Here is a 225,657-nt window from a genome sequence, read left to right as displayed (position 1 = left end):
CGGCTGGTACCGGCACATCACGCTCTCCATGTTCGCCCACGCCTTCCTGAGCGTCATCCGCTCTACAAAGGGGGCCCGCAGCCAGGCGCCGAGCACCTGGTAAGACTCTCCCTGCCCGAAATCAGGCACCTCATCACCCGCATCATCTGGCACCGGGAACCGGACCCACACCACGTAATCCGCTGCTCACTCTGGCGACGGCGACACCAATACCACGCCCAACAATTCCACTACAAAGCCCGCGGCCACACCCCACAAACGCGACTGTAGTACTAGGCCGTTCAGGTCCAGCGTGGGGGTGTGTGGGGCAACGCAGGCAGGCTCAGGTCGGACTACACGAAGGTCACCGTGGGCTGCGCGCCCGTCACGGGTGTCAGGCTCGTTTTGGGCCGCGGACCGGCACCGGTGGTCAACGAGATCAACGTAGGCCCCGCGAAGTAGCGGGGAGGTGGCGCCGTCGTCCGCGTTCCTCAGGCGGGCGACGGCGGCGCGTCCACGGGCTGGACGCGTTCAGACCCGGTGCGTCCAACGAAGAGGACTGGCAGGTCGCCGTCGGTCTCGATGGCGTCGCCCCCGCCGTTGCGGCTGTGATAGCCCGTGGAGAAGTGCCGGATCGTGTGGACGGTTGCGCCGGAAACCTGCAGGTCGGCGACCACCAGGTCGCGTTCACGGTCGGTGTTTTCGGCGATCTTGTGGGTGACCTGGAAGGTGAACAAGGAAAGGCCCACGCGGCGGTCGAACGTGGCCGCCCCGATCAGGTCGACGTCGAATCCGCCGGGGAGCTTCCAGCCGTCGGGGCACACCCAAAACCGGACATGGTGGCGTTGTGCGGGGCTGCCGTCCACCTCCCGCTCAAACGCCATTGTCTGCTTGCGCTGGAAGACGAAAAGCGCGCTGACCGGAGCCGACGGGTAGCTGCGGCGCAGCAGCGAAGCCTCGATGATGCGCCAGCTGCTGCGCAGCGTGACGGGGTCCGGTTCGCACCACCCGGCGGCCAGCATCAACGACCGCAGTTCCGCCATTGTGCCGATGACAGCCAGGTTGACGGGGTCCCCGAGCAGGCCGTCGGCGGTGCGGGTCCGGCCAATGAAGTAGTCGGGCACATAAAGTCTTGACAACACGCGGTTCAGGCGCGGCAGCAGGACGTAGGCGGCAACCACCCAAATGACAAGAAACAGCCACGGCTGGCGGGCCCGGTTGTGGATCTCCAGCACGATGAGTTCGTAGATCACCCAGCCCGCAACGACGGTGACGATGAACAGGAAACCGCGCTGGAGCCAGAGGAGCGCGGTGCTTTCCACCCGGCGGAAACCTCTCGGCGGGGTTCTTCCGGGGCCGGGCAGTCCATTCCTGGTTTCAGCTTTCACGGTTTCATTATGGCCGTGAGGGTGGGAAGGCGCACCGTTTTTAGTTAGGCGGTCCACTTTTTTTCGATAGGCTGGGCACACATTCAACTTTGGGAGTTTTATGCTTCGCCGTGCTGCCGGTCTTGTGATTGCCCTTGCCCTCGTCTTCACGGGCGCAGCGTGCTCGCCCAGCAAGGATGACGGCGCGGGGACCGCCAAGACCCTCGCTGCGGCGCTCACGGCCCACACTGTGGGTTCGGTGGCCTTTGACCAGCCGGCGGCGGAAGTCCAGAAGGAACTTACGGACCTGGCGAAGGGCATCGACCCGGTATGGCCCAAGGTCACCGTGGACGGCGTCGCGGTCAAGGACGACGGCACCGCCCGCGTTTCCCTCGGCTACTCGTGGACCATCCCGAATGTGGCGAAAGCGTGGACCTACAAGACGGGCGCCGACATGAAGCGCAACGGCGACGGCTGGACCGTCACGTGGAGCCCGGAAATGCTGGTTCCCAGGCTGCTGCCGGGCGAGCGGTTGAAGATCTCTACCACCTACCCCCAGCGTGCGGGCATCCTGGCCGCCGACGGCCAGCCGATCGTCAAGGACCGTCCGGTGGAAACCCTGGGCATCAACAAGGACGGTCTCAGCGACGCGGAAGCCCAGGCGTCGGGCAAGGCGCTGGCCGCCGTCGTCGACGTCGACCCGACCGCCTACCTGGCCAAAATCAAGGCCTACGGACCGGTGGCCTTCGTGGACGCCATCACGCTGCGTGAGGAGGCCTACACCGCACTGGACCAGGCGAAGCTGAGGGACATCAAGGGCTTCCTGGCCACGCCGGGCACCCTGCCGCTGGCGCCGTCGCGCACCTTCGCCCAGGCGGTCCTCGGCTCCGTCCACGAGGCCACGGCGGATGACATCAAAAAGTCCAAGGGCAAGGTTGTGGCGGGACAGGTGGTGGGAGGCAGCGGGCTGCAGGCGGCCTTCGACACCCAGCTCGCCGGCACCCCCGGCGTCACCATCGAGGCCGTGCCCGGCGCACCAGCCACGCCGTCGGCGAGAGCAACCGACACCGCGTCCCCCACCCCGGAGCCCAGCGCCGGCGCCAAAGTCCTGTTCACCCAGGCGCCCTCCGACGGCAAGGATGTGAAAACCACCCTGATGCCGAAGCTGCAGACAGCCGCCGAGGATGCCCTGGCGGACGTAAAGACGCCCAGCTCCATCGTCATCATGAAGCCGTCCACCGGCGCCATCCTCGCCGCCGCCAACGGGCCGGACAGCAACGGCTACAACACGGCGTTCCTGGGCCAGTACGCTCCCGGGTCCACGTTCAAGATCGCCACGTCGCTGGGCCTGTTCCGGGAGGGCATGAACCCGCAATCCACGCTCAGCTGCGCGCCCGAATACACGGCTGACGGCAAGAAGTTCTACAACGCCCCGGGTTACGCCGTGGACGCGGAAGGGCAGATCCCCATGACCGTGGCGATCGCCCACTCCTGCAACACCGCGTTCGTGTCCCAGTTCAACCACCTGGCGCAGGACAAGCTGGCGGACGCCGCCGGCGCGTTGGGCATTGGCATGACCAACGATCTGGGTCTGGACGCCTTCATGGGCTCGGTGCCGCGCGATTCCGCCGGCACCGAGCACGCCGCGTCCATGATCGGCCAGGGCAAGGTGCAGGTCTCCCCACTCGCGATGGCGACGCTCATTTCCTCCACGGTCAAGGGATCCGAGGTTGTCCCGGTACTCGTGTCCGGCCGCGACGGGAAGGCCAAGCCGGCGCAGGGCACCCCCGTCACCGTCAAGGAGGCCGCGGGGCTGCGCACCCTGATGCGCGCCTCCGTCACCGAGGGATACCTGACCAACCTGGCCGACCTGCCCGGGGCGCCCGCGATCGGCAAGACCGGAACGGCGGAATACGGCACCGACAATCCGCCGCGCACGCACTCCTGGGTCATTGCCGCCCAAGGTGACATTGCCGTGGCGGTCTTCGTGGAGGACGGCGACCTCGGCGCCGTCACCGGCGGCCCCCTGGCCAAGGCCGCCCTCGAGGCTGCGGCAGGGAACTGATCCCCTGCGGCCTAGGCGGGCTCGCGTTCAGACTTGAGGCCGTCCCGGAACTTGGCGTAGCGGGCCACATGGGCAGGGCGCTGGCGCAGGAAGAACCACACAATGCCAAGTGCCACGAACCAGATCGGCGTGACCAGCAGGGCCTGTAGCGTGTCCGTCTGGGTGGTCAGTGCCCAAAGCACAAACGCAAAGAACGCAAAGATCACGACCACCATGGGAATGCCGCCGGGCATTTTGAAGGTGGAGGCGTTGTGCAGCTGCGGCCGGCGGCGCCGGAACGCGATGTAGCTGGCCAAAATGATCGACCAGACAAAAATGAAGCAGACGGCCGACACCGTGGTCACCATGTCAAAGGCCTTTCCGATGTCTTGGCCGGCGTACATCAGCACGACGCCGGAAAGCAGCAGCACGCAGGAGAGGAACAAGGCGTTGCGGGGAACCTTGCGGCTGGAGAGCCTGCCGAAGGCCTTGGGGGCATCGCCCTCCTGGGCGAGGCCGTAAACCATGCGCGAGGTGGAATAGATGCCGGAGTTGGCCGACGACATGGCGGAGGTCAGCACGACGAGGTTGACCACCGTGGCCGCGGCGCCCAGGCCCGCCAAGGAGAACATGGCGATGAACGGGCTGTGGCCGGCCGCAAACTGCGTCCAGGGAATCACGGACATGAGGATGATCAGGGCGCCAACGTAAAACAGCAGCACTCGCACGGGGATGGAGTTGATGGCCTTCGGCAGGTTCTTCTCCGGGTCCTTGGCTTCGGCAGCCGTGGTTCCGACCAGTTCAATGCCCACGAAGGCAAACACGGCAATCTGGAAACCTGCCACAAAACCCATGAATTCATGCGGGAAGAACCCGCCGTGGCTCCAGAGGTTGGTGAAGCTCGCTGCGCCGGCGTCCGAGCGGAACCCGCCGAAGATCATGAACAGGCCCACCACGATCAACGCGGCGATGGCAACAATCTTGATAAGGGCAAACCAAAATTCGGTCTCGCCGAACGCTCGGACGGTGGTCAGGTTGAGCGCAAGAAGGATGCCGATCGTGACCAGCCCGGGGATCCACAACGGCAGCCCCGGCCACAGTTCCTGGGAGTACCCGGCGATGGCAATGACGTCCGCGATTCCGGTGATCACCCAGCAGAACCAGTAGGTCCACCCCGTGAAGAACCCGGCCCACGGGCCCAAAAGGTCCGCGGCGAAATCACTGAATGACTTGTAATGCAGGTTGCTGAGCAGAAGTTCGCCCATGGCGCGCATGACAAAGAACAGCATGAAACCGATGATCATGTAGACGAAGATGACCGAAGGCCCTGCCGCGGAGATGGTCTTGCCCGAGCCCATGAACAGGCCCGTGCCGATGGCACCGCCAATGGCAATCAGCTGGATGTGCCGGTTGCTCAGCTGCCGCTCAAGCCGGGGCGGGGCAGCGTGGACCGAAGTGGGTTGATGAATCGTCACAGGGAACTCCATCGTTGAGGTGGCCGGGGCCACGAATGGTTGGGTTCCTCCCCGCTCTGTCGTGGACCTGAGAGTTTCCGCGCCCTGGCATCGAGGGGCGCTTGCACCTTCGGTGAGCCTGGTTTCCCGCGGCTGCTTTCCAGAGTTGCCTTGCCGCGGCGGTACATGGGCCTGAGAGATTCCCGGGGAGGGTTTGCTCCTTCGGCGCCTGCTGACGTACCGGCAGGACTCTCCCGCCGCGGATCTTCGGCACTGCTTTTTCTTGGGTGACGCGAGCCACAGAGTAACGCAACGCGCGTTTCGACGCAAACCGGGCAGGGTGCCCCAGCCGGTCCCGGCGGCGGCGATTGGCCGTAGTCTTCATCCATGGGGGAACGTCCGGTCTCATCGCCAGGATCGTTGCAGCCGTCCTGGCCCTCCTGCTGGTTGTGCTGAAGGCCGCCACGTTGGAGGGGTGGATCGCGGCCAATCCCACTGCCGAGTTTTCGATCATCGTGGCTGCGGGCCTGCTGGTCTTCGTCCAGAGCCTGCGCGGTGCCGCACGGCTGGGCCGGCTTCCGCGCCAGGACCAGCGCCAACGCCAGCTGGAGAAGGCGGTCCTGGCGTCGCTTAAATCCGTCAGCCATGTCACCCACGTGGACCTGACGACGATCGGCGGTTGCGTCTACGCCGTCCGCGGGCACGCGTGGCCATTCCGGCGCCGCCGCCTGGGCCGCTACCGCCTCAATGAGTATCCGCAAGGCTCGGGCATCATGTGGACGGACCGAAAGGGAGTGGTTGGCCAGTCGCTCCGGGACGTCGCGCCGCGGCACTTCATCTGGCGCCGCCCGGTGCCGGACCATGGTCCCTGGACCAACGACGGCGCCCCGGCCCGCGAGCCACGGACCCGGATGAGCCGTAGCGGCTGTCCGCGCTCGAGGAGGCGCTTCTTCCCGGGATTTCCTCTCGCCGGTTTTGCCGGGCCGGGTCTTTCGTGTATCGTGTGGGGCGAATCACCCACAATTTTATAGGCCTTTCGAATCGTGGCGGGAGAGTCCTCCCTTTCTTTTTTGGTGGCGCCGTAGGAGCAAATCCTCCCCAGGAATCTCTCAGGCCCATGTACCGCCGCGGCGAGGCAACTCTGGAAAGCAGCCCGGCGAAAGCCTGGCTCACCGACGGTGCAAGCGGACGCTTTTGTCCTGCGGAATCTCTCAGGTCCAAGACAGAGCGGGGAGGAACCCAAACCCATGCCGGACCCCATCAGGGACGGCCGTACCTTGGAGTTCCTTATGACGATTCAATCCCATCCAACGGTGTTCGCCGACCGGCACATCGGGGCCCGCCGGCAGGCCGACATCGACGCCATGCTCAAGGCCATCGGCTACGACAGCGTTGAGTCGCTCGTCGACACCGCCGTCCCCGATTCCATCCGTCAGGCGGCGCCGCTGTCACTCCAGGCGGCCTTGAGCGAGGTTGAAGTGCTGGCCGACCTCCGCGCACTGGCCGCGAAGAACAAGACAGCGATCCAGATGATCGGCCAAGGCTACTACGACACCGTCACGCCCGCCGTCATCCGCCGCAACGTCCTTGAGGCCCCGGCCTGGTACACCGCCTACACCCCGTACCAGCCTGAAATCTCGCAGGGGCGCCTTGAGGCGCTGCTGAATTTCCAGACCATGGTCAGCGACCTGACCGCACTTCCGGTGGCCAACGCCTCCCTGCTCGACGAAGCGACCGCCGTGGCCGAAGCCGTGCTGCTCATGCGCCGGGCCAACAAGTCCAAGGGCGCCGCGGACGGCAAGACCATCCTCGACGCGGACCTCCTGCCGCAGACCATCGCCATCGTCCAGGGCCGGGCCAAGGCGTTGGAGTTCGAGGTGGAAGTCGCGGACCTGTCCCTGGGTCTTCCGGAAGGTGAGATCAACGGCGTCGTCCTGCAGCAGCCCGGCGTTTCGGGCCGCGTCTTCAACCACGCCCCGGTCATCGCCGCGGCCAAGGAGCGGGGTGCCCTCGTCACCGTCGCGGCCGACCTGCTGGCCCTGACCCTGATCACCTCGCCCGGTGAGCAGGGCGCGGACATCGCGGTGGGAACCGCCCAGCGCTTCGGCGTCCCGCTGTTCTTCGGCGGCCCGCACGCAGCCTACATGTCCGTCCGCAAGGGGATGGAACGCTCGCTTCCCGGCCGCATCGTGGGCGTCTCCGCCGACAACACCGGGCTGCCCGCCTACCGGCTGGCACTGCAAACCCGGGAGCAGCACATCCGCCGCGAGAAGGCCACCTCCAACATCTGCACCGCCCAGGCGCTGCTGGCCATCGTCGCGTCAATGTACGCCGTCTACCACGGCCCGGAAGGGCTGAAGGCGATCGCCGGGACCGTCCACGATCGCGCCCGCACCCTCGCCGCGGCGCTCGACGCTTCCGGCATCCAGGTCCTGCACGACTCCTTCTTCGACACGTTGACCGTGCGTGTTCCCGGAAGGGCCGGCACCATCGTGGCCCTGGCGGAGCGGGACGGCATCAACCTGCGCCTCATCGACGCGGACCATGTGGGCATCTCCGTTGACGAGACGACGACGGCGGACATCGTTGCCCGCGTTGCCGCCGTGTTTGGGGCGGCGCCCGCAGGCGACGGCACCGGCCACGGGGCTGCAGCCTTCGCCCTGGCGGAGGGCACCGAACGCACCTCGGACTATTTGACGCACCCTGTCTTCAACACCCACCGCTCCGAGACCCAGCTCCTGCGCTACATCCGGCGCCTCAGCGACCGGGACCTGGCCTTGGACCGCACCATGATCCCGCTGGGCTCCTGCACCATGAAGCTCAACGCCACCGCCGAGATGGAGGCCATTTCCTGGCCCGGATTCGCCTCCATCCACCCCTTCGCCCCGGACTCCCAGACCGAGGGCTGGCGTGAACTGATTGGCGGGCTGGAAGCGGACCTGTGCGCGATCACCGGGTACGACCAGGTGTCCCTCCAGCCCAACGCAGGCTCGCAGGGTGAACTGGCGGGCCTGCTGGCCATCCGCGGCTACCACGTCTCCCGCGGCGACGCCGCGCGCACAGTGTGCCTCATCCCGCAATCGGCCCACGGCACCAACGCCGCCTCCGCTGTGCTGGCCGGCATGAAGGTGGTGGTCGTGGCCACGGCCGCCGACGGCACCATTGACAGTGCGGACCTGAAGGCCAAGATCGAGGTCCACCGGGACCAGCTCGCCGCCATCATGATCACCTACCCCTCCACACACGGCGTCTACGACGCCGACGTCCGCGAAGTTTGCGACGCCGTCCACGCCGCCGGGGGACAGGTGTACGTGGACGGGGCCAACCTCAACGCCCTGGTGGGACTCGCCCAGCCCGGCAAGTTCGGCGGCGACGTCTCGCACCTGAACCTGCACAAGACGTTCTGCATCCCGCACGGTGGCGGCGGACCCGGCGTCGGCCCCGTTGCGGCCAAGGCCCACCTGGCCCCCTTCATGCCCGGCGACGCCAACGCGGCCCCGCTCCCCGGCGGCGGTCCGTCCACCGGTGTGCCGATCTCCGCGTCACGTTTCGGCTCGGCCGGCGTCCTGCCCATCTCCTGGGCCTACGTCAAGCTGATGGGCGGCCAGGGGCTGACCGAAGCCACGAAGTCCGCGCTGTTGGCGGCGAACTACATCGCCTCACAGCTCAACGAGCACTTCCCCGTGCTCTACACGGGCGTCGGGGACCTGGTGGCCCATGAATGCATCCTGGACCTGCGCGAACTGACCGCCACGACGGGCGTCACCGCCGAAGACGTGGCCAAACGCCTGATCGACTTCGGCTTCCACGCCCCCACCCTGTCCTTCCCCGTGGCCGGCACCCTCATGGTGGAACCCACGGAGTCCGAGGATCTGGCCGAAATCAACCGCTTCATCACGGCCATGGTGACCATCCGGCAGGAGATCGACCAAGTGGCCCAGGGCGATTTCACCCTGACGGACAGCCCGCTGCGCAACGCGCCCCACACGGCCGCCGCCGTCATCAACTCCGGCTGGGACCGCGGATACACCCGCGAACAGGGCGCCTTCCCCGTGGACAGCCTCCGCCAGGACAAATACTTCCCGCCCGTGGGACGCATTGACGGGGCAGCGGGGGACCGGAACCTGGTCTGCTCCTGCCCGCCACTCGAGGCCTTCGAGGACAACGCAGCAGACTTCGACAACTAACACCGCAAAGGAATCCCCATGACTGAGAACCACACAGCCCTTTACGGCGAACACGAAAAGGCCGGCGCATCCTTCACCGACTTTGGCGGCTGGCAGATGCCGTTGAAGTATTCCTCGGAACTGGCCGAGCACCATGCCGTCCGCAACGCCGCCGGCCTCTTTGACCTCTCCCACATGGGCGAGGTGTGGGTCAGCGGCCCCGACGCCGCGGCGTTCCTGGACTACGCCCTGGCCGGCAAGCTGTCGGCCGTGGCCGTCGGCAAGGCAAAGTACTCGCTGATCTGCAATGCCGACGGTGGCATCGTCGACGATTTGATCTCCTACCGCCGCGGAGACGAGAAATACCTGGTGGTGCCCAACGCCGGCAACGCCGCCACGGTGGCAGCGCTTCTGGCCGAACGCGCCGCCGGCTTTGACGTCCAGGTCCAGGATGTCTCCAGCGAGACGTCCCTGATCGCCGTGCAGGGACCCAACGCGGAAGCCATTCTTTTGACGCTCGTGCCGGAAGCGCAGCACATGCTGGTGAAAGAGTTGAAGTACTACGCCGCCACGGAAGTTGGGATCACCGTCAACGGCACGGTCCAGGACCTGTTGCTGGCCCGCACCGGCTACACGGGCGAAGACGGCTTCGAAATCTACCTGCCCAACGCCGACGCGCCCGCCCTCTGGCGGGCGCTGCTGGAGAACGGACAGGACCAGGGGCTCATTCCGGCCGGACTGGCCGCCCGCGATTCCCTGCGCCTGGAGGCCGGCATGCCGTTGTACGGCAACGAGCTCTCCCAAACCGGCCACCCCTACGCCGCAGGCCTGGGGCCCGTGGTGTCGCTGGCCAAGGAAAGCGACTTCATCGGCAAGGCCGCCCTCGCCGCCATCAAGGAATCCGGCGACGGCACCACCAGCGGCCGCAAGCTGGTGGGTCTGAAGGGCGTCGGACGCCGGGCCGCCCGCGGTCACTACCAGGTCCTTAAAGACGGCGCCGCCGTCGGCGAGGTCACGTCGGGCCAGCCCAGCCCCACCCTGGGCTACCCGGTCGCCCTCGCCTATGTCGACGTCGAGCATGCCAGCCTCGGCACGATGGTCGACGTCGATCTCCGCGGCAAGGCCGAGCCCTTCGAAGTCGTTGCCCTGCCGTTCTACAAGCGCCAAAAGTAATCTTCGGCGTCGCCTCATCCCGAGCGTCACCTTCACTTCCCCTGAAAGGTTTACCCCATGAGCAAAGTCGCTCCCGAACTGCAGTATTCCGCCGAGCACGAGTGGATTTCCCTTGATGGTTCCGGCCCGTCCACGATCGGCGTCTCCGCCGTTGCCGCCGACGCCCTCGGCGACATCGTCTACGTTGACCTGCCCGAGGTCGGCGCCACCGTCACCGCCGGCGAGACCTGCGGTGAGATCGAGTCCACTAAGTCCGTCTCCGATCTTTATTCCCCCGTCACGGGGGAGGTCACCGAAGTGAATGCCGCCGCAGCCGGGGACCCGGCCATCATCAACTCCGACCCCTATGGGGCCGGATGGCTCTTCAAGGTGGCAGTGGATTCGGAAGGCCCGTTGCTGACCGCGTCCGAATACGCGGCAGCCAACGGAGGCGAGCTGTGAGCGCCGCCGACGCCGCCACCGTGGCCTTCAGCCAGGTGACCTCAGCCAGCCTGGACGCGCCGCTGGCAACCCTGGATCCGGAAGTGGCCGGACAGATCGACGCCGAACTGGCCCGCCAGCGCACCGGCCTGGAAATGATCGCCTCGGAAAACCACACCGCGGCCGCCGTCATGGCCGCCCAGGGGTCCGTGCTGACCAACAAGTACGCCGAAGGCTACCCGGGGAAGCGCTACTACGGCGGCTGCGAGCACGTGGACGTCATTGAGCAGCTGGCCATCGACCGGGTCAAGGCCCTGTTCGGCGCCGGGTACGCGAACGTCCAGCCACACTCCGGCGCCCAGGCCAACGCATCCGTGATGCACGCCCTGATCAAGCCCGGCGACACCATCATGGGGCTGAACCTGGCCCACGGCGGCCACCTGACGCACGGCATGCGCATCAACTTCTCCGGCAAGCTGTACAACGTGGTGCCGTACCAGGTCCGCGAGGACACGCACCAGGTGGACATGGCCGAGGTGGAGCGGCTGGCTGTGGAGCACCAGCCCAAGCTGATCGTTGCCGGCTGGTCCGCCTACGCCCGGCAGCTGGACTTCGCCGAGTTCCGCCGCATCGCGGACCTGGTGGGCGCCTATCTCATGGTGGACATGGCCCACTTCGCCGGCCTCGTCGCGGCCGGGCTGCACCCGTCCCCGGTGCCTCACGCGCACGTCACGACGTCGACGACGCACAAGACCCTGGCCGGCCCCCGCGGCGGCATCATCTTGAGCAACGACGCCGACATCGCCAAGAAGATCAACTCCGCCGTTTTCCCGGGCCAGCAGGGCGGGCCGTTGGAGCACGTCATTGCAGGCAAGGCCGTGGCGTTCAAGATCGCGGCGTCGAAGGAATTCAGGGAACGCCAGGAGCGCGTGCTGGCCGGGGCCCGGATTCTGGCCGAACGCCTCATCCAGCCAGACGTCGCAGCCAAGGGAATTTCCGTGATTTCCGGCGGCACCGACGTCCACCTGGTGCTGGTGGACCTGCGCAATTGTGAGCTCAACGGCCAGGAGGCCGAGGACCGGCTCGCGGCGATCGACATCACGGTCAACCGCAACGCCGTCCCGTTCGACCCGCGCCCGCCCATGGTCACCTCGGGCCTGCGCATCGGCACACCGGCCCTGGCCACGCGCGGCTTCGGCGAGGCAGCCTTCGCCGAGGTCGCCGACATCATCGCCGGGGCCCTGTTGGCCGACGACGACGCCGACCTGTCCGGCCTGTGCAGCCGCGTTGAGGCGCTTGCCCTTGCGCACCCGCTCTACCCGTCCGTGGCTGCCCTGTCCTGACCGGGCAGCTCCCGCTCCACGGGGCTTGGCCAATCCGGGAGTTCCAGCGCATAGTGGATGCTGGAACCCCCGGGGCGGCTGACCGCCCCCGACGTCCGCGCTTCCCCGGCTGCGGCACCCCTGGCGAACCTTGAAAGGTGATATTGCCATGTCTGTTGGCGTTTTTGATTTATTTTCGGTGGGCATTGGCCCGTCGAGTTCGCATACGGTGGGTCCCATGCGGGCTGCCGCGGTGTTTGCACGGGAGCTGGCGGAGGCTGGCGTGTTGGGGCGGGTGGCGTCCGTGCGGGTGGATTTGTATGGTTCCCTGGCGGCGACGGGGCGCGGGCACGGGACCCTGACGGCGGTGCTGCTGGGCTTGGAGGGCCGGGAACCGGAGCTGATCCTGCCCGCGGAGGTCGATGCCCGCTTGGCGGCGTTCGCCGCGGGTGAGCCGCTGCTGCTTTGCGGCCTGGTGGAGCTGGCCTATGGGGAGGGGGACATTATTCTGCATCCCTTGACGATCCTGCCCCGGCACACGAACGGGATGAAGTTCGCCGTCACAGACGCGGCGGGCGCGGTGCTGCATGAGGCGACGTTCTTCTCCGTAGGGGGCGGGTTCATCATCCGGGAGGGCGAGGTGGAGGCCGCCGCGGCCGAGCTGGAATCCTCCAAGGCATTGTTGCCGTACCCGTTCCGCACGGCCGCGGAGCTGCTGGGGCACTGCGCGACGGCGGGCGGGAACTTCAGCGACGTGATGCTCGCCAACGAGCTTGTCACCCGTACCGAGGGCCAGATCCGGGAAGGGCTGCTGCACATCCGCGACGTCATGGAGGACTGCAAGAATGCCTCCCTGGGCCGGACCGGGCTGCTGCCGGGCGGGTTGAAGGTCCGGCGCCGCGCCCCGGACTGGCATGCCCGGCTCCGGGCCGAGGACCCGGACCGGGACCCGAAGTTCTGGCAGGAGTGGGTGAACCTGGTCGCGTTGGCCGTGAACGAGGAAAACGCCTCCGGCGGCCGAGTCGTCACCGCCCCGACCAACGGGGCGGCCGGGATCATCCCGGCGGTCATGTTCTACGCCACCCACTACACCGCCGGCATGGCCGACGCGTCGCAGGAACAGGTCGATGCGGTGGTGGTGAAGTTCCTGCTGGCCGCCGGCGCCGTCGGCGTCCTGTACAAGGAGCAGGCATCGATTTCAGGGGCCGAGGTTGGCTGCCAGGGCGAGGTCGGCTCGGCGTCGTCCATGGCCGCCGCGGGCCTGGCTGAGGTCATGGGCGGCACCCCGGAGCAGGTGGAGAACGCGGCGGAAATCGCGATGGAACACAACCTGGGCCTGACCTGCGACCCCATCGGAGGCCTCGTGCAGGTCCCGTGCATCGAACGCAACGCGATCGCGGCCGCGAAAGCCATCAACGCCGCCAAGATGGCGCTCTGGGGCGACGGGCAGCACCGCGTCTCCCTCGACGAAGTCATCATCACCATGCGCGAAACCGGCCGCGACATGTCCTCCAAATACAAGGAAACGGCGATGGGCGGACTCGCCGTCAACGTCGTCGAATGCTGACACCCTGACACCGGCGCCCCATGGGATGCCAACCAGGCGCCACTTGCCAAGTGGCGCACCATTGACACCCAACCACGCGCCACTTCAAGCCCGGACCTGGGCAAAACAGCACACTGAAGGAGAATCATGAGCCTGGCACCCGAGGGTCGGAAGATGTTGCGGATTGAGCAGCGCAACGCGGCCGTGCCGGTGGAGCGCAAGCCGGAATGGATGAAGGCCAAGGTCGAGATGGGCCCGGAGTACATTGCGATGAAGAACCTGGTCAAGGGCCAGGGCCTGCACACGGTGTGCGAGGAGGCCGGCTGCCCGAACATCTTCGAGTGCTGGGAGGACCGGGAGGCCACGTTCCTCATCGGCGGCTCCGAATGCACCCGCCGCTGTGATTTCTGCCAGATCGACACGGGCAGGCCCTCCCCGATCGACAGGTTCGAGCCCACCAAGGTCGCCCGGTCCGTGGTGCAGATGAACCTGCGCTACGCGACCGTGACCGGGGTGGCCCGCGACGACCTGGCCGATGAGGGCGTGTGGCTCTACGCCGAAACGGTGCGCAAGATCCACGAGCTGAACCCGAACACGGGCGTGGAGCTGCTCATCCCGGACTTCTCCGGCAAGCCCGGGCACATCAAGGCGATCTGCGACTCCGCCCCGGAGGTGTTCGCCCACAACGTGGAGACCGTCCCGCGGATCTTCAAGCGCATCCGCCCGGCCTTCCGCTACGACCGCTCCCTGGACGTCCTCACCCAGGGCCGGGACCACGGGATGGTCACCAAGTCCAACCTGATCCTGGGCATGGGCGAGACCCGGGCCGAAATCTCCACCGCCCTGCAGGACCTGCACGACGCCGGGACCGACCTGATCACGATCACCCAGTACCTGCGCCCCTCCGAACGGCACCTGCCGGTGGACCGCTGGGTCAAGCCGCAGGAATTCCTGGAACTCTCCGAGGAGGCGGAGGAGATCGGTTTCCTGGGCGTCATGTCCGGACCCCTGGTGCGTTCCTCCTACCGGGCCGGGCGCCTGTGGGCCACGGCCATGCGCAAAAAGGGCCGCGACATCCCCGAACACCTCGCCCACATCGCCGAAGGCATCGAGGACTCCGGACACACCCGCCAGGAAGCCGCCTCCCTCATCGCCGCACACTAGCCCGCCCGAATGCTGCCGGAAACCACGATGGTGCCCACCCGCGGGACCGCGTCCGCAGCTCGCTGCGTTTCATCGGCCGGGATTCCCTGGCTGGGGCGGGATACACCGCCCGTGAATGGCGTCCGGGCGGGGACATGTCAGCGCAGGGCCGCTCCGAGGAATTCAAGGGCTTCCTGCCACGCAATCCGGGCCGGCTCCGCGCGGTAGGACACCGGGTTGGTGTCGTTGAAGAATGCATGGCCGGCGCCGGCGAAGACCGTGTACCTGAAGTCGACGCCGGACTGGCGCATGCGCTCGATCAAGTCCGGCAAGTCATCCGTGAGGGCCTTGTCCTCTTCCCCGTAGAAGGCCAGCACCGGGCACGTGATCCCGGACAGTTCCTCCGCCGTGTAGTTGGCCTGGCCGTAAAACGGCACGGCCGCGGCGACCCGTGCGTCCGACACGGCCAGGGCGAAGGAGTAGGTGCCGCCAAAGCAGAAACCGACGACGGCGGTCCGCCCGGCACCCTCGGCGCTGGACTCCAGGTAATCGAACACCGCTGCCACCCCGGCCTGGATCTGCCCGGCCCGGCCCGGCGAACGCATGGGCTCCGTGGCCGCCCTGATCCGGGGCTGGATTTCCGTTCGTTTGACGGGGTCGTTGCGGTCGGCGCCGAGCTCAGCCAGCAAGGTGGCATCCAGGCCCGCCAGGCCCATCAGGTCCGGCGCCACGGCGAGGTACCCGGCGGCCGCGAACCTGTCTGCCACGTCCTTGATGTGGTCCGCGAGTCCCCAGATCTCATGAATCACCACGACTGCGCCGCGGACCTGGCCGGCAGGCTCCGCCCGGTAGGCGACAAAGTCCTGGCCGGCAGCCGTGAATTCAAGCATTTTTCCCATGGTTCAACAATGGCACAAGCTGTTGGGGGATGGGAGGGGTGGGACTGACGTTAACGGGAGGCCGCGCTGCAAACCCAGCCGTCCGGCGTCGTGCCTTGGGCAAGGAAATCCTGCAGCTCGCTGCCCGCGTCTTCGGAGAGGATGGCGTCGGCCTGCGTGTAGATGATGGGTTCCTCCTTCGAATTGTGCGCGTCGAGGAGCGCCAGGAGCGCCGTGCAGGCCTCGCGCCGTGCGCCCCCGTCAGCGCCGTCCGCAAGCAGCTGTTCCAGGTTGTCCATCGACGACCACAGCTGGCCGTGCTCGCGCAGCATGACGAAGATGGGCCCCATGAGCCCGGCGGCCTTCAGCGGCGGGAACAGGAACTGCTCCTCCAGGTAGATGTGTCGGCGCAGGCCGGTGAGCGCCGCCAGCAGCGGTGCGGGATTCGCCGGCCCGTCCAGGCCCGCGAGGTAGGCCTCGATCCCGCCGTCGATCTGCCGGTGCTCCCTTTCCAGCGCGCCGCCCAAAGTGTTCGCTTCCACGACAAAGTCCTTCCTCGTACCCGTCCGGCGCCCGCCGGACCCTTTCAGGCTATGCCTGTCCGGCGGCAGACGGGCCACACCTGCGGCCGCGCCGGACGCTACCCCGCCGTGATGTCGCGCGTGGTGAACCGCCGGATGCCGAGGGCGCCGAGGACCACGGCAATGGCGGTCAGCACCAGCAGGGGCAGGAAGGCGAAGGCCTCGGCAGGCAGCCGCGGAACGGCACCAAACGGCGTGGACTTGATGGCGCTTTCAGACAGCGAAAACAGCGGCCCGAACATGGCTATCACCAGGGACGCCCCGTAGACGGCCCACGTCAGGCTCACGCTCAGTCGTGGCAGGAAGCCGTGCAGGAGCAGCAGCACGCCCATCATCAACAGGACCGCCGGCCAGTAGGCGAGCGAAGCCCCCGCCATGGCGGGACCGGTGGCGGCGCCGTTGGAGGAAACGCCGGTGAGCCAGCCGCTGAGCAGCAGCATCACGGCCGAGCCGGCCGCTGCCACTGCGGTGTGGGCGCCGAGCCACCGGGTGCGCGCGAGCGATCCGGCCAGCTGCGGCTCGAGCCTGCCGCCGGCCTCCTCCGCATACGCGCCGGAGAGGCTCTGGACGGCGAAGGCGCCGGCCAGCACGGCGCTGAACAGCACGAAGGTGCCCAGAATGCCGTTGAGCACGTTCTGGGAGCCGCCGAGGAACGCCTTGGCGACTGCGTTTGACGGGTCGAGGACACTGGTCATGGCCTGCGCAACGCTGCCGAAAAAGAGCCCGGCGACAACGGCCCCGCAGAGCCACGAGACGAGCGTGGCGCGCTGCAGCCGCAGGGCCAGTCCGAGGGGCGTGGCCAGGAATGAGGTGGCCCGTGCCGGCCCGCGGCGGGCCGGAATCAGTCCCAGTCCCAGGTCGCGGCGGGTCTCTACGCGCAGGGCCAGCACGCAGCCGGAGACGGCCAGGGCCAGCAGGGCCAGGAACGGCCACCAGGTGTCCTGGGCGTAGGAGCGCATGCTCTGGCCCCAGCCGATCGGCGAGAACCAGCTCAGCGCCGTGACGTTGGTGTCGTGCGCATTGACGTCAGCCACGGCCCGGATGAGGTAGAACACGGCCAGCACGGCCACGCCCAGCGAGTTGGCGCCGCGGCTCGTGGAACTGAGCTGCCCGCACAGCGCGGCAAGGCCGACAAACGCAAGCCCGACGCCGGCAATCGAGCCGCCCAGCACCCACGACCCGGCAGCGGGAAGCTTGTCAGACAGGGCGAGCAGCGAGATGAGCAGCCCGGTGACGACGCTCAGGCCGCCCACCACCGTGTAGTTGGCAAGGCTGAACGCGTGCCGCCCCAGCGCGGAGCCGCGCAGCAGTTCGGTGCGGCCCGCCTCCTCGTCCGCCCGGCCGTTGCGGGTCACCAGGAAGACGGATGCAAGGCCCAGTGCGACGGCGAGGGTCATCCAGATCTTGATGACCAGGATGCCGCCCAGGCTCCCGGCCGCGTAGGGCAGGCCGGTCATGGCCGCAATGGCCGGGGTGTTGGCCACGTTGGCGTAGGCGTCCCGGTCCGCCTGGGTGGGAAAGGTCGCCTGCTGTGAGGTGTAGACAATGGGGATCATGACGGCCAGCACGGCTGCCCAGATGATCAGGCGCAGCCAGTTGCGGCGCAGGATGAACCGCACGGACAGGCCGTAGCCGGACAGCGTGCCCGCGGTCGACCGGGCCGCGGCGGCATGGCGTCGCGGGGCTGCGACGCTCATCGCACACCCGCGGTCTGTACCGGGGCAGTCCCGCTGCCCGTGGAAACGCCGCCGTAGTGGCGCAGGAAGAGGTCCTCCAGCGACGGCGGGCTGGAAACCAGCTGGCGCGGAGAGTAGGCCGAAACGGCGGACAACACGCCGCCCAGCTCAGCCTCGCCCACGGTGAAGGTGGCCTTGGCGCCGTCGGCCACCAGGTCACTGACGCCCGGCACCGAGGCCAGGACGGAGGCGTCGCGGTCCAGCACCACCGAAACGATGGTGCGGTGGAGGTGCCGGAGCTCGTCCAGCCGGCCCGACTCAACCGTCTTGCCCTCCCGGATGATGGTGACGGTGTCGCACAGCTTCTCCACCTCGGCAAAGATGTGGCTGGACAGAAGCACGCTGCGTCCCTCTGCCTTGACCTCCCGGATGCAGTCCGTGAACACTTCCTCCATCAGCGGGTCCAGGCCGGACGTCGGCTCGTCCAGGACCAGGAGTTCGGCGTTGGAGGCCAGACCGGCCACGAGCGCCACCTTCTGCCGGTTGCCCTTGGAGTAGCTGCGCGCCTTCTTGGTGGGGTCCAGTTCAAAGCGCTCCAGCAGCTCGTCGCGCTTGGCGTCGTCCACGCCGCCGCGGAGCCGGGACAGGATGTCGATGGCCTGGCCGCCCGTGAGGTTGGGCCACAGGCTCACGTCCCCCGGGACGTAGGCGAGGCGGCGGTGGAGCTCCACGGCGTTGCGCCAGGGGTCGCCGCCCAGCAGGACGGCGCTGCCGCCGTCGGACGTCAGCAGGCCCAAAAGGATGCGGATGGTGGTCGACTTGCCGGAACCGTTCGGTCCCAGGAAGCCCGCAACGGTGCCCTTCTCGACCCGGAGGTCCAGGCCGTCCAGCGCGGTGGTCTGCCCGAACCGCTTCCGCAGTCCGGACACTTCAATGGCAGGGATATTTGGGGACATGACTATTCCTTACTCTTTCCTTAGTGCGACGACGTTTCTTCCGCGATGCCCGCGGGCGGGTTGTTGGCGCCGGCCGCGAAGGCCAGGTACTGGTCGAGGTACGTGCGGTCGGTGAAAAGGCCTTCGGTGTAAAGCTCAAGCGTGGGCAGCATCGATTCCGCGTAGAACCGCTCCATGACGCCCTCGAAGTCGTCGAGCGCGAGGTCCGGCCACATGCCCAGCTGCACGATCAGCGCCCCCACGGACTGGCGGACCAGGTGGCGGACGCGGGCCTCCTCGTTCCGGCTGGGCACCACGAGGCCGCGGGCCACGGCATCGGCGGAAAACTCGATCCCTTCGGCCACCAGGCTCTCCAGGAAGGCGCGCCCTGCCGCTCCGCCGTCGCGGACGCTGCGCAGGATGTAGACCATCAGGATGCCGCCTTCCCGGGACGAGGGCAGCTGGGCGAACATGACCGAAGGTTCGGCGTTGAGGCTGTCAACCTTGAGTTTGCGGTAGCGCTCCAGCACCGTGGCGTCGCACTCGGCCCGCAGGTTTTCCTTGGACCCAAAGTGGTGGCGCACCAGCCCGGCGCTGACCCCCGCGCGCGCCGCGATGGCCCGCAGGGATTCCTCGAAACCCTGTGCCGCGAAGCACTCGATGGCCGCGTCGCGCAAGCGGGCGCGACCCGTGAGATCGTCCTGCGCTGTACTCATGTATAGGAGACTACTCGTGTGTATAGCAACGCGCAATGGGTCTTTTGTCCCTCATTTTTGCCGTGGAAGGCGGTCCGCGGCGGCGCAGGTAGGCTGGTCTTATGGACTCGGATGAACCGCTGGCACCGTTGGAAGACGCCTGTACCGTGGTGCTCCTGCGCGATGGCGCGGCGGGGCTCGAGGTGCTGCTGCTGGAACGGCCCCGCACCAGCCGTGCGTTCGCCTGCGCGTGGGTGTTTCCGGGCGGAAAAGTTGATCCGGAGGACCGCATCGGCCACGACGGCGGCCGGCTGCCGGACGACCTGGCCGCGCTGGCCGCAGGAGTGCGCGAGGTGGCCGAGGAGACCGGCCAGCTGCTGGCGCCGGAGGACCTCATCCGCCTGTCCCAGTGGACTCCCATGCAGCGGATTCCGCGCCGCTTCCGCACCTGGTTCCTCGTGGCGCAAGCTCCGTCATCGGCAGTGGCCGTCAACCCGGGAGAGCATGAATCCTTTGCCTGGCTGCCCCCGGCCGAGGCCCTCGGCCGGCACGAGCGCGGGACGATGGTGCTGGCGCCGCCCACCTGGGTCACGCTGCGGCAGTTGGGCGGGTTCGCCACCGTGGCGCAGGCGCTCGAGCATGCGGCCGCCGGGGCACCGTTTTCCTATAACAGCCACCTCTTGAAGCACGACGGCGTGGCCTCCTTGGCGGGGACGCGTTCCGGCGTCGTGTGGGCCGGGGACGAGGCGTACCCAGACCCCGCAGAGGCTGGCCCGGCTGGCGCCCGACACCGGCTGGACATGACCTCGCTGCCCTGGATTTTTGAGCACAGCGGCGGATCCGTGCCTCCTGGCGCTTCAACGGACTAGGACGTGGCCGTCCAAGCAAGCAGCATCCCCCGCAGTAGAAACGTCAACGCAGCAAGACAGCCAGGAGGACATCATGTCGGTCAAGAAACAGTGGAAAGACCTCAGCCCGCTCGGAAAGTGCGCCATCATGCTGGCAGGGGCGGTGCAGATTGCCCTTCAGGCTGCGGCGCTGCGGGACCTCTCCACACGGGCGCCGCTGGAGGTCAACGGGCCCAGGAAGGTCTGGGTGGCGGCGTCGTTCATCAACTTCGCCGGCCCCATCGCCTACTTCATGAAGGGCCGCAGGAAGTAGCCCGGCGGAGGAAGGCTGCCTCGGAGCGCGACGCCGTGAAGGGCCGGGACTGTAGCGCCTAGATCAGGCCCAGGCCCTTCACGGCGTCGCGCTCCGAGGCAAGCTCGGCCACGCTCGCATCAATTCTTTCCCTGGAAAAGTCGTTGACGTCCAGCCCCTGCACGATGCTGTACTCCCCGCCGGCTGCCGTGACCGGGAAGGAACTGACCAGGCCCTCCGGCACGCCGTAGGAGCCGTCGGACGGCACGGCCATGCTGGTCCAACCGCCCTCCCCGGTGCCCTGCGTCCACAGGCGGATGTGTTCAATGGCAGCGTTGGCTGCGGACGCCGCGGACGAGGCGCCGCGCGCAGCGATCACCTCCGCCCCGCGCTGTGCGACCCGGGGGATGAACTCGTCGACAACCCATTTCTCGTCCACCAGGTCCAAGGCCGGGGCGCCGTCAACCGTGGCGTGCGTGATGTCCGGGTATTGGGACGCGGAGTGGTTTCCCCAGATGGCGATGTTCCGGACGCCCGGCACAGGCCTGCCGGTCTTGGCCGCCAGCTGCGAAACGGCGCGGTTGTGGTCCAGCCTCGTCATCGCCGTGAACCTCGACGCCGGGACGTCCTGGGCGTGCGCCGCCGCGATCAGCGCATTCGTGTTGGCGGGGTTGCCGACCACCACCGCCCTGAAGTCCGCGGCCGCGCCGTCATTGACGGCCTTGCCCTGGACCGAGAAGATGCCGCCGTTCGCGGAAAGGAGATCGGCACGCTCCATGCCCGGCCCACGCGGCCTGGCGCCTACAAGCAGGCCGATGTTGGCGCCGTCGAACGCCCGTGCCGGATCGTCGAAGACTTCCAGGCCGGCCACCAGCGGAAACGCGCAGTCCATCAGTTCCAGCACGGTTCCTTCGGCGGCCCGGGCGGCCGCGGGAATCTCCAGCAGGCGCAGATTCACCGGCACGTCCGCGCCCAGCATGGCGCCGGAGGCGATCCGGAATAGAAGTGCGTAGCCGATCTGGCCGGCGGCGCCGGTGACGGTGACAGTGACAGGTGCTGGTTGCGTGTCCATGCGGCCAGTGTAGCCCCGGGCGGGAATCCAGGGCAGGGACGGCACAGTGCCGCTGCGCCGCGCCCCGGCACGGCGCGCCTCCGAATTCAGCGTCTTCCCAGCGGGAAACGGTATGATTACCGGGAATGCGTTCCACACCACCGCCTGTCGCTGCCTTCCCGGCAAGACCTGATCCCGAAGGAGACAACCGGATGCCGCTGTGGCAGATTATCGCCATCGTCGTGGTGGCCTGGCTGGTGGTTGTCACGGGCATTGTGGTGTTCATGATGGGGGCCTCGCGGGGACGCCGCGCGGAAAGGCTCGCCGAGCAGGAACGTGAGCGCCTCGACCTGCAGCCGGCCCACCGGGATAAGCGCGCAAACCGCAAGGACGCGCGCTAGACTCCTGACCGCCGGCAACGTTTCCGGCCCCGTCCCGCCTTTTAGAGCCGGCCGCTGAGGTTGCCGTGGAACGCGCGGCTGCGGTTGTCCAGCCCCGTGATTTCCACCCTGCACCCGTGCTGGGTGAATTTTTCCTCCACCGAATCGACGGCCGCCACCGAGGAGGCATCCCAGATTTGGGCCGCGGACAGGTCCACCTCCACCGCGGCAGGATCCAGCGCATAGCTGAACTGCTCCACGAGGTCGTTGCTGCTGCCAAAAAACAACGGGCCCGTGACCACGTAGCGGACGCTCCCGCCGTCGTCGGCCAGGACGCGCCGGACGTCAATGACATGGGCAACCCGGCGGGCAAAGAGCACCATCGCCAGGAGCGTGCCCGCCAGGACGCCCAGCGCCAGGTTGCCCGTGGCCACCACCACGCCGACGGTCACGACCATGACGAGGGTCTCCGGCACGGGCATGCGTTTCAAGGTTGCCGGGCGCACGCTGTGCCAGTTGACGGTGGAGGCCGCCACCACCATCATGACGGCGGCCAGCGCCACCATGGGAATCCGGCCCATGACGGCACTCAACGACGTGATGAGCAGCAACAAAAGCAGCCCCGCCGTCAGGGTGGAAATGCGGCTTCTGGCCCGGCCGATCTTCACGTTGACCACAGTCTGGCCAATCATGGCGCAGCCGGCGATCCCGCCGTACCAGCCGGCCAGGATGTTCGCCACGCCCAGGGCCCAGGATTCCCGGGTCTTGCGCGAGCGGGTGTCTGTGATGTCGTCGACAAGCTTGGCCGTCAGCAGGGTTTCCAGGAGCCCCACGAACGCCACGCTCAGGGCCGTGGGCCAGACAATCCGCAGGGTTTCCAGGTTCAAGGGCGCCAGGAAGGGCGTCAGCCCGGGAAGCCCGCCGTTCATGGGGCCCTCGCCGGCCACGTCGGGCACGTCAAGACCGGCCAGGACGGCAACCGCCGTCACCACGACGATCGCCACGAGCGGGGCGGGCACCGCCCTGGTGATCCTGGGCAGCACGGCAATGATCAACAGTGTCAGGGCGAACAGCGGGTACACGAGCCACGGTACGCCAAGCAGGTGGGGCACCTGCGCGGCGAAGATCAGGATCCCCAGCGCGTTGACGAAGCCGATCATGACCGAGCGGGGGATGAAGCGCATCAGCCTGGCCAGGCCGGCGGCGCCAAACGCAATTTGGACCAGGCCGGCCAGCAACACGGCCGGCAGCACGTAGTCCACGCCGTGGGCCCGGACCATGGGCGCGATCACCAGGGCCACCGAGCCCGCCGCGGCGGTGACCATGGCGGAACGGCCGCCCAGGAAGGACATGGACACCGCGAGCACCACGGAGGCGATGAGGGACACCATCGGATCCACCCCGGCAATGACGGAAAATGAAATGACTTCCGGAACCAGGGCCAAGGTGGTCACCATGCCGGCAAGCACCTCGCGGCTGAGCAGCCTCGGCGTGCGCAGGATCTGCAGGTGCCCGGCCCAGGTATCCTGGCTGCCGGGCGGGACCGGAGTTGCGGCGGCGGGGGCCTTCTTGTTCACGGGCAGGCGGCCTTTCTCGCTGAAGGGTGCGGCTGTCGCGGAACCGGAGCCTTGTCCACTTTACGGCCTGTGCCGCGCGGCGGGCATCAGACCGTGGCGGTGGCGGCGTCGAACTCCAGGCGGTGCAGGCGTGCGCGGTCCACGATGCCGTTCGGCCTGCCCAGGTTGACCACCAGGAAAGCCTTGCGCTGCGTGCCTTCGTTGAACTCGGTGTCGATCCCGGCGGCGTCAAAGCCCGCCATGGGACCGGCGGCCAGGCCGGCGGCGCGGGCGGCCATGATGAAGAACCCGGCCTGGATGTGGGCGTTGTTCACGGCCATGCCCTGGCGGAGGGCGTCGTTGGCGGCGAAGGTGGGGACCATGCCGGCGGCGTGCGGCGCGGTGGTGGGCATGAGTTCGTGCCAGTCGGTGTCATAGCTGAGCACGGCCACCAGCGGAGCGTTCAGGGTCTTGGCCTTGTTGCCGTCGGACATGTGCGCCACCAGGCGTTCGCGGGCCTCGGCCGAACGCACCCACGTGATGCGCAGCGGTTGGATGTTCATCGCGGTCGGGGCCATGCGGGCCAGCGCGTACACGGCTTCGAGTGTCTCGTCGGCGATCTCGCCCTCGGCCCAGCTGTTGGCGGTGCGTGCGTCCAGGAACAGGGCCGCCGCGGCGTCCGCGTCCACGATCAATTCATCCTGCAGTGTGATTTCCGATGCGACGTCAATGCTCACGGGTCCAGCCTTCTGATTCGAGAAATGTCTTCCTCATGGATCAGCGCAGAAAGTGCCGCAATTGTTTCCCGGGCGGACCGTGAGTTGTGTCACGTGCCTCGCCGGTGGCTACGCTGGGGCGGTGGGAATCACCAGTACGACGTCGGCCGGCACCAGCTCCTTCAGCCGGGCCCTGGCGCTTTTGGTCGCCGGGACATACTTCATGGAGATCCTGGACGGCACCATCATTGCCACCGCCGCGGCAGGCATGGCGGCGGACCTGCATGTCCGGCCGGTGGACATCAACCTGGCCATGACCTCCTACCTGATCACCCTCGCTGTGGGCATACCCATCAGCGGCTGGCTGGCCGAACGCTTTGGTGCCCGGAAGGTCTTCACGGCTGCCATCGCCATTTTCACGCTGGCATCCCTGCTGTGCGCGTTGAGCCCCAACTTCGCCTTCCTCTGTGCCGCCCGGATGCTGCAGGGCATGGGCGGGGCCATGATGGTCCCGGTGGGCCGGCTGGTGGTGCTGCGCGACGCGGACAGAAAGGAATTTCTCGAGGCCATCGCCTACCTGACCTGGCCGGCGCTGGTGGCTCCCGTGATCGCCCCGGCGCTGGGCGGGCTGCTCACCACGTATGCCAGCTGGCACTGGATCTTCCTCATCAACGTCCCGCTGGGCATCATCGCCTTGATCACGGCCGGCAGGGTGGTGCCGGACATCCGCGCGCACAAGGTCCCGCCGCCGGACTGGATTGGCTTTGTGCTCTGCGGCGCGTCCCTCGCCGCCCTGGTGATAGGGCTGGAACTGGTGGGCTCGGCACCCACCCCCTGGGCCGGCGTCGTGCTTTGGCTGCTGCTGGCACTGGCCAGCGGCACGGCCGCCCTGTGGTGGTTCAGGCGCTCCCGCCATCCGCTGCTGGACCTGCGCGCCCTGCGCATCCCGACCTTCCGGGTGGGCAACGGCGGCGGGGCGCTGTACCGGCTGGTCATCAACGCCGTGCCTTTCCTGCTGCCGTTGATGTTCATGCTCGGCTTTGGCTGGACGGCGTTTGAGGCCGGGCTGATGACCATGGCCGTGTTTGCCGGGAACGTCCTGATCAAGCCGGCCACCTCGCCCCTCATCCGACGCTTTGGATTCCGCAACGTGCTGCTGCTCAGCAACGCCGGCGGCGCCCTGGTGCTCGGCGGGTGTGCGCTGCTGGTGCCCGGCACCGCGCCCGCCGTGATCGCCGCCGTGCTGTTTGCCAGCGGCGTTCTGCGCTCCATCGGCTTCAGCGCCTACAACACGCTGCAGTTCGCGGACGTGCCCAAGGCCCGCATGTCCGGGGCGAACACGCTGTCCTCCACGATCGCACAAATTGCCACCGGTCTCGGCGTTGCCGTGGGTGCGCTGATCCTGCGCGCCGCCGGGGTGCTGCTGACCGGCGCCGCGCCCGTGGCCAGCTTTCAGTGGACGTTTGCCGTCCTGGCCGTCCTGATGCTGTACCCCGTGGCGGAGGTGCTGCTCATGCACCGCTCGGCGGGCGAAGTGGTGCGGACGCGGTAGCCGGCCCGTTGCGCGGGCCCGGCGGTTCGGGCGGGGCGCATGTCACTGCTGTGCGCACGGCCCGCATGCAGCCCGACGCGGAACAGGACACATTACGCCACGCTCACGGCCCTGTGCCATGATGCTGGCACTGGTTTTTGCAGCCGGTCCACACAACGCAAGGGAGCGCTGGAGCATGACGACTCGGAAGATTCGGGACTTTCATCCGCAGGACGTGGAGGGGATCCTGGCGCTGTGGCAGTCGCTGAAGGCGAACGGCGTGGAACCCGTCTACGACCTCTCCGAAGTGCTGGCGTCCTGCGAAAAGGACCACGCGGTCGTGGCCGTCCAGGGCGAACAGCTGGTGGGTGCCGCCGTGGCCAGGGCTGCGCACGACCAGGGCTGGATCGTCTTCCTCTCCACCCTGCCGGCCTTCCGGGGGCAGGGGATCGGCACCTCCCTGTTGGCCGCCGTCGAAAACCGCATGGCGGCGCACGGGCTGAACAAGCTCTCCGCCCTCATGCCGGACACCGAAACCCGGGTGGAGGCGTTTACCAACCGCGGCTTTGTGGTGAAGAAGAACCTGCGCTACTTTGAACGCCGCATCCCCGTCCAGCGCGCCGAACTGGGTGCCTTGGAGGAGCTGGGCGGCCGGGTGCTCCCGCGCGACCTTTGGGACCGGGTGGCGGGCATGACGGCGGAAAAGGAGCTGCTGGAGCGCAGGCTGGTGCTGCCGCTGGCCGAGTCGGAGCTGGCGGAGGAGTTCGGGGTGGTGCCGCCGCGCGCGGTCGTGCTGTTCGGGCCTCCCGGGACGGGCAAGACCACCTTCGCCAAGGCCATCGCGTCGCGGCTTGAGTGGCCGTTTGTGGAAGTGTTCCCGTCGCGGCTCGCGGGGGACCCGGGCGGCCTGGCCGGCGCGCTGCGGCAGACGTTCCTGGACATCGCCGAGCTGGAGCACGCCGTCGTGTTTATCGACGAGGTCGAGGAGATCGCGTCGCAGCGCTCGGGGGAGCCGCCGTCGCCCATGCAGGGCGTCACCAACGAGCTGCTGAAGATCATCCCGGCGTTCCGCGACCAGCCCGGCCGGCTGCTCGTGTGCGCCACGAATTTCATCCGCTCGCTGGACTCGGCCTTCCTGCGCCACGGCCGCTTCGACTACGTCATCCCCATCGGGCTGCCGGACGCGGACGCCCGCGCGGCCATGTGGACGCGCTTCATCCCGGCCGCCGCCATGGGGCAGGTGGACGTTGACGGTCTGGTCGCGGCAAGCTCCGGGTTCTCCCCGGCGGACATCGAGTTTGCGGCCCGCAGCGCCTCCCAGCGCGCCCTGGAAAAGGCGGTGTACGACGGCGGTGCCCAGGCGGGCGGCCCCGTCACCGCCGACTACCTGGAGACCATTGCGGACACCAGGGCCACCGTCAGCGACGCCGTGGCCCAGGACTTTCTGGAGGACATCGAGGCGCTGGCGCGCACATGACGCGCCGCACGTAACAAGCCGGGCAATCTTCCCGGCCCGTTGGGTTCCGGGGTGCGGTTCGCCTAAACTCGCAGGCAGTGACACGGGGTGCCCTTCGCGGGGCTGAGAAACACACCCGTTGAACCTGATCTAGTTAGCACTAGCGAAGGGATGTCCTGCCGGTTGTCGGCGCCTGCCCTTGGGGGGCGGTGCACGGCCGTGCCCCATCTTTTCGCCTTGACCAAGGTGGAGAACCATGCAGTTGTCAGAACAAACAGTCCTCGTCACGGGTGCCGGCCGCGGCCTCGGAAACCACATTGCCCGGTCGTTCCTGGACGCCGGATGCCGGGTGGTGGCCAACTACCGCAACAGCGCCGCCGGCGCCCGGGAACTGGCCGCAACCGCCGGTGCGGAGCGGGCGCTCGCCGTGCAGGCCGACGTCACCGACCCGCAGGAGGTGGCGGCACTTTTCGCGGCTTCGGAGGCTCACTTTGGCACGGCCGTCACCACCGTGGTGAACAACGCGCTGGCCGACTTTTCCTTCAACGGCGATTCCCGCGCCACCGCCGGCGCCATTGCCTGGGCCGACTTTGACGCCCAGTTTTCCGGCAGTGTCCGCGGCGCGCTTAACACCACACAGGCGGCCCTGGCCGGCATGCGGGCGCAGGGCTTCGGCCGGATCGTGAACATCGGCACCAACCTGTTCCACAATCCCGTGGTGCCCTACCACGACTACACGGCGGCCAAGGCGGCGCTGCTGTCCCTGACGCGTACGCTCGCCGCGGACCTGGGCCCGGACAACATCAGCGTCAACATGGTCTCCGGGGGCCTGCTGCGCACCACGGACGCCAGCGCGGCCACGCCGGATGAGGTGTTTGACTACATTGCCGCAGCCACCCCGCTGCGAAGGGTCACGACGCCGGCCGAGCTCGCCGACGCCGTGCTGTTCTTCGCCTCGCCGTGGGCGCGTTCCGTGACGGGGCAGAACCTCATGGTCGACGGCGGGCTGGTGATGAACTGATGCCCGGCACGTCCACGCGCCAGCTGCACCTCAACGCGTTCCTGCACGGCTGCGGCCACCACGGCGCGGCCTGGCGGCTGCCCGGCTCGCCCATCGACGGGCTGGGCGACATCCGCTACTACGAACGGCTGGCCCGAACGGCCGAGCGGGGGCTCTTTGACGCCGTCTTCTTCGCCGACGGACAGTCCGCCGGCGATCCGGCCGCGGGGCCGTTGTGGCATCTGGAGCCGTTGACCATGCTGGCCGCGATTGCGCGGGCCACGGAGCGGATCGGGCTGGTCAGCACCGTGTCCTCCACGTTTTACAGCCCCTTCCACGCCGCCCGCATGCTGGCATCGCTGGACCACATCAGCGGCGGGCGGATCGGGGTGAACGTGGTGACCTCCATGTTCGACGCCGAGGCGCGCAACCACGGGATGCCTGCCCTGCCGCCGCACGCCGTGCGCTACGCGCGGGCGGCCGAATTCATTGAGGTGGCGAAGGGCCTGTGGGACTCCTGGGACGACGACGCGCTGCTCGCCGACAGGGCCGGCCGGTACGCCGATCCGGAAAGGATTCGCCCGGTGCTCCATTCGGGCCCGCACTTCAGCGTGGACGGCCCACTCAACGTGCCGCGATCGCCGCAGGGAAGCCCGGTGCTGTTCCAGGCCGGGGCCTCGGAGCCAGGACGCGAGCTGGCGGCGAAATACGCCGAGGGGATTTATGCCGTCGCCTACGACCTGCCCAGCGCACAGGCTTACTACAGCGACGTCAAACGCCGCGTGGCGGAGGCCGGGCGGGCCCCGGACGGGGTGGCCATCATGCCCGGCCTCGTCACCTACGTGGGAGTCACCGAGGAGGAGGCCCGGGCCAAGCAGGCGGAAGCCGACTCCTTCCTGCCGATAGAAGCCTCGCTGACCCAGCTGGGCCGCTTTGTCCAGCGGGACTGCAGCGGCTGGGAACTGGACGCGCCCGTGCCGGCCCTGGTGCCGGCGCGTGAATTCACGGGACCGCAGGGCCGCTACGCCACCATTGTGCGCATCATCGAGGCCGAACGGCCCACGGTCCGCCAGCTGCTGGGCCGGCTGGCCGCCGGCGGCGGCCACGCGACCATGGTGGGCACCCCGGAACAGGTGGCCGATGAAATGCAGCGCTGGTTTGAACACGGCGGGGCCGACGGCTTCAACCTCATGCCGCCCCTGCTGCCGGATTCGCTGGATGACTTTGTGGAACTCGTTGTGCCGGAGCTTCAGCGGCGCGGACTGTTCCGCACCGAATACACGGCAACCACACTGCGCGGGCACCTGGCCCAGGGCCGGCGGAGGGAAGAGCGTGCTGCGTGACCGGGCACACCCTCCGCTACGCGCCAGGCCGAGAAATTAACACAGCTGAACCACGTAAACGGCGGGCTAAGCCGGCGCCGGGCCGGGGTTGGCGGCCGCCCGGCCCGGATGGGCGGCGGGGAGGGAACGGCCCGGATGGGCGGCGGGGAGGGAACGGCCCGAGGCGCCGGCCAGGAACATGTCCAGGCCAAGCATAAACACCTCCCCGGCGCTGCCGGCGGCCCCGGCTTCCGCGGCTGGCGCCGGGACACTGCCGGCCGGAGTGAGCAGACCAGCCCGGGACAGCCCCGCACGGGTCTGCTCCTCCATGACCGAGCCCAGGACGTAGTGCACCAGGGCCCGCCCGGCCCATTCCGCCTGCCCGGCGGGCAGCCCGAGGCCGGCCAGCCGGGCGCTGAAGCCCAGCAGCGGAGAGGGCGCATCAGGATTCAGCGCGTGGGCCAGGGCCACCACTTCGGCGCCGTCGCGCACAGACAGGAGGGCACTGCGGACCTGCACCGCCAATTCCCTGGCCGTGGCCGCCTCCCTGCGGACAAGGGGAGCCAGGATCAGCCCGGCCAGAACCGTGAGAAGCTCCTGCTTGTTTTTCACGTGCCAGTACAGTGCGCCGGGCTGGACGCCAAGATCGCGGGCCAGGCGGCGCATGGAAAGGTCCGCGAGCCCGTATTCGCGCAGGATTCCCATGGCCGCGCCCACCACGTCCTCGCGTGTCAACGCCATGGCCGCCCCCTTCCGTGGTTCCGCATGCTGTCCGCCGTGCCATGACGGCACGTTCCTATATCTTCCCCCATCAGCTGCACGCACACGGCACCCGCGATTGACAGCGGGCCCGCCACACCGCAAACTTGAACGGTGTTCAATTACTTTCAAGACCTCGCCGACCGGCAGCTTGCCGGCGCCACCCTGAGCCGCGAAGAGGCGCTCGCCGTCCTCGAATCCAGCGATGCACAGCTGCTGGAGGTGGCGGCCGCCGCCGCCCGCCTGCGCCGAGCCCACTTCGCCAACACCGTCAAGGTCAATTACCTCGTCAACCTGAAATCGGGCCTGTGCCCGGAGGACTGCACCTACTGCTCCCAGCGGCTGGGTTCCGCCGCCCAGATCCTGAAGTACACCTGGCTCAAACCGGAGGACGCCGTGGCGCAGGCCGCCACGGGCATCCGGGCCGGCGCTTCCCGCGTGTGCCTCGTCGCCAGCGGCCGCGGCCCCAGTGACCGCGACGTGGACCGCGTGGCCGGCATGGTCGCCGGGCTCAAGGGCGAGCACCCGGACGTGGAGGTCTGCGCCTGCCTGGGCATCCTCAAAGGCGGGCAGGCCGAGCGCCTCAAGGACGCCGGCGTGGACGCCTACAACCACAACCTGAACACGAGCGAGTCCAACTACGCGGACATCTGCTCCACCCACACCTTCACCGAACGCGTGCGGACCGTGGAACATGCCAAGGATGCCGGCCTGTCGCCGTGCTCCGGGCTGATCGCCGGCATGGGGGAAAGCAACAACGACCTCGTCGACGCCGTCTTCGCCCTCCGCGCACTGGGCAGCGAGTCCATCCCGGTCAACTTCCTCATGCCCTTCGACGGCACGCCGCTGGAAGGCACCTGGCTGCTCACGCCCGGACAGTGCCTGCGCATCCTCGCCATGGTCCGCTTCGCCTGCCCCGCCACCGAGCTCCGCATGGCCGGCGGCCGCGAAATGCATCTGCGCACCCTCCAGCCGCTCGCCCTGCACGTGGCCAACTCCCTGTTTCTTGGCGACTACCTCACCAGCGAGGGCCAGGAAGGCCAGGCCGACCTTGACATGATCGCGGACAACGGCTTCGTGGTCCTTGGCCAGGACCCCGCCGTCCAGCCCGCCCCGATCCAGCCCGCTGAACCGGGGATGTACGACGCCGCCGCCTCCCCGGGCGTCCCCGTCACCATCCGCCGCCGCGGGGCGGGGACGGCAGTGGCCCCCAATGCCTGAGGGTGCGGTTCCCGGCGGCACGCTCATTTCCCGGGACCGTGGCCTGCTGTGGCACCCCTACGCGCCCTTGGAGGGCGACGCGCCCTACGCCGTCCTCGGCGCCTCCGGCACGCGGCTGAGCCTTGGCGCGGCCGACGGCACGCAGTTCGACGCCGTGGACGCCATGAGTTCCTGGTGGTCCGCCATCCACGGCTACCGGAACCCCGCCCTGGACCAGGCCCTGCTGGACCAGGCAGGCCGCTTCAGCCACGTGATGTTTGGCGGGCTGACCCATGCGCCGGCCGTGGAGCTGGCCGAGAGGCTCACCGGGATGACGCCGGACGGGCTGGACCACGTGTTCCTGGCCGACTCCGGTTCAGTGTCCGTTGAGGTGGCCCTGAAAATGGCCGTGCAGTACCAGCTGGGCCGTGGCCGCCCGCAGAGGACACGGTTTGTGGCGCTGCGCGGCGGCTACCACGGGGACACCTTTGCCGCCATGGGCGTGTGCGATCCCGTGGACGGCATGCACGCGGCCTTCCCCTCGCTCATCGCCAAACAGCTCTTCCTGCCCCGGCCGCCCGCCGCGCGCCTTGTCGGCGGCGAGCTGCTGGCCGACGCCGGGGAGCTCGCTGCCTGGATCGCCGTCCTGGAGGATACGGTGGGCCGCCACCGCGACGAGCTGGCGGGCCTCATTCTGGAGCCGGTGCTGCAGGGCGCCGGCGGCATGCACGCCTACGCGCCCGGGGCGCTCGCCGCGGCCCGGCGCGTGGCCAGCGACAACGGCCTGCTGCTCATCTGCGACGAGATCGCCACCGGCTTTGGCCGGACCGGAAGGCTCTTCGCCTCCGAATGGGCGGGCGTGGTCCCGGACATCATGTGCGTGGGCAAGGCCCTGACGGGCGGCTACCTGACGCTGGCGGCAACGCTGTGCTCGGCGGAGGTTGCCCGCGCCATCACGGGCTCGCCGCTGCGCGCCCTGCTGCACGGGCCGACGTTCATGGGCAACCCGCTGGCCTGCGCCGTGGCCTGCGCCTCCCTGGAACTGCTGGTCTCCTCGGGCTGGCAGGACCGTGTGAGGGGCATCGAGCAGGGCCTGGAGGCCGCACTGGCCCCGGCCGTCTCCCTCGAGTCGGTCCGGGAGGTGCGGGTCCTGGGTGCCGTGGGCGTCGTTGAGCTCTCCGGGCCGGTCGACGTCCCTGCCGTGACGCGCGCGGCACTGCAGCACGGCGTGTGGGTGCGGCCCTTCCGCAACCTCGTCTACACGATGCCGCCGTACATCAGCACTCCGGGTGACGTGGCCGCCATCGGTGCCGGCATCGTTGCGGGCATCGCCCGGGTGCACGGCTGATGGCCGGCACGGCAACGGCCGGCACGGCGACGCCTGGCACGGCGACGCCTGGCACGGCAACGGCCATGGATGACTGGCTTGCCTCCCGGGCCGCCGTCCGTGAGCGCCGCGGGCAGGTCCGCAAGACGGAGCCGCAGCCCGGGCTGGTGGACCTGGCTTCCAACGACTACCTGGGGCTGTCCACGGACCCGCGCGTCATCGCCGCCGCCGCCGGGGCGCTGGCCGGGCACGGCGCCGGGGCCCGCGCGTCACGGGTGGTGTGCGGCACCACGGACGCCCACGTGGAGCTGGAACGGGCGCTGTGCCGGCTCACCGGCCAGGACGCCGCCTTGGCGTTTTCCAGCGGCTACACCGCCAACCTCGGGGTGATCACGGCGCTGGGCGGCCCGGGAACGCTCCTGGTCCACGACGCCCATGTGCATGCCTCGCTGCTCGACGGCATCCGGCTTTCGCGCTCGCCGTCGGTGTCCGTGGCGCACCAGGACACGGACGGGATGAGGGCGGCACTGGCCGGGCGCACCCAGCCAAGGGCCGTCGTCGTGCTTGAATCCATCTATTCGGTGCTGGGCGACGCCGCACCGCTGACGGAGGCGGCAGCCCTGTGCGCCGAATACGACGCGCTGCTGCTGGTGGACGAGGCCCACGGAATCGGCGTGGCCGGTGCCGGCCGCGGGGCCGTCCACGCCGCCGGGCTCGCGGGCGCGGCGCATGTGGCCGTCACGGCCACGCTGTCCAAGGCGCTGGGGTCGCAGGGCGGGGCCGTCCTCGGCTCGGAGCTGTTGCGGGAGCACCTGGCCAACACCGCCCGGACGTTCATCTTCGACACCGCGCTGGCGCCTTCCGCCGCGGCGGCAGCGGCCGAGGCTGCCAGGATCGTGCTGGCCGAGCCCGGCCTCGCCAGGCGCATGCTGGAAAACGCCGCACTGCTGGCGAAGCGATGCGGGTCGGCTGCAGCTGCCGGTGCCGTGCAGTCCATTGCCGTGGGGTCGTCGGAGCGCGCCGCGTCGCTGGCCGCCGGGCTGCGTGCCGCCGGTGTGGCCGTGGGGTGTTTCCGCCCGCCCAGCGTGCCCGACGGCGTGTCGCGGCTGCGCCTCACGGCCCGGGCCAACCTCAGTGCGGCGGACCTGGACCGGGCCGCCGGGGCCGTCGCCCGGGCAGTGGGCGCCGCATGACATTCACGGTGATTGGGGATCCGGCCCAGGTGCGCGAGGTCATGCGCCGCACGGGGGACTTCGCCCCCACGAACGCCCTCACCTCGGTGGTGCCGCTGGCCCCCGCCACGCTGCGCATTCTCAGCACGGTCCGGTTTGCCCTGCCGCCCGTCCTGGCCTCCGCCACGGGGGAGCGGCACCGCGCCGTGCGGACCCTGGTCAGCCGGTTTTTCACGCCCGCCAAGGTGGCGGCCATCGCGCCGCGGGTGCGCGAGCTGGCCCGGGCCCGGCTGGACGTGGCGGCGGCGGCACTCCGGCACGGGCCCGTGGACCTGGCCGACGCCGTGGCCCGCCACATCCCGCCACTCGTCATGGCCGAGCTCACCGGCCAGCCAACGCCGGACCTTGATGTGCTCAAGCGCTGGAGCCGCGATTCGCTCGAGCTGTTCTGGGGCTGGCCGGACACGGACAGGCAGCAGGTCCTGGCGCACAGTGCCGCCGAATTCTACGCGTGGCTCCGGGAGGAAGCGGCTGCCTCGCGCGGAACGGCGTCACTCTTCGGTGTGCTGGATGCCGCCGGGCTGTCCCAGCCGGAAGTCTGCTCGCTGGGGTATTTCCTGGTGATCGCCGGGCAGGAAACCACCTCCCAGCTGATCAACACCGCACTGTACCGCGGCATTGAGTCCGACGTCGGCACAGGCCCCTGGGCCGCGCTCGCGGAACCGGCCCGGGCCCAGGCCCACGTCCGCAGGGTGCTGGCCACGGAATCCTCCGTGCACACCTGGCGGCGGGCCGCCCTCCACGACACCACCCTGGACGGCACCTGCCTGCCGGCCGGTGCGGAAATCCTGCTCGAACTCAGCGGCCGGCACCCGGACGGCGCCGGCCCGACGGCCTATTCGCTGGCCTTTGGCCACGGCCTGCACCGGTGCCTCGGCGCCAGGCTCGCCGAGCTGGAAACCGCCCTGGTGGTGGAGGAAACGGCGGCGGCCCTGCCCGGGTTGCGCCCGGCGGGGCCGCCGCCGGAGTGGCTGCGATTGCTCTCCTTCCAGGCCCCGCTCACCGTCACCGCCGCCCAGGGGGCACCATGAAAGCAGCCAGAATCACCTTTGTCACGGGCACGGACACGGACGTCGGAAAGACCCTGACGACGGCGGCGCTCGCCGCCGTGCTGTCAGCCGGCGGGGCCGCCGTGGCCGTGTACAAGCCAACCCAGACCGGGGTGGCCCCGGATGGCGCCGGGGACATGGCCGAGGTGGCACGACTCAGCGGCGTCCGGGCTGTTTACGAAGGCATCCGCCTGCGGGACCCCATGGCCCCGGTGGCCGCCGCGGCCCGCGAAAGCCGGCAGCTGCCCACGCTCGCGCACCACCTGGACCGCATCACGGAACTGGCCGCGTCGTTCGACCACGTTCTGGTCGAAGGGGCCGGCGGCCTGCTCGTGGAGCTGGACGGTGACGGCAACACGCTCGCGGACCTGGCAGCCCCGGCCGCCCGGAGCGCCATCGTGGTGGTCTGCCGCAGCGGGCTGGGCACGTTGAACCACACGCTGTTGACGCTGGAGGCGCTGGAGCGCCGCGGCCTCCCCGCCGCGGGACTGGTGGTCGGCTCCTGGCCCCCTGCGCCGTCGGACATTGAAGAGGACAACCGCGGCTATTTCCAGCAGCTGGAGACGCCCTTCCTGGGTGCCCTGCCGGCGGGGGCGGCCACCCTGGATCCCCACGACTTCCGCCGGCAGGCGCCGGGCTGGCTGCGCCCGCCGGCCTGGGTCGAGCCGGCGGGCAGCGCGGACGCTAAAGCCAGGTCTTCTTCTTGAAGACCACGTACATGATGAACCCGATGAGCAGCATCAGCCCCAGGGCAAACGGGTAGCCCCACGGCCACGCGAGCTCGGGCATGTCGTGGAAGTTCATGCCGTACACGCCCGCCACGAACGTCGGGGCGAAGAAGATGGCAGCCCAGGACGAGATCTTCTTGACCTGTTCGTTCTGGGCGGCGCTGGCCTCGTTCTGGCGGTTGGCGGTGAGGGTTCCATCCACGGTGAGCGCATTTTGCAGCAGCTGCCGGAAGGAGTCCGCCTTGGCGGTCAGCCTTTCCACGTGGTCCCCGACGTCGCGCAGGTAGCGCTGCAGCTCGACGTCGACGCCGTACTTTTCAAAGCCGCCCTTGAGCCCTCCCAGCGTGTCTTGCAGCGGGTGGATCGCGCGCTGGAAGTGAATGACCTCGCGGGAGAGCTGGTAAATCCTGCGGGAGACGAGGGGGTCCCCGGCAAACAGCTGGTCCTCGATCTCGTCAATGTCGTTCTCCAGCCCGACGACCACCGGCAGGTAGTCGTCCACCACCTGGTCCATGATGGCGTACAGGACGGCTTCGGGACCCGCTGCGAGCAGCTCCCGGTCCGCTTCGAGCCGGCGCCGGGTGGACGCGAGGCCGGGCGTTTCGGCATGCCTGATGGTGATCACGAAGTTCTTGCCGGTAAAGACGTGCAGCTCGCCGAACTCCACCGCTTCCTCGGCATCGAGGTAGCGGGCGGGCCGCAGCACGGTGAACAGGACGTCGTCGTACCTTTCCATCTTTGGCCGCTGGTGCGCCTTGATGGCGTCCTCCACGGCCAGCTCATGGAGCGCGAACTCGTCGGCCAGCGACGCCATTTCCGCGGCGTCGGGGCGGAACAGGCCGATCCAGGCCATGCCGCCGCACGCGGCCATGGCCTCGTAGGTCTGGTCGAGGCTTTCGGGGGTCGCAACGCGGACGCCGTCCACGTACACGCCGTTATCAATGATGGTCACCTGCCCATTATGGACGCACGACGGCGGTGCCCCCGCCTTTTCCGCCGCGCCCCCGCCTTTTCCGCCGCGCCCCGGCGGTGGCGTCAGCCGCGGCTCATGCCTTCCAGCAGGGGCTGGAGCCGGTAGGGAATGTGTTCGTGGAGGGCCAGCGAGGTCTCCGTGCGGATCACTCCCTTGATGCGCAGCAGCTGGCGCAGCGCCCCCTGCAGGTGGTGGACGTCGCGGGCGGCCAGCCTGCACCAGACATCGCCCCGGCCGGAGATTTCATAGACCTCCAGGATCTGCGGCACGGCCCGCATGGCCGCCACGACGCCGTCGAGGTCGCGGTGTGTCACTTCGATGGTGACGAACGCGACCACGTCGTAGCCGACCGCCGCCAGGTCCACCTCGCGGCCGCCCTGACGCAGGGCGCCCGTGCGCGTGAGTCGGCGAAGGTGCGACTGGACGGTGTTGCGGGCCACGCCGAGGGCGTCGGCAAGCTCGCCGATCTGGGCACGCGGATCCCCGATCAGGGCAAGTACCAGGCGGACGTCAAGGGGGTCCAAAATGCTCATGCGGCTCACTCCGGAACGTGTAGTGCTCACGTTATTGATCAATATGCTTCAAAGAAAGGGAAAACTTGAATCAAAGGACGGTCGATACCTCAGTCTATAGAAGTATTTGCAACAACAAGAGCCGTGAAAGAGAGTGACCGTGACCGTCCTGCAGGACCTGGCCATGCGCCCCGCGCCCGCTTCCCGGTGGTCGTGGAATGCCACGGTCGGCACGCGCCTCTTTCTGGCTGGCACGGTCATTTTCACGCTGCTGGTCGGGGCCAACCTGGCCACCCCGCTCTACCCTCTGCTGCAGGCGCGGATCGGCTTCGACTCGGTGGGTGTGACGGTTGCCTTCACCGCTTATGTGGTGGCCCTCATCGGCGGGCTGGTGCTTTTCGGCCACTGGTCCGATCACATTGGCAGGCGTGCCGCCCTGGTGCTGGCCGTCGTCGTCGGCCTGGCGGGCGGGCTGGTGTTTGGCACGGCAGGCTCGCTGCCGATGTTGGTGGCGGGGCGTGCCCTGCAGGGCCTGGCCGTGGCCATCGGCACCGGTGCCAGCGCCGCGGCCCTGCGCGACCTGATGCCAAGCAGGCCGGAGTGGGCGTCGCGGTTTACGCTGCTTTCCTCCTCGGGCGGCGTGGCCGCCGGGCCCGTGGTGGGCGGGCTGCTGTCCCTGCTCCCGGACCACACCCAAGCGCCGTTTGCCGTGCACTCAGTGATCCTGCTGTTGCTGCTGGTGCCGCTGCTGATGCTCGATGCCCGTCCGGCACTCGCCCCGGCCCCCGCCGGCCAGGGGCGCAACTACCTCCGGCCGCGGCTGCCCGCGCTGGCCCGCTCGGCGCGCGGCACGTTCTGGCTCGCGGCGGCCACCGGATTCGTCAGCTTTGCGGTCTTCGGGTTCTGCCTGTCGCTGGCGCCGGGCTACTTTGCCCACATCATGCAGGCTGATTCCCGACCCCTGATCGGCCTGCTGGCCGCTGTCACGCTCGGTTGCTCGGCGCTCAGCCAGCTGCTTTCACTGCGCGGGCGCTTCCTGGTCCCCGCCGGCCTGCTGCTGCTGGGGGCCTCGGTGGCGCTGATCGCGGCCGCCGGGCCGCTGCAATCGCCCCTGCTGCTGGTGCTGGCGAGCATCAGCGCCGGGCTGGGCCAGGGCGCGGCGTTCCGCGTGGTCTTCAACGACGTCGCCGCAGCCGTGGAACCTTCCCGGCATGCACAGGTCATTTCCGCCGTCTATATCGTCACGTACCTTGGCAGCGCGGTGCCGGTGCTCGGCCTGGGGGTCGCCGTGAAGCTCTGGGGGCTGCAGGCTTCCGTCAGCGGCTTTGCCGTACCCATCGTCGTGGCCTGCGCCGCCCTGGCCGTTGCCGCGCACCGGAGGAGCCGGCCCGCCGCCAAGGTGCGTTGAGCCCGGGAGCAGGCCCGCCGGCGTCGTGCCTTGAACACGTGCAGCGCGCTAAGCGTGCGGCCCTGCAAACGTGCGACTCCGGCGGGCGCGCCGGCGCCGGGCTCAGTCCAGCGGGCCGCTGTGGCCGGGCATGTGCTTGAAGACCAGCGTGGTTTCGGTGTGGCCCACCACGGGGTCGGTGGTCAGGTTGTCCAGCACCCAGTCGCGCAGGGCGTCGGTGTCGCGGACGGCGATGTGCAGCAGGTAATCCACGGAACCGGAGGTGTGGAAGGTGGAGAGCACCTCGGGCAGCTTCGGGACGCGGGAAGTGAAGGTGTCAATCTGGTCGCGGTCGTGCGCTCGCAGGCGGACGGCGATCAGCGCCTGGACCGCCCGGCCGATCACGGCCAGGTTCAGCTTTGCCTCAAAGCCTTCGATGGCGCCGCGTTCCATGAGCGAGCGAGTGCGCATCAGCGCCGTGGAGGGCGCGATGCCCACGGCGTCGGCGAGATCGCGGTTGGTGATGCGGGCGTCCGCCACGAGCGCGTCGATGATCTGGCGGTCCACGCCGTCAAGGGCCTCCACGGGCCGGGGCTGCCCGGCTGAGTCGCGCCGAACGTTCTTCGCTGGTGACGCCATGGGATCCTCCAAGGTGATGTAATGACGCGAATTTGGCGATTGATCCTGCCAATAGTTCACCATTCTAACAAATATCCGCATTTCTGGGACATACTTGCTGCTGATCGATGAATCTTTATGGCAATGCGGCCGGGGAAAGCAGGTTGGCGATGTTGGGCATCGAACTGGGTTGGGATTCAACGGCGGTCCATGCAGGGCGCGAGGACCTGGCGGAACTGGGCGTGCATGCCATTCCGCTGGACATGTCCACCACGGCGCCGCTGGCAGGTGTGGGGTCCGGCGGCGACGCCTACGAGCTCATGGCCACCGGTGGAGTGCCCGCCGCTGGCCAGACCACCGTTTACCAGCGCCTGTGGAATCCCACCGTGGCCCGTTTTGAATCCGGCGTCGCGGCGCTGGAGGGCTCGGCGGAATCCGTCTCCTTTGCCACGGGCATGGCCGCACTTGCCGCGGCACTTCTCGCCGCCGTCGCGGGCGGGAAGCCGCACGTGGTGGCGGTCCGGCCGCTCTACGGCGGTTCGGACCACGTGCTGGCCACGGGGCTGCTTGGGACGCGGGTGACGTTTGTGCAGCCGGGCGGGGTGCGCGCCGCGCTGCGTCCCGAGACCGGGCTGGTGATTGCCGAGACGCCGGCCAACCCGGATCTGCGCCTGCTGGACATCAAGGCGCTCGTGGACGAGGCAGACGGCGTTCCCGTCATGATCGACAACACCTTCGCCACGCCGGTCCTGCAGCGGCCGCTGGAACTGGGCGCCTCGCTGGTGCTGCACAGCGCCACGAAGTTCCTCGGCGGCCACGGCGATGCGATGGGCGGCGTGGTGGCCACGGACGCGGGCTGGGCTTCGCGCCTGCGGCAGGTCCGCGCCATCACGGGCGGGCTGCTGACGCCGTGGCCCGCCTACCTTTTGCACCGGGGGCTGGCCACGCTGCCGGTCCGTGTCCGCGCCCAGCAGGAAACCGCCCACAAGGTTGCTTCGGCGCTGCAGTCCCACGAGGCCGTGGCTCGAGTGCTCTACCCGGGCCTGGCGGAATGCGACCCGCTGGGTCTGGTGGGCACGCAGATGGTCGGCCCGGGATCGCTGCTGTCCTTCGAGGTGGACACCGCCGAGCATGCCGAGGCCATTCCGGAGCATGTCCGGCTCATGACCCACGCCGTCTCACTCGGCGGGGTTGACACCCTGATCCAGCATCCCGCCGGGCTGACCCACCGGCCGGTGGCCGCGGAGGCCAAGCCGCACGCCACCATGCTGCGCGTCTCGATCGGGCTTGAAGACGCCGAGGACATCCTGGCCGACCTGGTCCGGGCCGTCGAAGCCGTCTGTCACTGACGCTCCTGCAGATGCGGGGTGTTTTTTGCTGACGCTCCTGCAGTTGATTGCTTGGCGACAGTTGACGCGGCTTTGTGACCGCTCGAAGTCGCACCCCCGGAGCTAGCATCGACTTGAATTTGATGGGTTGCAAGTCGCGGATCCAGGGATGGCGAGACCGCGCCAAAATAGCCGTGCAAGTGTCGCTAAGTTTGCCGCGATCACGGGCATTTGCTGCGGGTGCAACCACGTCTTGACGTGTTCAATCCCGATTCTGCTGTTGGCTGTCCGTTGGAGTTGCCCCTTGACACCTGTGCCCTCCCGCAGGCCCGCTACTGCCGCAGGCTGATGGCGGCGACATCGGCAAACGCACTCACCGCGTCTTCAAGGCCCGGGGCTGGAGGCATTGACAGGGGTGTTTGGGGAAGCAACGAGGAGGCGCGGGTCCGGTCCTCCATGGGCTTCAATGGGGCTCAGTGGAGCGGCGGGCACCGTTTGCCCCTCATAGAGGTGATCATGCTGCCTGCCTGCTGCCATGGCAGCCCTATCGGCGGACGTCGAAGCCTGTTAGCGTGGAGAGTAAGCCCCAGACCCCGGCGGATCCTTAGATTCCCTAATTTTGGAAGGGTACCGCCGCCATGGTTGGCTACCTAGAACATTCAGGCTTTGTATTACCTGTGGCTTGCATTTTTCCTTTAATGGCTGGTGGCCCGCTATGAGATCGGAAGCCGATGTCTGGAAGGTTCCTGACTGGGCATTGTTAGATGACGGGGGACACCTGCAGGCCGCTTTCACGGGCGTTCGTCCAGCTTGCCCTGACGACGCCAAATTTTGCGGCTGGTGCCGCGCGGGCGCCTGCGCCAGGCGCGGCGGCCTGGAATCACTCATCCAGCGGCGCGCATATGCCTGCGGGGCACGCGATGCGCATCTTTCGTCCTTATCCGGTGCAGTCGCGAGGAGAGTGGGACCTTGACGGTTTCTGCAGTGTCGTTCCAGCGGTGGCTTGACGTCGTGGCGCCGGCGATGAGCCATGCGGCGGTGTGCCGTGCAGCCGGGATCAAGCGCTCGACTCTGGCCCAGCAGTTGGTGCGCGGTCGTGTCAGCGTCGCCACGGTTATTGCTGTCAGCCGTTCCCGACGGCTTTCGGTGGTTGAATCCCTCTCCGTCTTCCCGGACTACCGTGATGTGGCTGCAGGGGTTGCCCAGCCCAGTGATGCTGAGCTGTTGAGTCAAATATCCGACATGGACCTGCTCCGGGAGGTCCTGGCCAGGAGTGCCGCCGCGGAGAGCGGCGCCGATGAAGTCCAGATCGAGTTCTCCCCCATCCCGCACCGGGCATCCGTGCGAGCGTGGTTGGATGCGATCGGCCCCTCCGGCCTGCGCCAACAGCTGTGCCGCAGCACTGGGATTGCACCACAAAACCTATCCGCGCAAATCTCGGCCAACCGCCTCACGCCCGGACTCGCCGTCAGTTGCGCCCGCATCGCCGGGGTGGGCCTCGCCAATGGCCTGGTGGCCACCGGCCTGATCACGCCTGTCGAGGCTGGCTGGGCGCCCGGCTCACGCGCGGAAGCCCTTCGTAAAACCGCCAACAGCGTGCTGGTGGCGCTGGCCGCCGAGCGCATGGACGCCCTCAGCCGCACGCTGCGGCGCAGGGAGCAGGACGCTGCGGCGGCAGAGTCGGTTTGGGAGAACATTGGCTGAGAGCAACCCTGCATTGGGCCGCACTGTCGAGCAGCGGCGGGCCGGCAGCAAGCCCGCCTGGAATCCCGATCACGTCCTTCCTCTTGCGACGCACGCGGCACCCGTCCGTACCTGACCTATCATTCTCTGAGGCCAAGGCCCCGCGTCATTCTCTGCGGCCAGGGCCCCGCGCACTGGGGAGCGGACGGCTTGAGATTGCCTCCACCCATGCGGAAGCCTGCCGGTGCCGTCCCTCGGGACGGGCGAGGGTGGTGCCTTGGCTGGGTGGTTTCACCATGCGTCCAATGTGCCAGAACCGCCCGCGGTCCAACTCGCGGTGCCCAAGGTCCGCCCGGCGCCGTGTGCCGTCACGGGTGTCAGCGCCTGCGGCTTCGTACTGCTGTGGGAATCAGCCTGGCGCCGTTCTGGATGCCGCAGAGGCGCAGGACATGGAAAAGAAGCGTCATACTATTCACTTATCCATTACATTGTGTAAAACTTATGACTGTGTGAATATCCCTGGGGGGAGTGCACACTCTCTTTGGGGGTAAGCGGTGGCCGGGACCCTTCCGGCCACCGCCTAAACAATCAAGTCCTGGTCTCTTGAACGTCATTTGGGAGATTCTTTATGGCCGCCTTGCCACCTGCAGATCGTCACGGGGGAAGCGACGCCCTTGGGACGCAGGCCTTGATCTGCTCTGGGTGCGGTAGCACCGATGACCTGATCATCGAATTCATTGGGCCGATCAAACCGAAGATCGCCGGCCGTATCTCCGTCGAGTACTCATGTTCAGCCTGCGGCTCTTTCAGCGCGCAGGATGCCACGGTCCAGCAGGTGGCCGAGATACTCAACTCAGGGGCCACAGCCCCGGGTGTCCTGCATTTCGGGCGTTACTTCATCCATTGCGGTGAGCCGATGTTGGAAATCGCGGAAGGCCTTTCGCATCTCCACGTTCCTGCGGGCAGCCAAGGCAACCCGGCCGGCCCGATTTCGGTTCGCACCCACCGGCTCAAGTGTCACTGCGGATTCCAGTTGGACGTGCCACTATGAGCCATTCCTGCGCACAGGTTTGCCCGGTGGCACAGACAGCCCAAATGAAACGGAACTAATGAACAGGCACCCGATAAACGGCGCCAGCCCGGCGCGCGATCAGGGGGAGCAGCCCACGGGATGTACCTTTCCGTGCACGAACCCGATGCCGGGCCGCGCGCACGGAAGGGCAAGCAGGGCAGGCCCCGCGCATTGACCAACTACACAACCATGGCTCAAAAAGGAGACATCAGATGACTGGACGAATTGAACTGCATCAAGAGACCAACGGGGCGTACCGCATAAAAATAGTCGATGACTTCATGCGCACAGTGGCCCTGTCCGCAGATTTCGGGTCGGTAAAAGCTGCGCTGGACGGCGTCTTTGCCTTGCGGGAAATCGCCGGCACGGCCCACGTCGTTGACTGCACCACCCGTGAAACCGCAGCCGATCAAGCCCAGGCGGGCAACTGACGCGGCGACAGTTCTTCCTCACCTGGCCAAACCGGGCATCCAGGATGACGAACGCCGACGACCTCGACCCAGGTTTTCTTCGCGGCATTGTCTGCACAGCGTAGTCCCCGCGCCGCTGTTCAAATTCTTGGCGTTGTTCCGCATGGCTTTTCGGTGCAGGGTGTCTTGACGCGGCAAAATAAGCCGACGGGCCTGCCGGTCCAGTATCCAGCGCATCTCTGTTCGCACGCGCCTCCCGTTGTCAGAGGCGCAGCCAGCAGAACTCAGGCCTCTGGACACGGCGATGAAGTGGTCTTCGTGGTTCGTTGAATTGACGCGGTTCTTACTGTGGCCCGGGCTGTTAATCCTGGCCATAGTGTGAGATAATAAAGGCGTGATGAATTCGTTGTGTGGGTGGGTGAAACAATGGTTTCAATGACCATCCAAACCGCCCTTCCTGTGCTGGCCGATCTCGGCGGAGTTCTCATGGGCGAGCATGCCGCCCTGCTGGAAAATGAGGTGGGCGGCAAGGTCTTCATCAACGGGCAGTTGGCCTATGTGTGGGGTGCCGGCCAGGACGGTCTGCGCCGTTTGGCGGCCTCGCAGCTGGTCGATACCGGTGCCGCCCAGGTGAACGAGGTCGCCGCCGGTTTTGGTGTGAACACGGAGTCGTTGCGGCGCTGGCGCAAATCCCTGGAAGGGGCAGGGCTGCTGGGTTTGGCGCCGGTGAAGAAGGGTCCCAAACGTCCTTCCCTGCTGACCGATGAGAAAGCAGCGCAGATACGTGCTGTTCGTGTCGGCGGGGTCAGCCTGCGGGCGACCGCTGAAGCGACGGGGGTTTCCACTGACACGGTCCGACGTGCCATGGCCATGACCACCGCAACAGAAGCAGCGACAGGTCCATCTGCCCGCGATGGCGTGGCACCCCTTGAAGCAGCTGAACAGCTTGCATTGCCGGTGCTGCCGGCCCCGGTGCCCCGTGATGGGGAGCGGGCAGCGGCACGGGCCGGGCTCCTTGACTGTGCGGCCCCGGTGTTTGCCCCGGCCGCCCACATTCGCCATGCCGGGCTGTTCCTGGCGTTGCCGGCACTGGAAACCACCGGACTGCTCTCCTGCGCGAAGGAGGTGTATGGTTCCTTGCCGGACGGGTTCTACGGACTGGAAACCATCCTGATCGATGCCGTATTGCGGGCGTTGGCCGGGGAGACCCGGGCCGAGGGCGCCACCCGCTTCAACCCTGTGGAACTGGGTCGGGTGCTGGGCATGGACCGAGCCCCGGAGGTAAAGACGATCCGCCGCCGGATCTCCCAACTCGCCGAGGCCGGCAAAGCCGAGGAGCTTATTGCCGCCCTGGCCAAACACCACCTGAACATGAGCGGTCCCGATGCTGAGGATCTGACCGCGATCCTCTATGTTGACGGGCATGTGCGCGCCTACCAGGGCACTAAGAAGATCGGAAAGATCTACTCCACCCGGCTCAAGTTCCCGGTCCCTGCAACCGAGGAAACCTGGGTCACCGACGCCCACGGCTCACCGGTGTTCGTCGTCATGGCCGAACCGGGTGCGTCCCTGGCCACCGAGCTGCGCAACCTCCTGCCAGAACTCCGCACGGCTGTGGGTGATGACCGGCGCGTGCTGGTCGGTTTTGACCGTGGAGGCTGGTCACCGGCGCTCTTTCAACACATGGCAGAAAAGGGTTTTGATGTGCTGACCTGGCGCAAAGGCGCCAGCAAAAACATCGACGACGACCAGTTCGCCGAGGTATCCCACACCGGCGAGAATGCTCAGACACGGTCCTGGTCTGTTGCTGACACTCTCGTTGACCTGCCCCTGGCCGCCACGAAGACGACCGGGGAAGTGTTCACGATCCGGCAGGTCAGCCGGATCGTTCCAGCGACCGGTGGTGGCACCCGGCAAATCCACATCCTCACCACCGACAGGGACATGAGCGCTGGCGAGGTGGTGTACCGGATGGGTTCACGGTGGCGGCAGGAAAACCAGTTCCGCTATGCCCGCATGCACTTCGACCTCGACTCCCACGACTCCTATGCTTCCACCGGTGACGATGAGGACCGTTTGGTGCCGGAACCGGCAAAGAAGAAGGCCTACCAAAAGGTCGTTGCCGCCAGGAATGCGCATGCAGAGGCCGCCGCCGTGGCGGATGCGAACCTGCTGGCCCTGAAGACCCCGGCCGACGGTGCCGGTGAAGTCACGCTGACCAGTGCCATGCACAACCAGGTCATGGCACCGGTGGGGGAAGCAGAAAATGCCTTGGTCGCTGCCGAGAAAGTGCACAAGAGCATTCCGGCGAAGGTCCGGCTCGGGGACCTGAGCCCCGGACAGCAAGTCCTGAACACCGAGACCAAACTCATCCACCACGGCATCCGCATGGCCGCCTACAACACCGCGATGAGCATCGCGCGGGAAATCCGCACCAACACCGGCTACAAGCGCGCCACCCAGGAAGCCCACGCGCTCATGCGCCAAGCCTTCAACCAGGCCGGTGACATCGACCCCACCAAACCCGGATACCTCACGATCAGCCTCGACCCACTGCCGACCAAGGCAAAAACCGCGGCCATCGCCCAGCTATGCGAACACCTAAACAGCACCCAAACCCGCTACCCAGGCACCGGGCTCATCCTGCGCTACAAAATCAAGAGCAACGCCTAACAACCCACAGTCATTACCTCACCATGACCGGAGTCCTGGAACTGGGCGCTTCTAGCAATGGCTGCTTCTTACGTCATCGGTACGGGCGTCCTTTCCTGAAACGGCCGCATTGGAGTAACGAGGTGCATCCACCGCAAGACTCATGGTCCCACAAACCAAGGGAAGGACACGATGGTCGACGGCGGCACGTTCTTCGTCTAAACCTGGATTGTCCCGGGCGATCCACCCGGGACATGCTTGCCTTCGCCGCCAAAGTCCGCAGCCGAGGCGTGGGCCTGCGGGTCGTCAATCTTGGCGACGGCGAGTCCAAAGGACGTGGGCGGGAAGCCCCGCCCGGTCGCTGACAGCCAGGTTCGAAGCGCAATGCGCCTGGTAAAGGGCGGTGACCCGCTGTGCAGGTTTCGCGCGACCTCGGAATATCCCGGGCGGCGATAATAAACCGGTCGAGAGCGACCAAATCCATACCGGAAGGCTGCATTATCTGAAGGAGCGTTGCCTGGAAGGCTGCATTATCTGAAGGAGCGTTGGGGGCGCCCGGCGGGCAGCAGGGCCGCCGCCGTGCCGGCCGCCAGCACGGCCAGGACTGCCAGGGCAGCCGCCAGCGCGGTCCAGCCAGCGGCCTGGAACACCAGCCCAGCCGACCACCCCACGACGCTCGAGCCGGCATAGTAGCTGAGGTTGTACAGCGAGGAGGCCTGGGCCCTGCCCGAGGTGGCAAGAGCCCCCGTCCAGCCGGAGGCGATGCTGTGGGCGCCGAAGAACCCGGCGGTGAACACCACCAGGCCGACCAGGATGACAGGCAGCGCCGCGGCCAGTGTCACGGCCAGGCCTGCCACCATCAGGACAGTGGACGCCAGCAGCATGTTGCGCCGGCCGAACCGCGCAGCCAGTCCCGCCACAGTGCGCGAGGACACCGTCCCGGCCAGGTAGGCCAGGAACAGCAGTGCCACCGCGGAGGCTGGCAGCAGGTAGGGCGGCGCCTCAAGGCGGAAGCCCAAGTAGTTGTAGACACTGACAAAGGCACCCATCAACAGGAACGCCTGTGCGTACAGTGCGAGCAGCGACTTGTTGCGCAGCTGGGGGAGCAGCCTGGCCAGGGCCGCACGAAAGCCGCCGCCTCCCCGCACCGGGGTGAAGCCGCGTGGCCCGGGCGCCAGCAACAGGAAGCCGACGGCGGCCACTGCGGCACAGGTGGACACGCAGAGTGTCCCGATCCGCCAGCCGGCAAGGTCCGCCACGGGTCCGGCCAGCAGCCGCCCGAACAACCCGCCCAGAGTGGTGCCGGCCACGTAGGCGCCGGCCGCGGCCCCCGCGTGGCGCGGGCTGATTTCCTCGGTCAGGTAGGCAATGGCGAGCGCCGGGATCCCGCCCAGGGCGGCGCCTTCCAGGGCCCGCAGGATCAAGAGTGTTTCGAAGTTCGGGGCGGCGGGAACCAGCAGGCCGAAGACGGTGGCCAGGATGACGGCCACTCCCATGGTGCGCACGCGCCCGGCGCGGTCCGCCACAAACGACCACGGAAGCACCGCGGCGGCCAGGCCCAGGGTGGCCACGGAGATGGCCAGGGACGATTGCGCGGCGGAGACGTGCAGATCGCGGGACATCAGGGGCAGCAGCCCCTGGAGCGAGTACAGCTGGGCAAAAGTTGCGACTCCGGAACACGCCAGCGCGGCGAGGACCCTGCGGTAGCCGGCACTGCCGAGGCCGTGGCCCGCCCATGGAGCAGGCGCTGTCGGGGTCCCGGTCTGGTTCGCGCTCATCACAGGTTCAACCGTAGGTCCGCCTGACCAATGCGTCCAATGCATGATTTGTTCAAATCCAACCCAAATATGGATGACAAACCTGGCGCTTCCATGCTTCCATGAAGCATGGAAGACGATCACGACGACCTCTCCGGGCTGCTTCCCGTGCTGCCGATCTTGGTGGAACTGGGTGCCAGCCGTCACGTCACGGCAGCCGCACAGGCGCTGGGGATCCCGCAGTCGACGGCCAGTCGGGCGCTTTCCCGGGCGGCCGGCGTCGTCGGTACGCCCTTGCTGCTGCGCCGGGGCCGCGGCGTGGAACTGACGCCGGCGGCGCTGGCGCTCATCCCCAAGGCGGCCGAGGCGCTGGCTGCGGTGCGCGCTGGCCTGGCCCAGGCCCGGGAGGAATCCGGAAAGTCGTTCGGCCAGGTCTCCGTGGCATTCCAGCACACCTTCGGGGAGGCCACGCTGCCCCTGCTCATCAGGGGTTATGCCAAGGACAACCCCTCAGTCACCTTCGACCTCCAGCAGGGCAGCCGGCAATTCTGCCTGGAACTGCTCGAAACGGGGGCGGCTGACCTTGCTCTCGTGGCCCCACCGCCCGCGCCGACCAGCACCATCCGTGCGGAGGTGCTGTATTCGGAACCGCTCATGCTGGTGGTTCCCGAGGGCCACCGGCTGGCCGGCTCCGGCGGGACCCGGCTGGACGCGGTGCGGGACGAAGGATTTGTGATGCTTGAACCCGGCTACGGCATGCGCTCGATCGTGGAGGCGCTGTGCCGCAGTGCCGGGTTCCGCCCACGGGTGGATTTCCAGGGCCAGGACCTCCACACCATCCGCGGGCTGGTCTCCGCGGGGCTGGGCGTTGCCGTGGCGCCTCCTGCCCGTCCCGGCCGCGGTGCCTCCGCCTCCGGCCGCGATGCCTTCCGCGGCTCCCTCGGCTGGCGCGAGGTGGAGATCACCTGGCCCTCCGCCCGGCGCGACATTGGCCTGGTCTGGCACAACCGGCCGGACGGGCCGGCCCAAGCGACGCGGTTCAGGGACATGGTGCTGTCCCGGGGTCGGGAACTGCTGGGCAGCGCGGCCAGGGAGCGCCCCTGACGGCGGGCTGCTGACGGGCCAGGCGGGAGCCCGCCCGCCCAGGTGCCGGCAGCACCGCCGACGGAGCCTACAGTCCGTCCAGAAAGCCCTTGACAATGCCCTCCACCGGCCCGGCGGCAGCCTTTTGCCATGCCGTCCCGGCCCACAAGTTCAGGGACTCCCGGTCCCCGCACGCCGCAGCGGCGGCGCGCAGCGGTCCGGTGAGGAAGTGCACTTCGGGGTACGCATGGGGCGCAGAGGCGGAGTGTCTGCGGACAAAATCGTTGACCAGCGCCCGCGCCGCCCGTCCCGTAAACGCGCGGGTGACGGCAGTGGCCGTGTAGGCCGGATCGGCCAAGGCGTCCTTGTGCAGCGCGCGGGCGCCGCTTTCGTCGCTGCGCAACACGGCCGTCCCCAGCTGCACCGCCTCGGCGCCGGCCGCCAGCACGGCCTTGGCCGTTGCCGCGTCGCCAATCCCGCCGGCTCCGACCAGGGGAAGCCCGACGGCGTCCCTCACCTCGGCGACCAGCTCCACGATACCGGGCGCGCCCTGCGAGGCGCCCGGCAGGAAGGCCGCCGAGTGGCCACCGGCATTGGAATGCTGCACCACCAGCGCGTCCACGCCGGTACCGGCCGCTGCCACCGCTTCGGCAACGCTGGTCACCGACGCCACCACCTGCGTGCCCTTCGCGTGAAGCGCCGCCACCACGGAGTCGGGCGCCAGGCCAAAGGTGAAGGAGACCAGCGGCACCGGATCGCCCAGCAGCAGGTCCAGCTTTTCTTCCCAAAAGTCCTGCGCCTTGGGGTCCGCGGGGCCGGGCAGATCGGCCGGAAGCTCGGCACCCAGGCGCTCGGCGCCCGCCGCCAGTTCCGTGCGGTAGCGGGCCAGCGCGGCGGCGTCGGCGGGGTTCAGCGGTGCGGTGCGCGGGACAAACAGGTTTACGCCAAAGCCGCCGCCGGCGGCCCGCAGGGGTGCCAGGTGCTCGGCGAGGGATGCGGCCGTTCTGTACCCGCCCGCGGCGAAGGCGAAGGCACCTGCGCGGCGGGCAGCCAAGGCGAGTTCCGGCGTCGTGGTTCCGCCGGCCATGGGGGCAACGATGATGGGGGAAGCGAACATGCCATTAGTCTAGGTGGGTGACAAGCCACTCATTGATGCCCGATGTCCCGCAGCCGGCCGTGCTGGGCCTGGACATTGGCGGCTCCAAAACACGCGGCATGCTCTGGGCGGGCGGGACCGTCGCCGCGGACGCGGGCGCGGGCAGCGCCAACGTGCAAAACGTGAGCGTCGAAACCGCCCGCGACAACCTGGCGGAGCTCTTCGGGAAGCTGGGCAATCCGCGCCCGGACGTGGTGCTTGCGGGCGCCGGCGGCGTGGACACGGACGACGACGCCGACGCCCTTCGCGCGCTCATCGGTCCCTTTGTGCCGGGAGCCGCGATCACCGTGGTGCACGACACCCGCCTTCTCCTCGCCGCCGGCGGCGCCTCCACCGGTGTGGCCGTGATCGCGGGCACGGGGTCCGCGGCGTGGGGCACCAACGCCCAAGGCTACGAGGCACGCGCCGGGGGGTGGGGCTACCTGCTTGGCGACGAAGGCAGTGGATACTGGCTGGGACGGGAAGCCGTCAGGCACAGCCTGCACCAAATGGACCTGGGCGCCGAACCGGACGCATTGACCCGCGGCCTGCTCGAGTACTGCAAGCTGAAGAGCCCGCGCGAATTGATCGGCCACTTTCACTCAGGCACCACACGCCGCTACTGGGCCGCCGCGTCGCCAGTGGTCGTGGCGGCAGCGGCCAACGGCCATCCGGGGGCGCTTGCCATGGTGGACCGCGCCGGCGCCGACCTTGCCGCGATGGCGCACCAGGTGGCGGCGCAGCTGGGGGTCGCCGGACCCATTGTCCTGGGCAGCGGCCTGGGCAGCAACGTGCCCGCCCTGCAGGAATCCTTCAAGCGGCACCTGGCCGCCAAGGGCCTGGACGATGTGCGGATCCTGGATAAGGACCCCATCTACGGTGTGCCGTTGCTCGTTGCCCAACAGGCAGCACCCGGCAGGAAATAGCCGGAGGCCGGCCGGCCGCAGCGTCGTCGCAGCGGCGACGGGCGGGACGCGACGCTCAGGCTGGCGGCGCGGTCAGCGTGGCGGCGCGGTGCTTCCGCGGATAATCAGCGTCGGCGCCACCAGCTCCGGATAGTCACCCATGTCCGGGTTGGCAATCTGCGCCAGGAGGTGCAGGACGGCCCGGCGCCCGGTGTCCTCGAAAGACTGGCGGATGGTGGTCAGGGGAGGGTTGGCGTAGGCGGCCAGGTCGATGTCGTCAATGCCCACTACTGACACGTCCTCCGGGATGCGCCGGCCCAGTTCGCTCAGCGCCCGGATGACGCCGAAGGCCATTTCATCACTGGCCACCAGAATGGCAGTCACCTCCGGCATTCGGCCCAGGATCAGGCCGTTGCGGTAGCCGGATTCCGGGCTCCAGTCGCCGTGGAGTTCCGGGGGCACCTCGCGGCCGGCCTCCGTCAGCGTCCGGCGCCAGCTGTCCAGGCGGCTCGCGGCGTCGGACCAGTCGCTCGGGCCGGCCACGTGCCAGACGGTCCGGTGGCCCAGGTCGAGGAGGTGCCGTGTGGCCAGGACGGCCGCTATGTCCTGGTCAACGCCCACCAGCCCGTCGCCGCTTCCGGAAGAGCCATCGGTGGTGACGGTGGGAATGCGCGCGGTCAGCTGGCGGACCTTCGGGGCGGCGTCGCGCAGCGGCGTCGCGATGATGAGCCCGTCCACGCCCTGGAGCACCAGCCGGCTGACGGCGTCGGTCAGCGCCTGCACGCTCAGGTCCGAGGTCACGGAATTGACGGTGTAACCGGCTTCGCGGGCTCCCAGTTCGATGCCCAGGGCCAGCGAGGACCGTGAGTAGTAATTCGTGGCCAGCGTCAGCACGCCTATCGTCTTGGACCGGCCGGTGACCAGCGCCCGGGCGGTGTTGTTCCGGCGGTAGCCCAGGTCTTCCACGGCCGCCAGCACACGCCGGCGCGTGGCTTCCTGGACGTTGGGATGGTCGCTGAGCACGCGTGAGACGGTTTGCGCCGAGACGCCGGCCGCCGCGGCGACGTCGCGCATGGCCGGGCCGCGCTTGATTTTCGGTTCCATGGCGGGCGTCCTCGCTGGGCTGGGGCCGTGCGCCGCAAGCGCGGCGGCGGCCCTGGGAGTCGGTGTTGTTCGTCCCAGTGTAGTTGTTTCCCGTAACATGACCGTTCCCGACCGCGACCGCTGATTGTGCCCGCCCGCCTCCCTTCGCCTATGATTGTTATCGATAACAGAAGTGTGCCGTCCGAGACGGCCCAGCGAGCGCCAGGAGAAGATTTGCGCGTGAACGGAATGCCCGCCCAAGCGCCCGAGGTCTCCGTCCCGGCGCCCGAGGTCTCCGTCCAAGCGCCCGAGGTCACCGTCCCGGCGCCCGAGGTCTCCGGCCGGGCCGCGCCGTCCCTGTCCCATTCCGGCCGGCGGCTGCACAGGTACGGCCGGCCCCACCGCATCATCGCCGGCGCCATCCACTACTTCCGCGTCCACCCGGAGCAGTGGCAGGACCGGATCGCGCGGCTGGCCGCCATGGGCGTCAACACACTGGACACGTACGTGGCGTGGAACTTCCACCAGCCAACCAAGGGCGTGCCCCCGGATTTCACCGGGTGGCGCGACCTCGCGCGCTTCATCACCCTCGCCGGAGACGCCGGCCTGGACGTCATAGTACGCCCCGGTCCCTACATCTGCGCCGAATGGGACAACGGGGGCTTCCCGTCCTGGGCCATCTCAGATCCCGGCATGGTGCTGCGCTCATCGGACCCGCGCTTCACCGGGGTGGTGGGCGCCTGGTATGACGAGCTCCTGCCCGTCATTGCGCCGCTGCAGGCAGCGAATGGCGGCCCGGTAGTCGCCGTCCAGATCGAAAACGAATACGGCAGCTATGGCGACGACGCTGAATACCTGCGCTGGAACCGTGACGCCCTGCGTTCCCGCGGCATCACGGAAATGCTGTTCACGGCCGACGGCGGCACCGACTACTTCCTCGACGGCGGTTCCCTGCCGGACACCTGGGCGACGGCGACCCTGGGCTCCCGGGGAGACGACGCGGACGCCGTGTGGCAGCGCCGCCGGCCCGGCGAGCCCTTCTTCAACGTGGAGTTTTGGAACGGCTGGTTTGACCACTGGACCGAGGACCACCACACACGCAACGCCGATGAGGCAACGGCCGAGATGAAGAAGGTTCTGGACCTTGACGGCTCCGTCTGCCTCTACATGGCGCACGGCGGCACCAACTTTGGACTGACGTCCGGCTGCAACCACGACGGCGTCATCCAGCCCACCGTCACCAGCTACGACTCCGACGCGCCCATCGCCGAAGACGGCCGGCTGACCGAAAAGTTCCACGCCATGCGGGCGGCCTTCTTTGCCGCCGGCGGCCGCGAACTGACGCCCCTGCCCGAGTCGCTGACGCGGCCGGCCACGGTGCTTCCGGCGTCGGCCATTGACCTCGTGCCGGGCACCGGGCTGCTGGACCTTGCCAGGGCGGGGGAGCCCGTGGGCAGCCTCAAGCCGCTGTCCTTTGAGCAGCTGGGGCTGGACCGCGGCATGGTCCACTACACGGCCCGGGCCGTGCTTCCACTCGGGGGTGGGACCATCAAGCTGCGCGGCCTGCACGACCGCGCCCACGTGTGGATTGACGGTGTGCCCGCCGGCGTCCTGTCCGACGGCACCGAGGAGACTGGCCTGCAGGTGGCGCACCCCGGCGGATCCGTGGTGCTGGAAATTCTGGTGGAAAACCAGGGCCGCATCAACTACGGGCCCCTGTTCGGCCAGGGCAAGGGCATCCTCGGCGGCGTGCTGGTCAACCAGCGCTACGTCTTCCACTGGGAACAACGGACCCTGGACCTGGACCGGCCCCTGGACGAACTGCTGGACCTGGCCGGCAGTGCCGGGGCTGGTGCTTGCGCCGGGACTGCGGCCGGCCCAGGCTGGCTCCACGGCGAGTTCGAAGTCCGCGAACCGGCGGACACCCACCTGGCACTCCCGGGCTTCGGCAAGGGATTCGTCTGGACCAACGGCTTCCTGCTGGGCCGGTATTGGGAAGTGGGCCCGCAGGTGACTCTCTATGTTCCGGCGCCGCTGCTACGGGCCGGCACCAACCGACTCACGGTCCTGGAACTGGAGCACGCAGGCATGCAGGCCGAATTGCGGGAGACGGCCGACCTCGGTGCCAAAGGACCCGTCCACATCGAAGACCTGGGCTGACCACGCCCGCCCGTGCCGTCCCCGTGGCCCGCCACCGGTAAGCTTAAACCTTGGGGCCGCGCACCAGCACACGCCCCGTCCAGTTGCACCGGCGGGCCGGCAGGCCCTCCTGACATCAAGGGAGAGCATGCGCCTAAAACGTTTGGCCGCGGCGGCGGCCGTGGTGTCGCTGCTGTTCACGGGCGCCACCGCATGCACCCCCAGCCCCATAGTGGTCATTCCCAGCGCCACGCAGTCAAGGGGTCCGGCGCTGGTGGTGGGAACCCCGTCCGTGCCGGACGGCGCGAACCCGAAGGAGGGCGAGCTGCTCGCCAACGTGTACGCGGCCGCCCTGAACGCCGCGGGCCTGGCAGCGACGGTCAAGGCGGAGGACCCCAAGGATCCCACGCTGCTGGACCAGCTTGCGGCGGGAACGGTGGACGTGACCCCCGGCTACTCGAGCGCCATGCTCCTGCAGCTCGACCCGGCCACCGGGGCGTCGGCCACGGCGCCGGTCCTCGACGCCCTCAAAACGGCGCTTCCCGCAGGCACCGCCATGCTCGACCCGGCCAAGGCCGAGGACGACGATTCGCTGGTCGTCACCACCGTGACGGCACAAAAATACAACCTCAAGACCATCGGAGACCTGGCCAAGGTGTGCGGGATTCTCACGTTTGGCGGCTCGGCGTCCTTCCGCACCAAGGACCGGGGGCTGTCCGCCGTGGGGTCCGACTACAACTGCGTCCCCAAGGCCTACCGGGAACTGTCCTCCACCAAGAACGAGCTGCTGCTGGCCCTGCTCCGCGACGACATCCAGGTGGCCGACATCCACAGCTCGTCGCCCGCCATCGACGACAACGCCTTGGTGGCCCTCACGGACACCAAGGGCATCTTCCGGCCGGAAACGGTGGTTCCCGTCATCAACGCAAAAAAGGTTTCCACCGACGTGCAGGCCGTCTTGAACAAGGTCACCGCGGCCCTGAGCAATGACGAGCTGGTCAACCTGAACCGGATCGGATCCGGCAGCCACTTTGGCTCGCCGGCCCAGGTGGCCCGTGCCTGGCTGGTGCAAAAAGGGCTCCTGAAGGCCACTTCCTAGCCATTGGCACGGCCCGCCGGGCACGTCACACCGGCACCGGCTAGGGCGGTGTGCCATATTTGGTAAATGGCAGATTTCAAGCAGTCCACCAAGCTTCACAATGTCCTCTATGACATCCGCGGCCCGGTCCTGGAGCGGGCCCAAAAGTTGGAGGCGGAAGGCCACCGCATCCTGAGGCTGAACATCGGCAACCCGGCCCCGTTTGGCTTCGAGGCGCCGGACGCCATCCTCGTGGACATGATCCGCCACCTGCCGCACGCCCAGGGCTACAGCGACTCACGCGGAATTTTCTCGGCGAGGACCGCCGTCGTCCAGTATTACCAGACGCGCGGCATCCACAACATCAACGTCGACGACGTCTACCTGGGCAATGGCGTCAGCGAACTCATCACCCTGTCGCTGATGGCGCTGCTGGACACCGGCGACGAAGTCCTCGTGCCCACTCCGGACTACCCGCTGTGGACCGCCTCCGTCAGCCTGGCCGGCGGCCGCCCCGTGCACTACCTGTGCGACGAGGACAACGACTGGTGGCCCGACCTGGAGGACCTCGCGGCGAAGATCACGCCCCGGACCAAGGGGCTGGTCATCATCAATCCGAACAACCCCACCGGCGCCGTCTACCCGCCCCATATCCTTACGGGCATGGTGGATCTGGCCCGCAAGCACGGGCTGATCGTGTTCTCCGACGAGATCTACGAGAAAATCCTCTACGACGGCACCGCCTTCACCAACACGGCCACCATCACGGCCGACGACGTGCTCTGCATGACGTTCAGCGGGCTGTCCAAGGCGTACCGGATCTGCGGCTACCGTTCCGGCTGGCTGGCCATTTCCGGCCCCAAGTCCCGCGCCGCGGATTACCTGGAGGGCATCAACCTGCTCGCCAACATGCGCATGTGCGCCAACGTGCCCGGCCAGCATGCCATCCAGACGGCCCTGGGCGGGCACCAGAGCATCGAGGACCTCGTCCTGCCGGGCGGGCGGCTGCGTGAACAGCGGGACATCGCCTATCGGCTGCTGAACGAGATCCCCGGTGTCTCCACGACGCAGGCGAAGGGCGCACTGTACCTGTTCCCGAAGCTGGATCCGGACGTCTACCCGATCAAGAGCGACGAAAAGTTCGCGCTGGACCTGTTGGAGCAGCAAAAGATCCTCATCTCCCACGGAACCGCGTTCAACTGGATCCGCCCCGACCATTTCCGGCTCGTCACGCTCCCGAACGTCGAAGACCTGGAGGAGGCCGTGGGGCGGATTGCCGAATTCCTGAGCACGTACAAACCCTAGGAAAGGTTCCACCGTGTCACTGCCCCTTGGATTCACCGCCAGCCCGTCCGAACTGCTCAAGGTGAACGCCGGCTTTGTCCTGGCCGGCCGGCCCACGGATGCGTCGCCCGGCTTTTCCGGCAGGAAGGACGACGGCGCAGCCGCGTTGGGCGGTCGGGCGCCGGTTTTGGCGCAGCTCCAGGAGCAGCTCTTCGCCGAGAGCCGCTTTGGCTCCAAGAAGTCCATCCTGCTGGTCCTGCAGGCCATGGACACCGCGGGAAAGGGCGGGATCGTGGGGCACGTGGTGGGCGCCGTCGACCCGCAGGGTGTGAACCTGACTGCGTTCAAGGCCCCCACGGAGGAGGAGAAGGCGCACGACTTCCTGTGGCGCATCCGCGGGGCTGCCCCGGGCCCCGGCATGTTGGGCGTGTTTGACCGGTCCCACTACGAAGACGTGCTGATCCATCGCGTCCACGGCTGGGCGGATGAATCCGAGCTGGACCGGCGGTACCAGGCCATCAACGACTTTGAGGCGGAACTGGCAGCGGCCGGGACCACGGTGGTGAAGGTGATGCTCAACCTCGGCGCGGCTGAACAGCTTGAGCGGCTGCGGGCACGCCTGCACGATCCCACCAAGTACTGGAAGTACAGCCCCGGCGACCTCGACGAGCACGCCTTCTGGCCTGCCTACATGGACGCGTACCAAATAGTCTTCGAGCGCACCTCAACCCCGGATGCTCCGTGGTATGTCGTCCCGGCGGACAAAAAGTGGTACGCACGCCTTGCCGTGCAGGAGATCCTCATCGAAACACTTGCGTCCATGAACCTGCAATGGCCACCCGGCGACTTCGACGTCCAGCACGAACGCGCCCGTCTCAAGGACGTCTGACCGGCAAACCGCCAGCGAAGCCGGTAATTTCTCGCCCACTATCCGACCCACGGCCGCGGGCGGCCTTACGGACTCCTTTACGTCGGCTACGAAAATGCCGTCTCCTCCGGCGCGAAGCGGCAGTGGCTAACTCTCCGTTGTTGCGCGGGCCGCGTCGAGACGGGCCTTGGCGCCCTCGAGCCATTCCTCGCATTTCCTGGCCAGGGCCTCCCCGCGCTCCCACAGCGCCAGTGAATCCTCGAGGCTGGAGCTGCCTGCCTCAAGCTGGTTGACCACGGCCACCAGCTGTTCACGCGCCTGCTCGTAGCTCAACGCGCCAATGTCGGAGTTCTGCGGGGTGGGTGTGGTGGTAGCTTCCGGGCTCATGGTCTGTCCTTTACTTCGAGCTGGCTGTGGCGGCGGCGAAGTCGCCGCCGGCCACGCGGATTTTCAGGGGTGTGCCGACAGGGGCCTGGGCAGGGTCGCGCACAATGCTGCGGTCCCTCAGCTGTACGACGGCGTAGCCGCGGTCGAGCGTCTTTTGCGGGGACAGCGCACGCACCTGGGCCCGGAGGTGCCTGACCTGGTCTCCGTGCCGCCCCACCTGGCCGCGCACCGCGGTCAGGGCCCGCCCGCCCAGCCTCGCGACGTCGTCGGCCCGGGCCGTGAGCATCGTCTCAGGGCGGGACAGGGCCGGGCGGGAGCGCAGCTGGGTCAGCCGGTCGCCTTCACGCTCCAGCAGCTGGTTGATGCGGCGGTTGAGCTGGTCCCGGGCCTGGTCCACGCGGCGTAGTTCCTCGAGGACGTCAGGCACAATCCGCTTGGCGGCGTCAGTGGGGGTGGAGGCGCGCAGGTCCGCGACGTCGTCGAGCAGCGGCCGGTCCGCCTCGTGGCCGATGGCGCTGACGACGGGCGTCGCTGCGTCGGACACGGCACGGACCAGGGATTCATGGCTGAAGGGCAGTAGGTCCTCCATCGAACCGCCGCCGCGGGCGATGACAATCACGTCCACGACCGGGTCGGCGTCGAGTTCGCGAAGCGCCTCGATCACGGCCGCGACGGCATTGACGCCCTGGACGGCCACCTCGCGCACCTCAAATTCGACCGCCGGCCAGCGCAGCGCCGCGTTGCGCAGCACGTCTTTCATGGCGTCCGAATTGCGGCCCGTGATCAGCCCGACCCGGTGGGGGAGCAGCGGCAACTTCTTCTTCCGACGCGGGTCAAACAGCCCTTCGGCCGCCAGGGCTTGTCGCAGCTGTTCGATCCTGGCCAGCAGGTCACCCAGGCCCACCGGACGGATGTCCCGGCCCTGCATGGAGAGGCGGCCGGTTTTCAGCCAAAAGTCGGGCTTGAGTTGTGCCACCACCCGCGCGCCCCGCTCCAGCGGCATGGCGAGCTGGCTGAGGACTGAACCCCAGACGGTGACACTGAGTGAGACCTCGGCGTCGATGTCGCGAATGGTCAGGTAGTTGACGTTGGCCCGCTTGTTCAGCTCAATGATCTGGCCTTCGACCCAGGCGGGGGGTGCCGTTTCAATGTGGGCCTTCAGCTTTTGGCTCAGCATCGCCAGGGGCCACGGATTTTCGGGCGAGGTCTGTGCCGCCGTGGCGGGAATGACTTTCCGTTCCGGGGTTTCCTGCATGGGCAACGCTCTCCGTCCTCAGGTGGGCAACAACACAACTCACGGGTGCAAACCGTGGTTCCACTCTAGCTTTGGCCGCCGACAATCGGGGGCAGCTGTCCACACCCTCCGGCCCGGACCGCCCGGACAACCTGGAATGGGCGCCGAAGTTCTTCGCATAAAGTGAAAGCTCACCACTTCTAGCAAGGGATGGCCTATGCGCTCATTGGTTTCGGCAGTACTCGTCATTGCGGCACTCCTGCTGGCGGCAGTTGCCGGTCCGGCGATCTGGGCCGAACGCAACCTTGTGGACGGGCCAGGCTTCGTCGAGCTGGCGGGACCGCTGGGCAGCAACGCCGATTTCCAGAAGAGCCTTTCGTCCATGGTCGCCACGCAGGCGGCTGCCCAGCTGAGCCTTCCCCAGCAGCTGCAGGACGTGGCCGCAGCCGTCATCAAGTCAACGGCGCGGTCCCTGTACACCCAGCCGGGCTACGCAGACGCCTGGTCCGAAACGTTGCGCCGCAGCCACGACCTGACGTTCAACCCGTCGGCACAGCAGCAGGGAAGCGGCGACGTCCATCTGGACATTGCCCCACTCGTCCGGCTGGTGGCTGCCAAGGTCTCGTCGGACACCGGGGTGAACCTGCCCACATCGAAGGACATGATCGTCAGCTTTGACCAACAGGAAGTGGCCAAGGCCATTCCGCTGCTGACCCGGGTAGGAGGCATGGGCGCCTGGTTGGCGCTCGCCGCCGTCGTTCTCCTGCTGCTTGCCCTGGTGGTGGCCCGCAGAAGGGCCCGGACCCTTGTCCTGGCAGGTCTGGGCATGGGCCTTGTGGCGCTCGCCTGGCTGCTGGGCTCCGGGCTGGTGGGGGACCAGGTCACGGCGATGGGGGCCGGAAATCAAGTCGTGGCCCAGTTCGGGAGCGAACTCGCCGCCCAGGCGCAGGCGAGCTGGCACCGGGGCATCACGCTGGGGTTCATTGTCGCGGCCGTGTTGGTTGTTGTGGGGCTCCTCACCAGCCTGCTGGGGAGGAACCGGACAACGTAAGATGGGGTCATGAGCGCCACTGCGGTTTCCGTCCCCATCCCTGCCATTCCGCGCCGCCGCCGGTCGCCCGAAGAGGTGGCCGCGGCCGCCCCCGTGGCCGGCCCCAAGCGCGTCCTGCTGGCCGCCCCGCGCGGTTACTGTGCGGGCGTGGACAGGGCGGTGATCGCCGTCGAAAAGGCGTTGGAACACTACGGTCCGCCGGTTTACGTGCGCAAGCAGATTGTCCACAACGTCCATGTCGTTTCGACGCTGGAGGAACGCGGCGCCATCTTTGTCGAGGAAACCGACGAGGTCCCCGAGGGCGCCCTGGTGGTCTTCTCCGCCCATGGGGTGAGCCCCGCCGTCGTGCAGTCGGCTGAAGACCGGAATCTGCGCACCATCGACGCCACCTGCCCGCTGGTCACCAAGGTCCACCGTGAAGCCGTGCGCTTCGCCAAGGCCAAAAACCACATCCTGCTCATCGGCCACGAGGGGCATGAGGAAGTGGAAGGGACGTACGGGGAGGCACCGGAGAGCACCACCATCGTGAACAACCCTGCCGAGGCCCACTCCGTCGACGTCGAGGACCCGGACCACCTGATCTGGCTGTCGCAGACCACCTTGTCGGTCGACGAGACGATGGAGATTGTCAAGATACTGCGCGACCGCTTCCCAAACTTGCAGGACCCGCCCAGCGACGACATCTGCTATGCCACCACCAACCGCCAGGTGGCCATCAAGAAGATCGCCCCGCAGGCGGACTTGGTCATTGTGGTGGGCTCCGCCAACTCCTCCAACTCGGTGCGCCTGATGGAAGTGGCCCTGGAATACGGTGCCAAGGCTTCCCACCGCGTGGACTTCGCCAACGAGATTGACGAATCCTGGTTTGAAGGCGTGGCCACCGTCGGGGTGACCAGCGGCGCCTCCGTCCCCGAAATCCTGGTCCACGACGTGCTGCGCCTCCTCGCCGAATACGGCTACGGCGACGTCGAAGAAGTGGTCACCGCGGAGGAAGACATCCTGTTCTCGCTCCCCAAGGAACTGCGCGCCACATTGAAGGCGGCCGGGGACACCTCGCGCGGCCTGGGCGGACACGGCCGCGTAGGTTAGGGCGTGGGCCCACGCGCCCGAGGGACCTGGGTGAAGCCGCGCCAGCGGGTTCATCCGGGAGGGCGTGGGGACTAACCTGCCCGTTCCTCCAGCTCCGGCGCCGTCAGCGACCGGGGCGACGCTTCCACGAGCGCCGGAGCCACCAACGTGTTCGGGTCGAAGGCGTTCAGCTTTCGGGCCGTGGGAAGAACCCGCGCTTCCAGCGTGCCGACCAGCTTGTTGTAGCGTTCCACGGAGGATTTCAGTGACGCGCCCACACCGGCGACGGCCTCGCCCATGACGCCCAGGCGCGAGAACAACTGGGCCGAGAGGTCAAAGAGTTCCTTGGCGCTTTCGGTCAGCACGTCCTGACGCCAGCTGAACGCGATGGTCTTCAGGATCGCCAACAGGGAAATTGGCGAAGCGAGCACCACGCCCTTCGTCATGGCATAGTCCAGGAGCGCCGGGTCGGCGACCAGTGCCGCGGACAGGATGGACTCGACCGGCACAAAGCAGATCACCAATTCCGGCGAGTTGTGCGCGGATGTCCAGTATTTTTTGGCGGCCAGCGAGTCCACATGCGCCTTGACGGCCTTGGCGTGTCGCGCCAGGTGTTCGTCCGCCTGGGCACCTGCGGACGGACCGGCGTCGTGCGCACGAAGGTAGGAGGACAGCGGCACCTTCGCATCCAGCACCAGCTCCTTGCCGCCGGGCAGGCGAACCACCATGTCGGGACGGTGGGCGCCGTCGTCCGTGGCCGTGTGGACCTGTTCGTCAAAGTCCACGTGGGCCAGCATGCCGGCCGACTCCACCACGCGGCGCAGCTGCACCTCACCCCACTTGCCCCGGGCATTGTTGGAGCGCAGCGCGGACTCCAGTGACATCGTGGTGGCCAGAAGCTTCGCGTCGGCATCCTTCGCCTCACGCAGCTGCTCGGCAAGTTGCCCGTACTGCTCCACCCGGTCCCGTTCCAGCAAGGAAACCTGGCGCTGTACGGCGTTCAGCTTTTCCGAGACGGGACCCAAGGCCTGCAGAACGGAGGAATCCGAACCCTGCTGGGCGGAAAGCGCACGGTTCTGGTTGAACAACAGGCGGCGTTCGGCGTCGGCCGCGGCAAAGTTCGCGTTCACCTCACCGGCCCGCCGCTGCGCCGCCTCCGTCTGCTCCTGTGCAGCCAGCAGCCGCCGGCGGAACATCAGGGCGGCCACGGCGGCGCCCACGAGCAGGCCGGCCAACAACATCAATATGGCCACAAGCCATCCAATTCCAGTCATGGCTCCACCTTCCCACGAGGGACCGACACGGCGGGCCGCGCCCCTCGCTGGCCCTCCGCAGTCCCGGCTTGTCCACACGCTGGAAATCCGCATGGCCCGATCGGGCATTGGGGCATACACTGGGCAAATTACTGATGGGTAGTCACGTACGGGTCTTAGGGGGGTCCGCAATGAAGGAAGAGGAATTGGCGGTAGTCACCATGAACGCTGATCACGCAGGCGATGACACCGCCGGCCGTGGCACCATGGTGATCCGCATTTGGTCCGAGGCCAACGCCGATCAGCCTTTCCGCTGCCGCCTGACGTTCGGCCGGGCCGGGACGGGCCAACCCCGGGAAGCACTGGCGGCCAGCCACGAGCAGATTCTTGAGACCGTCCGGAAGTGGCTGGAAGACTTTCCCGAGTGAGCAATCAATAATTGGTGGGCGCGACACGCCGCCAATAGGAACTTTCGGCCTACATTCGATTGACAATCGCCACCTCCTGCGGCCATGCTCTATCTTGTCGGGCGAGGAAGCTTGAACCAGCACCATTCGTCCGGAACCAGTGCAGCGGTCGCTACCACGAAAACCGTGGTGATATCGAGGTTCGGGGGAGATATGGATGGCCTCGTAAATCAGAAGTGGGAACTCAGGCTTCTGGGTTCTTGGCAACTCCGGCTCGGTAGCTGCCAGGTCACCGTCGGTCCCCGTCAGCAACGCGTCATTGCGGCCCTGGCGCTCTTCGGGACCCGTTCCCGGCATTCACTGGCAAGCCTGCTCTGGCCGGACAGTTCCGAGGTCCAGGCAGCGGGGAATCTCCGGGCCAGCCTGTTTCACATCACACATAAGCTTCCCGGCATCGTGGATCCGAGGCACGACTACCTGTCGTTGGAGCCGGACGTAGAGGTCGATTTCCATAAAATCCGCTGGCTCATTGCAGACATACGGGACGGCGGCCTGGCTGCGTCGGAGTTGGCCCAGATGCTCTACCATGCGGACCTTCTGCCCGGCTGGTATGACGACTGGGTCATCTTCGAACAGGAACGTCTACAACAGCTGCGCCTTGACGGACTGGAGATGTTGGCCCGCCACTATCTCCAGATGGGCGACACTGGATGCGCCACCGAGGCCGCACTTGCGGCAACTGCCATCGAACCGCTGCGTGAAAGTGCGCAGCTGGTGCTTCTCAAATGCCACGTTCAGGCTGGCAACCATGTCTCTGCCATGCAGACTTTTCACGACTTTCGGGTCCGGTTGAATCGGGAGCTGGGCGTAAGACCTTCTTCGATTTTTGCTTCATTGATGGATCCAGTCCACTCCTTCCAAGCCTCGGCGGCCCAACTACCGCCTCGTTCCCGCAGCGCCTTCCCATGATTATCCCGGTCTCCTCATGTACAGCAGCAGTGACTTCGATCCAATCGGCAGTTCCTAGTAGATATGAGGAAAAACTATGCGCACAAAACTGGTCAAAGGCGCCTTTGGGGTGCTGATTCTGGTCTCCGGCATGCTCCTCGTCGGACCGGCCACCGTCGGTGTGGTCCCCGCCGAGGCGTCCTCCCAAGGCGCGCACATGATGATTCACCGCTCCACCAGTTTGGACGCCGCGTCCACGGCAATTCCCACGCCGGGGCAGCCGACCGTTTCGGACAGCGCGCAAAGCACCGTGCGGACGTCCTCCTCGACGAACAAGGCCGAGTCCGTTTCCATGGCGACCAGCAATTGTGACGGCTGTTCCGGCGTGGCCACCACATTCCAAGTGGTGTACTTCGACGGTAAAGTGGCCAATGCCGACAATTCCGCCGTCGCATGGTCAAGTTGCGCAGGGTGCTCTTCCTCCGCTGTTGCCGTCCAGCTGGTCGTCGCCCGCCGGGCCACGCAGCTCAACGTGAATAACCGCGCGCTGGCACTCAACGTCGAGTGCACTGAATGCACCACCAGCTCCGCGGCCATCCAATTCGTCATTTCGGGGGGCACCCGGCGTGACCTGTCCGCCCAAGCCAAGGACATGATTAGTCAGATTCAGACCGAGTTGGGACAACGGCTCCAGAACACGCCGCGCAGCCAGGGGCTGCAGCGGTCAGCACCTCTGGCCAAGAGCCTTACCGACGACACCGCGGCGCGGCTGGCCCAGATCATCCTCAAGGACGTGGGGGCCTCGTCCGTGCAGCGCAACATCGACGTGCGATCGGGGCAGTAGCTTCCGGCGCGGACAGACAGCATTGACGAAGGTTCCGGGGTGGCGCTCCGCCGCACCCCGGAACCTTTCTTGTTGCGCGCTTCTCAGCGTCTGCTCCCGCCGCCTCTTCGGCGCCCGCAGCGGGCCGGCGGCGGAAGCAGTAACGCAGCAGTAACGGGCCCGGCCCTTTACTTTAGCTACTGGCCCCGTGGGTCAAGGAATCGTAGCTACATTCCACGAGAGGGGGTGAATGAGATGGAGAAACTGACCGTCATGGATTTGGAGGGACAGAGCGTAGAGCTGCTCCCGTCACGGGAGACTCTGCTCCTGAACTTCCACATCAACTGGGCAACTGTCATGGCCTCGAATGCGTCCTACGCAGTCAACGCCGCGACCCTGCTCTCCAGTGCAACCAGCGGTGCCTGGCAGAACGTCAGCGTCAGCCAGCGCTAACGACACCAGTCGACCGGGTTCCGGTGTGAGATGCACGGGGACCGACTTCATTTCAGTTACACCCCGACGGCGGGATCACCGCTCATTAGCGGTGATCCCGCCGTCGGAACGTCCGGTCTGACAACAAAAAGGTTGTGGACGATGACCATTGAACCCAGTCAAGGGGAAGCAGTCCGGTGGCGTGTGGTGCCCGGCGTGGAACTCTTGGGTCCGGCGACGGGATCCGGACTGGTGCAGGAGACCTTCTTGGTCCGGCGCCCCGACGGACAAGTCATCCAGATCTCGGAGTTATTGGACCTGGTTCTCACGAAAGCCGCAACTGAACCGGTCTCCCCTGTGCTTGCCCGCGATGTGAGCCAGGCCTACGGCCGGGAACTTGACGTGGCGGGGCTGACGCTGCTCATCGACCAAAAGTTGCGGCCCTTGGGCCTGCTTGAGGATGCCGCAGGATCCGGGCCCAAGGGCGACCCGGCACCGACGGCACGTCCGCTTTTGGCCCTCCGGCTCAAGGGAACGCTCCTGCCGGCCCGGGCCGTCAATTCTCTCGCCGCCGTGCTGCGGCCGCTGTATTTTCCGCCGGTGGTCATTTTGGCCCTGGCGGCACTGATCGGGCTTGACGTGCTGCTGTTTGTCTCGAGCAGCATCGTGGGCGCACTGGAGCAGATCTGGGTCAGCCCGACCCTGCTGCTGGGCCTGTTCGTCATGATGGTTGTCGGGGCCGGGATCCATGAGCTGGGGCACGCCACCGCCTGCAAGTATGGCGGAGCCGAACCTGGGGTCATCGGCGTCGGGGTGTATCTGGTGTTCCCGGCGTTCTTCACCAACGTGACCGACTCCTACCGTCTGGGCCGGGCCGGCAGGCTGCGGACCGATTTGGGCGGGCTTTACTTCAACGTATGGTGCGTGCTGCTGGCAGGCTTGGGCTACCTGCTGACCGGCAATGGGATCCTGTTGCTGTTCGTGATCACCACGCAAATCATGATGATCCAGCAGCTTCCGCCGACCATCAGGCTCGATGGCTACTTTGTCCTGACCGATCTGGCCGGCGTGCCGGATCTTTTTTCCCGCGTCGGACCCGTCATGCGCGGGCTGATCCCCGGCCGTCCGCTTGACCCGCGGGTCCTGGAGTTGCGGCCCTCGGCCAGGCGTCTTGTCAGGGTGTGGGTATTGACCGTCATTCCTGCCTTGGTCCTGCTCTTCGCCTGGCTGTTGTGGAACCTCCCGCTCATTGTTGGCGGCGCGGTCGGCGCCGTCGTACTGCATTCTCAGGCATTGAGCGCCGCCTGGGCGCAGGGCCGCCCCGCAGAGGTTGTGCTGTCCTTGCTGTCGATTGTGCTGCTGGCGCTGCCTGTTGCCGGCATCGCCGTCCTCATTCCGCGGCTCGCCCTCGACGGAGTGAAGGCCGTGCAGAACATGCGGAAGGCGCGGCGTTCCACAGCACCACCTGCAACATCGACTCCCCGAATGGCCGGCGCCCACCTGCGTCCCAAGCCCGCGCGGCACACGGAGGTGGCCGGCCCGGTGCGGCACGTGAGTGCGCGTCGCCTGCCGCTCCCTGCCGGCTTGCTGCGCCTCAGAACCTCAAAGCTTTCATCGATCGACCTCCTAGACCTGAAGGGAGGTGAATGAGATGGAGAAACTGACCGTCATGGATTTGGAGGGACAGAGCGTAGAGCTGCTCCCGTCACGGGAGACTCTGCTCCTGAACTTCCACATCAACTGGGCAGCTGTCGCGGCGCAGAATGCGTCCTACGCTGTCAATGCCGTGACCCTGCTCTCGAGTGCAACGAGCGGAGCCTGGCAGAATGTCAGCCTCACCCAGCACTGACAATCCAGTAGCCGGGTGTTAGGAATTTCAGATGCCCGGCAACAGAGAAAGGTGAACCGCCATGACAGCAACATCCGCACTGAGCTCCATCGATCTCGAAGCCGAGACGGCGGAGCTGCTTCCCAGCCGCGAAACACTGTTCCTGGACTTCAATTTCAACGTCGCTCCGGTGATCGGTGTCAATCTGGCACTGGCGCTGAACGCGGCGACAATTGGATCCGTGGCCCAGACCGGCGCGTGGCAGAACCTCTTCTCGATGCACTAGCACCGGAAGGGATTTGCCTTCAAGGACGGCGGGTTCACTCCCGCCGTTCTTGTGCGCCCGCGATCCGCCGGGCGGCGAAACCCCGGCCCTGCCGGTACGATTGAGCCGTGGCTCTTACAATTGGCATCGTCGGACTGCCCAACGTCGGCAAATCAACCCTTTTCAACGCGCTGACGCGCAACAACGTGCTCGCGGCGAATTACCCGTTCGCCACCATTGAACCCAACGTCGGCATGGTCAGCCTCCCTGATCCACGGCTGGCCAGACTGGCCGAGGTCTTTGGCTCGGCCCGGTTGCTGCCGGCCACGGTCTCCTTCGTCGACATCGCAGGGATCGTCAAGGGAGCTTCGGAGGGCGAAGGCCTGGGCAACAAGTTTCTCGCCAACATCCGCGAGGCGGAGGCCATCGCCCAAGTCATCCGCGTTTTTGACGACCCGGACGTGGTGCACGTGGACGGCAAAGTGGATCCCCGCTCCGACATGGAAACCATCAACACGGAGCTGATCCTCGCCGACCTGCAGACCATTGAGAAGGCCGTGCCGCGCATCGAGAAGGCCGTCAAGCTCAAACAGCGCGAGGCCGCCGAGCTGAACGCGATCAAGGACGCCCAGAAAGTTCTGGAACGCGGGGACACGATTTTTGCCTCCATCAAGAGCGACAAGCTGGAAATGGAGCACCTGAAGGAGCTGGGCCTCCTCACCGCCAAGCCGTTCATCTACGTCTTCAACGTCGACGACGCCGTCCTGGGAAGCCCGGAGCGCCAGATGGAGCTGCGAGAGCTCGTGGCCCCTGCAGACTCCATCTTCCTGGACGCCAAGCTGGAAGCCGACCTCGTGGAACTTGACGAGGCCGAGGCCCGCGAAATGCTCGAGATGAACGGCCAGGACGAGTCAGGCCTGGACCAGCTCGCCCGCGTGGGCTTCCACACCCTTGGCCTGCAGACATACCTGACGGCCGGGCCCAAGGAGGCCCGCGCGTGGACCATCCGCCAGGGTGACACCGCGCCCCAGGCCGCCGGCGTCATCCACTCCGACTTCCAACGCGGCTTCATCAAGGCCGAAGTGGTCCACTTCCAGGACCTGATCGACGCCGGCTCCATGCATGAGGCAAAGGCCAGGGGCAAGGTGCGCATTGAAGGCAAGGAATACGTCATGCACGACGGCGACGTGGTGGAGTTTAGGTTTAACGTCTAGCGTTATTGACGCGCTGCGTTATAGACTGGTCTCGTGATCAGGTCCTTCGCTGACAAGGCGACCGAGCGACTGTGGCAGCGGGACCGGGTGCCGTCGATCGATCCCCGTGTGCAGAAGGTCGCACTCCGGAAGTTGACGCAGATCCACGCGGCCCGGTTCCTCGAATCTTTGCGTGTACCACCAGGAAACCGGCTGGAGCAGCTGAAGGGGGATCGAGTGGGTCAGTACAGTGTCCGCGTGAACGATCAGTGGCGGATTTGTTTCACTTGGACAGAAGGAGGTGCTGAAAATGTCGAACTCGTCGACTACCACTGAGAAGTGGGCTCCCGTCCACCCTGGGGAGGTGCTCATGGAGGACTTCATCAACGGTTTTGGGATCACGCAGAACAAGCTCGCGGTGTCGATCGGCGTGCCGCCGCGACGCATCAATGAAATCGTTCATGGTAAGCGCGCGATCACCGCTGACACGGCGCTCCGTCTCGGGCGCTATTTCGGCATTGACCCGCACTTCTGGCTGAACTTGCAGACTCACTATGAGTTGGAGCTCGCCGAGGATCGTGTGGCCGGGCAGATCGCTGCGATAACCCCGCTCCAGGTCGCGTGAAGGCAGGTTCTATCGACGTCCTCCCGCACTCCGCGGTGACAACGGCGCTCGTCGATGAGCTTCGAGAGCTGTTCGATCGGCAGTATCTCGCGGACTTCGGCGAGTGGGATCCGGGCCAGCCGTACGGCTATGCTCCCCACGATGTGCACTTGATCGCGCGCGCGCGGGCGCGGACATCGTCGGTCATGTGGGGTGGGCTCATCGGAGGATTTCATCCGGTAACGCTGAGGTCGACATCGCCGGGGTTGGCGGAATGCTGGAGTCGGAGAATGCTCGTGGGTTCGGACTGGGCGAACGGCTACTGCGTGCGGCGCACAGCTCCATGCTCGAAGCCGAAGGTATCCAATTCGGATACCTCGGATGCCGAGAAACAGTCGTTCCGTTCTACGATCCTGTGGATGGCTGCGCATTTCAGTGGGCGAACGTTCGGTCTCTCGTGGGGGGCGTGTGATGGAGGATCCACCTGGGCAGCCCCTCTTGATCCTGCCCATCGCCTCGTCTCTCAGCGACTGGCCGACCGGAGTGGTTGATCTCCGTGGTCGTGCTTGGTGACCACTTCGAGAGGTTGCTCGGTGCCGGAACGTGGTGGAGTTCCGCTTCAACGTCTAAGTCCTGACATCCATAAAACATATTGCGATGGCCGCCAAGAACACGTGTTCTTGGCGGCCATGGGCTTTCCACTGGGTACCAAGTGGAACTGATGCCGTCCGCAGTGGCTGAATCAGCGTGACACGGACTGCGAAGCCGGGGGCCGCAATTCGCTTAGAACAGCGGCCAGGGCACCGCCGACATCTCACCGCTCGGAGCCGGAAACCGCCCGGCCAAGCGCAACCGGGCACAGCGCGCGGCGAGCTCTGCGATTTCTTCGGCGCTGAGCAAGTCCGCCAGGTTTCGGCCCAGCTCACCATGCAGTCCTTCGCTGACACGATCTATGCCGTCTTCTTCGTCGGCGGTTAGAGTCTCTCCCAGCCATCCCCACAGCACCGTGCGCAGCTTGTTGTCACGGTGGAAGGTGAGCCCGTGGTCCACGCCGTGCCGGCGTCCATCAGCCAGTGCAAGGATGTGGTCGCCTTTGCGGTCGGCATTGTTGACGATGACGTCGAACACCGCCATGCGTCTGAGCGCTGGCGAGTCTTCGTGAACGAGGGCGACCATCCGTCCATTCTCATCTCGTCCCTGGAGCACGTATTTCCAACCTGTCTCCTGCATGTGGTCCGCAGCGATAAGGCTGACGGCGTCTTGGGCGGGATCCTGCTCCTGCCAGAGCTGCACCATTCCTTCGCCCATCGGACCATCGCGCAGCCAGGTGTGTGGCACGACGCCCCAGTCAAAGGCCTGCGAGACCAGGTAGGCGGCAACCTCCCGGTGGGCCAGCGTACCCTGGGGAAAATCCCACAGCGGACTTTCGCCAGCTATGGGCTTATAAACAACCTCCACGTCGCCGATGGTGCCAAGAAATGTAGCGTTTGAAGCCGTCGTGATACGGCCGGTGAGAGTCAGCTCGGCGGCCACTAGGTCCGGCGTTGGCATCAGACCTCGGGAAGGGTGCAGATGTGCCCGTCAGCGTCCACGGGATAACCGCAGAGCGGGCACATCGGACGGCCGGCACCCACGATCTCCCGGGTGCGCTTGGCGAATGCGCGGGCGGTGCCGACCGGCATTCGTACGCGCAGCATTTCGCGCTCGTTGGCTCCGTCCTCATGAAGCGTTTCGTCGTTTTCATCAGCGTCGGAATCGTCATCGGTGATGGGGTGGGCCTCAATGACGATCTGGGCCGTGGTTGGGTCCCACCCCAAGCTCATTGCCCCAGTGCGAAACTGCTCCTGGACGGCCTCGAGTGGATCATTGTCGACAAGTTCAATGGGAGTACCCGTGGGTATGCTGAAGGGATTCCTCTCGACGGTGATGAGCTGGTCGAGAATTTCGTCGATCTTCTCCGCGAGTAGAGCCGACTGCTGCTTCTCCAGGGCAATACTCACCAGCTCCGTCCCTGCGCGCACCTGCAAGTAGAACGTACGCGCCCCCGGAATGCCGATGGTGCCAACGACGACCCGATCGGGCCAGGAAAACTCGTGAACGCGTGTAGGCATGTCAGTATTCTAGGCCCACGAGGTTCATGGCGCTTGTTGCCTGAACCGTCGCCCACGGTGCTGCCGGAGGCGCACGTCGCACTGCGTGTTCGCCTTGTTCCTGCGTTGGCGTCGCACGGGTGCTACGCTTGCATCATGGGTAGCAGTGAACCTCAAGCAGAGAGCTTGTCACAACGGGAACTTCGCAACGAGTCGGGGCGCGTACTCCGCGCGGTGAGCGAGGGCCACTCGTTCGTCCTGACCAACAGCGGGGTGCCGGTGGGTAGGATCGTACCGTTGGATGCGCCCGCTGCGGCACTTCCAATTGCCCGGCCCGCCCGCCGCGAGGGTGGCTGGAGGGCGTTGGACATTGAACGCAAGACCTCGGAGCGAGGTCTCGCCGCGACGCTCGACGACCTACGCGGCGATCGCCTGTGATCAGCCATCCGGTCATCTACGTCGACACCTCCGCTCTTGGTGCGCTGTTAATCGATCAGCCGGAGAGCCCGGCGCTCCTGGACTGGCTCGACCGGACGCCGGCCACCCTCGTCTCCAGCGATCTGCTCGAGACCGAACTGCGTCGCGTTGCAGTTCGGGAGGCCCTCGAGCAGTCCGATGTGACTCGTCTCCTCGATGGCGTCGGACTTGCGGCGCTCGACAGGGCTGTCTACCGCAGTGCCGGCTTCTTGCCCATGCCGTACCTGCGCACGCTCGACGCTCTGCATCTTGAGGCGGCGATGCGACTCGATGCATCGGCGGTCCTCACGTATGACCGTAGGCTCGGTCCGGCTGCCCGGTCTGCTGGACTTGATGTAATCGCACCCGGAGTGACCGATATGCGCTTAACAAGATGGCCCTATCCGCCGGAAGGTGGTCGGGTTGAGATTTAACGTCTAGCGTTATTGACGCACCCATGGGCCGGCTGACGGCCGACGACCCTCCTTGGGTTGTCGTGAAGGGCTGGAGGTGCGAGCAGCGGGCCATGTGGAGCCCGATGAATCCGCGGGTGAAGCGGCGGTCCGCGAGGCCCACGAGGAACTCGGCGTGGTCATTGCCCGCAAGGATCTTGTCGCTCACCACGATGCATGGCGCCCAACTGACGGCCCTGGACAACGCCGGCCGCGAGTGGTTGCCCACGAACGATGCAACGCGCCCAGCTGACGGCCGGGCTCCCTTCAATAGTCAAGTTTGGCTTCGGCGAACTCTGATTGTTCGTCGGCAGCTGTTGATCCGTGCCTTCCGGCCCGCCAAGGTCCTACCCTTGAAGGAGGGGACGGATTCACCAACGTGGAGGAGCACCATGAACAGGCATGAAGGCATTCCCGTTCCACCCGTTGCCATGGTCGCAGCTGGCCTGGCGCAGCGGTTGACGCCGAACGGGCGCAAGGCCCGGAGGACCAGGCGCGTGGCTGCGGCCGCGATTGCAGCGGGTTCCGGAGCGCTGGTGCTTGCGGCCCTTGGGGCCTTCGTCCGCCACGGCACCACCCTCGATCCCACGGCCCCTGGGAACGCCTCGGTGCTGGTTACGGGTGGCAGCAACGGCATCTCGCGCAATCCCATGTACGTGGGATTGGCCGGCCTGCTGGTTGCCCATGCCGTGGACCGCGGCTCCTGGCAGGCGTGGCTGCCCGTGGGCGGGTTTGTGCTGGCGATGGACCGCTTTCAGATAGCGCGGGAAGAGGAGGCCCTGCGCGGCCGGTTTGGCGAGGCGTACCACCGCTACTGTGCCACCACGCCGCGATGGCTGGACTGGCGCTCCGTGCACGCGTTCCGCTCCATCAGCTGAAAGCCCGGCGCTTCAGCCGATGGAGTAGATCAGGCCAAGCCCCTGCTTCGCCAGCTGTCGCGTGAAGGTCGCGGCCTTCCCCAAATACGTGTCGAGAGAGTCCCGCCGCCCGTCCATGATGGCCGCCCAATCGGGGGATACGCGCGGCGTGTAGCCCTGATAGAGCTCGGCCAGGCTGATAGTGGCCAGGTCCTTCGCCACGTCCGCCACCTGGGCTTCGTCAAGGACCCGGTCATAGGGGATCCAACCGTAGCCGTACTGCGTGACCGCGCCCCTGACCAACTCGTACGCAGCCCTGGGCGCGTCCTCCCCAGTGCCGTCCAGCAGCCACTGCAGATCCCGCCAGGCCTTGTCCAGAAAAAGCCCCTCCGGCCTGTCCGGAGGATCCGACCAGGACTCCCAAAAATGGCGGTCGGACAGGAACGCGCGCGGATTGATCCGGGCGATGTTGACCAATTGCGGTGGCACCGGAAGTGCAAAATATCTGATTCCCATGCCGCAATTTTTCCAGCGAACCGGTTTTCCCGCTTGAAGTTATCCACAGCCAAGCGCTCCCTGGCTTCGCAGGCTCGGCCCGGGGCCCTCGCACTTGTGGGCGCAGCCCGCGCTATTCCGAGACCGGCACCGTCCGCAGCACGCAAAACTCGTTGCCCTCCGGGTCCGCCATGACCACCCAAGTCACCCCAGTGCCCTGGCCCACGTCAACACGCCGGGCCCCCAACGCTTCCAGTCGTGCCACCTCAGCCGCCTGGTCGTCCGGGCGCAGGTCGAGGTGCAGGCGGTTCTTGACTGCTTTGATTTCCGGCACGCGCAGGAAAAGGATGTCCGGGAGCACGCCCGCCTCCGGACTGCCCGCGGCCGGCTGCAGGCAAATTTCGTCCGGATCGTCATCGATGAGCCGCCAGCCGAGGGCTTCAGCCCAGAACTGCGCAGTCTCGACCGGCGTTGTCGAGTCAAAGGATATGTTTTCAATTCGGAAGCCCATGGGTAGATTCTGCCGCCAACCGCCCGAATGGGCCACCCGTCACCCCCCATCAAACGGATAAAACCGGTACCAATCCCCATCCCGCATCAGCCGCGAACAGTATGGAAGAGTCATTCCATGGAAACCGAAGAACGCACGCCCGAAGTCGCCGACACCCGCACCGGCCCACCGTTCCTGGCGGGGGAGCGGGAATCGCTGGAAGCCTGGCTGGAGTTCTACCGCGAAACATTGCCCGTCAAGATCGGCGGACTGACTGCCAGCCAGCTCTGCCGGGCATCAGTGCCGCCCTCCACCATGACCATCGCCGGCGTTGTCCGCCACCTGACCGATGTGGAACGCTACTGGTTCTCAAACATCGTCGCAGGCGCCACGCAGCCCGCCCGCTATAAGGCCGAGGACCCGGACGCGGACTTCAACGCCCACAGCCCGGAAACGGCCCTTGCCGACGTCGCGGCCTACTCGGAGGAGCTGGCCAGCGTCCGCGTCTTCGCGGCCCACGCGGTCGATCTCGACGCCGCGCTCCCCGGACTGCGGCACGGCCAGGAGCTGAACCTGCGCTGGGTGTATACGCACCTGATTGAGGAATATGCCCGGCATCTGGGCCACATCGACCTGCTGCGCGAATGCCTCGACGGCTCCACCGGCTACTGAGGACCACCTCTCGCTGAGCCGACCGGCTGCTGAAGCCACGGAATAGCAGAACACGACGCCGGGCCCCGCGCTGCGCTCCAAACGCACCGACCAGCCGGGCGCCCGCCCGTCCTGCCCCGTGACCTGCGGTAGTCTTTCAGACAGGCTGGCACCCGCCGCGGCATGCAGCCGGCGGCCCGGGAAGCCGACAACAGAGGCAAAGAAACTGGAGGTGGAATGCGGGCCGGACGCATTTCCAAGGCATTCACCCTGGCGGCTGCCGCAGTACTGGCATTGGGCGCCTGCACGGGGACACCGCCCGCCCCCAAGGAATCGACGGCGACGGCCACCACTTCGCAGGGCGGCAACATCACCGTCCTCGAGCCGGCACCGTTCACGTCGTTCAATGCCGCCAGCACCACCGGCCAGGGCGGCACGAACACGCGCATCGACTATGCGACGCACTCCGGCTTCAACTACGTGGACAGCGATCTCAAACTGGTCATGAACGACAAGTTCGGCAAGTATGAAAAGATTTCGGACAAGCCGCTGACCATCAAATACACCATCAACAGCGGCGTCCAATGGTCCGACGGCGCCCCCGTCACGGCCGCCGATCTCTTCCTTCAGTGGGCCGCCGCCTCGGGCTACTACAACGACGCCACCTTGGACCCCGCCTTCAAGGTGGTCAAAGGCAGCGCCTACTTCAACTACGGCGGGGACACCACCGGGCTGTCCCAAACGTCCATGCCGGTCATTGGCGACAACGGCAGTTCGCTGACGCTTAGTTACACGAAGCCGTACTCCGACTGGGAAACGGCCCTGGGCTCCACCGTGAGCATTCCGGCGCACATTGTGGCCGTCCGCGCTGGCCTCAAGGACGCCGACGCCTTGGTTTCGCTGTTGCAGGGCATCCCCAAGGGCGACCCCTCCGCTCCGGTCAAGCCGAATCCGGAACTCCGCAAGGTGGCTAATTTTTGGAACACCGGCTTTGACACGAAGTCCATGCCGGATCCCTCCCTTGCGTTGTCCAACGGCCCGTACCTGGTCAAGGGCATCACCGCCGGCAAGGAACTGGTGCTCACCCGCAACGTCGACTACAACTGGGGGACGGTCCCCACCCTGGACACCATCACGGTCCACTACAATTCCAAGGCGGACGCGCAGATCGCGGCCCTGAAGGCCAAGTCAGCCGACGTCGCCTCGCCAACCCTGACCGCGGACAACCTGGCGGCGCTGGCCGAGGTAAAGTCCGACGGCGTCCAGACCCAGGTGGGCAACACCCTTGGCTTCGACCAGGCCGTGCTCAACTTCAAGGGCGTTCTTGCCAAGCCTGACCTGCGCACTGCCTTCCTGAATACGGTGCCCCGCCAGGACATCGTTGACCAGGTGGCCAAGCCTCTCAACCCGGACGCGACCGTGCTTGACTCGTTTGTGTTCCGCGCCGTCCAGACCCCGTACAAGGAATCGACCAGCAGCAACGGCAGCGCCGGCTTCGCCGCGGCGGACATCGACGCCGCCAAGAAACTGCTGGCAGGAGCCACGCCCACCGTCAGGATCCTGTACAACAAGGACGATCCCGTCCGGGCGGCGGAGTTTGACCTGATTTCGGCCTCGGCCCGGATGGCGGGGTTCACGGTCACGGACGCCGGCAAGGGCTCCGCCCAGTGGCTTCAGGCGCTCAAGGACGGCGCGTTTGACGTCGCCCTGTACGGCTGGACGAGCAACCCGACTGGTTCCGTCCAGGTTCCCCAGGTGTTCCGCACCGGGGCGCCGTCCAACCTGAACAACTTCTCCAACACGGTGGTGGACCAGCTGACCGAGCAGCTGGCAGGGGAACCCGACGATGCCAAGCAAAACGCGCTGAAGATGCAGATCGACAAGCTCGTCTTCGGCGCCGGCTACGGGCTGCCCCTGTTCCAGCGCAGCGCTGCTGCCGCCTACGGCCCGCACGTGTCGGGCGTGCAGTATTCGCCGGTGCCGGTCGGGGTGTGGTGGAACGTCTGGGACTGGAAGTACGTCAAGTAGGACCGGCCCGGCCTGTCCAACAGCAGCGGGGGCGCTGCCCGTGGAGGACGACGCCGGGAGGTGAGCTTTGTCACGGAACGCACGTGCCGTCGTCGTACTTTTTGGGTAGAAAACGCGCCCTTCGTGCGGAAACTGGCGGGCGGGGTGTGCGAAAACATGGCCGGGGTGCGATAAGGTGGCTAGGCCGTATTTGGCACTGCGTCTAGAATGGTGTTATCTGCCGACCAATCGCGGCCAAACATATAAGTGACTTTCTGCCGTCGCCCTTTCGGGCCTGCAGCCGGGCCCAACTGAAACGAGTCTTCACGCATGAGCGATACTTCCCTCAACACTGCCTCGCGCAATGACCTGCGCAACGTCGCCATTGTGGCGCACGTTGACCATGGCAAGACCACCTTGGTCGACGCCATGCTCAAGCAGACGCACTCATTTGCCGAACATAGCAATGTTGCCGAACGCGCCATGGATACCGGAGACCTGGAGCGCGAAAAGGGCATCACCATTTTGGCCAAGAACACCACGGTGGCCTACAACGGACCCTCCGCTGACGGCCAGGTCATGACCATCAACGTCATCGACACCCCCGGCCACGCCGACTTCGGTGGCGAGGTGGAGCGCGGGCTGTCCATGGTGGACGGCGTAGTGCTCCTCGTCGACGCCTCCGAAGGCCCGCTGCCGCAGACCCGCTTTGTGCTGCGCAAGGCACTGGCCGCCAAGCTGCCCGTGATCCTGCTGGTCAACAAGACCGACCGCCCCGACGCCCGCATCGACGAGGTCGTGGCCGAGTCCATGGACCTGCTGCTGGGCCTGGCATCCGACTTGGCCGACGAGGTCCCCGACCTGGACCTCGACGCCGTCTTGAACGTCCCTGTTGTTTATGCCTCCGGCAAGCTGGGCCGCGCTTCCCTAAAGCAGCCCGAAAATGGTACTGCTCCGGACAACGAAGACCTCGAGCCGCTGTTCAAGACCATCGTCGACCACATCCCGGCCCCCCGCTACAACCCCGAGGGTGTCCTGCAGGCCCACGTGACCAACCTTGACGCCTCCCCGTTCCTGGGCCGCCTGGCGCTGCTGCGCATCTTCAACGGCACCCTGCGCAAAGGCCAGACCGTTGCCTGGTACCGCCACGACGGAACCATCAAAGCGGTTAAAATCACCGAACTTCTGGCCACCCAGGCACTGACGCGTGTTCCGACCGAATCCGCAGGCCCCGGTGAGATCGTCGCCGTTGCCGGCATCGAGGAAATCACCATTGGTGAGACGCTGACAGACATCGACGATCCCCAGCCGCTGCCGCTGATCACCGTTGACCCGCCGGCCATCTCCATGACCATCGGTATCAACACCTCCCCGATCGCCGGCCGCGTCAAGGGCCACAAGGTCACCGCACGCCAGGTCAAGGACCGCCTTGACAAGGAACTGGTGGGCAACGTTTCGCTGAAGGTCCTCCCCACCGAGCGTCCCGACGCCTGGGAAGTCCAGGGCCGTGGCGAGCTGGCACTGGCCATCCTCGTGGAGCAGATGCGCCGCGAAGGCTTTGAGCTGACCGTGGGCAAGCCCCAGGTTGTGACCCAGCTGGTTGACGGCAAGGTGCACGAGCCGATGGAACACATGACCATCGACGTGCCCGAGGAGTACCTCGGCTCCGTCACGCAGCTGATGGCAGCACGCAAGGGCCGCATGGTCAACATGGCCAACCACGGCACCGGCTGGTGCCGCATGGAATTCATCGTTCCTGCCCGCGGCCTGATCGGCTTCCGCACCCGGTTCCTGACCGACACCCGCGGTGCAGGTATTGCTTCCTCCATCGCTGAAGGTTACGAGCCGTGGGCCGGCCCCATCGAGTACCGCAACAACGGTTCGATCGTGGCTGACCGCGCCGGTGTGGTGACCCCGTTCGCCATGATCAAGCTCCAGGAACGCATGACCTTCTTCGTGCAGCCCACCTCCGAGGTCTACGAAGGCATGATCGTTGGCGAGAACTCCCGCGCCGACGACATGGACGTGAACATCACGAAGGAAAAGCAGCTCACCAACATGCGTGCAGCTTCCTCGGACACCTTCGAAAACATGACCCCGCCGCGCAGCTTGACTCTGGAAGAGTCGCTCGAATTCGCTCGCGAAGACGAGTGCGTCGAGGTGACCCCGGAGTCCGTGCGCATCCGCAAGCTCATCCTGAACGCCGGTGACCGTGCGAAGGCCTTCCGCAGCCGCGCCAAGGTCTGACGTAACGGCCCGAAATGGCAGCCCGCTCCCTCTGCGAGGGTGCGGGCTGCCGCGTTTAAGGTTTCATCTCGATAAAGATCTGGGCAGGATGTGTTCCGGATTACTTGGTGGTAACCATTTCCGGGTAGCCTTGACCGGTATGAGTTGGGACACGTCCAAGTTCAACGATGAACACGCAGTGGGTGCGTTTCGGCTCGAATCCATTTCATAACCAAGGAGGCGGAATGCGTTTCTCGCGCACTTCCAAAGCACTGGGCGTGGCAGCCGTACTGGCCATGTCCCTTACAGCATGCGGCGGCTCGACGGGTGGCGGCAACTCCGGCACCGCGGGCGGCAATACCAGCAAGGCCATCACCGCCAACGGTACCGAGCCCCAAAATGGCCTGCTGCCGGCGAACACCAATGAAGTTGGTGGCGGCCGGGTCATGGACCTCATTTTCGCTGGTTTGGTCAGCTACGACGTGACCGGCAAGACCGTCAATGAACTGGCTGATTCCATCACCACCAAGGACTCCCAGAACTACACCATCAAGATCAAGTCCGGTCAAACCTTCAGTGATGGCACCCCCATCACGGCGAAGAACTTCGTCGATGCTTGGAACTTCGGTGCGGCGGCCAAGAATGCACAGCTGAACAGCTACTTCTTCGCTCCTATCAAGGGTTACGCACAGGTCCAGGACCCAAAGTCTAAGGTGGACACAATGTCCGGACTGAAGGTTGTGGACGACACCACCTTCACCGTGGAACTGTCCGCGCCGGAGTCCGATTTCCCGCTGGCGCTCGGATACACGGCGTTCTACCCGCTGCCCGAGTCTGCTTACAAGGACACGAAGGCCTTTGGCGAGAACCCGATTGGCGACGGCCCGTACATGCTGGCGCCGGGGGGATGGAAGCACAATGTGTCCGTCACCTTGATCCCGAATCCGAAGTACAAGGGGCCTAACAAGCCAAAGAACGGCGGCGTGACGTTCAAGCTGTACAACAGCACGGACGCCGCCTACACGGACGTGCAGTCCGACAACCTTGACGTTTTGGACCAGGTGCCGCCGAGCGGCCTGCAGAACTTCAAGACGGACTTCGCGGGCCGCTTCGTGAACCAGGCCTATGCCGGCAACGCCACGATGACGATTCCGAGCTACCTGCCCGAGTTCAAGGGCGAGGCCGGCCAGATGCGCCGCCAGGCGATCTCCATGTCAATTGACCGCCAGCAGATCATTGACAAGATCTTCTATGGCAACAAAAAGGTTGCCACGGAATTCACCTCACCCGTCCTGGACGGCTACGACGCGAACCTGCCCGGCAGCGACGTGCTCAAGTACAACCCGACGAAGGCCAAGGAACTCTGGGCAGCGGCTGACAAGATCAGCCCGTGGCCGGCCGGCAAGGTCTTCACCATCACCTCCAACATTGATGGCGCCGGGAACAAGGAATACATCACGGCCATGGCCAACCAGATTGCCACCACCCTGGGAATCAAGGCCCAGCTGAACCCGATCGCCACGTTCAAGCAGATGCGTGATCTGGTCAACAAGAAGGCGCTCACCGGTGCTTCCCGCGCCGGCTGGCAGGCCGACTACCCGTCGCTGCAAGACTTCCTCGGCCCGTTGTACGGCACGGGGGCCGGTTCCAATGACGGCAACTACTCCAGCGCTGCCTTCGACGCCAAGCTGAAGGAAGGTTTGGCGGCCAAGACCGTTGAAGATGGTAACAAGATCTTCAACCAGGCTCAGGAGATCCTGTTGAAGGACCTGCCGGTCATCCCGCTGTGGTACCAGGCTGTCCAGGGCGTATGGAGCAATAACGTCAGCAATGTGAAGTTTGGCTGGAACGGCGTTCCGCTGTACTACGACATCACCGCCAAGTAATATCTGCCGCTGAGCAGCAGTCGCAGCACAGCGGCATAATGGAGTGAGGGGATCTGGACTTCGTGCCGGGTCCCCTCCCTGTTGTCTAAATCACACAACTTTATGGTACTTTCCGTACTGGCGCTAAAATGGCGATCCCATGTGTTGTCCAGTACAGTCCACTATTTGAACAGGTAATTTCATGAACGATTTGCCATCAGGAACACCGGGGGAGGCGACGCAGTAATGGTCATGTTTACGTTCCGCCGCTTCCTGCAGCTAATTCCCGTCTTTTTTGGGGCCACGCTGCTGGTGTATTTCCTTGTCTTTGCAACTCCTGGCGACCCCATTGCGGCCCTCTCCGGAGGCAAGCCGATGGCCCCGGCCGTCGAAGCAGCCCTCCGGGCCCAATATAATCTGGACCAACCCTTCTGGGTCCAGTACGGCCTGTATCTGAAGAACCTCGTGACGCTCAATCTCGGTCAGACGTTTTCCGGTCAGGCAGTGTCCGACGTCATCGGCCGCGCCTACCCCGTCACGGCCCGTTTGGCCGTCATGGCGTTGGCCTTTGAAGGCATCCTTGGTGTTTTCTTCGGCGTGATCGCCGGGCTCCGCAAGGGCAAGCTTTTTGACAGCACCGTCCTGGTGGCATCCCTCGTTGTCATCGCCGTCCCGACTTTCGTCCTGGGCTTCGTGCTCCAGCTCGTAGTGGGCGTCCAGCTCGGCTGGGCCAAGCCCACAGTCAGCGGAACGGCACCTTGGAACCAGTTGGTCCTGCCCGCCCTCGTGCTGGGGCTCGTATCCCTGGCCTACGTCATCAGGCTCACACGTGCTTCCATCAGCGAGAACATGAACGCCGACTACGTTCGCACGGCAACGGCCAAGGGTCTGAGCCGGCGACGGGTGGTGCTGGTCCACATTCTGCGCAACTCACTGATCCCCGTGGTGACCTTCCTCGGTGCAGACCTGGGTGGCCTCATGGGTGGTGCCATTGTCACTGAGGGCATCTTCAACGTCCCCGGCATTGGCAACCTGCTCTACAAGGCAATTTTGAATGGGGAAACCCCCACGGTCGTAGCGGTGGTAGGCATCCTGGTCATCGTGTTTGTGGTGGCCAACCTTGCTGTTGACCTCCTGTACGCCTGGCTCGACCCAAGGATTCGCTATGTCTGAGAAACTGACCCCTGAAACTGACCTGACCAAGCCGGTGATCCCGGCTGCCCGTCAGGGCAAGACGTCCAGCCGCGTCATTGAACACTTTGTGGCCCCGCTGGAAGATACTCCACTGGCGGCGATAGACAACGTTAATGAAACCGCAGCGCCACTGAGCCTGTGGGCCGAAGCGTGGCGAAATCTGCGCAAGCAGCCGCTCTTTATCATTTCGGCGCTGCTGATCCTGCTGGTTCTGGTGGTGGCCATCTTCCCGCACCTCTTCGCCAGTGTCGACCCCACCAGCTGTACCTTGAACAACTCAGCCGAGGGGCCGCGTGCCGGCCACCCGATGGGCTTCACACTGCAGGGTTGTGACGTGTATTCACGCATGATCTACGGCACGCGTGCCTCGCTCATGGTTGGCGTTTTCACGACCATTGGCGTGCTGATCATTGGCGGCATCATGGGTGCGCTGGCCGGCTACTACGGTGGCTGGCTTGACGTCCTCCTGGCCCGTCTGGCGGACATCTTCTTCGCCCTGCCGCTGATCCTCGGGGCCATCGTCATGATGCAGCTTCCCGCATTCCGCGACAACCGCAGCGTGTGGACGGTAGTCCTAGTGCTGGTGATCTTCGGCTGGCCCCAAATTGCCCGCATCACCCGGGGTGCGGTGATTGAAAACCGCAACGCAGACTTCGTCACCGCCTCCAAGGCCCTAGGGCTGTCACGCTTCAACGCGCTGGTGCGCCACGTCGTCCCCAACTCGCTGGCGCCCATCATCGTGGTCGCGAGCATCTCGCTCGGAACGTTCATTGTTGCCGAGGCAACATTGTCGTTTCTGGGCATCGGCCTGCCGGACACCATCATGTCCTGGGGTAATGATATTGCGGCGGCCCAGCCGCAGGTACGTAACAACCCAGCCGTGCTGCTATGGCCCGCCGTGGCGCTGTCCATCACGGTCCTGAGCTTCATCATGCTGGGCGACGCCCTGCGCGATGCGCTCGACCCCAAAGCAAGGAAGCGGTGAGGGCCATGTCCAACCATGCAAGTGACAGAACTGCGAAGCCCGATGCTGGGACGGCGGACGACGCGCCATTGCTGGAAATCCGCGACCTCGCGATCACCTTCGAGACCTCCAACGGTCCGGTCAAGGCGGTGCGCAACGCGCACCTGTCCATCATGCCCGGCGAGACCGTGGCCATTGTGGGGGAGTCCGGTTCGGGCAAGTCCACCACGGCGCTGGCTGCCATCGGCCTGCTCCCGTCCAATGGGCGGGTCAGCGGTGGCCAGATCCTCTTTGACGGCGAGGACATCGCCAAGGCCAGCCAAAAGCGGATCATCGAGCTCCGTGGAAATTCCATCGGCATGGTCCCCCAGGACCCGATGTCTAACCTGAACCCCGTGTGGAAGATCGGCTTCCAGGTCAGGGAGACCCTCAAGGCCAACGGCCTGGACGGTGCCAATTCCAAGGATCGCGTCGCCGAGGTGCTCGCCGAGGCCGGCCTCCCGGATGCCGCCAACCGTGCCAAGCAGTACCCGCACGAGTTCTCTGGGGGCATGCGCCAGCGCGCGCTGATTGCCATCGGCCTCGCCTGCCGCCCGCGCCTGCTCATCGCCGACGAGCCCACGTCGGCCCTGGACGTGACGGTGCAGCGGCAGATCCTGGACCACCTGGACCGGATGACCAGCGAACTGGGCACCGCCGTGCTGCTGATCACCCACGACCTCGGCCTGGCCGCCGAGCGCGCCGAAAAGCTGGTCGTCATGTACAAGGGGCAGGTGGTTGAATCAGGGCCCGCGTTGGAGATCCTGCGCAACCCCCAACACCCGTACACGCAGCGCCTGGTCAACTCGGCTCCGTCGCTGGCCTCCCGCCGGCTGCAGTCGCAAAAGGCGAAGGACGCGCTGGCCGCGGCGGTCGCCGACCTCGACACGCCCCTGGACGACGAAAACGACCCGTCGCATGTCGGCAAGGCCCCCACGGAGGCCGGGCGCCCGCCGTCGTCCGTCCCGGCGTCCGCACGGCCGGTCAGGGCGGCACAGCCCGCCAAGGCCGGGGAACGCCAGGGCGCGCAGGCCGGCGAGACCATTCTGGAGGTCAAGAACCTCACCCGTGTGTTCAAGCTCCGCGGCGCCCTCGGGAAGTCCACGGACTTCAAGGCGGTGGACGATGTGTCGTTCAGCGTCCCGCGCGGTACCACCATGGCGATTGTGGGCGAGTCCGGGTCCGGCAAGTCCACGGTGGCGCAAATGGCCCTGAGCCTGCTGGCACCCACGGAGGGAAGCATCCTGTTCGACGGGGTGGAGGTGAACTCGCTGAAGGGGAAGGCGCTCTTTGACTTCCGCCGCCGCGTGCAGCCGATCTTCCAGGACCCGTACGGATCCCTGGACCCGATGTTCAACATCTTCCGGACCATCGAGGAGCCGCTAAAGATCCACAAGATCGGCAATGCGAAGTCGCGGGAGAAGAAGGTCCGTGAGTTGTTGGACCAGGTGTCCATGCCTGCCACCACCATGCACCGCTTCCCGAACGAGCTCTCCGGCGGCCAGCGCCAGCGCATTGCCATCGCGCGTGCACTGGCGTTGAACCCGGACGTGATCATTTGTGACGAGGCCGTGTCCGCGCTGGACGTGCTGGTGCAGGCGCAGGTGCTGAACCTGCTCAATGAACTGCAGGAGGACCTGGGCCTGACGTACCTGTTCATCACGCACGACCTCGCGGTGGTCCGCCAGATCGCCGACCATGTCACCGTCATGCAGAAGGGCCGCGTCGTGGAGGCCTCCTCCACGGACGAGGTCTTCAGCAACCCCAAGCAGGTCTACACGCAGGAACTGCTCAACGCGATTCCGGGGGCAACGCTCCTGGTTTAGCGCCACCCGTACCGCCGGCCGGTGCGCCCCCCTGCCGGGGCGTGCCGGCCGTCGGCGTTCGCGGAGCACGGCGTCTTGGCACCTGGCGGCGCGGCACCAGGCGGCGGTGGGGCCCTTTCTCTGTGGGGACCGGGAGGCATGCGGGTAGATTGGATGCCATGGAGACCCCCACGCTGCTGCCCGGCGTCGGCCCTGGCGCCACGCTGCTTTTCATCCATGCCCACCCCGACGACGAAACCCTCGTCACCGGGGCCACCATGGCTGCCTATGCCGGCGCCGGAGCCCGCGTGGTGCTGCTCACCTGCACGCGCGGGGAACTGGGCGAGGTCATCCCGCCGGAGCTCGGCCACCTTGAAGTGGGGCGGACGCTGCGCCTTCCCGTTGAGACGTCCACGAACGACGGCGGAGCCGAGTCGGATACGACGACGGCCGACGGCGCGACGCCCGCGGACGGGGCCGGTCTGGCGCGTGAGCGCGAGCGCGAGCTGGCAGCAGCCCTCGATGCGCTGGGCGTCCGAGAGCACCTGTGGCTGGGCCAGGGTGTCACGGCGCCAGCCACGGGTCCGGTGGTGTTCCGTGATTCCGGCATGCGGTGGGGTGCGGACGGCCGCGCCACCGCTGCGTCGACGGTTCTGGAAGGCTCCCTGTCCCGCGGTCCCCTCGCCGGACAGGCCGCGCTGGCCGCCGCGGCCATCCGCTCCCTGCGGCCGGACGCCGTGGTGACATACGCGGCCGACGGCGGCTACGGCCATCCGGACCACGTCCGCACCCACGAGTTGGCCATGGCCGCGCTGGAGCTGGCCGCGCGCGGTGACGGGGACGCTCGCGGCTGGTCCGTCCCCCGCGTCTTCGCCATTGTCAGCGACCGGCCGGAGCGGCCTTTGGAAACCGACGTGCCGCGCATCGCCGTCGCAGGCGACAAGGGCGCCAAGACCGCGGCGATGCGCGCGCACCGCACGCAGGTGGTGGTGGATGGGGAACGTTTCGCCCTGTCCGACGGCATCTGGCGGGACATTTCGGGCGTGGAGGAATTTGTCGATGTGACGCCGACGGCCTCCGGTTCCGGGGCCGGGTGAGCGGCTCCGCAGGGTCCGGGCGTCCACCGCGTCCACCAGAGGGCGGACCGGCGGGACCGGTGGTGCCGCCGGATGACGGCCCGCTGCCGCCGCCGCGCCGCTGGGCGGTGGTGGCCGCAGCCATCGGCGCGGGCATCGGCACGGGGCTGTTGGGAACGTCGCTGCATGGCCACGCCCTGTACTCCGGCGCGGTGACTGTCCCGCTGGGTGCGGTGGCCGCACTGGTGATGCTGGCCGCCGTCGAACTTTTTGTGGGGCTGTGGAGCAGGAATTCATGGACGGTGGTGCTCTGCGGCGCGGCCGCCTACGTGTGCGCCGGCCTGCTGTCCATGCAGCGCGGAGCCTTCGGCATGATTTCCGCGAACATCCAAGGGACCGTCTGGCTCTACGGGATCGCCCTCGTCACGCCCCTTGCTGCCTGGCTGTCGGGGACCATCCTGCGCAGGGACCGTCGATAGTACGGATACGGTGGGTCGAGACGCCGCCGTAGCCGCCGACAGTACGGATATGGTGGGTCGAGACGCCGGCAGGTCGCCTGACGTGTACTGTGGGCGCCCGGGTTACGGCGGGTTCCGTCACCGGTCCTACGCCTGCGGGACAGGGCGCTCGCGGCGTGGGGGAGGCGGGGGGACAGGTTTGGCCAGCCGGACGTCGTCGTACGCGATGGCGACTTCACCGGTACGGGTCGCCACCGTCACGCCCGCAGCGCCACGGGCCGTGAGCTGTCCGAGCGCGTCGGTGGTGCCGCCGTCGATCCTGTAACGGACCACCACACGGGTGCCCAGCGGCAGGGCGGAGAGGACTTCCAAGGCACGGTTCACGTCTTCATACTAAGTCTCGCCGGGATGCGGGCCGGGGTACCGTGGGGGATAATGAATGTACCCCGGCCTCCAGCCGGCGGTTCAGTCTTTGTGAGAAAGGTCGGGACGTGACGTATGTAATTGCGCAGCCGTGCGTGGATGTCAAGGACAAGGCATGCGTGGAGGAGTGCCCTGTTGACTGTATCTACGAAGGTGAACGCTCGCTCTACATCCACCCCGACGAATGCGTTGACTGCGGAGCCTGTGAACCGGTATGCCCCGTGGAGGCGATCTACTACGAGGACGACACCCCAGAAGAGTGGGCCGAATACTACAAGGCCAATGTTGAGTTTTTTGACGTGCTCGGCTCCCCGGGAGGCGCGGCCAAGATCGGCAACACGCACACCGACCACCCGCTGATCGCCGCGCTTCCGCCGCAAAACCAGGGCTGACGCGCGCCCGATGACCCAGGCAACGACCCCCGCACCGCAGCGTCCCGCCCGCCAGGGACTTCAGCTTCCGGATTACCCGTGGGACTCCATGGCCCCTTACCTGGCCACGGCGGCCAGGCACCCCGACGGGATTGTGAACCTGTCCATCGGCACGCCCGTGGACCCCACGCCCGTCCTGATCCAGGATGCGCTGAAGGCCGCGTCGGACGCACCCGGGTATCCCACGACCCACGGGACCCCGGCGCTGCGCCAGGCGATCGTGGACTGGTTCGCGCGCCGCCGCAACGTGCCTGGCCTGAATCCGAACGACGTCATGCCCACGGTGGGTTCGAAGGAACTGGTGGCGTGGCTGCCGCTGCTGCTGGGCCTGGGGAAGGACGACGTCGTGGTCCGCCCCACCGTGGCGTACCCCACCTACGACATGGGCGCCGTCTTCGCCGGCGCCACGGCCGTTGCCGCCGACTCCCTGGACGAGCTCGACGCGGAAACCCGGGCCCGCGTGCGCCTGGTCTGGGTCAATTCCCCCGGAAACCCCACCGGCATGGTCCGCTCCGTGGACTCCCTGAGCGAGATCGTGGCGCAGGCCCGCGAGGTGGGCGCGGTGGTGGCTTCCGACGAATGCTACGGGGAGCTGGGCTGGGGCGCGTGGGACCCGGAAAACGGCGGCGAACCCGTCCCCAGCGTTCTGGACCCCCGCGTCACGGGCGGCAGCAACGACGGCCTGCTGGCCGTGTACTCGCTGAGCAAGCAGTCCAATGTTGCCGGCTACCGCGCCGCCTTTGTGGCGGGGGACGCGGCCATCATGGCGAACCTGGTCAACAGCCGCAAGCACGCCGGCATGATTGTGCCGTTCCCCGTCCAGGAAGCCATGCGCGCCGCCCTGGCGGACGACGCCCACGTCAGCGCGCAAAAGGCCCTGTACCGCGGGCGCCGCGAGCAGCTCGCCGGTGCGCTGGAGACCTTCGGCCTGGCCATCCACCACTCCGAGGCCGGCCTGTACCTGTGGTGCACGGCGCGGGAGGACACGTGGTCCACCATCGGCCGGCTCGCCGAGCTTGGCATAGTGGTCGGCGCTGGCACGTTTTACGGGGAGGCCGGGCACGGCTTCATCCGCGTGGCCCTGACCGGGACGGATGAACGCATGGCCGCCGCCGTGGCGCGGCTTGGCGCAAATTCGTGACGTTTTGGCCGTGTGGAGGCCCCAAAAACGGCCGCGGATTAGTGCTGGACGGCACCTAAGCGGTAGTTTCGTACATAGACGTCTATGCCACCGTGCACCGTTGCGCCGAATTCCGGCCGCTGCCCGTCAGCGGCTTCAAGGGCAGTGCAGCCGGGTCCCGCGGTGCGCGGTGAACCCCGCGGGCGGAACAGTTGCATAGATCTGACCAAAGCCTTTCGCAGGCTACCTCATGAAGGGGACTCCATGTCTGATTCCACGAGCGCCACGCTGCGCTACGACGGCGGAGAGCTCGAGCTTCCGCGGATTGCTGCCGTAGAGGGCAACGCCGGCTACGACGTGTCCAAGCTGCTGGCGAGCACCGGCGCGGTCACCTACGACCCCGGTTTCGTGAACACGGCCGCCACTTCCTCCGCCATCACCTACATCGACGGCGACCAAGGCATCCTGCGCTACCGCGGGTACCCCATCGAGGAACTGGCACAGCACTCCAGCTTCCTGGAAGTGTCCTACCTGCTGATTTACGGGAACCTGCCTTCCCCTTCGGAGCTTGAGAAGTTTGATTCGCGGATCCGCCGCCACACCATGCTGCATGAGGACCTCAAGGGCTTCTTCGGCGGCTTCCCGCGCGACGCCCACCCCATGCCGGTGCTCTCATCCGCGGTATCAGCGCTGTCCACGTTCTACCAGGACTCGCTGGACCCGTTTGACGACGAGCAGGTGGAGATGGCCACCATCCGCCTCATGGCCAAGATGCCCGTCATTGCCGCCTACGCCCATAAGAAGTCCATCGGCCAGCCCATGCTGTACCCGGACAACTCCATGGGCCTGGTGGAGAACTTCCTGCGCCTGAGCTTTGGCCTGCCGGCCGAACCGTACGAAATGGACCCGGTGGTGGTCAAGGCCCTGGACCTGCTCCTGATCCTGCACGCCGACCACGAGCAGAACTGCTCCACGTCCACCGTCCGTCTGGTGGGCAGCGCGAACGCCAACATGTTCGCCTCCGTCTCCGCCGGCATCAACGCCCTGTTCGGCCCGCTGCACGGCGGCGCCAACGAAGCCGTGCTGAACATGCTGCGGGCAATCCAGGCCAGCGGCGAGCCGGTGGAGAAGTTCGTTGAACGCGTGAAGAACAAGGAAGCCGGCGTCAAGCTCATGGGCTTCGGGCACCGCGTCTACAAGAACTACGATCCCCGCGCCAAGATCGTCAAGGAGACGGCCCACGAGATCCTGGCCAAGCTCGGCGGAAACGACGAGCTCCTGGATATCGCCATGCGCCTGGAGGAGGTGGCGCTGACCGACGAGTACTTCATCTCCCGCAAGCTCTACCCCAACGTCGACTTCTACACCGGCCTGATCTACAAGGCCATGGGCTTCCCCGAAAAGATGTTCACGGTGCTCTTCGCCATCGGCCGCCTGCCCGGCTGGATCGCGCAGTGGCGTGAAATGATGAAGGACCCGCAGACCAAGATCGGCCGCCCGCGCCAGCTGTACACGGGTGCGCCCGAGCGCATGTACCCCTCGCGCTGACCCCCGTGCTCGAGGTTGGGGCCGCGTAGCGAGACCCAAGTACGACGGCGGCGGGCGGCTTCCCATCCGGGAGCCACCCGCCGCCGTCGTGCACGCCCGGCATGTCCACATAGCTGCTGCGCACCGATGCCGCCAACAGGAGAAAAGAATGTTGAAAATGATTGGCCAGGCTTCCGCGCTGGCGCTGGGCCTGGTCACCGTGGTGCTGGGCGTCGTTGCCGTCGCCGGGCACCCGGAGTTGTGGCCGTTCACCATCGTAGCGGCCGTCCTCACCCTCGTGCTGGTGGCTCTGGTGCTGATCGAAAAGCGGCGGACATCCGCCGGGAAGTAGCGGATCCCACACGGCTGTGCTTCGATTTGCGCGTGCCGGGGATCGACTAATGGGACATCTGTGCTAAAAAAGACGTGTGCCGAAAATTGTCAATGCGGATGACCGCCGCGAACTGGTCGCCGACGCCGTCTTCAATGTGATTAACCGCCAGGGGATGGCGCAGGCGTCCCTGCGCAACGTCGCCGAACGGGCCGGACTGGCGCTGGGCTCCGTGCGCCACTATTTTGCGAACCAGGCTGAACTCATGGAGTTTGCCTTCCGCGTCAATTCCGAGCGCATCCATTTGCGGGCGCTTGACCGCTTGGAGGACCTGGAACGGTTTGCTCTGCCGCGGGACGCGGAGGCACTGGTGGAAAAGTGCGCCGTGGTGCTCGAGGAACTGCTGCCCCTGGATGCGGAGTCAGCCGCCTGTGCCGTGGTCCGGGTGGAATTCATGCTCGCCGCCCGCACCGACGCCGGCTTGCAGGACGCCGCGCAGGACGACTACCGGGCCACCGGCGCCGTGGTGGGACGCGTCGTCATGCAACTGCTGGAAAGTGCGCTGATGGCCGGCTCACCCGAGCCGGTCGACGAGGCCGAGCGGCTGATTGCCGTGCTGGACGGACTGGCCCTGCGCATGGTGCTGCAGCCGGGCTGGTCCGGGCCGGAGCAGGGCCGGGCCACGCTGCGCCGTCACCTCCGCTCCCTGCTGGCACCCTGACGGTGCAGGTCTGCGCTCCGCGCCGCCGCCCGCCGGGCTGTGGCTTGGTCTCCTGCGGGAAACTGCCCCTGCCGTTGAATCACCGCAAAGGGTACTCTGGGTCCATGGGAGTGCCGCAGCAACGCCTGTGGCCCGTGGAGGCGAGAATTATGCATCATACCGGCGGCCCCGGCTGGCGGATCACCATGGACACGTGCGGGCCCATGCTGATTGCACTGTACATTCGTGACGTGGCGGGCCTGGCGGGCGCCGGACGTCCCGCGCTTTCCCACGTGGCACCGCAGGTGCGCCCCGCCGATCCCGGCCAGCTGACGGCGCACGTGGGCGGGGTGGATGCCCTCCGGGACCAGTGGGAGCATTGGTGGGGCCGGCTGATGGCGGTGCACCCCGGGATGGAGCCGGCGCTCAACCCGCCGGGTTTTGGTGAATTTGCCGGCATGCCAGCACTTCAGCGGGTCTTGCAGGCCCACTTTGGCGCCGCCCTGACCTGGTCCAGGGAGCAAAGCAGCGCGTACCAGCTGCTGGCCGCCGAACGCGAAACCTTGGGCGGGCACAAGGTGCTTGCCGACATGGTGCAGAACCGGGAAATGGAGCTGGGCCGCAGCTCCAGGGACTTTACCCTGACCATCGTGGAAATGCCGCTGGCTGAACAGCGGGCCTGGTTCATTGAACCGGACCGGCTGATCATGAGCCAGCACTTGCTGGACGACCAGCAGAACTTCCTCAGCTACGTCCAGCCGGTGGTGGAACTGCTGGTTTAGGAAACGCCTTGCCCGGCCGTGGCGCACTCGCCTACTCGTTTTCGAACGGTCAGTGCTTCACGGATGAGGCCGTGGCGAGCGTGAGCTGCACGGTGGCGGTCGGCACCGCGCTGTCGGCGGACTGCCAGCCGACGTTGGTGCCATACTTCTTGTTGTCGTCACGGCTCCACTGGCGGCCCTCGTAGGCGACCTGCGTAATGTCAAATTGCCGGGCGTTGGACACGGCCCACTGCGCGACGGCCCAGCCCAGGGAGTCCGGCACCTGCACCTGCACATCAGACGGGCCGGCGGCGGCGGAAAGGGGGCCGAACACTGCGCCCATGGCGCCCTCCACGGCCGCGGGGGAGCCGGCCGCCGTGGCGGGCGGGAGCGTGCAGCTCAAGGATCCAGCCGACTGCCCGGTCAACGCAGACGCGAACGCGCGCGACAGGTCCTCGTGCTGGGCATAGGCATGGGGGAACGCGGAACGCTGGACGATCTGCGCGGCGTCGTTCAGCGGCATGTCCACGTACCCCGGCACCTTGTCCAGCGCCTTGTAGAAGGCCGTGGAGGAGTATACCGGGTCCATGATCTGCTGCGTCGTGCCCCAGTCCTGCGAAGGCCGCTGCTGGAACAAGCCAACCGAGTCCAGGTCTCCATAGTCGATGTTGCGCAGTTTGGACTCCTGCAGTGCAGTCGCCAAGGCTATCGACGCGGCCCGGGCGGGCATGCCGCGCCGGACCGACACGGCAGCGATCAGCGCGGCGTTTTCCGCCTGGTCCACCGCCAGGGAATAGGAACTGCTGCCCACGGTGGCCGTGCAGCCGAGGGCCAGCGGCGGGGCAAACGCGTCACGGAGGTAGTTAGCGACCCAGAAGCCGCCGCCGATGAGGAGCGATGCGGCCAGGGCCGTCACGGCCAGCCAGGCCACGAACGCGCGGCCGCGTTTTCGGCTCACGGCCTCGCCCCGGGCCCGATGTAGAGGTGCAAGCGTCCCTAGTTGCTGTGCAGCGAGTCGTTGAGCGCCACGGTGGAGCCCTTGCGGGGGAGCACCTCCACCTCGCCGGTGCTGGAGTTGCGGCGAAACAGCAGGTTGGGGGTGCCCGAGAGTTCACTGGCCTTGACGATCACGGTGGTGTCGTCGCCGTCGTCGTTCTTTGGGCCCAGGACGCGCACCCGGGTTCCCGCCGTGACGTACAGGCCGGCCTCGACGACGGTGTCGTCGCCGATGCTGATGCCGACGCCGGAGTTGGCGCCGAGGAGGACGCGCTCACCGAGTGCGATCCGCTCCTTGCCGCCTCCGGACAGGGTGCCCATGATGGAGGCCCCGCCGCCCACGTCGGTGCCGTTGCCGACCACCACGCCGGCGGAAATGCGCCCCTCCACCATGGAGGCCCCAAGCGTGCCGGCGTTGAAGTTCACAAAGCCTTCATGCATGACCGTGGTGCCGTCGGCCAGGTGCGCGCCGAGGCGGACGCGGTCGGCGTCGGCTATGCGCACCCCGGAGGGGAGGACGTAGTCCACCATGCGCGGGAACTTGTCGACGGAGTAGACGGTGACCACACCGCGGTGGCGCAGCCTGGCCCGGGTGAGCTCAAAGCCCTCCACCGGGGCAGGACCGAAGTTGGTCCACACCACGTTGTTGAGCTTGCCGAAGATCCCGTCCAGGTTGATGCTGTTGGGCTCGACAAGGCGGTGGGAGAGCAGGTGCAGGCGCAGGTACGCGTCCACGGCATCGGCGGGGGCTTCGTCCAGGTTGATCTGCGCGAACACCACGGTCGGGGTGACACCACGGTCGTCGTCGCGCCCGGACACGGCCAGCGACGTCAATTCGGGGCCGGCCTCACGGGCCGACCCGAGGGAGTTGACCGAGGCGCCGAGTTTGGGGCTGGGGAACCACACGTCGAGGACGGATTCGTCGTCGGCGATGGACGCCAGGCCGAATCCGTGGGCGGTGCGTTCTGCGGGGGAGGCTGCGTTCTGCGTCATGCATGAAGTCTAGCGACCCGGCGCGTCCGGCAGAAAATGGCTCCGCGCGTCCCAGTGACGGTGCGCGGCTACTCGACCGTGAACGTGATGGAGTGCCAGCCGGTGGAGCCGTCGGGTTCCGGCGGCGCCTGCTTTTCAATCTGCAGGGTGCCGTCGGCATCATAGGCGCGGACCCGGACATTGTGGGTGCCGGACGTGGCTCCTTCCCACATGTACGACCACTGCCGCCACGTGTCCACGGACGCTTCCGCGGCCAGGGCGGCGGGGTGCCACGCACCGTTGTCCAGCTGGACCTCCACCTTGGAAATGCCGCGCTGTTGGGCCCAGGCCGTGCCGCCAATGCCCACCGTGCCTGCCGGCACACGTCCCAGTGCCCGCGGCACCTCCACGCGGGACGCGGTCTTGATCGGTCCGTGCGACGACCAGCCGCGTGACGTCCAGTAGCCCGCCTTGGCGGCGAAGGTGGTCACCTCCAGGTCCACCACCCATTTGGTGGCGGAGACATAGCCGTACAGGCCCGGCACCACCATGCGCACGGGGAAGCCGTGTTCCAGGGGCAGAGGTTCCCCGTTCATGCCCACGGCCAGCAGCGCATCCCGTTTATCCTGGAGAACGGGCAGCGGGGTGGAGGCGCTGAAACCGTCGGAACTGGTGGACAGGACCATGTCCGCGCCGGCCTTCGGCTTGGCCCGGTCCAGCACGTCGCGCAGCGGGTAGCCGAGCCACTTGGCGTTTCCGGCAAGGTTTCCGCCCACCACGTTGGAGACGCACGTCAGCGTCACATACGTTTCCACGAGGTCGGCGGCGAGGAGCTCGTCGAAGGTCATGGTGAATTCGTTTTCCACCATTCCGTGGACGCGCAATGCCCAATTGCTGGGATCGAGCTGGGGAACAACCAGCGCGGTATCTATGCGATAAAAATCGGCATTGGGTGTGACGAAGGGTCCCACCCCTTTAACGGAGGCCTGTACTCCTGAGGGGAGGGGGGTGGCGGCTTTCCGGGGGGCCGGAAGCTTGAGTGCGTCGCGGACCTGACGGGCGGTGTTGCGTGCGGCGGCGAGCGCCGTGCCGCCCAGGCCCACCACGACGGCGGCACCGGCCACCACGGCCGACCTCACCAAGAATGCGCGGCGGCTCGGGAGGGGTGCGGATTCCCCGGCGGAGGGTGTATCCGCCGCAATCGCAGTGCCGGCCCTGGCCAGGTACCGCAACGCCCACAGTCCGGCCAGCGTTCCGGCCAGCAGCGGGACCAGGGCCAGGACCGTGGCGCCGGACCGGGTGATGATGCAGGCGGCCATGACGACGGCGAAGGCCACGACGAGTCCGGCGCCGACAGCGAACCGCTTGCGTGCCAGCACGCCCGCAACGGCCGCGAGGATGAGCGCGGCCACTCCCATGGACAGCAACAGCACCGTCTTGTCATTGGTGCCAAATGTGGCGACAGCGAAGTTTTTCATCCAGGCGGGCGTGAAGTCGATGAACGTCGACCCCACCGAGGTCAGCGGGGAGGAAAGCGCACCAAAGAATGCGGAGAGCAGTTCCGCCACGGCAAAGAGGACGCCGGCGGCGATGACGCCGGTGACCGCGCCAACCAAAACCGCGCCTCGGGCCTTCACTGCGCGGCCCGGTAACGTGCTGTTGCTGGACTCTCCCATGGCGGGCTCCTCAGGACGGTTTGTCGCCACCCCTGGTGGGCTGGCAGCTGGACTTGCCTGTGGTTCGGAGCCGTGGGGCGCCGTGGATTGGAACCCGCAGACGGAAAAACGGTGGACGCCCTTGCGGGCATCCACCGTCAGTCCACGTTCGGCCGCACCCTAGATGGACTGCACCAGGATGGGTGTGGTGGTCGGCTTCGGGGAGCCGCCGGCTGGTTCCACGGTGATGCCCACCTGGGTGGCGCCGCCCACCGGCCCGTGCAGGATCTGCAGGGCGGGTGCCGTCCCCGTGGTGCCGGCCATCAACCCGGCGGGGACGGCGCCGGTGGCGGAGATGAACCAGAGCTGGTACGTCTTCCCCGTGGGCAGGGCCGGCATGTCGCTGGCGAGGATGGCGGCCTGGTTGGCCTTCGCCGAGGAGGCCACCGTCACTGTTGCGCCCCCTACGGTCGACGTCCTTATTTTTGCATCGGGGGAGGCCATGATGGCAAGCAGATCAGCCTGTTTGGCCTGCTGCTCCTGCTCGGCCTGCAACTGCCTTGCCAGGCTGCTGTGGCTGGCATTCTGGCCGACCACCCACCCGCCGAGCCCCACGCCGCCGACTACGACAAGCGCGGCTGCCGCTGCCAAGGCCGGATGGGGGCGTCGTCGTTCGCGGGAGGAACTGCGCGACTGCGAGGCCGGGCGGCGTGCGGAGGAAATGTCCCGCACCACGGCGGAGGATGGGAGCTGGCGGGTGTTGCGGATGGCGGCCATGACGTTGGCCTTCAGCTCCGGCGGCGGGACTTCGGCGGGCGTGCCGTAGGCCAGCAGGGCCGCGGTCTCGCTGAGGCTGCGCACCTCGTCGCGGGTCTCCGGATTGTCCAGGGCATGGCGTTCAAAGTCGGCGCGTTCAGCCGTGGTGACGGCGTTGAGGGCGTAGGCGCCGGTGAGCAGATGCAGTTGCTGTTCCATCACGCCACCCCTAACCTGTCCCTGAGCCTTATCATTCCATCGCGAATTCTGGTCTTTACCGTCCCCACCGGGATTTTGAGCAGCTCCGCCACCTCCTGGTGGGTGTACCCGCCATAGTAGGCCAAGCGGATCGCTTCCTCCTGCGGGCCCGTCAACGTCTTCAACGCCTGCTGCACGCGTTCGGATTCCATCCGGGTCTCCACGGTGTCCGCAACGTCGTCGTAGCTTTCCTGATACTCCTTGATGCCCTGGCGCAGGTCCCGGTCCATGCTTGACTGGCTGGCACGGACACGGTCCACGGCCCGGCGGTGGGCAATGACCAAGATCCAGGACATGGCCCGCCCCCTGTCCGCATCGAAGCGGGTCGCCTGCTGCCAGATGTCGACAAAGACCTCCTGGGTGACTTCCTGGCTCTGCGCCGGATCGCGCACCACCCGGCGCACCAGGCCGAACACCCGCGGCGCCACGGCGTCGTACAACTCCTCGAATGCCGCCTCGTCGCCCAGGGCGACGAGGCGGATCAAGTCTTCGTGGGTAGGGGGGGCCATGGGCTCGCCGGACCGCAACCAAGATAATCGCATAGTCTCTAGCTTGTCATGGTAACTGTCCATGATGTGATTTCTTGCGGTAGGTGTTGCGGTCCGGCGGGGGCCGGGGCTACTTCTTGGCCGGGGGCATCAGCACCGTGTCGATGAGGTAGACGGTGGCGTTGGCCGTCTTTACGCCGCCGCAAATGACCTTCGCGCCGTTGACCGTCATGTTGTCGCCGCTGCCCTCCACCTTGACGGTGCTGCCTTCCGCCGTGGCGTGGGTGCCGTCGATCTTGCTCGGGGCCAGCTGGCCGGGGACCACATGGTAGGTCAGGATGGATGTCAGCGCCTTCGAATCCGTCTTCAGCCCGTCGATCGTGGCGGCCGGAATCTTGGCAAACGCGTCGTCTACGGGCGCAAAGACGGTGAACTGGCCCGAGTTCAACGTGTCAACCAGATTCACGTCCTTGTTCAACTTCCCGGACACCGCCGCGGTGAGTGTCTTCAGCAGCGGGTTGTTGGACGCCGCCGTCGCCACCGGGTCCTGCGCCATGCCGGACACCGAGCCGGAACCGGACGGGACCGCTGCGGCATAGGCGGCGCAGCCCGGGCCCACCAGGTCCCCGGCGGCGGCCATCGGGGTGGCGGCTGCCGGAGCGGAGGTGGCCATGGGCGCGTTGGATGTCGCAGGTGAGGCTGTGCTGCCCCCGCCGCAGGCCGTCAGGCCCATCGCCGTGATGGCAAGGAGGCCCATGCCCAGGCCCAGGCTCTTACGGGTGCGCAGCTTCGTGTTCGTATTCATGTTCATTCTCCGTGCCTTGAGAGTGGATGGATTCCACTTGCTTCCCTTGCCGCCGATCCATTGGCTGGAGGCCGGTGCGGGCTGTCAGAAGGTACTTCGGAACACCGCCCCCGCCGGATTGGAAGCGTGGAAGGAACTTTTCCCGCGGGCGCCCCCCGCTAAACTGGGCCGGTGACTAACGACGACGGCACCACCCTTTCCGTACCGCCCGCCCCTGCCCCGGGCCCGCCAGTCGGCGGCCTTCGGCTTGACCTCGCCGGCGACGTCGCCGCGCTGACGGCCGCTGTCATGGACATCGAAAGCGTCTCCGGCAATGAGTCGGCGCTCGCCGATGCCGTGGAGGACGCGCTGCGCGCCCTCCCACACCTTGAGGTGACCCGCAATGGCGATGCTGTGGTGGCCCGGACATCGCGGGGACGCGACGAGCGCGTCATCCTGGCCGGACACCTGGACACTGTTCCGCTGCCAACCGTTCCGGGCTCCCGGGGCACGGTTCCCAGTGCCTGGGACGGCGGGGTCCTGTACGGTCGCGGCGCCACGGACATGAAGGGCGGCATCGCGGTGCAGCTGGCCCTTGCCGCCACCGTGCCCGAACCCAGCAAGGACATCACCTTCATCTTTTACGACCACGAGGAGGTGGCGGCAGCCAAAAGCGGCCTGGGCCGGCTGGTCCGCGAGAACCGTGAACTGCTGGACGCCGATTTCGGCATCCTGCTCGAACCCACCAACGGAACGGTGGAGGGTGGCTGCAACGGCACCATCCGATTCGAGGCCACCACGCACGGCCTCGCTGCGCATTCGGCGCGCGCCTGGATGGGGAAGAACGCCATCCACGCTGCCGCCCCGATCCTGTCCCGGCTTGCCGCCTACGAGCCGGCCACCGTCACGGTGGACGGGCTGGACTATCGGGAGTCGTTGAACGCGGTGAAGATCCATGGCGGCACGGCCGGCAATGTGATCCCGGATGCGTGTGTGGTGGAGATCAACTACCGCTTCGCCCCGGACAAGACGCCGGAGCAGGCCGAGGCCCATGTGCGCGGGCTGCTGGCCGGCTTTGAGCTGGTGTGCACGGACTCCTCGGCGGGTGCGCGCCCCGGGCTCAATGCGCCGGCGGCGGCGTCGTTCGTTGCGGCCGTGGGCCGTGAGCCGCTGCCCAAATACGGGTGGACGGATGTTGCCCGGCTGGGCGAGATCGGCATCCCGGCCGTGAACTTTGGCCCAGGCGATCCGCTCCTGGCCCACAGCGACAACGAGCATGTGGTCGCCGCGGACATCCGTGCGTGCCTGGACGCCCTCACCCGCTGGCTCGCCTAGCCCCTTAACGACGTCTGTGTTGCACATCTTCGACGAAAATCCCCGAAATCGGGCCACTTTCGTCGAAGATGCGCAACACAGACGGGGAATGGTGCTTAGCCGGCCAGGCCCACCCTTGTCTTGACGACCCTGACGCGGCTGGACATCCTCGATTCCACGAGCTTGGCGATGCCGGAGAGGATCAGGCACAGGCCCACGTAGATCACCGCGGTGACCATGAGCGCCGGCACCACGGGGGAGCCGTACTGGCCCTGCGAGCCCAGGAAGTTCGCGTAGTAAAGGACCTCGTTGTAGGTGATCAGGAAGCCAAGCGCCGTGTCCTTGAGGATGACCACCAGCTGCGAGATGATCACGGGCAGCATGGAGCGGACCGCCTGCGGCAGCAGGATGATCCGCTGCACCTGGCCCTTGGACAGGCCGACGGCGAGCCCCGCCTCGCGCTGGCCCTTCGGCAGCGACTCGATGCCCGCCCGGAACACTTCCGCCAGGACCGAGCCGTTGTACAGGATCAACCCCACCACGACCGCGATGAACGGCGTGATGCCCTTCACGCCGGCCGACGGCAGCCCGTAGTACATGATCATCATCAGGATCAGCAGCGGCACGGCCCGGAACAGCTCGGTGAACCAGTAGCACGGCACGCTGACCCACCGGGAGTCCGCCAGGCGGCCGAACGCGAGCAGGATGCCCAGGACCAGGCTGCCCACGGCGGCCACGGCGAAGGCCTTCAGCGTGGCGCCGATGACCGTCAGGAACATTTGCTGGACGCGCGGGAAGGTGAAGATCTCCCACTTCTTCGCCGTGAACTGGCCGGACTCGTTGAACCGGTACAGGATGAAGCCAATGATGGCGGCCACCACGATGACGGTGGCAACGTTCAGGTAGACATTGCGAGTGCGTGCCTTGGGGCCGGGAACATCAAAAAGTACTGAACTCATCGGGCCACCCTCCACTTCTTCTCGAGGTAGCGTTGCAGCGGCGTCAGGATGCCAAGCACCAGCACCACAAAGATCACGGCCACCCACAGCAGGCCCGGCAGCAGCGGCTCGCCGCGCTCGCTGAGGTAGGCGCGGATGGCGCCGGCCTCAAACACGGAAAAGCCGGCGGCCACCGTGGTGTTCTTCAGCAGCGCGATGAAGACGCTGAACAGCGGCGGGAGCACCGAGCGGAACGCCTGCGGCAGCACGATCAAGGTCAGGGTCTGCATGAAGGGCAGGCCGATGGCGCGGGCGGCCTCCGACTGGCCCACCGCAACGGTGTTGATGCCGGAGCGGATGGCCTCGGAAACGTAGGTTGCCGTGTAGAGCGAGAGGCCGACGATGGCAGCATTCATGAAGCCGATTTCCGGCAGGCCCAGTTTGGGGTAGCCGAGGGCAAAGAAGGCGAGGATCAGGGTCAGTGGCGTGTTGCGGACGGCGTTGACGTACAGGGTTCCTGCCCCACGCATCGCCGGGGCGGGGGACACCCGCATGCCGGCGACGACGGTGCCCAGGACCAGGGCGAAGAACGCGGAGATGACAAACAAGATGCCGGTGTTTTTGAAGCCGGTGACGAAGAGCCCGCTGTTGTCAATGAGTACATTCACAGTGCAGTGTCACTTTCAGTGAATTGGAAGGACGAACAGATGGTGGCGCCCCGGTGGGGCGCCACCATCGTTCAGGGGCTATGAGTACTGGTCGACCTTCGGCTGCTCAACCTTGGTGCCGGACTTGCCCAGCGTGTCGTCGTAGATCTTGGTCCACGTGGCGCCGCCATCGGTCAAGGTCTTGTTCAGGAAGGTGCGCAGCGCGGTGTCGCCCTTGGCCACGCCGATGCCGTACTTCTCCACCGTAAACGGCTCACCCACAACCTTCAGGTTGTCCGGGTCCTGTGAGGCAAAGCCGAGCAGGATGGCCTGGTCCGTGGTCACGGCGTCCACCGTGCCGCTCTTGAGGGCCTCCACGCACTTGGAGTACAGGTCAAACTCCTGGGTCTTGACCTTCGGGAAATTGTCCTTGATGTTCTGGATGGGCGTGGAACCCGTGGCGGAGCAGACTGTCCTGCCGTCCAGGTCCTTCTCGCTCTTGATGGTGTCGTTCTTCTTCTGCACCAGCAGGCCCTGGCCGGTGATGAAGTACGGGCCGGCGAAGTCAACAATCTTCTTGCGCTTGTCCGTGATGGAGTAGGTGCCCACGTAGAGGTCCACGTCGCCGTTGGCGAGTGCCGTCTCACGGTTTGCCGAGGGGATCGCCTTGAACTCGATCTTGTCCTTGGCGATGCCCAGGGAGGCGGCCATCCAGTTGGCGATCTCAATGTCGAAACCGGTGCGCTCGCCCGTGGCGGCATCGAGGTAGCCCAGGCCGGGCTGGTCCTCCTTGACGCCGATGCGGATGGTGCCGGCGGACTTGACCTTGTCGAAGGTGGGGCTGCCGGTCAGGGCTACATCCTTGGCCACTTCAAAGTTGGGGCCTGCTGCGCCGCCGCTGCTTCCGCTGCCGGCATCGGTGCCGCCACAGCCTGACAGGGCCAGGGCGGCAGCTGCGGCGATCGCCGCAACGCTGAGGCTCTTTCGAAGGAAGAAGTTCTTCATGGGGTTCCTTTCATAAACGGCCCTTCGGGCCGCTGGTGCGAGTGAAAAATTGAGCGTGATGGGACTCAAATGCGGATAAGTTATCCGTTGGTCAGGATCTTGGAGAGGAAGTCCTTGGCGCGGGAGCTTTGCGGGTTGGTGAAGAACTCGTCCGGGGTGGCTTCCTCCACGATCTGCCCGTCCGCCATGAACACGACCCTGTCCGCGGCCTTGCGGGCAAAGCCCATTTCGTGGGTCACCACCACCATGGTCATGCCATCCTGGGCAAGTTCGACCATGACGTCGAGGACCTCGTTGATCATCTCCGGGTCCAGGGCGCTGGTGGGCTCGTCAAAGAGCATCACCTTGGGCTTCATGGCCAGGGCGCGGGCAATGGCCACCCGCTGCTGCTGTCCCCCGGACAGCTGCGCGGGCAGTTTGGCCGCCTGGTGCCCCACGCCGACGCGCTCCAACAGCGCAAGGGCCTGCTTGTCGGCGTCGGCCTTGGAGACGCCCTTGACCTTGATGGGGCCCAGGGTCACGTTTTCCAGGATGGTCTTGTGCGCGAACAGGTTGAAGGACTGGAAGACCATGCCGACGTCGGCCCGCAACGCTGCCAGCGCCTTACCTTCCTTGGGCAGTTCCTCCCCTTCGATGGTGATGGAGCCATCGTCGATGGTTTCGAGGCGGTTGATGGCCCGGCAGAGCGTGGACTTTCCCGAGCCCGAGGGCCCAATGACCACCACGACCTCACCCTTTTTGACCTGCATGTTGATGTCCTGCAAAACGTGGAGGGGGCCGTAGTGCTTGTTGACGGCCTTAAGTTCCACGAGGGCAGGTGCCTGTACGGGATTAGTCATGAAGCGAATCTATCCAACAATCCCAAGGGGGTAAAACCATTCCGCGGTTCTGCCCTGATCGTAACGCGTTTGATACCTGGCTCACACCGTTGCTGCCCGCGGGCACCGCGGTTTCCCGTAGCCTTAGTGGCATGAGTGCACCCACAGGATCCAGCAGGTCCCTTCGTCCCTTGAAAAAGCGCATCGGCGGCTGGACCAAAGGCTCGCCGGCCGGCTCGACGGCGGACGCCAGGCTCCTGGACACTCCGCCAAGTAGCGACTTCACGCACACCGACCCGTGGCGGGTGATGCGGATTCAAAGCGAGTTTGTCCAGGGCTTCGATTCGCTGGCCGGGATCGGCCCGGCCATCAGCGTGTTCGGTTCCGCCCGCACCAAGCCCGGCGGACGGCTCTACGATCTCGGCGTGGAAGTGGGCAGGCTGCTGGCGGAGGCCGGGGTGGCCGTGATCACCGGTGGCGGCCCGGGGTCCATGGAGGCCGCCAACCGGGGCGCCGCGGAGGCCGGGGGCCTGTCCATCGGCCTCGGGATCGAGCTGCCGTTCGAGCAGGGCATGAACGAGTGGGTGGGCCTGGGCGTGGACTTCCGCTACTTCTTCGCCCGCAAGACCATGTTCGTGAAGTATGCGCAGGGTTTTGTGGTGCTGCCCGGGGGGCTGGGCACGCTCGACGAATTGTTCGAGGCGATGGTGCTGGTGCAGACCAACAAGGTCACGCAGTTCCCCATCGTGCTCGTGGACACCGCGTTCTGGGCGCCGCTGCTGGACTGGATCCGCGACACCATGGTGGCCGAAGGCCTGATTTCCCCCGGGGACATGGACATTGTGCAGCTGGCGGACACCCCCGAGCACGCCGTGGCCCTGGTCATGGCGGGCGAGGCCGGCACGAAGGTCGCCGCGGGCTGACCGCCGGGGCCGCCGCGGGCTGACCCCCGGGCTGGGGAGCGGATCTGGCACCATGGAGGGGTGAGCTACTTCCTGATCTTCCTCGCCGTGATGCTGGCAGCCGCGGTGGCGCTTTACGTGGTGGGCCTCAAGCGGCCCGCCGCGGATATTTACGATGACGGGCTGCAGCCGCCGGTGGCCGGCCTGCCGCCCGTGCTGCTGCCCGACGCCCCGGCCCCGGAGGACGTCGACAGGGTGCGCTTCGCGTTGGGTCTGCGCGGCTACCGCATGGACCAGGTGGATCAGGTCCTGGACCGGCTCCGGGACGAGCTGGCCGCGAAGGACGCGCGGATTGCCGAGCTGGGGAAGCACGACGGCGCACCCCCCTCCGGAGCGAACGTCCCCGGCGCATCCTCCGGGAGTGGGGTGCCGGGCGAAGGTGACGTGTCCGGCGTCGAACCGGGAAAGGAAGCCTGACCATGGTCCAGACCTTCGTGGGGGCCGACGGCAAGGCCAGGTGCGCGTGGGCCGGGATCGAATCCGACGAGCTGTACCAGCGCTATCACGACCAGGAGTGGGGCCGGCCCGTGGCCGGGGAACGCGAACTTTTCGAACGCCTCAGCCTGGAGGCATTCCAGTCCGGGCTGAGCTGGATCACCATCCTGCGCAAGCGCGAAGCGTTCCGCGCGGCCTTTGCCAACTTTGAGCCGGCGTGCGTGGCGGCCTTTGGGCAGGCGGACGTCGACCGGCTCATGGCCGATGCGGGCATTGTGCGGAACCTGATGAAGATCAACGCCACCATCGGCAACGCCAGGGCCATCCTGGCGCTTCCCGAAGGCGTCACCTTGGGCTCGCTGCTGCGGGCCCATGCCCCGGCGGTGCCGCGGCCGGAGACGGACCCGATTCCTGCCAGGACGGCTGAATCCGCGGCACTGGCCAAGGCGCTGAAGAAGCTGGGCTTTGCGTTCGTGGGGCCGACCACCGCCTATGCGATGATGCAGGCGGTGGGCCTTGCCAACGACCACCAGCCCGGTTGCTGGGTGGCGGAATCACTGAAGCGGCCGTGACGGAAGGCGCCGGCGGGACGGCCGGGCGGGGCCGACCGGCGCCCACGGTCAACGGACTTCTGTACGCCGGGCTGCGCCGGCTGCTGGCACCGCTGCGGCGGGCGCCGTGGTGGGTGAAGGTCTCGCTGCTGTACGCCGCGGCCCGGCTCGTCTCCTTCGCCATCCTGTCCGGGGCGGGCTACCAGGCCGCGGAATCGCCCTGGTCCGGTTCGCGGCCCGACTACCTGGCTTTCATCAACCGCTGGGACGCCGGCTGGTACGAGCGCATCTTCGACGGCGGCTACCCTGCCAGCATTCCGCGCAACCCGGACGGCACGGCGCAGCCCAACCAGTGGGCGTTCTACCCGTTGTTCCCGCTGCTTGCCCGCGGAGTGAACGCAGTGACGGGGCTGCCCTGGGTGGTGGCGGGACCCCTGGTCGCCACGGCGGCGGGATTCGCCGCGGCCCTGGTCATCTACCGCCTCTTCCGTGGCTACGCCTCACCGGGCACTTCGCTGTGGGGGGTGGCGTTCTTTGCCACCTTTCCGGTCGCGCCCGTCCTCCAGACGGCCTACGCGGAGTCGCTGAGCACATTCCTGCTGGCCGCGGCGCTCCTGCTGCTCATCCGGCGCCGCTACTGGGCAGCCGTCCCGGTGGTCGTGCTGCTGTGCCTGTCACGCCCGGCGGGGGTGCCGTTTGCCGCCGTCGTCGGTGTCCACCTGGTCCTGCGCTGGCTGCACCGGCGCCGGGAGCCGTTCCCGCGGCGCGAGGTGGCCGCGGGCGCGGTGCTTCTGGCTGTGAGCGGCTTCATGGCATTCGCGTGGATGCTGGCGGCGTGGTGGGCGACGGGGGAACCCGGCGCCTACACGGACACGGAAACGGCGTGGCGGGGTACGCACCTGGTGCTGTTCAAGCCGTGGTTCGACGCCGGCACCGCCTTGGTGGGCCCGCTCTGGGGCCCGCTGCTGCCGGTCCTTTTCGTGGCGCTGGCTGCCCTGTACCTGAATTCCCGCGCCGTGCGCCGCATCGGCGCCGAACTGCGTCTGTGGTGCGCGATGTACCTCCTGTACCTGCTGGCCGTCCTGGACCCGCAGTCGAGCACGTTCCGGATGATGCTTCCGCTGTTCCCGCTGGCCCTGGCCGCGGCGCTCATCTCCTCCGCCCGCGCTTACCGGTGGGCGGTGGTGGTCATGTTCACCTTCCTGCAGTTGGTGTGGGTTGTGTGGCTGTGGCAGTTATCGGCCGTCAGCACCGGCCAGGCGTGGCCGCCGTGACGATTCATGGCTTTTCCTTGCGCCGCGTCCTTGCGCCGCGCAGGGGACCTCCGATTAGCGCCCCGCCCCTGAAATACGGAATAATGGATTGTGAGGGATACAACACGAATCTGCATGTGGGGATTGCCCCGCAGGCCTGTGGGTTCGAACTATGAAAAGGGGAAGTCCTGATGGCGGCCATGAAACCCAGAACCGGCGACGGTCCAATGGAAGTGACCAAGGAAGGGCGAAGCCTGATCCTGCGGCTCCCGCTGGAAGGCGGTGGACGCCTGGTGGTGGAAATGAACGCCGACGAGGCCAGCAGCCTCAAGGAGTGCCTGGTGGGAGTTACCGAGTAGGACCCACCAATGATGTACCTGCGGGGCGGCCAAGCTGCCCCGCTTGGCATTTAAGGGGCCGCGCTTAAGGGCATCTTGTTTGGGGCCGTTTGGGGCCGGGTTTTGGGTTTCGGGGAAGCTCAGCGCTTGACGGCGAGCAGCAGGCCGTCGCCGGTGGGCAGCATGGCCGAAATCAGGGAATCGTGGTCCCGGACCATCTTGCCGACCCTGCGCAGCACCACGGTGCTCGCCTCCCGGATGGCAGGATCGGACACCCTGTCCTTGTCGAGTGCGTCGTTGACCACCAGCAGGCCGCCGGACTTAAGCAGCCGGATGCCCTGTTCCACGTAGTCGGGGAAGCTGGGCTTGTCCGCATCGATGAAGACAAGATCGTACGCGGCGTCCGTCAGCCGGGGCAGCACGTCCTGGCCGCGGCCGGAGATCGTGCGTGTCCGGTTGGCCGGCGAGCCGGACTCGATGAAGGCCTCGCGGGCCGCCTTCAGGTGGTCGACGTCCGGGTCGATGGTGGTCAGCACTGCGCGCGGACCCAGCCCCCGCAGCAGCGAAACGCCGGATACGCCTGCGCCCGTGCCGACTTCCACGGCCGTCTGTGCCTTCGAAGACGCGGCCAGCACCGTGAGCGCTGCGGCAACACCGTGGGTGACGGGAAACAGGCCCAGCTCGTGTGAGCGTTCGCGGGCGCGGCGGAGGACGTCATCTTCCACGGGGAGGCCCTCCGCGTAGGACCAGCTGGTGGACTTGTCGGCGCTCATGGGTGGTCTTTCCTAAACTGTTGCGGTGGGTTCCTCTAGCCTACTGCCTGCGCCGTGGGCTGAATTTCCCTTTTGCACAGCAAAACGCCAGATTCTTTTGGCACAATATGGGAACCCGGCAGCACTCGCCGGGGAGGTTCGCCAAGCCGCAAGAAATGAGGTGCCGCCATGGGTCCAGGCCCCAGCCCCGCCGTTTCCGCTGCTGACCCGCAGTGGACGCCCCCGTCGTGGGACGAGGTTGTCACCAACCACTCAGCGAAGGTCTTCCGCCTCGCCTACCGGCTGACAGGCAACAAGTACGACGCCGAGGACCTCACCCAGGAGGTCTTTGTCCGCGCGTTCCGGTCGCTGGCCAAGTTCAAGCCGGGCACCCTGGACGGCTGGCTGCACCGCATCACGACGAACCTTTTCCTGGACCAGGCGCGCCGCAAGCAGCGGATCCGCTTTGACCCGCTCGCCGAGGACGCGGAGGCCAACCTGCCAGGCGCCGACCCGGGCCCCGAGCGGACCTTTGAATTCAACAACCTCGACGTCGATGTTGCCGCCGCCCTGAACGCCCTGCCGCCGGACTTCCGTGCCGCCGTCGTCCTGTGTGACATGGAAGGCCTCTCCTACGACGAAGTGGCCCACGCGCTGGACATCAAGCTGGGCACCGTCCGCTCGCGCATCCATCGCGGCCGGGCGATGCTGCGCGAGTCGCTGGCCGACCGGGCTCCGGCACGGGGCAAGGACGCGCGGGCCCCGAAGAAGCCGCTGCTGTCCCTTCCCCGGATTGCAGGCGCCCGCTAGGCATGGCCGTCCTGGTCAAAAGGTGTGCGGAATCGTTGCTTTTCGTCTCGAGAGGGTAATCTTCCTAACGTGTTTGGTATCAATACCCCCGAGCTGGTCGTGATTGTCATTGTGGCAGTCCTGGTGATCGGCCCCGCGCGCCTCCCGGGGTATGTGGAGAAGCTAAAGAACCTCATTCGCGAGGTTCGCAGGATGGCATCCGGCGCGCGCGAAACCATCAAGGAGGAATCCGGGCTGGACATCGACGAGATCGACTGGAAGAAACTGGATCCACGCCAGTACGATCCCCGTCGGATCATCCGCGAGGCGCTCCTGGACGACGACGACGTTGAGGCGTTCAACTCCCTGAAGGCCGCCCCCGGCGCGGCCATTGCCTCCATGCTGGGCAAGGACGGCGACGAACCCGTTGTGGAATCGGTGGAAGCCGCGCCGAAGGCGCCCTTGATGCAGCGCCTGGCCGAGGGCCAGCGCGCCCCGTTCGACCTGGAAGCAACCTGACGCTCCTGCAAGTTGCGGGTGGTTTTTTCTCGACGCTCCTGCAGTTGCCTGCGGGAGCGTCGGCCCGTTCGCACCCGGAGCTGCAGGAGGGTCCGGATTTAGCCGCCCGGACGTGCCCGAGCCTCGCTCAGCGCGGGGTGACGCCCAGGTGCAGGCCGGCCAGCCCCCGCGGGCGGACCGCCAGCTGCCCGGCGATGTCCAGCAGCGCCGCCGCGGCGGGGGAAGCCGGGGCGGAAAGCACGATCGGCGACCCCAGGTCCCCGCCTTCACGCAGTGCGATGTCAATCGGAATCTGGCCCAGCAGCTCCACGGGCGCGTTGACGGTCTGGCTCAGCCGCTTGGCCAGGACCTCGCCACCGCCCGAGCCAAACAGTTCCATGGTGCTGCCATCCGGCAGCGTCAAAAATGACATGTTCTCGATCACCCCGGCCACCTTCTGCCCGGTTTGCACGGCGATGGCCCCGGCCCGCTCGGCGACGTCGGCCGCGGCGGCCTGCGGGGTGGTCACGACCAGGATCTCCGCCCCCGGCAGCAGCTGCGCCACCGAGATGGCGACGTCGCCCGTGCCGGGGGGCAGGTCCAGGAACAGAGCGTCGAGGTCGCCAAAATATACGTCGGTCAGGAACTGCTCCAGCGCCCGGTGCAGCATGGGTCCGCGCCAGGCGACGGGCTGGTTTCCGGTGACGAACATGCCGATCGAGATGACCTTCACGTCGTGCGCAACGGGCGGCAGGATCATTTCATCCACGCGGGTGGGCGCCTGCGTGATGCCCATGAGCGCGGGGACGGAGAAGCCGTAAATGTCCGCGTCCACAATGCCCACGCGCAGTCCCTTTGCGGCGAGGGCGCAGGCAAGGTTGACCGTCACCGAGGACTTGCCGACGCCGCCCTTGCCGCTGGCCACGGCGTAGACCCGTGTCAGCGACGATTCCTCGTTGAACGGGATGCCGCGCTCGGGGCCGGTTCCCTTGAGCCGTTCCTTCAGCTCGGCACGCTGCTCCGCCGTCATGACGGCCAGTTCCACCTCCACGCCCGTCACGCCGTCCACCGTCATCAGGGCATGGGTGGCGTCCCGGGTGATGGTGTCGCGCAGCGGGCACCCGGCGATCGTGAGGAGCACGACGGCGCGTACCCGACCGCCGTCGAACGCCTCCACGGACTCCACCATGCCCAGTTCCGTGATGGGCCGGCGCAGCTCGGGGTCGATGACGGTGGCCAGGGCGGCGTGGAGGGATTCCGTGGATGGGGTGGACATGCGGTGCTGGCCTTAAGGGTTCGTGGTGCTCTTGGCGGGGACTGTCTTGAGGGCCTGGGTGGCGGGGTTGCGGGGCTCCCGGCCGGGATCGGCGTCGTCGTCCGAGATGCTCATCAGTTCCTCAAGGAGGCTGCGCAGTTCGGAACGGACAAAGTCGCGCGTGGCCACTTCGCGCAGGGTGATGCGCAGGGCGGCGACTTCGCGCGTCAGGTATTCGGTGTCCGCCAGGTTGCGTTCGTTGCGGCTGCGGTCCTGTTCGATCTGGACGCGGTCGCGGTCGTCCTGGCGGTTCTGGGCGAGCAGGATCAGCGGCGCGGCGTAGGAGGCCTGGGTGGAGAAGAACAGGTTGAGCAGGATGAACGGGTAGGGGTCCCACTTGAGCCCGAACAGGCCGATGACGTTCAGTGCGATCCACACCACCACGAAGATGGTCATGTACAGCAGGAAGTTGGCCGTGCCCATGTAGCGGGCAAAGCGTTCGGCGAAGCGGCCAAAGATGTCGGGGTCGCCGGCGAGGTTTGGCAGGAGCCGGGACCTGAGCTCCATCGGCGTGTCGAGGCCGCCGCCCTTGGCGTGGTGTCTTTCAGCCAATGCGGCCTCCCAGCTTTCTGATTGGGGCGCCGTCGTCGTGGGTGCGCCAGTCCTCGGGGAGCAGGTGGTCCAACAGGTCGTCCACCGTGACCGCACCGACGAGGCGGCCTTCCTTGCTGACCACCGGCAGGGAGTTGAGGTTGTAGGAGGCCATGGTGTGGCTGACCACGCTGATGTTGTCCTGGTCGGAAACGGGCTCCAGGTTCTTGTCCACCAGCGTGCCCAGCTGCTCCGGCGGGGCGCTGCGCAACAGCTGCTGGATGTGCACCACGCCCAGGAAGCGGCCCGTGGGGGTTTCCAGCGGGGGGCGGCAGATGAAGATGGCGGAGGCGAGGGCGGGGGAGAGGTCCTCGCTGCGCACATGGGCGAGGGCCTCGGCCACCGTGGCTTCAGGGGGAAGGATCACCGGCACCGGCGTCATGAGGGCGCCGGCCGTACCTTCCTCATATTGGAGCAGCCGCCGAACGTCCTTGGCCTCGTCCGGCTCCATCAGCAGCAGAAGTTCCTCGGCCTTGGCCTTGGGCAGGTCGGCCAGGAGATCCGCGGCGTCGTCGGGGTCCATTTCTTCCAGGACGTCGGCGGCGCGTTCGTTGTCCAGGGCGGAGAGCAGGGTGACCTGGTCCTCCTCCGGCATTTCGGACATGATGTCCGCGAGCCGTTCATCCTGGAGTTCACTGGCCACTTCAGCGCGGCGTTTGTCACTCATTTCCTGCAGGGCGTCGGCAAAGTCCGCCGGTTTGAGATCCTCGTGGGTCGCCACGAAGTGGGTGGCGCCCTGTGGCTCAAGCGCGTCGTCCGGGTGGGCGTCGGCCCAGTCCACGAGCAGGGTGTGGCCGCGCCGCAGGCCTCGCAGGCGCGAGGTGGAGCCGCCGCGGCGCACAAAAATCTTCGTGACCAGCCAGTCGCCGTTGCGCTGCTGGTCCATGGCAATGTCCTCGATGACGGCGTCGCCGCTGCCATCGACCAGGGTCACCTTCCGGTCGAAGATGCCGCCCACCACCAGTTGTTCGGCGCCGCGCTGTTCAAAGCGGCGCAGGTTGACCAGCCCGGTGCAAATGATCTGCGACTGGTCCATGGACGTCAGGCGGGTCATGGGTACGAACACACGTTTTTTGCCCGGCACTTCAACGACGATGCCGACGGCGTGCGGGGCCGTGTGCGGCTGCCCCCGCCCCAGGACAACCACGTCCCGCAATTTGCCCAGACGGTCGCCCAACGGGTCAAAGACGTCCAGTCCGAGGAGGCGCGCCACAAAGATGCGCGTGGGTTGTGTGCTCACACCTACAGGCTACTTCCCAAGCCCGGGATTGACGTAACGAAAGGGGCGCCGTGCGGCGGGGGTGCATTTCACTGCCAGCGATACTCCAGCCAATGTGCAGGAACATGGTGAAGAATGGGGGCATGGCAAACCTCTTTGGACGTACAAGACCAATGGATGAGGCCCGCATCGTTCCCACCGGGGAGACTGTCGGTTCCTACACCTCGTATTTGGACGCCCAAAAGGCGGTCGACTACCTGGCGGACGAGAAGTTCCCGGTCCAGCACGTCTCCATTGTGGGCAACGAGCTGAAGATGGTTGAGCGTGTGACCGGAAAGCTCAGCTACCCGCGCGTGGCGCTCTCCGGCGCCATGACCGGCGCCTGGTTCGGCCTGTTCATCGGCGTCATGCTTTCCTTCTTTGACGGCAACAGCCAGGCCGGCGGTCCGTACCTGAACGTCATGACCGCCGTGCTGATGGGTGCGGCCTTCTGGATGTTGTTCGCCATCATCGGCTACGCGGCCCAGCGCGGCAAGCGCGATTTCACGTCCACCAATCAGGTCCTCGCGAGCAACTACGACGTCATTGTCACCCCGGATGTGGCCATGGACGCACGCCGCCTGCTCGCCCAGCTGCCCATGAACTCAACCGCACCCCGCCCGATGCAGGGCCAAAACCAGGGTTTCCAGGGGTACCGTCCGCCGGTGCAGCCGCCCACTTCCGGGCAGCAGCCGCCGGCCCGTCCCGAAGGGTGGCACGATCCCTACGGGGCTCCCCAGCAGCCCGCCGCCGAGGCGCCGCAGGTCGAGGAAAGCCACGACCGTCCCGGCCAGGCGCCCCTGAGCGGACCGCGCCGCGGCCAGTTCCCCGACCTTCCCGACGGCCGTCCGCAGTACGGCATCCGCGTCGACACCCCGCCGCAACAGGCGCCCGCGCAGGAGCAGACCGAGGGCGAAGCCCGGGAGCACTGATCCCGCGCAACTGCCCCGCAATAGATGTCGAAAAAGTGTCGCTTCGGCCCGCTTTTCGGCATCTATTGCGGGGCAGTTTGCGTTCCCTGACGTTCGACGCCCTTCCCCGCCTGCTGACGCCCGCAGGAAGGGGCGCCTACGCGGCGCATGTGGCGGCGCTCAAGGCGCTGATCGATGGCTAGCCGGGTCCCGTCGTCGGGCTTAACCAACTGTGGTGCACTCGTTGGACGAAAATCACCGAAATTCGGGGAAATCCGTCCAACAAGTGCAACACAGTCGGGAGGGGCTAGGCGCCTAGGCGGGCCATCCAGGCTTCGACGTCGTCCGGGGTGCGGGGGAGTGCCGCGCTCAGGTTGACGGGACCATCGGCGGTGATGAGGATGTCGTCCTCGATCCGCACGCCGGTGCCGCGGTACTCGTCCGGTATGGCCAGGTCCTCGTCCTTGAAGTACAGGCCGGGCTCAATGGTGAAGACCATGCCTTCAGTGATGGTGCCGTCCAGGTAGAGCTCGGCGCGGGCCTGCGCGCAGTCGTGCACGTCAAGGCCCAGGTGGTGGCTGGTCCCGTGCGGCATCCAGCGGCGGTGCTGCTGGCCCTCGGCGGAGAGCGCCACCGCCGCGGCGACGGGCAGCAGGCCCCACTCCTCCAGGCGGGCGGCCAATACCTCCATGGCGGCGTTGTGGACGTCGCGGAACTTCCGTCCCGGCCGTGCCACGGCGAAAGCGGCGTCGGCCGCGTCCAGGACGGCCTGGTAGATCTTCCGCTGGACCTCCGAGTACTTGCCGTTGACAGGGATGGTGCGGGTGATGTCAGCCGTGTAAAGGGAATCCGTCTCCACGCCCGCGTCCACCAGCAGCAGCTCCCCCTCGTTCACCGTGCCGGTGTTGTGGGTCCAGTGCAGGATGGTGGCGTTGTTGCCGCCGGCCGCGATGGTGTCGTAGCCAAGCTCGTTGCCTTCCTCGCGGGCACGGGCGAAGAACGCACCCTCCACCACGCGCTCGCCGCGGCGGTGCGTGACGGCGCGGGGCAGGGACGTGATGATCTCCTCAAAGCCGGCGGCGGTCGCGGCGATGGCGATCTTCATCTGCTCGATCTCCCACGCGTCCTTGAGCAGGCGCAGCTCGGACAGGGCCTCGGCCAGCTTCTCATCCAGGGCGTCCAGCATGCTGAGGTCCAGCGACTCGGGGTCGACGGCGGTGTTGTAGCGCGCCGTGTCCACGAGGGCGTCGATGTTCTCATCGACCTTGCGCACGAGACGCACCGAGATGCCGCCCACGGAGGGCTCGCCCACGTTCTTGGTGATGCCCACCTCCAGCTCGGAGATGTCCACGGTGTCCAGGCCCAGCAGCGCCTTGAATTCGGCGAGCGTGGGCCGCGGGCCGATCCAGAACTCGCCGCTGCGGGAGTCGGCATAGAACTGCTTCGTGTCCCGGCCGGCCAGCGGGCGGAAGTACAGCGACGCGTGGTGGTGGCCGCCGTCGTCCCCCTCGCCGTCGGCGACGGGCTCCAGGACCAGCACGGCGTCGGGCTCGTGGTCCACGCCCAAGCCGGTCAGGTGGGCAAAGGCGGAGTGCGGGCGGAAGCGGTAGTCGCAGTCGTTGGAGCGCACCTTCAGGGCACCGGCCGGGATCACCAGGCGCTCACCCTTGAATTGCTCGGAAACGGCACGACGGCGGCGCGCTGCGTGGTCCGCCACCTCGGCCCGGGCGGGCAGCTCCGTGGGCGCGGGGGCCCAGTTGGAGGCCATGAAGGCGCGGAAGGCGTCCGAATCGGGGCGGTGCGAACGGTTGTTCACGCGCTCCTCGAGCGGCTGCTGGATGGTTTCGGGATGCTGGGTGGACTGTTCCGTCTGGTTCATCCCCCCAGTCTCTCACCGGCGCCGCGCCCGGACAAAGACGACGGCCGCGCCCTGCGCGCGGCAAAGGCGCATGGCGCGCCCGGGACGTAGTCTTGGGGGGTGAGGATCGATCTGCATGCGCATTCCAATGTTTCCGACGGCACCCAGGCCCCCGCCGAACTGGTGGCCGCCGCGGCCGCGGCGCGGCTGGACGTCCTGGCACTGACGGACCACGATTCCACCGACGGCTGGGCGCAGGGCCTCGCGGCGGCCCGCCAGCAGGGCGTTGGCCTGGTGCCGGGCATGGAGATCTCCTGCAAGACTTCGCGGGGGATCAGCGTCCACCTGCTGTGCTACCTGCACGATCCGGCACATCCTGGCCTGCTGGAGGAGATCACCAAGGCCAAGGACGCGCGCCTGGTCCGCGCCGAACGCATGGTGGAACGCCTGGCCGAGGACTACCCGCTGAACTGGGACGACGTCAGCGCCCACGTTGCCCCTGGAGCCACGGTGGGCCGGCCGCACATCGCCGACGCCCTGGTCGCCGCCGGGATCGTCTCGGACCGCAACGAGGCCTTCACGAGCATCCTCACCTCGCATTCGCGCTACTTTGTCAGCCACTACGCCCCGGACCCCGTGCTTGCGGTGGAGTTGGTGCGCGCCGCCGGAGGGGTTCCCGTGTTTGCCCACCCCATGGCGTCCGCACGGGGCCGGGTGGTGGCGCCGGAAATCTTCCATGACATGATCGACGCCGGGCTTCTGGGCCTGGAGGTCGACCACCGGGACAACCCGCCGGAAAACCGCATCTGGCTGCGGGAGCTCGCCCTCCGGGAGGGGCTGCTGGTGACGGGATCCTCCGACTACCACGGCGCAGGGAAACCGAACCTGCTCGGGGAGAACACCACGGCGCCGGAGATGCTCGAGCGCATCATTGCGGCCGGGACCGGGTCCCGGCCGTACCTGCCCTAGGGTTCAAACAGCGTGGGCTGGCCCGGCTGGATGACCTCTTCTGCGCAGTGCTCCGGGTCGGCGGCGCGGACGACACCGTCCTGCGCGGTGCCCGCGTCGTCGGCTGCGCATGACAGGTCAGGACCGACCACCGCGGCGACGTGCCCGAGCCTGGCCGCCATGACCTGGATGGCCTGCGGGTTTGCGTCCACGCACACAAAGCGGCGCCCCAGCTTCGCCGCCACGGCGCCCAGGGTGCCGGAGCCGGCAAAGAAGTCCAGCACCCAGTCGCCTTCGCGGGAGGATGCGGCCACGGCCCTGCGCAGCACGCCTTCGGGCTTCTGCGTGGGGTAGCCGGTCTTTTCCTTGCCCGTGGGCGAGACAATCGTGTGCCACCACACGTCCGTGGGCAGCTTCCCCAGGGCGCGCTTTTCCGGCGTGACCAGGCCCGGCGCCATGTATGGTTCGCGGTCCACCTCGGCGTTGTCGAAGTGGTACTTCTTCGGGTCCTTCACATACACGAGGATGTTGTCGTGCTTGGTGGGCCAGCGGTTCTTGGCACGCGCACCGTAGTCATAGGCCCAGATGATCTCGTTCAGGAAACACTCCCGGCCGAAGATCGCATCCAGCATGACCTTGGCGTAGTGGACCTCGCGGTAGTCCAGATGCAGGTACAGGGTGCCGTCGTCGGCCAGCAGCCGCCAGGCCTCCAGCAGCCGCGGTTCCAGGAACTGCCAGTAGTCCGTGAAGGCATCGTCATAGCTGTGCAGCGTGCCCTTGATCGTGTCGTAGCTGCGCCCGCCAAAGCCCACGCGGTCGCCGCCGCCATCGGAATTGCGCACCATGGTGGTCTGCCGGCGGCTCTGCACCCGCCCCGTGTTGAAGGGCGGGTCCACGTAAATCAAGGTGAAGGAGCCGTCCGGCAGCGTGGGCAGGAACTCGGAATTGTCCGCATGGACCACCAGGTTCGGCCCCGGCCCGTCCGGCCGCCACGCGGTCGTCGTCATGCGGGGTCCGCTGCTACTCGCCCGAGGATTCGGGCTGGCCAACAACTTCGCCGTTGCGCCGGCGCGTGCGCGTGCGGCGCGGGCGTGCCGGGGCGGCGTCGCCCGCAGTCTCCAGGGGACCGTTGTCCGCGGCTTCGCTGCGCTCACCGGAGGAGGTGCGACGCCGGCTCCGCCCGCCGTCATTCCCCTCGCCGGTGCGCTTCTCGCCGTGGTGCGCGCCGGAGCGGTTGCCCCCGCGGGTTCCCCCGCGGCCGCCGTGCCCGCCTTCGCGGCCGTCGGACTTCGGGGCATTGCGTTTGCCCGTCTCGCCCAGGTCTTCCAGGACCTCGGCGTTGATGCCGGCGTGGATGCGCTGGTTGCGCGGAAGGCGGCCCTTGGTGCCCTCGGGAATGTCCAGGTCCGTGTACAGGTGCGGGGAGGAGGAATAGGTCTCAACGGGTTCGGGCACGCTCAGGCCCAGGGCCTTGTTGATCAGCGCCCAGCGGGGCATGTCATCCCAGTCCACGAACGTCACGGCCGTGCCCTTGTTGCCGGCGCGGCCCGTACGGCCCACCCGGTGCAGGTAGATCTTTTCGTCCTCGACGCACTGGTAGTTGACCACGTGCGTGACGTCGTCCACGTCGATGCCGCGGGCGGCCACGTCGGTGGCGACCAGGACATCGACCTTGTTGTTGCGGAACGCGCGCAGGGCCTGTTCCCGCGCGCCCTGGCCCAGGTCGCCGTGGATGGCGGCGGCGGCAAAGCCGCGGTCAACCAGTTCCTCGGAGACCTTGGCGGCGGTGCGCTTGGTCTTCGTGAAGATGATGCTCCGGCCGCGGCCACGGGCCTGCAGGATCCGGGCCAGGACCTCAATCTTGTCCAGGTTGTGGGCGCGGTAGATCAACTGGCGGATGTCGCGCTTGGTCAGGCCCTCGTCGTCGGGGTCGGCGGCGCGGATGTGGGTCGGCTGCGACATGTAGCGCCGGGCCATGGCCACCACGGGGCCGGGCATGGTGGCGGAGAACAACATTGTCTGGCGGACGGCCGGGGTGCCGGCAATCAAAGTTTCGACGTCCGGCAGGAAGCCCAGGTCCAGCATCTCGTCGGCCTCGTCCAGGATGACGATCTTGACGTTCTTCAGGTTCAGGTGGCGCTGGCGCAGCAGGTCGATCAGGCGGCCGGGCGTGCCCACCACCACTTCGACGCCCTTCTGCAGGGATTCAATCTGGGGCTCGTAGGCGCGACCGCCGTAGATGGTGGCGATGCGCACGCCGAGGTGCTTGGATGCCGTGGTGAGGTCGCCGGCGACCTGGACGGCCAGTTCGCGGGTCGGCACGATCACCATGGCCTGCGGGGCGCCCGGGACGGGCAGCTTCTCGAAGCCGTCGTCCTTGGGGCCCACCACGCGCTGCAGGGCGGGGATGCCGAAGCCGAGGGTCTTGCCCGTGCCGGTCTTGGCCTGGCCGATGATGTCGTGGCCGCCCAGCGCGATGGGCAGCGTCATGGCCTGAATGGGGAACGGGTGGGTGATGCCGGCCTCGTTCAGCGAGAGGACGATGTCCGCGTTCACGCCGAAGCTGGCAAACGTTGCCTTTTCTTCCTGGCGGGGAGGCTCGTTGCTGACCAGGCTGCCGTCAATTTCGACCTTCTCGCTGCTGTCTTCCGCCTGCAGGAGGGAATCTGCTTCAATGCTCAAATGCTTACCATTCAATTCGTCTATACGGGTGCGTGCCCTTACGTGGGCTCGACGCCGGCGTTTCATGGCCGAACGGAACCTGGCGGGCGCGCACAATCTTGAGGGAAGCCGATCGCGGGCTTGCAAAAACGTGGCCTCCCTCCGCCAGAGCGGCGGGCGGGGCGGACCATAAAAAAGACTCGCGTAGGGGCGGGTTTGTTGAATCAAATACATTCATCAACGACCGGGCATCCATGTCTACCTTGACAGTCTAGCCGGTCACGCCCGCCGGTGATCGAGTATGTCGCGATCCGGGGCTTCGCTCCCCGGCCGCTCCTGCTGCTCGCAAGCCCGTAGCGGGTCCCCCGCGGCCGCGGGCACAGGCCCAAGGAATGGCGGTGTTGGCGCCAGGCACCGGCGTTAAGTGTCCGTTCGCGCAGCGTCGGCCGGGACAAACTGGACGGTGCGCGTGGCGATGTCCGCTGTCACGAGCCGCACCCGCACCACGGTGCCTGGTTCCAGGGCCCCGTCGCAGTATCCGGTGATTGCCGGCTCGGCGATTTGGATGGTGCTGCGGGCAGCGCTGGCCTTGGTGGTGTGGCCGTTCTGCCGCGGCCCGGCAAGGACGACGGCGTCAAATTCGGTTCCGACGCGGTGGCTCAGCAGCGCTGCCTCCACCGTGTCGATCGCGGCCTTGTCCACCTTGCTGGCCAACTGGTTGGAGGCTGACATGATCTCGGGCAGCTCGTCCAGGGCCTGGACCGCCCACTGCGGAACCTCGGCCCCTGAGCACAGTGACGCGCAGATGGCCAGGACGAACCGGTCCACCAGCCGGCGCAGCGGCGCGGTGGCGTGGGCGTAGGGGGCGGCGACTGCGGCCTGGGTCACTTTTTGAGGCACTGTGCCGTTAAACGGGGTGTAGTCCGCTCCGCGGAACAGCGTGGAGGCGGCGTGCATCAGGGCCAGCTGCTTTGGGTCCGTGGTGTCCAGGGTCCGCAGGTAGGCCCCGTAGGCCGTGCCTTCGTCCCAGGGCTTGCCCAGCGCCACTGTCTGCAGCCGGTAGGCGGCGACGGCGTCGGCGTCCGGGGCGGGCATGGTGCGCAGGATGCCCACCTTGCCGTCCAACATCACCTGCGCGGCGGCCATGCCGGTCAGCAGCGAAATCTGGGCGTTCCAGTCTTCAATGGGCAGGGCGGGACGGAACTGGAGGACGTAGCGCCCGTCCACGAATTCCACTTCCTGCGCCGGCACGTTCAGGCTGGCACCGCCGCGGGCGCGTTCCAGCTCGATCCGCTTCGTCCCGATCTCCTTCAACAGCGCCAAGGTGCCGGCATAGGCGGCCGGCGCGGTTCCGGCGTCGAGCATGTCCTGGGCCTGGGCGTAGGCGAGCTTGGCGACGCTCCGGACGGTGGCCCGGCGGACCCGCGCCGAGGTCTGCGAGCCGTCCGCGGCAAGCCCGATCTCCCACACGAAGGCCGAGCGCGGATCGTTGGCAAAAAGGCTGGCGGCACCCTCGCTGAGCGGGACCGGGTGGAGCGGTATGCGGTTGCCGGGCGTGTAGAAGGTCTGGCCGCGGCGCCGGGTTTCCGTGTCGAGGGGTCCGCCGGCGGGGACAAAGGAAGGCACGTCGGCGATGGCGTAATGGACCAGGTAGCCCTCTCCCTTGCGTTCCAGGAACATGGCCTGGTCCAGGTCTTGCGAGGACGGCGGGTCGATCGTGATGAACGGCATGGCGGTCAGGTCCAACTCGGGGAGCGCGTGCCCGGCAATGACCTTCTCCACCTCGGCCAGCACCTCCGGGCCAAAGCCGTCCGGCAGCTTGAATTCCACCGCGAGCGCCGCCAGCGCCTCGGCCAGTGTCTGCTGCGCGGCGCTGCTTTTGACGCCAATGAAAGAGTAAGGCACGCAATCAGCGTAAACGATTCGCCCCGTCACGCAAGGGTGGCACGGCACGGGCTACGCTGGAGCCTATGAGTACTCCGCCTGCCGCAGCCGAAGAGCCCATCTCCGCCGGGGAGCTCAGCGCCCGCTATGACAAATTTGTGGTGGACCTGCTCGGCGGCATTGCCTACGGGGAACTTTCCGGATTTGAGCGGCTGTCCTCCGACGCCCGATACTCGCCGACGCTCAATGACCGCGCAGTCCTGGGCAAGATGGCCGTGGCCGAGTTTGGGCACTACGAGATGGTGTGCGGAAGGCTGCTGGCCATGGGGATGGACCCGGAATTGGCCATGCTGCCGTTCCAGCGCATGGTGGATGCGTTCCACGAGCGCACGCGGCCCGGCGACTGGCACGAGTCCCTCATGAAGGCGTACGTGGTGGATGCCATCACCGAGGATTTCTACGCGGCCATTGCCGTGCGCCTGGACGGTGAAACACGCGGAATCATTGCCAGGGTGCGCACCAGTCCCGAACAGAGCGCACTTTTGGAGGGCCTGTTGCGGAAAATGCTTGCCGAGGATCCCCGGTTGTCCTCCCGGTTGGCATTGTGGGGGCGACGGCTGGTGGGGGAGGCCCTGACCCAGGTCCAGCGGATCGGCGCGCGGCACAGCTTTCTGGTGGGCCTCAGCCCCGACGGGACCCAGGAGGAGGCGGCCTCGGAAGTTGCGACGATCCTGGCGCAGGTGACCCGCGGGCACTCGAAGCGCATGAGCAGGCTGGGCCTGACCGCCTGACGCTGTCCCGCTGAGGCGGTCCGGCTGGCTGGGCCGGCCGCCAGCGTGGTGTCTGCGCGGGTACCTGGGCCGCCTACCGGTTTTGGACGTCCGCCACGATGCCCCTGACCGTTTCCTCCACCGTTACCTCCGCGGTGATCCGGCGCTCCTCGATCCCTTGCAGTGCGTCCCAACCGTGGTACCAGCCGCGCATCTGCTTTTCGCCAAAGTCGGCCAGCTTGTGTGGCCGGGTCTGGTGGCGGCGCAGGGTCTCCTCCAGCGTGAGGTCCCAGGCGTAGAACAGGCTGAGGCCGGCATGCCCGTCCCGCAGGCGGCGGAATGACGCGCTGTACTTTGAGGCGTTAAACATGCCGTCCATGACCACATCCCGACCATGCGCCAGGGCCAGCGCCGCCGCATGTTCAATGAGCTCCACACTCAGCGGGGAGTAGTTGCCGACTTCACCCAGTATGCCCCGGCGGAAGTAGTCCTGTTCGATCCACACCGCACCCAGTTCCCTTTGCAGCACGCGCGCCACCGTGCTCTTGCCGGAGCCGGAGTTTCCGCGCAGCACGATGAGGGTGGGCATGCCTCCATCCAAGCACAACGGCCGCGGTGCCATGCTTGGATATCGAATATTTGTACTAGGGTGTGATGGGGTGTTTGGCATGGATTTGGCGACGCCCGTTGCCCGGGATACCGATCCGCGTGGGTTTCCGCCGCCGGCGGCCACGTTGAGGCCAATGAATCGGTTGCCGAAGCAGCCCGCCGTGAGGCCCGGGAAGAAATCGGCGTCGGTATTGCCGCCAAAGACCTGCTTGCGCTCACCACGATGCACCGTCCCGCGGAAGCACGCGTTGATTTCTTCTTCAGCTGTGAGGCCTGTTCGGCGAGCCTCGGATCATGGAACCGGACAAATCGGCAGCTTTGGCGTGGTTTGATCTTGACGACCTTCCCGGGGCGCTTGTTCCGCACGAGCGGTACGTCCTGGAAAAGCTACGAACGGGTCTGCAGTCCATCGTCACGTTTGGCGTTCCACGCTCCCAATGACGGAGCAACGCTGCAACGGACCTGACGGTGCCGAGCAGGAATGAAGAAGCGCCGCGGTGCGGTGCGGGCATAGCCTGTTCCTGGAAGGCGGCCACCAGCACCGCGAACCTCAAAGGGGAGAACGAAAATGCCAATCACGAACGCAACATCCGAATCCACTGGCTTTTCTCCGGCGGAGCACGCCGCAATCAAGCAGCGCGCCGCGGAATTGCGCGCCGAAGGAAAGCAGGGTGCCAAGAAGGCCGATGGCCTGCAGGCCGTCCTCGAGAGCATCGCAAAGATGACACCGGAGGATCGTCTGATCGCCGAGCGGGTGCACGTCGTTGCCACGGCGAATGCACCGGGGCTCTTGCCGAAGACCTGGTACGGGATGCCGGCCTATGCGACTGCGGACGGCAAGGTTGTTTTTTGTTTCAAGAACGCGGGCAAATTCAACACCCGGTATTCGACCATCGAGTTCCAGGAAGCCGCACGCCTCGACGACGGTGAGATCTGGCCGGTGTCGTATGCGCTTCAAACGTGGAGCCCGACCGTGGAGCAGAAGATTGCCGAACTCGTCAAGGCCTCGGTTTCCTAGCGGCTCTTTGCGTCAATCTCGGCGCGCCGCGCCTCGACGATGCGGCGCAGGGCGGCGTCGGGCAGTTGATGTTCCGCGGAAAAGTGGATGCTGCCGGTGGTCGTTTCGAAGCCGGCCAACACCTCGGAATTGGCGGCAATAACGGCGCCGCTAAAGGGGTAGATCGACAGGAACTTCCTTGCCTGGACGACGGCAATGAGCCCCTTGCCACGGTAGAGCAGTGCCGCCATGGCGTAGCTGGTGCCCTCCTCGGCCTCTGGCACAATTTCGCTTGCGATCGCGTAGACGCGTTCAAGTGCGGCGCGATCGGCGTCTTCGATGGTGCTCAGATATGTGCCAACGGTACCCATGCTGCGATCCTACGCCAGCCGCGGCCGGGCGCACATCGAATCAATCCCGCAGCGGAGAACCATTCACTCCCACCTCGTAGGCGAGGCATCCGATCGCCTGACGCGTGTCACTGGGGGTGGTCAGGAGGGAGACCAGCTCGTCGCGCCCACCCGCAACAGCGCCCAGTGTCCCCACATTCGCGAAAGTCATGGCGGACACGATATCCGCCAGCACCGGGCCGGGCAAGGGGCTGCACGCGCGTTGACTGCAAGCGGCTACCGTCTCGGCTCATAGCGCATGGCCACTGCGCCTGAGCCGTACTCCAGCCGGTCCACCAGTTCCAAGTCCAGGGGCTTGGACAGCCCCGCGAACAAGCTGGGCCCGTGGCCAACGAGCCTGGGATGCACCACGAACTCATACTCGTCGATCAATCCCAGCTCCGCCAGCGCCATGGGCAGGTGCACGCCTCCCGTGAACAACCCGTTGCCGGACTCCTGCTTCAGCTCCCGAACGGATGTTTCCAGGTCCCCGCGGACGAGCTCGGCGTTCCAGTCGACCCGGTCGAGGCTGCTGGAGACGACGTACTTTTTCGCTGTGTCGATGGTCCGGGCGAAGGATTCCATCCACTCGGGCATGGTCCCCGGCCGCCAAGGTGCCCGCCAGGCGTCCTCCATCATTTGATAGGTGACGCGGCCAAAGAGCAGTGCATCGGCCCGGGCGATGCTTTCCGCTGCATGGCGGTGCAGCTCTTCGTCTGGGATCCCCGCACGGTGGTCACAGCAACCGTCCAAGGTGACATTAATGGAATACCGCAGCGGCCTCACGGCGCCAGCCTAGCACTGGCGGCCCTCGCCGGGAACGGGTGTCCGGCAGTTCCATGGCGCCACGGTTCAGATGACAATCCGCAGTGGGTCCTCCAGCCTTTTCCGCCAGTGACCGCGTTTCTGTGTCAATCCGGTCCAGGCTCTTGGCATCGGGGTCGGTGACCACCGGGACAATCAGGCCATCGTCCAAGGCCACCGCAGGTCAGGTAGAAGTGCGGCGCGGCAGCGCTTTCGGTGAGCCGGCGCGCCGTCACCTTGCGCATCTGCGTCAGCGGGACCTCCACCGGGTCCGGGGCGGGCGACGGCGGCTGGGCCGGCTGTGTGTCCTGGCCGCTCGGAGGGGCCTGCCCTTCACGGTGCGACCGGCCGGGGCGGGAGCCGCTGGTTGCGGGCGGCCGCTGCCGTCGCCTATGACTGCCGGGGGCTGGCCGATCGCCACTGTGGTGCCTTCCGGGACCAGCAGTTTCTCCAAGATTCCGTCGTCGAAGCTTTCCAACTCCATTGTGGCCTTGTCGGTGTCGATTTCGCCGATCACGTCCCCGTGCCGGACCGCGTCCCCCTCCTTTTTGAGCCAACGGCTGAGCACGCCTTCCGCCATCGTGTCGGAAAGCCTGGGCATGACTACTTCTGGCATGGAATCCTCCTATCGAACATCGGTGGCAATGGCGCCTGCTGCTTGCGGCCTGAAACGGGTGGCGTCCAGGAGTTCGCGGATGACCCTGATCAGGTCGTTCGCATTCGGCAGGGCCGCGAGTTCCAGGGGTTTGGCGTAGGGCAGCGGTACTTCCGCTGCGGCCACGCGGCGGACCGGCGCGTCCAGGTAGTCGAAGAATCCCTCCATGAGCGTGGCGGAGATTTCCGCGCCGACGCCATGACTGAGCCAGTCGTCGTCGAGGACCACGGCCCTGCTGGTCTTGCGGACGGAGGCGCAGACCGTTTCCCGGTCCAGCGGGCGCAGGCTGCGCAGGTCCACCACCTCAGGTAGAGAACGCCGCCCGCCAAAACCCAGGCGGCCCGGGCCCCTAGACTCGAGGACATGCCCTTGCCCACCAGCGTCAAAAGCCGGCGCACGGCGATTCTTATCGCGGCCGGGGCACCGGCGTTCAGCGCCGCCGTCGAACTTTTCCAGCTCACCGACGTCCCGGCCCGGCTGGCCGCCGTGTTCCCGGCGTCGCGCCTGGTCCTGGGCACCACCTTTGCCGTGCCGGACCGTGTGGCCTAGGCCGCCGGAGCCGCTGCAGTCTGGGCGGCGGATGCGGCGCCTTCGCACCCGGGCCGCCGGCAGTGTGCTCCCTCACGTTTGGAATAGGGGTCCGGAACCACCCGTTCCACAGGTATCGGACTTCGGAAGGAAATCATGCTGGACGTGGTGATCATTGGGGCCGGGCAGGCGGGCCTTTCCGCGGCGTACTACCTGGCCCGGCACGGGCTCATCCCCGAACGCGACTTCGTGGTGCTGGACGCCAACAGCGGCCCCGGCGGGGCCTGGCGGCACCGCTGGCCCTCCCTGACCCTGGGCGCCGCACACGCGATCCACGACCTCCCCGGCATGAAAATGGGGCCCGCAGACACGGGCGAACCGGCCTCGGCCGTCGTCGAACGCTACTACGGCCGCTACGAAGAGGCCTTCGGGCTGCCCATCCACCGGCCCGTCAACGTCCGGGCAGTCCGTCCCCAGGAATTGAACGACGACGGCGCGCCCGGCCCCGTGCCCGGCTCGCCCCTGACGGTGGAGACCGACCGCGGAGACTATGCATCCCGCCTGATCATCAACGCCACCGGCACGTGGGACAAGCCGCACTGGCCGCATTATCCGGGCCTGGAAACCTTCACCGGCCGCCAGCTGCACACCCACGACTTCCAGGCGGCATCGGACTTCGCGGGCCGCCGCGTGCTGGTGGTGGGCGCGGGCACCTCTGCCGTGCAGTTTCTGCTGCAGCTCTCGGCGGAAGGCGTGGAAACCGCCTGGTCCACGCGCCGTCCGCCGGCGTTCACCACCCGCGAGTTCAACCCGGACTGGGGGCGTGAGGTGGAACGACGCGTCAACGAGCGCACGGCCGCCGGACTCCCGCCGCTCAGCGTGGTCGGGGTGACGGGACTGCCATTGACACCGAAGTACCAAAACGGGATCGCCGCCGGGACCCTGGTGACCCGCGGACCCCTGCGCCGCCTGGCGCCGGATGCGGCGTTTTTTGAGGACGGCACCCGGTTCGCCGCCGACACCATCCTGTGGGCCACCGGCTTCCGGGCGGCGCTGGACCACCTGTCCCCGCTGAAGCTGCGCGAACCCGGCGGCGGCATTGTCATGGACGGTGTCAAGGTGGCCCGCGAGCCCCGGCTGCTGCTGGTGGGCTATGGTGCGTCCGCCTCCACGCTTGGCGCCAACCGGGCAGGCCGCGCCGCCGCGCTCGCCGCCATCGACCAGCTCAGCGTTCCCACCCCCGCCTGAAGCGGCCCGCCCAGCAGCGCGCAGCCCGACGCGCCCATCCGGGCTGCCCAGCCAGACGCGCCCATCCGGGCGTCGCCGTCGTTCTTCATGGGCTGCAAGGTCCGCCGGCGGAAATAAGCCGGCCGGTTCCGCCGTTGCCGCAAGAGAGACCATCTGAAAGGTAATACCCATGACCCTGCCCCTGTCCATCCTCGACCTGGCCCACATTGGCGACGACGGCATTGCCGCAAGTTTTTCCGCTTCCGTGGAACTGGCACAAAAGGCCGAGGGGTGGGGGTACACGCGGATCTGGTTCGCCGAGCACCACAACATGCCCTCCATCGCGTCGTCCGCCACGAGTGTGCTGATTGCGCACGTCGCAGCCCACACGGAGTCCATCCGGCTCGGCGCCGGCGGCATCATGCTGCCGAACCATTCGCCGCTGCAGATTGCCGAGCAGTTCGGCACGCTGGAGACCCTGCACCCGGGACGCATCGACCTGGGGCTGGGCCGCGCGCCGGGCAGCGACCAAAACACCATGCGGGCCCTGCGCCGGGACCCGTCCGCAGCGGACACCTTCCCGCAGGACGTGCAGGAGCTGCAGGCCTACTTTGCCGGGCAGACGCGCATTCCCGGCGTGAACGCCTACCCGGGCAAGGACACCAACGTGCCGCTGTACATCCTCGGCTCCTCGCTGTTCGGGGCACGGCTGGCAGCCGCCCTTGGGTTGCCGTATTCCTTTGCCTCGCACTTTGCCCCGCAGGCCCTGGAGGACGCGGTGCGGATCTACCGCCGCGAGTTCCGGCCCTCCGAAGCGTTGGCGGAGCCGTACGTGATCGCCGGCGTCAACGCCATCGTGGCCGACACGCAGGAGGAGGCAGACGCCTTGTTCCTGACGGCCAAGCGCCGCCGGGTTGCCTCGATGGTGGGCCGCGGCCGGACATTCACGGACGCCGAGATGGACCTGCTGCTGGATTCCCCCGCGGGCCAGCAGGTGCTGAACATGATGCGCTACTCGGCCGTCGGCACGCCCGCCGTGGCCCGCGAATATCTGGAGGCATTCGCCGAGAAGGCCGGTGCCGACGAGCTCATTGTGGCCACGCAGGTCACCGGACGCGCCGCCTGGATCCGCAGCTTTGAACTGCTCGCGGGGGTCATGGATCTGGCGCCCGTCGCGTAGCGCACCTGCATGGCTGCCGGGCACCGGACGGGCACCACCTTCCGTGTCTTCCTGGATCCGGGGGCCACGCGTTCTGCCCTTGCCTCTCCTGAAGGCCCAGGGAATCCCCAACGCCCCAGAAATCAGCCTGCGGGCTCCCGGTGGGCCAGGTGCGCCCGGTCGGACAGCGGGATGCTCAAGGCCGCCACGAGAACGCCGGCCACGACACCCACCAGCGTGTCGGCGACGCGGCTGACTGCGGCATCGGGGCCCAGATGGGAACCCAGCCCGGTCATGATCAACGCCATGGGAGTCACGGCGATGGTCGTCAGCGTGTAGTTCGTGAGCACCAGCAGTTCGGCGAGCATCTGGAACGCCACCACCAACGCCACGGACGGCCAAAAGCCAAGCGGGACGGACAACAGCGCCAACGCCAGCACGGCACCGGCCACATTGCCGAGCAGCCGCTGGATGCCGCGCTGGACCGTCACGCTGTAGTTCAATCCCTGCAAGGCCGCCACCGCGCCCATCGAGGCCCACAACGGATGCTCAAGGCCAAGCCCGACGGCGGCCCATCCCGACAGCGCCGAGGCGGCGGCCATGCGCAGGGCCCGGCTGCGGCCCTCACGCGAACCGATGCGGCCACCTGCGGCGGCGACGAAGCCATGCGGGGCGGCATGGCCTCCCGCTGCCGCGGATGCGGCCACGGCCGGCGTGCGCCACGTCCGGCGCAACTCCGACTCGTGCCTGGCCAGGCGCTCCAGCGCCGCTGCCCGGCCCGGGCCGCCCAACGTCCGCGCGCTGGACGCCTCGTCCAGGAGCTGGTTCAGGGCATCGGCTTCGCGCTGCAGCCGAAGGGCACGCCGGCTGCCGGTACGCACCGCTCCGGCACTGAGTGCCACCGACTCCCGGGCCAGGCGCAAGGGGACGGCTGCGGCACCCGGGCGGGTTCCGGCGTCGTCCGTGCCAAGCCGGTCCGTGCCAAGCCGGTCCGTGCCAAGACGGAGGACGGACGCGATGGCACGGGCAACCGCCAGCCTGGCCGGGCCCATGGGCGCCACGAGCACAGGCGCCATGGCCACCAGCCAACCCACGGCGGCACCGGCGGCGATGGCGGCGATGACCTGCGGTACGGCGTCGAAAGTGTGGGCATAGCCGGAACCGGCGGAGGCGGCGAAGACCAGGATGACCGCGCCCGGGCCGGTGATGCCGAACGCGGAGAAGAGGTGTGCGGCGATGCCGGCGAGCAATGAAAGGGCCACGATCTGCAGGGCGATCGGGACGCCGGCGGCCCCCATGAATGCGCCTGCGCCGCCGGAGATGAGGAGCGCGGCCGCCACCATGGCCAGGATGCGGGCCAGCCGCGGGTAGGGCTGGTACCGGCCGAAGGCGCTGGCCAAGGCGCCGAGTGACGCAACTCCCGCGAGCTGCCCCTGGCCCAGCAGGCCGCCACCCACCAAGACCAGTGCGGCCGCGATGCCGACCTTCATGGCCGGGGCGAAGATGGCGTCGGCCGGGCGCATGGCGAAAGTGCTCCGCCACGCGGTGGGCGAAAGTGAGTGCGCCAGCGCGCTGCCGGAATGCCGGAATCGGGTCAGGGTGGTCATCGTTCCATCCTACTAGATAGTTTACTAGTAAAATAGATATGAAGTGTGTGAGGGTCCTCTCTAGAATGAGGGGATGGATACGGACGCCGCGGGCGACTTTGTGGACCGGGCGCGCGCCGGCTGGGAAAAGACCCGTCCGGGCCTGGATGTTTCCAGCATTGAGGTCATGGGGCGCATCTCCCGCATCGCGGCGCTTGCCTCCCAGCGGGTGGAGCGCGACCTGGCCTCCGCTGCCATCTCACGCGCGGAATTTGACGTCCTCTGCACGCTGGCACGCAGCGACCGGCCCCTGCGTGCCAGCGAGGTCACCGCGGCCACCATGCTCAGCGGCGCCTCGACCACCAAGAACGTGGACAGGCTGGCCGGGCGAGGACTCGTCGAAAGGCTGCCGTGGGAGCGCGACGGCCGGGTGGTGCTCATGCGGCTCACGCCGTTGGGCGTGAGCCTGGTCGACCGTGAGTTCCTGCACTTTTTGGACCGGGAACGGGAACTGCTGGCCGGGCTGGACGCCGCCGAGAGGATGCAGCTGGCGGTTTTGTTGCGCAAGGTCGCAGTGCGGGCGGAACCTGCCGGCTAGGCCTGCCCGCGCCACCACTCCACCGTTTGCCTCGCAGCGGTTTCCAGCGGCGTTGGGGCGAGCCCGAGCATGCGCTGGCTGGCCGTGGAGTCCATGACGAACGGGCGCTGGAACTGGTACAGGGTCTCCGCCAGGTCCCGCAGGTCCCTTGAGAACGGGCCGGCCGCGCGGACCACCCACGACGGGATGGCACCCAGCTTTGGTGCCCGGAGCCCTGCGGCTGCCGCGAAGGCGCCGGCGAGTTCGCGCTGGCTGAGGGCCGGGCCGGTCGGCGCGTGCAGGACGGAATTCCACAGTTGAGGCATGCTGGCGGCCCTGATCATGGCGGCCGCCAGGTCCGGCACGTACGTGAACGAGTGCGGCACGTCGGCCCGTGCCATGACGGATACGCGCCTGCCGCTGAGCAGGCGCGGAACCATGCGCTCGCCCGCGTGGGCGTTGCGCACACGGGGGCCAAAGAAATCGGAGGCCACGACGCTGACCGTCGGTGTCGGGGAGGCTGCGCGGGCAGCAAGCAGCTCGGCGCGCACGCCGCGCTTGCCTGTGGTGGCCGCCGCACGCGGGCTGTCCTCGCTCATGGCCGCCTCCGGCCGGCTGTAGGAGTACAGGCTCTCAGGAAAGATGACGACGGCGCCGGCCCCGCCCGCCGCCCGGAGGACCGCCTGCTCCGCGGCCGGGAGCTCGCGGCGCCAGACGTCCGCGTTGTACTTGGAGCCGTGAATGCAGTGGAACACCGCGTCGGCGCCCCCCAGAGCGGCCTTGACGGCGTCTGGCCGGCTGACGTCCACGCGGCGGCGTTCGACCAGTTCATGCTCCGGGCCGGAACCGGAGCGGGTGATGATCCTGACGCGGTGGCCGGACGCGGCGAGCTGCGTGGCGACGGTCCAACCGACCGGCCCGGCTCCGGTGACGACCTTGATGTTGTCCATGGTGATCTCGATTCCTTCCAGCGGCTAGAACGAGAGCGGTGCTCTCTAAAATCAAGTGTGAAACCTTTGCCGCAACTAGTCAAGAGCACCGTTCACTAAAGTTGACAGCGCTCTCCAGGCGGCCCAGACTCGAGGCATGGCACAAACACCGCGGGAGCGTGGACGGCTCCAGACCATGGACGAGATTGTCGTCATCGGCCGCCGCCACCTGGCCGAACATGGGGCGGCCGGGCTGTCACTGCGCGCCGTGGCGAGGGACCTCGGCGTGGTCTCATCGGCCGTTTACCGATATGTGAAAAGCCGCGACGATCTGCTGACGCTGCTGGTCGTGGACGCCTACAACGCCTTGGGCGACGCAGTGGACCGGGCTGTCGCCAGGGCCCCCGCGGGCGACCAGGCTGGGCAATTCAAGGCGTTGGGACGGGCCGTTCGGGCATGGGCCATCGCCGAGCCCGCACGCTACGGACTGCTTTTTGGCTCACCTGTGCCGGGCTACGACGCCCCTGCCGCACGGACCACGGAACCGGGCACGCGCGTCATCGCCAGGCTCGTGCGCATCCTGGAGGGCGCCTACCTTGCCGGGGGCCGAGGGGCCGGTGCGGCGGCCGGAACGGCCGGTGCGGCGGTGCAGGCTGCCTCAGGGCTGGCCGGCGACTTCCAGGCCATCCGCAACGAATGGGCCATCACCGCGGACGACGACGCCCTGGCCCGCGGCGTCCTTGCCTGGGCGGCCATCTTCGGGGCCGTCAGTTTCGAGGTATTCGGCCAGTACGGAAAATCCACCTTCACCGACCCCGGCGCGCTGTTCGAGGCGCAGCTCGATGTCCTGGCGGGCATGGCGGGCCTCAGCTAGCGCGGCGGAGTGCCAAACTGCTGGCGGCGTAGGAAATTTCACCCGCCCCTGCCAGCTTGGCACCCCTCGGGGCACGGGGCGCCCAAGCTACCCCAGCGCAGGCAGGCGCGAGAGCAGTTCCCGGGCGGCCGCCGTCGGATCTTCGGCATCGGTGACGGCCCGGACCACCACAATCCGGGACGCTCCGGCGGCCACCACCGCGTCCACATTGGACAAGTCCACCCCGCCGATGGCGAACCACGGCCTGGCCGTTTTCAGCGAGGCGGCGTGCTCCACGAGTCCAAGCCCGACGGCGGCCCGGCCCGGCTTGGTGGGGGTGGCCCAGAGCGGGCCGACGCAGAAGTAGTCCGCGTCCGGATCCGTCGCGGCGGCCGAGGCCTGCCCGGGGTCGTGGCTGGAGAGCCCGATGGCCACGGACGGCCCCACCAGGGAGCGTGCAGCCGGCAGCGGCAGGTCCTTTTGGCCCACATGGAAAACGGGCGCACCGCTCAGTTGGGCGATGTCCGCCCTGTCATTCACGGCCCACGGCTTGCCGAACTCCTCCGCCACGGAGTGCAGCACTGCCAGCAGCTCGAGCTCCTCCGCTGCCTCAAGCGACTTGTCCCGCAGCTGGATGATGTCCACCCCGCCGGCGTAGGCGGCACGCACGAAGTCCTCAAAGTCGCCGCGCTCCCGGCGTGAGTCGGTGCACACATACAGCCGCGCGTCGGCGACGGGCAGGGCTGCCGTGGTGGGCGCGGCGTCATGGATGGCGAAAGGCAGGCTCATGTCTCATAGACTAGTGCAGTACCGCGGGAGCCAGGCACGCTGGCTGAGAGGGCGCACGCATGTGCCGACCGAAAGACGCCCCTGGGCGTGGAACCTGATCCGGCTCATACCGGCGTAGGGAAGGAGACACCATGGCGCGCACCGTGCCCACTTCAAACACCGTGCCCACTTCAAACACCGTGCCCGATCCGCCTGCCGTCCCGGGCATTATCACCACCGATGTGGCCGTCATCGGCGGCGGAATCGTGGGGTTGGCGATCGCGTGGGAGGCCCAGCGAAGCGGCCGCAACATCACCGTCATCGACCCCTCGCCCGCCACCGGCGCCACGTTCGCCGCCGCCGGCATGCTGGCGCCCGTCAGCGAACTTCACTACCAGGAGGAAGGCCTCCTGGAACTGACGCTCGCTTCCGCGGCGCGCTGGCCGGAATTCGTGGCGCCGCTCGTGGCGGCCGGCCATGTCGAGACCGGATTCCGTACGACGCCGACCCTTGTGTTGGGCGCCGACGCCGCGGACCGCGCGGCGCTGGCCGACCTCCGCGACGTCCAGCGCGCGCACGGCCTGGACGTGGAACAGCTCACCATCCGCCAGGCCCGGAGCGCCGAGCCGCTGCTGGGCCCGCACATTTCCTGCGCCTACCGCATTGCCCAGGACCACCAGGTGGACCCGCGCGGCGTGGCAACGGCCATCCGCGTGCAGCTCAACGTGGTGGCCGCGGAGCGGGGACGTTTGCGCGAGGAGGAGACCTCCGTCCGCCGCACCGCCGTCGGCCTGCTGCATGAAGACCCGGCCAACAGCCGGTCCATGGTGACCGGCGTGCTGCTGGACGACGGGCGCGAAGTCCACGCCCGCGAAGTGGTGGTGGCCAACGCCCTGGGCGCGCCGCTCCTGCAAGGGCTGCCGGAGGGACTGGACCTGCCGGTCCGCCCCGTCTACGGCGACATCCTGCGCTTGCGCGTCCCTGGCCACCTGCAGCCCCTGGCCACCGCCACCATCCGGGGCCTGGTGCGCGGGCTGCCGGTGTACATTGTGCCGCGCACTGACGGCACCGTGGTCATCGGCGCCACCAGCCGCGAGGACGGCTCGGCGGCGGTCAGCGCCGGGGGAGTGCACCAGCTGCTGCGCGACGCCCAGGTGTTGGTGCCGGCCGTCGCCGAACTGGAACTGCTGGAAACCACGTCACGTGCCCGCCCTGGCACGCCGGACAATGCCCCGCTGCTGGGCCGCGTCGGCGACGGCGCCGGCCGCGACATCCCCGGGCTCATCGTCGCCACCGGGTTTTTCCGGCATGGCGTGCTGCTGAGCGCCATCGCCGCCCACACCGCGCGCCAGCTGCTCGGCGGCATCACCGACCTGGCGTGGGAACGTTTCCGTCCGGACAGGTTTTCACCCGGCCTCATCACCCCCGCCCTCAAGACCCCCGCCCTCAAGACCCCACTGGAGACACCATGAGCAGCATCCAACTCAACGGCGCCGCGGCACCCCTGGCTGCCGGAACCACCGTTGCCGACCTCGTCGCCGCCGTCACCGGCCGTGCCATCCTGCCCACGGGCCGGCCGGCGGACGGCGGCCGGCTCGGGGTGGCCGTGGCCCGCAATGCGGACATTGTGCCGCGCAGCCAGTGGTCCCTGACTCCCGTGGAATCCGACGACGACGTCGAGATCGTCACGGCCGTCCAGGGCGGCTAGGCCCGCTGGCCAGACGCCGCCCCTGCCCGGGGCAGCCCGCGCCCGTCCACCCCAACCTTGGAAGAAAGCGAAACACCATGACTGAAACCCTGACAGCGACCGACCCGTTCACCGTTGCCGGCGTCCCGCTGGGCTCCCGGCTGATCATGGGGACTGGCGGCGCCCCCAGCCTCGATGGGCTCGGCGCGGCACTCGTGGCGTCCGGCACCGAGCTGACCACCGTGGCCATGCGCCGATACGCCCCCGGCAGTGGCAGCGGCGGCGGCACCAACCTCTTCGAGCTGCTGCTGGAAAACAACATCCGTGTGCTGCCGAACACGGCGGGCTGCTTCACCGCCCGTGAGGCCGTCATGACAGCCGAGCTGGCCCGCGAGGCCCTGGAGACTGACTGGGTCAAGCTGGAAGTCATCGCCGACGAGCACACCCTGCTGCCGGACGCCGTCGAGCTTGTCGACGCCACCGAGCAGCTGGTCAACCGCGGCTTCCAGGTCTTCGCCTACACCAACGACGACCCGGTCGTGGCGCTGCGCCTGGAACAGCTGGGCGCCGCGGCCGTCATGCCGCTGGGTGCCCCCATCGGCACCGGGCTGGGCATCCTCAACCCCCACAACATCGAGCTGATCGTCTCCCGGGCAGGCGTGCCCGTGGTGCTCGACGCCGGCATTGGGACCGCCTCGGACGCCGCGCTGGCCATGGAGCTGGGCTGCGACGCCGTCCTGTTGGCCACTGCGGTCACCCGCGCGCAGGACCCGGTGCGCATGGCCGAGGCCTTCAAACACGCGGTGATCGGTGGCAGACTGGCCTCACGGGCGGGGCGCATCCCCAAGCGGGCGCATGCCTTGGCGTCGTCGGCCATGGAGGGCCGCCCGGACCTGTAAACCGGCAACTCAAGGGAGCCTTCCATGGCCGCAAACGATGTTTTGACCAGAGACCAAATTGACACCGAGCTGGCGGTGCTGCCCGACTGGAGGTTCCGCCTGGGCGGGCTGGCCGCGGCACTGAAGTGCCCGACGTCGGCCGCGGCGCTGGAGCTGTTTGCCGGCATCGGCGCGCTGGCGCAGGACGCCAACCACCACCCCGACGTGGACTGGCGCTACGACACCTTGTTTGTGGCGCTGACCTCGCACGACGCCGGTTCCAAGGTGACGGCCCGCGATGCGGCCCTGGCCAAGGCCATCTCCGCAGCGGCGCGGGAGGCCGGGGCCGAGGCGCATCCGGAGTTGCTGCACACCGTGGAAATTGCCATTGATACCGATGATGCCGGCGCGATCGAGGGCATGTGGCGGGTGGCGCTGGGATACCGCACCGCGGCCGACGGCGCGCTCGTGGATCCGTTCGGCCGCGGTCCGTCGGTGTGGTTCCAGAAGACCGCAACGCCGAACGCGAACCGATTTCATCTGGACGTGACAGTGCCGTACTCGCAGAGCGCCGAAATACTGGCCGCGCTGGAGGGGGCCGGGGCGTCGCTGGACCACGGGGCCGCGCCACGCTTTGTCGTTGCCACCGACGGGCAGGGGAACCGGCTGTGCATCTGCACCGAGGAAGGCCGGGACGCCTGATCCGCCGCGGCCCCTGAAGCTGCGCACGGTTAAAGGCCAGCGGTGCGCCACTTCAGAAGTGGCGCACCGCCGGGGGCCAACCGTGCGCTGCTTCGGAGGCCCGAATTCCGGGTCTAGTGCATGGCCAGGATCCGGTTGGTCCGCTCCACCTGGCGCGCGTGCCGGGTCCGGCCCACGAAGCCGGCCACTGCCCAGGCCACGGCCCCGCCCACGGCCATGGAAAGGATCCACGGAATCCACGCCGTGGCGGGGGAGTTGCCCAGGCCAACGGCCATGGTGACCATCCAGACCACCTCCGCCGCGGCCACGGCGGCGCCCGCGGGCAGCAGCGCCCCGAACGTGGCACGATGCCTGTCGACGCCCCACGCGATGGCCCCGAAGCCGCCCGCCGCCAGCGCAATGATGACCAATGCAACCATGAACGTTCCTCTTTTCGTGGTGTCCGCCGACCGCGGAACAAGCTTCCTAGAGCGCGCCGAAGCCTACGCGGCGGGACTCTTCGGCGCCCAGTTCCACGTACCCCAGGGCATTGCCGGGAACGATGACGATGCGGCCCTTTTCATCCTTGAGTCGCAGCTCGGTTCCCTTGGCCAGTGCCTCGGAGACCTGCGCGGCGATGTCGTCCGCGGACTGCTCCGACTCAAAGATGATTTCGCGGGCGATGTTCTGGATGCCGATCTTGATTTCCACAGGTGTCTCCTCGATGCATGCGTGCAAAATGTACTGACAGCCAACTCTATGCGGCGGGGCCCTGTGGTTCCTTGGGGAACCGGCTAATTCCGCGCCAAGCTAAACGGTACACAAGATCGCTGGCCACCTCGAGGTCGAGGTCCCCGTTGGCTTCGAGCCAGTACCGGGCGCTGACCTGGGCCATGCCCGCCAGCGCACGGCCCAGCAAAATGGCCTCCAGGCGGCCCAACATGGTGTCTTCGGCAATGACCGCGCCCAGCGCGTCGGCAAATTCGGAGTTGAACGTCTCCAGCCGCACGGCGACGTCGTGGTCGTTGACAAGATCCGATTCAAAGACGAGCCGGTACGCCTGGTCGTCATTGGCCATGAACTGGAAGTACGCCTTCATGGTGGCCTGGACGCGCAGCTTGTTGTCCGTGGTGGAATTCAGCGCCGCGAGCAGCATTTGCGTCAGTGCGGCGAGGTGGCTTTCCAGCAGGGCCACGTACAGGTCCCGCTTGCTGGGGAAATGCTGGTACAGCACCGGCTTGCTGACCTTGGCGGCCTCGGCGATCTCGTCCATGGCCGCGCCGTGGTAGCCGTTATTCACAAACACCTCGAGGGCGGCCGAGAGCAGCTGTGCCCGGCGTTCGTCCCGCGGCAGCCGGGCCATGGGGACACGCCGTGGGGAGCCTTCCCCGGTGCGGGATTCGGAAGTCATGGTGCGTCCCTTTCACTCAAGCCCTGCCCATGGTGCATCACGGCCGCGGCTAGTGACATTCTACCCGGGGGTAATAATCCAAACGGCGCAGGGCGGACTAGATTATTAACCATGGTTTCCCTGATGACGCCCATGACCGCCCGACGCCGGGAGCCGCTTCCACCCCTGGTGGAGCCGGGCCCGCCCCTGGACACCGAAGAGCTGGAACGGTATTCCCGCCATGCGCTCATCCCCGAGATCGGGCTGGAGGGCCAGCGTCGGCTGCGCAACGCCAAGGTGCTGGTCATTGGCGCCGGCGGCCTGGGCTCCCCGGTCCTGCTGTACCTGGCCGCCGCCGGCGTGGGCACGCTGGGCATCATTGACGACGACACGGTGGAACTGAGCAACCTCCAGCGGCAGGTGATCCACGGAGTGGCGGACATCGGCCGCACCAAGCTGGAATCCGCCCGGGACTCCATCGAGGCCATCAACCCCGGCGTCAAGGTGGTGCTCCACCAGCTGCGGCTTGACGCCTCCAACGCGCTGGAACTGTTCGGCGGCTATGACGTCATCCTTGACGGCGCGGACAACTTTTCCACCCGCTACCTGGTCAACGATGCCGCGGCCATCCTGGGCAAGCCCTACGTGTGGGGCTCCATCCTGCGCTTCGACGGCCAGGTCAGCGTGTTCTGGGACAGGCACGGGCCCAATTACCGGGACCTGTACCCCGAACCGCCCGCCCCCGGCACCGTTCCATCCTGCGCGGAGGGCGGCGTCTTCGGCATGTTGTGCGCGTCCATCGGCGCCATGATGGTCACCGAGGCCGTCAAGCTCATCACCGGGATCGGCGAGACATTGCTGGGCCGGCTGCTGATCTTTGACGCACTGTCCTCCCGCTGGCGTGAGATCCGCATCGCCAAGGACCCGGATGCCGCGCCCGTCACCGAACTCATCGACTACGACTTCTTCTGCGGCATAGTCCCGCCTGCCGATCCCGCGCACGACGCCGGCCTCATCACCGTGCCCCAGCTCGCCGCCCGCCTGGCAGACCGGGAAAACGGTGCCGAAGACTTTGTGCTGGTCGACGTGCGCGAGCCGGTCGAGTTTGAGATCTCCCGGATTCCCGGGTCCGTGCTCATCCCGCTGGCCGGCATCAGGGACGGTTCGGCCCTGGCGGACATCCCCCGCGACAGGCCCGTGGTGCTGCACTGCAAGTCCGGCGGGCGGTCGGCCCAGGCGCTGGCGAGCCTGAAGGCGGCAGGCTATGCCGACGTCGTCCACCTGGCCGGCGGGATTGATGCGTGGAACCGGCAGGCCGGCCGCTAGCGCCGCCATGTTTGCCCGGAAGCCAACACTGCGGGTGTAAATTTCCCCTCAAGGGAACAACTACCAACATCGAGGGATACATCATGGGCCGCCAGGCACAGCAACGCACACCGCAGGAGCCCATCGGTTCCGGGTTTGGGCACGGCACCACCGCAGCGCAGGTCCTTGACGGCGCGGAACTGTCCGGCTGCGACGCCATCGTCACCGGCGGTTATTCCGGCCTGGGCCTGGAAACCGTGCGGGCGCTGGCTGGAGCCGGAGTGCGGGTAACGGTTCCGGCACGCCGCCCCGACCATGCCCGGGACGTCCTGGCCGCGGCCGGGCTCGGCTCCGTGGACGTCCACGCCATGGACCTGGGCGACCTCGGCAGTGTCAGGGACTTTGCCCGGGCCTACCTGGGGTCCGGGCGCCGTCTGGACATCCTCATCAACAACGCCGCCATCATGGCGTGCCCGGAAACCAGGGTAGGGCCCGGCTGGGAGGCGCAGTTCGCCACGAACCACCTGGGCCATTTCACCCTGGTGAACCAGCTGTGGCCCGTTCTGGCGGACGGTGGCGCGCGCGTGGTGGCACTCTCCTCGACCGGGCACAAGATCTCCGGCATCCATTTTGACGACCTCCAGTTCACCTCAGGCTACGACAAGTGGCAGGCGTACGGCCAGGCCAAAACAGCCAACAGCCTTTTCGCCGTTGAACTCGACAAGCGGGGCCTCGACCACGGGGTGCGGGCGTTCGCGGTGCATCCGGGCGGCATCATGACCGAATTGCAAAGGCACCTGCCGCGTGAAGAAATGGTGGCCGCCGGCTGGATGGATGAAGCCGGCACCGTCCGTGAAGGGTTCAAAACGCCGGAACAGGGTGCGGCAACGTCCGTGTGGGCGGCGACGTCACAACGACTGGACGGCATGGGCGGGGTGTACTGCGAAGACTGCGACATCGCACGCCCCACCGACGCGTCGTCGCCCCTGGCCCGCTTTGCCGGCGTCGACGCGCACGCCGTCGATCCGGACAACGCCGCACGGCTGTGGGATGTTTCAGCCGAACTGACAGGCGTCAACGCGCTCGGCTAGGCCTCATGGCCAGGCACACGCAGCCTGTTCCGCTAGGCGCTGGCTTCCCGGCCGCCGGCAGCCTGCGCGCCCAGCTTTGAGTCCGCGGCGGCCTCCAGGGCGCCCGGTTCCACCTTCAGCCCGTAGAGGGCGTCGAGTGCGGCGAGGTAGCTCTCGGCGTCGCCCGCCGCGGCCAGTTCCTTGGCGCGGACCGTGGGCACGTGCAAAAGCTGCTTGACCATGCGCCGCATGGCAAATTCCACCTCGGCCGTGGCCGCCGTGCAGCCGTGCTGCTGACGGATCTTGGCGATCTCGTCGTCGAGCACGGACATGGTATGGCGGCGCAGGGCCACGATGGCGTGGTCAAGGGACCGGGCGTTTTGGGCCTGCTCAAAGTTCACTGCGGCGTCAGTCACGAGCTTGGCGGCCTCCACGAGAGTGGCGGACTGCTCGGCGGGCGCCGCCTGGCGGACCGTTTCCAGCGTCAGCAGGTCAACGCCGGGAAGGTCGGCAACGTCCGGGGCAAAGTCGTGGGTGAGGGCCAGGTCGATGACCGTCAGCTGGGGCGCGCCTTCGCCGCGCACTTGGGCGAGGTCGGCTGCCGGCACCTGGCGGTCCGTTCCACTGCAGCCCACCAGCAACTGGGCCCCGGCGAGGGCAGCCGGCAGGCTTTCATCGCTGACGGCGGTCCCGCCGCGTGAGGCCGTGAACGTTTCGGCCCGGCCGGAGGCGGAGTAGACGTGGATGTCAGTGCAGCCGCGTTGGGCCAGCTGGGCCATGGCTGCCCCCGCATAGGCGCCCGTGCCGAACAGGACGGCCGTCCGGCCGGCCAGCGAGGGGACATCCTGCAGTTCGGCGGCCAGATCCAGCGCCACGGACACGATGGACATGCCGCGACTGCCCAGGGCAGTCCGCGCACCAACATCCTTGGCCGTTTTGGAGGCGGCCTGGAACAGGCGCACCAGGGCCGGGGTGCAGACACCGGCTTCCTGCGCCGAACTCAGGGCGCGGCGCACCTGGCCGGCGATTTCGCGCTCGCCCACAACGGCTGATTCCAGGCCGGTGCTGACGGCAAAGAGGTGGCGGGGGACCGCTGGGCCCTGCTGCGTTGCCAGGGCGTTGGACACCTGGTGCTCGGTCAGGCCGGTGTGCGTGCTGACGGCGGCGATGATGCTGCTGCGTGCCGATTCCACATCGTCCGCGGTGCGGGCCTGGGCATACAGCTCGTAGCGGTTGCAGGTGGCCAGCGTCACCATGCCCACCACGTCATTGTCGGCGGCCACGACGTCGGCGCTGACCCCGGCCGCGCCGGCGCTGAGGCGGGCCACGGTTTCGAGGTCAAGGTTGGAGTGCGAGGCAACTAAGGAAAAGAGAACCACAATTCCTCAATGGTAGACCTTTAACAAGGCGCTTTAGGGACAAGTAGGTCCAAACCGTCACCAAAGCGCTGTGATGCTCGTTACCGCGCCAGCGGGATCCGCCCTCCTGCCGCGAGCGCCAGTGCACAATTTGCTTCCCGATTCCCTCTGTATGGTGGTGCCATGACACTGAGCACAAGCCACCCCCTGATGGATGGCCGAACCGCCAACTCCCCGCTGATCACCGCCTACCGCGGCGGCAGGCCCAGCCGCAGGCCCGTCTGGTTCATGCGCCAGGCGGGACGCTCCCTGCCCGAATACCGCCAGCTGCGCGTGGGCACCACCATGCTCGAGTCCTGCCTCAAGCCCGCCATGGCCGCCGAAATCACCCTCCAACCGGTGCGCCGCCACGACGTGGACGCCGCCATTTTCTTCTCCGACATCGTCATCCCGCTCAAGCTGGCCGGCGTCGGCGTGGACATTGTCCCCGGCGTCGGGCCGGTGCTGGACCGGCCCGTCCGCACGGCCGAGGACGTGGCAAACCTGCCCGACCTCACGGACCAATCCCTGGACCCCATCCGCGAGGCCGTGGCCCTGACGGTGCGGGAACTGGGCAGCACCCCGCTCATCGGCTTCGCCGGGGCGCCGTTCACCGTGGCCGCGTACATGGTGGAGGGCCGGCCCTCCCGCGACCACCTGGGCCCGCGCACCATGATGCATGCCGAACCGGAGGTCTGGGCCGCGCTCATGAACTGGGCGGCGGACGCTTCCGGGAAGTTCCTGCGCGCCCAGGTCGACGCCGGGGCCAGCGCCGCCCAGCTCTTCGACTCCTGGGCGGGGTCGCTGGGCCTGGACGACTACACGCAGCACGTGGCCCCGGCGTCGACCCGCGCACTGGACCACGTCCGCGACCTGGACGTGCCGCTGGTCCACTTCGGCACCGGCACCTCGGAATTGCTGGGCGCCATGCTGAATGTGGGCGTGGACGTCATGGGCGTGGACTACCGCCTTCCCCTGGATGAGGCCAACCGGCGCCTGGGCGGGCGTGTGCCGCTGCAGGGAAACATCGACCCCGCCCTCCTGAACGCCCCCTGGCCGGTGCTGGAGGAGCACGTCCGGGACGTCATCGCCGCCGGCGGCGGCGCGCCCGCGCACGTGCTCAACCTGGGCCACGGCGTCCCCCCGGACACCGACCCGGCCGTGCTGACCCGCGTGGTTGAATTGATCCACTCGATCGAACCGTAGCCGGCAAGGAGAGCCATGGAGCAGAACAAGCACGCCCCGCGGGTCCGCCCCGCTTCCCCTGCAGCGAAGCGTGCGGCCGTGGTGGGCGGCGGCATGTCGGGGCTGCTGGCCGCCATGGACCTCCAGGCCGCCGGCTGGCAGGTCAGCGTGTATGACGCCGCCCGCGCCTGGGGCGGCTGCGTGGGCGTCCACGAGGTGGCCGGCGTCGAGCTGGACAGCGGGGCGGAATCCTTCGCCACCCGCAGCACGGCCGTGGCCGGGCTGGCCGCGGAACTGGGCCTGGCGGACAAGATTGTCCGCCCGGACCCCGCCGGTGCCTGGGTCTGGCTCCCCGAAGGCCCGGTGCCGCTTCCGCGCACGGGGATCCTGGGCATCCCCTCCGACCTGCACGCCCCGGAGGTGCGCGAGGCCCTCGGTGCCTCCGGCGTCCTGCGCGCCGCACTCGACGCGAAAATGCCCGTCAGCGTCGGCACCACCGAGGCCCAGTGCAGCGTCGCGGAGCTGGTCCGCGCCCGCATGGGCCGCCGCGTCCTGGAAAGGCTGGTGGCGCCCGTGGTGGCCGGCGTGCACTCCGCGGACCCCGAGGTCCTGGACGTCGACATGGTGGCTCCCGGCCTGCGCGCCGGCATCCGCGAGCACGGTTCCCTGGTCGCCGCCGTGGCGGCGCAGCGCTCCGCCGCCGGGCAGTCCGGCAGTAAGCCCGGATCCGCCGTGGGCGGGCTCGACGGCGGCATGCACACGCTGGTCGCGGCGCTGGTGGGACGGCTCCGCGCCACAGGCGTGGCGCTGCACCCGGGCCACGCCGTCACCGCCGTCAGCCGCCCCGCCCCGTCTCCCGCCACGCCCGACGCCGGGTCTCCCTCCCGCTGGACCGTCGACTGGACGGCGGGCTCGGACACCGGCAGTGAAACCGTGGAACTGCTGGTGGTCGCCACGGACGGTCCCACGGCAGTGAAGCTGCTGGCGCCCGAACTGCCCGAGCTGGCGGCGTTTGCCCCCGCCGCGGGGCCGGACATTCGCCTGGTCACGCTCGTGGTGGACGTGCCCGAGCTCGACTCCAAGCCGCGCGGCACCGGCATCCTGGTGGCCCCGCAAGCCGACGGCATCAAGGCCAAGGCGCTCACCCACGCCACGGCTAAGTGGGCCTGGCTGGCCGACTCCACCGGGCCCGGCACCCACGTCCTGCGACTTTCCTACGGCCGCGCCGGAGTTGCCGCGGCCGATGCCGTCCGGCTCACCGCCCGGACGGAGGACGACGGCGAACTGGTCGCCACGGCGCTCGCCGACGCCACGACGCTGCTGGGCGTGCCCGTCACCGCGGACGACGTCCTGGGGGCGGACATTGTCCGTTGGAAGGGCGCACTGCCGTTTGCCGCCGTCGGGCACCAGGCCAAGATGGCGCAGATCCACGCACTGGCGCAGGCGCACCGGGGGCTGGTGCTGACGGGCGGCTGGATGTCCGGCAACGGGCTCGCCGCCGTGGTGGCCGGGACGCGCAGGCAGGTCCGTGCCGTGATGGATGCCGACGCGGACTCGCCGGCGCGCACGTGAGCTTGGTCACTTTCTACGACGTGTAGAGAAGTTGGGTTTCATGTTTCTGCGCCCTTGGGTGCAAACTTGAATCCATGAGCCACACTTTCGCGGAATCTGTCACTAAAACTTCCGGGCCGGCCGACGCCCCGGCCACGCCGTTCACCCTGTGGACCGTGTTCAAGCGCACCGGCTCGTTCGCGGGCGGCGACGGCGCGGTCGCCGCCTTTGACGAACTGGCCGCCTCCCTGGCCGCCGAGAACATCACGCTGCGCGGGGCCTATGACGTCTCCGCCATGCGCAGCGATGCCGACGTCATGGTCTGGCTGGTGGGCTCCCAGCCCGAAGGCCTGCAGCAGGCCGTGCGCAGCATCCGCCGCCTGGAGTTGTTCGCGGCGAGCGAAATTTCCTGGTCCGCCATGGGCGTGCACCGCGAGGCCGAGTTCGCCAAGAGCCACGCCCCGTCCTACATGGGCCCGCACGGCCCCAAGGGCTGGGTGTGCGTCTACCCCTTCGTGCGCTCCTACGACTGGTACATCCTGCCCGCGGAGGACCGCAGCCGCATGCTGCGCGACCACGGCATGCTCGGGCGCGACTTCCCCGGCGTCCTTGCCAACACGGTCTCCGCCTTTGCCCTGGGCGACTGGGAATGGTTGCTGGGCCTGGAGGCGGACGACCTTACCGACCTGGTGGACATGATGCGCCACCTGCGCTCCACCGACGCGCGGCTGCACGTGCGCGAGGAAATCCCCTTCTACACCGGGCGCCGGATCAGCGCGGCCGAGGTTGCCGAGGTCCTGCGATGAGCGGCGCCCCGGTGTCCGCCCCGGCCGAGTATGACGGCATCCTGTTGGCTTCCTTTGGCGGCCCGGAAGGCCAGGAGGACGTCATCCCCTTTCTGCGCAACGTCACACGCGGGCGCGGCATCCCCGACGAGCGCCTCGAGGAGGTCAGCCACCACTACCGTGCCAACGGCGGCATCAGCCCCATCAACGCCCAAAACCGCGCCTTGAAGGCCGCGCTGGAGGCGGAGCTTGCCGCCCGCGGCATCGCCCTGCCGGTGCTCTGGGGCAACCGCAACTGGGACCCGTACATCCCCGCCGTCCTGAAGGGCGCCTATGACGCCGGCCACCGCCGCCTTCTCATGGTCACCACGAGTGCCTACTCCTCGTACTCGAGCTGCCGCCAGTACCGTGAGGACATCGGCATGGCCCTGACGGAGACCGGGCTGGACGGCCTGCTGGCCGTGGACAAGGTGCGCCAGTACTTTGACCATCCGGGCTTCGTGGAGCCGTTCATCGAAGGGACCGCCGTGTCACTGGCCAGGGTGCGCGCCGAACTGGCCGCCGCCGGAACCCCCGGCGCGCCCGTGCACGTGCTCTTCGCCACGCACTCCATCCCGACGCGCGACGCCGAGGCGTCCGGCCGCTCTGTCGAGCAGCCGCGCGAGTTTGCCGAAAATTCCGCCTACGTGGCACAGCACCTGGCCGTGGCGGACGCAGTCATGGCGGAGGTGGACCCCGGCCAGGAATGGTCCCTGGTCTACCAGTCCCGCTCCGGCGCCCCGCACGTGCCCTGGCTTGAACCCGACATCAACGACGCGCTCCGGGAGCTTGCCGCCGCCGGGACGAAGGGCGTGGTGGTGGTGCCTCTGGGCTTCGTCAGCGACCACATGGAAGTCCTGTGGGACCTGGACACCGAGGCCCGGGAAACGAGCGCGGAGCTGGAATTGGCCTTTGACAGGGCACCCACACCGTCCACGCACGCGAAGTTCGCGGCCGGGCTCGTGGACTTGGTCTGCGAACGCACCGTTGCACACAACGTTGCCGAGCGTCCCGCCATGACGACGCTCGGTCCCTGGTATGACGTCTGCCGGCCCGGCTGCTGCGCCAACTTCCGCGGAGACAAGCCCGCCATCGCCGAGGTGGGCAGCACCGTCGGCCTGGTCTCCGCCGCCGGCGGGGCGCGGCCGTGACGGCTGAGGTCCTGGCACCCGTGAAAATCGGCACACGCGGTAGCAGGCTGGCCCTGGGCCAGACCGGCCAGATCGCCGATGTCCTGACGGCGGTGGGCGGCTTCGAGGCCGAGATCGTTCCCGTCAAGACCGACGGCGACGTCCTCACCGGCCCGCTGTCCCAGATGGGCGGCACCGGCGTCTTTGCCGCCGCGCTGCGCGCCGCCGTCCTGGACGGCGGCGTTGACGTGGCAGTGCACTCGCTCAAGGATCTGCCCACGGCCGCCGTGCCGGGACTCACCCTGGCCGCCGTCCCGGTCCGCGCCGACCCCCGGGACGCCCTCTGCTCGCGCGACGGGCTGAAACTTGCCGAGCTGCCGGCCGGCGCCTCCGTGGGCACCGGCTCCCCGCGCCGTGCGGCCCAGCTGCTGGCCGCCCGCCCCGACCTGAAAATAGTGGACATCCGCGGCAACGTCGACACCCGGCTGGGCCGCGTCGCCGGGCTGCCCGGCAATGCCCCCGCCGAGGTGGTGCCCGGCAAGACCGGCGACCTCGACGCCGTCGTCCTCGCCGCCGCCGGCCTCTCCCGCATCAACCGCCTGGACACCGTCACCGAATACCTGGAGGCGGACGTCATGCTCCCGGCCCCGGGCCAGGGCGCGCTGGCGCTGGAGTGCCGCACGGCCGACGCCGGGCCCGCCGGCATCCTGGGCCAGGCGCTTGCGGCCGTGGATGACGTCGACACCCGCCTTGCAGTGACAGCCGAGAGGGCCCTGCTGGCCCGCCTCGAGGCCGGCTGCAGCGCCCCAGTCGGCGCCTTCGCGTTCCGCAAGGGCTCCATGCTGTATTTGGAAGCCATGGTCTGCTCACTGGACGGCAAGCGCTCGCTGCGCCTGAAGAAGGCCACCGACGGGCTCAGCAACGTCGGTGCCACCCTCCTCGGGATCGAACTGGCCGAGGAACTGCTCGCCGGCGGCGCCGCGGACCTGGCGGATCTGTCCGGCTCGGGGAAATGACGTCCAACCCGGTGGTCGAGCAGTGAGCCCCGCGAACGCGTGGCGACCAGGGGTTTCGTCGGGCTCAACCAGCGCTCCGCTTGCCGGGCTCCGCGTTGCGGTGACCCGCAGCGTGGATCGGGCCGGGGCCCTGCTGGCCGCCTTGGAGGGGGCCGGCGCGGAGCCGGTGCTGGTGCCGGTCATCGACTTTGAGGTTGGAGATCCCGACGCCTTGGGCGCCGCGCTCCGGCGCCTCGAGGCGGGGGAGTATCGGTGGGTGGTGATCAGCTCCATCACCACGGTGCGGGCACTCAAGCAGTGGTGCGAAGCCGCTGGCACAACCCTCGCCGGCCTGATTCCCGCCGGGACGCGCGTGGCCACGATTGGGCCCACCTCTGTGGCCGTTTTGGCTGCCGAGGGCATCCGCGCCGACCTGGCGCCCGTGGACGTGCAGTCGGCCGCCGGGCTGGTGGAGCTGTGGCCGTCCAACACATCCGACGACGGCGGCCACGCGCGCGTCCTGCTCCCGCAGTCTAACCTCGCCGAACCGACCCTCGCCGACGGCCTGGCCGCGAAGGGCTGGACGCCTGAAACCGTCACCGCCTACAAGACGGTCGACTACCCGGCCCGCGACGGCCTCCGCCTGACGGCGACACTGGAACTGAGGTCCCCGGAGCGGGGATGGATTTCAAAGGTCGCTCAGCGACCGCAGAAATCTTACTGTCCGCGAGGGGATCTCCGTTCCGGCGGCGAGCGACGCGTCCTCACCCCGGCCCAGGCGGCCCAGGCGGCGCTGGAGGGGGCGATCGACGCCGTCGTCCTTGCCTCGGGGAGCGCGGCACGCAGGGTCGCCGAGACGATGGGCCCGCTGCCGGAACGCTGCCTGGTCATCGCGATAGGACAGCCGACCAGGGCCGAGGCGGAACGGCTGGGCCTGCGCGTCGCCGCCACGGCCGTGCACCCCACCCCCGACGGGATCGTGGCCGCCCTCGCCGCAGCCGTACTCGCAACAAGCCAGGCAGCACGCCACCCAACGCAGTCAAGCGACCCAGGAGACACGAAGTGAGCTTTCCCCAACACCGACCCCGCCGGCTGCGCACCACCACGGCCATGCGCCGTCTGGTCGCCGAGCACCGGGTGGCGCCGGCCGAGCTGATCCTGCCCGCGTTCATCCGCGAGGACCTCAGCGAACCCGCCCCCATCACATCCATGCCGGGCGTGGTGCAGCACACCACCGCATCGCTCGTGGCGGCCGCCCGTGAGGCCGTGGAGCTGGGACTCGGCGGCATCATGCTGTTTGGGATTCCGGCAGTCCGCGACGCCACGGGCTCGGCCGGCCTGGACCCGCAGGGGGTGCTGAACAAGGCCATCCGCGACGTCCGCGAGGCCGTGGGCGACGGGCTGGTGGTCATGAGCGACCTCTGCCTGGACGAATTCACCGACCACGGCCACTGCGGCGTGCTCGACTCCAACGGCGTGGTGGACAACGACGCCACGCTGGCGATTTACGCGCGGATGGCCGTGGCACAGGCAACGGCCGGCGCCCACGTCGTCGCTCCCTCGGGCATGATGGACGGGCAGGTCGGCGTGGTCCGGGAGGCCCTGGACGCCGCCGGGTTCACCGACGTGTCCGTCCTGGCCTATGCCGCCAAGTACGCCTCCGCCTTTTACGGCCCGTTCCGCGAGGCCGTCGACTCGCAGCTGGAGGGAGACCGCCGCACGTACCAGATGGACGCCGGCAACCGGCGCGAGGCGCTGCACGAGGTGGAACTGGACCTGGCCGAAGGCGCCGACATCGTCATGGTCAAGCCGGCCATGAGCTACCTTGACATTCTGGCGGACGTCGCCGCGATGAGTCCCGTGCCCGTGGCGGCCTACCAAATCTCCGGCGAATACGCCATGGTTGAGGCCGCCGCCGCCAACGGGTGGATCAACCGCCGCGCCGCCGTCGAGGAGTCCGTGCTGAGCATCAAGCGGGCCGGCGCCACCATGATCCTGACCTACTGGGCGGCCGAGCTGGCCGGCTGGCTCCGCGGCAACTGACCGTTCCTTCCCCTTCTCCAACCAAGGACCTACCCATGACCAGCTCCCAGGAACTTTTTGACCGCGCCAAGACCCTCATGCCGGGAGGCGTGAACTCGCCCGTGCGCGCCTTCGGCTCCGTGGGCGGGACGCCCCGCTTCATGGTCAACGCCAAGGGCGCCTACCTCACCGACGCCGACGGGCGCGACTACGTGGACCTGGTCTGCTCCTGGGGCCCGGCGCTGCTGGGCCACTCGCACCCGGATGTACTGGCCGCCGTCCACGCCGCCGTCGACCACGGCCTGAGCTTCGGCGCCTCCACCCCGGCCGAAAGCGAACTCGCCGCCCTGGTGCAGGGGCGCGTGTCCGGCGTCGAACGCCTGCGCATGGTCTCCACCGGCACCGAGGCCACCATGACCGCCGTGCGCCTGGCCCGCGGCTACACCGGCCGGGACCTCATCATCAAGTTCGCCGGCTGCTACCACGGCCACCTCGACTCCCTGCTGGCCGCCGCCGGCTCCGGACTGGCCACCCTGGCCCTGCCCGGATCCGCCGGGGTCACGGCCGCCACCGCCGCCGAAACGCTGGTCCTGCCGTACAACGACCTCGCCGCCGTCGAGGCCGCCTTCGCCGCGCACGGGGAGCGGATCGCCGCCGTCATCACGGAGGCCGCGCCCGCCAACATGGGCGTCGTGACCCCGGGCGACGGCTTCAACGCCGGCCTTTCCCGCATCACCTCCGACCACGGCGCCCTGCTGATCCTGGACGAGGTCCTCACCGGCTTCCGGGTCGGGGCGGCCGGCTATTGGGGCCTGACCGGGGCCGCCGAAGGGTGGACGCCTGACCTGTTCACCTTTGGCAAGGTCATCGGCGGGGGACTGCCGACAGCCGCGCTGGGCGGCCGCGCGGAGGTCATGGACTATCTGGCCCCCCTGGGTCCGGTGTACCAGGCCGGCACCCTGTCCGGAAACCCGGTGGCCATGGCCGCCGGCGTGGCCACGCTCAGTGCCGCCACGGCGGCCGTGTATGAGACCGTGGACGCCCGCTCGCTGGAGCTGTCCGCTGCGGTCTCCTCCGCACTGGAGGCCGAGGGCGTGGACCACTCCGTGCAGCGCGCCGGCAGCCTGTTCTCCATCGCCTTCGGCACGTCCGCTTCCGGCGTCCGCAACTATGACGACGCGCAGGGCCAGGACGTGTTCCGTTACGCCCCGTTCTTCCATTCCATGCTCGACTCCGGCGTGTACCTGCCCCCGAGCGTCTTCGAGGCCTGGTTCCTGTCCGCCGCGCACGACGACGCCGCCATGGACCGCATTGTCAGTGCCCTTCCGGCCGCAGCCAAGGCGGCGGCCTCCGCCACGGCCTAGCCGAAGACTGTGTTGCAGCTGTGGACCAAAACAGCCCCAAAGTGCCACATGTGGTCCTGTGATCTCGCATACCTTATTGGACAGTTTTGTCTCGGACCTTCGTAGACACTCTGTCTCATCGCCTTGTAGACAGTTGGTCGGTTTTGCTTGTGGATTGTGCATAAAACACAACCATCAATCAAAGTCCGTCATCTCGTTGCTACATGGCCTTCCGATGCTCCTCGCGGTGCCGTGAGCGCGTTTTGTAAACAACATAATGTCTCCCGGGCCTGGTTCTACCAGGTCCGGGCGGCAGCCCAAGCGCTCGGCCCGGTCAAGGCGTTGGAGAAGAGGCCTCCGATCGCGTTGCGGCATCCGAAAACCACTCCCGCTTCCATGGTCGATCTGCTGCTGGGAACCCGCGAGGAGTTGGAGAAGGCCGGCTTTGATGCCGGCCCGCTCTCAGTGATCGCCAAGTTGCGCCGACAGGGCTTCCAACCGCCCTCCAGGGCGACTGTGGCCAGGATCTTCACCCGTGCCGGCGTCGTGGTGCCGGAGCCGAAGAAGAAGCCCCGCAGCGCCTATATCCGGTTCGTCTATCCGCAGCCGAATGCGTGCTGGCAGATTGACGCCACCGAGTGGGTGCTGGCGTGCGGGACGAAGGTCACGATCTTCCAACTCATCGACGACCATTCACGGCTGGCCCTGGCCTCGTTGGCTGCTTCCGGGGAAACCAGCGAGGCCGCGATCAGGGTCGTGACAACCTCGATTGACCGACACGGGGTACCCCAGCGCTTCCTCAGTGACAACGGCGCGGCTCTTAACCCGACACGGCTGGGCAGGCGCGGGGAACTGGTGGAATTCCTGAAGGCCCGGGGCGTGGAACCCATCACCGGAAAACCCTACAAACCCACTACCCAGGGCAAGAACGAGCGGTTCCATCAAACCCTGCACCGGTACCTGAAGCAGCAGCCACCAGCCACCACGCTGGAGGTCCTGCAAACCCAGATCGATGCCTTCGACCGGTACTACAACACCGAACGTGAACACCAGGCCCTGAAGCCGGGTATGACACCGCAGGAAGCCTGGAACGCCACACCCAAGGCCCCGGCACCCGGCCCGCCGGAACCAGAAGAACCCACGGTAGGGGCAGAGCGGTTCAGCGGCCAGCGTCGTGTCGGACGAGACGGCAATGTCACCGTCTTGGGGACGCATTTCAAGATGGGCAAGAAATACATCGGCACCACCGTGAACATCATTCACGACGACACCGACATCATGTTCTTCGACAGCCTTGGCTCAGAAATTATCAGCCACCCCATCCCACCCAAAGGCACCCCATACGTAGGCAACGGCAAACCCTCCGGCATCGCGGCAGACCCCGCCGGCGCCGTGCGGAAACGTAAAATCAGGCCAGTCAAAACAACAACTACGACCGAACAGCCCGAACCAGAAACCGTCTAAAAAGAAGTGAGACACTTCCGGTCTGGCCACTACTCAGACCGGAAGTGTCTACACAACAATGAGACATCAACTGTCAACACAGGTGCGAGACATGAACTGTCTACAGAGGTCCGAGACATGACATGCCACATGTGGTCCAACAGCTGCAACACAAATTCGGCATGACGGAAACGGGCGCCTCGGAGTACAATTTCCGGCTATAGATTCCCCTCGACTAAGCCGTGTGTGCCATGCGCCAGTTCCAGTTTTCACACCGTATGAAGTCCGTTGCCATGCTCGCCGCGCTCCTGGCAGCCGCATCCCTGATGGGTTCGGCACCGGCCACCGCCGCGGCGCCGGCGTCGTTGGGGTGGAGCACGCCCGCCCAGCACCTCGCCCACATGACGCTGCAGCAGCGTGTGGGTCAGCTGTTCATGGTTGCGGCCGGTGCCACGGGTGCCAGCCAGGCCACCATGAACGTGCTCAGCTGGGACCATGTGGGCAATGTCTACCTGGCCGGCCGCAGCTCTGCCGGGATCAACGCCACGGCGGCAGTCGTGCGGCGCATGACGAACACCGTTTCCACGGCGACCACGGACAACGAATACCTCTCAGTGGCCACCGACCAGGAGGGCGGCTACGTCCAGGTGCTCAGCGGGCCGGGATTTTCAACCATTCCGACGGCGCTGTCCCAGGGCACGCTGTCCACGGCCACGCTGACGACGGACGCCAAAAACTGGGGAAACCAGCTGCGCTGGGCGGGCGTGAAGGTCAATCTGGCCCCCGCCCTTGACACCGTCACGCAGGCCTTTGCCCCGTCCAACGCCCCGATCGGGTACTACGACCGCGAGTACGGCTACACGCCGCAGGCCGTCTCCGCCAAGGGCAACGCGTTCCTGGCCGGCATGAAGGCCGGCTACGTGATGCCCACGGTCAAGCACTTCCCCGGGCTGGGCAGGGTCACCGGCAACACGGATGTGACGGGCAACGTCCATGACACCCAAACCACCATCAACGACCCCAACCTGCTGCCGTTCCAGACGGCCATCAGCAACGGGGCCAGGTGGGTGATGGTCTCCAGTGCGTACTACGACAGGATTGATGCGCGGCCCGGCAAGATCGCGCCGTTCTCCACAGTCGTCATGGGCACGATGCTGCGGACCAACGCGAAGTTCACGGGCATCATCATCTCCGACGACCTCTGCAACGCCGCGCAGCTTTCGCCCTGGAGCTGGGCCGTGCGGGCCAACAACTTCATCAATGCCGGCGGAACGATGGTCCTGTGCGGCAACCCCAACGCCATCCCGTACATGTACAACGGTGTCCTGCAGCTGGCCCAGCAGCGCCCCGACTTCCTGGCCAAGGTCAACGCCGCGGTGCTCACCATCCTCACGGTCAAGCACGGCGGCTAAGCCGGGTTAAACCAAGACTGTGTTGCACATGTTGGACAAAATCACGCTCACGAAGCGCTTTCCGGTCCTGTGATCTCGCATACCTTATTGGACAGTTTTGTCTCGGACCTTCGTAGACACTCTGTCTCATCGCCTTGTAGACAGTTGGTCGGTTTTGCTTGTGGATTGTGCATAAAACACAACCATCAATCAAAGTCCGTCATCTCGTTGCTACATGGCCTTCCGATGCTCCTCGCGGTGCCGTGAGCGCGTTTTGTAAACAACATAATGTCTCCCGGGCCTGGTTCTACCAGGTCCGGGCGGCAGCCCAAGCGCTCGGCCCGGTCAAGGCGTTGGAGAAGAGGCCTCCGATCGCGTTGCGGCATCCGAAAACCACTCCCGCTTCCATGGTCGATCTGCTGCTGGGAACCCGCGAGGAGTTGGAGAAGGCCGGCTTTGATGCCGGCCCGCTCTCAGTGATCGCCAAGTTGCGCCGACAGGGCTTCCAACCGCCCTCCAGGGCGACTGTGGCCAGGATCTTCACCCGTGCCGGCGTCGTGGTGCCGGAGCCGAAGAAGAAGCCCCGCAGCGCCTATATCCGGTTCGTCTATCCGCAGCCGAATGCGTGCTGGCAGATTGACGCCACCGAGTGGGTGCTGGCGTGCGGGACGAAGGTCACGATCTTCCAACTCATCGACGACCATTCACGGCTGGCCCTGGCCTCGTTGGCTGCTTCCGGGGAAACCAGCGAGGCCGCGATCAGGGTCGTGACAACCTCGATTGACCGACACGGGGTACCCCAGCGCTTCCTCAGTGACAACGGCGCGGCTCTTAACCCGACACGGCTGGGCAGGCGCGGGGAACTGGTGGAATTCCTGAAGGCCCGGGGCGTGGAACCCATCACCGGAAAACCCTACAAACCCACTACCCAGGGCAAGAACGAGCGGTTCCATCAAACCCTGCACCGGTACCTGAAGCAGCAGCCACCAGCCACCACGCTGGAGGTCCTGCAAACCCAGATCGATGCCTTCGACCGGTACTACAACACCGAACGTGAACACCAGGCCCTGAAGCCGGGTATGACACCGCAGGAAGCCTGGAACGCCACACCCAAGGCCCCGGCACCCGGCCCGCCGGAACCAGAAGAACCCACGGTAGGGGCAGAGCGGTTCAGCGGCCAGCGTCGTGTCGGACGAGACGGCAATGTCACCGTCTTGGGGACGCATTTCAAGATGGGCAAGAAATACATCGGCACCACCGTGAACATCATTCACGACGACACCGACATCATGTTCTTCGACAGCCTTGGCTCAGAAATTATCAGCCACCCCATCCCACCCAAAGGCACCCCATACGTAGGCAACGGCAAACCCTCCGGCATCGCGGCAGACCCCGCCGGCGCCGTGCGGAAACGTAAAATCAGGCCAGTCAAAACAACAACTACGACCGAACAGCCCGAACCAGAAACCGTCTAAAAAGAAGTGAGACACTTCCGGTCTGGCCACTACTCAGACCGGAAGTGTCTACACAACAATGAGACATCAACTGTCAACACAGGTGCGAGACATGAACTGTCTACAGAGGTCCGAGACATGACAAGCGCTTTCCGGTCCAAGATGTGCAACACAGTCGCAGGGGCTAGAGGACGTCGGAGAGGAAGCCCTTCAGGCGGTCCGTCTTCGGGGCGCTGAAGAGTTCATCCGGGGATCCCGTCTCCACGACCACCCCGCCGTCCATGAACGTGACGGTGTCGGACACATTGCGGCTGAAGCCCATCTCGTGCGTCACCACCACCATGGTCATGCCGCCCTTGGACAGGTCCGTCATGAGCGCCAGGACGCCCTTGACGAGCTCGGGGTCCAGCGCCGAGGTGGCCTCGTCAAAGAACATCACCTCAGGTTCCATGGCCAGCGCGCGGGCAATCGCCACGCGCTGCTGCTGCCCGCCGGAGAGGTTCCCGGGACGGGCGTCGGCCTTGTGCCTCAACCCCACCATGTCCAGCTGCTCCAAGGCCTTGGCGCGTGCCTGGTCCTTGGGCATCCTGCGCAGCTTGTTCAGCGCCAGCGACACATTGTCCGCCACGGTCTTGTGCGGGAACAGGTTGAACTGCTGGAACACCATGCCAATACGACGCCGGAGCTCGTCCGGGTTGTCCGCCAACACGGAGCGGTCATCCAGCAGAATGTCGCCCTGGTCCGGTTCGATCAGCCGGTTCATGACCCGCAGCAAGGTCGACTTGCCGGAGCCGGACGGGCCGATCACGGAGGCCGTGGTGCCTTGGGGGACGTGCAGGTCGATACCGCGCAGCACCTTGTTGGCGCCGAAGGCCAGGTGGATGTTCTTGGCGGTCAGGGAACCTGACTTGAATTCACTCATGTCTAGGCGCCCTTTCCAACGACGGCGGCAATTTCATCGGGTTCCGCTTTCAACTTCTTGCCTTCGCGCATCCGCTTGTCCATGTAGTTCACCACGTGGGTCAGCGGGATGGTCAGGACCAGGTACAGCATGGCGGCCGCAACCAGCGCGGACATGTTTCCCGTATTTGCCGCGACGTCGTTGCCCACCCGGTAGATCTCGCGCTGGCTCGGCAGCAGGCCCAGGACGTAGATCAGGGAGGAATCCTTGATGAGGGCAATGAGCTGGTTGACCAAGGCGGGCAGCACCCGTCGAATGCCCTGGGGGACGACCACCAGGACCATGGCCGATCCGTAGCTGAAGCCCAGTGCCCGGGTGGCTTCCAGCTGGCCCTTGTCAACACTTTGAATACCCGAACGGAAGATCTCACCGATGTAGGCGCCGGCCATCAGCGTCAGGGCGAAGATGCCCAGCGGAAACGGATTGGTGATCCCCGTCAGCTGGCGCAGCACGGGCCCCAGCCCGATGCCGAGGACGACAATCACCAGAATGGCCGGGAGGCCGCGGAAGATGTCCGTATAAACGCGGGCAATCCACCGCGGGACCGGGTTCCGGGCGATGCCCATGATGGCAAGCACCAGTCCCAGGATGGAACCGAGGATCGCCGAGGATACGGCGAGGATGAGCGTGTTGGGCAAACCGACGGTCAGCAGCTGGGGGACGACGTCCGCCATTGCCTGCCAGTCAAAGAAAGTTTTAAAGAACTGCTGGAAGTCCACTAAGTAAGGTCCTTACGGGAGCTTGGCTGCCTTGGAACCGGGGGTCCAGTCCTTGGGGGTCACACGGTCCGGGTACCACTGCTTGGTCAGCTTGGCCCAGGTGCCGTCGTCAATCACGGCGTCCAGGGCCGAGTTCAGGGCGTCAATGAGCGGCTGGTTGGTCGGGCTCACGGCGTAGGCGGTGAAGTTCTTCGTGTTCACCACTGACTCCACGATGGCGGTGCCGTCGCCTTCCTTGACCTGCCCGGTGGCCTGCTGGGAGGGCGCGACCCAGGCGTCAACCTGGCCGGTCTTCAGATTTGCGTAGGCCGTGTTGTAGTCGGGGAAGCGGACCGGTTCAAGCTTGAGGGTGTTGGTCACATAGTCGTCCTGGACGGTGCCCTGGACCACGGCGATGCGGGTCTTTGCGCTGAGGTCCTTGAAGCCCTTGACTGCCGAGTCCTTCTTGGCCACAACGGCCATGTAGCCAAAGTCGTAACCGTTGGTGAAGCCCACAGTCTTGCGGCGCAGGTCGGTCGTGGAGATCGAGGATGATCCGACGTCGAACTGCTTGTTGGCGACCTGGGACAGGAGGGCGGAGAAGTCGGTGGACTTGAACTCGACCTTGAGCTTGAGCTTGTCGGCCATGGCGCGCAGCAGCTCATTGTCGTAGCCGGTGAACTTGCCGGACTTGTCGATGTAGATGTTTGGCGGGGCGTCGGAGAGCGTGCCGACCGTGATGGTGCCCGGGGTGATCAGGCCCAGCTTGGAGGTGTCGATCTTGTCCAGGGCGGTGACGTCCTTGGTGGTGTACTTGTCCAGGGATTTCTGGTCGCTTCCGGCCAGGGCGTTCGTGGGCTTGCCGGAGCTGGTGGCGCCGGTGCCGCCGCCGCAGGCGGCCAGTGAGAAGGCCAGGGCAACCGCCACGGGCACGGTGGTGAGCCATTTCAGGGCTGATTTCTTCATCAAGCGTTCACTTTCATTGCAGGTGCCCGGCATCGAAAATGGCGACGGCCGGGTTTCACGGGGTGCGGGGAGCTTTCGCCTGGACTCGGAGGAGTGGCATAGCAGGGCTCAACCCGCGAAACTAAATTATGTCATCCGTGCCGTACATGTGGCGGGTGCGAACAAATGCTTAACAAAGGTGCCGTTCATGGAAGATCTGGTGCATGATGGGCCCACATGGCCGGGCAGTGTCCGGCGCAGCCGGGCCCGGCACCGCAGGACCGGCGCAGCGGCGCGGCGGGGAAGGCTGGCAGATTCCTGTGTGATTTAGCTCATGCGGTCATGGCGTCCAGACCCGATTCCAGCAACACGGGCCAATCCCCTTCGATGACCGCGAGCGGGTCCTTGACACGGCGCAGGTACTGCTGGAAGTCGGCTGCCTGTTCGCGGGCCCAGCCGACCTGGGCGGCGTGGAGCTCCGGCAGCTCCAGCCGCAGGGCGCTGTATTTCGTCACCAGGGCGTCGGCCAGCCGAAGCGTGGCCTCGGCATCGGCCGCCGAGGTGTGGGCGTCGCGGAGCGGGATGCCGTATTCCTCGCACAGTGCCACCAGCGTGCGGCTGCCCTTGCGGAACCTGTCCACATGCTTGTTGCAGATGAAGGGGTCGATGACCGGGGACGGCGTCATCGCGGACAGGCCGTAGCGGCGTGCCTCGTTGGCCAGGACCGTGAAGTCGTAGCTGGCGTTGAAGGCGATGACGGGGATGTCGTTTTGGAACAACGTCGCCAGCACGGCGCCGATTTCCGCCGTGACCTCATCCACCGGCCGGCCGTTGGCGCGCGCGTGGGCCGTGCTGATGCCGTGGATGGCGGCAGCCTCCTCGGGGATGGCCACCCCCGGATCCGCCAGCCATTCGTGGGTGTCCGCCACGGCGCCGGACTCGTCCACCACCACGATCGACGCCGTGACGATCCTGGCCTCCCGGGGATCCTTGCCGGTGGTCTCCAAGTCAAACGCGGCCCGTGGGCGCAAGTTCCAGCTAGTCATGCCCCAACGCTACCGCCAGCCACCGACACCGAAGCCCGGGCAGGTCATGCCACGGGCAGGGCTGTGGAGAACTAGGCTTGGTTCATGCGTGCTGAGTATGTTGAAGCAGTCTTGGACGTGGTGGATCTCATCCCCGCCGGGCGGGTCCTCTCCTACGGAGACATCGCCGCGCTGCTGGAGCGCGGCGGGCCCCGGCAGGTGGGGGCCGTCATGTCGCGCCACGGCTCGGCCGTCCCCTGGTGGCGTGTGATCCGGGCCGGGGGACAGGCTCCGCTGTGCCACGAGGCCGGCGCCCTGGACCATTACCGCCGGGAGGCAACCGAACTGCGCGGCCAGGCGGACGGCGGCGCGTGGCGGGTCAACATGGACCTGGCCCGCTGGACTCCCTCGGACGCGGACTTTGACCTCATCGACGCGATAGCCGCCCGTCTCCACACCGCGGAAGGGCCGGCGTCGGACGCGGAAAATCCTGGAACAGGGAAGGCGGCGCCTGCGATGTCGGAGCCGCGTGATGGACTGGGGGCATGAGTTCCCCTGTCCCACACCAATTGCCGGCCCACAAGCACCTGCCCCGCCTGACGCTGGTGGCGCCCCCGGCGTCGCTCCGTCCGGCACCGGCGCTCAGCGCGGACCAGCTGCCCATCGTGGAGCGGGTCCCCGGTTCCGGCCCCGTGCTGGTCTGGGGCGCGCCGGGCACGGGCAAGTCAACAGTGCTGGTGGAGGCCGCGGTCAAAAGGATGGAGCACGACGCCGTCGACCCCGCGCGTGCCCTCCTCCTCGCCCCGTCGCGGCTGGCCGCGGCCCGTCTGCGCAACGCCTTCAGCGCGCGTCTGCACAGAAGCCTCAGCACGTCCCCGGCACGGACCTGGTCCTCCTACGCCTTTGACCTGCTGCGCCGGGCCAAGGTCGAGGGCCGCATGCCTCACATCGAAGGCCCTCCGCGCCTGATGAGCGGCCCCGAGCAGGACCTCATCATCAAGGACCTGATGGCCGGGCACAGGCTGGGCCTGGGCACCGAGCCCGGCTGGCCGGCTGAGCTTGCCGACGCCCTGGACACGCGCGGCTTCCGGCAGGAAATTCGCCAGCTGTTCGACCGCGTCATCGAATACGATGTCGCCCCGGAAGAGTTGGCCCGGTTCGGCCGGGAGAACGACCGCCCGGACTGGGTGGCCGCCGCCTCGCTCTATGGTGAATACCGGGATGTGGTGGACTGGGGCAAGTCCGGTTCCTTTGACCCGGCCGGGATCATCACGGCCGCTGCCACGCTGCTAAGGAACGACGCCGATTTCCTCGCCCAGGAGCGCGCCCGGCTGCAGCTGGTCCTCGTTGACGACATCCAGGAGGCCAACCGCTCCGTCCACGACCTCCTGTCCTTGGTGGGGCGCGGCAAGGACATTGTGGTCACCGCCTCCCCGGACACCGTGGTGCAGGGTTTTCGCGGGGCCCGGCCGGACCTGGTGGGCACCCTGCGGGACTCGTTGTCCGGCCCGCACGTTCCGGTCGCGGAATTCACCCTGTCCACGTCACACCGCATGACACCGGAGCTCGCGGGGGCGTGGTCCGCCGTGGCGGAGCGGATCTCCCAGGCCCGTGGCGGCCAGCGGGCGCGCGTGCTGGCCTGGCCCGACGACGCCCCGGAACAGGCAGCGGCCGGGGGACCGGCGTCGGATTTCAGGGCGGCCGGGGTCAGCGCCCATGTGGTGGCCTCCGAGGTCCACGAACTGCGCCTGGTGGCCGAGCGCATCCTGCACCTGCAGCACCTGGCCGGTTACCGGCTGGGCGAGATGGCCGTGATTGTGCGCACGGGGTCGGCGCTGGCCGGACTGCAGCGGTACCTGGGCGGACTGGGGATTCCCGTCAAGGTGCCCGTCGCCGAGAACCCCGTCCGCGACGAGCCCGCCGTGCGGCCGCTGCTGGAGGCGTTCCGGGTGGCGCTTGACCCGGAGGCGCTGGACGCCGAACTGGCCGTATCGCTGCTGACATCGCGACTGGGCCGTTCCACGGCGCTTCACCTGCGGCGGCTGCGGCAGGCGCTGCGCCAGCAGGAGCTCGGCGCCGGCGGCGGGCGGGCCAGCGACGAACTGCTCGTGGAGGCGCTCGCGAACCCGGAAATGCTGTCCCCGCTGGGCTGGGAGGCGCAGAACGCGGGCAGGATCGCGGCCATGCTGGCCGCCGGGAAGGCAGCGGTCGCGGAGCCCGGTGCCAACGCCGAGACGGTGCTGTGGGCCCTGTGGGAGGCCTCGGACTGCTCCGGAACCTGGGAGGCCCAGGCGCTGCGCGGCGGTCCCACGGGCGTGCGGGCGGACCGCGACCTGGACGCGGTCATGGCGTTGTTCCAGACCGCCGAAAGATACGTTGACCAGCTGCCCGGCTCCACGCCGCGGCAGTTCCTGGAGTACCTGCTCAGCCAGGAACTGCCCATGGACACCCTGGCGGCCCGCGCACAGCGGGCGGACGCCGTGGAGATCCTGACGCCGGCCAGCGCGGCCGGGCGGGAGTGGCCGGTGGTGATCGTGGCCGGACTGCAGGAAGGCGTATGGCCCAACACGCGGCTGCGCGGCGAGCTGTTGGGCAGCCAGTTCCTGGTGGACGTGCTGGAGCACGGCCCGCAGGCGGCCCGGCAGGTCGACCCGGCGGCGCGCCTGCGCGACGTCCGCTACGACGAACTCCGCAGCTTTGCCGCCGCCATTTCCCGGGCGGGAAGGCTGCTGATCCTCACCGGCGCCTCCGGCCACGACCTGCAGCCGTCGCAGTTCCTGGAACTGGCCGCCCCGTATGTCCCCGTGACCGATTCCGGCGGCGAGTCCCAGTACCCCGTCCGCCCCGTGGAGCAGGTGCCCCGGCCCATGACGCTGCGCTCGCTGGTGGCGGAGCTGCGCCAGGAATCGGAGACGCACGCCGATCCCGAGGCCGCCCGCATGCTGGCCGCGCTGGCCGCCGAGACCGTGCCCGGCGCCGATCCCTCCCAGTGGTGGGGGCTGTTGCCGCTGAGCACCGACGCGCCCGTCGTGGCCGACGGCGAACCCGTGACGGTCTCGCCGTCGAAGGTGGAGGCGGTGCTGAAGTCGCCGTTGAACTGGTTTGTCAAGGCCGCCGGGGGAGAAGCCGTCACCGACTTCGCCCGCAGCCTGGGCACGCTCATCCACTCCATCGCCGAACAGATCCCGGACGGCGCCGGCCACGAATACCTCGAGGAGCTGGAGCGCCGCTGGCCGTCGCTCGGCATGGGGGACAGCTGGGAGGCGGAAAAGGACTATGAACGCGCCCAGGAGATGCTGCGGAAGCTGGCCCAGTACGTGGTCGACGCCCGGCAGCAGGGGCGCACCCTGGTCGGCGTCGAACTTGACTTTGACGTGGAAATTCCCGCGGATGGGCGCATGGCGCGGCTGCGAGGGCAGGTGGACCGGCTGGAGGCCGACGCCGCCGGAAGGCTGGTGGTGGTGGACCTCAAGACCGGGCGGCACAAGCCCACCAGGGCCGAACTTGCCACGCACCTGCAGCTGGGTGCGTACCAGGCGGCCGTGCTGGCCGGGGCGTTCCGGGAGGAAGCCGCCGCCGCGGGCATCGCGGACCCGAGGCCCGGCGGCGCGGCACTGCTGCCACTGGGCGACGGCACGAAGGCCGTGACGACCCAGGACCAGGCGGCCCTCACGGCAGGACACGACGACTGGGCCACCCCCGAGGTCCTGCGCGCCGCGCACCTCATGGCGCAGGCTGCGTTTCCGGCCCGCCACGGCGCTGACTGGACCGAACGCAGCGGCTGCCCGCTGCCCACCATCTGCCCGCTGTGCCGAGAAGGAAAGCAGGTCACCGAATGAGCCAGCCCGCCGCCGTGGACACCCTGCTGAGCCCCTTCGAGCTCGCCGAACTCCTGGGACAGTTCCCGCCCACGGACGAACAGGCGGCCATCATCTGCTCACCCCTGGAGCCGCTGCTGGTCATTGCCGGCGCCGGCTCGGGCAAGACCACCACCATGGCGGACCGCGTGGTGTGGCTGGTGGCCAACGGGCTGGTTCGGCCGGAAGAAATCCTCGGCGTCACCTTCACCCGCAAGGCCGCCGGCGAGCTCGCCTCGCGCATCCGGGGACAGCTGGCCAAGCTCGGCACGCTGGCCCGGTCCGGAGTGGCGGAGCTGGCCCCCGCGGCGGCCGCACGCGACGCCCTGGAACCGAAGGTCTCCACCTACCACTCCTACGCCAGCGGCATCGTCACCGACTATGGGCTGCGCCTCGGCATTGAGCGCGACGCCGTGGTCCTCGGTGCCGCCGAGGCCTGGCAGCTGGCCAGCGACGTCGTCGAGGCGCACGACGGCGGCCACGAGCACTTCACGGCGGCCAAGTCCACGCTCATCCAGTCCGTCATGGACCTGTCCGGCGAATGCGCCGAGCACCTCCAGGAGCCGCCGTACGTGCGGACCGAACTGGACACCTGGGTGGCCGGGTTTGAGGCGCTGCCATACATCGACGGGACCGCCAAGACGCGCACCCAGGCCGCCGGGAAGTTGCTGGACGTCCTGCGCACCCGCGGCACCGTGGTGGACCTGGTCCAGCGCTACGCCGAGGCCAAGCGGCGCCGCAATGCCTTGGACTACGGCGACCTCGTGGCGCTGGCCGCCAGGATTGCGCGGGATGTCCCCCATGCCGGGGAGACGGAGCGCCAGCGCTTCAAGGTGGTGCTGCTGGACGAATTCCAGGACACCTCCCACGCCCAGCTGCAGCTCTTCGCCCAGCTGTTCGGCGGCGGCCACCCCGTCACCGCCGTCGGCGATCCCCACCAGTCCATCTACGGCTTCCGCGGCGCCTCCGCCGGCCAGCTGTTCCGCTTCCCGGAAATCTTTGTCAAGGACGACGGCGGCTGGGCGCCGACAGCCGAGCTCACCATTGCGTGGCGCAACTCCGCGCACATCCTCTCCGCCGCCAACGTCATGTCCGCCGAGCTCACGGCCGCGCAGGAACGCAAGGCCAACGTCCGGCTCGCGGCCGGGCTGACCGGGGCGGAGCGCGCCGCGGCCGGGCCGCGCGTGGTGGTGTCGCCGCTGCGCGAAAGGCCCAATGCGCCGGACGGGGAGGTGGTGCTGGCCCGCTTCGACACCGAACTGGCGGAGGCGGAGGCCGTGGCCGCGGAAATCCTGGACAGGAAGGGGGACTTCACCTCCCGCCGCGGCGCCCTGGGTGCCATGACGGTGTCCGTGCTGTGCCGCCGGCGCGCGCAGTTCGCCACGTTCCAGTCGGTGTTTGACGCCCGCGGCATCCCGTACGAGATCGTCGGCCTGGGCGGCCTGCTGTCCACGCCGGAAATTGTGGACCTCGTAGCCACGCTACGGGTCATCGCCGATCCCGGGCGCTCGGATTCGCTCATGCGGCTGCTGACCGGTGCCCGGTGGCGGATTGGCCCGGCCGACCTGATGGCCTTTGCCGACTGGTCCCGGTACCTGGCCCGGCGTCGCGAGTGGGCGGCCAGGAACCGCCTGGTCTTTGACGCCGCGGTGCTGGAGGGCGGCGGGCCGGGGCCAGACCGTCTGGACGCCGGGGAGGCGCCCGGGGCGGCGGAAGAGGCGGTGGTGACGTCCGACGTCGTCGATTCCGCCTCCCTGGTGGAGGCTCTGGACTACCTCAGCCCCACGTTTTGGCCCGAGGCCGCCCGGCCGCTGACGGACACGGCGCGCACGCGGCTGCTGGACCTGCGCGACGAACTGCGGCTCCTGCGGACCTTTGTGGGCGACGACCTGAGCAACTTGATCGGTACGGTGGAGCGGACCATGCTGCTGGACATCGAGCTGGCCGCCAAGCCGGGCTCCAGCATCCACCACGCCAGGCGGAACCTCGACGCCTTTGCCGACGCCGCGGCCACGTTCATGCAGGCGGCCGAACGGGTGGACCTGACGGCGTTTTTGGCCTGGCTGGAGACGGCGGAGGCCGAGGAGGGCGGCCTGGAACTGGCCGCGGTGGAGGCCAACCCGGACGCCGTTCAGCTGCTGACCGTCCACGCCTCCAAGGGGTTGGAATGGGATGTGGTTTTTGTGCCGGGCCTGAACGCCGGGGCCTTCCCCAGCGCCAAGGCGGACCGGTGGACCACGGGCGCCAAATCGCTGCCCTGGCCGCTGCGCGGGGACCGGGAGGACCTCCCCGCCTGGGACACCAACGTGCCGGACCTCAAGACGCTCCTGGAGCATGAGAAACTCTTCGCCGATGACGTGAAGCTCCATGCCGAGGAGGAGGAACGCCGGCTGGCCTATGTGGCGTTCACGCGGTCACGGGACTTTTTGATGTGCAGCTCCACGGTATGGGGGAGCGCCAAGGCGCCGCTGGAACCGTCGCTGTTCCTCTCGGAGCTGCTGCCCCTGGCCTCGGGCGCCGCCCAGACCGCCAGCGTCGGTACGTGGGTGGATGATCCCGAAGAGGGCGCCGAAAACCCGGTCAGCGCCGGGGAGGAAACGGCGGAGTGGCCCTACGATCCCCTCAACGGACCCGCCATCCTCGGGCGCACCGGCGTCGCGGCCCGCGCGGGCCGGCGGGCCAACGTGGAGGCGTCCGCCGCCGCAGTCCGCGCCGCCTCCGTTGAGGTTGGAGATAACCACCGCAGCGCGGTCGTTGAGGTTGGAGATAACCACCGCTCCGGCCCTAGCCTCGTGCCTCGGCCAGGGAACCCCCGCCCGGGTGCGCCCATGCCACATGAGGTCGGGACATCCGCCTTCCTGGCGGCGAATCCGCGGTGGGGCCGCGAAACGGCCGTGCTGCTCGCGCAGGAAAAGGTGGAATCCGACCAGCTGCGGGTGGAGCTGCCGCCGCACATTTCCGCCTCACGCCTGGTGGCGTTGGGCGAGGACGCGGAGAAGGTCACGCGGGCCATGCGCCGCCCCGTGCCGACCAAGCCGGGCATGGCCGCGCGCCGGGGCACCGCGTTCCACGCCTGGATTGAGGAGTACTTTGGCGCCACCGGCCAGCTGGACCTCGACGAGGCGCCCGGCGCGGATGCCCACGTTGACGAGGCCTACGGCCTGGCGGACATGCAGGATACGTTCAAGAATTCGGCGTGGGCCCGGCGGATCCCGGCGGAACTGGAGGTGCCCATCGAAACGCGCGTGGCCGACGTCGTGGTCCGGGGGCGTATTGACGCCGTCTTCCGGGACGAGGACGGCGGCTGGGACCTGATCGACTGGAAGACCGGCAAGGTCCCGTCCAAGGCGCAGCTGGCGGTGCGCGGCGTGCAGCTGGCCGTGTACAGGTTGGCCTGGTCCCGGTTGAAAGGCGTTCCGCTGGATCAGGTCCGGGCAGCGTTCTACTACGTCGGGCAGGACAAGCTGATCCGGCCCGTGGACCTGGCAGGCAAGGAGGAACTCGAGGCGATCGTCACCCGCGCCTACAGTCCCGGTGACTGAGCCCTCCGGTGGCCGGGGCGCCTGCGCCGGTTGTGCACATTCGGTGGGAGGCATCCGCGGCTGCCTGCCATATCCGTACAATGGCGCCCGAAAGCGGGCGAGGGCGCTACTTCGTGGAATACACCGTGACCCAGACGTCCGCGTCTGCGGCTACGGCGACCTTGATGATGCTCTCCTTCGTCGGCACAGGGAGGGCGTAGCTCGTGCTGATGCCACCCTTCATGGAACAGGTGCCGCTAGATCCTCCCGGCCCCACTTGGTCAACGGAAACCGTCCATTGACTGGAGCCGCTGCAGATAACCGTAAAACCCAAGCGTTTTTGGCCATTGGCGAGTGGTGGAACGTGCAGCACCGCCGGCCCCTTGCCGCTGTACTGCCTCAGCAATGTGCCAAGAGTTTGGGACCCTTCCACCATGGATTTCTGGACTTCGAAGATGATGGCCCCGTGGGGCGCCGTGAGATTGGATGGTCGGGTTTCGGCAAACGGCGGCGGACTTTGCCTGGAGGACGGTGCCGTGCAGCCGGTGAGCACCAAGACGCCGCCAAGAAGGGTTCCCGTGACTGCAAGCGCGCATTGCCTCATCCCCATGCGGACATTGTACGCAGGAGTCGGGGAACTCCCGGATCAGGTGCCCGGGGGAGTCTTCAGCGGAATAACCTTCATGGCCGTCGTGTCGAGGTCCTCACCTGAGCCGGCTCCAGGAGTGCGGTCATCCGGTGCGGCGCCCGCCGTGGTCGCCTGTTCGACGGCGGGCGCCGCACCGGCGTCGTTCCCGGTCGCGGCGGGTTTGACCACGGGAATGGTTCCCGTGGCCGCGTCATCCCTGGTCCCGGACGGGACCTCGGCAGCTGGCACCTCGGCAGCCGGGACCTCGACCAGCGGCGCAGGCTCGGTGCTGATGGGCTGGCCGCCGTGGGTGTCGATGTCGGCTTTCAGCGTGGCCAGCATGCCTTGGGCGTCGGCCACCATGCGGGCCGAATCCGCGGCGACGCCCTTGACCAGCCACTGGGCCAAGGCAAATTCGGCGCTCAGCGCGGCACGGCGCAGCAGGTGCGGATCCGGGGTCTCGTGGCGCGCGGCAGCATAAGCCTGCATGACGGTGTCCACGAACGCGGGGTCGTTGATGGCCACGAGCCAGGCAAAGTCGTCCGCGGGGTCGCCCACCCGCAGATCGGTCCACCCCATGACTGCCGTGACACGGGGGCCGTCCAACAAAATGTTGTCTTCGTGCAAATCACCGTGGACCACCGAGGCGTTGAAGCGCCACAGCGCCACGTCCTCCATGGCGTGTTCCCAGCGCAGCAGCAGCGACGGGGGGATCTTGCCCGTGGTGGCGGCCTGGTCCAGCTCGTTGAGCTTGCGCTGCCTGAACTCATTGGCGGTGTAGCTGGGCAGGTCGGCACGGGTGACGAGTTCTTGGGGAAGGTCATGGATGGCAGCGATCGCGGCACCGATTTCCAGCGCCAGGGCGGCGCCGCCCGAGGACAATTCCTCAATGGATTCCGGTTTGCCGACGATGTGCGAATACACAAAGGTGATGAGTTCGCCCTGGCGGACCGTCCCGGCCACCGTGGGCAGCAGGAACGGCAGCTCGGCCCTGATCGCGGGGGAGAACGCCTTCAGGACCTGGCGTTCGGTCTCCAGGCGGGCACTGGCTTCAACATGCTTCGGCGAGCGCACCCGCCAACGCCGGTTCTCGGAATCCACCAGCAGGGCGGAGCTGAAATCGGCTGCATCGTCGGGTTCGGGGCCAAACGCCGTCACGTTCAGTCCGGGCACGGCGGCGCTGGCGATGGCGGCCAGTTCGATTGCAGTCATTCGTCTCACCCCTCCACCGTAGAGTGCCAAGCTGGCAACTGTCTGCGGCTGCGGCGGCGAGTCGCCAGATGCCGTGCCGGCGGCGACCGGTCCGGTGTCCACAGATTCACGGCCTGGAATGTAAAAAGCGGTCCATACTGCGTACGGTAGAACCATGATCCAAGCCTTGCCGTCCCCCGCCGCCGTGCTCGATAGAAACTGTGAACAGCGCAGCGATTCCGGGTTCCTGGACCAGGTGCAGGGCAGTCCCAACCACCGCATCGTCCTCTTCCGCGGCGGCCGGGCGCTGGTCAGCGGCGCCGGCCTGGCCTACCTTGACCCCGCGGCGGCGGCCGGGCACCTGCCCGCCGGCGCGGTCACCGTCTACCTCGGCCGCGTGCTGCCAGGTTCCGAGCCGTACCTGCCGGACGGCACCGACCTTGTCCTGAAGGTGCTGGCGGACGACGCCGGGGACCTTCCCTGGGTGCCTGAGGGCACCTCGTTTTCCGGGTACCGGGACGTGGGCGACTCGCTTCGGACAGCTGACGCCGCCATTTTCATCGAGGCGCAGGCCGTGGCGAACTGGCACCTGAGCCATCGTTTCTGTCCGCGGTGCGGCGCGGCCACCACCCCGGAGCATTCGGGCTGGATGCGTCGCTGCTCCGCCGACGCATCCGAACACTTCCCGCGCACGGACCCCGCGGCCATCGTCGCGATCGTGGGCGCGGACGACAGAATCCTGCTCGCGAGCAATTTCGCGTGGGAGAGCAACCGTTACTCCACCGTGGCCGGGTTCATTGAGGCCGGTGAAAGCGCCGAACAAGGCGCCGTGCGCGAGATCGCCGAAGAAGTGGGCGTCCACCTGCACACGACCCACTATGAGGGTTCCCAGGCATGGCCGTTCCCGCGCTCGCTCATGCTCGGCTTCGTCGCCTACACGGATGACGCTGTGGCCGTGCCTGACGGCACCGAGGTCCGGGAGGCGCGCTGGTTCAGCCGCAGCGACCTGCAGGCGGCTGTCCTTAACGGCGAGGCCGTCATCTCCCGCCGGCTCTCCATTGCCCGCGCACTCATCGAACGCTGGTACGGCGGCACCATTCTGGAACCCGGCGATGCACTGGACCATGAGCGGCCCGCCCGCCCGGATTCGGGCTTCGGCCGGGGGCCGGCCGAAGCGGCCGCGTCCGGCAAGGCACCCACGGGCGGCCCGGCGTGACGTACGATCCACGCATGACCGGCCTGCCGGTCATGGACGAACGCACCGCCGAGGAACGCATTCTGGCCGGGCTCGACGACGAGCAGCGCACCGTGGCCACCACGTTGACGGGGCCGCTCTGTGTCCTGGCGGGCGCCGGGACCGGCAAGACGCGCGCCATCACCCACCGGATCGCCTACGGCGTGCACACCGGCGTCTACAATCCCAACCGCCTCCTGGCCGTCACCTTCACGGCCCGGGCTGCGGCGGAAATGCGCACACGGCTGCGCGATCTCGGCGTCGGGACCGTGCAGGCCCGTACCTTCCACGCCGCGGCGCTGCGCCAGCTGCAGTATTTCTGGCCCCACGCCGTCGGCGGCCAGCTGCCGGGACTGCTTGAGCACAAGGCCCAGATCATTGGCGAGGCCGCCCGCAGGCTGCGCCTGCCCACGGACCGGGCCGCCATCCGCGACCTCGCCGCCGAGGTCGAATGGGCAAAGGTCTCGATGCTGACGCCGGAAACCTATCTGGCCAAGGCCCAGGACAGGGGCGAGCCGGGGGGCCTGGACACGGTCGCCGTCGGACGCCTCTTCCAGGCGTATGAAGACGTCAAGGCGGACCGGAACCTCATCGACTTTGAGGACGTGCTGCTGATCACCGTCGGCATCCTGCAGGAGGACGCGCGCGTGGCGGCCACCGTCAGGGACCAGTACCGGCACTTTGTGGTGGACGAGTACCAGGACGTTTCCCCGCTGCAGCAGCGCATGCTTGACCTGTGGCTGGGCGGCCGGGAGGAACTGTGCGTGGTCGGCGACGCCAGCCAGACGATCTACTCCTTCACGGGCGCCACCCCGCGGCACCTGCTGGATTTCCCGGCGCGCTACCCTGCGGCCAATGTGGTGCGGCTGGTCCGCGACTACCGTTCCACGCCCCAGGTGGTGGGCTTGGCCAACTCGCTGCTGGCCAACCGGCGAAGCGGAGGCCTGGCGGCGGACGCCCTGTGGTCGGCGCCGCTGCAACTGCTGGCCCAGCGTCCCGGCGGCCCGTCTCCCGAATTCCTTGAATGCTCCGACGATGAGGCGGAGGCCGCCGCCGTCGCCGCGCGTATCAAGATTCTCATTGACCATGGGACCCCGGCCAGCGAAATCGCGGTCCTGTTCCGCACCAACGGCCAGTCCGAAGCCTATGAGCAGGCGCTGTCCCGCGCCGGCGTAGGCTACCAGCTGCGCGGCGGGGAGCGGTTCTTTGCCCGCAAGGAAGTCCGCGACGGCATCCTGCAGCTGCGGGCCGCGTCCCGCGCGGCCGAGGACGAGCCGCTGGGGCAGCTGGTCCGCGACATCCTGGGCAATCTGGGCTGGCAGGCCGAGGCGCCCACCGGCGGCGGTGCCGTGCGCGAGCGGTGGGAATCACTTTCGGCCCTGGTGGCGCTGGCGGATGACCTGGTCGGTTCCCGCAGCACGCCCGAGCACGCCTTTACCCTGGTGGACTTCGTCGCCGAGCTGACCGAGCGCGCCTCCGCCCAGCACGCGCCCACCGTGCAGGGGGTGACGCTGGCTTCGCTGCACTCGGCCAAGGGCCTGGAATGGGATGCCGTGTTCCTGGTGGGCCTGAGTGAGGGCCTGATGCCCATCTCCTTCGCCGACACCCCCGAAACCGTGGATGAGGAACGCCGGCTGCTGTACGTGGGCGTCACCCGCGCGCGGGAATTCCTGAACTTTTCCTGGTCCACCGCCCGCACGCCGGGCGGCCGTGCAAACCGCAGGCCGTCGCGCTTCCTGGACGGGCTGCGTCCCAATTCCACGGGCGGCGGCCCCGCCGGCCAGCGGCAGACCACCGCGCGAAAGCCCCGCAAGACGGCAGCTCCGTCCGTGTGCCGGGCCTGCGGCAAGGTGCTCACCACCGGCGCCGAACGCAAGCTGGGCCGCTGCTCCACCTGTCCGGCCGGGTACGACGAAGCGGTCTTTGAGGAACTGCGGGCCTGGCGGCTGAAGGAGGCGGCCAGCGCTGAAGTGCCGGCGTTCGTGGTGTTCACCGACGCCACGCTCATGGCCATTGCGGAGGCCGCTCCTGAAGACCTGCAGGCGCTGTCCGCGCTCCCGGGGGTAGGGCCGTCGAAGCTGGAACGCTACGGCGAGGCCGTTCTGGCGATCGTCTCCAGCGCATGACGCTGCAGCTGGCAGCCGCATCCCGGGTGCGCCGTGAACTCTTCCCTGCTCCAGCGGCCATTGTCCCGGTGGAACGTCAGGACGGCGGACCATGCGCTGGGCCGGTTGACGGCGTCGAGGAAGAGCAGTGTCTGGGCGGCCGCCGTGCCGGCGAGGGCCGTCGACAGGGCGGCATCCTCCAGGCCGCCGTGCTGCGCGCCCGGCTCCTGCAGTGGCCCCCCGCCCTTCGCGAGCTCTTCGCACATCTGGAGCCATAAGGGATCGTTGGCGCCGCGGTGGCGTTCCACGCACTCCGCACAGGCTGTGTCGCCCGGCAGGACCAGCGGCCCCACAACGCCGTCCTGCTCCCGCACCAGCACGACGAGGTGGGGCCTGTCGGTGCTCATGAAGCGGGCCGACGTCGCCGCGCCGACGGCGTCGTGGGCCACCACCACGGCCAAGTCCAGGCAACGCATGTCCGGCGCCCCGGAGCCGCCGGCGTGCACAACATGCGCATGGCAGCGGGGATCCAGCGCCAAAAGGTGCCTACGGACGGCGGCCGACCGCGGCAGGCCAATGTCCGCGAGCCTGAATGAACCGGGGCTGACGTCGACCGCGGAGACGGGACTGTCATCTTCGAGCAGGACGGTTCCCACGCCCGCGCTGGCCAGCGCCAGTGCCAGCGCCGCACCCGTGCGCCCGAGCCCAATGACGTGGACGACGCCGCGTTCCCGCCTGTCCATGTAGCCGCGGCTTGATCCCCGGTGCAGGCCGAGCAAGGAGGAATGTTCCGGCCGGAGGCGCTCCGCCCGGAAGCCCTGCGTGCGCAGCTCGCCGTCGCTGACGAGGACGCCGCGCAGGCTGGCACAAATGTCCTTGGCCCGTGCCTCGTCCAGCCCGCATGCCCGGGCGGTCGCCAGGGCCTGGCCGTCAGGCGTGCCCTGCCGCAGCGCCTCGATGAATCGCAGGTCTGCCGGCTGGAGACCGTCGACGATGGTGCCGCCGGGCCCCACACCGATTTGTATGCTCCCGGCACCCCTCGTGACCATGCGAAGTCCGGGATTGATCGTCGTCATTGCCGCCTCCCAACGCGGTCCGTTGCCGTGGCTGTCCGGCCGCGGCCCTCACGTTCGATCTTGGCACAGCGGCCCCGCCCCCGCTTGGAGTTATCCACAAGCCGCAGTTGTCCACAGACCGGCCGTTCCGTTCGATTTTCGCTGCCGGCGCGTTGTACCGTCGAAGCATGTCAGATCAGCTTGCACCCGCGCACCAGGATCCCCGGCGGACCCCGATTGGGCGCGGCACGCCCGGACCCCTGGGGGACTCCCTCTCAAGACACCGGGCATCCAACGGCGCACCGGTGGTGGTGCGGCGCACCCGGCGGCGCAAGAACGGCCTTTCCGCCTTCTGGGAAGGAGGCCGCGCCGTGATCGCGGTGCCGTCGCGCCTGAGCCTTGAGGATGAGCAGTATTGGGTGCCGCACATGGTTTCACGGCTGGAAGGCGACACGCGCGCCCGGACGGCCGGAGGCCGCCGTCGGGCCCCCGAGAGCGACGACGCACTCATGCGCCGCTGCCGGGCCCTTTCCGCAAGGTATCTGGGATCGCGGGCGGTGCCGGAATCCGTGAGGTGGGTGACCAACCAAAACGGACGCTGGGGATCGTGCACGCATGCCCGCAAGACCATCCGCATTTCACATCATGTCAAGGGCATGCCCGAATGGGTTCTGGACTACGTCCTGCTGCACGAACTGGCCCACCTGATCCACCCCAACCACAGCGCCGGATTCTGGGCGGAACTTGACAGTTATGCCGAGCAGGAGCGGGCCAAGGCCTTTTTGGATGGCGCGTCCTTCGCCTCTGCCCGCAACATCCAGGGCATGGGCGCCGACATGGACGACGGCGGCCCCGACTCGGACATCGACGGCGGCGAACTCACCGCCGGGGGATCGGGGACGACGGGTGGGCCGCCACCAGGACAGCTGTTCTGACGCGGCAGCTCCAGTAACGGCGGGCCGGGATTTCGACGTTCCCCGGGGGAAGTTAATTGTCCGTTGCCGGGGCCCCGCCGGCGTCGCCGTCATCGGAAGCCTCGGTGCCGGAAGCCTCGGTGCCGGAAGCCTCGGTGCCGGAAGCCTCGCCCGCGGAACCACCGGTGTCGGCGGCACCGGTGTCGGTGGCGCCGGTGTCGTCCCCGTCCGGCACCGCGTCGTCAAAGCCGCCTTCGAGCAGCTTGGTGAGGGCGGCGTCCACTTCCGAATCGGAAGCATCGGCGGCGGAACGGCGGGCGCTGAAACCGGCCGCGTCGTCGAGGTCGGCGGAGGTGGGCAGCAGGTCCGGGTGCGCCCAGATGGCGTCGCGGCCGGCAATGCCGCGCTGCTCCTTCAGTGATGCCCACAGCGCCGCCGCCTCGCGCAGCCGGCGCGGACGCAGCTCCAGGCCCACCAGTGAACCGAACGCGTGCTCCGCCGGGCCGCCCGTGGCCCGGCGTCGACGTATGGTCTCACGGATGGCTCCGGCGGACGGCAAGTTGGCCGCGGCCTCGAACGTGACTTCATCGACCCAACCCTCCACGAGGGCCAGCGCAGTCTCCAGCTTGGCCAGGGCGGCTTCCTGCTCCAGGGTCCGCGCCGGCATGAAGACGCCCTCCGACAGGGCGGCCTGCATGGCCTCCGGGTTGCTCGGGTCCAGGTTGTGCGCCAGGTCCTCGATGCGGGACATGTCAATGTGGATGCCGCGGGCATAGGACTCGATGGCGCCCAGCAGGTGTCCGCGCAGCCAGGGGACCTGGACAAACAGGCGGGCGTGGGCGGCCTCGCGCAAGGCCAGGAAGAGCCGGATCTCCTGCTCCGGCACCTCCAGGCCCTCGCCGAAAGCCTTCACATTGGCGGGCAGCAGCGCCATCTGGAGGTCCGCGAGCGGGATGCCGATGTCCGTGGAGCCCACCACCTCCTTGGCGAGCGCGCCCACTGCCTGGCCCAACTGCAGCCCGAACAACGCGCCGCCCATGTTTTGCATCATGGAGGCCGCGCCGCCCATCATGGACTTCATTTCCTCGGGAAGCTGCTCATTCATGGCGGTGGAGATGGCAAACGCGATGCTGTTCGCCACCGGCTCTGTCAGCCTCTGCCAGGTCCCGAGGGTTTCCTCAACCCATTCGGCCCGGGACCAGGCCTTGCCGATGATGGCGGTGGCCGCAAGGTCGGTGAACGGGTCCAGCCACATCTCCGCCAGGCGCAGCGCATCATCCACCTCGCGCGACTGCGCCGGCGTCACCGACGGATCGTCGCCGGCGGCGGACTTCCGGGCCGCGTCGTGCGCCAGTTCCCAGTTCACCGGGGTGTCCGAGGAACTGTTCATCATGGCCTGCACCTGGGAGAACATTTGCGCAAGCACTTTGGGGTCCTCAGGCAGGCCGGCGGCCTTGGCCAGTTCGGCCGGGTCGAAACCTTCCATGCCCTCGCCGCCCAGGAGCTTGGCCAGCATTTCAGACAGCGGGTCCTTCGGCGTGTCGTCGTCGTTGTTGGCTGGGGTGGAAGACATGGCGGCCCGATCGTTGCAGGAAGATGAAAGCGGTATCTTCACGTTACCGCCGCGGTGGGCGCTTGTCGCCCCATGGGCGGCCGCTGTTCGCTACCGGCAAAGACGCCCGAATCCGGCTGGATTTGGCCGCCCCGGCCACCCCATGGATTCACAGCAGGCACCCGGCCCGACCCAGTAGGGTGGAGCTTGGTGCACACGCGCGGGGAGCCCCCTTTTGGGCACCGGCGCGGCGTGGACGCGAAGTTGATGCAAGCGAAACGGATCCTTGGAAAGGTCGGGTTATTGAGCCAGGAAAACCAGGACGCAGCGCTGGCGCCGGTGGCGAAGAGGGTGCGCCGGGACGGGCGGGCGTCCGCCATGGTGGTCTCCGGCGTCGTTGCCGCCGTGCTGGCCGTCGCCGCCATGGCCATCCCCGTCCCCTACGTCGTGGAATCCCCGGGACCGGCCATCAACACCATCGGCAGCGTGGGCGGGCAGCCGGTCATCAGCGTCACTGGCCACAACAGCTTCCCTGCCCAGTCCGGCACCCTCGACCTGACCACGGTCCACATGATCGGTGGGCTCCCGGACAGCGAAATCAACATTTTCCAGGCCCTGCAGGGTTGGCTGACGCCGTCGGACTCCATCTACCCTGCGGAACTCATCTACCCTCCGGGCACCAGCCAGGAAGCGGTCAACAGCGAAAATTCCGCGGCCATGACCGGTTCGCAGGAAAACGCGACGGCGGCCGCCTTCAAGGCCCTCGGCATCAACTATCAAACCGTGCTGGCCATTGCCTCGGTGCCCTCCGACGGCGCCTCCGCCGGCATTCTCAAGCCCGACGACGTGCTGCTCACCATTGACGGAAAGCCCATCACTGGACTTCCCGCCATCCAGAAGGTCCTGGCTGACGGCAAGGGCGCGCCCGTGGAGGTGACCGTCCAGCGCGCCGGCGCGGACAAGAGCGTCCAGATCACGCCGCGTGCCGGCACGGACGGCAAATACCTTCTGGGGATCTCCCTGCAGAACAAGTTCACCTTCCCGTTCAAGGTGGACATCACGCTGAGCAACATCGGCGGGCCCAGCGCCGGCATGATGTTTGCGCTGGGCATCATGGACACGTTGACCAAGGGCGACCTGACCGGCGGGAAGCACTTTGCGGGCACCGGGACCATTGATCCGGGCGGCGACGTGGGCGCCATCGGTGGCATCGCACAGAAGATGGTGGGGGCCCGGAACAACGGCGCCGACTACTTCCTGGCGCCGGCCGCGAACTGCGGGGACGTCGTCGGACACGTCCCCAACGGGCTTCACGTGGTCAAAGTCGCTACGCTGAAGGAAGCCTACGCCGCCGTGACCGCCATTGGGACCGGCAAGGACAGTTCCACGCTGCCCACGTGTAAGTAACGATTGGGCATCGTGCGGAACTTCGCCGCCGGTCCGTTCGTGGCAGCATTAGTACCCTGGCCGCCGTGTCAGGAGCAGCACCGCACCGGCACCACCCAAGAATCAGCAAACTGCAAATAGAGGTACGAGTGACATCCCGCCCAGCCGCTTCGCCGCACAACTCCGCCCGGCCCAGGCGCCGCAGCGCCCTTCTGCCCACCATCATCGTCGTGGTGGCACTGGTCATCGCCCTGGTAATTTTTGCCGGCCTCTACACGGACATGCTCTGGTTCAACCAGCTCGGCTACTCCACCGTCTTCTGGCGCGAAAAGCTCGCGAAACTGTTGATCTTCGCCGTGGGCTTCCTGATCATGGGTGCCGGGGTCTACGCCTCCATCAGGGTGGCCTACCGAGCCCGGCCCATCTACGCCCCCGACAACCAGCGCGATGACAACCTCAACCGCTACCAGGCACAGCTGGAACCTGTCCGGCGCGTGGTCATGGTGGGCGTTCCCGTGGTCTTCGGGCTGTTTGCCGGCACCGCGGCCATGGCCCAGTGGGACAAGGTGATGCTGTTCCTGTACCAGGTGCCCTTTGGCGAGAAGGATCCCCAGTTTGGGCTGGACATCAGCTTCTACACCAACACGCTGCCGTTCCTCGGCTTCATCACCGGCCTGCTGATCAGCGTCACGGTGATCTCCTTCATCGCCGGCCTGCTCACCCACTACCTGTACGGCGCCGTCCGCCTGGCCGAGCATGGGATCTTCACCTCCCGCAGCGCCCAGATCCACATGGCAGTGCTGGCAGCGGTGTTCCTGGTGCTGCTGGGCATCAACTTCTGGCTGGACACCTACGGCACGCTGCAAAACAACGGCGGCTACCGCGCCGGCGCCATGTTCACCGACGTCAACGCCGTGATCCCCACGAAGGCCATCCTGGCCGTGGCCGCCGTGATCGTGGCGGTCCTGTTCATTGTGGCCGCCTTCCTGGGCCGGTGGAAGCTGCCCCTCATCGGCACCGGCATGCTGGTCATCACCGCGATTGTGGCTGGCGGCATCTACCCGTGGGCCATCCAGCAGTTGGAAGTCAAGCCCTCTGAAGGCACTGTGGAGGCGCCGTACATTGCACGCAACATTGACTTCACCCGGCAGGCCTACGGGCTCTCCGATATGGCGGTCACCCCGTACAACGCCACGACGACGGCGACAGCCGGGGCCCTGCGCCAGGACGCGTCCACGGTGGCCAGCATCCGCCTGCTGGACCCCAACCTGATCTCCTCCACTTTTGCGCAGCTGCAGCAGTACCGCCCCTACTACGAGTTCCCCAAGACCCTCAATGTCGACCGTTACACGATTGACGGCAAGGTCCAGGACGCCGTGATTGCGGTACGTGAGCTGAACCCGAACGGCATCAACCCGGGCCAGCAAAGCTGGTACAACCAGCACCTGGTGTACACGCACGGCTACGGGGTGGTGGCAGCCTACGGCAACACCGTCACCTCGGACGGCAAGCCCGTGTTCATGCAGTCCGGCGTCCCGTCCACGGGCGTGCTGGGCACCGACACCAGCTACCAGCCGCGCATCTACTTCGGCCAGTCGACGACGGACTACTCCATTGTCGGAGGGCCCAAGGGCGCCACCCCGGTGGAGCTGGACCGGCCGCAGGGGAACACCCCCGCGTCGAAGGACAGTGCGGACACCTCCGGGGAGACCATGACCACGTTCGCCGGCAGCGGCGGCCCGTCGCTGGGCAACTGGTTCAACCGGCTGATGTACGCCATGAAGTTTCAGTCCTCGGACCTGCTGCTCACCAACGGCGTCAACAGCCAGTCCCAGATCCTCTACGACCGCACACCGGCGGAGCGCGTCGCCAAGGTGGCGCCGTACCTGACCTTGGACGGCAACCCGTACCCCGCCATTGTGGACGGCAGGGTCAAGTGGATTGTGGACGGTTACACCACCAGCTCCGCCTACCCGTACTCCCAGCAGCAGCAACTCCAGGACGCCACCACGGACTCCCTGACAACTACGGGCGGGGTGGCGCCGCTGCCTGCCGCGTCGGTCAACTACATCCGCAACTCCGTCAAGGCCACCGTCGACGCCTATGACGGATCCGTGCAGCTGTATGCCTGGGACACGCAGGACCCCATCCTGAAGTCGTGGGAGAAGGTCTTTCCCACCACGGTCAAGCCGTACTCGGACATGTCCGGGGACCTGATGTCGCACGTGCGCTACCCCGAAGACCTGTTCAAGGTCCAGCGCGAGCTCCTGGGCCGCTACCACGTGACGGATGCGGGCAAGTTCTACGCCAACCAGGAAGCGTGGAGCGTCCCGGACGACCCCACCACCGCGGCCGTTGACAAGCAGCCGCCGTATTACCTGTCGCTGCAAATGCCGGGACAGACCAAGACGGCGTTCTCCCTGACCACGGACTTCATCCCGCAGCAGGTCCAGGGCACCGAATCCCGCAACATCCTCTACGGCTTCATGGCCGCCAACGGCGACGCCGGCAGCGTCAAGGGCGTCAAGAGCCCCGACTACGGGAAGCTGCAGCTCCTGGAGCTGCCTGTGGACACGCAGGTGCCCGGCCCCGGCCAGGTGCAAAACACCTTCCAGTCGGACCCCACGGTGTCTGAGCAGCTGAACGTGCTGAAGCTGGGCCAATCCGACGTCATCAACGGCAACCTGCTCACGCTCCCCATGGGCGGCGGGCTGCTGTACGTCCAGCCGGTCTACGTCAAGTCCACGGGCTCGACGTCGTATCCCACGCTCCAGCGAGTGCTGGTCGCCTTCGGCAACAAGATCGGCTACGCGGCCACGCTCAACGACGCGCTGGACCAGCTCTTTGGCGGCAACTCCGGGGCCTCAGCAGGCGACGCCAACGTCCAGAAGTCTCCCGGATCGGCCGGCAGCTCAACGGGAGGCGCCGTCAGCAACAACCCTGCCCTTGCGAAGGCACTGAATGATGCCAGCCAGGCCATGAAGGACAGCCAGACGGCACTGACCAAGGGTGATTTCGCCGCGTACGGCACGGCACAGAAGGCGCTGCAGGCGGCCATCAACGCAGCCATTGCGGCGGAAGGCGCCGGGACAAAGGCGGCCACGCCGGCACCCAAGGCTACAGCGACGGCGCCGCCGTCGGCCAAGCCGTAGCAGCCCCACCGGGCCTGTGGAAATTGAAGGGCACGCGACGAACGTCACGTGCCCTTCGATTTTGCGGCCCGCCCGCCCCGGGGTAATGTTAAGAACACATCGCGGGGTGGAGCAGTTCGGTAGCTCGCCGGGCTCATAACCCGGAGGTCACAGGTTCAAATCCTGTCCCCGCAACCAAGTAAGCAGTCAGCCCCCAGTCCGGGGGCTGACTGGTTTAACCGTGGTCCACCTGCCAGCGGGTGCGCGCGGAAGGCTGTTGCTCCGTGTTTTGCCGCCGCCACTGCGGCACGGATTTTCCAGTCGCGGCCGGCCCGGACAAACGAGCTCGCGCCGGCCCCGGCAGCCCGTGGTCATGGCGGACCTTTCCGTGGCCCCGCGGCAGGCGTGAGGGCGGGGACGGCGTCGGAAACAATTGCCAGCAGTGTGGCGGACAGCAGGGTGTGCACCTGGAGCCGGTTGAGGGTTTTCCGCAGCAGCCACTCCCGTGCGCCGCTGCGCGCCAGCTGGGCATAGGCACGCATCATGGCGCGGACCTGCTCCCGGCCCTCGTGGCGCCCGGCCAGCCCCATCGCGTCCATGAGCCGTTCGACGGATTCGTTTTCCGCCTCGACCAGGATGTTTTCGAGGTCCGAGTCGCGCCCCATGCCCCCGGATCCGAGCGCCAGCCACGTCCCTCCGGTGTTTTCCAGCGTATCCAGGAACCAGGTGACGGACGCGTCGATGCGCTCCTGAAGGGTGCCGTCCGGCAGCGTTGCCACCGCGAGCTCGGGCACCGTTGAATTCAGCCGGACAACCTCCAGGTACAGTCCGCGCTTGTTGCCGAAATAGTGGTTGACCAGCCCGCGGGCCACCCCCGCAGCCGCGGCAATGTCGGTGGCGGAGACGTCCTCGTACGGGCGCAGGGCAAACAGCCTTTGGGCGCAGGCGAAGATCTGTTCGCGGCGCTCATCCGGGCTCAGCCGCTGCCTGCGCTGTTCGGCAAGCTCGACGCCGGGTCCCTCCTTGGGCGCGGACCGCGGGTGCGCATCCGAGGCCGCTGGGGGGGACGTCATGGCGTGCCGTCGGGGGCCAGCCATGGCAGCCATGCCGGGAGGTCGCCGGGCACCGACAAGGGGAAGGACGGCGCCCGCTTTTCCAGGAATGAGGTAACGGCCTCCACGGCGTCGGGGCTGTCGGCGAGCCCTTCGATCAGCCGCGAGTCGGCGGCGTGGGCGGGGATGGGGGAGTCCAAGCCACTGAGCGCTTCCTGGGTGCCAAAGAGCCGTCCTGTCAGCATCCAGTCCGTGGCCCGGGACATGCCCACGAGTCGGGGCAGGTACCCGACGGAGGCACCCTCGGGGAAAATACCGCGGCGGCTGAATGGGAAGGAAAAGCGCGAGTCCGTTGACGCGATCCGGAAGTCGCAGGAGAGCGTGATGGTGATTCCGCCGCCGACGACCACGCGCACGGCAGGGTCGGCGTCGGCCGCGCGAAAGGCATGCCCGGCCTCATTGGCCATGACGGCCGTGTAGCTGGTCATGGACACCGCTTCCTTGGGATGCATCGGCGATCTATTGACACGCTGTCAATAGTTCTGCAGCATTGGCGGTATGTCAACAACTCAGTTTTCCGCGAGCTGGATCGATGAAGACCTGGCCGACGTTGCCCGCCTGGCGCAGGACTACTTCACCAGGGAGGTGGCGCCCCGGGAGGAGAAGTTCCAGGCCCAGGGCCACCCGGACCGGGACCTCTATGAGCGCGCCGGGGAACTCGGCCTGTCCGGCATGAGCATCCCGGAGGAATACGGCGGCGGGGGAGGAACCTTCGCCAACCTGGCCCTGTTGCTGCAGGAACAAACCGCCGCCGGGGCCGGAAGCATGGGCTTTGCCGTCAGCGAGGGCATCGTGGCCCACTACCTGCTGGCCTACGCCACCGAAGAGCAAAAGCTGCGCTGGCTGCCCAAGCTGTGCAGCGGCGAATGGATTGGCTCCATCGCCATGACCGAGCCCGGCACCGGCTCCGACCTGCAGGCCATCACCACCCGCGCCCGCCGCGACGGGAACGACTACGTCGTGAACGGCTCGAAGATCTTCATCTCCAACGGACAGCTGTGCGACTTGGTCGTGATCGCCGTCAAGACCGACTCCGCCCAAGGCGCCAAGGGCATGTCCCTGCTTGTGGCCGAGGTGAATGACAACACCCCCGGATTCACCCGGGGCAGGAACCTGGCGAAGATTGGCCTGAAGGGCCAGGACACCTCGGAGCTGTTCTTTGAGGACCTGCGCATTCCGGCGTCGCACCTCCTGGGCGGCGTGGAGGGGCAGGGCTTCTACCAGCTCATGAACCAGCTGCCGCAGGAACGGTTGGTCACCGCCATCATGGCCCAGTCCATCAGCGAGCTGGCCGTGACGTATGCGCTGGCGTACACCAAGGAGCGGGAGGCCTTTGGCAAGCCCTTGTTTGAGCTGCAAAACACCCGCTTTGAACTGGCCGAGTGCGCCACCATCACCCGGGTGAACCGGGTGTTCCTGGACGACTGCATTGTCAAGCACGTCAACGGGGATCTGGACGCAGCCACCGCTTCCATGGCCAAGTACTGGATCACCGACAGGACCGGAGAGGTGGTGGACCGCTGCCAGCAGCTGTTCGGCGGCTACGGTTACTGCCTGGAATACCCCATCGCCGGCCTCTACGCGGACAACAGGGTGCTGCGCGTGCTCGCCGGCGCCAACGAGGTCATGAAGGAGCTCATCGCCCGCTCCCTGTGACGCTCCCTCAGCAAAGGGGCCATCAACCACGACGCTCCTTCATCCCGTCCGCAACCCGTCAACCGTCCCGCCCGCCCGCGCCGATGCGGCCGGCATGTCCACGGAAGGAAACCACGTGCACGAACCAGCAGTTCCCGAAGCGCTCGTCTATGACGCCATCAGAACCCCGCGAGGCCGCGGCAAGAAGGGCTCCCTGCACGGCACCAAGCCGGTGGACCTGGTGGTGGGCCTGATCAACGAGCTCCGCACGCGACATCCCGGCCTTGACGAAAACCTGATAGATGACCTCATCCTCGGCGTCGTGTCCCCGGTGGGCGACCAGGGCGCCGTCATCGCCCGCACCGCCGCGCTCGCCGCCGGCATGCCCAACACCGTGGCCGGCCTGCAGATCAACCGCTTCTGCGCTTCCGGGCTGGAAGCGGTCAACACCGCAGCCCAAAAGGTCATCTCGGGCTGGGACCAGCTGATCATCGCCGGCGGTGTCGAGGCCATGTCCCGTGTCCCGATCGGCTCCGACGGCGGCGCCTGGGCCATGGACCCGGCCACCAACTTTGACACCTACTTTGTGCCCCAGGGCGTCGGCGCCGACCTGATCGCCACCATTGAGGGCTTCAGCCGAACCGATGTGGACACCTACGCGGTGCGCTCGCAGCAGCTGGCTGCCCGGGCCTGGCAGGAGGGCCGCTTCGCCCGCTCGGTAGTCCCCGTACGGGACCGCAGCGGCCTGACGGTGCTGGACCGTGACGAGCACATGCGTCCCGACTCGACCGTGGAATCACTGGCGCAGTTGACGCCGTCCTTTGCCGCCATGGGCGACGCCGGCGGCTTTGACGCCGTCGCACTCCAAAAGTTCCACTCGGTGGAGCGCATCAACCATGTCCACACGGCCGCGAACTCCTCCGGGATAGTCGACGGCGCCGCCCTGGTCCTGGTGGGCAGCGCGGAGATCGGGGAGCGGCTGGGACTCACGCCGCGCGCGCGGATCGTGGCCACCGCAACGTCCGGTGCCGACCCCACCATCATGCTCACCGGTCCCACGCCGGCCACCCAAAAGCTGCTGAGGACCGCCAGCCTCACGGTGGACGACATTGACCTGTTCGAGATCAATGAGGCCTTTGCCGCCGTCGTCCTGAAGTTCCAAAAGGACCTCGGCATTCCGGAGGAAAAGCTCAACGTCAACGGCGGCGCCATCGCCATGGGGCACCCCCTGGGCGCCACCGGAGCCATGATCCTGGGCACCGTGATCGAGGAGCTGGAACGCCGCGACGCCCGCCGCGCGGTCATCACGCTCTGCATCGGCGGCGGCATGGGTGTGGCCACCTTGATTGAGAGGGTTTAAGCATGAAGAACACCATCCGCTGGGAACAGGACGCCGACGGCGTCGTCATTCTCACCATCGACGACCCCGACCACTCCGCCAACACCATGAACGGCGCGTACGCGTCCTCCATGCAGGCCGCCGTGACGCGGCTCGTGGCCGAAAAGGACTCCGTCGCCGGCGTCATCCTCACCTCCGCCAAGAAGACGTTCTTTGCCGGCGGCGACCTCAACGACCTCGTTGCGGCGGGCCCGGAGGACGCCCAGACGGTCTTTGAACTGGGCCAACAGATCAAGGCACCGCTGCGCACGCTGGAAACGCTTGGCCGGCCCGTGGTGGCCGCCCTCAACGGCGCGGCGCTCGGCGGCGGCCTTGAGATTGCGCTGGCCGCCCACCACAGGATCGCCGCCGACACCCGCGGCTCCGTGATCGGACTGCCCGAGGTGACCCTCGGCCTGCTGCCGGGCGGCGGCGGCATCGTCCGCACCGTCCGCCGGCTGGGCGTGGCCGACGCCCTGATGAAGGTGCTGCTGCAGGGCCAGCGGTACAAGCCGCGCGAGGCCCTGGACATCGGGCTGGTGGACCAGGTGGTGGACACCGTGGAGGAGCTCCTCCCCGCCGCCAAGGCGTGGATTGCCGCGAACCCCCGCGCCGTCCAGCCCTACGACGCACCCGGATACAGGATTCCCGGCGGCACGCCCTCCGATCCCCGATTTGCGGCCGTCCTGCCGTCGTTTCCCGCAAATCTGCGCAAGCAGCTCAAGGGCGCCAACTACCCGGCCCCGCGCGCCATCCTGGCGGCCGCCGTCGAAAGCACCCAGGTGGACATTGACACCGCCTTGGAGATCGAGTCGCGCTATTTCGTGGAGGTGGTGACCGGTCAGGTGTCCACCAACATGATCAAGGCCTTCTTCTTCGACATGGCACACATCAAGTCCGGCGGCAGCCGCCCGGAGGGTTTTGACAAGTACACGGCAAAAAAGGTCGCTGTGCTGGGTGCCGGCATGATGGGCGCCGGCATTGCCTTCGTGTGCGCCCGCGGCGGGATGGACGTGGTGCTCAAGGACGTCTCGCTCGAGGCGGCCGAGCACGGCAAGGCACACTCGCGCACGCTCACCGGGAAGGCGGTGGCCCGGGGCAGGTCCACGCAGGCCGACGCGGACGCCCTGCTGGCGAAAATCACGCCCACGGCCAGCGCGGCGGACGTGGCCGGCGTGGACCTGGTCATCGAGGCCGTCTTCGAGGACGCGGACGTGAAGCGAAGGGCGTTCCGGGAGGTCCAGGACCTGGTGGCCGAAGGCGCCGTCCTCGGCTCCAACACCTCCACCCTGCCCATCACGGAGCTTGCCGGAGGCCTGCGGAACCAGCCGAACTTCATCGGGCTGCACTTCTTCTCCCCCGTGGACAAGATGCCGCTGCTGGAAATCATCGCCGGGGCGAACACCTCCGATGAAACACTGGCCCGCGCCTTTGACATCGCCCGGCAGATCCACAAGACCCCCATCGTGGTGAATGATTCCCGCGGCTTCTTCACCAGCCGGGTGATCGGCACCTTCCTGAATGAGGCCATCGCCATGGTGGGGGAGGGCATCTCCGCCGTTTCGGTGGAGCAGGCCGGTGCCCAGGCCGGCTACCCGTCCCCGCCCCTGCAGCTGGCCGACGAGCTCAACCTGACCCTCATGAGCAAGATCCACAAGGAGACCAAGGCGGGCCTGGAGCGCGACGGCGGTCCCCAACAGTACCGCCGCCACCCCGCCTACGCGCTCCTGGACCGGATGATCGAAGAGTTTGGACGCCGGGGCAAGCTGGGCGGTGCCGGCTTCTACAACTACGCCGACGGCCACCGTACCGGCCTGTGGGAGGGCCTGGCCGAAACGTGGGGCGGCACGGCGGAAATCCCTTTCGCGGACATGGTCGAGCGGATGCTTTTTGCCGAGTCGCTGGAAGCTGTCAGGTGCCTGGACGAGGGCGTGCTGCGCAGCGTGGAGGACGCCAACATCGGCTCGATCCTGGGCATCGGCTTCCCTGGCTGGACGGGAGGGGTGCTGCAGTACATGAACGGGTACGACGGCGGCCTGGCCGGCTTTGTGACCAGGTCCCGTGAGCTGGCGGACCGGTACGGCGAACATTTCCTGCCTCCGGCGTCGCTGGTGGCCAAGGCCGCGGCGGGGGAGCGCTACTGATGGACCCGTCAAACCGGCCCCCCGCGGCGGGCGTGGAACGACCAGGCGTGGAACCGGAAAACCAGTGGGCGGCGTTTACGGTGGAACGGACGCGCACGGGCGGCGTGGTGGTCGTGCGCCTGACCGGCCCCGGGCGCGGCAACATGATGGGGCTGGACTTTTGGGAGGAACTGCCGCAACTGTTCCGCGAACTGGACGCCGACGAATCAGTCCGGGCCGTGGTGCTTACCGGAGCAGGGAACCACTTCAGCGTGGGCCTGGACGTGCAGGAGGTGCTGGGCCCGTGGATGGCGAAGCTAGGCGGCGAAGCCGGCGCCACGGCCGCCCGGCGAAGCGTGCTGCTGCGCTTGATCGCCCAGCTGCAGAGCGGCGTCACCGCGGTGGCGCAGTGCCGCAAGCCGGTCATTGCCGCCGTCTCCGGCTGGTGCATCGGGGGAGGGGTGGACCTGATCAGCGCCGCCGACGTGCGCCTGGCCTCCGCCGATGCCAGGTTCAGCGTCCGGGAGGCCAGGCTGGCGATCGTGGCCGACGTCGGCAGCCTGCAGCGGCTCCGAGGCATCATCGGTGAAGGGCAGCTGCGGGAACTGGCGCTCACCGGCAAGGACATCACGGCGGAACGGGCCGAGAGGATCGGCCTGGTCAACGACGTGTTCCCGGACCGGGACGCGCTGTTGGCGGCGGCTCTGGGCATGGCCGCGGAGGTCGCGGCGAATTCGCCGCTGGCCGTCTCCGGCACCAAGGCCGTGCTGAACGAGGATCGTGAGGAGCGCATTGCCCGCGGCCTGCGCCACGTGGCCCTGTGGAATTCCGCGTTCCTCCACAGCGAGGACCTGATGGAAGCCGTGGCGGCACTGGGCGAGCAACGCCCGGCCACGTTCCACGGCAAATAGGCGCCCTATCGGCCCTGCGAAACCCCATGTGAGTATGAACGGCGATTCTTCCAAAGGAGCCCCATGTACCTGACCCAAGGGCTGCACCGATCCGGAGACAAGGTGCCGCGCGGCTCTGAGTCTGCACAGGCGCTCAGGAGTCACCGATGAGTGGTCCGTTGCAGGGAATCAAGGTCGTGGAACTGTCCGCCATGGGACCGGCACCCCACGCTGCCATGATGCTCGCGGACCTGGGGGCCGACGTGGTGCGGGTGGTGGGACCGGCGCCCCCGGTGGGCGGGTACGACGTCGGCACGCACCTCCAGCGGTCCCGCACCACGGTCCGGGCGGACCTGAAGGACGCAGGCGACCTTGCAGCCGTGCTGGACCTGGTGGCCGAGGCCGATGTCTTTCTTGAGGGCTGCCGCCCCGGCACGACCGAACGGCTCGGCCTGGGCCCCGACGAGTGCCTGGCGGCCAATCCCCGGCTGGTTTACGGGCGCATGACCGGCTGGGGGCAGTCCGGGCCGCTGGCACCGCGGGCCGGGCACGACATCAACTACATTGCGCTCACCGGCGCCCTCCATGCCATGGGCCCGGCCGCCCAGCCCATGCCGCCGCTGAACCTGGTGGGCGACTTTGGCGGCGGCTCGATGTTTGTTGTCACCGGCATCCTGGCGGCCCTGCTTGAACGGGGCCGTTCGGGTCGCGGCCAGGTGGTGGACGCCGCCATGGTGGATGGCGTCAGCGTGCTTTCACAGATCATCCTGGAACTGCGCTCGGTAGGGATGTGGACCGACGCCCGGGGCACGAACCTGCTAGACGGGGCCGCCCCGTTCTACCGCACCTATGCGTGTGCCGGCGGCGGATTCGTAGCCGTGGGGGCCATTGAGCCGCAGTTTTACGCCGCACTGCTCGACGGGTTGGGGGTTGCCGGTGGGCCCGACGGGAGCCTGCCGGACCGGGACGACCCCGCGCAGTGGCCGGCGCTCGCCGGGGTCCTGGCACGGGCGTTTGCCGCCCGGACACGTGAAGGGTGGGCCCGGGTGTTCGACGGCGTCGACGCCTGCGTCACGCCCGTGCTGACGTACGCCGAGGCCGCCCGGCACCCGCACCTGGCCGCCCGCGGAACGCTTTCCGGCTCGGGAAGGAACATTGTGGCAGCACCCGCACCGCGCTTCTCCCGCTCGATGACGCAATCGCCGGACGCGGCGCCGTCCGCCGCTCCCAACGCGGGCGGCAACGCCGGCATCGAGTCGATCACCAACGCCTGGAGGGCTCCATGATGACAGTTACCGGACACGAACAGTTCGCGGCCTGGGAAAAGAAAGTGATGCCTCCGGTGGAGGAGGTGCGCCCCGGGGTGTGGTCCATCCCCGTGCCATTCCCGGGGAACCCCATGCGCTACACGCTTGCCTATCTCCTGGCGGGTGACGGGGAGGCCGCCCTCGTGGACCCGGGCTGGGACTCGGGGGAGGGATGGGAAGCGCTCAAGGCGGGATTGACAGAAGCGGGGGTGACGCCGTCGGACATCACAGGGGTGGTGGTGACGCACTACCACCCGGACCACCTCGGCATGGCGGCGCGGCTGCGGGCCAGGGGGAAGACATGGATGATGCTGGGTGAAAACGAGCCGCTGCCATCGCAGTGGTCCCAGGACATGGAGTCCTTTGTGGCCGGGGACCTGGCGCAGTTCACCGCGTGGGGCGTCCCGGCCGGGCTGCTGCCTGAGGTGACGTTCCGGGACGGGCAATGGGATCAGCTGCGTGCCATCGCCGGGCCGGAGATCCGGCTGCCCGATGGCGCGCTGCTGCCCATTGCCGGGCTGGCCGTCAGGACGTTGGCGACACCGGGCCACACGCCGGGGCACATTTGCCTGGTGGACGAGAAGAACCAGCTGATCCTGACCGGCGACCACGTCCTGCCGCGCATCACCCCGCATGTCTCCCTGGAAGCCCATGGGCAGGATAATCCCGTGGCCGACTACCTGCACTCCCTGGGCCGGATGGCCGCCGCGGACGGCATGGAGGTGCTGCCCGCCCACGAATACCGCTTCACGGGCCTGGCAGACAGGGTGGCCGGGCTGAAGGCGCACACGCTGCAACGCTCCGGCGAAGTCCGGGCGGTGCTGGCCGGGGGGAACGCGCGGACCGTGTGGGACGTGGCGCGGGAACTGACGTGGTCGCGGGGCTTTGACTCGCTGCGCCGCTTCACGCTGCGGCTGGCACTTGCCGAGACGGCCAGTCACCTGGTCTACCTGCGCTCGCAGGGTGTTCCCGTGGACATCGACGTGCACCGCGGCGCCCCGGCCGTCCGTTGAGACCATCCCGACGCTCCATCACCGTTGGGGCACTCTCCCCCAACGCTCCTTCACCGGGTGAAGGAGCGTTTCTGAATTTGACCCCGGATGTGAAGGAGCGTCTCTGAATTTGACCCCGGATGTGAAGGAGCGTTCGCTGGCCGTGCTATAGGGGTTCGGGGTGCGGCGCGGGGTCGGTGAAGTCGCCTGAGGCGCGGCGGAAGCGGGCCAGTATCCCGGTCATGCTGCGCAGGTCCTCCACCGGGATGCCGGGCTGTTCAAACACCTGCCCGTTGAGCACCTCCGTGGCCCGGTCCACCAACGCGCGCCCGGTTCCGGTCAGCACCACCAGGGTGGCCCGGCCGTCGCTGGGGTGGGCCTCGCGGCGCACAAAGCCGTCCCGTTCCAACCGGTCCACGACGTTCGTGATGCTGGTGGGATGGACCTGCAGGCGGGCGCTCGCGCTGGCCATCGGCAGGGCGCCGTCGCGCGTGAAGGAGAGCAGCCGCAGCAGCTCGAGCCGCGCGTAGGAGAGGCCCAAGGGCCTGAGGACGGCGTCAACCCGGCCGTACATGAGCTGGTGGGCGCGCATGACGGAGGAAAAGGCGGCCATCCCGTCGGCGGCGTCGGCCCAGCCGTGCGCGATCCATTGCCGTTTGGCTTCCGCGATGGGATCCATGGGCAGGGGTGCTGCGGGGGCCATGGCACGTCCTTTCTTGCGGCGGAGGCAAATAAGGGCACGAAAACGCCCTTCACCAACAATTTACTCGGGGTACCTAGTAAATACTAGCGGTTCCTAGTAATCTGACCGGAGAACACTTTTTACGCGAAGGGGCTGTCCATGAAGATCGTCGTACTGATCAAGCAGGTGCCGGACACCGCGGACGAGCGCACGCTCGATCCGGACACCGGCTGGCTCAACCGCGACGCCGGCGACAACATCGTTGACGAGATCAACGAGCGCGCCCTGGAGGTTGCCCTCCGCGTGAAGGACGGCGAGAAGTCCACCGAGGTGGTGGTGCTGGCCATGGGCCCGGAGGAAGCGTCCAAGGCCATCCGCAAGGCGCTGTCCATGGGGGCCGATTCTGGCATCCACATCCTGGACGATTCCCTGGCGGGCGCCGACGCGGCACGAACGGCCGCCGTGCTCGCGGCGGCGCTCAAGGACGCCGGCGCGGACGTCATCATCGCCGGCAACGAGTCCACCGACGGCCGCGGCGGCGTGGTGCCGGCCATGGTGGCCGAGCACCTGGGCCTGCCGCTCGTCGGGTCCCTCGCGTCCCTGGAACTCGTCCCCGGCAAGGTGTCCGGGGAGCGGCAGGGCGAATCCGGCACGTTGTCCGTCAGCGCGGGCCTGCCCGCCGTCGTCACGGTGACGGAGCGCAGCGCCGAGGCCCGCTTCCCCAACTTCAAGGGCATCCTGACGGCCAAGCGCAAGCCCGTGGCAACCCTGTCACTCGCGGACCTGGACGTGCCAGCCACGCCCTCCCGCGCCGTGATCCTCTCCCACAGCGAACGCCCGCCGCGCACCGCCGGCACCAAGATCGTCGACGAGGGCAATGCCGGCTCGCTGCTGGCCGACTACCTCATTGAAAACCGTTTGGTCTAGGAAGGGCTGGGCATGGCGAACATACTTGCGTTGATTGAATTGACCCACCAGGGTGCCGTGGCCGGATCGGCCCGGGGGCTGCTGGCGGCCGCCGCGTCGCTCGGCACGCCCGTGGCCGTGGTGGCGTCCCCCTCGAACCTTGGGGACGACGTCGTCTCCCACCTGGGCGGGCTGGGTGCGGCCGCGGTGTACCAGGGCGTGGGCGAAGACGCGGCGGCCGTGCTCGGCACACCCGCCGTGGACGTGCTGGCCCGGGCGGTGGACGCGCTGGCACCCGCCGCCGTGCTGGCGGCCAACTCCGTGGACGGCCGCGAAGTTGCCGCGCGGCTGGCCGTCCGGACCGGCGGGGCGCTGCTGGTGGACGCGGTGTCCGTCCGCGCAGACGCGGACCGGATCGTGGCCCGGCACTCGGTGTTTGGCGGCAGCTACGAGGTCGAATCTGCGGCGGAGGGCGGCCTGCCCGTCATCACCATCCGCCAGGGCGCCATTGACGGCAGCGCCCCGGCAGCCCAACCGGAGGTGACCACCGTGGAGCTGGCCCCCGCGGCGGGCGCAAGGATCGACTCCGTCAACGACGCCCCCACGGCCGCAGGCCGCCCGGAGCTGCGCGGGGCCAAGTCCGTGGTCTCCGGCGGGCGCGGACTCGGCTCCAGGGAGAACTTTGCGCTCGTGGAGCAGCTGGCCGACGCCCTGGGTGCGGCCGTGGGGGCCTCCCGGGCCGCCGTCGACGCCGGCTTTGTGGAGCAGACGGCCCAGGTGGGCCAGACCGGCGTGAGCGTTTCGCCGCAGCTCTACATTGCGCTGGGCATCTCCGGAGCCATCCAGCACCGCGCCGGCATGCAGACCGCCAAGACCATCGTGGCCATCAACAAGGACGGGGACAGCCCCATCTTTGACGTCGCCGACTTCGGCATTGTGGGCGACGTGTTCAAGGTGGTGCCGCAATTGATCGAGGCCCTGGCTGCCCGTCCATAGCAGGGCTGACGGCCTGTTACGGCCGGTGTCCGCGGGCGGCCGTACAGCTGTTACAAATGAACGGTGAACGCCGCCGGAGGTTTCCGGGTTAATGTGGCAGCAGGAACGTTCTTGAAAGAGGTAAGTGAATCCATGTCGACCCCCACGAAAAAGCAGGCCGGCACCAGGTGGGCCAAACCGGCCATTGTTGCCGGCTCCATTGTGATCGCCCTCCTGGTCCTGGTCCTTGCCGCCCGCTGGTTCACCGGCCTCGACGCCGTGAAGTCGTGGATGGTGACCTACCGGGGGCAGTCTGAGCTTCCGGCCACCACGCCCGTCGGTTTTCCGGCGTGGCTGGGCTGGCAGCACTTTTTAAACATGTTCTTCATCGTGCTGATCATCCGCTCGGGCTGGCAGGTCCGCACCGCCAAGCGGCCGCCGGCACACTGGACACGGAACAACAAGGGGCTGATCAAGACGCGTAACGCACCCGTCAAGATCAGCCTGGACCTGTGGTTCCACCTGACCCTGGACGCGTTGTGGGTGCTCAACGGGCTCATCTTCATCATCGTCATTTTCGCCACCGGGCAGTGGCTGCGCATCGTGCCCACCACCTGGGACGTGTTCCCCAACGCCATATCGGCCGGGCTGCAGTACCTGTCCCTGAACTGGCCCACGGAAGACGGCTGGGTGAACTACAACGCCCTGCAGCTGCTGACCTACTTCGCCACCGTGTTCATCGCGGCGCCGCTGGCGATCCTCACCGGCATCCGCATGTCCGGGGCGTGGCCTAAAAATGCCAAGCGGCTGAACAGGGTCTACCCGATTGAACTTGCCCGCCTGGTGCACTTTCCGGTCATGATCTACTTCGTCCTGTTCATCATTGTCCACGTGACGCTGGTGCTGGCCACCGGCGCCCTGCGCAACCTCAACCACATGTACGGCTCCAGCGACGCCGTCAACTGGTGGGGCTTCGGCATCTTTGCCTTGTCCCTGCTGGTCACCGCCGGTGCGTGGTTCGCGGCCCGGCCCCTGTTCCTGAGGCCCATCGCCTCACTGACGGGCAAGGTCACCAAGTAAGCTGGCCGCCCGGCCCACCCGCGCCGGGCAGGATCCGAGACCGGGCTGGACCAACTGCCCGGCAATGTCAAAGGAGACGCCATGGAAAACCTCACCGAAGACCAACACGCCATTGTGGAGATGGTGCGTGACTTCGCCGCGACGGCGCTGGCCCCGCACGCCGCCGAATGGGACGAGGCGAAGCACTTCCCCGTGGACATGCTGGCCGAGGCCGGGGCTCTTGGCATGGGCGGCATCTACGTGGGGGAGGAGTACGGCGGCTCCGGCATGAGCCGCACCGACGCCGTGCTGATCTTTGAGGAACTGGCCACGGCCGACCCGTCCATCGCCGCCTACATCTCCATCCACAACATGGTGGCCTGGATGGTGGACGCGTTTGGCAACGACACCCAGCGCGCCGCCTGGCTGCCCGGGCTGACGGCCATGACGGAGCTGGGCAGCTACTGCCTGACCGAACCCGGCGTGGGGTCAGACGCCGGCGCACTGTCCACGCGTGCCGTGCGCGACGGCGACCACTACGTCATCAATGGCACCAAACAATTCATCTCCGGTGCCGGCTCCTCCGCCTGGTACATCGTGATGGCCCGTACCCAGGACACGGGCAGCCACGGCATCACCGCCATCGTCGTCCCGGACGGCACGCCCGGTTTGTCCTTCGGCGCCGAGGAGAAGAAGATGGGCTGGCGCGCGCAGCCCACCCGGCAGGTGGTGTTCGAGGACGTCCGCGTCCCGGTGACCAACCGCCTCGGCCAGGAGGGCGACGGCTTCGGCATAGCCATGAAGGGGCTCAACGGCGGCCGCGTCAACATTGGCGCCTGCTCGCTCGGCGGCGGCCGTGCCGCCTTCGCCAAGTCGGTCGCCTACCTCAAGGAACGCCAGGCGTTTGGCGGTCCGCTCGTCAAGCAGCAGCACCTGCTGTTTGAACTGGCGGACATGGACACCGAACTGGAAACCGCCCGCACCATGCTGCTGCGCGCCGCGGAAGCCCTGGAAACCGGCGCGCCGGACACGGTGAAGCTGTGCGCCATGGCCAAGCGGGTCGCCACCGACGCCGGATTCCACGTGGCCAACCAGGCCCTGCAGCTGCACGGCGGCTACGGCTACCTTTCCGAGTACGGGCTGGAAAAGATTGTGCGGGACCTGCGCGTCCACCAGATCCTGGAGGGCAGCAACGAGATCATGCGCTTGATAGTGGGCCGGCTGGCGGTCGAAGACTAGGTGATGGAGACTGGAACATGGAGGACCGGCAGATGAAAAACAGTGATGTTCTGCTCCAGCGCACCGGACAATTGGGCCACGTGGTGCTGAACCGGCCGCAGGCCATGAATGCCCTCAACCACGGAATGGTCCAGTCCGTGGCGGCCGCGCTGGACGCCTGGGAAAAGGACGACGGCGTTTCAACGGTCCTGATCTCGGGGGCGGGTGAGCGGGGCCTGTGCGCCGGCGGGGACATCGTCTCGATCTACCACGACGCCAGGACCGGCGGAAGCGAAAGCGCGCAGTTCTGGCGCGACGAATACCATCTCAACGCCCGCATCAAGCGCTACCCGAAGCCAGTTGTCGCGTTCATGGACGGCGTGGTGCTCGGCGGCGGCGTCGGCATTTCCGCCCACGCCTCCCACCGCGTTGTCACCGAACGATCCCGGATCGGCATGCCGGAGACGGGCATCGGCTTTGTCCCCGACGTCGGCGGGACCTACTTGCTCTCCCGCGCCCCCGGCGAGCTTGGCACGCACGCCGGGCTGACCGGGACCATGGTCAGCGGCGCGGACGCCATGGCCATGGGCCTGGCCGACCACTTTGTCGATTCCTCGCTGCTGCCCACGCTGGCAGCCGAGCTGGCCGAGCGCAACGCCAGCTCCGCCGTCGCACGCCATGGGCAGGAACCGCCGGAATCAGCCCTCCTTGCGGCCCGGGCCTGGATTGACGCGGCCTATTCCGCCGACGACGCCCCCACCATCCTCAAGCGCCTGGCGGACTCCGGCGTCCCGGAGGCGGAGAAGGCTGCCGCAGCCATCGCGGCGAAGTCACCCACTGCGGTGACGGTCACGCTGGAGGCGCTGCGGCGGGCGAGGGCGCTCGGGTCGCTGGAGGACGTGCTGGACCAGGAACTGCGGGTGTCGCTGCGGGCCCTGCGCTGGCCCGACTTCGCCGAGGGGATCCGGGCGCAGCTGGTGGACAAGGACCGCAACCCCGCCTGGCAGCCGGCCTCCCTGGCGGATGTGCCGGCGGACGTGGTGGCACGGACATTTCAAGGCCTGGGCCCGGACGAACTGGGACTGGGAAACGCACGGAATGGAGCGGTGGGAGTGTAATGAACAATGATGCAGCACGCAGGACAATAGGATTCATCGGCCTGGGCCACATGGGCGGACCCATGGCGGCCAACCTCGTCAAGGCCGGGTACGTGGTGACGGGCTTCGACGTCGTCCCCGCGGCACTGGAAGCGGCCCGGGCGGCGGGTGTGGCGGTGGCTTCATCGTCGGCAGAGGCTGCCGCCGGCGCCGACGTGGTGATCACCATGCTGCCCGCGGGCAAGCACGTCTTCGCCGCGTATGAGGGCGAGGGCCCCGGCGGCGGGCTGCTGGCCGCCGCCAAGCCCGGGTCGTTGTTCCTGGAGTGCTCCACCATCGCCGTCGAGGATGCCCGCACGGCCCACCAGATGGCTCTGGCCGCCGGGCACCACAGCCTGGATGCCCCGGTTTCCGGCGGGGTCGTGGGCGCCGAGGCCGGCACGCTGACGTTCATGGTCGGCGGGACCGGGGAAGACTTTGCCGACGCCGCGGAAATCTTCGAGGTCATGGGCCGGCGGATAGTGCACTGCGGCGGGGCCGGCGCGGGCCAGGCGGCGAAGGTGTGCAACAACATGATCCTGGGGGTCTCCATGATCGCCGTCAGCGAAGCCTTTGTGCTCGGCGAAAAGCTGGGACTCACGCACCAGGCGCTGTACGACGTCGCGGCCAACGCTTCCGGGCAGTGCTGGGCGCTCACCACCAACTGTCCCGTTCCCGGCCCCGTCCCCGCCAGCCCCGCCAACCGCGACTACCGCCCTGGCTTCGCCGGGGCGCTCATGGCCAAGGACCTGGGCCTGGCCGTGGAGGCACTGAACGCCACGGGCACGGCGGCGTCAATGGGCCGGGCGGCGGAGGAAATCTACCGCCACTTCGCCCTCGACGGCGGAGCCGGCACCGACTTCTCCGGCATCATCAACACCATCCGCGATGCGTCGGCGGGTTTGGCGGCCCTGGACGCCGACGCCTGACGCCGAGGCATTGCCGCGCCTTGTCTGCTCCATCAACCGGACCTTTGACTGAACGGAACTTCTGCACATGACTGACTATGCCTTGATCCTCGCCGAACAACGCGGCCGGGTCGGCCTCATCACACTCAACCGGCCCGCGGCCCTCAACGCCCTCAGCGACGCCATGGGCCGGGAAATCCTGGCCGCCGCACATGAGTTCGATGCCGATCCGGGCGTGGGCGCCATCGTCATCACCGGCTCCTCCCGGGCGTTTGCCGCCGGCGCGGACATCAAGGAAATGGCGGAGAAGTCTTCCGTGGAGATGTACCAGCTGGACTGGTTCGCCGCGTGGGACGCGCTGGCCCGCGTCCGCACCCCGATGATTGCCGCCGTCGCCGGGCACGCCCTGGGCGGCGGCTGCGAGCTGGCCATGATCGCCGATTTCATCATCGCCGCGGACAACGCCAAGTTCGGCCAGCCGGAAATCAAGCTCGGGGTCATTCCGGGGATGGGCGGCTCGCAACGGCTGACCCGCGCCATCGGCAAGGCCAAGGCCATGGAGATGATCCTCACCGGGCGCATCATGGACGCAGCCGAAGCGGAGCGGTCCGGACTCGTGGCCCGCGTGGTGCCGCTCGATTCCTTGCTCGATGACGCGCTGGCCACCGCCGACGTGATCGCCGGGATGTCCAAGCCGGTGGCGATGACCGCCAAGGAGGCCGTCAACGCCGCCTACGAATCCACGCTGGCCGAGGGCGTCCGCCTGGAACGCCGCCTGATCTTCTCGTGCTTCGCCACCGAGGACCAGAAGGAAGGCATGGCCGCGTTCACGCTGAAGCGGCCGCCCGAGTTCAAGCATCGGTGACCGGGCATCCGGTGATTGAGCTTGTCGAAATCCGGGTGGGGGGCGCGTCGGGTCCCCTCCGGTGGTCGAGCAGCGAGCCCTGCGAGCGCGTCGAGACCCGGGCTCGGGCGGTCGCCCTGCCCTTCCTTGCGCGAGTGCCGTAGTTGGCCGCATATGTCCCCGTGTAACCTTGCATCTCGCGGCCAACGTCAGCAGTTGCGTCGGAGGACCCATCGGGCCTCGCACCCAAGCGGCTCCCCACCCTCGAGTTGGTGATTCGCCGGATCGCATGTACTGTTGAGGACGCAACGCGGGGTGGAGCAGTTCGGTAGCTCGCCGGGCTCATAACCCGGAGGTCACAGGTTCAAATCCTGTCCCCGCAACCATGATGAGGAAATCCCCCGGCCAGTTGGCCGGGGGATTTCCGTTTTTCCGGTGCAATTTCCGCACCGGGGCTACGCAGGATAGATGGCCACTTCGGCCGCTTTCACCACAAAGAAGGCCCGGGAACCGGGCGCCAGGCGCAGCTCGGCCGTGGCTGCGGGCGAGATGTCGGCGGCCAGGCGGCCGGCGCGGACCCGGATGTGGTCCCCGAGCGGCTCCAGCTCGGTCACCGTCACCTCGAAGCAGTTGCGCGGGCTGCCCTGCGGGGGCGACAGGAACACTGACACGGCCGACGGCGGGAATGCGGCCATGCCTTCCACCGCGCCCGCCGCCGCGCTGCCGGCGGCGGAGAGGTTGGGCAGCGGCACGGCCGCGGACCCGTCACCCGACCGGGCCCCCATGCCCACCAGCCCGTCGCCTTCCGGTGCCCCGGCAAAGCCGCCGGCCAGGCGGCCGGCGACCCATCCGGCGTCGGACGTCTGGACGCCGGCACCGGAGAGGGACCCGGCGAGGACATTCAGCCCCGCCAGCGACGCCGCGAAACTGCTGCGCGGGTGCGCCAGAATCGCCGCGGTGGGACCCTCCTCCACGATCCGGCCGCCGTCCATGACGATGATCCGGTCCGCGAGCATGAGCGCGTCCAGGACATGGTGCGTGACAATGAGGGCACCCCGGCCCGCAAGCACGCGCTTGAGCAGCCTGCGCAGGAATGGGGCGGTGTTGATGTCCAGGGCGGCCATGGGTTCGTCGAGCAGGAGGAGTTGGGGGTCGGTGGCGAGCGCACGGGCGAGGGCCACCCGCTGTGCCTGGCCGCCCGAGAGCTGGGCGGGTTTGCGGGAGGCCAGCTCCAAAGCGTCGACCTCGCGGAGCCAATGCCGGGCGGCAGCCGCGGCCTCGACGCGGTTCCGGCCCTGACTGCGCGGACCAAAAGCAACATTGTCCAGCACGGTGAGGTGGGGAAAGAGCAACGGGTCCTGGGCCAGCAGCCCCACGCCGCGGGAGTGCGGCGGAAGCCATTCGCCTGGATGGCCGGTGTGGAAGAGGGTGCGCCCGCCCAAGGTGGCGTGGCCGGCGTCGGGCCTCAGGAGTCCGGCCAGGACCTGCACCACGGAGGACTTGCCCGCGCCGTTGGGGCCCATGACGGCAACCGTCTCCTCCGGTCCCACAGTCAGCGAAACGTCAAGGTGGCGCTCGGCGATGGCTGCGTTCAGCTCCAGGGTCATGGCGCGGCCATTGCGGCATCCCCGGCGGCGGGCCTGGGCTGCCTCGGCGCCCGGTACGTCAGCGCAACCACCACCACCGCCACGGCGATGAGCAGGAAGGAAAGCGCCACGGCGGCGTCGGGGTCCGTCTCACGCTGCAGGTAGATCTCCAGCGGCAGGGTGCGCGTGACACCCTGGAGGCTGCCGGCGAAGGTGAGCGTGGCGCCGAATTCCCCCAGGCTGCGGGCAAAGGAGAGCACCGCGCCGGAGACCAGCCCGGGAAGCACCAGGGGCACAGTGATCCGGCGCAGCACCGTGGAGGGGCGGGCTCCGAGGGTCGCGGCCACGGCCTCGTATTTCTGCCCGGCGGTGCGCAGCGTCCCTTCCAGGCTCAGGACCAGGAACGGCAGCGCAACGAAGGCCTGTGCCATGACCACCGCGGTGGTGGAGAACGCGATGTCGATGCCCAGGACGGTCAGCGACTTCCCCACCAGACCCTCGCGGCCGAAGGTGTACAGGAGCGCGAGTCCGCCCACCACCGGCGGCACCACCAGCGGAAGCAGGATCAGCGCGCGCAGGATCCGCTGCCCGGGAAAGTCCGCCCTGGCCAGCACCAGCGCCAGCGGAACGCCGAAGATGATGCACAGGGCAGTGCTCGCGGCGGCCGTCTTCAGGCTCAGCAGCAGCGCGTCACGCGAGGATTCGGAGGTAATGAGCGGGACAAACTGGGCCCAGTTGACCTTCGCCACCATGCCCAGCAGCGGCACCAGGATGAACAGGGCGCCCAGCGCAGCCACAAGGTAGACCCACCGCGGCACCGCCTGGTACCGCCATGTCCGGCTACGGGGCCCCAAATCCGGCATCCCCGAGGACTTTCTGGCCGCCGGGGCCGGTGGCCAGGGCGATGAATGCCTTGGCCAGCGCCTGGTTGTTCGACGTGGAGACGGCGGTGATGGGGTACTTATTGACGGTGGGGTGGGCCAGTTTGAGCGGGATGGCCTTCACCCTGTCCCCGGCAGCGGTGGCGTCGGTGACGTACACCAGGCCCGCGTCGGCCTCGCCCGAGGTGACCTTGCCAAGGACGCTGGTGACGTTGAGCTCCTCGCTCACCGGCTTGACGACGACGCCGGCGCTCGCCTCATCGCTCTTGGCCGCGGCCCCGCAGGGCACCTGGGCGGCGCAGACCACGACTTTTACGCCGGGCCGGCCAAGATCTGCGAACGTCTTGATGTTGGCCGGATTGTTGGGCGGCACCACGATGGTCAGCAGGTTCGTGGCGAAGATGGCCGGCGTGTCTGCGGCCATCTTGGCGTTTTCCAGCTTGGCCATGTTTGCCTGGTCCGCCGAGGCGAAGACGTCCGCGGGGGCGCCTTGCGTGATCTGGCTGACCAAGGTGGAGGAACCGTCAAAGCTGAGCGAGACCTTGGCCTTCGGGTTCTCCTTCTCGAACGTGGCGGCAAGCTGGGTGAAGGTCTGCTGCAGCGAGGCGGCGGCGAAAACGGTGAGGGTTCCCGAGAGCCCGGAAGTGCTGCCGGTTGCGGCCGGGGTGTCCGTGGCCCCGGCGCTCCCCGAGCAGGCCGCCAGGGACGCTGCGAGGACGAGGGCGGCCGCGGCGGCGGCAGGCTTGCGGAACAGTTTTCTCATGGTTTGGCCCCCTGCGGAATCTCGATGATCACATTCGTTGACTTGACCACGGCCGTGGCCACGGAGCCGGGTTCCAGGCCCAGGTCGCGGACGGCCTCGCTGCTCATCAGTGACACCACCCGGAACGGGCCGCACTGCAGCTCCACCTGGGCCATGACCAAGTCCATGGTCACGTTCGTGACCAGGCCGACAAACCTGTTGCGGGCCGAGCTGCCAACGCCCGTGGGGTCGTCCGGCAGCTGGGACGCCGACTTGGCCGCGGCGGCCAGCTCCACGCCGTCAATGACGATCCGGCCCTGGCGGTCCTTTTGGCCGTGCAGGGTGCCGTTGTCGAGCCAGCGCCGGACGGTGTCGTCACTGACGCCGAGGAACCGGGCAGCCTCGGAAACGCGGATAAGTGCCATTTGCCGATTCTACATCCTCAGATGCGGAACTTGCAGGCCCCTGCGACCGCAGGTTCGCCCGCTCGCCGTTGAGGTTCGAGATATTGACGTTCGCTCGTTCCTCGCGGGCTTGGGACTTTGTCGAGACCCCGGGGCTGGCGCCGGGGGTGAGAATCGGCGGTGCAGGTAATGCGGGCTGGCGCCGGGGGTGAGAATCGGCGGTGCAGGTAATGCGGGCAAACCGCGGGTCAACCCGCAGAAGCTGCACCATCGATTCCACCAGACCGCAGAAGCTGCACCATCGATTCCACCAGACCGCAGGCACGCGGCAGTCACCGCGCAGCGAGCCTGTCCGAGAGTGCCATGTATTCCGGGTTCACCACGCGCGCCTCGGGATGGTCGATGTGCCATGCCATGCTCTGCCGGGCGCCTGCCGAATACGGGATACGGGCGCCGAAGTCCGGCACGAAACGCTTGATCTTGGAGTTGTCGAAGATGACGGAGTGGGACTTGTCTCCGAGCAGCCCGGCCCCAAGTTCCGGCGCCAGCGCCGCGATGGTTTCGCTGGAAACGTGCACAAGCGCCGGATCGGGGACGTCGGCGGCGGCCGCCACGGCGCGATACACCGCATCCCACGGGAGGACCTCGTCAGAGGTGATGGTGAAGCTTTCGCCCACGGCCGCGTTGAGGCCGAAAAGCCCGACAAAGCCGACGGCGAAGTCGGCGGTGTGCGTCAGCGTCCACAACGACGTCCCGTCCCCGTGCACCACCACCGGCAGCCCGGCCCGCATGCGGTGGACGTCCGTCCAGCCAAAGAGCAGGGGCAACCTGGTGGGATCGTAGGTGTGGGAGGGCCGGACCACCGTGACGGGAAATCCGTCCTGACGGTATGCCGCGGTGAACACGTCCTCGCAGGCGATCTTGTCCCGCGAGTACTGCCAGAACGGGTTGCGCAGCGGCGTCGATTCTGTGATGGGCAGCCGGGCCGGCGGCTTTTGGTAGGCCGAGGCCGAACTGATGAAAATGTACTGCCCGCACTTCCCGCCAAACAGCTCCACCGCGGCCGCAGCCTGCCCGGCCGTGAAAGTCACGAAGTCGGCCACCACGTCAAAGGTCCGGGTGCCCAGCACGTGGCGGACGGCAGCGGCGTCGCGCACATCCGCCACCAGATGTTCGACGCCGTTCGGCACCGGCCGTTCGGCGCTCACCCCGCGATTGAGCACGGTGACGTTGAAACCGAGGTCCGCCGTGCGGGCCACGGAGGCAGCACTGATGACGCCCGAACCGCCGACAAACAGCACGCGCAGCCCGCCGCCGGGTTTCGTCGGGCTCAACCAACGGTCTTGCGGGCTCGCTCCGGGTTTCGACGGGCTCGCGCCGGGTTTCGACGGGCTCAACCACCGGAGGTCGTCGTTGAATCCGCTCACCACGCGTAGTCTTCCGGTGCAGTCCTCGGCCCGGGGAAAATCCCGTCCAGGCGTGCCAGGGCGCCCTCGTCAAGGGTGACGTCCAGTGCCCGCAGCCCGGCGCCAAGCTGCCGGGAGGTGCGCGGGCCGATGATGGGCGCCGTTACGGCCGGCTGGTGGAGCAGCCAGGCCAGGGCGACGTCGCCGGGGGCGTGGCCCAGCTCCGCGGCAAGGCCCTCAAACGCGGCGATGGCGTCGCGGTGCGCCTCCAACGCCTTCGCGGCGCGCCCCTCGAGGCGGCGCACGCCGTCGTTCCCCTTGGCCAGGACCCCGCCCAGGAGGCCTCCGTGCAGGGGCGACCACGGGAGGATTCCGAGCCCATAGTGCTGCGCGGCCGGGATGGCCTCCCGCTCAATGCTGCGCTCCATGAGGTTGTAGATGGACTGTTCGCTGACCAGCCCCGTGACGGGGCGGCGGGCCGCGACCTCCTGGGCGGCGGCGATGTGCCAGCCGGCAAAGTTGGAGCTGCCCGTGTAGATGACCTTGCCCTGCTGGACCGCGGTGTCCACGGCCTGCCAGATCTCGTCCCACGGCGTGTCCCTGTCCACGTGGTGGAACTGGTACAGGTCGACGTGGTCCGTCTGGAGCCGCTTCAGGCTCGCGTCCAGGGCCAGTCGGATGTTGCGGGCGGACAGCTTGCCGTCGTTGGGCCAGTCGCCCATGGCGCCGTAGACCTTCGTGGCCAGCACGGTCCGCTCCCGCCGACCGCCGCCCTGCGCGATCCAGCGGCCCACGATCTCCTCGGTCCAGCCGCGGTGCCCGGCGCCTCCGTAGACGTTGGCGGTGTCGAAGAAGTTCAGCCCGGCGGCGTGGGCCTGGTCCATGATCAGGTGGGCGTCGGCCTCCTCGGTGTGCGGGCCGAAGTTCATGGTGCCCAGACAGAGCCGGGAGACGGTCAGGCCGCTGCGGCCCAGGTGCGTGTACTTCATGCTCGGCTGCTTCCTTCGGGGGAGTGGCTGGGGTGCGCCGCGTCCGTGCCGGGCGACCAGGTGGAGAGGAGCTTGAGCGCGTCAAGGGACGGCGAGCCGTTCCGCGCAGTGTACAGGCGCAGGCTTTGGTCGGGGTCGTCGGGCAGCAGCAGGTGCTCGAAGTCGAGCTCCAGCTCGCCCACCAGTGCGTGGTGGAGCTTGAGTGTACCGGACGATTTCCGTGCCACCCGGTGCCGGGCCCACCACTGCCGGAAGTCCTCACTGTTGACAGCCAGTTCGCCCACCAGGGCCGTGGCGGCGGGATCGCCGGGATGCTTGCCGACGTCGGCCCGAAGTTCCGCCACGGAATCGGCAGCCGCGCAGTGCCAGTCCCGGAACAGCACCCGCGCGCCGGGGTCGAGCATGATCCAGCGCGTGAAGTTGCGCTGCTCGCGGGGCAAGGCGGTGAAGTCCCCGAACAGCAGCCGGGCCATGCGGTTGGCGGCCAGCACGTCCGTGCGCCGGCCCAGTACGACGGCGGGCACGTCGCCCACCGCCTCCAGCAGCTGGCGCATCGAGGTACGCACGCGCTGCGCGGCGGGAGGATCCGTGGGCTGGCCGCCGCAGTGTTCCAGAAGGTCGAGCATGTGGTCCGACTCGGCGTCGTTCATTTGGAGCGCGCGGGCCACCGCATGGAGCACGGAACGGGACGGGTGGATGTTCCGGCCCTGCTCCAGGCGGGTGTAGTAGTCCGTGGACACGTCCGCGAGCCTGGCCACCTCCTCGCGGCGCAGCCCCGGCACGCGACGGGCGGTGTAGCTGGTGTCCGGGTCCGGTTGGAGCCGGGCACGCATGGCTGAGAGGAATTTGCCGAACTCAACGCTTTGACCCATGGGTCCATTGTGCCCCGGCGCAATGCCTCAATCCACCGCCTGGGTAGGACTGGGAAACCTAGGATGGGTCTGCGCCCGCTTGGCCGACACTTCGCGGGGCGCGGGGCCTAGGCTGAGGGAGACCGCCTTCTCTGGCGGGTGGCACGAAAGGAAAAGTTCACCATGACTGAATCAACCACTAATGGAGCCGCGGTTCCCCGGGTGACCCTCAACAACGGCGTGGACATCCCGCAGCTGGGCTTTGGCGTTTTCCAGATACCGCCGGAAGAAACCCGCGCGGCCGTGGGGGAGGCCCTCTCAGCCGGGTACCGCCACATCGACACGGCCGCGGCCTACCGCAACGAAGCCGGGGTCGGGGCCGCGCTGGCCGAATCCGGCATTCCGCGAGAGGAGGTCTTCGTCACCACCAAGCTGCGCAACGGCGAGCAGGGCAGCCCGCGGGCAGCCTTCGAAGCCAGCCGACAGGCCCTGGGCCTCGACTGGATCGACCTGTACCTCATCCACTGGCCGGTACCCTCTCAGGGGCTCTACACAAAGGCATGGCAGGAACTTGAATCGTTGTACGCGCAGGGACTGGTCCGCGCCATAGGCGTCTCCAACTTCCTCCCCGAGCACCTGGACACGCTGCTGGCCGGCTCCACCGTGGTTCCCGCGGTCAACCAGATCGAGGCGCACCCGACCTTCCACCAGGCAGCACTGGCGGAAAAGTCGCGCAGCCACGGCATCGCCGTGGAGGCCTACAGCCCGCTGGGCCAGGGCCGGGACCTGGACAGCCCCGTCGTGACGGAACTGTCCGCGAAATACACGGCCACGCCGGCCCAGGTGGTGCTCGCGTGGCATCTCGGGCTGGGGAACATCGTGATTCCCAAGTCGGCCACCCCGGAACGCATCCGTGAAAACCTGGCCGCCGCGGCCCTGACGCTCACGCGCGAGGAACTGGATTCGATCTCGGCACTCGAATCCGGCGAACGCATCGGCGTAGACCCCGCCGTGGCCGCCTTCACGCAAATGTAGTACTGGTACGGGCGCTCAGGACTTCCAGCGTGCAGATAAGGCGGGCAGATTCCGAATCTGCCAGCCTTATCTGCACTGCCGGCGCTTACAGCTTGTCGAAGTCTGTCTCGTCGACGGCGTCGCTGTCCGCGTCCGGGGCGTCCGCCGATGGCGCGATGGCCGGCTGCGCGGCCGGGGCGCCGCCGGACTTGAGCGCGGCCAGGCGCGCCTCCACTTCCGTCTGTTCGCCCAGGTCCTCGAGGCTGTTGAACTGCGCGTCCAGGCTGGAGGCGGCAAGCTCGTTCTGGCCCCGGACCAGCGCCTCTTCGCGGCGGATCTTTTCCTCGAAGCGGCTGACCTCGCTCGTGGGGTCCATGATGTCAATGCTCTTGAGGGCATCGTGCATCTGGGTCTGCGCCTCGGCGGTCTTGGACCGGGCGACGAGTTCATTGCGCTTGCTGGCAAGTTCGCCGAGCTTGCCCTGCATCTGCTGCAGGCCCGTCTTGAGTTTCTCCACCACGTCCCGCTGGGCGGCAATGTTGGGAGCCGACGCCTTGGCTTCGTTTTCGGAGGCAATCTGCCGCTGCAGGGCCACCTTGGCGAGGTTGTCGAACTTCTGGGCGTCGGAGGCGTTGCCCGCGGCACGGAACTGGTCGGCCCGGCGGCTGGCGGCGAGGGCCTTGGAGCCCCAGTCCTGGGAGGCCTTGACATCTTCGTTGTAGTCATCCTCGAGCATGCGCAGGTTGCCGATGGTCTGCGCCACCGCGCCCTCGGCTTCGGTGATGTTCGCCTTGTAGTCGCGCACCATCTGGTCCAGCATTTTCTGCGGGTCCTCGGCCTGGTCCAACAACGCGTTGATATTGGCCTTTGCCAACTGTGAAATCCGGCCGAAAATTGACTGCTTTGCCATTCTTTTCCCCTTATTTTTACTGTTGAACATCATCCGTGCTTGTCTCTTTTTGCCTGGTCCATGGAATTGGTTGAAACGTCGCTTTCGAGTCTAGGTGACCTGTCGTGCCCAGCGCACGGCCCCGGGGGCTGGCTGGGCTTGACGCGGGCGTTAGAAGTTCCCGCCACTGCCGCCGAAGCCGCCGCCGCCCCCGCCACCGAAGCCGCCGCCCCCGCCGCCGAAGCCGCCGCCTCCGCCCCCGAAGCCCCCGCCGCCGCCGAAGCCGCCGCCTCCGCCGAGCAGGCCGCCGATGATGCCGCCGAGGATGGCACCGCCGACGCCGTTCATGCCGGAGCCGCCGCGCCCTCCGTAGCCGCCGCCGAATCCGCCGCCGCCAAACCGGTCCACGTCCTGCTGGGCGTATTGGATGGCCTGCTGGGCCAGGGATTGTGCCTGCTGGGCATAGGTGAGCGCGTTGGCCGGGTCCTTGTCGGCGATGGCCATGGCGTAGTCCAGATTGCGCTGGGCCTCCGATAGCCGGGTGCGGGCTTCGGTGCCAACGCCCCCACGGCGGGTCGCGATGAAGTCCTGGGCGGCGGAAATGTGTGCCTGCGCGCCCGCAATTGTCTGCTGCAGGGAGGCCTGGGCACGCAGTGCCTGCTGCTGCTGGTCGCGGATGCCCGTCAGCAGTTCATCGAGCTGGCTGTGGGCGCCCTGCACGGCGCCCAGCAGGGCCACGGGGTCGGGTTTCCCTGCCCCGCCCTGCGCCTTGGCATCCTGCAGCACGGTCTCCGCGGAGGACACCGTCGGTGCGAAGCGGGCGAACTCCGCCGACGCAACCATGGCCTTGGCACGTTCAAGGTCGGCCAGGGCCTCGGGCAGGGCGGTGCCCAACGTTGTGGCGGCGTCGTTGATGGCCTTCTCCGTCTTGCCGATGGCCTCCAGCAGGACGTTGCACTGCAGCAGCGCCTCCTCGGCGGCCTTGACGGACATGGCCGCGGCGGCGGTGTCGCCGGCACCCATCTTGGCATCGGCGTCGTCCGCCGCGGTTCCCACGAAGGCCAGCCGGTCCTGTGCCTGGTTGACGTTGTCGCGGACCGTGGCGAGGGCCGAATCGGCGTATTTGCCGGCAAGCCCGGACAGGGCCTGGTCCGAGGAGGCGACGGCGGAGGCGGCCTGCGCGGCGTCCGCCCGGATCTGGGCCAGCACCTGGGGAGCCGTCCGCTCCAGCTCCCGCAGCTCATCGAAGGACTTCTTTTCCGCGTCCAGCGCCGCATTGGCGTCTTCGCTGCGCTTGATGATCTCGCCCAGCCACTGGCGCTGCTCCTCGATGGTGTCCGGGATTTCGTCATCCAGCTGCTGCTGGAGCTTGAAGGACTCCGTGAGGTGCACCTTCGCCTGCGCCAGGGCTGCCTGGTACGGCTTGACAGCCTCATCGCCGTACGACGCCTGGGCGAACCCGATGTCGTGCTCGCTGTTCTTGATGGCGTCGTCAGCGGCGATCAGCAGCGAGCCGGCCTTGGAACGCAGCTCAGCGATGGTCATTCCGGCGTTCGGGTCCAGCGCACTGCCGTCGGGACCGTAGCCCTTGGCCGTCGCGTCGGCGGCGGCCTTCTTGCGCCGGCTGCGGATGGCCAGCGCCGTGCCCGCGCCGCCAAGCACGACGACGCCGCCCACTCCCAGTGCCACGTACCCGCCCGTCGGGTTGGGCACGTTGCCCGCGCCCCCGCCGGCGGCGTCGCCGAGCGCGGCCGCGGCGTCGATGGCGGCCTGCGCCCAATTGCCAGCTGACAGCTGCGGCTTGATCGCCTTGGTCTGGATGTTCTGGTTCTTGGACGCCGGGATCGTGGCGGTGTCGGCAAGCAGGGCATATTTCTTGTCCTTGACTGCGACCACCAGCAGGGCGTCGTTGGCACCGAGCTGCTTCGTGTTGGCCACTTGGGTTCCCCACGCTTGACCGGTCATGCCGTCGAAGGAGTCGACATAGACCACAAAGAAGGTCATGCCATGGTCCTTGGCGAGCTTGTCGATGGCGGACTGGACGTCCGCCTTCTTGCTGCCGAGCACCTGCGCGTTGTCCACGATGTACGTGCCCCCGGGTATGGTCACCGGCGGCTCGGCGGGCACCGCGGCGGCCCGCAGCGCGTTGGCCGGCACCGTCTGGGACTGTACCGTCCCGGCCTGGGCCATTGCTGCGGGGGAGAACATGAGGGCCGCCAATCCCAGCACCGCGAGGAGTCGGGACAACGGCTTAAACCTTGAGAACATCGCTCACCTTTATGTGCGCCGGACGTGCGGGGGCATCATTTGTGCCTTGTCCTCGATTCTAGGTGGGATATTTCCGCAGCGTCCACGTTTTCCGCTGGAAGGGCCGCGACGGCCGGGGTGCGGCGACGGCTCGCGGCGACCGCTTGCGGCGGGGAAGCCGACGGGCCTTGAGCGCCGGGCCGTCTGGGCCGACGGGCCTTGAGGTCCGGGCCGACCGCAGGCCCGCCGCGGCTGCGGCCGCGGGCTGCTCCGGTCATAATGGAAGCTGGAAGTTCTTCACAGCTACCTTCCAGTGAACGTTCGTCAATGCACCAGCCCTGCGGGCCATGATGGATATCAATCAAAGGTTCATCACAAGATTTCTTGAATGAAGGGAAAGCTCATGAGCGAGAACATTGGCGGGGACACCAACCGCAACGAACACGTTGCGGGAGAATCACCTCAGCCGGATGCCGCCGCGGCCCCCGCGGCCGGCCCTGACGCCGAAAACAACGCCACCGAGCCCATTGCTCCGCTCACGGCCCCCGGCCCCGACGGCGGCAGCAATCCGACGATGCCGCTCCACCGGCCACAGGCCGACGCCACGCGGCAGTGGCAGGCCCCCGAATCCGCAGCCGCCGGGCAGCCGGCCACAGACTCCACTCCCGAACCGGCGGGCCCCTACGGGTACGGCAGCCGGTCCTACCCGCAGGCTCCGAGCACCACGCCGGCGGCAGGGTCAGCTGCCTACGGCCGGCATGCACCCCAGGACGCCCAGGACGCTCAGAAGGGATATGGCCAGCAGGGCCAACAGGGATATAGCCAGCAGGGCCAACAGGGATATAGCCAGCACGGCCAGCAGGGGTATAGCCAGCAGGGCCAACAGGGATACGGCCAGGCCGGCAGCGCAGGCGAGCACCAGGCGAACCCGGGTACGCACGCGGGAGCCGGGTACCCGGCGTCGAACGCCTACCCGCACACGCTGTCCCCGGCGGTGAAGGCCCCCTCGAAGCCGCGCCGTAAGGTCGGCATGGGACTGTTTGCCGCCAGCGTGATCGCCGCTGCCCTCATTGGCGGCGGCGCCGCGGCCGGGACATCCTTCCTGGTGAACGGGCAGAACTCCGGTGTGGTGGCGTCGTCAAACCAGCCGGCCGCCCCCCTGGTGGTCAATAACACCAACTCCGTCAACGCGGTTTCAGCGGCGGCGGCCAAGGCCATGCCGTCCGTGGTGACCATCTCCGCCACCAGCGGGAATTCCGGCGGCACCGGCTCCGGGATTGTCCTGGACACCGCCGGGCACATCCTGACCAACACGCACGTGGTGACCCTGGACGGAGCGGCGGCGCATGCCACCATCCAGGTCCAGACCAGCGACGGCAAGGTCTACGCAGGCAAGGTGGTGGGCACCGACCCGCTGTCCGACCTTGCCGTGGTCAAGATTGACGCGCCGAACCTGGTCCCGGCCACGCTGGGCGATTCAAACAAGATCAACGTCGGCGACACCGTCATTGCCATTGGCTCCCCGCTCGGACTGAACGGCACCGTCACCGACGGCATCATCTCCACACTGAACCGGACCATCCAGGTCGCGTCCTCGGCCGTCCCGTCGACGCCCAGCGACGGCTCCCAGGACCAGAACGGCGGAGGCAACGGCGGATTCCAGTTCTCGCCCCCCGGTGGCGGACAGAACTCCAACACGGCCACGGGAACCGTGAACCTGAACGTGATCCAGACGGACGCGGCCATCAACCCCGGCAATTCCGGCGGCGCGCTGGTCAGCACCAACGGACAGATCATTGGCGTCAATGTGGCCATCGCATCCACCGGCAGCTCGTCCAGCTCCACGAGCCAGAGCGGCAACATCGGCGTGGGCTTCTCCATCCCCATTGACAACGCCAAGCGCATTGCCAACGAGATCATTGCCAACGGCAAGGCGACGCACGGCCAGCTGGGCGTCGCCGTCAGCGGGACTTCCGCCCTCGGCCAGAACAGCCAGTTCTCCGCCGGCGCCACCATTGCCCAGGTGACCTCGGGCAGCGCCGCGGCCAAGGCCGGCCTGCAGAAGGGCGACGTCATCACAAAGTTCGGCGACCGCACCATCAGTGACGCAGCGTCGCTGACCGCGGCCGTCCGCGAACAGGCCGGCGGCGCCACCGTCAAGGTCACGTTTACCCGCAGCGGCAAGACCATGCAGAAGGACGTCACCCTGGACACCATGCCGGCCAGCTGACCTCCGGAACGGCCGATGCCTGCCGCCGTTTCCGCACTTCCGCCACAGAAACAACTCTGGCGGAAGTTCGGAAACGGCGGCATTTTTCGGTAGGGGCCACCGCCGTTGCCCCATGGCATGCAGGATGACGAAACGGACTTTTGAGGCTGATATATCGGGATCAATTGTCCGTATCGTCATCCCGCGCGACATGGGCGGCGGGCGGGCCGCCGGGCACTGTACCGCAGGTAAAGAATCGACCCGGGAAATTCCGGCACCGGACCGGCACGAACTAAGCTGTTGGGGGATAGGCAACAGGTCCGTCCCGAGGCCGCCGGCCCAGCACTGGGAACGGGGCGGGAATGACGCGTCCCTGACACAAAGGACAGTAGTGGAAAACTCAGCACTGAACATTGTGGTACTGGTCAAATACGTGCCAGACACGCAATTTGACCGGCACCTCACAGGTGACAACCACCGCATCGACCGCAACGAGAGCATCCTGTCGGAGCTTGACGAATATGCGCTGGAAGCGGCGCTGGCGCTCACGGACGCCCGCGGCGGGGTCAAGGCCGGGAATAAGGTCACGGCCCTGACGCTGGGCCCGGCATCCGCCGCCGCGGCGGTCAAGAAGTCCCTGCAGATCGGCGCCACCGAAGGCGTGCATGTCAGCGATGACGCGCTGGCAGGCTCCGATGCCTCAGCGACGTCGCTGGCGCTGGCGGCCGCCATCAAGACGCTCGGCCCCGTGGACCTGGTCATCACCGGCATGGCGTCCACCGACGGGGAGACGTCCATCATTCCCGCGCAGCTGTCCGCCCGCCTGGGCCTGCCGCAACTCACCTTCGCCGCGTCGCTGGAGGTTGAGGGAAGCACAGTGACCGCCCGGCGCGACGGCGACGACGTTACGGAGGAAATCCAGGCCACGCTGCCGGTGCTGGTTTCCGTCACGGACCAGGCGAATGAGCCCCGCTATCCGAACTTCAAGGGCATCATCGCGGCCAAGAAAAAGAAGGTCACCACCTTGTCCCTGGCGGATCTGGGACTGTCCGCGGACGCCGTCGGGCCTGCGGGTTCGCTGACCCAGGTGGTCGCCGCCGCCGAACGCCCCGCCCGCACGGCCGGCACCATCATCACCGATTCGGGCGAGGCCGGCATTGCACTCGCCGATTTCCTGGCCGCGCAGAAACTGATCTAAGGACCGCACATGAGAGCCATCGTTGTATTTATTGACCAGATCGACGTGCCCGGCACCCTCCACCCCACGTCCCACCAGCTGCTGACGCTCGCCCGCGCCGCCGGCGAGCCCGTTGCCGTGGTGGCCGGTCCCGTCAGTGGCGAACTGGCCGCGGACCTTGGCGCGTACGGCGTCACCCGCGTCCTTCACTCCGAGCAGCCCGATCTCGCCGACTACCTCGTCGCTCCCAAGGCGGAACTGGTGGCGCAGGCGGCGGCAACGGTTTCCGCCGCGGCGGTCCTGCTGGACAACGGCCCCCAGGGCAAGGAAATCGCCGCCCGCGTGGGTGTCGCCCTCAACGCTGGCGTCATCACCGACGCCGTGTCCGTGGAACCCGTCGACGGCGACCTGCTCGTGCACAAGTCTGTCCTGGCCGGCTCGTACACCGTGGCGGCGCGGGCAAGTTCCGCCGTCGCGGTCATCACGGTCAAGTCGCACAGCGTGGAGGCCGCCCCCGCAGCCGCGGCAACCGTGCCGGCCGTCGAGGCCATTCAGGTCGCCTTTGCGCCCGCCAGCCTGGGCGCCCGCGTGGTGCAGCGGACGCCGCGCGCGGCGACCGGCCGTCCGGAGCTTGAGGACGCCCGGATCGTGGTGGCCGGGGGCCGCGGCGTGGACGGCGACTTCGGCCCGGTCGAGGAACTGGCGGACGTGCTCGGCGCGGCGGTGGGCGCCTCCCGGGCGGCCACGGACGCCGGCTGGATTTCACACTCCGCGCAGGTGGGCCAGACCGGCAAGAAGGTCTCCCCGCAGCTGTACATTTCCGTGGGCATCTCCGGCGCCATCCAGCAAAAGGCCGGCATGCAGACGTCCAAGGTCATCGTGGCCGTGAACAAGGACCCGGAGTCGCCCGTTTTTGAGATCGCGGACTTCGGCATTGTCGGCGACCTGTTCAAGGTGCTGCCGCAGGCCGTGGAAGAGATCAAGCGGCGCCGGGCGTAGCCCGCGGCCCGACTCACATCGGGACGGAGCCGATCCCGATCAGGGCGTCGGAGTTCATGTCGACCTGAGGGCCCACGGACTGGATGAAGTCGCGGCGCACCCGGGCAATGGCCTCCGGGTCGCGGGGGAGCAGGGTGCGCCAGCCGCTGCCCATCACCAGGTTCCACGCCATGTCGTCGTCCACGGACAACGTTAGCGCGTGGGCGGAGACGGAGACGTCGGCCAGGCCGCGCGCGGTGAGCCATGCCGTCAGGGACTCCACCGAGGAGATCTTGGCCATGTTCTGGTTGGGCAGCGGCACCACGCCGGCCAGCCTCGGGCGTTCCTTGACGGCCGCCTCCAGAATGCGGCCGGCAAACGGCTCGAGGGCCCCTTCCACCCAGGTGCTCGTGACGAAGCGGCCGCCGGGGCGCATCATCGAGGCCAGGTGCTCCACGCCGGCTTCCATGTCGGCGAAAAAGAACATGCTGTAGGAGCACAGGACCGCGTCAAAGGTGCGGTGGCCGCGCCATTCGGTGACGTCGGCCTCGGTCAGCGTCGTGTTCAGGATGCCGCGCTCGGCGAGGTTGGACGCGGCGATGCGCAGCAGCCCGGTGGAGAGGTCGACGCCGTCGACCGTCCCCTGGGGGCCCACGGCCAGGGCGGCCGGCAGAGTGGCGGCACCCGTGCCGCAGCAGGCATCGAGCACGCGTTCCCCCGGCTGCAGCACGGCGGCGGCCGCAACGTCGCGGCCCATGGGATCCCAGAGTTTGTCCGCCCACAGTTCGAACTGCAGGGCGCCGTCGGTGAAAGCCAGGCCGGGATCGCGAGCAGACATGCATGCCTCCAGTGAGGGGATTGGTGGGTTGCCAGCAGTGGGTGGGGCCGCAGGCCCTAGGTCTGTGCCCCGGCGAAGCCGTTTTGCCGCCACGCTTCATAGACGGCGATTGACGCCGAGTTGGCCAGGTTGAGGGACCTCAACGACGGGAGCATCGGAAGCCTGACGCGCCCGGTCACGTGGCCGTCATGCTTGACGTCCTCGGGCAGGCCAACGGATTCACGGCCAAACATGAGCACGTCGCCGGGCCGGTAGGCGATGTCGGTGTAGCTGGTGTCCCCGTCCGAGGTGAAGGCAAAGACCCGCTCCGGGGCCAGTGCCTCCCACGCGGCGTCCAGGCTCTTGTGGACGGTCACGACGGCGAGGTCATGGTAGTCCAGCCCTGCACGGCGCAGCTTGGCATCCCCGAAGTCAAAGCCGAGCGGCTCGACCAGGTGCAGTTGGGCGCCGGTGATGGCGGCCAGGCGGATGGCGTTGCCGGTGTTGCCGGGGATTTCGGGGGTGACAAAGAGGATGCGGAACACCGTTTCAGCTTACCGTGTCAGTACATGCCGCCGAGCAGCCGCCCGAGGACCTGCAGGTCCACGACGTTGGGCTGCGGGCCGGAGGCCAGGAAGTGCTTGGCTTCGCGGACGAAACGGGCCGCGTTGGCAACGTTCACCACGTTCGAGCCGTCCGGTTCAGTGCTGCGGGCGTAATCGATGACCGGCTCAAAGAGGTTGCCGGTGTTGCTGTGCACGCAGACCCACGCCGTCACATTGCACTCGGGGAAGAGTTCCTGCAAGTGGCGCGTGGCCGGAATCAGCTGCGGGGGAGCGGCCACCTTGCTGCCGTGCACCAGCATGCTCCCGTCCCAGCGGAAAGCGCCGTCGGGCACCAGCATGGAGCCGATGACGGCGATCCGGTAGCCGGAAACCAGTACGTGGTCCAGGTAGCCGTTGGTGGCGGGGGCGGCGAGCCCGTTGATGAGCCTGGCCGCCGGGATGCCCGGGAGCACCTGCTGCATGATCAGCTGGGCCGTGCGGGCCTCGCGCGCCAGCCTCGAGGACGCGCCGAACACGCCTCGTTTCCGGGGCGCCCCGTGGACCGGCTGGGCGGCCGTGGCCCGCGGCAGGATGGGCACTTCGCCGACGGCCAGCGAGTCATAGGCGGGCACATACATGGCCGCATCGCCAGCGGTGTTGCGGGCCCGGTGCGGGCGGCGTGTGGAAAAGGTGCCGTTGAATCCGTTGGCGGTGGAGGGTCCGCCCTGGCTGTTCCTGGACGGCGTTCCGTTTCCGGAGGCCTGGCCGGCCGGTGCCGCGTACGACCTGTCATAGCGCAGCCGCTGCGCCGGGTTGCCGAGGACCTCGTACGCCTCGGTGACCTTGCGGAACAGGGCCGGATCGCCTCCGTGGTCCGGATGTGAAATCCGTGCGGCCTTCCGGTAGGCGATCTTGATTTCGCGTTCCGACGCGGTGCTGGGGACGCCCAGGACCTGGTAGTGCGTGAGGAACTTCTCGCTCACCGGTGCCCTTTCGCGTGCCTGGTCAGATCAACCTCCATTCTAGTCGCCAATCCTCAGCTGCCCGGGCGGAGGTAGCGCAGGAACAGCATGGACCCGGACTTGAGGATGTGCGCCAGCTCCAGGTCCTGCGGTTTTGCGGGCGCGGTGCCCGGCAGTACGTCGGCAATGCGCTTGGCCGTGCCGCCCACCAGCAGCGGCGACACCGTCACCGAGAGCTCGTCGACCCGGCCGGCCGCCTGGAACGTGCCCAGCAGGGTGGGGCCGCCCTCGGAGTGGATGCGGTGCAGTCCCCGCCGGGCCAGTTCGGCCACAAGGACGTCAACATCCAAGGTTTCCCGGCCCGCCAGTACGACGTCGGCCACCTCGCCGAGGGCTTCCCGGCGGTCCGCGGGAGCCGACCCCACGGTGACGACCAGCGGACGGACGGGGGCCTTGGTGAAGACGTCCAGGGCCGGATCCAGGTTGAGCGTGCCTGAGACGATGGCGAGCGGCGGGTGCGCGGGCAGCCCGCGTTCCGTGCGCCAGCGGCGGGCCTCCTCGCTGAGCAGGTCGCCGCCGTAGCCTTCGACCCGTACGGTCCGTGCGCCGACCAGGATGACGTCCGCGGTGCGGCGCATGAGCTGGAACAGGTGCTGGTCGGCGGCGTTGCCCAACTTGCCGGAGCGGCCCTCCACGGTGGCCGCGCCATCGGCGCTGGAGACAAAGTTGAAGCTGATCCAGCTGCCCCCGGTCGGCACGGTGGAATTTTCGCGCAGCAGTTCAGCATCCAGGTCGTTGCCCGACAGGGCCGGTGTTGCCGGGAAAATCCGCTCAATCATGGGGTGTCCTTGGTTCGTGGGATGGTCGGGGTGGCGCGGTCAGGGCGTGCGCCGGCCCGCCGTCTCATTGGCGTCACCCATGTTGTGCAGGAGGTAGGCAGGCTGCCGCCAGCCCAGTACGGCCTCGGTCATGTGGATGGCGGAGGCGGCCGAGGCCACGTTGTGCATGCGCAAAATTCGGGCGCCGCCCAGGATGGCGACCACGCCCGAGGCCAGGGAGCCCTCGAGCCGTTCGGCCTTGTCCTGGTTGAGCGTTTCGCCAATGAAGTCCTTGTTGGAGACGGCCGCGAGGGCCGGGAAGCCGAGCGCCGCGATCTCGTTGAAGCGCCGCGTCAGCTCCAGGGTGTGCAGCGTGTTCTTGTTCAGGTCGTGTCCGGGGTCGACGATGATTTTGTCCGCTGGGACGCCCAGCGACAGGGCCAGCTCCACCTTGTCTTGCAAGAAGGCCACCACCTCGGTGACCACGTCCGCATAGGTGGGGCGCGGGTGGACAGTGCGGGGACGGGCGAGTGAATGCGTGATGATCAGGTGGGCGCCGGTCTCCGCGACCACGGAAGCCAGCTCCGGGTTGGCCAGCCCGGTGGTGTCGTTGACGACATGGGCGCCGGCGGCGATGCTGCGGGCCGCCACCTCCGGCAAGAAGGTGTCCACGGAGATGATGACGTCGCTCGCAGCGGACACGGCCTCCACCACCGGGACCACCCGCCCGCACTCTTCCTGCGCGCTCAGCGCCGGCCCCGGCGCAAAGGGGACGCCCCCAATGTCGACCCAGTCGGCGCCGTCGTCCACGGCCGCCAGGGACGCGGCCACGGCCGCGTCCAGCGCAAAGGTGGCTCCGCCGTCGTAAAAGGAGTCCGGGGTCCGGTTCACGATGGCCATGAGCGCCACCTGCCGGCTGAAATCCAGTGTCCGAGAGCCGAACCGGCGCACCGGGTGGAGCAGCGGCGGGGTGAAAAACGGCGCCGCCGTCCCGGCGCCCGCGGAACGGGCGGTGTGGGCCGGCTGCAGCGTTGTCATCCGCTCCATCAAATGTCCCCGAGCGGCGTTTGCGGGTCAGCCAGCTTTGCCGTGTCGACGGTGCGCCGTGAGCTGATGAGGTCCTTGATGGCGTCCTGGACGTCCCAGATGTTCACGTTCATGCCGGCCACCACGCGGCCCTCCAGCACCCAGAAGGCGATGAACTCGCGCTTTTCCAGGCTGCCGCGGACCACCAGTTCGGCGTCCTTGGTCAGCGCGCCGAAGCCGGAGTACTCCATGCCGAGGTCGAACTGGTCGGTGTAGAAGTACGGGATGTCGTCGAGCACGGCGTCCCGGCCCAGCATGGACCTGGCCGCCACCTTGCCGCTGGCGATGGCGTTGGCCCAGTGCTCGGAGCGGGCGTAGGCGTTGGTCACGGGGTGCAGGGAGTTGGCGACGTCGCCGGCGGCAAAGATGTCCGGGTCCGAGGTGGCCAGGCTGCCCGAAACCTGGATGCCGTTGCTGATGGTGAGCCCGGCGTCCTTGGCCAGGACGGTGTTGGGGACCACTCCGACGGCGACAATCACCAGGTCCGCCGGCAGCACCTCACCGGTGGTCGTGACCACTTCGGTGACATGGCCGCCGTCGCCCTTGATTTCCTTGGCGCTGGAGGGGAGCACGAACTTCACGCCGGCCTCCTCGTGGCGGGAGGCGAACACGCGGCCCAGCTCGTTGCCGATGGCGACGGACAGCGGCACGTCCTCCAGGCCCAGCAGGGCCACGTTGTTGCCGAGCTCGGTGGCGGTGGCGGCAATTTCCATGCCGATCCAGCCGGAGCCGATCATGACCAGGTTGTGGCCGCCGGCGGAGAGCAGTTCCTTCATGGCGACACTGTCGGCCTTGGTGCGGAAGTAGTGCACGCCGTCCAGGTCGACGCCGGGGAACGGGATGACGCGCGGGGAGGCGCCGGTGGCGATGAGCAGCTTGGCATAGGGGAGCACGGTTCCGTCGGACAGCGTGACGGTGTGGGCGGCGGGATCCACGGCGGTGGCCGCGGTGCCCGTCAGGACCGTCACGTTGTTCTCGGGATACCAGCTGGCGGGGTAGGGCAGGAGTGCGTCGTCGCCTTCCTTGCCGGCCAGGAATCCCTTGGACAGCGGCGGGCGCTGGTAGGGGGTTTCCGGCTCATCGGCGACAATGGTCACCGGGCCCTGCCACCCTTCCGTGCGCAGCGTTTCCGCCGCCGTGGCGCCGGTGAGGCCGCCGCCGATGATGACCATCCCGGTTTCCGCCGGTGTGGCGGGACTGCTTGATTCACTCATGATCAAAACTCTTTCCGTGGAAGTGGATGCCTGTGACCAACGAAGGTGGCGGGCCGGCTACTGGGGGAACTGGTCACGCAGGGGTCCGGCGTCGGCCAGTTCCCCGGCGAAAACGGACGTGCGGGTCAGGGTGCCGGCGGTGTGGACGCCGCGCAGGGACATGCACATGTGCTCAGCCTCCATCACCACCCCGACGCCGCGTGGTGACAGCGTCTCCTCCAGCCAGTCTGCCACCTGTTGGGTCAGGCGTTCCTGGACCTGGAGGTCCCGGGAGAAAAGCTCCACGCCGCGGGCCAGCTTGGACAGGCCGAACAGGCGCTCGCCGGGCAGGTAGCCCACGTGGGCCACGCCGCGGAAGGGCAGCAGGTGGTGCTGGCACAGCGAGTGGAAGGGGATGTCCTTGACCAGGACCAGGCCGGCGTAGCCTTCATCGTTGGGGAACGTGGTCCAGTTGGTCTGGCGGGGCGTGAGCATTTCCGCGTAGGCGGCCGCGACACGCCGGGGCGTGTCCAGAAGATGGGGGTCGTTGACGTCGCGGCCCAGGGCGCGCAGGAAGGCGGCAATGGCAGCTTGTGCGGCCGGAAGGTCAATGGCCGCGGGGACGTCCAGCGCGGGGTCCTCAAAGGCGAGGAGCTCGGGGAGGGTGGCACTTGAGATCGACATGTGCTCTTCCTTTCTAAAGCTTGTATTCTTGACTTTAGAAGCGCAGACTCGAAGCGTCAAGTAAGAATGAAACAAAGCAACATCCTTTACCAGCGATATTGAAGGCAAGCAGTCATGAATCCAACCCAGCAGCAGGCGTCCCTGAGCGAGGCGGAGCGGCTCACTGCCGTGGCGTCCCTCGGCGATCCGGTCCGCAAGAGGCTGTTCGAGCTGCTGCGCGGGAGCCCGCACGCCCTGAGCCGGGACGACTGCGCGGAGGCGCTCGGGCTGCCCAGGAGCACCATCAGGGCGCAGCTGGACCGGCTCGCGGCGGACGGCCTGCTGCTGGTGGAATTCCGCAAGGTGGGGGACCGCACGGGACCCGGATCCGGACGGCCCACCAAGTTGTATACGGTGGCCGTGGGCGAGGTGGCGGCCTCCGTTCCCGCCCGGCACTATGACCTCGCCGCCGAACTGCTCGCCGCGGCCGTCCAGCGCTCCATCGACTCCTCGGTGGATGTTGGGGACGCCCTCGCCGAGGTGGCGTTCGACGCCGGAAAACGCCTGGGTGCCGACGCCGGCACCATCCACCAGCTGCTTGCCGACACCGGCTACGACCCACAGCCCGACGGCGCGGGCGGGACCATCATGGCCAACTGCCCGTTCCACAAGCTCTCCCAGGAACACACCGGCGTGGTGTGCCAGCTCAACGGCTCGCTGCTCAACGGCATCCTGGTGGGCTGCGGGGACGGGAACCACAGCATTGAGCCGGACGCCGAGCTGTCCCACTGCTGCGCCAGGATCGTGCCCGTCCGGTGACTGGGACCGGCGGGCGGGCGGCCCCGGTGGTCGAGCCGAGACCCGGACCCGGGTGAATGAGCCGTGCCCGGCACGTAGTCTGGGGCCATGGAGCTAGTGGGAAGCAGCCCGGGCCAGTGGATCGCCGACGCCTTGGCCCCCTATCACTCACGCGGACGAAGGGCGACGCTGGGATCCACCGTGGCAGGCACGGTTCCCGAGTGCTTCGAAGCCCATGCGCGAATTTTGCATCGCGTGGACAACTACCCGGGTGAGCCGCGGCGGTGGGCCGATGTGGCTGCGGCCAACGGCAAGGCGATCCACCCGGCGGTTCAGTTCGCGACAATTGCCGGGACGGGTGTCGGCGAAGGAGCAATGCTCGAGGGACGGTTGCTCGCCCCTCCCCGGGAGGGTGAACTTGACGGCGGCCAGCTGTGCACCCTGGCCGGAATCCTGTCCGGGCTCACAGGAACACCCGGGGAGGTCTTCCTGGCCGTCTGGAATGGCTGGGGCTGGCTCAACGGAGGCAGCAGCGTGAGTGTGTCACTCGTCGAAGGCAGCAGTCCAGGCGCGTCCTTCCCTGGCGGCGGCCAGGGGATTGACAGCGACAACCTTGCACTCCTGCAGCAGGCATGGGGGCAGGCCATGGAGCACGCCCGGTTGAGTCAAGCCCCGGCCCCGGCCGCTGCGGGCCAGACGCTCGACGTCGCCGGCGGATTCCGTGAGTATCTGGTGTTCCGCGGCACTGCCCACAACCTGGCCACGCCGCCATGGACGGCTGCCTACCCCGGCGCCGACTCCCAATCACCAAACCTGGCCTGGCCCGCCGACCACGCCTGGTGCGTGGCAACGGAGATCGACTTTGATTCCACCCTGGTGGGCGGGACGGCGGAGGCGATTTCCGCCGTCGTCAATTCACCGGAGCTGGAGGCGTTGGACGTCTCACCCGGCACCCGGCTGGACTGGAAGGCGGACACCATCAACCGGGCGGGAAGCCACTGACCGTGCCGCCCATCGGGCCAGACCACTGCAAATCGCAGTTTAAGCAATTCCAGCGGCCGCCGGGGCACGGCGGCCGCTGGAATTTGCTTGCCCGGGTCCTACAGGACGGCCTGGAGGGCGTCGGTGATGCCCTCGCCGTAGTAGCTGTTGTCACGCAGCGTGCCAACACAGCTGGAGCCGGCCGGCGTCGCGGACGGCATGCAGATGTGGTCCTCGGCCTGCTTTTGCAGTTGCGAGATCAGCTGCTTCGGCTTCCAGCCGGGGTGCTCGGACTTCATCAGGGCGAGCACGCCTGCCACGTGGGGCGAAGCCATGGACGTGCCGCTCAGCAGGCCGTAGCTGTTGTTGGGCAGCGTGGACAGGATCCGTGAACCGGGTGCTGCCACGTCAATCACGTTCAGGCCGCGGTTGGAGAAGGACGACAGCTTGCCGGCCTGGTCCGTGGAGGCCACGGTCACCACCCCGTCCAGCTCCGTGGGCATGTCCTTGCACCCGTTGTTGATCTGGCGCTCAATCCCGGTGGCGTCGTTCGGGCTGACGTTGTCGGTGGTCTTGTTGGCCAGGTCGTAGGAGGCGTTGCCGGCGGCTGCAGCGTGCACCACGCCCTTGTCCGTGGACCAGTTGACGGCGCGTTCGACGGCGGTGCGCACGGCCAGCTGGTCCGGCTGGTCGTCGCACCAGAACTGCACGGGGTCAATGTAGTAGCTGTTGTTCGTGACATCCATGCCCTTCATGCCGGCCCACATGAAGCCGCAGATGGCGTATTCGGGATAGATCGAACCGGCGTCGTTGACCACCTTGACGGAGGCCATGCGCACGTTGGGTGCCACGCCGACGATGCCCACGCCGTTGCGGGCGGCGCCAATGATGCCCGCCACGTGGGTGCCGTGGTAGGACGTGGTGGGGTTCCAGCCCGTCGGGGAGGTGTCCGGACGTCCGGCGTCGGTGCAGTTCACGGAGTTGGCCACGTCGATGTTGGCCTTGAGGTCGGGGTGGTTCGGGTCGATCCCGCTGTCCAGGACGCCGACCAGGACCTTACGTGACCCGTCGGTGAGCTGGTGGGCCTGGTCCGCCTTGATCTGGGTCAGGTTCCACTGCTCGGTTTCCCGGGGATCCAGGGCAACGCCGTCGAACGTGGCATCGCCATAAAGGAGGTCCGAGTTGGCCAGCTGCTTGCTGCGCAGCTGGGGCGCCTTCTGCCACGGCGTCGAAATGCCGTCCGGGGTGCCCTCGGCCACCGCGATGGTGCGGGTGGCGCCCACGGATTCCACGGAGGACTTTCCGTACTTGAGGACGTCCGCGCGGAAGCTGGCGCGCTCTGACTGGACAACGACGACGCCGATCTCCGGCCACTGCTGGACGGCGACGCCGCCGGCGGCTTCAATGGCCAGCACCACGTCCTTGGTCTTGTTGGCGTTGGCGGCCTTGGCATTGACCACGTAGCTCATGAGCTCGCCGTCGGCTGCGGGAAAGTTGATGGGCGTGGACTGCTGGCCGGGCGGCGCCGCCATGGCGCTGCCGCTGAGCAGGGTGGACGCGGCGACCGCAACCGCGCAAAAGGCGGCCGCCGTCGTTCGGCGGAATAATGCTGTCTTCATGGTTTTAATCCCCCAAAGGATTGGTGTGTGATGTCGAACACCTGCGATCCTGCCATCAGCGGCAGACCTTGACAACCTTGACAGATGGACGACCATGTTGACGTCGAATGTTTGCTCCGTAAAGGGGGCCGCCGGGCGGATGCCGTAGAATTGTCCGGTGCCCGTGTATCTAGACCACGCGGCGACCACGCCCATTTCGGCCCCGGCCCTCGCCGCACTTACCAACATCATCAGCCGCAGCGGCAACCCCTCCTCGCTGCACGGCGCGGGACGGCGCGCCCGCGCCACCGTCGAACAGTCGCGCGAAATCCTTGCCAAGGCCGCCGGCGCGCACCCCACCGAGGTCATCTTTACCTCGGGCGGCACCGAGGCGGACAACCTGGCCGTCAAGGGCCTGTTCTGGTCCCGCCGCGACGCCGATCCGCGCCGGACCCGCATCCTGGTCTCCGCCGTCGAACACGCCGCCGTGCAGGACACCGTGGAATGGCTGGCAACGAGTGAAGGTGCCGAGGCCGTCTGGCTGCCCGTCGATGAAACCGGGACCCTTGACCTGGAAGCCCTCAAAAGGGAACTGGACGACGGCGGGGCCGACTCCGTGGCGCTGGTCACCTGCATGTGGGCCAACAACGAGGTGGGCACCATCCAGCCCATCGCCGACGTCGTTGCGCTCGCAGCCCCCCACGGCATCCCCGTCCATTCCGACGCCGTGCAGGCCTTCGGCTCCGTGCCGCTGAACTTCAAGGCGTCAGGACTGGCGGCCATGTCCATCAGCGGGCACAAGATCGGCGGACCCGTGGGCGTCGGGGCGCTGCTGCTGGGCCGCGCCGTCACGCTGACCCCCGTCCAGCACGGCGGCGGGCAGGAGCGCAGCGTCCGCTCGGGCACCCTGGACACCGCCGGCATCGCGGCGTTTGCCGCCGCCGCGCAGGACGTCACCGAAAACTTGGCAGCGGAAAGCGCGCGGATCGCCGGGCTGCGGGACGCGATCATCGCGGCCGTCCGTTCGGCTGTGCCGGAGGCGGTGCTGCGCGGCACGGATCCCGCCGTCAACCCCTCCGGCAGGCTCCCCGGCAACGCGCACTTCACCTTCCCCGGCTGCGAGGGCGACTCCCTGCTGTTCCTGCTGGACATGGCCGGCATCGAGTCCTCCACCGGCTCCGCCTGCACGGCGGGCGTCCCGCGGCCCTCCCACGTCCTGCTGGCCATGGGCCTGGACGAGGACACGGCACGTGGCGCACAACGCTTCAGCCTCGGGCATACATCGACCCCGGCGGACGTTGACGCCTTTGTGGCCGCGCTGCCGCAGGCCCACGCACGCGCAAAACAGGCAGGCATGGCGGGGCATCAATCGTCGATCCAAACGGCGAGCACAATCCGGTGATCGAGCTTGTCGAGATCCAGCTTGTCGAAACCAAGCCGGTGGTTGAGCTTGTTCGCCGGTGGTCGAGCTTGTCGAGACCCAAGACCGGTCGGGATCCAAGAACTGTGAAAGGTACGTAATGCGAGTATTGGCCGCCATGAGTGGCGGGGTTGACTCCGCCGTCGCCGCCGCCCGCGCTGTCGAGGCCGGGCACGACGTCGTCGGCGTCCACCTGGCGCTCTCCCGGATGCCGGGCACCCTCCGCACGGGCAGCCGCGGCTGCTGCACCGTGGAGGACTCCAACGACGCCTGGCGCGCCTGCGACCTGCTCGGCATCCCGTACTACGTCTGGGACTTCTCCGAGCGGTTCAAGGAGGACGTGGTCCAGGACTTCATCGACGAATACGCCGCCGGCCGCACCCCCAACCCGTGCATGCGCTGCAACGAGCGCATCAAGTTCGCCGCGCTGCTGGAAAAGGCCATCGCGCTCGGCTTCGACGCCGTCTGCACCGGCCACTACGCCAAGGTCATCACGGACGCGGACGGCAACCCGGAGCTGCACCGCGCCGCCGACTGGGCCAAGGACCAGAGCTACGTGCTCGGCGTGCTGACGCATGAGCAGCTCAAGCACTCCATGTTCCCGCTGGCGGACACCCCGTCCAAGGCCGAGGTGCGCGCCGAGGCCGAGCGCCGCGGCCTGTCGGTGGCCAAGAAGCCGGACAGCCACGACATCTGCTTCATCTCCGACGGGGACACCGCCGGCTGGCTGGCCGAGAAGATCCAGATGACCCCGGGCGACATCGTCGACGAGACCGGCACCACGGTGGGCGGCCACGGCGGCGCCAACCAGTTCACGGTGGGCCAGCGCCGCGGCCTGAAGCTGGGCACCCCCGCCGCCGACGGCAAGCCGCGCTTTGTGCTGGAAATCCGGCCCAAGGAAAACAAGGTCGTGGTCGGCCCGCACGCGCTGCTGGCCATCGACGAGCTCAAGGGGATCAAGGTCTCCTGGGCCGGGCTGCCCATCGCCGAGGTGGCCACTGGCGGGGAGTTTGACTGCCACGCCCAGGTCCGCGCCCACGGCGACCCCGTGCCCGCCCATGCCCGTGTCACCGAGGTCATGGACGACGGCGTTTCCCGCCAGTCCCTGACCGTCACCCTGGGCGAGCCGCTGCGCGGCGTGGCACCCGGGCAGACCGTGGTCCTGTACCAGGGCACCCGCGTGCTGGGCCAGGCGACGATTGATTCGGCCCGCTCGCTGGCGCGCCCGGAGCTGCCGTAGGACCCGCATGACCCCAAGCTGGCGTAAGCTTCCGTAGAAGGTGACTTTGCTCACGGAAGGTAGCCGCCATGCCCCCGCATTTAATCCCGAACCCTCTGCAACTGCTCGAACGAGCGCTGGACCAGTGTGGGGAGGTGATTCAGGCAATCTCCGCCAGCCAGGCCGAATGGCCCACTCCATGTGCCGAATGGACGGTCCAGGACCTGCTGCATCACCTGGTGGTCCAGGACCTGCACAACTACACCGTCATGGCGCGGGGCAACAACATTGATCCACAGGCTGCCCATGCCACCGTGGGCGCGGACTGGTCCACCAGGTTTGCCGACGGCGCCGCGATGCTCATGCGCGCCTGGGCCGTGGCCGACCTCAGCAGCCAGGTGGCGCTGCCCGGCGGCGGTGAAGCTCCCCTGCGCAGCAGGGTCGGCCTGCAGATCGCCGAGTTCACCGTGCATTCCTGGGACCTGGCCAAGGCCACCGGCGTGCCCGTGATCCTTGACCCGGCGCTGGCTGACCAGTCCCTTGCCTGGTCGCAGCGCGTGATGAAGGCCGACTACCGCGGCCCGGACAAGCCCATCGGCCACGAGGTGCGCGTGCCGCTCAATGCGGACAACTATGCGCGCCTTGCCGGGTGGTTCGGGCGCAACCCGCTGTTTGCGCCCGGCCCCAAAGCGGCGTCCCTGAAATAACCTTCTGGTTGCAACTTTGCCGTGCATGCAAGGTCCACGGCATAAGTCTGGTAGAAAGTAAACATAAGGCACGTGGGCCAGGTCACACAACGTAGTGTGGCCTGTTTCATGAGCAGGCACTACAGAAAGTTTGCTGATGGCTAAGAATAAATTTGGACTGCGGTCGGTGGTCGCCGTCGCCGGCGTCTCCCTGCTGGCTTTGACAGCATGCACTGGCCCCGCCGGCGGGGGCGGCAGCACCCAGGGTGGCGGCGCCGCGGGCGGTCCGATCGTGGTGGGAACCACGGACAAGGTCACCTTCCTTGATCCGGCCGGGTCCTACGACAACGGGTCTTTCATGGTCATGAACCAGATCTACCCCTTCCTCCTTAACTCGTCTCCGGGCAGTGCCGACCCCAAGCCGGACATGGCCGTCTCGGCGTCGTTCACCTCGCCCACCGAATACACCGTCAAGCTCAAGCCGGGCATGAAGTGGGCCAACGGCACGGCGCTGGACTCCAAGGACGTGAAGTTCTCCTTCGACCGGATGCTGAAGATCAATGACGCCAACGGGCCCGCGACGCTCCTGGGAAACCTGGAAAGTGTGAGCGCCCCGGACGCCACCACCGTCGTGTTCAAGCTCAAGCTCGGCAACGACCAGACGTTCCCGCAGGTGCTGACCAGCCCGGCCGGGCCCATCGTGGACGACACGGTGTTCAGCCCCACCAAGGTCACCGACGACGACACCATCATCAAGGGCAAGTCCTTCGCCGGCCAGTACTCCATTGACACCTACAAGAAGAACGAGCTCATCGCGTTCAAGAAGAACCCCGACTACCAGGGCCTGCTGGGCCCCGCCAAGTCCGACGCGGTGACCCTGAAGTACTACGCCGACTCCACGAACATGAAGCTGGACGTGCAAAAGGGCAACATCGACGTCGCCTGGCGCAGCCTGACGGCCACCGACATCGACAGCCTGAAATCGGACAAGACGGTTCGGGTGGACATCGGACCCGGCGGGGAAATCCGCTACATTGTCTTCAACTTCGACACCATGCCGTTTGGCGCCAAGACCGCCACGCCGGACGCAGCCAAGGCACTCGCTGTCCGCCAGGCCATGGCGGACAGCATTGACCGCAAGGCCATTGCCGACCAGGTATACAAGGGCACGTACCTTCCCCTGTACTCGTTCGTTCCGCAGGGATTCACCGGCGCCATCGAGCCGCTGAAGAAGGACTACGGCGACGGCAACGGCGCACCGGATGTGGACAAGGCGAAGAAGGTCCTGTCGGACGCCGGCGTGACGGGTCCGGTCACCCTGGACCTGCAGTACAACCCGGACCACTACGGGTCCTCCTCAGGCGACGAGTACGCGGCCATCAAGTCCCAGCTGGAAGCCACCGGCCTGTTCAAGGTCAACCTGCAGTCCACCGAGTGGGTGTCCTACTCAAAGCAGCGCACCGCCAACGGCGGCGCCTATCCGCTGTACCAGCTCGGCTGGTTCCCGGACTACTCGGACGCGGACAACTACCTGACGCCGTTCTTCAGCCAGGACAACTTCCTGAAGAACCATTACAGCAACGACGCCATCCAAAAGTTGATCAGCGAGCAGCTGGTCACCAACGACAAGGCAAAGCGCACCTCGATCATCGAGCAGATCCAGACGGACGAGGCCAAGGACCTCTCCACGCTGCCGCTGCTGCAGGGAGCCCAGGTGGCCGTGTCCAACGTGAAGGTGAAGGGCACCAAGGACACCCTTGATGCGTCGTTCAAGTTCCGTTTGGGCGTTTTGTCAAAGTAGGTCCCCGGACTTATCGAACGTGAAGCAACGAGAAGGCGGGGCCTCCAACGGAAGCCCCGCCTTCTCGCACGGCACCACACCGCACCATACTTTTGCACGATAGAAACAGGCACACATGACCGCAATGATTGACCTGCCGGAGGCGGAACCCGCCTCGCAGGCACCCGAACGGAAAAGCAAGGCCGGAGGCAGCCTGGGCAAATATCTGCTCGTCCGCTTCTTCTTGATTTTCCCCACCATCCTCATCCTCGTCACCATGGTCTTCTTCCTGATGCGCCTGACCGGCGACCCCATCACGGCGGCCCTGGGCGGCAGGCTCGCACCGGACCAACTGGCACAGCGCATCCACGAGGCCGGCTACGACCGTCCCATTTTCATCCAGTACTTTGAATACCTGGGCCAGATTGCCACCGGCAACTTCGGCCGCACCATCTCGGACAACCTGGCCATCTCCGACATGCTCGCCACCTACGGCACGGCCACGCTGGAACTGGCCATTAACTCCCTGATCGTGGCGCTGGCCATCGGCATTCCGCTCGGCATGCTGGCCGCCTCCAAGCGGGACAAGTACCAGGACGCCATCCTGCGCGTCCTGGCCATCTCTTTTTACGCCACCCCGGTGTTCTTTGCCGGGCTGCTGCTCAAGCTCATCTTTTCCATCTGGCTGGGCTGGTTCCCGGTGGCGGGGCGTGCCGGGACCTCGACCGAAATCGCCATGGCCGAACTGCAGGCGCCCACCGGAATCTACTGGCTGGACGCGCTGCGCAGCGGCAACATGGACGCGTTCTGGGACATCGTCCAGCACTCCGTGCTCCCCGCCGTCGCACTCGGGCTCCTCACCGCCGGCATCTTCCTGCGCCTGGTGCGCACCAACGTGATCGGCACGCTCAGCAAGGACTACGTGGAGGCCGGCCGGTCCCGCGGCGTCAGCGAGTACCGCCTGCTCACCAAGCACGCCTACAAGCCGGCGCTGATCCCCATCATCACGGTCATGGGCCTGCAGATCGCCCTGCTCCTGGGCGGCGCGGTCCTGACCGAAACCACCTTCGAGTGGAAGGGGCTGGGCTTCCAGCTGGCCCACTACCTCACGGCCCGCGACTTCGTCGCCGTCCAGGGCATCGTGGCCCTGCTCGCCGTGATAGTGGCCGTCACCAACTTCATCGTGGACGTTGTTGCCGCGCTGATCGACCCGAGGGTGAGGTACTAGGCCATGGAAAACAAAAAGTCCCTGTTCAGCCGCCTGCCCGTCATTTCCCAGCTGAGGAAGAGCGTGGGGCTGCAGCGCGGCATGCTCATTGCCGGCATCGCACTGACGGCCGCCTTCCTCCTGACCGCGGCGCTTGCACCGTTGATCTCCCCCTACGGCGCAACCCAGCGCTTCAACGACACCCAG

Annotated in this window: 214 protein-coding genes, 2 tRNA genes, 1 pseudogene and 4 riboswitches (2 of these 221 only partly in view); of the genes and pseudogenes, 134 read left to right on the top strand and 83 right to left on the bottom strand. The window is 67.6% G+C overall.

Features of this window, described 5'->3' with window-relative positions:
• A protein-coding gene (locus DMB86_RS17650) for an IS701 family transposase (RefSeq protein ID WP_418202286.1) crosses the window boundary here: on the top strand, positions 1 to 103 show its final stretch. It extends 1,040 nt beyond the left edge of the window; the window shows 103 of its 1,143 coding nt (coding positions 1,041-1,143); its start codon lies beyond the left edge, outside the window; the stop codon is at positions 101 to 103.
• Positions 104 to 470: 367 nt separating this feature from the next.
• Here DMB86_RS17650 and DMB86_RS17645 read toward each other — a convergent pair whose 3' ends face one another.
• Positions 471 to 1,301: an LssY C-terminal domain-containing protein gene (locus tag DMB86_RS17645; protein ID WP_227878472.1), complete on the bottom strand. Its 831-nt coding sequence runs from the start codon at positions 1,299 to 1,301 to the stop codon at positions 471 to 473.
• A 166-nt stretch (positions 1,302 to 1,467) separates the two neighbouring features.
• Here DMB86_RS17645 and DMB86_RS17640 point away from each other — a divergent pair, with 166 nt between their 5' ends.
• A complete protein-coding gene (locus tag DMB86_RS17640) occupies positions 1,468 to 3,411 on the top strand; it encodes a penicillin-binding transpeptidase domain-containing protein (RefSeq protein ID WP_113718930.1) in 1,944 nt (647 codons plus the stop codon).
• A gap of 11 nt (positions 3,412 to 3,422) precedes the next feature.
• Here the strand turns inward: DMB86_RS17640 and cycA are convergent, their stop codons facing one another.
• Entirely contained in the window at positions 3,423 to 4,877 is a 1,455-nt protein-coding gene (gene cycA, locus DMB86_RS17635; protein ID WP_113718929.1) for a D-serine/D-alanine/glycine transporter, read from the bottom strand.
• Positions 4,878 to 4,911: 34 nt separating this feature from the next.
• Positions 4,912 to 5,013, bottom strand: a riboswitch (glycine riboswitch).
• Between the two features lies 1 nt (position 5,014).
• Positions 5,015 to 5,111: riboswitch (glycine riboswitch) on the bottom strand.
• Between the two features lie 101 nt (positions 5,112 to 5,212).
• Here cycA and DMB86_RS17630 point away from each other — a divergent pair.
• The 7 genes from DMB86_RS17630 (at position 5,213) to lipA (ending at position 14,635) form a co-directional block, all read left to right on the top strand.
• Positions 5,213 to 5,875: a hypothetical protein gene (locus DMB86_RS17630; protein ID WP_113718928.1), complete on the top strand. Its 663-nt coding sequence runs from the start codon at positions 5,213 to 5,215 to the stop codon at positions 5,873 to 5,875.
• 6 nt (positions 5,876 to 5,881) lie between these two features.
• A riboswitch (glycine riboswitch) is annotated at positions 5,882 to 5,979 on the top strand.
• A 154-nt stretch (positions 5,980 to 6,133) separates the two neighbouring features.
• The gene (gcvP, locus tag DMB86_RS17625; protein WP_113719679.1) at positions 6,134 to 9,031 is read left to right on the top strand and encodes an aminomethyl-transferring glycine dehydrogenase; all 2,898 of its coding nucleotides are present in this window, start codon (positions 6,134 to 6,136) and stop codon (positions 9,029 to 9,031) included.
• A gap of 18 nt (positions 9,032 to 9,049) precedes the next feature.
• Positions 9,050 to 10,183, top strand: coding sequence for a glycine cleavage system aminomethyltransferase GcvT (gene gcvT, locus DMB86_RS17620; protein ID WP_113718927.1), 1,134 nt, complete (start codon positions 9,050 to 9,052; stop codon positions 10,181 to 10,183).
• A 57-nt stretch (positions 10,184 to 10,240) separates the two neighbouring features.
• The gene (gene gcvH, locus DMB86_RS17615; protein ID WP_113718926.1) at positions 10,241 to 10,624 is read left to right on the top strand and encodes a glycine cleavage system protein GcvH; all 384 of its coding nucleotides are present in this window, start codon (positions 10,241 to 10,243) and stop codon (positions 10,622 to 10,624) included.
• Complete coding sequence (gene glyA, locus DMB86_RS17610) at positions 10,621 to 11,946, top strand: serine hydroxymethyltransferase (RefSeq protein WP_113718925.1); 1,326 nt, start codon at positions 10,621 to 10,623, stop codon at positions 11,944 to 11,946. Before gcvH ends, glyA begins: the two co-directional genes overlap by 4 nt.
• A 148-nt stretch (positions 11,947 to 12,094) precedes the next feature.
• On the top strand, positions 12,095 to 13,492 hold the full coding sequence (locus DMB86_RS17605) for an L-serine ammonia-lyase (protein ID WP_113718924.1): 1,398 nt from the start codon (positions 12,095 to 12,097) through the stop codon (positions 13,490 to 13,492).
• Between the two features lie 126 nt (positions 13,493 to 13,618).
• A complete protein-coding gene (gene lipA / locus DMB86_RS17600; protein WP_113718923.1) occupies positions 13,619 to 14,635 on the top strand; it encodes a lipoyl synthase in 1,017 nt (338 codons plus the stop codon).
• 137 nt (positions 14,636 to 14,772) lie between these two features.
• On the opposite strand, the gene DMB86_RS17595 is transcribed toward lipA, so the two are convergent.
• From DMB86_RS17595 to DMB86_RS17575, 5 genes are all read right to left on the bottom strand, one after another.
• On the bottom strand, positions 14,773 to 15,504 hold the full coding sequence (locus DMB86_RS17595; RefSeq protein ID WP_227878471.1) for a dienelactone hydrolase family protein: 732 nt from the start codon (positions 15,502 to 15,504) through the stop codon (positions 14,773 to 14,775).
• A 59-nt stretch (positions 15,505 to 15,563) separates the two neighbouring features.
• Positions 15,564 to 16,034 carry a hemerythrin domain-containing protein gene (locus DMB86_RS17590; protein WP_227878470.1) on the bottom strand — a complete coding sequence of 157 codons (471 nt, stop codon included), beginning with the start codon at positions 16,032 to 16,034 and terminating at the stop codon, positions 15,564 to 15,566.
• 98 nt (positions 16,035 to 16,132) lie between these two features.
• A complete protein-coding gene (locus DMB86_RS17585) occupies positions 16,133 to 17,770 on the bottom strand; it encodes an ABC transporter permease (RefSeq protein WP_113718921.1) in 1,638 nt (545 codons plus the stop codon).
• Positions 17,767 to 18,705, bottom strand: a complete 939-nt coding sequence (locus tag DMB86_RS17580) for an ABC transporter ATP-binding protein (protein WP_113718920.1) — start codon at positions 18,703 to 18,705, stop codon at positions 17,767 to 17,769. The genes DMB86_RS17585 and DMB86_RS17580 overlap by 4 nt, the downstream gene beginning before the upstream one ends.
• Positions 18,706 to 18,725: 20 nt before the next feature.
• Complete coding sequence (locus DMB86_RS17575; RefSeq protein ID WP_113718919.1) at positions 18,726 to 19,400, bottom strand: TetR/AcrR family transcriptional regulator; 675 nt, start codon at positions 19,398 to 19,400, stop codon at positions 18,726 to 18,728.
• Positions 19,401 to 19,501: 101 nt separating this feature from the next.
• On the opposite strand from DMB86_RS17575, the gene DMB86_RS17570 reads away from it, so the two are divergent.
• Positions 19,502 to 20,248: an NUDIX hydrolase gene (locus tag DMB86_RS17570; protein WP_113718918.1), complete on the top strand. Its 747-nt coding sequence runs from the start codon at positions 19,502 to 19,504 to the stop codon at positions 20,246 to 20,248.
• Positions 20,249 to 20,321: 73 nt separating this feature from the next.
• Entirely contained in the window at positions 20,322 to 20,540 is a 219-nt protein-coding gene (locus DMB86_RS17565) for a hypothetical protein (RefSeq protein WP_227878469.1), read from the top strand.
• Positions 20,541 to 20,598: 58 nt separating this feature from the next.
• Here DMB86_RS17565 and DMB86_RS17560 read toward each other — a convergent pair whose 3' ends face one another.
• A complete protein-coding gene (locus DMB86_RS17560) occupies positions 20,599 to 21,591 on the bottom strand; it encodes a malate dehydrogenase (RefSeq protein WP_113719676.1) in 993 nt (330 codons plus the stop codon).
• Positions 21,592 to 21,716: 125 nt separating this feature from the next.
• Between DMB86_RS17560 and DMB86_RS17555 the strand changes: the two genes are divergently transcribed.
• Positions 21,717 to 21,971, top strand: a complete 255-nt coding sequence (locus DMB86_RS17555) for a hypothetical protein (RefSeq protein ID WP_129545583.1) — start codon at positions 21,717 to 21,719, stop codon at positions 21,969 to 21,971.
• Positions 21,972 to 22,012: 41 nt separating this feature from the next.
• Here DMB86_RS17555 and DMB86_RS17550 read toward each other — a convergent pair whose 3' ends face one another.
• Together DMB86_RS17550 and DMB86_RS17545 are read right to left on the bottom strand one after the other, a co-directional pair.
• The gene (locus tag DMB86_RS17550) at positions 22,013 to 23,458 is read right to left on the bottom strand and encodes a SulP family inorganic anion transporter (RefSeq protein ID WP_227878780.1); all 1,446 of its coding nucleotides are present in this window, start codon (positions 23,456 to 23,458) and stop codon (positions 22,013 to 22,015) included.
• 155 nt (positions 23,459 to 23,613) lie between these two features.
• Positions 23,614 to 24,243, bottom strand: coding sequence for a malonic semialdehyde reductase (locus tag DMB86_RS17545; RefSeq protein ID WP_227878468.1), 630 nt, complete (start codon positions 24,241 to 24,243; stop codon positions 23,614 to 23,616).
• 121 nt (positions 24,244 to 24,364) lie between these two features.
• Between DMB86_RS17545 and DMB86_RS17540 the strand changes: the two genes are divergently transcribed.
• The 4 genes from DMB86_RS17540 (at position 24,365) to DMB86_RS17525 (ending at position 29,552) form a co-directional block, all read left to right on the top strand.
• Complete coding sequence (locus DMB86_RS17540; protein ID WP_227878467.1) at positions 24,365 to 25,774, top strand: MFS transporter; 1,410 nt, start codon at positions 24,365 to 24,367, stop codon at positions 25,772 to 25,774.
• A 175-nt stretch (positions 25,775 to 25,949) separates the two neighbouring features.
• Entirely contained in the window at positions 25,950 to 27,230 is a 1,281-nt protein-coding gene (locus DMB86_RS17535; protein ID WP_113719672.1) for an ATP-binding protein, read from the top strand.
• A 73-nt stretch (positions 27,231 to 27,303) separates the two neighbouring features.
• Positions 27,304 to 27,398, top strand: a riboswitch (TPP riboswitch).
• A 67-nt stretch (positions 27,399 to 27,465) separates the two neighbouring features.
• Entirely contained in the window at positions 27,466 to 28,230 is a 765-nt protein-coding gene (locus DMB86_RS17530) for a 3-oxoacyl-ACP reductase (protein ID WP_113718916.1), read from the top strand.
• Positions 28,230 to 29,552, top strand: coding sequence for an LLM class flavin-dependent oxidoreductase (locus tag DMB86_RS17525; protein WP_113718915.1), 1,323 nt, complete (start codon positions 28,230 to 28,232; stop codon positions 29,550 to 29,552). Before DMB86_RS17530 ends, DMB86_RS17525 begins: the two co-directional genes overlap by 1 nt.
• A gap of 66 nt (positions 29,553 to 29,618) precedes the next feature.
• Here the strand turns inward: DMB86_RS17525 and DMB86_RS17520 are convergent, their stop codons facing one another.
• On the bottom strand, positions 29,619 to 30,272 hold the full coding sequence (locus tag DMB86_RS17520; RefSeq protein ID WP_113718914.1) for a TetR family transcriptional regulator: 654 nt from the start codon (positions 30,270 to 30,272) through the stop codon (positions 29,619 to 29,621).
• Between the two features lie 132 nt (positions 30,273 to 30,404).
• On the opposite strand from DMB86_RS17520, the gene bioB reads away from it, so the two are divergent.
• The 5 genes from bioB (at position 30,405) to bioD (ending at position 35,805) form a co-directional block, all read left to right on the top strand.
• A complete protein-coding gene (bioB, locus tag DMB86_RS17515) occupies positions 30,405 to 31,511 on the top strand; it encodes a biotin synthase BioB (RefSeq protein WP_113718913.1) in 1,107 nt (368 codons plus the stop codon).
• The gene (gene bioA, locus DMB86_RS17510) at positions 31,504 to 32,838 is read left to right on the top strand and encodes an adenosylmethionine--8-amino-7-oxononanoate transaminase (protein WP_113718912.1); all 1,335 of its coding nucleotides are present in this window, start codon (positions 31,504 to 31,506) and stop codon (positions 32,836 to 32,838) included. Before bioB ends, bioA begins: the two co-directional genes overlap by 8 nt.
• Before the next feature lie 65 nt (positions 32,839 to 32,903).
• Positions 32,904 to 34,010 carry an aminotransferase class I/II-fold pyridoxal phosphate-dependent enzyme gene (locus DMB86_RS17505; protein ID WP_113719671.1) on the top strand — a complete coding sequence of 369 codons (1,107 nt, stop codon included), beginning with the start codon at positions 32,904 to 32,906 and terminating at the stop codon, positions 34,008 to 34,010.
• Complete coding sequence (locus tag DMB86_RS17500) at positions 34,007 to 35,080, top strand: cytochrome P450 (RefSeq protein WP_113718911.1); 1,074 nt, start codon at positions 34,007 to 34,009, stop codon at positions 35,078 to 35,080. The genes DMB86_RS17505 and DMB86_RS17500 overlap by 4 nt, the downstream gene beginning before the upstream one ends.
• Complete coding sequence (gene bioD, locus DMB86_RS17495) at positions 35,077 to 35,805, top strand: dethiobiotin synthase (RefSeq protein ID WP_113718910.1); 729 nt, start codon at positions 35,077 to 35,079, stop codon at positions 35,803 to 35,805. Before DMB86_RS17500 ends, bioD begins: the two co-directional genes overlap by 4 nt.
• Here the strand turns inward: bioD and corA are convergent.
• Together corA and DMB86_RS17485 are read right to left on the bottom strand one after the other, a co-directional pair.
• Complete coding sequence (gene corA, locus DMB86_RS17490; protein ID WP_113718909.1) at positions 35,783 to 36,778, bottom strand: magnesium/cobalt transporter CorA; 996 nt, start codon at positions 36,776 to 36,778, stop codon at positions 35,783 to 35,785. The two genes, bioD and corA, sit on opposite strands and share 23 nt — an antisense overlap.
• A gap of 83 nt (positions 36,779 to 36,861) precedes the next feature.
• Positions 36,862 to 37,332 (bottom strand): Lrp/AsnC family transcriptional regulator, encoded by a 471-nt coding sequence (locus DMB86_RS17485; RefSeq protein WP_171814540.1) that lies wholly within the window; start codon positions 37,330 to 37,332, stop codon positions 36,862 to 36,864.
• A gap of 139 nt (positions 37,333 to 37,471) precedes the next feature.
• Here DMB86_RS17485 and DMB86_RS17480 point away from each other — a divergent pair, with 139 nt between their 5' ends.
• Complete coding sequence (locus DMB86_RS17480) at positions 37,472 to 38,719, top strand: MFS transporter (RefSeq protein ID WP_113719670.1); 1,248 nt, start codon at positions 37,472 to 37,474, stop codon at positions 38,717 to 38,719.
• A 102-nt stretch (positions 38,720 to 38,821) separates the two neighbouring features.
• On the opposite strand, the gene DMB86_RS17475 is transcribed toward DMB86_RS17480, so the two are convergent.
• Positions 38,822 to 39,337: an Lrp/AsnC family transcriptional regulator gene (locus tag DMB86_RS17475; protein WP_113718907.1), complete on the bottom strand. Its 516-nt coding sequence runs from the start codon at positions 39,335 to 39,337 to the stop codon at positions 38,822 to 38,824.
• A gap of 149 nt (positions 39,338 to 39,486) precedes the next feature.
• Here DMB86_RS17475 and DMB86_RS17470 point away from each other — a divergent pair, with 149 nt between their 5' ends.
• The 5 genes from DMB86_RS17470 (at position 39,487) to DMB86_RS17450 (ending at position 46,482) form a co-directional block, all read left to right on the top strand.
• Positions 39,487 to 40,665: a trans-sulfuration enzyme family protein gene (locus DMB86_RS17470; protein ID WP_113718906.1), complete on the top strand. Its 1,179-nt coding sequence runs from the start codon at positions 39,487 to 39,489 to the stop codon at positions 40,663 to 40,665.
• Positions 40,666 to 41,613: 948 nt separating this feature from the next.
• Complete coding sequence (locus tag DMB86_RS17465; protein ID WP_113718905.1) at positions 41,614 to 42,348, top strand: hypothetical protein; 735 nt, start codon at positions 41,614 to 41,616, stop codon at positions 42,346 to 42,348.
• A 607-nt stretch (positions 42,349 to 42,955) separates the two neighbouring features.
• Complete coding sequence (locus DMB86_RS17460; protein WP_113718904.1) at positions 42,956 to 43,378, top strand: hypothetical protein; 423 nt, start codon at positions 42,956 to 42,958, stop codon at positions 43,376 to 43,378.
• A 233-nt stretch (positions 43,379 to 43,611) separates the two neighbouring features.
• A complete protein-coding gene (locus DMB86_RS17455; protein WP_113718903.1) occupies positions 43,612 to 43,830 on the top strand; it encodes a hypothetical protein in 219 nt (72 codons plus the stop codon).
• 414 nt (positions 43,831 to 44,244) lie between these two features.
• Positions 44,245 to 46,482 (top strand): putative transposase, encoded by a 2,238-nt coding sequence (locus DMB86_RS17450; RefSeq protein WP_113718902.1) that lies wholly within the window; start codon positions 44,245 to 44,247, stop codon positions 46,480 to 46,482.
• 509 nt (positions 46,483 to 46,991) lie between these two features.
• On the opposite strand, the gene DMB86_RS17440 is transcribed toward DMB86_RS17450, so the two are convergent.
• Positions 46,992 to 48,239: an MFS transporter gene (locus DMB86_RS17440; RefSeq protein WP_113718901.1), complete on the bottom strand. Its 1,248-nt coding sequence runs from the start codon at positions 48,237 to 48,239 to the stop codon at positions 46,992 to 46,994.
• Between the two features lie 108 nt (positions 48,240 to 48,347).
• Here DMB86_RS17440 and DMB86_RS17435 point away from each other — a divergent pair, with 108 nt between their 5' ends.
• Positions 48,348 to 49,322, top strand: a complete 975-nt coding sequence (locus tag DMB86_RS17435; RefSeq protein ID WP_113718900.1) for a LysR family transcriptional regulator — start codon at positions 48,348 to 48,350, stop codon at positions 49,320 to 49,322.
• A gap of 67 nt (positions 49,323 to 49,389) precedes the next feature.
• Here DMB86_RS17435 and DMB86_RS17430 read toward each other — a convergent pair whose 3' ends face one another.
• On the bottom strand, positions 49,390 to 50,418 hold the full coding sequence (locus DMB86_RS17430) for a nitronate monooxygenase (protein WP_113718899.1): 1,029 nt from the start codon (positions 50,416 to 50,418) through the stop codon (positions 49,390 to 49,392).
• 35 nt (positions 50,419 to 50,453) lie between these two features.
• Here DMB86_RS17430 and DMB86_RS17425 point away from each other — a divergent pair, with 35 nt between their 5' ends.
• Positions 50,454 to 51,362: an N-acetylglucosamine kinase gene (locus DMB86_RS17425; RefSeq protein ID WP_113718898.1), complete on the top strand. Its 909-nt coding sequence runs from the start codon at positions 50,454 to 50,456 to the stop codon at positions 51,360 to 51,362.
• A 72-nt stretch (positions 51,363 to 51,434) separates the two neighbouring features.
• Here the strand turns inward: DMB86_RS17425 and DMB86_RS17420 are convergent, their stop codons facing one another.
• A complete protein-coding gene (locus DMB86_RS17420; RefSeq protein WP_227878466.1) occupies positions 51,435 to 52,445 on the bottom strand; it encodes a LacI family DNA-binding transcriptional regulator in 1,011 nt (336 codons plus the stop codon).
• A gap of 228 nt (positions 52,446 to 52,673) precedes the next feature.
• Here DMB86_RS17420 and DMB86_RS17415 point away from each other — a divergent pair, with 228 nt between their 5' ends.
• From DMB86_RS17415 to DMB86_RS17400, 4 genes are all read left to right on the top strand, one after another.
• Positions 52,674 to 54,584: a glycoside hydrolase family 35 protein gene (locus DMB86_RS17415; protein ID WP_113719668.1), complete on the top strand. Its 1,911-nt coding sequence runs from the start codon at positions 52,674 to 52,676 to the stop codon at positions 54,582 to 54,584.
• 127 nt (positions 54,585 to 54,711) lie between these two features.
• Positions 54,712 to 55,662 carry an ABC transporter substrate-binding protein gene (locus tag DMB86_RS17410; RefSeq protein WP_113718897.1) on the top strand — a complete coding sequence of 317 codons (951 nt, stop codon included), beginning with the start codon at positions 54,712 to 54,714 and terminating at the stop codon, positions 55,660 to 55,662.
• Positions 55,663 to 55,728: 66 nt separating this feature from the next.
• The gene (locus tag DMB86_RS17405) at positions 55,729 to 56,946 is read left to right on the top strand and encodes a pyridoxal phosphate-dependent aminotransferase (RefSeq protein WP_113718896.1); all 1,218 of its coding nucleotides are present in this window, start codon (positions 55,729 to 55,731) and stop codon (positions 56,944 to 56,946) included.
• A gap of 13 nt (positions 56,947 to 56,959) precedes the next feature.
• A complete protein-coding gene (locus tag DMB86_RS17400) occupies positions 56,960 to 57,814 on the top strand; it encodes a PPK2 family polyphosphate kinase (protein WP_113718895.1) in 855 nt (284 codons plus the stop codon).
• A gap of 126 nt (positions 57,815 to 57,940) precedes the next feature.
• On the opposite strand, the gene DMB86_RS17395 is transcribed toward DMB86_RS17400, so the two are convergent.
• Together DMB86_RS17395 and xseA are read right to left on the bottom strand one after the other, a co-directional pair.
• Entirely contained in the window at positions 57,941 to 58,180 is a 240-nt protein-coding gene (locus DMB86_RS17395; protein ID WP_113718894.1) for an exodeoxyribonuclease VII small subunit, read from the bottom strand.
• Between the two features lie 10 nt (positions 58,181 to 58,190).
• Entirely contained in the window at positions 58,191 to 59,435 is a 1,245-nt protein-coding gene (gene xseA, locus DMB86_RS17390; protein ID WP_171814539.1) for an exodeoxyribonuclease VII large subunit, read from the bottom strand.
• 196 nt (positions 59,436 to 59,631) lie between these two features.
• Here xseA and DMB86_RS17385 point away from each other — a divergent pair, with 196 nt between their 5' ends.
• Positions 59,632 to 60,465 carry a hypothetical protein gene (locus DMB86_RS17385; protein WP_113718892.1) on the top strand — a complete coding sequence of 278 codons (834 nt, stop codon included), beginning with the start codon at positions 59,632 to 59,634 and terminating at the stop codon, positions 60,463 to 60,465.
• A gap of 9 nt (positions 60,466 to 60,474) precedes the next feature.
• A complete protein-coding gene (locus DMB86_RS17380; protein WP_113718891.1) occupies positions 60,475 to 61,554 on the top strand; it encodes a 4-hydroxy-3-methylbut-2-enyl diphosphate reductase in 1,080 nt (359 codons plus the stop codon).
• 71 nt (positions 61,555 to 61,625) lie between these two features.
• Here the strand turns inward: DMB86_RS17380 and DMB86_RS17375 are convergent, their stop codons facing one another.
• Positions 61,626 to 62,807 carry a DNA recombination protein RmuC gene (locus DMB86_RS17375; RefSeq protein ID WP_113718890.1) on the bottom strand — a complete coding sequence of 394 codons (1,182 nt, stop codon included), beginning with the start codon at positions 62,805 to 62,807 and terminating at the stop codon, positions 61,626 to 61,628.
• A 170-nt stretch (positions 62,808 to 62,977) separates the two neighbouring features.
• Here DMB86_RS17375 and DMB86_RS17370 point away from each other — a divergent pair, with 170 nt between their 5' ends.
• The 10 genes from DMB86_RS17370 (at position 62,978) to DMB86_RS17325 (ending at position 69,307) form a co-directional block, all read left to right on the top strand.
• Positions 62,978 to 63,214, top strand: a complete 237-nt coding sequence (locus DMB86_RS17370; protein ID WP_129545581.1) for a hypothetical protein — start codon at positions 62,978 to 62,980, stop codon at positions 63,212 to 63,214.
• Positions 63,215 to 63,325: 111 nt separating this feature from the next.
• On the top strand, positions 63,326 to 64,162 hold the full coding sequence (locus tag DMB86_RS17365) for an AfsR/SARP family transcriptional regulator (RefSeq protein ID WP_171814538.1): 837 nt from the start codon (positions 63,326 to 63,328) through the stop codon (positions 64,160 to 64,162).
• 76 nt (positions 64,163 to 64,238) lie between these two features.
• On the top strand, positions 64,239 to 64,985 hold the full coding sequence (locus tag DMB86_RS17360) for a hypothetical protein (protein WP_113718887.1): 747 nt from the start codon (positions 64,239 to 64,241) through the stop codon (positions 64,983 to 64,985).
• Between the two features lie 225 nt (positions 64,986 to 65,210).
• Entirely contained in the window at positions 65,211 to 65,417 is a 207-nt protein-coding gene (locus DMB86_RS17355) for a hypothetical protein (protein ID WP_171814537.1), read from the top strand.
• 141 nt (positions 65,418 to 65,558) lie between these two features.
• The gene (locus DMB86_RS17350; RefSeq protein WP_129545580.1) at positions 65,559 to 67,046 is read left to right on the top strand and encodes a hypothetical protein; all 1,488 of its coding nucleotides are present in this window, start codon (positions 65,559 to 65,561) and stop codon (positions 67,044 to 67,046) included.
• 1 nt (position 67,047) lies between these two features.
• Positions 67,048 to 67,245 (top strand): hypothetical protein, encoded by a 198-nt coding sequence (locus DMB86_RS17345; protein ID WP_113718884.1) that lies wholly within the window; start codon positions 67,048 to 67,050, stop codon positions 67,243 to 67,245.
• A gap of 61 nt (positions 67,246 to 67,306) precedes the next feature.
• The gene (locus DMB86_RS17340; RefSeq protein ID WP_113718883.1) at positions 67,307 to 67,510 is read left to right on the top strand and encodes a hypothetical protein; all 204 of its coding nucleotides are present in this window, start codon (positions 67,307 to 67,309) and stop codon (positions 67,508 to 67,510) included.
• A 107-nt stretch (positions 67,511 to 67,617) separates the two neighbouring features.
• Positions 67,618 to 68,703 carry a redox-regulated ATPase YchF gene (gene ychF, locus DMB86_RS17335; RefSeq protein ID WP_113718882.1) on the top strand — a complete coding sequence of 362 codons (1,086 nt, stop codon included), beginning with the start codon at positions 67,618 to 67,620 and terminating at the stop codon, positions 68,701 to 68,703.
• Positions 68,704 to 68,736: 33 nt separating this feature from the next.
• On the top strand, positions 68,737 to 69,018 hold the full coding sequence (locus tag DMB86_RS17330; protein ID WP_113718881.1) for a type II toxin-antitoxin system RelE/ParE family toxin: 282 nt from the start codon (positions 68,737 to 68,739) through the stop codon (positions 69,016 to 69,018).
• A complete protein-coding gene (locus DMB86_RS17325) occupies positions 68,993 to 69,307 on the top strand; it encodes a HigA family addiction module antitoxin (RefSeq protein WP_113718880.1) in 315 nt (104 codons plus the stop codon). The genes DMB86_RS17330 and DMB86_RS17325 overlap by 26 nt, the downstream gene beginning before the upstream one ends.
• 762 nt (positions 69,308 to 70,069) lie before the next feature.
• Here DMB86_RS17325 and DMB86_RS17315 read toward each other — a convergent pair.
• Positions 70,070 to 70,837 carry an SCO1664 family protein gene (locus DMB86_RS17315; protein ID WP_113718879.1) on the bottom strand — a complete coding sequence of 256 codons (768 nt, stop codon included), beginning with the start codon at positions 70,835 to 70,837 and terminating at the stop codon, positions 70,070 to 70,072.
• The gene (locus tag DMB86_RS17310) at positions 70,837 to 71,397 is read right to left on the bottom strand and encodes a DUF3090 domain-containing protein (RefSeq protein ID WP_113718878.1); all 561 of its coding nucleotides are present in this window, start codon (positions 71,395 to 71,397) and stop codon (positions 70,837 to 70,839) included. The genes DMB86_RS17315 and DMB86_RS17310 overlap by 1 nt, the downstream gene beginning before the upstream one ends.
• Before the next feature lie 135 nt (positions 71,398 to 71,532).
• On the opposite strand from DMB86_RS17310, the gene DMB86_RS17305 reads away from it, so the two are divergent.
• From DMB86_RS17305 to DMB86_RS17290, 4 genes are all read left to right on the top strand, one after another.
• Positions 71,533 to 71,814, top strand: a complete 282-nt coding sequence (locus DMB86_RS17305) for a type II toxin-antitoxin system Phd/YefM family antitoxin (RefSeq protein WP_113719667.1) — start codon at positions 71,533 to 71,535, stop codon at positions 71,812 to 71,814.
• Positions 71,811 to 72,266, top strand: a complete 456-nt coding sequence (locus tag DMB86_RS17300; protein ID WP_227878464.1) for a type II toxin-antitoxin system VapC family toxin — start codon at positions 71,811 to 71,813, stop codon at positions 72,264 to 72,266. The genes DMB86_RS17305 and DMB86_RS17300 overlap by 4 nt, the downstream gene beginning before the upstream one ends.
• Positions 72,267 to 72,342: 76 nt before the next feature.
• A complete protein-coding gene (locus tag DMB86_RS17295; RefSeq protein ID WP_227878463.1) occupies positions 72,343 to 72,537 on the top strand; it encodes an NUDIX domain-containing protein in 195 nt (64 codons plus the stop codon).
• Positions 72,538 to 72,676: 139 nt separating this feature from the next.
• Entirely contained in the window at positions 72,677 to 73,162 is a 486-nt protein-coding gene (locus DMB86_RS17290) for a methyltransferase family protein (RefSeq protein WP_227878462.1), read from the top strand.
• Positions 73,163 to 73,174: 12 nt separating this feature from the next.
• Here the strand turns inward: DMB86_RS17290 and DMB86_RS17285 are convergent, their stop codons facing one another.
• Both DMB86_RS17285 and DMB86_RS17280 read right to left on the bottom strand, forming a co-directional pair.
• Positions 73,175 to 73,657: a DUF1877 family protein gene (locus tag DMB86_RS17285; protein ID WP_113718876.1), complete on the bottom strand. Its 483-nt coding sequence runs from the start codon at positions 73,655 to 73,657 to the stop codon at positions 73,175 to 73,177.
• Between the two features lie 112 nt (positions 73,658 to 73,769).
• Complete coding sequence (locus DMB86_RS17280) at positions 73,770 to 74,147, bottom strand: VOC family protein (RefSeq protein ID WP_113718875.1); 378 nt, start codon at positions 74,145 to 74,147, stop codon at positions 73,770 to 73,772.
• Positions 74,148 to 74,264: 117 nt separating this feature from the next.
• Between DMB86_RS17280 and DMB86_RS17275 the strand changes: the two genes are divergently transcribed.
• The 9 genes from DMB86_RS17275 to DMB86_RS17235 all read left to right on the top strand — a co-directional run bounded on the left by DMB86_RS17275 (position 74,265) and on the right by DMB86_RS17235 (position 86,432).
• Positions 74,265 to 74,798, top strand: coding sequence for a DinB family protein (locus DMB86_RS17275; protein ID WP_113718874.1), 534 nt, complete (start codon positions 74,265 to 74,267; stop codon positions 74,796 to 74,798).
• A 216-nt stretch (positions 74,799 to 75,014) separates the two neighbouring features.
• Positions 75,015 to 76,805 (top strand): ABC transporter family substrate-binding protein, encoded by a 1,791-nt coding sequence (locus DMB86_RS17270; RefSeq protein WP_113718873.1) that lies wholly within the window; start codon positions 75,015 to 75,017, stop codon positions 76,803 to 76,805.
• 309 nt (positions 76,806 to 77,114) lie between these two features.
• A complete protein-coding gene (typA, locus tag DMB86_RS17265; protein ID WP_113718872.1) occupies positions 77,115 to 79,031 on the top strand; it encodes a translational GTPase TypA in 1,917 nt (638 codons plus the stop codon).
• A 224-nt stretch (positions 79,032 to 79,255) separates the two neighbouring features.
• Positions 79,256 to 80,896, top strand: a complete 1,641-nt coding sequence (locus DMB86_RS17260; protein ID WP_113718871.1) for a peptide ABC transporter substrate-binding protein — start codon at positions 79,256 to 79,258, stop codon at positions 80,894 to 80,896.
• Between the two features lie 225 nt (positions 80,897 to 81,121).
• Positions 81,122 to 82,048, top strand: coding sequence for an ABC transporter permease (locus tag DMB86_RS17255; protein WP_113718870.1), 927 nt, complete (start codon positions 81,122 to 81,124; stop codon positions 82,046 to 82,048).
• Positions 82,041 to 83,054, top strand: coding sequence for an ABC transporter permease (locus tag DMB86_RS17250; protein ID WP_113718869.1), 1,014 nt, complete (start codon positions 82,041 to 82,043; stop codon positions 83,052 to 83,054). The genes DMB86_RS17255 and DMB86_RS17250 overlap by 8 nt, the downstream gene beginning before the upstream one ends.
• Positions 83,055 to 83,059: 5 nt before the next feature.
• Positions 83,060 to 84,898: a dipeptide ABC transporter ATP-binding protein gene (locus DMB86_RS17245; RefSeq protein ID WP_113718868.1), complete on the top strand. Its 1,839-nt coding sequence runs from the start codon at positions 83,060 to 83,062 to the stop codon at positions 84,896 to 84,898.
• A 158-nt stretch (positions 84,899 to 85,056) separates the two neighbouring features.
• Positions 85,057 to 85,974, top strand: coding sequence for a PIG-L family deacetylase (locus DMB86_RS17240; RefSeq protein WP_113718867.1), 918 nt, complete (start codon positions 85,057 to 85,059; stop codon positions 85,972 to 85,974).
• Positions 85,975 to 86,036: 62 nt separating this feature from the next.
• The gene (locus tag DMB86_RS17235; protein ID WP_129545578.1) at positions 86,037 to 86,432 is read left to right on the top strand and encodes a hypothetical protein; all 396 of its coding nucleotides are present in this window, start codon (positions 86,037 to 86,039) and stop codon (positions 86,430 to 86,432) included.
• Positions 86,433 to 86,558: 126 nt separating this feature from the next.
• Here the strand turns inward: DMB86_RS17235 and DMB86_RS17230 are convergent, their stop codons facing one another.
• Positions 86,559 to 86,795 (bottom strand): putative acetyltransferase, encoded by a 237-nt coding sequence (locus tag DMB86_RS17230; protein WP_227878461.1) that lies wholly within the window; start codon positions 86,793 to 86,795, stop codon positions 86,559 to 86,561.
• A gap of 107 nt (positions 86,796 to 86,902) precedes the next feature.
• Between DMB86_RS17230 and fdxA the strand changes: the two genes are divergently transcribed.
• From fdxA to DMB86_RS17200, 6 genes are all read left to right on the top strand, one after another.
• The gene (fdxA, locus tag DMB86_RS17225; protein WP_113718865.1) at positions 86,903 to 87,226 is read left to right on the top strand and encodes a ferredoxin; all 324 of its coding nucleotides are present in this window, start codon (positions 86,903 to 86,905) and stop codon (positions 87,224 to 87,226) included.
• A 10-nt stretch (positions 87,227 to 87,236) separates the two neighbouring features.
• Positions 87,237 to 88,406, top strand: coding sequence for a succinyldiaminopimelate transaminase (gene dapC / locus DMB86_RS17220; protein ID WP_113718864.1), 1,170 nt, complete (start codon positions 87,237 to 87,239; stop codon positions 88,404 to 88,406).
• 243 nt (positions 88,407 to 88,649) lie between these two features.
• The gene (locus DMB86_RS17215) at positions 88,650 to 89,933 is read left to right on the top strand and encodes a citrate synthase (protein WP_113718863.1); all 1,284 of its coding nucleotides are present in this window, start codon (positions 88,650 to 88,652) and stop codon (positions 89,931 to 89,933) included.
• Positions 89,934 to 90,081: 148 nt separating this feature from the next.
• The gene (locus DMB86_RS17210) at positions 90,082 to 90,264 is read left to right on the top strand and encodes a hypothetical protein (protein ID WP_113718862.1); all 183 of its coding nucleotides are present in this window, start codon (positions 90,082 to 90,084) and stop codon (positions 90,262 to 90,264) included.
• A 76-nt stretch (positions 90,265 to 90,340) separates the two neighbouring features.
• A complete protein-coding gene (locus DMB86_RS17205; RefSeq protein ID WP_113718861.1) occupies positions 90,341 to 90,964 on the top strand; it encodes a TetR/AcrR family transcriptional regulator in 624 nt (207 codons plus the stop codon).
• 149 nt (positions 90,965 to 91,113) lie between these two features.
• Positions 91,114 to 91,725 carry a hypothetical protein gene (locus tag DMB86_RS17200; RefSeq protein ID WP_113718860.1) on the top strand — a complete coding sequence of 204 codons (612 nt, stop codon included), beginning with the start codon at positions 91,114 to 91,116 and terminating at the stop codon, positions 91,723 to 91,725.
• Positions 91,726 to 91,774: 49 nt separating this feature from the next.
• Here the strand turns inward: DMB86_RS17200 and DMB86_RS17195 are convergent, their stop codons facing one another.
• The 6 genes from DMB86_RS17195 to DMB86_RS17170 all read right to left on the bottom strand — a co-directional run bounded on the left by DMB86_RS17195 (position 91,775) and on the right by DMB86_RS17170 (position 97,562).
• Positions 91,775 to 92,662, bottom strand: coding sequence for a hypothetical protein (locus tag DMB86_RS17195; protein ID WP_113718859.1), 888 nt, complete (start codon positions 92,660 to 92,662; stop codon positions 91,775 to 91,777).
• 38 nt (positions 92,663 to 92,700) lie between these two features.
• On the bottom strand, positions 92,701 to 93,693 hold the full coding sequence (gene dapD / locus DMB86_RS17190; protein WP_113718858.1) for a 2,3,4,5-tetrahydropyridine-2,6-dicarboxylate N-succinyltransferase: 993 nt from the start codon (positions 93,691 to 93,693) through the stop codon (positions 92,701 to 92,703).
• A 68-nt stretch (positions 93,694 to 93,761) separates the two neighbouring features.
• Positions 93,762 to 95,348 (bottom strand): molybdopterin-dependent oxidoreductase, encoded by a 1,587-nt coding sequence (locus DMB86_RS17185; protein ID WP_113718857.1) that lies wholly within the window; start codon positions 95,346 to 95,348, stop codon positions 93,762 to 93,764.
• 159 nt (positions 95,349 to 95,507) lie between these two features.
• Complete coding sequence (locus tag DMB86_RS17180) at positions 95,508 to 96,302, bottom strand: anti-sigma factor (RefSeq protein WP_113718856.1); 795 nt, start codon at positions 96,300 to 96,302, stop codon at positions 95,508 to 95,510.
• Complete coding sequence (gene sigK, locus DMB86_RS17175) at positions 96,302 to 96,850, bottom strand: ECF RNA polymerase sigma factor SigK (RefSeq protein ID WP_335645016.1); 549 nt, start codon at positions 96,848 to 96,850, stop codon at positions 96,302 to 96,304. The genes DMB86_RS17180 and sigK overlap by 1 nt, the downstream gene beginning before the upstream one ends.
• Positions 96,851 to 96,959: 109 nt before the next feature.
• Positions 96,960 to 97,562: a fasciclin domain-containing protein gene (locus DMB86_RS17170; RefSeq protein ID WP_227878779.1), complete on the bottom strand. Its 603-nt coding sequence runs from the start codon at positions 97,560 to 97,562 to the stop codon at positions 96,960 to 96,962.
• A 243-nt stretch (positions 97,563 to 97,805) separates the two neighbouring features.
• Here DMB86_RS17170 and dapE point away from each other — a divergent pair, with 243 nt between their 5' ends.
• Entirely contained in the window at positions 97,806 to 98,948 is a 1,143-nt protein-coding gene (gene dapE / locus DMB86_RS17165) for a succinyl-diaminopimelate desuccinylase (protein WP_227878460.1), read from the top strand.
• Positions 98,949 to 99,043: 95 nt separating this feature from the next.
• Here the strand turns inward: dapE and DMB86_RS17160 are convergent, their stop codons facing one another.
• From DMB86_RS17160 to DMB86_RS17145, 4 genes are all read right to left on the bottom strand, one after another.
• Positions 99,044 to 99,886 (bottom strand): amino acid ABC transporter permease, encoded by an 843-nt coding sequence (locus DMB86_RS17160; RefSeq protein ID WP_113718855.1) that lies wholly within the window; start codon positions 99,884 to 99,886, stop codon positions 99,044 to 99,046.
• Entirely contained in the window at positions 99,883 to 100,533 is a 651-nt protein-coding gene (locus DMB86_RS17155; RefSeq protein ID WP_113718854.1) for an amino acid ABC transporter permease, read from the bottom strand. The genes DMB86_RS17160 and DMB86_RS17155 overlap by 4 nt, the downstream gene beginning before the upstream one ends.
• 78 nt (positions 100,534 to 100,611) lie before the next feature.
• Positions 100,612 to 101,517, bottom strand: coding sequence for a glutamate ABC transporter substrate-binding protein (locus tag DMB86_RS17150; RefSeq protein ID WP_113718853.1), 906 nt, complete (start codon positions 101,515 to 101,517; stop codon positions 100,612 to 100,614).
• A gap of 80 nt (positions 101,518 to 101,597) precedes the next feature.
• Positions 101,598 to 102,356 (bottom strand): amino acid ABC transporter ATP-binding protein, encoded by a 759-nt coding sequence (locus DMB86_RS17145; protein ID WP_113718852.1) that lies wholly within the window; start codon positions 102,354 to 102,356, stop codon positions 101,598 to 101,600.
• Between the two features lie 131 nt (positions 102,357 to 102,487).
• On the opposite strand from DMB86_RS17145, the gene DMB86_RS17140 reads away from it, so the two are divergent.
• From DMB86_RS17140 to DMB86_RS17120, 5 genes are all read left to right on the top strand, one after another.
• The gene (locus tag DMB86_RS17140) at positions 102,488 to 103,258 is read left to right on the top strand and encodes an LOG family protein (RefSeq protein WP_113718851.1); all 771 of its coding nucleotides are present in this window, start codon (positions 102,488 to 102,490) and stop codon (positions 103,256 to 103,258) included.
• A gap of 60 nt (positions 103,259 to 103,318) precedes the next feature.
• Entirely contained in the window at positions 103,319 to 103,714 is a 396-nt protein-coding gene (locus DMB86_RS17135; protein WP_171814536.1) for a DivIVA domain-containing protein, read from the top strand.
• A gap of 2 nt (positions 103,715 to 103,716) precedes the next feature.
• A complete protein-coding gene (locus tag DMB86_RS17130; protein WP_113718850.1) occupies positions 103,717 to 104,304 on the top strand; it encodes a DNA-3-methyladenine glycosylase I in 588 nt (195 codons plus the stop codon).
• Positions 104,301 to 105,557: a hypothetical protein gene (locus DMB86_RS17125; protein WP_227878459.1), complete on the top strand. Its 1,257-nt coding sequence runs from the start codon at positions 104,301 to 104,303 to the stop codon at positions 105,555 to 105,557. Before DMB86_RS17130 ends, DMB86_RS17125 begins: the two co-directional genes overlap by 4 nt.
• Before the next feature lie 170 nt (positions 105,558 to 105,727).
• Positions 105,728 to 105,895 (top strand): DUF3117 domain-containing protein, encoded by a 168-nt coding sequence (locus DMB86_RS17120; protein ID WP_082369385.1) that lies wholly within the window; start codon positions 105,728 to 105,730, stop codon positions 105,893 to 105,895.
• A gap of 119 nt (positions 105,896 to 106,014) precedes the next feature.
• On the opposite strand, the gene DMB86_RS17115 is transcribed toward DMB86_RS17120, so the two are convergent.
• Positions 106,015 to 106,647 (bottom strand): O-methyltransferase, encoded by a 633-nt coding sequence (locus DMB86_RS17115; protein ID WP_113718849.1) that lies wholly within the window; start codon positions 106,645 to 106,647, stop codon positions 106,015 to 106,017.
• 168 nt (positions 106,648 to 106,815) lie between these two features.
• Here DMB86_RS17115 and sigE point away from each other — a divergent pair, with 168 nt between their 5' ends.
• Both sigE and DMB86_RS17105 read left to right on the top strand, forming a co-directional pair.
• On the top strand, positions 106,816 to 107,436 hold the full coding sequence (gene sigE / locus DMB86_RS17110) for an RNA polymerase sigma factor SigE (RefSeq protein ID WP_113718848.1): 621 nt from the start codon (positions 106,816 to 106,818) through the stop codon (positions 107,434 to 107,436).
• Positions 107,437 to 107,505: 69 nt separating this feature from the next.
• Positions 107,506 to 107,934 (top strand): twin-arginine translocase TatA/TatE family subunit, encoded by a 429-nt coding sequence (locus DMB86_RS17105; RefSeq protein WP_113718847.1) that lies wholly within the window; start codon positions 107,506 to 107,508, stop codon positions 107,932 to 107,934.
• Positions 107,935 to 108,061: 127 nt separating this feature from the next.
• Here DMB86_RS17105 and DMB86_RS17100 read toward each other — a convergent pair whose 3' ends face one another.
• The 3 genes from DMB86_RS17100 to DMB86_RS17090 are packed head-to-tail and all read right to left on the bottom strand — an operon-like array spanning position 108,062 to position 111,059.
• Positions 108,062 to 109,189, bottom strand: a complete 1,128-nt coding sequence (locus DMB86_RS17100; protein WP_113718846.1) for an Mrp/NBP35 family ATP-binding protein — start codon at positions 109,187 to 109,189, stop codon at positions 108,062 to 108,064.
• A gap of 12 nt (positions 109,190 to 109,201) precedes the next feature.
• Positions 109,202 to 109,780 (bottom strand): DUF1003 domain-containing protein, encoded by a 579-nt coding sequence (locus DMB86_RS17095; RefSeq protein ID WP_418202285.1) that lies wholly within the window; start codon positions 109,778 to 109,780, stop codon positions 109,202 to 109,204.
• The gene (locus tag DMB86_RS17090) at positions 109,773 to 111,059 is read right to left on the bottom strand and encodes a magnesium transporter MgtE N-terminal domain-containing protein (protein WP_113718845.1); all 1,287 of its coding nucleotides are present in this window, start codon (positions 111,057 to 111,059) and stop codon (positions 109,773 to 109,775) included. The genes DMB86_RS17095 and DMB86_RS17090 overlap by 8 nt, the downstream gene beginning before the upstream one ends.
• Positions 111,060 to 111,181: 122 nt before the next feature.
• Here DMB86_RS17090 and DMB86_RS17085 point away from each other — a divergent pair, with 122 nt between their 5' ends.
• On the top strand, positions 111,182 to 112,009 hold the full coding sequence (locus tag DMB86_RS17085; RefSeq protein WP_113719657.1) for a YflT domain-containing protein: 828 nt from the start codon (positions 111,182 to 111,184) through the stop codon (positions 112,007 to 112,009).
• A gap of 286 nt (positions 112,010 to 112,295) precedes the next feature.
• On the opposite strand, the gene DMB86_RS17080 is transcribed toward DMB86_RS17085, so the two are convergent.
• The gene (locus tag DMB86_RS17080) at positions 112,296 to 113,867 is read right to left on the bottom strand and encodes an aminopeptidase P family protein (protein WP_113718844.1); all 1,572 of its coding nucleotides are present in this window, start codon (positions 113,865 to 113,867) and stop codon (positions 112,296 to 112,298) included.
• Positions 113,868 to 113,966: 99 nt separating this feature from the next.
• Between DMB86_RS17080 and DMB86_RS17075 the strand changes: the two genes are divergently transcribed.
• Positions 113,967 to 114,815 (top strand): PHP domain-containing protein, encoded by an 849-nt coding sequence (locus DMB86_RS17075; protein ID WP_113718843.1) that lies wholly within the window; start codon positions 113,967 to 113,969, stop codon positions 114,813 to 114,815.
• On the opposite strand, the gene DMB86_RS17070 is transcribed toward DMB86_RS17075, so the two are convergent.
• From DMB86_RS17070 to DMB86_RS17060, 3 genes are all read right to left on the bottom strand, one after another.
• Positions 114,812 to 115,801: a DNA-methyltransferase gene (locus DMB86_RS17070; RefSeq protein WP_113718842.1), complete on the bottom strand. Its 990-nt coding sequence runs from the start codon at positions 115,799 to 115,801 to the stop codon at positions 114,812 to 114,814. The genes DMB86_RS17075 and DMB86_RS17070 overlap by 4 nt on opposite strands.
• Positions 115,802 to 115,814: 13 nt before the next feature.
• The gene (locus DMB86_RS17065) at positions 115,815 to 117,476 is read right to left on the bottom strand and encodes a DEAD/DEAH box helicase (protein WP_227878458.1); all 1,662 of its coding nucleotides are present in this window, start codon (positions 117,474 to 117,476) and stop codon (positions 115,815 to 115,817) included.
• Between the two features lie 399 nt (positions 117,477 to 117,875).
• On the bottom strand, positions 117,876 to 119,360 hold the full coding sequence (locus DMB86_RS17060) for an RNB domain-containing ribonuclease (RefSeq protein ID WP_113718840.1): 1,485 nt from the start codon (positions 119,358 to 119,360) through the stop codon (positions 117,876 to 117,878).
• Between the two features lie 65 nt (positions 119,361 to 119,425).
• Here DMB86_RS17060 and DMB86_RS17055 point away from each other — a divergent pair, with 65 nt between their 5' ends.
• Entirely contained in the window at positions 119,426 to 120,130 is a 705-nt protein-coding gene (locus DMB86_RS17055; protein ID WP_113718839.1) for a ferritin-like fold-containing protein, read from the top strand.
• Positions 120,131 to 120,203: 73 nt separating this feature from the next.
• Here the strand turns inward: DMB86_RS17055 and DMB86_RS17050 are convergent, their stop codons facing one another.
• Positions 120,204 to 120,698, bottom strand: a complete 495-nt coding sequence (locus DMB86_RS17050) for an AAA family ATPase (protein WP_171814535.1) — start codon at positions 120,696 to 120,698, stop codon at positions 120,204 to 120,206.
• A gap of 165 nt (positions 120,699 to 120,863) precedes the next feature.
• Between DMB86_RS17050 and DMB86_RS21675 the strand changes: the two are divergent.
• Both DMB86_RS21675 and DMB86_RS17040 read left to right on the top strand, forming a co-directional pair.
• Positions 120,864 to 121,184: pseudogene (locus tag DMB86_RS21675) on the top strand (hypothetical protein); the annotation flags it as partial.
• Positions 121,185 to 121,286: 102 nt separating this feature from the next.
• The gene (locus DMB86_RS17040) at positions 121,287 to 121,736 is read left to right on the top strand and encodes an iron chaperone (RefSeq protein ID WP_113718837.1); all 450 of its coding nucleotides are present in this window, start codon (positions 121,287 to 121,289) and stop codon (positions 121,734 to 121,736) included.
• Here the strand turns inward: DMB86_RS17040 and DMB86_RS17035 are convergent.
• From DMB86_RS17035 to DMB86_RS17015, 5 genes are all read right to left on the bottom strand, one after another.
• Positions 121,733 to 122,086, bottom strand: coding sequence for an iron chaperone (locus DMB86_RS17035; protein ID WP_113718836.1), 354 nt, complete (start codon positions 122,084 to 122,086; stop codon positions 121,733 to 121,735). The two genes, DMB86_RS17040 and DMB86_RS17035, sit on opposite strands and share 4 nt — an antisense overlap.
• Before the next feature lie 255 nt (positions 122,087 to 122,341).
• Positions 122,342 to 122,890, bottom strand: coding sequence for a dihydrofolate reductase family protein (locus DMB86_RS17030; protein WP_113718835.1), 549 nt, complete (start codon positions 122,888 to 122,890; stop codon positions 122,342 to 122,344).
• On the bottom strand, positions 122,865 to 123,056 hold the full coding sequence (locus tag DMB86_RS21670; RefSeq protein ID WP_418202334.1) for a hypothetical protein: 192 nt from the start codon (positions 123,054 to 123,056) through the stop codon (positions 122,865 to 122,867). The genes DMB86_RS17030 and DMB86_RS21670 overlap by 26 nt, the downstream gene beginning before the upstream one ends.
• 102 nt (positions 123,057 to 123,158) lie before the next feature.
• Positions 123,159 to 123,524, bottom strand: coding sequence for a biotin/lipoyl-containing protein (locus DMB86_RS21170; protein ID WP_113718833.1), 366 nt, complete (start codon positions 123,522 to 123,524; stop codon positions 123,159 to 123,161).
• Between the two features lie 9 nt (positions 123,525 to 123,533).
• Positions 123,534 to 123,863, bottom strand: a complete 330-nt coding sequence (locus DMB86_RS17015; RefSeq protein ID WP_227878457.1) for a transketolase C-terminal domain-containing protein — start codon at positions 123,861 to 123,863, stop codon at positions 123,534 to 123,536.
• Positions 123,864 to 123,926: 63 nt separating this feature from the next.
• Between DMB86_RS17015 and DMB86_RS17010 the strand changes: the two genes are divergently transcribed.
• The 3 genes from DMB86_RS17010 (at position 123,927) to DMB86_RS17000 (ending at position 126,498) form a co-directional block, all read left to right on the top strand.
• Positions 123,927 to 124,112: a DUF2809 domain-containing protein gene (locus DMB86_RS17010; RefSeq protein WP_113718832.1), complete on the top strand. Its 186-nt coding sequence runs from the start codon at positions 123,927 to 123,929 to the stop codon at positions 124,110 to 124,112.
• Between the two features lie 135 nt (positions 124,113 to 124,247).
• On the top strand, positions 124,248 to 125,339 hold the full coding sequence (locus DMB86_RS17005) for an FAD-dependent oxidoreductase (RefSeq protein WP_113718831.1): 1,092 nt from the start codon (positions 124,248 to 124,250) through the stop codon (positions 125,337 to 125,339).
• A gap of 169 nt (positions 125,340 to 125,508) precedes the next feature.
• Complete coding sequence (locus DMB86_RS17000; RefSeq protein ID WP_113718830.1) at positions 125,509 to 126,498, top strand: LLM class flavin-dependent oxidoreductase; 990 nt, start codon at positions 125,509 to 125,511, stop codon at positions 126,496 to 126,498.
• A 122-nt stretch (positions 126,499 to 126,620) separates the two neighbouring features.
• Here the strand turns inward: DMB86_RS17000 and DMB86_RS16995 are convergent, their stop codons facing one another.
• Positions 126,621 to 128,084: an FUSC family protein gene (locus DMB86_RS16995; RefSeq protein WP_113718829.1), complete on the bottom strand. Its 1,464-nt coding sequence runs from the start codon at positions 128,082 to 128,084 to the stop codon at positions 126,621 to 126,623.
• Positions 128,085 to 128,157: 73 nt separating this feature from the next.
• On the opposite strand from DMB86_RS16995, the gene DMB86_RS16990 reads away from it, so the two are divergent.
• Positions 128,158 to 128,661 (top strand): MarR family winged helix-turn-helix transcriptional regulator, encoded by a 504-nt coding sequence (locus DMB86_RS16990; protein ID WP_113718828.1) that lies wholly within the window; start codon positions 128,158 to 128,160, stop codon positions 128,659 to 128,661.
• Here the strand turns inward: DMB86_RS16990 and DMB86_RS16985 are convergent.
• Positions 128,658 to 129,590 (bottom strand): NAD-dependent epimerase/dehydratase family protein, encoded by a 933-nt coding sequence (locus DMB86_RS16985; protein WP_113718827.1) that lies wholly within the window; start codon positions 129,588 to 129,590, stop codon positions 128,658 to 128,660. The genes DMB86_RS16990 and DMB86_RS16985 overlap by 4 nt on opposite strands.
• 136 nt (positions 129,591 to 129,726) lie before the next feature.
• Between DMB86_RS16985 and DMB86_RS16980 the strand changes: the two genes are divergently transcribed.
• Positions 129,727 to 130,443: a TetR/AcrR family transcriptional regulator gene (locus DMB86_RS16980; RefSeq protein ID WP_113718826.1), complete on the top strand. Its 717-nt coding sequence runs from the start codon at positions 129,727 to 129,729 to the stop codon at positions 130,441 to 130,443.
• An 87-nt stretch (positions 130,444 to 130,530) separates the two neighbouring features.
• Here DMB86_RS16980 and thiE read toward each other — a convergent pair whose 3' ends face one another.
• The gene (thiE, locus tag DMB86_RS16975; protein ID WP_113718825.1) at positions 130,531 to 131,211 is read right to left on the bottom strand and encodes a thiamine phosphate synthase; all 681 of its coding nucleotides are present in this window, start codon (positions 131,209 to 131,211) and stop codon (positions 130,531 to 130,533) included.
• 131 nt (positions 131,212 to 131,342) lie between these two features.
• Between thiE and thiO the strand changes: the two genes are divergently transcribed.
• The 4 genes from thiO to DMB86_RS16955 all read left to right on the top strand — a co-directional run bounded on the left by thiO (position 131,343) and on the right by DMB86_RS16955 (position 134,457).
• Entirely contained in the window at positions 131,343 to 132,662 is a 1,320-nt protein-coding gene (gene thiO, locus DMB86_RS16970; RefSeq protein WP_113718824.1) for a glycine oxidase ThiO, read from the top strand.
• Complete coding sequence (gene thiS / locus DMB86_RS16965) at positions 132,659 to 132,898, top strand: sulfur carrier protein ThiS (RefSeq protein WP_113718823.1); 240 nt, start codon at positions 132,659 to 132,661, stop codon at positions 132,896 to 132,898. The genes thiO and thiS overlap by 4 nt, the downstream gene beginning before the upstream one ends.
• Before the next feature lie 77 nt (positions 132,899 to 132,975).
• Positions 132,976 to 133,776 (top strand): thiazole synthase, encoded by an 801-nt coding sequence (locus tag DMB86_RS16960; protein ID WP_113718822.1) that lies wholly within the window; start codon positions 132,976 to 132,978, stop codon positions 133,774 to 133,776.
• 24 nt (positions 133,777 to 133,800) lie between these two features.
• Positions 133,801 to 134,457: a 4a-hydroxytetrahydrobiopterin dehydratase gene (locus tag DMB86_RS16955; protein WP_113718821.1), complete on the top strand. Its 657-nt coding sequence runs from the start codon at positions 133,801 to 133,803 to the stop codon at positions 134,455 to 134,457.
• Positions 134,458 to 134,570: 113 nt separating this feature from the next.
• Here DMB86_RS16955 and DMB86_RS16950 read toward each other — a convergent pair whose 3' ends face one another.
• Genes DMB86_RS16950 through DMB86_RS16940 form a run of 3 tightly spaced genes read right to left on the bottom strand, consistent with a single transcriptional unit; the run spans position 134,571 to position 135,847 of the window.
• On the bottom strand, positions 134,571 to 134,876 hold the full coding sequence (locus DMB86_RS16950; protein ID WP_113718820.1) for a hypothetical protein: 306 nt from the start codon (positions 134,874 to 134,876) through the stop codon (positions 134,571 to 134,573).
• Positions 134,877 to 134,922: 46 nt separating this feature from the next.
• Positions 134,923 to 135,147 carry a DUF3107 domain-containing protein gene (locus DMB86_RS16945; RefSeq protein WP_113718819.1) on the bottom strand — a complete coding sequence of 75 codons (225 nt, stop codon included), beginning with the start codon at positions 135,145 to 135,147 and terminating at the stop codon, positions 134,923 to 134,925.
• A gap of 46 nt (positions 135,148 to 135,193) precedes the next feature.
• Entirely contained in the window at positions 135,194 to 135,847 is a 654-nt protein-coding gene (locus DMB86_RS16940) for a TetR/AcrR family transcriptional regulator (protein WP_113718818.1), read from the bottom strand.
• Positions 135,848 to 135,970: 123 nt separating this feature from the next.
• Here DMB86_RS16940 and moeB point away from each other — a divergent pair, with 123 nt between their 5' ends.
• Together moeB and DMB86_RS16930 are read left to right on the top strand one after the other, a co-directional pair.
• Positions 135,971 to 137,152 (top strand): molybdopterin-synthase adenylyltransferase MoeB, encoded by a 1,182-nt coding sequence (moeB, locus tag DMB86_RS16935; protein ID WP_171814534.1) that lies wholly within the window; start codon positions 135,971 to 135,973, stop codon positions 137,150 to 137,152.
• 83 nt (positions 137,153 to 137,235) lie between these two features.
• Positions 137,236 to 138,222, top strand: a complete 987-nt coding sequence (locus DMB86_RS16930) for an SDR family NAD(P)-dependent oxidoreductase (protein WP_113718817.1) — start codon at positions 137,236 to 137,238, stop codon at positions 138,220 to 138,222.
• Positions 138,223 to 138,254: 32 nt separating this feature from the next.
• Here DMB86_RS16930 and DMB86_RS16925 read toward each other — a convergent pair whose 3' ends face one another.
• Positions 138,255 to 139,580, bottom strand: a complete 1,326-nt coding sequence (locus DMB86_RS16925; protein WP_113718816.1) for a glutamyl-tRNA reductase — start codon at positions 139,578 to 139,580, stop codon at positions 138,255 to 138,257.
• A 162-nt stretch (positions 139,581 to 139,742) separates the two neighbouring features.
• On the opposite strand from DMB86_RS16925, the gene hemE reads away from it, so the two are divergent.
• From hemE to DMB86_RS16870, 11 genes are all read left to right on the top strand, one after another.
• Complete coding sequence (hemE, locus tag DMB86_RS16920; protein ID WP_171814533.1) at positions 139,743 to 140,804, top strand: uroporphyrinogen decarboxylase; 1,062 nt, start codon at positions 139,743 to 139,745, stop codon at positions 140,802 to 140,804.
• Positions 140,805 to 140,819: 15 nt separating this feature from the next.
• Positions 140,820 to 142,355, top strand: a complete 1,536-nt coding sequence (gene hemG / locus DMB86_RS16915) for a protoporphyrinogen oxidase (RefSeq protein WP_113718814.1) — start codon at positions 140,820 to 140,822, stop codon at positions 142,353 to 142,355.
• A 74-nt stretch (positions 142,356 to 142,429) separates the two neighbouring features.
• Entirely contained in the window at positions 142,430 to 143,140 is a 711-nt protein-coding gene (hemQ, locus tag DMB86_RS16910) for a hydrogen peroxide-dependent heme synthase (RefSeq protein WP_113718813.1), read from the top strand.
• Positions 143,137 to 144,309, top strand: coding sequence for a ferrochelatase (locus DMB86_RS16905; protein WP_113718812.1), 1,173 nt, complete (start codon positions 143,137 to 143,139; stop codon positions 144,307 to 144,309). The genes hemQ and DMB86_RS16905 overlap by 4 nt, the downstream gene beginning before the upstream one ends.
• Positions 144,310 to 144,320: 11 nt before the next feature.
• Positions 144,321 to 145,304, top strand: a complete 984-nt coding sequence (gene hemC / locus DMB86_RS16900; RefSeq protein WP_113719655.1) for a hydroxymethylbilane synthase — start codon at positions 144,321 to 144,323, stop codon at positions 145,302 to 145,304.
• Between the two features lie 100 nt (positions 145,305 to 145,404).
• A complete protein-coding gene (locus tag DMB86_RS16895) occupies positions 145,405 to 146,349 on the top strand; it encodes a uroporphyrinogen-III synthase (protein ID WP_227878456.1) in 945 nt (314 codons plus the stop codon).
• The gene (gene hemB, locus DMB86_RS16890) at positions 146,346 to 147,326 is read left to right on the top strand and encodes a porphobilinogen synthase (RefSeq protein WP_113718810.1); all 981 of its coding nucleotides are present in this window, start codon (positions 146,346 to 146,348) and stop codon (positions 147,324 to 147,326) included. Before DMB86_RS16895 ends, hemB begins: the two co-directional genes overlap by 4 nt.
• 35 nt (positions 147,327 to 147,361) lie before the next feature.
• A complete protein-coding gene (gene hemL, locus DMB86_RS16885) occupies positions 147,362 to 148,669 on the top strand; it encodes a glutamate-1-semialdehyde 2,1-aminomutase (RefSeq protein ID WP_113718809.1) in 1,308 nt (435 codons plus the stop codon).
• A 231-nt stretch (positions 148,670 to 148,900) separates the two neighbouring features.
• The gene (locus DMB86_RS16880; protein ID WP_227878454.1) at positions 148,901 to 150,112 is read left to right on the top strand and encodes an integrase core domain-containing protein; all 1,212 of its coding nucleotides are present in this window, start codon (positions 148,901 to 148,903) and stop codon (positions 150,110 to 150,112) included.
• A gap of 257 nt (positions 150,113 to 150,369) precedes the next feature.
• Positions 150,370 to 151,503, top strand: coding sequence for a glycoside hydrolase family 3 N-terminal domain-containing protein (locus DMB86_RS16875; RefSeq protein WP_227878455.1), 1,134 nt, complete (start codon positions 150,370 to 150,372; stop codon positions 151,501 to 151,503).
• A 242-nt stretch (positions 151,504 to 151,745) separates the two neighbouring features.
• Positions 151,746 to 152,957, top strand: coding sequence for an integrase core domain-containing protein (locus DMB86_RS16870; protein WP_227878454.1), 1,212 nt, complete (start codon positions 151,746 to 151,748; stop codon positions 152,955 to 152,957).
• Between the two features lie 163 nt (positions 152,958 to 153,120).
• Here DMB86_RS16870 and DMB86_RS16865 read toward each other — a convergent pair whose 3' ends face one another.
• The 4 genes from DMB86_RS16865 to DMB86_RS16850 form a co-directional block, all read right to left on the bottom strand.
• Positions 153,121 to 153,858 (bottom strand): amino acid ABC transporter ATP-binding protein, encoded by a 738-nt coding sequence (locus DMB86_RS16865; RefSeq protein ID WP_113718807.1) that lies wholly within the window; start codon positions 153,856 to 153,858, stop codon positions 153,121 to 153,123.
• 2 nt (positions 153,859 to 153,860) lie between these two features.
• Complete coding sequence (locus DMB86_RS16860) at positions 153,861 to 154,571, bottom strand: amino acid ABC transporter permease (RefSeq protein ID WP_113719654.1); 711 nt, start codon at positions 154,569 to 154,571, stop codon at positions 153,861 to 153,863.
• A 57-nt stretch (positions 154,572 to 154,628) separates the two neighbouring features.
• Positions 154,629 to 155,561 carry an ABC transporter substrate-binding protein gene (locus DMB86_RS16855; protein ID WP_113718806.1) on the bottom strand — a complete coding sequence of 311 codons (933 nt, stop codon included), beginning with the start codon at positions 155,559 to 155,561 and terminating at the stop codon, positions 154,629 to 154,631.
• 311 nt (positions 155,562 to 155,872) lie between these two features.
• A complete protein-coding gene (locus DMB86_RS16850; protein WP_113718805.1) occupies positions 155,873 to 156,586 on the bottom strand; it encodes a 3'-5' exonuclease in 714 nt (237 codons plus the stop codon).
• Positions 156,587 to 156,670: 84 nt separating this feature from the next.
• On the opposite strand from DMB86_RS16850, the gene DMB86_RS16845 reads away from it, so the two are divergent.
• From DMB86_RS16845 to DMB86_RS16835, 3 genes are read left to right on the top strand one after another with little or no spacing between them, the layout of a single operon-like run.
• Positions 156,671 to 157,114: an MGMT family protein gene (locus tag DMB86_RS16845; RefSeq protein ID WP_113718804.1), complete on the top strand. Its 444-nt coding sequence runs from the start codon at positions 156,671 to 156,673 to the stop codon at positions 157,112 to 157,114.
• On the top strand, positions 157,111 to 160,404 hold the full coding sequence (locus tag DMB86_RS16840; RefSeq protein ID WP_113718803.1) for an ATP-dependent helicase: 3,294 nt from the start codon (positions 157,111 to 157,113) through the stop codon (positions 160,402 to 160,404). Before DMB86_RS16845 ends, DMB86_RS16840 begins: the two co-directional genes overlap by 4 nt.
• Positions 160,401 to 163,964, top strand: coding sequence for an ATP-dependent helicase (locus tag DMB86_RS16835; protein WP_113718802.1), 3,564 nt, complete (start codon positions 160,401 to 160,403; stop codon positions 163,962 to 163,964). The genes DMB86_RS16840 and DMB86_RS16835 overlap by 4 nt, the downstream gene beginning before the upstream one ends.
• Positions 163,965 to 164,589: 625 nt before the next feature.
• Here DMB86_RS16835 and DMB86_RS16830 read toward each other — a convergent pair.
• Complete coding sequence (locus tag DMB86_RS16830; protein ID WP_113718801.1) at positions 164,590 to 165,783, bottom strand: macrolide 2'-phosphotransferase; 1,194 nt, start codon at positions 165,781 to 165,783, stop codon at positions 164,590 to 164,592.
• A 154-nt stretch (positions 165,784 to 165,937) separates the two neighbouring features.
• Here DMB86_RS16830 and nudC point away from each other — a divergent pair, with 154 nt between their 5' ends.
• Both nudC and DMB86_RS16820 read left to right on the top strand, forming a co-directional pair.
• Entirely contained in the window at positions 165,938 to 166,978 is a 1,041-nt protein-coding gene (nudC, locus tag DMB86_RS16825; RefSeq protein ID WP_113718800.1) for an NAD(+) diphosphatase, read from the top strand.
• A 14-nt stretch (positions 166,979 to 166,992) separates the two neighbouring features.
• Entirely contained in the window at positions 166,993 to 169,122 is a 2,130-nt protein-coding gene (locus DMB86_RS16820; RefSeq protein ID WP_113719653.1) for an ATP-dependent DNA helicase UvrD2, read from the top strand.
• Here the strand turns inward: DMB86_RS16820 and DMB86_RS16815 are convergent.
• Positions 169,083 to 170,177 carry a TOMM precursor leader peptide-binding protein gene (locus DMB86_RS16815; protein ID WP_113718799.1) on the bottom strand — a complete coding sequence of 365 codons (1,095 nt, stop codon included), beginning with the start codon at positions 170,175 to 170,177 and terminating at the stop codon, positions 169,083 to 169,085. The genes DMB86_RS16820 and DMB86_RS16815 overlap by 40 nt on opposite strands.
• Before the next feature lie 167 nt (positions 170,178 to 170,344).
• Here DMB86_RS16815 and DMB86_RS16810 point away from each other — a divergent pair, with 167 nt between their 5' ends.
• The gene (locus DMB86_RS16810; RefSeq protein WP_113718798.1) at positions 170,345 to 171,091 is read left to right on the top strand and encodes a YgjP-like metallopeptidase domain-containing protein; all 747 of its coding nucleotides are present in this window, start codon (positions 170,345 to 170,347) and stop codon (positions 171,089 to 171,091) included.
• A 52-nt stretch (positions 171,092 to 171,143) separates the two neighbouring features.
• Here the strand turns inward: DMB86_RS16810 and DMB86_RS16805 are convergent, their stop codons facing one another.
• A complete protein-coding gene (locus tag DMB86_RS16805; RefSeq protein WP_113718797.1) occupies positions 171,144 to 172,643 on the bottom strand; it encodes a zinc-dependent metalloprotease in 1,500 nt (499 codons plus the stop codon).
• 282 nt (positions 172,644 to 172,925) lie between these two features.
• On the opposite strand from DMB86_RS16805, the gene DMB86_RS16800 reads away from it, so the two are divergent.
• The 3 genes from DMB86_RS16800 to DMB86_RS16790 all read left to right on the top strand — a co-directional run bounded on the left by DMB86_RS16800 (position 172,926) and on the right by DMB86_RS16790 (position 177,337).
• On the top strand, positions 172,926 to 174,029 hold the full coding sequence (locus tag DMB86_RS16800) for a YlbL family protein (protein WP_227878453.1): 1,104 nt from the start codon (positions 172,926 to 172,928) through the stop codon (positions 174,027 to 174,029).
• A 128-nt stretch (positions 174,030 to 174,157) separates the two neighbouring features.
• Positions 174,158 to 177,160, top strand: a complete 3,003-nt coding sequence (locus tag DMB86_RS16795; protein WP_227878452.1) for a UPF0182 family membrane protein — start codon at positions 174,158 to 174,160, stop codon at positions 177,158 to 177,160.
• Between the two features lie 100 nt (positions 177,161 to 177,260).
• Positions 177,261 to 177,337: transfer RNA gene (locus DMB86_RS16790), tRNA-Met, on the top strand.
• Positions 177,338 to 177,510: 173 nt separating this feature from the next.
• On the opposite strand, the gene DMB86_RS16785 is transcribed toward DMB86_RS16790, so the two are convergent.
• Both DMB86_RS16785 and DMB86_RS16780 read right to left on the bottom strand, forming a co-directional pair.
• Complete coding sequence (locus DMB86_RS16785; RefSeq protein ID WP_113718795.1) at positions 177,511 to 178,212, bottom strand: TetR/AcrR family transcriptional regulator; 702 nt, start codon at positions 178,210 to 178,212, stop codon at positions 177,511 to 177,513.
• The gene (locus DMB86_RS16780) at positions 178,209 to 178,679 is read right to left on the bottom strand and encodes an enoyl-CoA hydratase-related protein (protein WP_227878451.1); all 471 of its coding nucleotides are present in this window, start codon (positions 178,677 to 178,679) and stop codon (positions 178,209 to 178,211) included. Before DMB86_RS16780 ends, DMB86_RS16785 begins: the two co-directional genes overlap by 4 nt.
• Before the next feature lie 70 nt (positions 178,680 to 178,749).
• On the opposite strand from DMB86_RS16780, the gene DMB86_RS16775 reads away from it, so the two are divergent.
• The 6 genes from DMB86_RS16775 (at position 178,750) to DMB86_RS16750 (ending at position 186,597) form a co-directional block, all read left to right on the top strand.
• On the top strand, positions 178,750 to 179,907 hold the full coding sequence (locus DMB86_RS16775) for an acyl-CoA dehydrogenase family protein (RefSeq protein WP_113718793.1): 1,158 nt from the start codon (positions 178,750 to 178,752) through the stop codon (positions 179,905 to 179,907).
• Positions 179,908 to 180,022: 115 nt separating this feature from the next.
• Positions 180,023 to 181,246, top strand: a complete 1,224-nt coding sequence (locus tag DMB86_RS16770) for an acetyl-CoA C-acetyltransferase (protein WP_227878450.1) — start codon at positions 180,023 to 180,025, stop codon at positions 181,244 to 181,246.
• A gap of 2 nt (positions 181,247 to 181,248) precedes the next feature.
• On the top strand, positions 181,249 to 183,408 hold the full coding sequence (locus DMB86_RS16765; RefSeq protein ID WP_113718791.1) for a 3-hydroxyacyl-CoA dehydrogenase NAD-binding domain-containing protein: 2,160 nt from the start codon (positions 181,249 to 181,251) through the stop codon (positions 183,406 to 183,408).
• Positions 183,409 to 183,455: 47 nt separating this feature from the next.
• On the top strand, positions 183,456 to 184,298 hold the full coding sequence (locus tag DMB86_RS16760; RefSeq protein WP_227878449.1) for a crotonase/enoyl-CoA hydratase family protein: 843 nt from the start codon (positions 183,456 to 183,458) through the stop codon (positions 184,296 to 184,298).
• A 146-nt stretch (positions 184,299 to 184,444) separates the two neighbouring features.
• Positions 184,445 to 185,563: a CaiB/BaiF CoA transferase family protein gene (locus tag DMB86_RS16755; protein WP_113718789.1), complete on the top strand. Its 1,119-nt coding sequence runs from the start codon at positions 184,445 to 184,447 to the stop codon at positions 185,561 to 185,563.
• Positions 185,560 to 186,597 carry an MBL fold metallo-hydrolase gene (locus DMB86_RS16750; RefSeq protein WP_113718788.1) on the top strand — a complete coding sequence of 346 codons (1,038 nt, stop codon included), beginning with the start codon at positions 185,560 to 185,562 and terminating at the stop codon, positions 186,595 to 186,597. The genes DMB86_RS16755 and DMB86_RS16750 overlap by 4 nt, the downstream gene beginning before the upstream one ends.
• Before the next feature lie 145 nt (positions 186,598 to 186,742).
• On the opposite strand, the gene DMB86_RS16745 is transcribed toward DMB86_RS16750, so the two are convergent.
• Positions 186,743 to 187,279: a MarR family winged helix-turn-helix transcriptional regulator gene (locus DMB86_RS16745; RefSeq protein WP_113718787.1), complete on the bottom strand. Its 537-nt coding sequence runs from the start codon at positions 187,277 to 187,279 to the stop codon at positions 186,743 to 186,745.
• Between the two features lie 138 nt (positions 187,280 to 187,417).
• On the opposite strand from DMB86_RS16745, the gene DMB86_RS16740 reads away from it, so the two are divergent.
• The 8 genes from DMB86_RS16740 to DMB86_RS16705 all read left to right on the top strand — a co-directional run bounded on the left by DMB86_RS16740 (position 187,418) and on the right by DMB86_RS16705 (position 194,690).
• Positions 187,418 to 188,185 (top strand): electron transfer flavoprotein subunit beta/FixA family protein, encoded by a 768-nt coding sequence (locus DMB86_RS16740; protein WP_113718786.1) that lies wholly within the window; start codon positions 187,418 to 187,420, stop codon positions 188,183 to 188,185.
• A 12-nt stretch (positions 188,186 to 188,197) separates the two neighbouring features.
• Positions 188,198 to 189,160 carry an electron transfer flavoprotein subunit alpha/FixB family protein gene (locus tag DMB86_RS16735; protein WP_113718785.1) on the top strand — a complete coding sequence of 321 codons (963 nt, stop codon included), beginning with the start codon at positions 188,198 to 188,200 and terminating at the stop codon, positions 189,158 to 189,160.
• A 132-nt stretch (positions 189,161 to 189,292) separates the two neighbouring features.
• The gene (locus DMB86_RS16730; protein WP_113718784.1) at positions 189,293 to 190,219 is read left to right on the top strand and encodes a cytochrome b/b6 domain-containing protein; all 927 of its coding nucleotides are present in this window, start codon (positions 189,293 to 189,295) and stop codon (positions 190,217 to 190,219) included.
• 81 nt (positions 190,220 to 190,300) lie between these two features.
• A complete protein-coding gene (locus DMB86_RS16725) occupies positions 190,301 to 191,437 on the top strand; it encodes an acyl-CoA dehydrogenase family protein (RefSeq protein WP_113718783.1) in 1,137 nt (378 codons plus the stop codon).
• 32 nt (positions 191,438 to 191,469) lie between these two features.
• Positions 191,470 to 192,534, top strand: a complete 1,065-nt coding sequence (locus DMB86_RS16720; RefSeq protein WP_236783342.1) for an enoyl-CoA hydratase/isomerase family protein — start codon at positions 191,470 to 191,472, stop codon at positions 192,532 to 192,534.
• Positions 192,534 to 193,481 carry a 3-hydroxyisobutyrate dehydrogenase gene (gene mmsB, locus DMB86_RS16715; protein WP_113718781.1) on the top strand — a complete coding sequence of 316 codons (948 nt, stop codon included), beginning with the start codon at positions 192,534 to 192,536 and terminating at the stop codon, positions 193,479 to 193,481. Before DMB86_RS16720 ends, mmsB begins: the two co-directional genes overlap by 1 nt.
• Positions 193,482 to 193,548: 67 nt before the next feature.
• Entirely contained in the window at positions 193,549 to 194,325 is a 777-nt protein-coding gene (locus DMB86_RS16710; protein ID WP_113718780.1) for an enoyl-CoA hydratase, read from the top strand.
• 288 nt (positions 194,326 to 194,613) lie between these two features.
• Positions 194,614 to 194,690, top strand: a tRNA-Met gene (locus DMB86_RS16705).
• A gap of 69 nt (positions 194,691 to 194,759) precedes the next feature.
• On the opposite strand, the gene DMB86_RS16700 is transcribed toward DMB86_RS16705, so the two are convergent.
• The 7 genes from DMB86_RS16700 to DMB86_RS16670 all read right to left on the bottom strand — a co-directional run bounded on the left by DMB86_RS16700 (position 194,760) and on the right by DMB86_RS16670 (position 201,184).
• The gene (locus DMB86_RS16700) at positions 194,760 to 195,911 is read right to left on the bottom strand and encodes a sulfate/molybdate ABC transporter ATP-binding protein (RefSeq protein WP_113718779.1); all 1,152 of its coding nucleotides are present in this window, start codon (positions 195,909 to 195,911) and stop codon (positions 194,760 to 194,762) included.
• Positions 195,908 to 196,753 (bottom strand): ABC transporter permease, encoded by an 846-nt coding sequence (locus DMB86_RS16695; RefSeq protein WP_113718778.1) that lies wholly within the window; start codon positions 196,751 to 196,753, stop codon positions 195,908 to 195,910. The genes DMB86_RS16700 and DMB86_RS16695 overlap by 4 nt, the downstream gene beginning before the upstream one ends.
• The gene (gene modA, locus DMB86_RS16690) at positions 196,731 to 197,534 is read right to left on the bottom strand and encodes a molybdate ABC transporter substrate-binding protein (protein ID WP_113718777.1); all 804 of its coding nucleotides are present in this window, start codon (positions 197,532 to 197,534) and stop codon (positions 196,731 to 196,733) included. The genes DMB86_RS16695 and modA overlap by 23 nt, the downstream gene beginning before the upstream one ends.
• A complete protein-coding gene (locus DMB86_RS16685; protein WP_113718776.1) occupies positions 197,531 to 197,938 on the bottom strand; it encodes a TOBE domain-containing protein in 408 nt (135 codons plus the stop codon). The genes modA and DMB86_RS16685 overlap by 4 nt, the downstream gene beginning before the upstream one ends.
• A gap of 311 nt (positions 197,939 to 198,249) precedes the next feature.
• On the bottom strand, positions 198,250 to 199,251 hold the full coding sequence (locus DMB86_RS16680; protein WP_113718775.1) for an NAD-dependent epimerase/dehydratase family protein: 1,002 nt from the start codon (positions 199,249 to 199,251) through the stop codon (positions 198,250 to 198,252).
• Between the two features lie 89 nt (positions 199,252 to 199,340).
• Complete coding sequence (locus DMB86_RS16675; protein ID WP_113718774.1) at positions 199,341 to 200,312, bottom strand: aldo/keto reductase; 972 nt, start codon at positions 200,310 to 200,312, stop codon at positions 199,341 to 199,343.
• Positions 200,309 to 201,184, bottom strand: a complete 876-nt coding sequence (locus DMB86_RS16670) for a helix-turn-helix transcriptional regulator (RefSeq protein ID WP_113718773.1) — start codon at positions 201,182 to 201,184, stop codon at positions 200,309 to 200,311. The genes DMB86_RS16675 and DMB86_RS16670 overlap by 4 nt, the downstream gene beginning before the upstream one ends.
• A 162-nt stretch (positions 201,185 to 201,346) precedes the next feature.
• Here DMB86_RS16670 and DMB86_RS16665 point away from each other — a divergent pair, with 162 nt between their 5' ends.
• On the top strand, positions 201,347 to 202,198 hold the full coding sequence (locus DMB86_RS16665) for an aldo/keto reductase (RefSeq protein ID WP_113718772.1): 852 nt from the start codon (positions 201,347 to 201,349) through the stop codon (positions 202,196 to 202,198).
• Between the two features lie 85 nt (positions 202,199 to 202,283).
• Here the strand turns inward: DMB86_RS16665 and DMB86_RS16660 are convergent, their stop codons facing one another.
• Positions 202,284 to 203,087: a PspA/IM30 family protein gene (locus DMB86_RS16660; RefSeq protein ID WP_113718771.1), complete on the bottom strand. Its 804-nt coding sequence runs from the start codon at positions 203,085 to 203,087 to the stop codon at positions 202,284 to 202,286.
• A 150-nt stretch (positions 203,088 to 203,237) separates the two neighbouring features.
• Positions 203,238 to 205,313, bottom strand: a complete 2,076-nt coding sequence (locus DMB86_RS16655) for a TPM domain-containing protein (RefSeq protein ID WP_335645015.1) — start codon at positions 205,311 to 205,313, stop codon at positions 203,238 to 203,240.
• Positions 205,314 to 205,716: 403 nt separating this feature from the next.
• On the opposite strand from DMB86_RS16655, the gene DMB86_RS16650 reads away from it, so the two are divergent.
• The 3 genes from DMB86_RS16650 to DMB86_RS16640 all read left to right on the top strand — a co-directional run bounded on the left by DMB86_RS16650 (position 205,717) and on the right by DMB86_RS16640 (position 209,698).
• On the top strand, positions 205,717 to 207,543 hold the full coding sequence (locus DMB86_RS16650) for a S1C family serine protease (RefSeq protein WP_227878448.1): 1,827 nt from the start codon (positions 205,717 to 205,719) through the stop codon (positions 207,541 to 207,543).
• A gap of 385 nt (positions 207,544 to 207,928) precedes the next feature.
• Complete coding sequence (locus DMB86_RS16645) at positions 207,929 to 208,720, top strand: electron transfer flavoprotein subunit beta/FixA family protein (RefSeq protein ID WP_113719650.1); 792 nt, start codon at positions 207,929 to 207,931, stop codon at positions 208,718 to 208,720.
• Between the two features lie 9 nt (positions 208,721 to 208,729).
• Positions 208,730 to 209,698, top strand: coding sequence for an electron transfer flavoprotein subunit alpha/FixB family protein (locus tag DMB86_RS16640; RefSeq protein WP_113718769.1), 969 nt, complete (start codon positions 208,730 to 208,732; stop codon positions 209,696 to 209,698).
• 13 nt (positions 209,699 to 209,711) lie between these two features.
• Here DMB86_RS16640 and DMB86_RS16635 read toward each other — a convergent pair whose 3' ends face one another.
• Genes DMB86_RS16635 through folE form a run of 7 tightly spaced genes read right to left on the bottom strand, consistent with a single transcriptional unit; the run spans position 209,712 to position 215,782 of the window.
• The gene (locus DMB86_RS16635; RefSeq protein ID WP_113718768.1) at positions 209,712 to 210,515 is read right to left on the bottom strand and encodes a class I SAM-dependent methyltransferase; all 804 of its coding nucleotides are present in this window, start codon (positions 210,513 to 210,515) and stop codon (positions 209,712 to 209,714) included.
• A gap of 56 nt (positions 210,516 to 210,571) precedes the next feature.
• Positions 210,572 to 211,039 (bottom strand): tRNA (cytidine(34)-2'-O)-methyltransferase, encoded by a 468-nt coding sequence (locus DMB86_RS16630; RefSeq protein ID WP_113718767.1) that lies wholly within the window; start codon positions 211,037 to 211,039, stop codon positions 210,572 to 210,574.
• A gap of 17 nt (positions 211,040 to 211,056) precedes the next feature.
• On the bottom strand, positions 211,057 to 212,022 hold the full coding sequence (locus DMB86_RS16625; protein WP_113718766.1) for a J domain-containing protein: 966 nt from the start codon (positions 212,020 to 212,022) through the stop codon (positions 211,057 to 211,059).
• Positions 212,023 to 212,075: 53 nt separating this feature from the next.
• Positions 212,076 to 212,840: a pyrimidine reductase family protein gene (locus DMB86_RS16620; protein ID WP_113718765.1), complete on the bottom strand. Its 765-nt coding sequence runs from the start codon at positions 212,838 to 212,840 to the stop codon at positions 212,076 to 212,078.
• A gap of 39 nt (positions 212,841 to 212,879) precedes the next feature.
• Positions 212,880 to 213,857, bottom strand: a complete 978-nt coding sequence (gene folP, locus DMB86_RS16615) for a dihydropteroate synthase (RefSeq protein WP_113718764.1) — start codon at positions 213,855 to 213,857, stop codon at positions 212,880 to 212,882.
• 8 nt (positions 213,858 to 213,865) lie between these two features.
• Positions 213,866 to 215,119, bottom strand: coding sequence for an NAD(P)/FAD-dependent oxidoreductase (locus tag DMB86_RS16610; RefSeq protein WP_227878447.1), 1,254 nt, complete (start codon positions 215,117 to 215,119; stop codon positions 213,866 to 213,868).
• Between the two features lie 57 nt (positions 215,120 to 215,176).
• The gene (gene folE / locus DMB86_RS16605; protein ID WP_113718763.1) at positions 215,177 to 215,782 is read right to left on the bottom strand and encodes a GTP cyclohydrolase I; all 606 of its coding nucleotides are present in this window, start codon (positions 215,780 to 215,782) and stop codon (positions 215,177 to 215,179) included.
• Positions 215,783 to 215,896: 114 nt separating this feature from the next.
• On the opposite strand from folE, the gene DMB86_RS16600 reads away from it, so the two are divergent.
• Both DMB86_RS16600 and DMB86_RS16595 read left to right on the top strand, forming a co-directional pair.
• Positions 215,897 to 216,580, top strand: a complete 684-nt coding sequence (locus tag DMB86_RS16600; RefSeq protein WP_113718762.1) for a helix-turn-helix transcriptional regulator — start codon at positions 215,897 to 215,899, stop codon at positions 216,578 to 216,580.
• An 87-nt stretch (positions 216,581 to 216,667) separates the two neighbouring features.
• On the top strand, positions 216,668 to 217,561 hold the full coding sequence (locus DMB86_RS16595) for a hypothetical protein (RefSeq protein WP_171814532.1): 894 nt from the start codon (positions 216,668 to 216,670) through the stop codon (positions 217,559 to 217,561).
• 98 nt (positions 217,562 to 217,659) lie between these two features.
• Here the strand turns inward: DMB86_RS16595 and DMB86_RS16590 are convergent, their stop codons facing one another.
• Complete coding sequence (locus tag DMB86_RS16590; protein WP_113718760.1) at positions 217,660 to 219,159, bottom strand: S8 family serine peptidase; 1,500 nt, start codon at positions 219,157 to 219,159, stop codon at positions 217,660 to 217,662.
• A gap of 157 nt (positions 219,160 to 219,316) precedes the next feature.
• On the opposite strand from DMB86_RS16590, the gene DMB86_RS16585 reads away from it, so the two are divergent.
• From DMB86_RS16585 to DMB86_RS16560, 6 genes are all read left to right on the top strand, one after another.
• Complete coding sequence (locus DMB86_RS16585; RefSeq protein ID WP_113718759.1) at positions 219,317 to 220,540, top strand: cysteine desulfurase family protein; 1,224 nt, start codon at positions 219,317 to 219,319, stop codon at positions 220,538 to 220,540.
• Between the two features lie 118 nt (positions 220,541 to 220,658).
• Positions 220,659 to 221,798: a tRNA 2-thiouridine(34) synthase MnmA gene (mnmA, locus tag DMB86_RS16580; protein WP_113718758.1), complete on the top strand. Its 1,140-nt coding sequence runs from the start codon at positions 220,659 to 220,661 to the stop codon at positions 221,796 to 221,798.
• A 68-nt stretch (positions 221,799 to 221,866) separates the two neighbouring features.
• Entirely contained in the window at positions 221,867 to 222,484 is a 618-nt protein-coding gene (locus DMB86_RS16575) for a TIGR03086 family metal-binding protein (RefSeq protein ID WP_113718757.1), read from the top strand.
• 136 nt (positions 222,485 to 222,620) lie between these two features.
• Positions 222,621 to 224,264 carry an ABC transporter substrate-binding protein gene (locus DMB86_RS16570; protein WP_113718756.1) on the top strand — a complete coding sequence of 548 codons (1,644 nt, stop codon included), beginning with the start codon at positions 222,621 to 222,623 and terminating at the stop codon, positions 224,262 to 224,264.
• Between the two features lie 124 nt (positions 224,265 to 224,388).
• The gene (locus DMB86_RS16565) at positions 224,389 to 225,471 is read left to right on the top strand and encodes an ABC transporter permease (RefSeq protein ID WP_227878777.1); all 1,083 of its coding nucleotides are present in this window, start codon (positions 224,389 to 224,391) and stop codon (positions 225,469 to 225,471) included.
• 3 nt (positions 225,472 to 225,474) lie between these two features.
• On the top strand, positions 225,475 to 225,657 hold the beginning of the coding sequence (locus DMB86_RS16560; protein ID WP_113718754.1) for an ABC transporter permease. It continues 774 nt past the right edge of the window; only the first 183 of its 957 coding nucleotides appear in the window; its start codon is at positions 225,475 to 225,477; its stop codon lies off the right edge, out of view.

Origin of the sequence: Arthrobacter dokdonellae, from assembly GCF_003268655.1 — a bacterium.
Lineage (GTDB): Bacteria > Actinomycetota > Actinomycetes > Actinomycetales > Micrococcaceae > Specibacter > Specibacter dokdonellae.
Note: the sequence above shows the minus strand (reverse complement) of the source record. Positions and strands in the feature narration are given on the sequence as shown.

Excerpts from the sequence above, each read along its gene's own strand:
- DMB86_RS17240 (WP_113718867.1), top strand. The coding sequence starts at position 85,057 with ATGGAGACCCCCACGCTGCTGCCCGGCGTCGGCCCTGGCGCCACGCTG.
- DMB86_RS17080 (WP_113718844.1), bottom strand. The coding sequence starts at position 113,867 with ATGAACCAGACGGAACAGTCCACCCAGCATCCCGAAACCATCCAGCAG.
- DMB86_RS17285 (WP_113718876.1), bottom strand. The coding sequence starts at position 73,657 with ATGGGAATCAGATATTTTGCACTTCCGGTGCCACCGCAATTGGTCAAC.
- dapC (WP_113718864.1), top strand. The coding sequence starts at position 87,237 with ATGACCCAGGCAACGACCCCCGCACCGCAGCGTCCCGCCCGCCAGGGA.
- DMB86_RS16660 (WP_113718771.1), bottom strand. The coding sequence starts at position 203,087 with ATGGCAAAGCAGTCAATTTTCGGCCGGATTTCACAGTTGGCAAAGGCC.
- DMB86_RS17525 (WP_113718915.1), top strand. The coding sequence starts at position 28,230 with ATGCCCGGCACGTCCACGCGCCAGCTGCACCTCAACGCGTTCCTGCAC.
- DMB86_RS17145 (WP_113718852.1), bottom strand. The coding sequence starts at position 102,356 with ATGACTAATCCCGTACAGGCACCTGCCCTCGTGGAACTTAAGGCCGTC.
- DMB86_RS17405 (WP_113718896.1), top strand. The coding sequence starts at position 55,729 with ATGGCAGATTTCAAGCAGTCCACCAAGCTTCACAATGTCCTCTATGAC.
- DMB86_RS17530 (WP_113718916.1), top strand. The coding sequence starts at position 27,466 with ATGCAGTTGTCAGAACAAACAGTCCTCGTCACGGGTGCCGGCCGCGGC.
- DMB86_RS16735 (WP_113718785.1), top strand. The coding sequence starts at position 188,198 with ATGGCGAACATACTTGCGTTGATTGAATTGACCCACCAGGGTGCCGTG.
- DMB86_RS16700 (WP_113718779.1), bottom strand. The coding sequence starts at position 195,911 with ATGACCCTGGAGCTGAACGCAGCCATCGCCGAGCGCCACCTTGACGTT.
- DMB86_RS17520 (WP_113718914.1), bottom strand. The coding sequence starts at position 30,272 with ATGGCGTTGACACGCGAGGACGTGGTGGGCGCGGCCATGGGAATCCTG.
- DMB86_RS16835 (WP_113718802.1), top strand. The coding sequence starts at position 160,401 with ATGAGCCAGCCCGCCGCCGTGGACACCCTGCTGAGCCCCTTCGAGCTC.
- DMB86_RS16670 (WP_113718773.1), bottom strand. The coding sequence starts at position 201,184 with ATGGGTCAAAGCGTTGAGTTCGGCAAATTCCTCTCAGCCATGCGTGCC.
- DMB86_RS16840 (WP_113718803.1), top strand. The coding sequence starts at position 157,111 with ATGAGTTCCCCTGTCCCACACCAATTGCCGGCCCACAAGCACCTGCCC.
- DMB86_RS17305 (WP_113719667.1), top strand. The coding sequence starts at position 71,533 with ATGGGTAGCAGTGAACCTCAAGCAGAGAGCTTGTCACAACGGGAACTT.
- DMB86_RS17360 (WP_113718887.1), top strand. The coding sequence starts at position 64,239 with ATGCGCACAAAACTGGTCAAAGGCGCCTTTGGGGTGCTGATTCTGGTC.
- folP (WP_113718764.1), bottom strand. The coding sequence starts at position 213,857 with ATGACAACGCTGCAGCCGGCCCACACCGCCCGTTCCGCGGGCGCCGGG.
- DMB86_RS16850 (WP_113718805.1), bottom strand. The coding sequence starts at position 156,586 with ATGACTAGCTGGAACTTGCGCCCACGGGCCGCGTTTGACTTGGAGACC.
- DMB86_RS17120 (WP_082369385.1), top strand. The coding sequence starts at position 105,728 with ATGGCGGCCATGAAACCCAGAACCGGCGACGGTCCAATGGAAGTGACC.
- DMB86_RS17585 (WP_113718921.1), bottom strand. The coding sequence starts at position 17,770 with ATGAGCGTCGCAGCCCCGCGACGCCATGCCGCCGCGGCCCGGTCGACC.
- DMB86_RS17595 (WP_227878471.1), bottom strand. The coding sequence starts at position 15,504 with ATGCTTGAATTCACGGCTGCCGGCCAGGACTTTGTCGCCTACCGGGCG.
- DMB86_RS16695 (WP_113718778.1), bottom strand. The coding sequence starts at position 196,753 with ATGCCGGATTTGGGGCCCCGTAGCCGGACATGGCGGTACCAGGCGGTG.
- DMB86_RS17475 (WP_113718907.1), bottom strand. The coding sequence starts at position 39,337 with ATGGCGTCACCAGCGAAGAACGTTCGGCGCGACTCAGCCGGGCAGCCC.
- DMB86_RS17130 (WP_113718850.1), top strand. The coding sequence starts at position 103,717 with ATGGTCCAGACCTTCGTGGGGGCCGACGGCAAGGCCAGGTGCGCGTGG.
- DMB86_RS16635 (WP_113718768.1), bottom strand. The coding sequence starts at position 210,515 with ATGTCTGCTCGCGATCCCGGCCTGGCTTTCACCGACGGCGCCCTGCAG.
- DMB86_RS17420 (WP_227878466.1), bottom strand. The coding sequence starts at position 52,445 with ATGGAACCGAAAATCAAGCGCGGCCCGGCCATGCGCGACGTCGCCGCG.
- DMB86_RS17325 (WP_113718880.1), top strand. The coding sequence starts at position 68,993 with ATGTCGAACTCGTCGACTACCACTGAGAAGTGGGCTCCCGTCCACCCT.
- xseA (WP_171814539.1), bottom strand. The coding sequence starts at position 59,435 with ATGCAGGAAACCCCGGAACGGAAAGTCATTCCCGCCACGGCGGCACAG.
- DMB86_RS16785 (WP_113718795.1), bottom strand. The coding sequence starts at position 178,212 with ATGACGTCCCCCCCAGCGGCCTCGGATGCGCACCCGCGGTCCGCGCCC.
- DMB86_RS17500 (WP_113718911.1), top strand. The coding sequence starts at position 34,007 with ATGACATTCACGGTGATTGGGGATCCGGCCCAGGTGCGCGAGGTCATG.
- DMB86_RS17580 (WP_113718920.1), bottom strand. The coding sequence starts at position 18,705 with ATGTCCCCAAATATCCCTGCCATTGAAGTGTCCGGACTGCGGAAGCGG.
- moeB (WP_171814534.1), top strand. The coding sequence starts at position 135,971 with ATGACGCCCATGACCGCCCGACGCCGGGAGCCGCTTCCACCCCTGGTG.
- DMB86_RS17050 (WP_171814535.1), bottom strand. The coding sequence starts at position 120,698 with ATGCCCACCCTCATCGTGCTGCGCGGAAACTCCGGCTCCGGCAAGAGC.
- DMB86_RS17640 (WP_113718930.1), top strand. The coding sequence starts at position 1,468 with ATGCTTCGCCGTGCTGCCGGTCTTGTGATTGCCCTTGCCCTCGTCTTC.
- DMB86_RS17560 (WP_113719676.1), bottom strand. The coding sequence starts at position 21,591 with ATGGACACGCAACCAGCACCTGTCACTGTCACCGTCACCGGCGCCGCC.
- DMB86_RS17415 (WP_113719668.1), top strand. The coding sequence starts at position 52,674 with ATGCCCGCCCAAGCGCCCGAGGTCTCCGTCCCGGCGCCCGAGGTCTCC.
- DMB86_RS17250 (WP_113718869.1), top strand. The coding sequence starts at position 82,041 with ATGTCTGAGAAACTGACCCCTGAAACTGACCTGACCAAGCCGGTGATC.
- typA (WP_113718872.1), top strand. The coding sequence starts at position 77,115 with ATGAGCGATACTTCCCTCAACACTGCCTCGCGCAATGACCTGCGCAAC.
- sigE (WP_113718848.1), top strand. The coding sequence starts at position 106,816 with ATGGGTCCAGGCCCCAGCCCCGCCGTTTCCGCTGCTGACCCGCAGTGG.
- DMB86_RS16960 (WP_113718822.1), top strand. The coding sequence starts at position 132,976 with ATGACTGAAACCCTGACAGCGACCGACCCGTTCACCGTTGCCGGCGTC.
- DMB86_RS17270 (WP_113718873.1), top strand. The coding sequence starts at position 75,015 with ATGCGGGCCGGACGCATTTCCAAGGCATTCACCCTGGCGGCTGCCGCA.
- DMB86_RS16930 (WP_113718817.1), top strand. The coding sequence starts at position 137,236 with ATGGGCCGCCAGGCACAGCAACGCACACCGCAGGAGCCCATCGGTTCC.
- DMB86_RS17565 (WP_227878469.1), top strand. The coding sequence starts at position 20,322 with ATGTCGGTCAAGAAACAGTGGAAAGACCTCAGCCCGCTCGGAAAGTGC.
- DMB86_RS16855 (WP_113718806.1), bottom strand. The coding sequence starts at position 155,561 with ATGAAGAAATCAGCCCTGAAATGGCTCACCACCGTGCCCGTGGCGGTT.
- DMB86_RS16940 (WP_113718818.1), bottom strand. The coding sequence starts at position 135,847 with ATGACTTCCGAATCCCGCACCGGGGAAGGCTCCCCACGGCGTGTCCCC.
- hemE (WP_171814533.1), top strand. The coding sequence starts at position 139,743 with ATGACACTGAGCACAAGCCACCCCCTGATGGATGGCCGAACCGCCAAC.
- DMB86_RS16905 (WP_113718812.1), top strand. The coding sequence starts at position 143,137 with ATGAGCGGCGCCCCGGTGTCCGCCCCGGCCGAGTATGACGGCATCCTG.
- thiE (WP_113718825.1), bottom strand. The coding sequence starts at position 131,211 with ATGAGCCTGCCTTTCGCCATCCATGACGCCGCGCCCACCACGGCAGCC.
- DMB86_RS17385 (WP_113718892.1), top strand. The coding sequence starts at position 59,632 with ATGCGCTCATTGGTTTCGGCAGTACTCGTCATTGCGGCACTCCTGCTG.
- DMB86_RS17200 (WP_113718860.1), top strand. The coding sequence starts at position 91,114 with ATGCATCATACCGGCGGCCCCGGCTGGCGGATCACCATGGACACGTGC.
- DMB86_RS17575 (WP_113718919.1), bottom strand. The coding sequence starts at position 19,400 with ATGAGTACAGCGCAGGACGATCTCACGGGTCGCGCCCGCTTGCGCGAC.
- DMB86_RS17280 (WP_113718875.1), bottom strand. The coding sequence starts at position 74,147 with ATGGGCTTCCGAATTGAAAACATATCCTTTGACTCGACAACGCCGGTC.
- DMB86_RS17055 (WP_113718839.1), top strand. The coding sequence starts at position 119,426 with ATGAGTACTCCGCCTGCCGCAGCCGAAGAGCCCATCTCCGCCGGGGAG.
- lipA (WP_113718923.1), top strand. The coding sequence starts at position 13,619 with ATGAGCCTGGCACCCGAGGGTCGGAAGATGTTGCGGATTGAGCAGCGC.
- hemG (WP_113718814.1), top strand. The coding sequence starts at position 140,820 with ATGGAGCAGAACAAGCACGCCCCGCGGGTCCGCCCCGCTTCCCCTGCA.
- DMB86_RS17455 (WP_113718903.1), top strand. The coding sequence starts at position 43,612 with ATGACTGGACGAATTGAACTGCATCAAGAGACCAACGGGGCGTACCGC.
- DMB86_RS16845 (WP_113718804.1), top strand. The coding sequence starts at position 156,671 with ATGCGTGCTGAGTATGTTGAAGCAGTCTTGGACGTGGTGGATCTCATC.
- DMB86_RS16765 (WP_113718791.1), top strand. The coding sequence starts at position 181,249 with ATGAAGAACACCATCCGCTGGGAACAGGACGCCGACGGCGTCGTCATT.
- DMB86_RS16780 (WP_227878451.1), bottom strand. The coding sequence starts at position 178,679 with ATGACCAGCTACACGGCCGTCATGGCCAATGAGGCCGGGCATGCCTTT.
- DMB86_RS21170 (WP_113718833.1), bottom strand. The coding sequence starts at position 123,524 with ATGCCAGAAGTAGTCATGCCCAGGCTTTCCGACACGATGGCGGAAGGC.
- DMB86_RS17040 (WP_113718837.1), top strand. The coding sequence starts at position 121,287 with ATGCCAATCACGAACGCAACATCCGAATCCACTGGCTTTTCTCCGGCG.
- DMB86_RS17185 (WP_113718857.1), bottom strand. The coding sequence starts at position 95,348 with ATGGGAGAGTCCAGCAACAGCACGTTACCGGGCCGCGCAGTGAAGGCC.
- DMB86_RS17245 (WP_113718868.1), top strand. The coding sequence starts at position 83,060 with ATGTCCAACCATGCAAGTGACAGAACTGCGAAGCCCGATGCTGGGACG.
- DMB86_RS17115 (WP_113718849.1), bottom strand. The coding sequence starts at position 106,647 with ATGAGCGCCGACAAGTCCACCAGCTGGTCCTACGCGGAGGGCCTCCCC.
- DMB86_RS17170 (WP_227878779.1), bottom strand. The coding sequence starts at position 97,562 with ATGGGCCTGACGGCCTGCGGCGGGGGCAGCACAGCCTCACCTGCGACA.
- DMB86_RS16990 (WP_113718828.1), top strand. The coding sequence starts at position 128,158 with ATGGATACGGACGCCGCGGGCGACTTTGTGGACCGGGCGCGCGCCGGC.
- DMB86_RS17290 (WP_227878462.1), top strand. The coding sequence starts at position 72,677 with ATGAACAGGCATGAAGGCATTCCCGTTCCACCCGTTGCCATGGTCGCA.
- DMB86_RS16775 (WP_113718793.1), top strand. The coding sequence starts at position 178,750 with ATGTCAACAACTCAGTTTTCCGCGAGCTGGATCGATGAAGACCTGGCC.
- DMB86_RS16830 (WP_113718801.1), bottom strand. The coding sequence starts at position 165,783 with ATGACTGCAATCGAACTGGCCGCCATCGCCAGCGCCGCCGTGCCCGGA.
- DMB86_RS17535 (WP_113719672.1), top strand. The coding sequence starts at position 25,950 with ATGACGACTCGGAAGATTCGGGACTTTCATCCGCAGGACGTGGAGGGG.
- DMB86_RS16805 (WP_113718797.1), bottom strand. The coding sequence starts at position 172,643 with ATGTCTTCCACCCCAGCCAACAACGACGACGACACGCCGAAGGACCCG.
- DMB86_RS16755 (WP_113718789.1), top strand. The coding sequence starts at position 184,445 with ATGAGTGGTCCGTTGCAGGGAATCAAGGTCGTGGAACTGTCCGCCATG.
- dapD (WP_113718858.1), bottom strand. The coding sequence starts at position 93,693 with ATGACGCAGAACGCAGCCTCCCCCGCAGAACGCACCGCCCACGGATTC.
- DMB86_RS16745 (WP_113718787.1), bottom strand. The coding sequence starts at position 187,279 with ATGGCCCCCGCAGCACCCCTGCCCATGGATCCCATCGCGGAAGCCAAA.
- mmsB (WP_113718781.1), top strand. The coding sequence starts at position 192,534 with ATGAACAATGATGCAGCACGCAGGACAATAGGATTCATCGGCCTGGGC.
- DMB86_RS17035 (WP_113718836.1), bottom strand. The coding sequence starts at position 122,086 with ATGGGTACCGTTGGCACATATCTGAGCACCATCGAAGACGCCGATCGC.
- DMB86_RS17315 (WP_113718879.1), bottom strand. The coding sequence starts at position 70,837 with ATGCCAACGCCGGACCTAGTGGCCGCCGAGCTGACTCTCACCGGCCGT.
- gcvT (WP_113718927.1), top strand. The coding sequence starts at position 9,050 with ATGACTGAGAACCACACAGCCCTTTACGGCGAACACGAAAAGGCCGGC.
- DMB86_RS17410 (WP_113718897.1), top strand. The coding sequence starts at position 54,712 with ATGCGCCTAAAACGTTTGGCCGCGGCGGCGGCCGTGGTGTCGCTGCTG.
- DMB86_RS17140 (WP_113718851.1), top strand. The coding sequence starts at position 102,488 with ATGAGTGCACCCACAGGATCCAGCAGGTCCCTTCGTCCCTTGAAAAAG.
- DMB86_RS17085 (WP_113719657.1), top strand. The coding sequence starts at position 111,182 with ATGGCAAACCTCTTTGGACGTACAAGACCAATGGATGAGGCCCGCATC.
- DMB86_RS16730 (WP_113718784.1), top strand. The coding sequence starts at position 189,293 with ATGTCGACCCCCACGAAAAAGCAGGCCGGCACCAGGTGGGCCAAACCG.
- DMB86_RS17570 (WP_113718918.1), top strand. The coding sequence starts at position 19,502 with ATGGACTCGGATGAACCGCTGGCACCGTTGGAAGACGCCTGTACCGTG.
- DMB86_RS16710 (WP_113718780.1), top strand. The coding sequence starts at position 193,549 with ATGACTGACTATGCCTTGATCCTCGCCGAACAACGCGGCCGGGTCGGC.
- DMB86_RS16570 (WP_113718756.1), top strand. The coding sequence starts at position 222,621 with ATGGCTAAGAATAAATTTGGACTGCGGTCGGTGGTCGCCGTCGCCGGC.
- thiO (WP_113718824.1), top strand. The coding sequence starts at position 131,343 with ATGGCGCGCACCGTGCCCACTTCAAACACCGTGCCCACTTCAAACACC.
- DMB86_RS17605 (WP_113718924.1), top strand. The coding sequence starts at position 12,095 with ATGTCTGTTGGCGTTTTTGATTTATTTTCGGTGGGCATTGGCCCGTCG.
- DMB86_RS16810 (WP_113718798.1), top strand. The coding sequence starts at position 170,345 with ATGTCAGATCAGCTTGCACCCGCGCACCAGGATCCCCGGCGGACCCCG.
- DMB86_RS17000 (WP_113718830.1), top strand. The coding sequence starts at position 125,509 with ATGACCCTGCCCCTGTCCATCCTCGACCTGGCCCACATTGGCGACGAC.
- DMB86_RS16620 (WP_113718765.1), bottom strand. The coding sequence starts at position 212,840 with ATGATTGAGCGGATTTTCCCGGCAACACCGGCCCTGTCGGGCAACGAC.
- DMB86_RS17310 (WP_113718878.1), bottom strand. The coding sequence starts at position 71,397 with ATGCCTACACGCGTTCACGAGTTTTCCTGGCCCGATCGGGTCGTCGTT.
- DMB86_RS16725 (WP_113718783.1), top strand. The coding sequence starts at position 190,301 with ATGGAAAACCTCACCGAAGACCAACACGCCATTGTGGAGATGGTGCGT.
- DMB86_RS16875 (WP_227878455.1), top strand. The coding sequence starts at position 150,370 with ATGAAGTCCGTTGCCATGCTCGCCGCGCTCCTGGCAGCCGCATCCCTG.
- DMB86_RS17395 (WP_113718894.1), bottom strand. The coding sequence starts at position 58,180 with ATGAGCCCGGAAGCTACCACCACACCCACCCCGCAGAACTCCGACATT.
- thiS (WP_113718823.1), top strand. The coding sequence starts at position 132,659 with ATGAGCAGCATCCAACTCAACGGCGCCGCGGCACCCCTGGCTGCCGGA.
- DMB86_RS16610 (WP_227878447.1), bottom strand. The coding sequence starts at position 215,119 with ATGAGTGAATCAAGCAGTCCCGCCACACCGGCGGAAACCGGGATGGTC.
- DMB86_RS17005 (WP_113718831.1), top strand. The coding sequence starts at position 124,248 with ATGCTGGACGTGGTGATCATTGGGGCCGGGCAGGCGGGCCTTTCCGCG.
- DMB86_RS16950 (WP_113718820.1), bottom strand. The coding sequence starts at position 134,876 with ATGGTTGCATTGGTCATCATTGCGCTGGCGGCGGGCGGCTTCGGGGCC.
- DMB86_RS17430 (WP_113718899.1), bottom strand. The coding sequence starts at position 50,418 with ATGTTCGCTTCCCCCATCATCGTTGCCCCCATGGCCGGCGGAACCACG.
- cycA (WP_113718929.1), bottom strand. The coding sequence starts at position 4,877 with ATGGAGTTCCCTGTGACGATTCATCAACCCACTTCGGTCCACGCTGCC.
- bioA (WP_113718912.1), top strand. The coding sequence starts at position 31,504 with ATGCCTGAGGGTGCGGTTCCCGGCGGCACGCTCATTTCCCGGGACCGT.
- DMB86_RS17255 (WP_113718870.1), top strand. The coding sequence starts at position 81,122 with ATGGTCATGTTTACGTTCCGCCGCTTCCTGCAGCTAATTCCCGTCTTT.
- DMB86_RS16640 (WP_113718769.1), top strand. The coding sequence starts at position 208,730 with ATGAGAGCCATCGTTGTATTTATTGACCAGATCGACGTGCCCGGCACC.
- DMB86_RS17100 (WP_113718846.1), bottom strand. The coding sequence starts at position 109,189 with ATGTCCACCCCATCCACGGAATCCCTCCACGCCGCCCTGGCCACCGTC.
- sigK (WP_335645016.1), bottom strand. The coding sequence starts at position 96,850 with ATGGCCCCCCCTACCCACGAAGACTTGATCCGCCTCGTCGCCCTGGGC.
- DMB86_RS16650 (WP_227878448.1), top strand. The coding sequence starts at position 205,717 with ATGAGCGAGAACATTGGCGGGGACACCAACCGCAACGAACACGTTGCG.
- DMB86_RS17450 (WP_113718902.1), top strand. The coding sequence starts at position 44,245 with ATGACCATCCAAACCGCCCTTCCTGTGCTGGCCGATCTCGGCGGAGTT.
- DMB86_RS17150 (WP_113718853.1), bottom strand. The coding sequence starts at position 101,517 with ATGAAGAACTTCTTCCTTCGAAAGAGCCTCAGCGTTGCGGCGATCGCC.
- DMB86_RS17180 (WP_113718856.1), bottom strand. The coding sequence starts at position 96,302 with ATGGAACAGCAACTGCATCTGCTCACCGGCGCCTACGCCCTCAACGCC.
- DMB86_RS16820 (WP_113719653.1), top strand. The coding sequence starts at position 166,993 with ATGACCGGCCTGCCGGTCATGGACGAACGCACCGCCGAGGAACGCATT.
- DMB86_RS17210 (WP_113718862.1), top strand. The coding sequence starts at position 90,082 with ATGTTGAAAATGATTGGCCAGGCTTCCGCGCTGGCGCTGGGCCTGGTC.
- DMB86_RS17370 (WP_129545581.1), top strand. The coding sequence starts at position 62,978 with ATGAAGGAAGAGGAATTGGCGGTAGTCACCATGAACGCTGATCACGCA.
- nudC (WP_113718800.1), top strand. The coding sequence starts at position 165,938 with ATGATCCAAGCCTTGCCGTCCCCCGCCGCCGTGCTCGATAGAAACTGT.
- DMB86_RS17010 (WP_113718832.1), top strand. The coding sequence starts at position 123,927 with ATGCCCTTGCCCACCAGCGTCAAAAGCCGGCGCACGGCGATTCTTATC.
- mnmA (WP_113718758.1), top strand. The coding sequence starts at position 220,659 with ATGCGAGTATTGGCCGCCATGAGTGGCGGGGTTGACTCCGCCGTCGCC.
- DMB86_RS16995 (WP_113718829.1), bottom strand. The coding sequence starts at position 128,084 with ATGACCACCCTGACCCGATTCCGGCATTCCGGCAGCGCGCTGGCGCAC.
- DMB86_RS16675 (WP_113718774.1), bottom strand. The coding sequence starts at position 200,312 with ATGAAGTACACGCACCTGGGCCGCAGCGGCCTGACCGTCTCCCGGCTC.
- DMB86_RS16985 (WP_113718827.1), bottom strand. The coding sequence starts at position 129,590 with ATGGACAACATCAAGGTCGTCACCGGAGCCGGGCCGGTCGGTTGGACC.
- bioD (WP_113718910.1), top strand. The coding sequence starts at position 35,077 with ATGAAAGCAGCCAGAATCACCTTTGTCACGGGCACGGACACGGACGTC.
- DMB86_RS16575 (WP_113718757.1), top strand. The coding sequence starts at position 221,867 with ATGCCCCCGCATTTAATCCCGAACCCTCTGCAACTGCTCGAACGAGCG.
- DMB86_RS17380 (WP_113718891.1), top strand. The coding sequence starts at position 60,475 with ATGAGCGCCACTGCGGTTTCCGTCCCCATCCCTGCCATTCCGCGCCGC.
- hemL (WP_113718809.1), top strand. The coding sequence starts at position 147,362 with ATGACCAGCTCCCAGGAACTTTTTGACCGCGCCAAGACCCTCATGCCG.
- DMB86_RS16565 (WP_227878777.1), top strand. The coding sequence starts at position 224,389 with ATGATTGACCTGCCGGAGGCGGAACCCGCCTCGCAGGCACCCGAACGG.
- DMB86_RS16750 (WP_113718788.1), top strand. The coding sequence starts at position 185,560 with ATGATGACAGTTACCGGACACGAACAGTTCGCGGCCTGGGAAAAGAAA.
- DMB86_RS16665 (WP_113718772.1), top strand. The coding sequence starts at position 201,347 with ATGACTGAATCAACCACTAATGGAGCCGCGGTTCCCCGGGTGACCCTC.
- hemQ (WP_113718813.1), top strand. The coding sequence starts at position 142,430 with ATGAGCCACACTTTCGCGGAATCTGTCACTAAAACTTCCGGGCCGGCC.
- DMB86_RS17505 (WP_113719671.1), top strand. The coding sequence starts at position 32,904 with ATGGATGACTGGCTTGCCTCCCGGGCCGCCGTCCGTGAGCGCCGCGGG.
- DMB86_RS17435 (WP_113718900.1), top strand. The coding sequence starts at position 48,348 with ATGGAAGACGATCACGACGACCTCTCCGGGCTGCTTCCCGTGCTGCCG.
- modA (WP_113718777.1), bottom strand. The coding sequence starts at position 197,534 with ATGAGAAAACTGTTCCGCAAGCCTGCCGCCGCCGCGGCCGCCCTCGTC.
- DMB86_RS17555 (WP_129545583.1), top strand. The coding sequence starts at position 21,717 with ATGCGTTCCACACCACCGCCTGTCGCTGCCTTCCCGGCAAGACCTGAT.
- DMB86_RS16980 (WP_113718826.1), top strand. The coding sequence starts at position 129,727 with ATGGCACAAACACCGCGGGAGCGTGGACGGCTCCAGACCATGGACGAG.
- DMB86_RS17350 (WP_129545580.1), top strand. The coding sequence starts at position 65,559 with ATGACCATTGAACCCAGTCAAGGGGAAGCAGTCCGGTGGCGTGTGGTG.
- DMB86_RS16865 (WP_113718807.1), bottom strand. The coding sequence starts at position 153,858 with ATGAGTGAATTCAAGTCAGGTTCCCTGACCGCCAAGAACATCCACCTG.
- DMB86_RS17070 (WP_113718842.1), bottom strand. The coding sequence starts at position 115,801 with ATGACGACGACCGCGTGGCGGCCGGACGGGCCGGGGCCGAACCTGGTG.
- DMB86_RS17470 (WP_113718906.1), top strand. The coding sequence starts at position 39,487 with ATGTTGGGCATCGAACTGGGTTGGGATTCAACGGCGGTCCATGCAGGG.
- DMB86_RS16955 (WP_113718821.1), top strand. The coding sequence starts at position 133,801 with ATGGCCGCAAACGATGTTTTGACCAGAGACCAAATTGACACCGAGCTG.
- DMB86_RS16595 (WP_171814532.1), top strand. The coding sequence starts at position 216,668 with ATGGAGCTAGTGGGAAGCAGCCCGGGCCAGTGGATCGCCGACGCCTTG.
- gcvH (WP_113718926.1), top strand. The coding sequence starts at position 10,241 with ATGAGCAAAGTCGCTCCCGAACTGCAGTATTCCGCCGAGCACGAGTGG.
- DMB86_RS17345 (WP_113718884.1), top strand. The coding sequence starts at position 67,048 with ATGGAGAAACTGACCGTCATGGATTTGGAGGGACAGAGCGTAGAGCTG.
- DMB86_RS17425 (WP_113718898.1), top strand. The coding sequence starts at position 50,454 with ATGCCCGATGTCCCGCAGCCGGCCGTGCTGGGCCTGGACATTGGCGGC.
- DMB86_RS16720 (WP_236783342.1), top strand. The coding sequence starts at position 191,470 with ATGAAAAACAGTGATGTTCTGCTCCAGCGCACCGGACAATTGGGCCAC.
- DMB86_RS16685 (WP_113718776.1), bottom strand. The coding sequence starts at position 197,938 with ATGGCACTTATCCGCGTTTCCGAGGCTGCCCGGTTCCTCGGCGTCAGT.
- DMB86_RS17160 (WP_113718855.1), bottom strand. The coding sequence starts at position 99,886 with ATGAGTTCAGTACTTTTTGATGTTCCCGGCCCCAAGGCACGCACTCGC.
- DMB86_RS17215 (WP_113718863.1), top strand. The coding sequence starts at position 88,650 with ATGTCTGATTCCACGAGCGCCACGCTGCGCTACGACGGCGGAGAGCTC.
- DMB86_RS17440 (WP_113718901.1), bottom strand. The coding sequence starts at position 48,239 with ATGAGCGCGAACCAGACCGGGACCCCGACAGCGCCTGCTCCATGGGCG.
- DMB86_RS16740 (WP_113718786.1), top strand. The coding sequence starts at position 187,418 with ATGAAGATCGTCGTACTGATCAAGCAGGTGCCGGACACCGCGGACGAG.
- DMB86_RS16815 (WP_113718799.1), bottom strand. The coding sequence starts at position 170,177 with ATGACGACGATCAATCCCGGACTTCGCATGGTCACGAGGGGTGCCGGG.
- DMB86_RS16860 (WP_113719654.1), bottom strand. The coding sequence starts at position 154,571 with ATGGCGGACGTCGTCCCCCAGCTGCTGACCGTCGGTTTGCCCAACACG.
- DMB86_RS17460 (WP_113718904.1), top strand. The coding sequence starts at position 42,956 with ATGGCCGCCTTGCCACCTGCAGATCGTCACGGGGGAAGCGACGCCCTT.
- gcvP (WP_113719679.1), top strand. The coding sequence starts at position 6,134 with ATGACGATTCAATCCCATCCAACGGTGTTCGCCGACCGGCACATCGGG.
- DMB86_RS17340 (WP_113718883.1), top strand. The coding sequence starts at position 67,307 with ATGACAGCAACATCCGCACTGAGCTCCATCGATCTCGAAGCCGAGACG.
- DMB86_RS16600 (WP_113718762.1), top strand. The coding sequence starts at position 215,897 with ATGAATCCAACCCAGCAGCAGGCGTCCCTGAGCGAGGCGGAGCGGCTC.
- DMB86_RS17260 (WP_113718871.1), top strand. The coding sequence starts at position 79,256 with ATGCGTTTCTCGCGCACTTCCAAAGCACTGGGCGTGGCAGCCGTACTG.
- DMB86_RS17375 (WP_113718890.1), bottom strand. The coding sequence starts at position 62,807 with ATGACTGGAATTGGATGGCTTGTGGCCATATTGATGTTGTTGGCCGGC.
- DMB86_RS16590 (WP_113718760.1), bottom strand. The coding sequence starts at position 219,159 with ATGAAGACAGCATTATTCCGCCGAACGACGGCGGCCGCCTTTTGCGCG.
- DMB86_RS17275 (WP_113718874.1), top strand. The coding sequence starts at position 74,265 with ATGGAAACCGAAGAACGCACGCCCGAAGTCGCCGACACCCGCACCGGC.
- DMB86_RS17485 (WP_171814540.1), bottom strand. The coding sequence starts at position 37,332 with ATGAGCATTTTGGACCCCCTTGACGTCCGCCTGGTACTTGCCCTGATC.
- folE (WP_113718763.1), bottom strand. The coding sequence starts at position 215,782 with ATGTCGATCTCAAGTGCCACCCTCCCCGAGCTCCTCGCCTTTGAGGAC.